This is a genomic window from Corynebacterium provencense (genome assembly GCA_900049755.1).
In the GTDB taxonomy this organism is placed as follows: domain Bacteria; phylum Actinomycetota; class Actinomycetes; order Mycobacteriales; family Mycobacteriaceae; genus Corynebacterium; species Corynebacterium neomassiliense.
In genome coordinates this window covers 134,345-365,030 of sequence record LT160592.1, presented here as the reverse complement: position 1 = coordinate 365,030, position 230,686 = coordinate 134,345, and the positions used below count along the sequence as shown (strand labels likewise).

The 230,686-nt window shown below is 67.1% G+C and carries 201 protein-coding genes, 6 tRNA genes and 3 pseudogenes (2 of these 210 cut by a window edge); 143 read left to right on the top strand and 67 right to left on the bottom strand.

The annotated features are described in order from the left end of the window. Together BN3906_RS01645 and BN3906_RS01640 are read right to left on the bottom strand one after the other, a co-directional pair. Positions 1-417, bottom strand: the start of a protein-coding gene (locus BN3906_RS01645) for an acyl-CoA dehydrogenase family protein (protein ID WP_066583311.1). The gene continues 759 nt to the left of window position 1, outside the view; the window shows 417 of its 1,176 coding nt (coding positions 1-417); it begins with the start codon at positions 415-417; its stop codon lies off the left edge, out of view. A gap of 638 nt (positions 418-1,055) precedes the next feature. After that, positions 1,056-1,496, bottom strand: coding sequence for a DUF5997 family protein (locus BN3906_RS01640; RefSeq protein ID WP_222705258.1), 441 nt, complete (start codon positions 1,494-1,496; stop codon positions 1,056-1,058). Between the two features lie 119 nt (positions 1,497-1,615). Here BN3906_RS01640 and BN3906_RS01635 point away from each other — a divergent pair, with 119 nt between their 5' ends. From BN3906_RS01635 to BN3906_RS01625, 3 genes are all read left to right on the top strand, one after another. Continuing rightward, entirely contained in the window at positions 1,616-2,230 is a 615-nt protein-coding gene (locus tag BN3906_RS01635) for a type 2 periplasmic-binding domain-containing protein (RefSeq protein WP_066583310.1), read from the top strand. A 79-nt stretch (positions 2,231-2,309) separates the two neighbouring features. Next, complete coding sequence (gene phoH2 / locus BN3906_RS01630) at positions 2,310-3,713, top strand: RNA 5'-3' helicase PhoH2 (RefSeq protein WP_066583308.1); 1,404 nt, start codon at positions 2,310-2,312, stop codon at positions 3,711-3,713. Between the two features lie 47 nt (positions 3,714-3,760). Continuing rightward, the gene (locus BN3906_RS01625) at positions 3,761-4,354 is read left to right on the top strand and encodes a GNAT family N-acetyltransferase (protein ID WP_066583303.1); all 594 of its coding nucleotides are present in this window, start codon (positions 3,761-3,763) and stop codon (positions 4,352-4,354) included. Between the two features lie 256 nt (positions 4,355-4,610). Here BN3906_RS01625 and BN3906_RS01620 read toward each other — a convergent pair whose 3' ends face one another. The 6 genes from BN3906_RS01620 to glpX form a co-directional block, all read right to left on the bottom strand. Beyond that, positions 4,611-6,182: an MDR family MFS transporter gene (locus tag BN3906_RS01620; protein ID WP_066583300.1), complete on the bottom strand. Its 1,572-nt coding sequence runs from the start codon at positions 6,180-6,182 to the stop codon at positions 4,611-4,613. A 58-nt stretch (positions 6,183-6,240) separates the two neighbouring features. Further along, positions 6,241-6,918: a TetR/AcrR family transcriptional regulator gene (locus tag BN3906_RS01615; protein WP_066583294.1), complete on the bottom strand. Its 678-nt coding sequence runs from the start codon at positions 6,916-6,918 to the stop codon at positions 6,241-6,243. 115 nt (positions 6,919-7,033) lie between these two features. Beyond that, on the bottom strand, positions 7,034-7,993 hold the full coding sequence (locus BN3906_RS01610) for a ribonuclease HI family protein (RefSeq protein WP_066583286.1): 960 nt from the start codon (positions 7,991-7,993) through the stop codon (positions 7,034-7,036). A 57-nt stretch (positions 7,994-8,050) separates the two neighbouring features. Further along, positions 8,051-8,719, bottom strand: a complete 669-nt coding sequence (locus BN3906_RS01605; protein WP_066583283.1) for an NAD(P)H-binding protein — start codon at positions 8,717-8,719, stop codon at positions 8,051-8,053. A 116-nt stretch (positions 8,720-8,835) separates the two neighbouring features. Next, on the bottom strand, positions 8,836-10,233 hold the full coding sequence (locus BN3906_RS01600; protein ID WP_066583281.1) for a class II fumarate hydratase: 1,398 nt from the start codon (positions 10,231-10,233) through the stop codon (positions 8,836-8,838). A 165-nt stretch (positions 10,234-10,398) separates the two neighbouring features. Beyond that, positions 10,399-11,418 carry a class II fructose-bisphosphatase gene (glpX, locus tag BN3906_RS01595; protein WP_066583276.1) on the bottom strand — a complete coding sequence of 340 codons (1,020 nt, stop codon included), beginning with the start codon at positions 11,416-11,418 and terminating at the stop codon, positions 10,399-10,401. A 157-nt stretch (positions 11,419-11,575) separates the two neighbouring features. Between glpX and BN3906_RS01590 the strand changes: the two genes are divergently transcribed. Beyond that, positions 11,576-12,235: a DUF4245 domain-containing protein gene (locus BN3906_RS01590; protein ID WP_237559625.1), complete on the top strand. Its 660-nt coding sequence runs from the start codon at positions 11,576-11,578 to the stop codon at positions 12,233-12,235. A gap of 105 nt (positions 12,236-12,340) precedes the next feature. Here the strand turns inward: BN3906_RS01590 and BN3906_RS01585 are convergent, their stop codons facing one another. From BN3906_RS01585 to BN3906_RS01570, 4 genes are all read right to left on the bottom strand, one after another. Continuing rightward, positions 12,341-12,577, bottom strand: a complete 237-nt coding sequence (locus BN3906_RS01585) for an exodeoxyribonuclease VII small subunit (RefSeq protein WP_066583273.1) — start codon at positions 12,575-12,577, stop codon at positions 12,341-12,343. Then, positions 12,570-13,985: an exodeoxyribonuclease VII large subunit gene (gene xseA / locus BN3906_RS01580; RefSeq protein WP_078057028.1), complete on the bottom strand. Its 1,416-nt coding sequence runs from the start codon at positions 13,983-13,985 to the stop codon at positions 12,570-12,572. Before xseA ends, BN3906_RS01585 begins: the two co-directional genes overlap by 8 nt. A 43-nt stretch (positions 13,986-14,028) precedes the next feature. After that, on the bottom strand, positions 14,029-14,811 hold the full coding sequence (locus tag BN3906_RS01575; protein WP_227871210.1) for a DUF6542 domain-containing protein: 783 nt from the start codon (positions 14,809-14,811) through the stop codon (positions 14,029-14,031). Positions 14,812-14,905: 94 nt separating this feature from the next. Continuing rightward, on the bottom strand, positions 14,906-16,447 hold the full coding sequence (locus BN3906_RS01570) for an AI-2E family transporter (protein WP_066583270.1): 1,542 nt from the start codon (positions 16,445-16,447) through the stop codon (positions 14,906-14,908). Positions 16,448-16,530: 83 nt separating this feature from the next. Between BN3906_RS01570 and ychF the strand changes: the two genes are divergently transcribed. From ychF to BN3906_RS01555, 3 genes are all read left to right on the top strand, one after another. Beyond that, positions 16,531-17,616, top strand: coding sequence for a redox-regulated ATPase YchF (gene ychF, locus BN3906_RS01565; RefSeq protein WP_066585773.1), 1,086 nt, complete (start codon positions 16,531-16,533; stop codon positions 17,614-17,616). Positions 17,617-18,074: 458 nt separating this feature from the next. Further along, on the top strand, positions 18,075-18,620 hold the full coding sequence (locus tag BN3906_RS01560) for a dihydrofolate reductase family protein (protein WP_066583268.1): 546 nt from the start codon (positions 18,075-18,077) through the stop codon (positions 18,618-18,620). Positions 18,621-18,781: 161 nt separating this feature from the next. After that, positions 18,782-19,351: a hypothetical protein gene (locus BN3906_RS01555; protein WP_066583264.1), complete on the top strand. Its 570-nt coding sequence runs from the start codon at positions 18,782-18,784 to the stop codon at positions 19,349-19,351. 53 nt (positions 19,352-19,404) lie between these two features. On the opposite strand, the gene BN3906_RS01550 is transcribed toward BN3906_RS01555, so the two are convergent. After that, positions 19,405-19,686, bottom strand: a complete 282-nt coding sequence (locus BN3906_RS01550) for a helix-turn-helix domain-containing protein (RefSeq protein ID WP_066583260.1) — start codon at positions 19,684-19,686, stop codon at positions 19,405-19,407. A gap of 46 nt (positions 19,687-19,732) precedes the next feature. Here BN3906_RS01550 and map point away from each other — a divergent pair, with 46 nt between their 5' ends. Beyond that, positions 19,733-20,524 carry a type I methionyl aminopeptidase gene (gene map, locus BN3906_RS01545; protein WP_066583257.1) on the top strand — a complete coding sequence of 264 codons (792 nt, stop codon included), beginning with the start codon at positions 19,733-19,735 and terminating at the stop codon, positions 20,522-20,524. 240 nt (positions 20,525-20,764) lie between these two features. Here map and BN3906_RS01540 read toward each other — a convergent pair whose 3' ends face one another. Beyond that, positions 20,765-21,550, bottom strand: coding sequence for a DsbA family oxidoreductase (locus BN3906_RS01540; RefSeq protein WP_066583254.1), 786 nt, complete (start codon positions 21,548-21,550; stop codon positions 20,765-20,767). Positions 21,551-21,654: 104 nt separating this feature from the next. Here BN3906_RS01540 and BN3906_RS01535 point away from each other — a divergent pair, with 104 nt between their 5' ends. Continuing rightward, positions 21,655-22,410 (top strand): endonuclease/exonuclease/phosphatase family protein, encoded by a 756-nt coding sequence (locus tag BN3906_RS01535; RefSeq protein ID WP_066583250.1) that lies wholly within the window; start codon positions 21,655-21,657, stop codon positions 22,408-22,410. A gap of 11 nt (positions 22,411-22,421) precedes the next feature. Here the strand turns inward: BN3906_RS01535 and BN3906_RS01530 are convergent, their stop codons facing one another. The 4 genes from BN3906_RS01530 to BN3906_RS01515 form a co-directional block, all read right to left on the bottom strand. Then, entirely contained in the window at positions 22,422-23,381 is a 960-nt protein-coding gene (locus tag BN3906_RS01530) for a DUF808 domain-containing protein (protein ID WP_066583245.1), read from the bottom strand. A 103-nt stretch (positions 23,382-23,484) separates the two neighbouring features. After that, entirely contained in the window at positions 23,485-24,372 is an 888-nt protein-coding gene (locus BN3906_RS01525) for a patatin-like phospholipase family protein (protein ID WP_066585772.1), read from the bottom strand. Between the two features lie 28 nt (positions 24,373-24,400). Further along, entirely contained in the window at positions 24,401-25,108 is a 708-nt protein-coding gene (locus BN3906_RS01520; protein WP_066583241.1) for an NAD(P)H-binding protein, read from the bottom strand. 79 nt (positions 25,109-25,187) lie between these two features. Beyond that, complete coding sequence (locus tag BN3906_RS01515) at positions 25,188-25,835, bottom strand: DUF4232 domain-containing protein (RefSeq protein ID WP_066583240.1); 648 nt, start codon at positions 25,833-25,835, stop codon at positions 25,188-25,190. A 177-nt stretch (positions 25,836-26,012) separates the two neighbouring features. On the opposite strand from BN3906_RS01515, the gene BN3906_RS01510 reads away from it, so the two are divergent. After that, positions 26,013-27,182, top strand: a complete 1,170-nt coding sequence (locus BN3906_RS01510) for an acyl-CoA dehydrogenase family protein (RefSeq protein WP_066583239.1) — start codon at positions 26,013-26,015, stop codon at positions 27,180-27,182. A 3-nt stretch (positions 27,183-27,185) separates the two neighbouring features. Here the strand turns inward: BN3906_RS01510 and BN3906_RS01505 are convergent, their stop codons facing one another. Continuing rightward, complete coding sequence (locus BN3906_RS01505; protein WP_066583231.1) at positions 27,186-27,815, bottom strand: DUF402 domain-containing protein; 630 nt, start codon at positions 27,813-27,815, stop codon at positions 27,186-27,188. Between the two features lie 51 nt (positions 27,816-27,866). Beyond that, on the bottom strand, positions 27,867-28,562 hold the full coding sequence (locus BN3906_RS01500) for an Rv1157c family protein (protein ID WP_066583229.1): 696 nt from the start codon (positions 28,560-28,562) through the stop codon (positions 27,867-27,869). A 201-nt stretch (positions 28,563-28,763) separates the two neighbouring features. Between BN3906_RS01500 and typA the strand changes: the two genes are divergently transcribed. The 6 genes from typA (at position 28,764) to dapC (ending at position 35,783) form a co-directional block, all read left to right on the top strand. Next, the gene (gene typA, locus BN3906_RS01495) at positions 28,764-30,674 is read left to right on the top strand and encodes a translational GTPase TypA (RefSeq protein WP_066583227.1); all 1,911 of its coding nucleotides are present in this window, start codon (positions 28,764-28,766) and stop codon (positions 30,672-30,674) included. 52 nt (positions 30,675-30,726) lie between these two features. Continuing rightward, complete coding sequence (locus BN3906_RS01490) at positions 30,727-32,796, top strand: ABC transporter family substrate-binding protein (RefSeq protein ID WP_066583224.1); 2,070 nt, start codon at positions 30,727-30,729, stop codon at positions 32,794-32,796. Further along, positions 32,793-33,767: an N-acetyl-1-D-myo-inositol-2-amino-2-deoxy-alpha-D-glucopyranoside deacetylase gene (gene mshB / locus BN3906_RS01485; RefSeq protein ID WP_066583222.1), complete on the top strand. Its 975-nt coding sequence runs from the start codon at positions 32,793-32,795 to the stop codon at positions 33,765-33,767. The genes BN3906_RS01490 and mshB overlap by 4 nt, the downstream gene beginning before the upstream one ends. Before the next feature lie 3 nt (positions 33,768-33,770). Further along, a complete protein-coding gene (locus tag BN3906_RS01480; RefSeq protein ID WP_066583220.1) occupies positions 33,771-34,202 on the top strand; it encodes a hypothetical protein in 432 nt (143 codons plus the stop codon). A gap of 76 nt (positions 34,203-34,278) precedes the next feature. Continuing rightward, positions 34,279-34,602 (top strand): ferredoxin, encoded by a 324-nt coding sequence (gene fdxA / locus BN3906_RS01475; RefSeq protein ID WP_066583219.1) that lies wholly within the window; start codon positions 34,279-34,281, stop codon positions 34,600-34,602. Between the two features lie 26 nt (positions 34,603-34,628). Continuing rightward, positions 34,629-35,783: a succinyldiaminopimelate transaminase gene (dapC, locus tag BN3906_RS01470; RefSeq protein WP_066583218.1), complete on the top strand. Its 1,155-nt coding sequence runs from the start codon at positions 34,629-34,631 to the stop codon at positions 35,781-35,783. A gap of 31 nt (positions 35,784-35,814) precedes the next feature. On the opposite strand, the gene dapD is transcribed toward dapC, so the two are convergent. Together dapD and BN3906_RS01460 are read right to left on the bottom strand one after the other, a co-directional pair. Then, positions 35,815-36,726: a 2,3,4,5-tetrahydropyridine-2,6-dicarboxylate N-succinyltransferase gene (gene dapD / locus BN3906_RS01465; RefSeq protein ID WP_066583216.1), complete on the bottom strand. Its 912-nt coding sequence runs from the start codon at positions 36,724-36,726 to the stop codon at positions 35,815-35,817. Positions 36,727-36,765: 39 nt separating this feature from the next. Beyond that, positions 36,766-38,193, bottom strand: a complete 1,428-nt coding sequence (locus BN3906_RS01460) for an amino acid permease (RefSeq protein ID WP_066583213.1) — start codon at positions 38,191-38,193, stop codon at positions 36,766-36,768. A 67-nt stretch (positions 38,194-38,260) separates the two neighbouring features. Here BN3906_RS01460 and dapE point away from each other — a divergent pair, with 67 nt between their 5' ends. The 5 genes from dapE to BN3906_RS01435 all read left to right on the top strand — a co-directional run bounded on the left by dapE (position 38,261) and on the right by BN3906_RS01435 (position 42,936). Continuing rightward, complete coding sequence (gene dapE, locus BN3906_RS01455) at positions 38,261-39,421, top strand: succinyl-diaminopimelate desuccinylase (RefSeq protein ID WP_066583211.1); 1,161 nt, start codon at positions 38,261-38,263, stop codon at positions 39,419-39,421. 2 nt (positions 39,422-39,423) lie between these two features. After that, positions 39,424-40,218, top strand: a complete 795-nt coding sequence (locus BN3906_RS01450) for an LOG family protein (protein ID WP_066583207.1) — start codon at positions 39,424-39,426, stop codon at positions 40,216-40,218. A gap of 10 nt (positions 40,219-40,228) precedes the next feature. Next, positions 40,229-40,471, top strand: a complete 243-nt coding sequence (locus tag BN3906_RS01445; RefSeq protein ID WP_066583204.1) for a hypothetical protein — start codon at positions 40,229-40,231, stop codon at positions 40,469-40,471. Continuing rightward, positions 40,471-41,919, top strand: a complete 1,449-nt coding sequence (locus BN3906_RS01440) for a M17 family metallopeptidase (protein WP_066583203.1) — start codon at positions 40,471-40,473, stop codon at positions 41,917-41,919. The genes BN3906_RS01445 and BN3906_RS01440 overlap by 1 nt, the downstream gene beginning before the upstream one ends. 120 nt (positions 41,920-42,039) lie before the next feature. Beyond that, positions 42,040-42,936, top strand: coding sequence for a methyltransferase domain-containing protein (locus BN3906_RS01435; RefSeq protein ID WP_066583200.1), 897 nt, complete (start codon positions 42,040-42,042; stop codon positions 42,934-42,936). Positions 42,937-42,948: 12 nt separating this feature from the next. Here the strand turns inward: BN3906_RS01435 and BN3906_RS01430 are convergent, their stop codons facing one another. Genes BN3906_RS01430 through BN3906_RS01420 form a run of 3 tightly spaced genes read right to left on the bottom strand, consistent with a single transcriptional unit; the run spans position 42,949 to position 45,881 of the window. After that, positions 42,949-44,463: a glycoside hydrolase family 32 protein gene (locus BN3906_RS01430; protein ID WP_066583198.1), complete on the bottom strand. Its 1,515-nt coding sequence runs from the start codon at positions 44,461-44,463 to the stop codon at positions 42,949-42,951. 20 nt (positions 44,464-44,483) lie between these two features. Continuing rightward, positions 44,484-45,194, bottom strand: a complete 711-nt coding sequence (locus BN3906_RS01425) for a DedA family protein (RefSeq protein WP_078057025.1) — start codon at positions 45,192-45,194, stop codon at positions 44,484-44,486. Between the two features lie 21 nt (positions 45,195-45,215). Then, the gene (locus BN3906_RS01420) at positions 45,216-45,881 is read right to left on the bottom strand and encodes an O-methyltransferase (protein ID WP_078057194.1); all 666 of its coding nucleotides are present in this window, start codon (positions 45,879-45,881) and stop codon (positions 45,216-45,218) included. Positions 45,882-46,017: 136 nt separating this feature from the next. On the opposite strand from BN3906_RS01420, the gene sigE reads away from it, so the two are divergent. From sigE to tatB, 3 genes are read left to right on the top strand one after another with little or no spacing between them, the layout of a single operon-like run. Next, positions 46,018-46,632, top strand: a complete 615-nt coding sequence (gene sigE, locus BN3906_RS01415) for an RNA polymerase sigma factor SigE (protein ID WP_066583192.1) — start codon at positions 46,018-46,020, stop codon at positions 46,630-46,632. Next, positions 46,616-46,999, top strand: a complete 384-nt coding sequence (locus BN3906_RS01410; RefSeq protein ID WP_066583190.1) for an anti-sigma factor family protein — start codon at positions 46,616-46,618, stop codon at positions 46,997-46,999. The genes sigE and BN3906_RS01410 overlap by 17 nt, the downstream gene beginning before the upstream one ends. A 47-nt stretch (positions 47,000-47,046) precedes the next feature. Next, complete coding sequence (gene tatB / locus BN3906_RS01405; RefSeq protein ID WP_066583187.1) at positions 47,047-47,634, top strand: Sec-independent protein translocase protein TatB; 588 nt, start codon at positions 47,047-47,049, stop codon at positions 47,632-47,634. A gap of 38 nt (positions 47,635-47,672) precedes the next feature. On the opposite strand, the gene BN3906_RS01400 is transcribed toward tatB, so the two are convergent. The 4 genes from BN3906_RS01400 to BN3906_RS01385 form a co-directional block, all read right to left on the bottom strand. Continuing rightward, positions 47,673-48,803, bottom strand: coding sequence for an Mrp/NBP35 family ATP-binding protein (locus tag BN3906_RS01400; RefSeq protein WP_066583177.1), 1,131 nt, complete (start codon positions 48,801-48,803; stop codon positions 47,673-47,675). Between the two features lie 72 nt (positions 48,804-48,875). Beyond that, complete coding sequence (locus tag BN3906_RS01395; RefSeq protein ID WP_066583176.1) at positions 48,876-49,436, bottom strand: DUF1003 domain-containing protein; 561 nt, start codon at positions 49,434-49,436, stop codon at positions 48,876-48,878. A gap of 96 nt (positions 49,437-49,532) precedes the next feature. After that, positions 49,533-50,804: a magnesium transporter MgtE N-terminal domain-containing protein gene (locus tag BN3906_RS01390; RefSeq protein ID WP_066583175.1), complete on the bottom strand. Its 1,272-nt coding sequence runs from the start codon at positions 50,802-50,804 to the stop codon at positions 49,533-49,535. A gap of 43 nt (positions 50,805-50,847) precedes the next feature. Continuing rightward, on the bottom strand, positions 50,848-51,975 hold the full coding sequence (locus tag BN3906_RS01385; RefSeq protein ID WP_078057024.1) for a magnesium and cobalt transport protein CorA: 1,128 nt from the start codon (positions 51,973-51,975) through the stop codon (positions 50,848-50,850). A gap of 142 nt (positions 51,976-52,117) precedes the next feature. Between BN3906_RS01385 and BN3906_RS01380 the strand changes: the two genes are divergently transcribed. Continuing rightward, on the top strand, positions 52,118-52,312 hold the full coding sequence (locus tag BN3906_RS01380; protein ID WP_066583172.1) for a hypothetical protein: 195 nt from the start codon (positions 52,118-52,120) through the stop codon (positions 52,310-52,312). Between the two features lie 177 nt (positions 52,313-52,489). Here the strand turns inward: BN3906_RS01380 and BN3906_RS01375 are convergent, their stop codons facing one another. Next, complete coding sequence (locus tag BN3906_RS01375) at positions 52,490-56,293, bottom strand: multifunctional oxoglutarate decarboxylase/oxoglutarate dehydrogenase thiamine pyrophosphate-binding subunit/dihydrolipoyllysine-residue succinyltransferase subunit (protein WP_066583170.1); 3,804 nt, start codon at positions 56,291-56,293, stop codon at positions 52,490-52,492. Positions 56,294-56,549: 256 nt separating this feature from the next. On the opposite strand from BN3906_RS01375, the gene BN3906_RS01370 reads away from it, so the two are divergent. After that, a complete protein-coding gene (locus BN3906_RS01370) occupies positions 56,550-57,356 on the top strand; it encodes a hypothetical protein (RefSeq protein ID WP_066583169.1) in 807 nt (268 codons plus the stop codon). 99 nt (positions 57,357-57,455) lie between these two features. Here BN3906_RS01370 and BN3906_RS01365 read toward each other — a convergent pair whose 3' ends face one another. Together BN3906_RS01365 and BN3906_RS01360 are read right to left on the bottom strand one after the other, a co-directional pair. Next, the gene (locus BN3906_RS01365) at positions 57,456-58,910 is read right to left on the bottom strand and encodes a glyceraldehyde-3-phosphate dehydrogenase (protein WP_066583167.1); all 1,455 of its coding nucleotides are present in this window, start codon (positions 58,908-58,910) and stop codon (positions 57,456-57,458) included. A gap of 122 nt (positions 58,911-59,032) precedes the next feature. Then, positions 59,033-60,481: an amino acid permease gene (locus tag BN3906_RS01360; protein WP_066583165.1), complete on the bottom strand. Its 1,449-nt coding sequence runs from the start codon at positions 60,479-60,481 to the stop codon at positions 59,033-59,035. Between the two features lie 164 nt (positions 60,482-60,645). Here BN3906_RS01360 and BN3906_RS01355 point away from each other — a divergent pair, with 164 nt between their 5' ends. Then, positions 60,646-63,051, top strand: a complete 2,406-nt coding sequence (locus tag BN3906_RS01355) for a DEAD/DEAH box helicase (protein ID WP_066585768.1) — start codon at positions 60,646-60,648, stop codon at positions 63,049-63,051. A 90-nt stretch (positions 63,052-63,141) separates the two neighbouring features. Here BN3906_RS01355 and BN3906_RS01350 read toward each other — a convergent pair whose 3' ends face one another. Beyond that, positions 63,142-63,792 carry an HNH endonuclease family protein gene (locus tag BN3906_RS01350; RefSeq protein WP_066583162.1) on the bottom strand — a complete coding sequence of 217 codons (651 nt, stop codon included), beginning with the start codon at positions 63,790-63,792 and terminating at the stop codon, positions 63,142-63,144. A gap of 157 nt (positions 63,793-63,949) precedes the next feature. Between BN3906_RS01350 and BN3906_RS01345 the strand changes: the two genes are divergently transcribed. Genes BN3906_RS01345 through BN3906_RS01330 form a run of 5 tightly spaced genes read left to right on the top strand, consistent with a single transcriptional unit; the run spans position 63,950 to position 72,445 of the window. Continuing rightward, on the top strand, positions 63,950-67,369 hold the full coding sequence (locus BN3906_RS01345; protein ID WP_066583159.1) for a DEAD/DEAH box helicase: 3,420 nt from the start codon (positions 63,950-63,952) through the stop codon (positions 67,367-67,369). A 53-nt stretch (positions 67,370-67,422) separates the two neighbouring features. Further along, entirely contained in the window at positions 67,423-68,379 is a 957-nt protein-coding gene (locus BN3906_RS01340) for an SWIM zinc finger family protein (protein ID WP_078057023.1), read from the top strand. Position 68,380: 1 nt separating this feature from the next. Next, positions 68,381-69,385 carry a metallophosphoesterase family protein gene (locus BN3906_RS01335; protein WP_261796871.1) on the top strand — a complete coding sequence of 335 codons (1,005 nt, stop codon included), beginning with the start codon at positions 68,381-68,383 and terminating at the stop codon, positions 69,383-69,385. Then, on the top strand, positions 69,382-69,717 hold the full coding sequence (locus BN3906_RS14930; RefSeq protein ID WP_261796801.1) for a hypothetical protein: 336 nt from the start codon (positions 69,382-69,384) through the stop codon (positions 69,715-69,717). Before BN3906_RS01335 ends, BN3906_RS14930 begins: the two co-directional genes overlap by 4 nt. 1 nt (position 69,718) lies before the next feature. After that, a complete protein-coding gene (locus tag BN3906_RS01330; RefSeq protein ID WP_066583153.1) occupies positions 69,719-72,445 on the top strand; it encodes an AAA family ATPase in 2,727 nt (908 codons plus the stop codon). Positions 72,446-72,603: 158 nt separating this feature from the next. On the opposite strand, the gene BN3906_RS01325 is transcribed toward BN3906_RS01330, so the two are convergent. Further along, positions 72,604-72,676: transfer RNA gene (locus BN3906_RS01325), tRNA-Arg, on the bottom strand. 157 nt (positions 72,677-72,833) lie between these two features. Between BN3906_RS01325 and argS the strand changes: the two genes are divergently transcribed. From argS to thrB, 4 genes are all read left to right on the top strand, one after another. Further along, positions 72,834-74,510, top strand: a complete 1,677-nt coding sequence (argS, locus tag BN3906_RS01320; RefSeq protein WP_066583151.1) for an arginine--tRNA ligase — start codon at positions 72,834-72,836, stop codon at positions 74,508-74,510. Continuing rightward, the gene (gene lysA, locus BN3906_RS01315) at positions 74,507-75,928 is read left to right on the top strand and encodes a diaminopimelate decarboxylase (RefSeq protein ID WP_390620311.1); all 1,422 of its coding nucleotides are present in this window, start codon (positions 74,507-74,509) and stop codon (positions 75,926-75,928) included. The genes argS and lysA overlap by 4 nt, the downstream gene beginning before the upstream one ends. Positions 75,929-76,049: 121 nt before the next feature. After that, positions 76,050-77,372 (top strand): homoserine dehydrogenase, encoded by a 1,323-nt coding sequence (locus tag BN3906_RS01310; protein WP_066583147.1) that lies wholly within the window; start codon positions 76,050-76,052, stop codon positions 77,370-77,372. Beyond that, entirely contained in the window at positions 77,372-78,325 is a 954-nt protein-coding gene (gene thrB / locus BN3906_RS01305; RefSeq protein WP_066583145.1) for a homoserine kinase, read from the top strand. The genes BN3906_RS01310 and thrB overlap by 1 nt, the downstream gene beginning before the upstream one ends. Positions 78,326-78,361: 36 nt before the next feature. Here the strand turns inward: thrB and BN3906_RS01300 are convergent, their stop codons facing one another. Next, positions 78,362-80,107, bottom strand: coding sequence for a long-chain fatty-acid--CoA ligase (locus BN3906_RS01300; RefSeq protein ID WP_066585763.1), 1,746 nt, complete (start codon positions 80,105-80,107; stop codon positions 78,362-78,364). A gap of 413 nt (positions 80,108-80,520) precedes the next feature. Here BN3906_RS01300 and rho point away from each other — a divergent pair, with 413 nt between their 5' ends. The 27 genes from rho (at position 80,521) to BN3906_RS01165 (ending at position 108,541) form a co-directional block, all read left to right on the top strand. Beyond that, positions 80,521-82,536, top strand: a complete 2,016-nt coding sequence (rho, locus tag BN3906_RS01295) for a transcription termination factor Rho (protein ID WP_066583144.1) — start codon at positions 80,521-80,523, stop codon at positions 82,534-82,536. Then, the gene (prfA, locus tag BN3906_RS01290; protein ID WP_066583143.1) at positions 82,529-83,623 is read left to right on the top strand and encodes a peptide chain release factor 1; all 1,095 of its coding nucleotides are present in this window, start codon (positions 82,529-82,531) and stop codon (positions 83,621-83,623) included. The genes rho and prfA overlap by 8 nt, the downstream gene beginning before the upstream one ends. A gap of 8 nt (positions 83,624-83,631) precedes the next feature. Further along, the gene (locus BN3906_RS01285) at positions 83,632-84,747 is read left to right on the top strand and encodes a N5-glutamine methyltransferase family protein (protein WP_187119875.1); all 1,116 of its coding nucleotides are present in this window, start codon (positions 83,632-83,634) and stop codon (positions 84,745-84,747) included. 50 nt (positions 84,748-84,797) lie between these two features. Then, entirely contained in the window at positions 84,798-85,478 is a 681-nt protein-coding gene (locus BN3906_RS01280; RefSeq protein ID WP_066583140.1) for an L-threonylcarbamoyladenylate synthase, read from the top strand. A 245-nt stretch (positions 85,479-85,723) separates the two neighbouring features. After that, positions 85,724-87,043: an MraY family glycosyltransferase gene (locus BN3906_RS01275; RefSeq protein ID WP_261796800.1), complete on the top strand. Its 1,320-nt coding sequence runs from the start codon at positions 85,724-85,726 to the stop codon at positions 87,041-87,043. A gap of 134 nt (positions 87,044-87,177) precedes the next feature. Then, positions 87,178-87,600: a Cg1360 family ATP-synthase-associated protein gene (locus BN3906_RS01270; protein ID WP_066585758.1), complete on the top strand. Its 423-nt coding sequence runs from the start codon at positions 87,178-87,180 to the stop codon at positions 87,598-87,600. 445 nt (positions 87,601-88,045) lie between these two features. Further along, positions 88,046-88,870, top strand: a complete 825-nt coding sequence (gene atpB / locus BN3906_RS01265; protein WP_066585754.1) for a F0F1 ATP synthase subunit A — start codon at positions 88,046-88,048, stop codon at positions 88,868-88,870. A 102-nt stretch (positions 88,871-88,972) separates the two neighbouring features. Continuing rightward, positions 88,973-89,215, top strand: a complete 243-nt coding sequence (locus tag BN3906_RS01260; RefSeq protein WP_066583137.1) for an ATP synthase F0 subunit C — start codon at positions 88,973-88,975, stop codon at positions 89,213-89,215. Positions 89,216-89,305: 90 nt separating this feature from the next. After that, the gene (locus BN3906_RS01255) at positions 89,306-89,875 is read left to right on the top strand and encodes a F0F1 ATP synthase subunit B (protein ID WP_066583134.1); all 570 of its coding nucleotides are present in this window, start codon (positions 89,306-89,308) and stop codon (positions 89,873-89,875) included. Positions 89,876-89,880: 5 nt separating this feature from the next. Then, a complete protein-coding gene (locus tag BN3906_RS01250; RefSeq protein ID WP_066583132.1) occupies positions 89,881-90,699 on the top strand; it encodes a F0F1 ATP synthase subunit delta in 819 nt (272 codons plus the stop codon). 63 nt (positions 90,700-90,762) lie between these two features. Beyond that, positions 90,763-92,397, top strand: a complete 1,635-nt coding sequence (gene atpA, locus BN3906_RS01245; protein WP_066583127.1) for a F0F1 ATP synthase subunit alpha — start codon at positions 90,763-90,765, stop codon at positions 92,395-92,397. Between the two features lie 52 nt (positions 92,398-92,449). Further along, positions 92,450-93,427 carry a F0F1 ATP synthase subunit gamma gene (locus tag BN3906_RS01240; RefSeq protein WP_066583124.1) on the top strand — a complete coding sequence of 326 codons (978 nt, stop codon included), beginning with the start codon at positions 92,450-92,452 and terminating at the stop codon, positions 93,425-93,427. 3 nt (positions 93,428-93,430) lie between these two features. Beyond that, complete coding sequence (gene atpD, locus BN3906_RS01235) at positions 93,431-94,879, top strand: F0F1 ATP synthase subunit beta (RefSeq protein ID WP_066583122.1); 1,449 nt, start codon at positions 93,431-93,433, stop codon at positions 94,877-94,879. Positions 94,880-94,891: 12 nt separating this feature from the next. After that, positions 94,892-95,269 (top strand): F0F1 ATP synthase subunit epsilon, encoded by a 378-nt coding sequence (locus BN3906_RS01230; RefSeq protein ID WP_066583118.1) that lies wholly within the window; start codon positions 94,892-94,894, stop codon positions 95,267-95,269. Between the two features lie 302 nt (positions 95,270-95,571). Next, complete coding sequence (locus BN3906_RS01225) at positions 95,572-96,033, top strand: DUF2550 domain-containing protein (RefSeq protein WP_078057022.1); 462 nt, start codon at positions 95,572-95,574, stop codon at positions 96,031-96,033. 109 nt (positions 96,034-96,142) lie between these two features. After that, positions 96,143-96,835 carry an endonuclease NucS gene (gene nucS / locus BN3906_RS01220; protein WP_066583116.1) on the top strand — a complete coding sequence of 231 codons (693 nt, stop codon included), beginning with the start codon at positions 96,143-96,145 and terminating at the stop codon, positions 96,833-96,835. Between the two features lie 15 nt (positions 96,836-96,850). Then, positions 96,851-97,141 carry an Rv1322 family protein gene (locus tag BN3906_RS01215; RefSeq protein WP_066583113.1) on the top strand — a complete coding sequence of 97 codons (291 nt, stop codon included), beginning with the start codon at positions 96,851-96,853 and terminating at the stop codon, positions 97,139-97,141. Positions 97,142-97,226: 85 nt separating this feature from the next. Continuing rightward, positions 97,227-98,150, top strand: coding sequence for a tetratricopeptide repeat protein (locus BN3906_RS01210; protein WP_187119874.1), 924 nt, complete (start codon positions 97,227-97,229; stop codon positions 98,148-98,150). A 29-nt stretch (positions 98,151-98,179) separates the two neighbouring features. Then, positions 98,180-99,061, top strand: a complete 882-nt coding sequence (locus BN3906_RS01205; protein ID WP_066583111.1) for an ABC transporter ATP-binding protein — start codon at positions 98,180-98,182, stop codon at positions 99,059-99,061. Positions 99,062-99,075: 14 nt separating this feature from the next. Beyond that, positions 99,076-100,020, top strand: coding sequence for an NUDIX hydrolase (locus tag BN3906_RS01200; protein WP_390620310.1), 945 nt, complete (start codon positions 99,076-99,078; stop codon positions 100,018-100,020). After that, positions 100,017-101,270, top strand: coding sequence for a class I SAM-dependent methyltransferase (locus tag BN3906_RS01195; protein WP_066583110.1), 1,254 nt, complete (start codon positions 100,017-100,019; stop codon positions 101,268-101,270). The genes BN3906_RS01200 and BN3906_RS01195 overlap by 4 nt, the downstream gene beginning before the upstream one ends. 217 nt (positions 101,271-101,487) lie before the next feature. Next, on the top strand, positions 101,488-102,276 hold the full coding sequence (locus BN3906_RS01190) for an electron transfer flavoprotein subunit beta/FixA family protein (RefSeq protein ID WP_066583108.1): 789 nt from the start codon (positions 101,488-101,490) through the stop codon (positions 102,274-102,276). A gap of 45 nt (positions 102,277-102,321) precedes the next feature. Then, entirely contained in the window at positions 102,322-103,311 is a 990-nt protein-coding gene (locus tag BN3906_RS01185; protein ID WP_066583106.1) for an electron transfer flavoprotein subunit alpha/FixB family protein, read from the top strand. A gap of 203 nt (positions 103,312-103,514) precedes the next feature. Next, complete coding sequence (locus BN3906_RS01180) at positions 103,515-105,119, top strand: cation:proton antiporter (protein WP_066583103.1); 1,605 nt, start codon at positions 103,515-103,517, stop codon at positions 105,117-105,119. Next, complete coding sequence (locus BN3906_RS01175) at positions 105,116-106,297, top strand: cysteine desulfurase family protein (protein WP_066583101.1); 1,182 nt, start codon at positions 105,116-105,118, stop codon at positions 106,295-106,297. The genes BN3906_RS01180 and BN3906_RS01175 overlap by 4 nt, the downstream gene beginning before the upstream one ends. 133 nt (positions 106,298-106,430) lie before the next feature. Further along, the gene (gene mnmA / locus BN3906_RS01170; protein WP_066585742.1) at positions 106,431-107,573 is read left to right on the top strand and encodes a tRNA 2-thiouridine(34) synthase MnmA; all 1,143 of its coding nucleotides are present in this window, start codon (positions 106,431-106,433) and stop codon (positions 107,571-107,573) included. Beyond that, on the top strand, positions 107,570-108,541 hold the full coding sequence (locus BN3906_RS01165) for a hypothetical protein (protein ID WP_066583094.1): 972 nt from the start codon (positions 107,570-107,572) through the stop codon (positions 108,539-108,541). Before mnmA ends, BN3906_RS01165 begins: the two co-directional genes overlap by 4 nt. A 79-nt stretch (positions 108,542-108,620) precedes the next feature. Here BN3906_RS01165 and BN3906_RS01160 read toward each other — a convergent pair whose 3' ends face one another. Further along, complete coding sequence (locus BN3906_RS01160; RefSeq protein ID WP_066583093.1) at positions 108,621-108,947, bottom strand: antibiotic biosynthesis monooxygenase family protein; 327 nt, start codon at positions 108,945-108,947, stop codon at positions 108,621-108,623. Between the two features lie 37 nt (positions 108,948-108,984). Next, positions 108,985-111,120 carry an NAD-dependent DNA ligase LigA gene (ligA, locus tag BN3906_RS01155; RefSeq protein ID WP_078057020.1) on the bottom strand — a complete coding sequence of 712 codons (2,136 nt, stop codon included), beginning with the start codon at positions 111,118-111,120 and terminating at the stop codon, positions 108,985-108,987. A gap of 281 nt (positions 111,121-111,401) precedes the next feature. Between ligA and BN3906_RS14925 the strand changes: the two genes are divergently transcribed. The 3 genes from BN3906_RS14925 to ilvA all read left to right on the top strand — a co-directional run bounded on the left by BN3906_RS14925 (position 111,402) and on the right by ilvA (position 113,883). Next, on the top strand, positions 111,402-111,530 hold the full coding sequence (locus BN3906_RS14925) for a hypothetical protein (RefSeq protein WP_261796798.1): 129 nt from the start codon (positions 111,402-111,404) through the stop codon (positions 111,528-111,530). Between the two features lie 60 nt (positions 111,531-111,590). After that, positions 111,591-112,277, top strand: coding sequence for a 3'-5' exonuclease (locus BN3906_RS01150; RefSeq protein ID WP_066583089.1), 687 nt, complete (start codon positions 111,591-111,593; stop codon positions 112,275-112,277). A gap of 67 nt (positions 112,278-112,344) precedes the next feature. After that, entirely contained in the window at positions 112,345-113,883 is a 1,539-nt protein-coding gene (ilvA, locus tag BN3906_RS01145; protein WP_066583084.1) for a threonine ammonia-lyase, biosynthetic, read from the top strand. Positions 113,884-113,925: 42 nt separating this feature from the next. Here ilvA and BN3906_RS01140 read toward each other — a convergent pair whose 3' ends face one another. Beyond that, a complete protein-coding gene (locus tag BN3906_RS01140) occupies positions 113,926-114,603 on the bottom strand; it encodes an ACT domain-containing protein (RefSeq protein WP_066583083.1) in 678 nt (225 codons plus the stop codon). Positions 114,604-114,766: 163 nt separating this feature from the next. Here BN3906_RS01140 and gatC point away from each other — a divergent pair, with 163 nt between their 5' ends. The 8 genes from gatC to pntB all read left to right on the top strand — a co-directional run bounded on the left by gatC (position 114,767) and on the right by pntB (position 124,871). Further along, positions 114,767-115,072 (top strand): Asp-tRNA(Asn)/Glu-tRNA(Gln) amidotransferase subunit GatC, encoded by a 306-nt coding sequence (gene gatC / locus BN3906_RS01135; protein ID WP_066585735.1) that lies wholly within the window; start codon positions 114,767-114,769, stop codon positions 115,070-115,072. A 52-nt stretch (positions 115,073-115,124) separates the two neighbouring features. Next, positions 115,125-116,621 carry an Asp-tRNA(Asn)/Glu-tRNA(Gln) amidotransferase subunit GatA gene (gene gatA / locus BN3906_RS01130; RefSeq protein ID WP_066585732.1) on the top strand — a complete coding sequence of 499 codons (1,497 nt, stop codon included), beginning with the start codon at positions 115,125-115,127 and terminating at the stop codon, positions 116,619-116,621. A gap of 64 nt (positions 116,622-116,685) precedes the next feature. Further along, on the top strand, positions 116,686-117,357 hold the full coding sequence (locus tag BN3906_RS01125) for an NUDIX domain-containing protein (RefSeq protein WP_066585730.1): 672 nt from the start codon (positions 116,686-116,688) through the stop codon (positions 117,355-117,357). A 99-nt stretch (positions 117,358-117,456) separates the two neighbouring features. After that, positions 117,457-118,947, top strand: coding sequence for an MFS transporter (locus BN3906_RS01120; protein ID WP_066583082.1), 1,491 nt, complete (start codon positions 117,457-117,459; stop codon positions 118,945-118,947). Between the two features lie 10 nt (positions 118,948-118,957). After that, on the top strand, positions 118,958-119,986 hold the full coding sequence (locus BN3906_RS01115; protein ID WP_066583080.1) for an ATP-dependent 6-phosphofructokinase: 1,029 nt from the start codon (positions 118,958-118,960) through the stop codon (positions 119,984-119,986). Positions 119,987-120,061: 75 nt separating this feature from the next. Further along, positions 120,062-121,579, top strand: a complete 1,518-nt coding sequence (gene gatB, locus BN3906_RS01110) for an Asp-tRNA(Asn)/Glu-tRNA(Gln) amidotransferase subunit GatB (protein ID WP_066585728.1) — start codon at positions 120,062-120,064, stop codon at positions 121,577-121,579. A gap of 245 nt (positions 121,580-121,824) precedes the next feature. Next, entirely contained in the window at positions 121,825-123,363 is a 1,539-nt protein-coding gene (locus BN3906_RS01105; RefSeq protein ID WP_066583078.1) for a Re/Si-specific NAD(P)(+) transhydrogenase subunit alpha, read from the top strand. Then, on the top strand, positions 123,363-124,871 hold the full coding sequence (gene pntB, locus BN3906_RS01100) for a Re/Si-specific NAD(P)(+) transhydrogenase subunit beta (RefSeq protein WP_066583077.1): 1,509 nt from the start codon (positions 123,363-123,365) through the stop codon (positions 124,869-124,871). Before BN3906_RS01105 ends, pntB begins: the two co-directional genes overlap by 1 nt. A 46-nt stretch (positions 124,872-124,917) precedes the next feature. Here the strand turns inward: pntB and BN3906_RS01095 are convergent, their stop codons facing one another. Further along, the gene (locus BN3906_RS01095) at positions 124,918-126,000 is read right to left on the bottom strand and encodes a glutathione S-transferase family protein (protein WP_066583075.1); all 1,083 of its coding nucleotides are present in this window, start codon (positions 125,998-126,000) and stop codon (positions 124,918-124,920) included. Between the two features lie 177 nt (positions 126,001-126,177). Between BN3906_RS01095 and BN3906_RS01090 the strand changes: the two genes are divergently transcribed. Further along, entirely contained in the window at positions 126,178-127,494 is a 1,317-nt protein-coding gene (locus BN3906_RS01090; protein ID WP_147592687.1) for a DoxX family membrane protein, read from the top strand. Positions 127,495-127,549: 55 nt separating this feature from the next. On the opposite strand, the gene BN3906_RS01085 is transcribed toward BN3906_RS01090, so the two are convergent. After that, entirely contained in the window at positions 127,550-127,843 is a 294-nt protein-coding gene (locus BN3906_RS01085) for a LysE/ArgO family amino acid transporter (RefSeq protein ID WP_078057018.1), read from the bottom strand. Between the two features lie 373 nt (positions 127,844-128,216). Then, positions 128,217-128,495: pseudogene (locus tag BN3906_RS01080) on the bottom strand (LysE family transporter); the annotation flags it as partial. A 16-nt stretch (positions 128,496-128,511) separates the two neighbouring features. On the opposite strand from BN3906_RS01080, the gene BN3906_RS01075 reads away from it, so the two are divergent. Continuing rightward, a complete protein-coding gene (locus BN3906_RS01075) occupies positions 128,512-129,372 on the top strand; it encodes an ArgP/LysG family DNA-binding transcriptional regulator (protein ID WP_066585725.1) in 861 nt (286 codons plus the stop codon). On the opposite strand, the pseudogene BN3906_RS01070 reads toward BN3906_RS01075, so the two are convergent. Both BN3906_RS01070 and BN3906_RS01065 read right to left on the bottom strand, forming a co-directional pair. Next, positions 129,329-130,306: pseudogene (locus BN3906_RS01070) on the bottom strand (ATP-binding cassette domain-containing protein); the annotation flags it as partial. The gene BN3906_RS01075 and the pseudogene BN3906_RS01070 sit on opposite strands and share 44 nt — an antisense overlap. 680 nt (positions 130,307-130,986) lie before the next feature. Then, positions 130,987-132,330, bottom strand: a pseudogene (locus BN3906_RS01065) (excinuclease ABC subunit UvrA); the annotation flags it as partial. 81 nt (positions 132,331-132,411) lie between these two features. On the opposite strand from BN3906_RS01065, the gene BN3906_RS01060 reads away from it, so the two are divergent. Beyond that, positions 132,412-133,158: an SDR family oxidoreductase gene (locus BN3906_RS01060; RefSeq protein ID WP_066583072.1), complete on the top strand. Its 747-nt coding sequence runs from the start codon at positions 132,412-132,414 to the stop codon at positions 133,156-133,158. A 58-nt stretch (positions 133,159-133,216) separates the two neighbouring features. Here BN3906_RS01060 and ilvD read toward each other — a convergent pair whose 3' ends face one another. The 3 genes from ilvD to BN3906_RS01045 all read right to left on the bottom strand — a co-directional run bounded on the left by ilvD (position 133,217) and on the right by BN3906_RS01045 (position 137,591). Beyond that, complete coding sequence (ilvD, locus tag BN3906_RS01055) at positions 133,217-135,070, bottom strand: dihydroxy-acid dehydratase (protein WP_066583071.1); 1,854 nt, start codon at positions 135,068-135,070, stop codon at positions 133,217-133,219. A gap of 41 nt (positions 135,071-135,111) precedes the next feature. Next, the gene (locus tag BN3906_RS01050; protein ID WP_066585723.1) at positions 135,112-135,711 is read right to left on the bottom strand and encodes a PH domain-containing protein; all 600 of its coding nucleotides are present in this window, start codon (positions 135,709-135,711) and stop codon (positions 135,112-135,114) included. A 68-nt stretch (positions 135,712-135,779) separates the two neighbouring features. Beyond that, entirely contained in the window at positions 135,780-137,591 is a 1,812-nt protein-coding gene (locus BN3906_RS01045) for a mechanosensitive ion channel family protein (protein WP_066583070.1), read from the bottom strand. 449 nt (positions 137,592-138,040) lie between these two features. Here BN3906_RS01045 and BN3906_RS01040 point away from each other — a divergent pair, with 449 nt between their 5' ends. The 5 genes from BN3906_RS01040 (at position 138,041) to BN3906_RS14920 (ending at position 143,369) form a co-directional block, all read left to right on the top strand. Next, positions 138,041-139,897: an acetolactate synthase large subunit gene (locus BN3906_RS01040; protein ID WP_066583069.1), complete on the top strand. Its 1,857-nt coding sequence runs from the start codon at positions 138,041-138,043 to the stop codon at positions 139,895-139,897. Next, positions 139,897-140,403, top strand: a complete 507-nt coding sequence (gene ilvN / locus BN3906_RS01035; protein ID WP_066583067.1) for an acetolactate synthase small subunit — start codon at positions 139,897-139,899, stop codon at positions 140,401-140,403. Before BN3906_RS01040 ends, ilvN begins: the two co-directional genes overlap by 1 nt. Before the next feature lie 177 nt (positions 140,404-140,580). After that, positions 140,581-141,594 carry a ketol-acid reductoisomerase gene (gene ilvC, locus BN3906_RS01030; protein ID WP_066583065.1) on the top strand — a complete coding sequence of 338 codons (1,014 nt, stop codon included), beginning with the start codon at positions 140,581-140,583 and terminating at the stop codon, positions 141,592-141,594. 1,311 nt (positions 141,595-142,905) lie between these two features. Further along, positions 142,906-143,109 carry a hypothetical protein gene (locus BN3906_RS01020; RefSeq protein WP_066583060.1) on the top strand — a complete coding sequence of 68 codons (204 nt, stop codon included), beginning with the start codon at positions 142,906-142,908 and terminating at the stop codon, positions 143,107-143,109. A gap of 152 nt (positions 143,110-143,261) precedes the next feature. Next, positions 143,262-143,369 (top strand): recombinase family protein, encoded by a 108-nt coding sequence (locus tag BN3906_RS14920; protein ID WP_315969028.1) that lies wholly within the window; start codon positions 143,262-143,264, stop codon positions 143,367-143,369. Between the two features lie 191 nt (positions 143,370-143,560). On the opposite strand, the gene BN3906_RS14740 is transcribed toward BN3906_RS14920, so the two are convergent. The 6 genes from BN3906_RS14740 to BN3906_RS14910 form a co-directional block, all read right to left on the bottom strand. Then, a complete protein-coding gene (locus BN3906_RS14740) occupies positions 143,561-144,025 on the bottom strand; it encodes a hypothetical protein (protein WP_187119873.1) in 465 nt (154 codons plus the stop codon). Between the two features lie 120 nt (positions 144,026-144,145). After that, a complete protein-coding gene (locus tag BN3906_RS14315; protein WP_147592685.1) occupies positions 144,146-144,595 on the bottom strand; it encodes a hypothetical protein in 450 nt (149 codons plus the stop codon). A gap of 356 nt (positions 144,596-144,951) precedes the next feature. Further along, positions 144,952-146,265: an ISL3 family transposase gene (locus BN3906_RS01015; RefSeq protein WP_025253818.1), complete on the bottom strand. Its 1,314-nt coding sequence runs from the start codon at positions 146,263-146,265 to the stop codon at positions 144,952-144,954. A gap of 214 nt (positions 146,266-146,479) precedes the next feature. Continuing rightward, positions 146,480-146,890, bottom strand: coding sequence for an LGFP repeat-containing protein (locus BN3906_RS13940; RefSeq protein WP_261796869.1), 411 nt, complete (start codon positions 146,888-146,890; stop codon positions 146,480-146,482). A gap of 570 nt (positions 146,891-147,460) precedes the next feature. Then, on the bottom strand, positions 147,461-147,595 hold the full coding sequence (locus tag BN3906_RS14915) for a hypothetical protein (RefSeq protein ID WP_261796797.1): 135 nt from the start codon (positions 147,593-147,595) through the stop codon (positions 147,461-147,463). Positions 147,596-147,598: 3 nt separating this feature from the next. Beyond that, entirely contained in the window at positions 147,599-147,733 is a 135-nt protein-coding gene (locus BN3906_RS14910) for a hypothetical protein (protein ID WP_261796796.1), read from the bottom strand. Between the two features lie 784 nt (positions 147,734-148,517). Between BN3906_RS14910 and BN3906_RS01005 the strand changes: the two genes are divergently transcribed. The 4 genes from BN3906_RS01005 (at position 148,518) to BN3906_RS00990 (ending at position 153,240) form a co-directional block, all read left to right on the top strand. Further along, the gene (locus tag BN3906_RS01005; RefSeq protein ID WP_227871216.1) at positions 148,518-149,387 is read left to right on the top strand and encodes a cation diffusion facilitator family transporter; all 870 of its coding nucleotides are present in this window, start codon (positions 148,518-148,520) and stop codon (positions 149,385-149,387) included. A 212-nt stretch (positions 149,388-149,599) separates the two neighbouring features. Further along, on the top strand, positions 149,600-151,195 hold the full coding sequence (gene serA, locus BN3906_RS01000) for a phosphoglycerate dehydrogenase (RefSeq protein WP_066583056.1): 1,596 nt from the start codon (positions 149,600-149,602) through the stop codon (positions 151,193-151,195). A gap of 208 nt (positions 151,196-151,403) precedes the next feature. After that, positions 151,404-151,988, top strand: coding sequence for a MarR family winged helix-turn-helix transcriptional regulator (locus tag BN3906_RS00995; RefSeq protein ID WP_066583054.1), 585 nt, complete (start codon positions 151,404-151,406; stop codon positions 151,986-151,988). A 94-nt stretch (positions 151,989-152,082) separates the two neighbouring features. Then, positions 152,083-153,240 (top strand): MFS transporter, encoded by a 1,158-nt coding sequence (locus tag BN3906_RS00990; protein ID WP_078057191.1) that lies wholly within the window; start codon positions 152,083-152,085, stop codon positions 153,238-153,240. 42 nt (positions 153,241-153,282) lie between these two features. Here the strand turns inward: BN3906_RS00990 and efeB are convergent, their stop codons facing one another. From efeB to efeU, 3 genes are read right to left on the bottom strand one after another with little or no spacing between them, the layout of a single operon-like run. Next, positions 153,283-154,596: an iron uptake transporter deferrochelatase/peroxidase subunit gene (efeB, locus tag BN3906_RS00985; protein WP_066583052.1), complete on the bottom strand. Its 1,314-nt coding sequence runs from the start codon at positions 154,594-154,596 to the stop codon at positions 153,283-153,285. Between the two features lies 1 nt (position 154,597). Further along, positions 154,598-155,755 (bottom strand): iron uptake system protein EfeO, encoded by a 1,158-nt coding sequence (gene efeO, locus BN3906_RS00980; RefSeq protein ID WP_066583050.1) that lies wholly within the window; start codon positions 155,753-155,755, stop codon positions 154,598-154,600. Continuing rightward, positions 155,752-156,555 (bottom strand): iron uptake transporter permease EfeU, encoded by an 804-nt coding sequence (efeU, locus tag BN3906_RS00975; protein ID WP_066583047.1) that lies wholly within the window; start codon positions 156,553-156,555, stop codon positions 155,752-155,754. The genes efeO and efeU overlap by 4 nt, the downstream gene beginning before the upstream one ends. A gap of 285 nt (positions 156,556-156,840) precedes the next feature. Here efeU and BN3906_RS00970 point away from each other — a divergent pair, with 285 nt between their 5' ends. Together BN3906_RS00970 and BN3906_RS00965 are read left to right on the top strand one after the other, a co-directional pair. Beyond that, a complete protein-coding gene (locus BN3906_RS00970; protein WP_066583044.1) occupies positions 156,841-157,902 on the top strand; it encodes a 3-isopropylmalate dehydrogenase in 1,062 nt (353 codons plus the stop codon). Positions 157,903-158,225: 323 nt separating this feature from the next. Further along, on the top strand, positions 158,226-159,458 hold the full coding sequence (locus tag BN3906_RS00965) for an HNH endonuclease signature motif containing protein (protein WP_066583042.1): 1,233 nt from the start codon (positions 158,226-158,228) through the stop codon (positions 159,456-159,458). Between the two features lie 70 nt (positions 159,459-159,528). On the opposite strand, the gene BN3906_RS00960 is transcribed toward BN3906_RS00965, so the two are convergent. After that, the gene (locus BN3906_RS00960) at positions 159,529-161,607 is read right to left on the bottom strand and encodes an NADPH-dependent 2,4-dienoyl-CoA reductase (protein ID WP_066583041.1); all 2,079 of its coding nucleotides are present in this window, start codon (positions 161,605-161,607) and stop codon (positions 159,529-159,531) included. Next, a complete protein-coding gene (locus tag BN3906_RS00955) occupies positions 161,604-162,209 on the bottom strand; it encodes a PadR family transcriptional regulator (RefSeq protein WP_066583040.1) in 606 nt (201 codons plus the stop codon). Before BN3906_RS00955 ends, BN3906_RS00960 begins: the two co-directional genes overlap by 4 nt. Positions 162,210-162,318: 109 nt before the next feature. Between BN3906_RS00955 and BN3906_RS00950 the strand changes: the two genes are divergently transcribed. The 3 genes from BN3906_RS00950 to BN3906_RS00940 all read left to right on the top strand — a co-directional run bounded on the left by BN3906_RS00950 (position 162,319) and on the right by BN3906_RS00940 (position 165,897). Next, the gene (locus BN3906_RS00950) at positions 162,319-164,304 is read left to right on the top strand and encodes a putative nucleotidyltransferase substrate binding domain-containing protein (RefSeq protein ID WP_066583039.1); all 1,986 of its coding nucleotides are present in this window, start codon (positions 162,319-162,321) and stop codon (positions 164,302-164,304) included. After that, complete coding sequence (locus BN3906_RS00945; protein ID WP_078057016.1) at positions 164,304-164,984, top strand: exonuclease domain-containing protein; 681 nt, start codon at positions 164,304-164,306, stop codon at positions 164,982-164,984. The genes BN3906_RS00950 and BN3906_RS00945 overlap by 1 nt, the downstream gene beginning before the upstream one ends. Positions 164,985-165,090: 106 nt before the next feature. Continuing rightward, a complete protein-coding gene (locus tag BN3906_RS00940) occupies positions 165,091-165,897 on the top strand; it encodes a fumarylacetoacetate hydrolase family protein (RefSeq protein ID WP_066583038.1) in 807 nt (268 codons plus the stop codon). Here BN3906_RS00940 and BN3906_RS00935 read toward each other — a convergent pair. Continuing rightward, positions 165,894-167,036 carry an isochorismate synthase gene (locus BN3906_RS00935; RefSeq protein WP_066583037.1) on the bottom strand — a complete coding sequence of 381 codons (1,143 nt, stop codon included), beginning with the start codon at positions 167,034-167,036 and terminating at the stop codon, positions 165,894-165,896. The genes BN3906_RS00940 and BN3906_RS00935 overlap by 4 nt on opposite strands. A gap of 68 nt (positions 167,037-167,104) precedes the next feature. Continuing rightward, entirely contained in the window at positions 167,105-167,752 is a 648-nt protein-coding gene (locus BN3906_RS00930) for an SDR family oxidoreductase (protein ID WP_261796794.1), read from the bottom strand. Positions 167,753-167,977: 225 nt separating this feature from the next. On the opposite strand from BN3906_RS00930, the gene BN3906_RS00925 reads away from it, so the two are divergent. From BN3906_RS00925 to BN3906_RS00885, 9 genes are all read left to right on the top strand, one after another. Further along, positions 167,978-168,736 carry a TIM barrel protein gene (locus tag BN3906_RS00925; RefSeq protein ID WP_066585713.1) on the top strand — a complete coding sequence of 253 codons (759 nt, stop codon included), beginning with the start codon at positions 167,978-167,980 and terminating at the stop codon, positions 168,734-168,736. Positions 168,737-168,747: 11 nt separating this feature from the next. Further along, positions 168,748-170,241: a glutamate--tRNA ligase gene (gene gltX / locus BN3906_RS00920; protein ID WP_066583036.1), complete on the top strand. Its 1,494-nt coding sequence runs from the start codon at positions 168,748-168,750 to the stop codon at positions 170,239-170,241. Positions 170,242-170,377: 136 nt separating this feature from the next. Further along, positions 170,378-170,449 (top strand) — tRNA-Gln (locus tag BN3906_RS00915). Positions 170,450-170,475: 26 nt separating this feature from the next. Then, positions 170,476-170,551, top strand: a tRNA-Glu gene (locus BN3906_RS00910). A 29-nt stretch (positions 170,552-170,580) separates the two neighbouring features. Further along, a tRNA-Gln gene (locus BN3906_RS00905) sits at positions 170,581-170,652 on the top strand. Positions 170,653-170,678: 26 nt separating this feature from the next. Beyond that, positions 170,679-170,754, top strand: a tRNA-Glu gene (locus BN3906_RS00900). 139 nt (positions 170,755-170,893) lie between these two features. After that, a complete protein-coding gene (locus BN3906_RS00895) occupies positions 170,894-171,712 on the top strand; it encodes a histidine phosphatase family protein (protein ID WP_066583035.1) in 819 nt (272 codons plus the stop codon). 118 nt (positions 171,713-171,830) lie between these two features. Next, positions 171,831-172,409: a TetR/AcrR family transcriptional regulator gene (locus BN3906_RS00890; RefSeq protein ID WP_147592683.1), complete on the top strand. Its 579-nt coding sequence runs from the start codon at positions 171,831-171,833 to the stop codon at positions 172,407-172,409. A 22-nt stretch (positions 172,410-172,431) separates the two neighbouring features. Beyond that, positions 172,432-173,478, top strand: a complete 1,047-nt coding sequence (locus BN3906_RS00885) for an ABC transporter substrate-binding protein (protein WP_066583034.1) — start codon at positions 172,432-172,434, stop codon at positions 173,476-173,478. Here the strand turns inward: BN3906_RS00885 and BN3906_RS00880 are convergent. From BN3906_RS00880 to BN3906_RS00870, 3 genes are all read right to left on the bottom strand, one after another. After that, complete coding sequence (locus BN3906_RS00880; protein WP_066583033.1) at positions 173,435-174,499, bottom strand: ATP-binding cassette domain-containing protein; 1,065 nt, start codon at positions 174,497-174,499, stop codon at positions 173,435-173,437. The genes BN3906_RS00885 and BN3906_RS00880 overlap by 44 nt on opposite strands. A gap of 219 nt (positions 174,500-174,718) precedes the next feature. Further along, entirely contained in the window at positions 174,719-175,342 is a 624-nt protein-coding gene (locus BN3906_RS00875; protein ID WP_066583031.1) for a hypothetical protein, read from the bottom strand. Then, positions 175,339-176,937 (bottom strand): ATP-binding cassette domain-containing protein, encoded by a 1,599-nt coding sequence (locus tag BN3906_RS00870; protein WP_187119872.1) that lies wholly within the window; start codon positions 176,935-176,937, stop codon positions 175,339-175,341. Before BN3906_RS00870 ends, BN3906_RS00875 begins: the two co-directional genes overlap by 4 nt. Positions 176,938-177,068: 131 nt before the next feature. On the opposite strand from BN3906_RS00870, the gene BN3906_RS00865 reads away from it, so the two are divergent. Both BN3906_RS00865 and BN3906_RS00855 read left to right on the top strand, forming a co-directional pair. Continuing rightward, positions 177,069-177,144, top strand: a tRNA-Glu gene (locus BN3906_RS00865). 444 nt (positions 177,145-177,588) lie between these two features. Further along, the gene (locus tag BN3906_RS00855) at positions 177,589-178,962 is read left to right on the top strand and encodes an aspartate aminotransferase family protein (protein ID WP_078057012.1); all 1,374 of its coding nucleotides are present in this window, start codon (positions 177,589-177,591) and stop codon (positions 178,960-178,962) included. Positions 178,963-179,027: 65 nt separating this feature from the next. On the opposite strand, the gene BN3906_RS00850 is transcribed toward BN3906_RS00855, so the two are convergent. Continuing rightward, positions 179,028-179,753: an IclR family transcriptional regulator gene (locus BN3906_RS00850; RefSeq protein WP_066583029.1), complete on the bottom strand. Its 726-nt coding sequence runs from the start codon at positions 179,751-179,753 to the stop codon at positions 179,028-179,030. 192 nt (positions 179,754-179,945) lie between these two features. Here BN3906_RS00850 and leuC point away from each other — a divergent pair, with 192 nt between their 5' ends. Then, on the top strand, positions 179,946-181,469 hold the full coding sequence (gene leuC, locus BN3906_RS00845) for a 3-isopropylmalate dehydratase large subunit (protein ID WP_261796793.1): 1,524 nt from the start codon (positions 179,946-179,948) through the stop codon (positions 181,467-181,469). 46 nt (positions 181,470-181,515) lie between these two features. Next, the gene (leuD, locus tag BN3906_RS00840; protein WP_066583028.1) at positions 181,516-182,142 is read left to right on the top strand and encodes a 3-isopropylmalate dehydratase small subunit; all 627 of its coding nucleotides are present in this window, start codon (positions 181,516-181,518) and stop codon (positions 182,140-182,142) included. Here the strand turns inward: leuD and BN3906_RS00835 are convergent. Beyond that, entirely contained in the window at positions 182,112-183,164 is a 1,053-nt protein-coding gene (locus BN3906_RS00835) for an NUDIX hydrolase (protein ID WP_066583026.1), read from the bottom strand. The genes leuD and BN3906_RS00835 overlap by 31 nt on opposite strands. 158 nt (positions 183,165-183,322) lie before the next feature. Here BN3906_RS00835 and BN3906_RS00830 point away from each other — a divergent pair, with 158 nt between their 5' ends. Together BN3906_RS00830 and BN3906_RS00825 are read left to right on the top strand one after the other, a co-directional pair. After that, on the top strand, positions 183,323-184,321 hold the full coding sequence (locus BN3906_RS00830) for an NAD(P)H-dependent glycerol-3-phosphate dehydrogenase (RefSeq protein WP_066585699.1): 999 nt from the start codon (positions 183,323-183,325) through the stop codon (positions 184,319-184,321). 21 nt (positions 184,322-184,342) lie between these two features. Next, positions 184,343-185,440 carry a D-alanine--D-alanine ligase family protein gene (locus BN3906_RS00825; protein WP_078057010.1) on the top strand — a complete coding sequence of 366 codons (1,098 nt, stop codon included), beginning with the start codon at positions 184,343-184,345 and terminating at the stop codon, positions 185,438-185,440. 29 nt (positions 185,441-185,469) lie between these two features. Here BN3906_RS00825 and BN3906_RS00820 read toward each other — a convergent pair whose 3' ends face one another. After that, positions 185,470-186,516 (bottom strand): DUF3515 domain-containing protein, encoded by a 1,047-nt coding sequence (locus BN3906_RS00820; RefSeq protein WP_261796792.1) that lies wholly within the window; start codon positions 186,514-186,516, stop codon positions 185,470-185,472. A gap of 92 nt (positions 186,517-186,608) precedes the next feature. Here BN3906_RS00820 and BN3906_RS00815 point away from each other — a divergent pair, with 92 nt between their 5' ends. The 28 genes from BN3906_RS00815 to BN3906_RS00680 all read left to right on the top strand — a co-directional run bounded on the left by BN3906_RS00815 (position 186,609) and on the right by BN3906_RS00680 (position 219,927). Then, entirely contained in the window at positions 186,609-187,601 is a 993-nt protein-coding gene (locus BN3906_RS00815; RefSeq protein ID WP_066585693.1) for a thiamine-phosphate kinase, read from the top strand. Further along, on the top strand, positions 187,586-188,323 hold the full coding sequence (locus tag BN3906_RS00810) for a uracil-DNA glycosylase (RefSeq protein WP_078057008.1): 738 nt from the start codon (positions 187,586-187,588) through the stop codon (positions 188,321-188,323). The genes BN3906_RS00815 and BN3906_RS00810 overlap by 16 nt, the downstream gene beginning before the upstream one ends. Continuing rightward, positions 188,320-189,942, top strand: a complete 1,623-nt coding sequence (locus BN3906_RS00805; RefSeq protein ID WP_066583024.1) for a DAK2 domain-containing protein — start codon at positions 188,320-188,322, stop codon at positions 189,940-189,942. Before BN3906_RS00810 ends, BN3906_RS00805 begins: the two co-directional genes overlap by 4 nt. After that, positions 189,943-192,201 (top strand): ATP-dependent DNA helicase RecG, encoded by a 2,259-nt coding sequence (locus tag BN3906_RS00800; protein WP_066583022.1) that lies wholly within the window; start codon positions 189,943-189,945, stop codon positions 192,199-192,201. It begins immediately after the preceding gene. Positions 192,202-192,325: 124 nt separating this feature from the next. Continuing rightward, entirely contained in the window at positions 192,326-192,574 is a 249-nt protein-coding gene (locus BN3906_RS00795; protein ID WP_066583021.1) for an acyl-CoA carboxylase biotin carboxyl carrier protein subunit, read from the top strand. Next, positions 192,571-193,143, top strand: a complete 573-nt coding sequence (locus BN3906_RS00790) for an RsmD family RNA methyltransferase (protein WP_066583020.1) — start codon at positions 192,571-192,573, stop codon at positions 193,141-193,143. The genes BN3906_RS00795 and BN3906_RS00790 overlap by 4 nt, the downstream gene beginning before the upstream one ends. A gap of 35 nt (positions 193,144-193,178) precedes the next feature. Continuing rightward, positions 193,179-193,670 carry a pantetheine-phosphate adenylyltransferase gene (gene coaD, locus BN3906_RS00785; RefSeq protein ID WP_066583019.1) on the top strand — a complete coding sequence of 164 codons (492 nt, stop codon included), beginning with the start codon at positions 193,179-193,181 and terminating at the stop codon, positions 193,668-193,670. Between the two features lie 88 nt (positions 193,671-193,758). Further along, positions 193,759-194,547, top strand: a complete 789-nt coding sequence (locus BN3906_RS00780) for a DivIVA domain-containing protein (RefSeq protein ID WP_261796791.1) — start codon at positions 193,759-193,761, stop codon at positions 194,545-194,547. A gap of 65 nt (positions 194,548-194,612) precedes the next feature. Further along, positions 194,613-195,236, top strand: coding sequence for a YceD family protein (locus BN3906_RS00775; protein ID WP_066583018.1), 624 nt, complete (start codon positions 194,613-194,615; stop codon positions 195,234-195,236). Further along, positions 195,236-195,979 (top strand): ribonuclease III, encoded by a 744-nt coding sequence (gene rnc / locus BN3906_RS00770; RefSeq protein ID WP_066583017.1) that lies wholly within the window; start codon positions 195,236-195,238, stop codon positions 195,977-195,979. The genes BN3906_RS00775 and rnc overlap by 1 nt, the downstream gene beginning before the upstream one ends. A gap of 62 nt (positions 195,980-196,041) precedes the next feature. After that, entirely contained in the window at positions 196,042-196,653 is a 612-nt protein-coding gene (locus BN3906_RS00765) for a DNA-formamidopyrimidine glycosylase family protein (protein ID WP_078057007.1), read from the top strand. A 45-nt stretch (positions 196,654-196,698) separates the two neighbouring features. Next, positions 196,699-197,280, top strand: a complete 582-nt coding sequence (locus BN3906_RS00760; protein ID WP_078057006.1) for a zinc finger domain-containing protein — start codon at positions 196,699-196,701, stop codon at positions 197,278-197,280. A 74-nt stretch (positions 197,281-197,354) separates the two neighbouring features. Further along, positions 197,355-197,621 (top strand): acylphosphatase, encoded by a 267-nt coding sequence (locus BN3906_RS14905; protein ID WP_066585687.1) that lies wholly within the window; start codon positions 197,355-197,357, stop codon positions 197,619-197,621. A 57-nt stretch (positions 197,622-197,678) separates the two neighbouring features. Continuing rightward, the gene (gene smc / locus BN3906_RS00750) at positions 197,679-201,269 is read left to right on the top strand and encodes a chromosome segregation protein SMC (RefSeq protein ID WP_066583013.1); all 3,591 of its coding nucleotides are present in this window, start codon (positions 197,679-197,681) and stop codon (positions 201,267-201,269) included. An 11-nt stretch (positions 201,270-201,280) separates the two neighbouring features. Next, on the top strand, positions 201,281-204,958 hold the full coding sequence (locus BN3906_RS00745; RefSeq protein WP_066583012.1) for a hypothetical protein: 3,678 nt from the start codon (positions 201,281-201,283) through the stop codon (positions 204,956-204,958). A gap of 59 nt (positions 204,959-205,017) precedes the next feature. Next, entirely contained in the window at positions 205,018-206,550 is a 1,533-nt protein-coding gene (gene ftsY, locus BN3906_RS00740; RefSeq protein ID WP_066583011.1) for a signal recognition particle-docking protein FtsY, read from the top strand. Positions 206,551-206,775: 225 nt separating this feature from the next. Beyond that, positions 206,776-208,143 (top strand): ammonium transporter, encoded by a 1,368-nt coding sequence (locus BN3906_RS00735; protein ID WP_066583010.1) that lies wholly within the window; start codon positions 206,776-206,778, stop codon positions 208,141-208,143. Between the two features lie 98 nt (positions 208,144-208,241). Then, on the top strand, positions 208,242-209,846 hold the full coding sequence (gene ffh, locus BN3906_RS00730) for a signal recognition particle protein (protein ID WP_066583006.1): 1,605 nt from the start codon (positions 208,242-208,244) through the stop codon (positions 209,844-209,846). Between the two features lie 195 nt (positions 209,847-210,041). After that, positions 210,042-210,518, top strand: coding sequence for a 30S ribosomal protein S16 (gene rpsP / locus BN3906_RS00725; RefSeq protein ID WP_066583005.1), 477 nt, complete (start codon positions 210,042-210,044; stop codon positions 210,516-210,518). A gap of 376 nt (positions 210,519-210,894) precedes the next feature. Further along, entirely contained in the window at positions 210,895-212,238 is a 1,344-nt protein-coding gene (gene gdhA / locus BN3906_RS00720; RefSeq protein ID WP_066583004.1) for an NADP-specific glutamate dehydrogenase, read from the top strand. A gap of 10 nt (positions 212,239-212,248) precedes the next feature. Next, positions 212,249-212,848 carry a ribosome maturation factor RimM gene (gene rimM / locus BN3906_RS00715; RefSeq protein WP_066583001.1) on the top strand — a complete coding sequence of 200 codons (600 nt, stop codon included), beginning with the start codon at positions 212,249-212,251 and terminating at the stop codon, positions 212,846-212,848. A gap of 20 nt (positions 212,849-212,868) precedes the next feature. Continuing rightward, positions 212,869-213,864, top strand: coding sequence for a tRNA (guanosine(37)-N1)-methyltransferase TrmD (trmD, locus tag BN3906_RS00710; RefSeq protein WP_066583000.1), 996 nt, complete (start codon positions 212,869-212,871; stop codon positions 213,862-213,864). A gap of 239 nt (positions 213,865-214,103) precedes the next feature. Further along, entirely contained in the window at positions 214,104-214,814 is a 711-nt protein-coding gene (locus BN3906_RS00705) for a hypothetical protein (protein WP_147592679.1), read from the top strand. Beyond that, positions 214,801-217,266, top strand: coding sequence for a Tex family protein (locus BN3906_RS00700; protein WP_066582992.1), 2,466 nt, complete (start codon positions 214,801-214,803; stop codon positions 217,264-217,266). Before BN3906_RS00705 ends, BN3906_RS00700 begins: the two co-directional genes overlap by 14 nt. 236 nt (positions 217,267-217,502) lie before the next feature. Then, positions 217,503-217,844 carry a 50S ribosomal protein L19 gene (rplS, locus tag BN3906_RS00695; RefSeq protein WP_066582990.1) on the top strand — a complete coding sequence of 114 codons (342 nt, stop codon included), beginning with the start codon at positions 217,503-217,505 and terminating at the stop codon, positions 217,842-217,844. Positions 217,845-218,162: 318 nt separating this feature from the next. Then, positions 218,163-218,927 (top strand): signal peptidase I, encoded by a 765-nt coding sequence (gene lepB, locus BN3906_RS00690; RefSeq protein WP_066582988.1) that lies wholly within the window; start codon positions 218,163-218,165, stop codon positions 218,925-218,927. Positions 218,928-218,969: 42 nt separating this feature from the next. After that, positions 218,970-219,611 carry a ribonuclease HII gene (locus BN3906_RS00685; RefSeq protein ID WP_130841177.1) on the top strand — a complete coding sequence of 214 codons (642 nt, stop codon included), beginning with the start codon at positions 218,970-218,972 and terminating at the stop codon, positions 219,609-219,611. Between the two features lie 10 nt (positions 219,612-219,621). Continuing rightward, positions 219,622-219,927 (top strand): DUF2469 domain-containing protein, encoded by a 306-nt coding sequence (locus BN3906_RS00680; RefSeq protein ID WP_066582981.1) that lies wholly within the window; start codon positions 219,622-219,624, stop codon positions 219,925-219,927. On the opposite strand, the gene BN3906_RS00675 is transcribed toward BN3906_RS00680, so the two are convergent. After that, positions 219,911-221,209, bottom strand: a complete 1,299-nt coding sequence (locus BN3906_RS00675; protein ID WP_066582978.1) for an MFS transporter — start codon at positions 221,207-221,209, stop codon at positions 219,911-219,913. The two genes, BN3906_RS00680 and BN3906_RS00675, sit on opposite strands and share 17 nt — an antisense overlap. 277 nt (positions 221,210-221,486) lie before the next feature. Between BN3906_RS00675 and BN3906_RS00670 the strand changes: the two genes are divergently transcribed. From BN3906_RS00670 to BN3906_RS00655, 4 genes are all read left to right on the top strand, one after another. Beyond that, positions 221,487-221,879, top strand: coding sequence for a YraN family protein (locus BN3906_RS00670; protein ID WP_066585682.1), 393 nt, complete (start codon positions 221,487-221,489; stop codon positions 221,877-221,879). Positions 221,880-221,881: 2 nt separating this feature from the next. Beyond that, positions 221,882-223,471 carry a YifB family Mg chelatase-like AAA ATPase gene (locus BN3906_RS00665; RefSeq protein ID WP_455550256.1) on the top strand — a complete coding sequence of 530 codons (1,590 nt, stop codon included), beginning with the start codon at positions 221,882-221,884 and terminating at the stop codon, positions 223,469-223,471. Then, entirely contained in the window at positions 223,468-224,772 is a 1,305-nt protein-coding gene (dprA, locus tag BN3906_RS00660) for a DNA-processing protein DprA (protein WP_261796790.1), read from the top strand. Before BN3906_RS00665 ends, dprA begins: the two co-directional genes overlap by 4 nt. 111 nt (positions 224,773-224,883) lie before the next feature. Beyond that, entirely contained in the window at positions 224,884-225,951 is a 1,068-nt protein-coding gene (locus BN3906_RS00655; protein ID WP_066582976.1) for a tyrosine recombinase XerC, read from the top strand. Between the two features lie 55 nt (positions 225,952-226,006). Here BN3906_RS00655 and BN3906_RS00650 read toward each other — a convergent pair whose 3' ends face one another. Continuing rightward, on the bottom strand, positions 226,007-226,618 hold the full coding sequence (locus BN3906_RS00650) for a murein hydrolase activator EnvC family protein (protein WP_066585680.1): 612 nt from the start codon (positions 226,616-226,618) through the stop codon (positions 226,007-226,009). Between the two features lie 488 nt (positions 226,619-227,106). Here BN3906_RS00650 and rpsB point away from each other — a divergent pair, with 488 nt between their 5' ends. From rpsB to BN3906_RS00625, 5 genes are all read left to right on the top strand, one after another. Continuing rightward, a complete protein-coding gene (gene rpsB / locus BN3906_RS00645) occupies positions 227,107-227,946 on the top strand; it encodes a 30S ribosomal protein S2 (RefSeq protein WP_066582975.1) in 840 nt (279 codons plus the stop codon). A gap of 76 nt (positions 227,947-228,022) precedes the next feature. After that, positions 228,023-228,841, top strand: coding sequence for a translation elongation factor Ts (tsf, locus tag BN3906_RS00640; protein WP_066582974.1), 819 nt, complete (start codon positions 228,023-228,025; stop codon positions 228,839-228,841). A 298-nt stretch (positions 228,842-229,139) separates the two neighbouring features. Then, on the top strand, positions 229,140-229,835 hold the full coding sequence (gene pyrH / locus BN3906_RS00635; protein WP_066585674.1) for a UMP kinase: 696 nt from the start codon (positions 229,140-229,142) through the stop codon (positions 229,833-229,835). A 182-nt stretch (positions 229,836-230,017) separates the two neighbouring features. After that, positions 230,018-230,575, top strand: a complete 558-nt coding sequence (frr, locus tag BN3906_RS00630; RefSeq protein ID WP_066582972.1) for a ribosome recycling factor — start codon at positions 230,018-230,020, stop codon at positions 230,573-230,575. Continuing rightward, on the top strand, positions 230,575-230,686 hold the 5' portion of the coding sequence (locus BN3906_RS00625) for a phosphatidate cytidylyltransferase (protein WP_066582970.1). The gene runs 773 nt beyond the window's last position; only the first 112 of its 885 coding nucleotides appear in the window; it begins with the start codon at positions 230,575-230,577; its stop codon lies beyond the right edge, outside the window. Before frr ends, BN3906_RS00625 begins: the two co-directional genes overlap by 1 nt.

The following is a 230,686-nucleotide window of genomic DNA, read 5'->3' as shown; positions in this document are numbered from 1 at the left end:
GCCGGCGCCGGGCTCGGTCATGGCGATGGCACCGATCTTCTCGCCCGAGCACAGCGGGGCGAGGAAGCGGCTCTTCTGCTCGTCGGTGGCGAAGCGCTCGAGGTAGGGGATCACCAGGTCGTTGATGACCTGTACGGAGACGATCACGGATCCGCAGTCTGCCTGGGCGAGTTCCTCGGAGAGGATGGCGTTGAAGCGGTAGTCCGATCCCATTCCGCCTCCGCCGAACTCCTCGGGGGAGGTGATGCCGAGCAGGCCCAGCTGCCCGGCCGCCCGGTACATGGAACGGTCGCAGAATCCCTGCTCGTGCCACCTGTCTACGTTGGGCCGGATCTCTTGCTCGACGAACTCGCGGCAGGTGTCGCGGAACATGTCGTGTTCTTCGTCGAAAATGGTGCGGGCCAGGAAGTTCTTCATGACAGCCTTTCCTCGTGGGAGTGGACCGGTGAGACGGTGGGGTAAACCTCACTGAGGGAAACCATGTGACCTACGTCTCTTCGATGATTACAAAATCATACTATCTGCACCCGGAGGTCGTAGTGCAATATTTCGCGGGCGGATCGGGGGTGGAGTGCGGGGGTAAGATGAAGGGGGACGCCGTGAGCGAAAAAACTCGCAGGTCACGCGGCTTTGAGGTTATTTACGCAACACAGGTGTTGTTGAATTGTTGACACGTCGCGTTAGGGGTCGCTAACCTCATGGGCGTGTCGAAGGCTAGTCACCTACGGCGCACTGCAGTTGTGGATCAGTTGCAACAGCAGGTGGAATCCAGGGTTTTCAGCCTCGGAACCGACTGTCCGGCTTCCTCTTCTCACCGGGCACAGGTAACGGGACTGCGGCACCTCCAACGCGCTCCCTGGGCTGCAGTTCACCTGTCTGGCGCAGCGAAACGGAAGTTACGGCCACGCGGACTCGTCACCCGCGACACGGTCCTTCCGAACAGGAACCCCGACTCCCCGGCTCGTCACCCGGGGAGGAGGGGTTCCGTCATGTGTGGAGGGCACGGCATGGACCGTCCCCGCCGGCGGTCTCCGCCGGGTCCTCAGGCCGTGCTCTCAGGCGTCCTCTCCGCCGTTCCCCGTGCTGTTCCCATCGGCGCCGCTGTCCCCGTCGCCTCGAACATCGGCGTCCCCTCGGACTCCGTCGCCCCCTCGGACTCCGTCGGCGGCGCGGCGTGCCGCCAGTGCAGCCCTGGCACTGCGCAACCATTCAGGCTGGTCGTCGAGCAGGGCGCGGATCTCCTCCGCCGTGTACGGCCGGTCGGCGTCACCGGCCTTGAGTGCGGTGATCGTCACCCCGAGTTTGCGTGCCACCTCCGCGCGGGGGAACGGACCCTCGCGCCGGAGCTGACGGAGCCACTCCGGAGGATCGGCCTGGAGCGCCACGAACTCGTCATGGGTCAGCGGGGTCTCCCGGAAGTGCTCGGGAGCGGCGGGAAGGTAGATGTTGAGCTTCTTCGCCGCGGTCTGCGGCTTCATGCGGTTCGCATCGGTCATGGTCGTCCAGTGTATAGGGGCGGCGGGCCGTTCCCGGACAGGGACGGACAGGGACGGACAGGGGACGGCCGGCCCGGTTCGTCGGCCCGGTTGGTTTCTCCGGCCTGTAGGATGACCGGATGCACTATCTCAGGGTCGTTTTCGCACCCGGTGTCGTCCCCGGTAAATGGTTCGGACGCTTCGACTCCCGGGTGCCGGGGTGGAGAGCTGCAGGAGCGCAGACTGATGATCCGCTGCGCCATGTGCTCGCCGGTACCGCCGACATCGGAATCGTCCGGATACCGGGAGTGCACTGGGACGGGGGAGTCGGTGCCGGGGACCTGGCAGGACTGAAGGAGATCGGGAACGCCGAAATGGACGCCCACGGTCTGCACCGTGTCCTCCTGTACGAGGAAACTGCGGGCGTCGCGGTACCTGCGGACCACCCCGTCACCGCCCTCGGGGACGGTGAACCGGTGGACCCGGACGATCTCACCGGTGACGTACTTCTCTACCGGGGGGTGGTCCCCTCTGTCGTCCGGGAGAACCTCGACGTCGTGGCGGCCAACGTCGGTCATGTGGTCGCACCCCGCCCGCTGCTGCGCTCCCTGAACCGCAGGGGAGTGGCCCACCGGACACTGTCCGGGGGGCCCGGCACCCAGGTCGCACTGGTGTGGAGACGTGACCGTGACGACGAGGTGGTGCAGCAGTTCGTGGGGACGTGCCGGGGCCGGCGGGCCTCGAGCTCGAGGTGAGGGTGGTACAGCATTGATTTCACACGGTGTTCATCTCACATCCGTGTGAGTAACATTCCGGTTCCGTAGCGTCGGGGACATGACCGACACCACCACCGCAACCACAACCGCAGGCCGCACCGACGGTGCGGCCTGCGTCCGTCTGCGCACCTACGTCATCGACACCTCCGTCCTGCTGTCCGACCCGTGGGCCCTCCTGAAGTTCGCCGAGCACCGCGTCGTCCTTCCCGTTGTCGTCGTCAGCGAACTCGAGGCGAAGCGCCACCACCCCGAACTCGGCTGGTTCGCCCGGCAGGCCCTCAACCTCCTCGAAGATCTCCGCCGGACTGAAGGACGCCTCGACCGGGACATCACCGTCACCCCGGAGGGCGGCACCCTGCGTGTCGAACTGAACCACTCCGACGAATCCGTGCTGCCGGCGGGACTCCGCCTGAGCCCGGGCGCGGCGTCCGACGGTGCAGACAACGACCGGCGCATCCTGACCTGCGCCCTCAACCTCAGCAGGGACGGGGACCCCGTCACCCTCGTCACCAAGGACGTCCCGCTGCGGGTCAAGGCGGGTTCGGTCGGGCTCGACGCCGACGAGTACCGGGCCCAGGACGTCGTCTTCAGCGGCTATGACGGCATGGCCGGCGCCGAGGTGCGACCCGATGTCATCGACGAACTGTTCGCCTCCGGGGCAGTCGACGGTGCGGGAATCATCGACGCCAGGACGGGGGAGCGCGGTGAGCAGCTGCCGGACCTGCCGGTGCACTGCGGTGTCAGGCTGACTGCCGGAACCCAGTCCGCCCTCGCCCGCGTCGCCCCGGGAGGGGTGCTCCGCGCAGTGCCCACCGACCTGGAGGCCTTCGGTCTTCGTGGCCGCAGCGCACGCCAGCGGGTCGCGCTCGACCTCCTGCTCGACGAAGAAGTGGGGATCGTCTCACTCGGGGGGTCGGCGGGTACCGGCAAGTCCGCGTTGGCGCTGTGTGCCGGACTCGAAAGCGTGATGGAACGCGGTCTGCACCGCAGGATCGTGGTCTTCCGCCCGGTCTATGCGGTGGGTGGCCAGGACCTGGGCTTCCTGCCCGGGGACGCCGACGACAAGATGACCCCCTGGGCACAGGCAGTCTTCGACACGCTCGAAGGACTGGTCAGCGAGAACGTCATCGACGAGGTGATGGACCGGGAACTGCTGGAGGTCCTCCCGCTGACACACATCCGGGGACGCAGCCTGCACGACAGTTTCGTCATCGTCGACGAGGCACAGTCCCTGGAACGCAATGTCCTTCTCACCGTCCTGTCCCGTATGGGACGAAATTCCCGGGTCGTGCTCACCCATGATGTCGCACAGCGCGACAATCTCCGGGTGGGACGACACGACGGAATCCGGGCCGTGATCGAGAAGCTCAAGGGCCACCCCCTTTTCGCGCACGTGACCCTCACCCGCTCCGAACGGTCCGCCATCGCTGAACTTGTCACAGATCTGCTGGAACGCGGCTGAGGTGCGATCGTGTGCACGGCGGCGCCGGTACACCTAAAATCAGCTCCATGACTTTCACCATCCGCCCCATGCGGGAGGACGACTACCCCCAGGTTGCTGCCATCCAGCAGGCCGGGATGGACACCGGCCACGCGACCTATGAGGGAGAGACCGTGAGTTGGGAGGATTTCACAGCTCACCGCCGACCCAACCTCATGTTCGTCGCAGATGAAGACGGTGAGATCCTCGGCTGGGTCACCGGCTCCTGGTACTCACACCGGACCGTGTTCAGCGGTGTTGTCGAGGATTCGATCTACGTGTCACCCCGGGCCACCGGCAGGGGAGTCGCAGGTGCCCTGCTGGACCATCTCATCGACAAGTCGACGGAGGCCGGCTGCTGGTCCATCCACTCCGTGGTCTTCCCGGAGAACGAGGGGTCGATGAAGCTTCACCGGTCACGCGGTTTCCAGGAGATCGGGACCGCCCACACGATGGCCCGCATGAACTACGGGCCGATGAAGGGACGCTGGCGGGACATCGTCAGCTTCGAGAAGGTGCTGGAAGGCGGTCCGGCACACCCGGAGTACCGTGAACGGGTCATCGGGGCCGGGGACACGGAGGACGCCGGGGACGCCGGGGACGCCGGGACCACAGCCAGCTGACCGCGGGGGCGTACGCTCCCGGACCCCGAACGGCCCCACGGCACGGTCGAGCGGCCCTTTCAATGTGGCTCCGGCCAGACAGAATCCGACAGTGACAGGAGAACCGGGCGGGCAGGCAACCACTGTTGCCTGCCCGCCCGGTTCATGTGTCTCCACCCTTCCCGCCGGAACCGGGCCGGGATCCGTCCCGGTTCCCGGCGTCCCCGTCGCTGTCCCTGGTGCGGTGGTCGGTGGCAGGTGTCGGGTCAGTCCGGCACTACTCGATGGTCTCCTTGAGCTTCTCCTCACGGGTGAAGACGAGGATCACTCCCGCGATCACCGCGAAGGGGATCAGGACGGTGAAGATCGGGACCAGGGCGTCGTTGTAACTGGTGATCACCGCCTCATGCAGGGCACCGGGGAAATGCTTGACGAGTTCCGGGGTCAGACTGTGGGAACCGCCGGAGAACATCGCGGTGAACTCGCCGGCCCTGTCTCCGAGAGAGGCGAGGGCACTGGGGACCCGCTCTCCGAGATCGTCCTGCAGCCGTGAGGTGAACACCGAACCCACCACCGCTGAACCGATGGACATCCCGATCTGACGGAAGAAGTTGTTGGAGGCCGTGGCGGTGCCCACCATGGACACCGGGAAGGAGTTCTGCACCATCAGCACCAGGATCTGCATGGCGAATCCGAGACCCAGTCCGAAGACGAACAGGGTCAGTCCGAGGTGGACGAGCCCGTCATGGGTCTCCAGGTTGCCGAGGAGGAACAGCCCGGCGGCGGTGATGAACAGACCGACCACGGGGTACCACTTGTACCGGCCGGTGTTGCTGACGATGAAGCCCACGATGATGGATGTCGGCAGCAGACCGGCGATCATCGGGATCATCATCAGACCGGCCCTGGTCGGCGACATCCCGTGGACCATCTGGATGTACGTCGGCATGTAGGCCAGCGTTCCGAGCATCACCACGCCGATGATGAGACCTGCCATGGTGCACAGCACGAAGTTCCGGCTGCGGAACAGCTCCAGGGGGATGAGGGGTGCGACGGCCCTGTTCTCCGCGACAACGAAGAGCACCGCGCAGATGACGGTCGCGACAATGAGTCCGATGATCGTCGGCGAGCCCCACGGGTGGTCTTTGCCGCCCCAGGTGATGAAGAGGATGAGGCAGGTGGAGAATCCCGCCATGAACAGGGTGCCCCAGATGTCGAGCTTCGCTCCGCCACCACGACGGGGCACGTGGAGCGCGAAGACGGAGATCGCGATGGCGACGAGTGCGACCGGGATGTTGAACCACAGTGCCCAACGCCACCCGGGGCCGTCAGTGAAGAGTCCGCCGAGAAGGGGGCCGAGAACGGAGGACAGTCCGAACACCGCACCCATCGCGCCCATGTACTTGCCCCGCTGACGGGCGGGGACGACGTCGGCGATGATGGCCTGGGAAAGGACCATCATGCCGCCGCCACCGACTCCCTGGATCGCACGGGCGACAATGATCACCCAGATGTTCGGGGCCAGGGCCCCGACGAAGGAGCCGACCATGTATGTCGACAGGGCGAACAGGAAAAGTGGCTTGCGCCCGATCTGGTCGCCCAGTTTCCCGTAGATCGGGAGACCGATGGTCTGGGCCAGCAGGAACGCCGTGATCACCCAGCTCATCTGGTCGGTGCCGCCGAGCTCGCCGACGACAGTCGGCAGGGCGGTGGAGAAAATGGTCTGGCCCAGCGAGACCAGCAGCATGCCCAGCATGAGTGCGCTGAACACCAGCGGAATGTTGTTCCGGGGCGTGGCGGCGGCAGGTGGCGTCTGGTGGGCCACCCGGCCGGTTGCGGTTTCTGTCATATGAGGATGCCTGTCTTCTCTTCTCGTGTAACTTCCGGGCATTCCGGTGCCCGGCCTGTCAGTCCCAGCCGTCAGCGTAGGCCGCGGCCAGCTGGATGAGGTCCCGTCCCGCGCGGTGCAGACTCTCCGTGCGGGAACTCTCCTCGTTCCGGTGGATCAGTGGAGCGGTGATGAGGCACTGGCGGATGAATGCGGTGAGGAGAGTCGCCTCCTCGTGTGCATCCAGGTGCGGGGCACGGCGTCGTTCCGGGAACTCGGTGAGATTGGCCGTAATCGCCTCGAGGACCGCTCCGGCGAGTTCGTCGAATCTGCGCATTCCCGCCAACATGAGATGGGGGGTCCGGGAGATGATGATCCTTCTCCTGGCTTTGATGCGCAGGCTCGTCTCCCGGTCAGGGGAGAGAGTCAGGGACGTGTCCGGGTCACTGTCGATACGTTCGCCGAGAAACCTCAGGATGTCCCGGACGACATTCCCTGAATCGGCGGTGGCGAAGGACTTCAGGTCTTCCGGACGCAGTGCGGGTAGTCCGGTGCCGGAGGCGACCTGGTCCTTGGAGTCGAAGTAGTTGAAGAAGGTGCGGCGGCTTACACCGGCTCTGTCGCAGATCTCCTCCAGTGTGACCTGGTCAAAACCACGCTCGAGGATGAGCTCTGTGCCGCAGTCCTCGATGCGCAGCCGTGTCTCCCGGCGCTTACGCTCGCGCAGCCCCGGGCAGTCGTTGTCTCTGTCAGTCACGAGACGTAGTTCTACACCCGGTGCATTCTTGCACGCAATGCAAAAGTCGGGGACTGCTCCCCGCATCCGGGTGGGGAGCCTTGTGGTGACTGTCGGTAACTGGTAGGGGAGTCGCCTATTCGAGAACGGGAGTTGCCTGGTGATGTCGCAGTGTCCACCGTTCACCGTCGCTGACCCAGACGGAGGAGCACCGGGCGCGCCCGCGTGGACCATCGGTCTCGTATGTGGTGAGAATCACATTCTGACTGAGTGGGGTGGCGACGATATCTGCCTCACACAGGTCATCGACCGCATCGAACCCCGCCAGAGGTGCCAGTGACCCGAGGAAAGCCTCCCGGTCCAGGACCTTTCCGGAGGAGTCGGTCCAGCCGAGATCAGGAGAGAGAAGCTGTTCCGCCAGATCCGGGTCGGACCTGACGACATCGGACAGCAGTGCGAGCTCTTGGACCGCGACGGTCGTCGGATCCGGGGCGTCCTCCCGCTCCTTCTCCTGAGGCCCCCGGCTGTCCGACCGCGGGACAGGGGACCCGGCCGACTCCGTCGGCCCCGCTGACCGTACCGGGCGCGCCTTCCCCGCTGACTGTGCACCCGGCGTCGGGTAGCCTCCCAGGCCGGGTCCCTCGTCGGGAACCACGCCGTCCCGGAACGCCGTGGCTGCGGCGTTCGCCCGGCGGTCAGCAGCCTCATTCAACGGATGACCCGCGTGACCCTTGACCCACTCGAACCGGACCCGCCTGCCCTTGAGCGCGGCGTCGATCGCCTGCATGAGCTCCACATTGAGCACAGGACGCCCGTCACGTTTCTTCCAGCCCCGTCGTTTCCACCCCGGCATCCACTTCGTCACCGAGTTGATGACGTACTGCGAATCACACAGGACCAGCAGCTCCTCGTCCGCGGTACGGGGGTCGGACGCCGTGGACTCCAGCAGGTCGAGGACCGCCATCAGCTCCCCCATGTTGTTGGTCCCGCGCGGCCAGCCCCCCGCATGCCAGGTGCGGTCGTCTATGTACCAGGCCCACCCCGCCGGACCAGGGTTACCGAGGGCGGATCCGTCAGCAGCTGCGGTGATCGTCATGCGTCTCACCGTACAGGCGGAGCAACCTGCCGTGACCGCTGCACCCGGGTCCACCCGTCACTGCCGCGGTGACCGGTCAGACCCGGGTGTGGATGCGCTGATCCTGAGATTGTCGTAGCGGTCGGTGAGCGCGGCCTCGAGCATCACCCAGGCGGCGTCCTCGTAGGAGACGAAACGACCGGCGTCCCTGTTCACCCGGACAGTCTGCGCGACCCCGGGACTCCTGTGACCGGCCGACCCCATCTTTCCGGGGCAGAAGAACACGCAGGTCACCCCGGACTCCTCAAGCAGGTCGATACACTGCTGGTGGGTGCGGTACACCTGTTCGGCGACCGGCCACGTCGGGAGGAGCTCCCGGTAGTTGGGGGTCTCGCCGTCCTCGGCCAGGACATTGGTGGATCCGGCGGGCCAGCAGATCTTCCGGACCGGATGGCGGACCACCGCTGCGGCCAGTTCGCGCGCGACCGAGGGGTCGGCGCCCCTGCCGGACAGGACGACATCGATGCCGACCAGTGCGGAGTCGAGGACGACCGGGTCGGTGGCGTCACCGACGGTGACCTCGGCCAGCTTCGCCACCGTGCCGGAACCCACCTGCTCCTCCAGCCGCGACCGGTCCCGTACAAGCACCGAGACATCTTGTCCGCGCTCGAGCGCCTCATTGACCATGCACCTGCCCAGGCCGCCTACACCGATGACGAGGAGCCTGGAACCGGATGAAGTGGACAAAGGAATCACCTTCCGTGAGGATCTGAGGGCACGCGGGGCTGTGGTGGATCCCACAGTAACGAAACCCGGCACCGCAGGGGAGCGGTGCCGGGTGAGGTGACAGGTACGGGCCGGGACTAGTCGCGGTCGGTGTTCGCCATGGCGAGCACGTCAAGACGCCTGTCGAGCTCCTCCTCGGACAGCTTGTCCGGGACGAAACCGAGGTCGATGACCGTCTGACGGATCGTCTTACCTTCCTTCAGCGCGGTCTTCGCGACCTTCGCGGCCGCTTCGTAACCGATCGCGGAGTTCAGCGGGGTCACGATCGACGGTGATGACTCGGCCAGGGTGCGCATGCGCTCCACGGCCGGCTCGATACCGTCGACGAGACGCTCGGCGAAGACGCGCGCCGTGTTCGACAGCAGTCGGCTGGACTCCAGCACATTGCGGGCCATCATCGGGATGTAGACGTTCAGCTCGAACTGCCCGCTCGCCCCGCCGAAGGCGACAGCGGCGTCATTGCCGATGACCTGCGCGGCAACCTGGGTCGCGGTCTCGCACAGGACCGGGTTGACCTTGCCGGGCATGATCGAGGAACCCGGCTGAAGGTCGGGGAGGTGGATCTCGGCGAGGCCCGTCAACGGACCCGAGCCCATCAGACGGATGTCATTGGCGATCTTGTTCAGGGAGACTGCGACGGTCCGCATGGCACCGGAGAACTCCACCAGTGCGTCCCGGGCAGCCTGTGCCTCGAAGTGGTTCTCCGCTTCGCGCAGCTGCTCGACACCGGTGAGCTTCTTGAGCTCCTCGGTGACCTTCGCGCCGAAATCAGCGGAGGTGTTCAGACCGGTACCGGTGGCGGTGCCGCCGATGGCCAGCTCTCCCAGGCGGGGCAGGGTCGCCTCGATACGCTGGATACCCAGCTCGATCTGTCGGGCGTAGCCGCCGAACTCCTGGCCGAGGGTGACGGGAACGGCGTCCATGAGGTGGGTGCGGCCGGACTTGACGATCGTCTCCCACTCCGAGGCCTTCGTCGAGAGGGACTCCCTGAGCCGGGTCAGCGCCGGAATGAGGTCGGTGACGGCCGCCTCGGTCGCAGCGACATGGGTGGCGGTGGGGAAGGTGTCATTGGAGGACTGGCCCATGTTGACGTCGTCGTTGGGGTGGATCTCGACGCCGTTGCGCTTGGCCAGCGAGGCGATGACCTCGTTGGTGTTCATGTTCGAGGAGGTTCCGGAACCGGTCTGGAAGACGTCGATGGGGAACTCGTCGTCGTAGAGGCCGGCGGCGATGTCCTTCGCCGCGGCGATGATGGCGTCAGCCTTGGTGGCGTCCAGGGCACCGGACTCCTTGTTGACCTGCGCACAGGCGGCCTTCAGCAGGCCCATCGCGCGGATCTGGGCGGACTCCAGGGGACGCCCGGAGATCGGGAAGTTCTCGACGGCACGCTGCGTCTGTGCACGCCACAGGGCGTTGACGGGGACCTTGACCTCACCCATCGTGTCGTGCTCGATACGGTATTCCTGCTCGCTCATGTGTCCTGTCATGTCCTTTACTCGATGATGTGACGGGGACCATTGTGTCCCACGACGACCGCGGGTGCAGCAGCCACCCCCGCAACAGGGGTGAGGTCACCCTTCCCGGACAGGTTCCGGGTGACGTCACCGGCCGCCGGACCGGTCAGGTGACCGGAGATGCGGCTAGATGTAGTCCTGGACGGAGTAGTCCTGCAGCTTCTGCAGCTGGTGGACTGCCTCGATACGACGGATCGTGCCGGAGCGCGAACGCATGACCAGCGACGTGGTCGTGGCACCGGTCTTCCGGTAGGTCACACCGTGCAGCAGGTCACCGTTGGTCACGCCGGTGGCGACGAAGTAGCAGTTGTCCGAACGCACCAGATCAGCGGTGGTCAGCACAGTGTCGAGTTCGAGTCCGGCATCGAGGGCCTTGCGGCGTTCGGCGTCGTCCTTGGGGGCGAGGATGCCCTGGATCTCGCCACCCATGCACTTCATGGCACAGGCGGTGATGATGCCCTCCGGGGTGCCGCCGGTACCCATCATCAGGTCGACCGAACTGGTCTCCATGGCCGCGTGCACGGCACCGGCGACATCACCGTCACCGATGAGCCGGACCTTCGCGCCCGCGGCCCGGATCTCGGCGATCAGCTCATCGTGACGGGGACGGTCCAGGACCACGACGGTCACATCCGTCGGATCGACGCCCTTGGCTTTCGCCACAGCCCTGACGTTGAACTCGACCGGGGCGGTGATGTCGATGACGCCGGCCGCCTCCGGGCCGGTGGCGATCTTCTTCATGTAGAAGACGGCCGAGGGATCGTACATGGCGCCACGCTCGGCGGCGGCGAGGACCGAGATCGCGTTGGGGCGGCCCTGGGACATCAAGGTGGTGCCGTCGACCGGGTCGACTGCGATGTCGACGGCGGCACCTTCGCCGGTCCCGACGTGCTCGCCGTTGAAGAGCATGGGCGCCTCGTCCTTCTCGCCCTCGCCGATGACGACCACGCCGTCCATCTGCACCGTGTTGATCATCGACCGCATCGCGTCCACCGCGGCGCCGTCACCCTCGTTCTTCATGCCCCGGCCCACCCACTTGCCGGAGGCGAGCGCGGCCGCCTCGGTGACCCGGACGAGCTCCATTGCGAGGTTGCGGTCAGGTGCCTTGAGAGGAATTTCTACGGGGACAGTGGGCTGAGCCGTCATGGCTACCAACTTTCTTGATGTGTGCGTTGATGAGCGAGAACCAGTGGAACTGGCGTACTGGACAACACCTCCATTGTTCCACGTCCGGAATGATCCGGGAGGAGGGGGTCAGGTCCGGGGGAGGGGATCCGGGCACCACCGTGACATAATCGACGCCGTGAAGATCGAGAAACCCCGCCTGTTCACCAGCACCCGCGACCTTGTCATCTCGCTGGGCGTCCTGCTGGTGGTGATGTTCTTCTCCGTGGGTTTCACCGGTCTGTGCAGTTTCAACCCGGGACCTGCGGAACGATCCGGAGCGGTACAGAAGGTCGACATCGCCACGATCCTCGGGACCGACGCCAGGGGACTGGACATACCTGTCCGACTTCCGGAGCTGCCGGAGAACTGGGAACCGAACTCCGGCCGCCGCACCATGGTCGACAACCAACCCTCCTCCGAGGCCGGATGGGTGATCGACGGCGAAGCCTACCTGTCACTCACCCAGACCGTGACCGGTCTGGAGGACGCCGTCAACGACGAAGACGGGGAGCACCGTGAGATCACGGACACCTTCGTCGTTCCCGCAGCGTCCTCGTCGACGGGACGCGACGTCACCTGGCAGATCTGGACCGGTGACGACGTGAAGAAAATCTGGGCCGCCGACCTCGGAGACGTCCGGCTACTGGTCTCGGGGACGGCCACGACAGACGAGTACCGGACCATGGCGGAAGCGGCGACGAAGGCGCAGCCGTTGGAGCCCGCTGCAGCGTCAGCCACGCCGGGCGTTCCCGGGAGTGCGTCGCCGTCCACGGCGTCGGCGGATCCGGAGTCCTGAGGGTCGTTCCGGGCCGTGCGGACCGGCAGGAGCGGCCGGACGCCGGGAACGGTACCGGCGCGTGGTCGGGGAGTACCCTCCCACGGCTCTGCGGGCGGTGCCGGACTACTGTTCCTGTCCTCGCTTCGCCAGGGCGTCCTCCACCCGCTTCGATGCGCCGTCGAGGTAGCGCTCACAGTAGGCGGCCAGAGATTCTCCACGTTCCCAGTAGTGCAGTGACTCGTCCAGGCTCATCTGACCGAGTTCCAGGATCTTGACGACCTCGACGAGCTCGTCGCGGGCTTCCTCGTAGCTGAGTTCCTCGAGCGGGCGGAATGTCTGCCGGGCGGTCTGGTCACTCATCGTATTCTCCGTTTCCGTGTGCGGGCTCTGCCGGGGTGGCGTCGCCGGTCTGGTCTGATGGTGTCGTCGGTGACGCCGAGGTGGACGGGGCCTCAGGATCCGTCGCGGGGCTGTCTGCAGGGTGGTCCGCAGGATCCGCCTCCCGCCCGTGGGCGGGTGCCTTCTCCACGCCCATCGCCGCCGCCGTGACCGAACCGTCGAGGACGCGGATGCGTAGCTGTGAACCCGGCTCCACCTCACTGACACTCGTGACCACCTGCGGGGGAGTGTGGTCCCGGGGGATCACCTGCACCACCGCGTAGCCCCGTCGCAGAGTCTGTGAGGGGCCCAGTGCATTGACCCGGGCCCTCAGCGACTCCACCTGGTGACGGGCGGTGCGGACGAGGACTTCCAGTGCCCTGTCATTGCGTGACCGGGCCTCCTCGACCGTCTGCCTGGCCCGGGTGATCGGCAGCATCGGGTCGGCGAGCACGGGACGGGACCTCACCGACGCAAGCCCTCTCTTTTCGTTGGCGACCCAGGACCGCAGCGCACCGGCGGCACGGTCGCGCAGTTCGGCGACCAGCGCCAGCTCAGCCGCAACATCCGGGACCACCCGCTTGGCGGCGTCGGTGGGGGTGGCCGCCCGCAGGTCGGCGACGTTGTCGAGCACCGGGTTGTCCGGCTCATGCCCGATGGCGGAGACTACGGGAGTGGTCATCGAGCTGACCGCCCGGGCGAGAGCCTCCTCCGAGAACGGCAGCAGATCCTCGACCGATCCCCCGCCGCGGGCGATGATGATGACGTCCACCCGTGGATCCGCCTCGAGCCTCTTCAGCGCCGCGAGAATCTCCGGAACCGCCTGGGCCCCCTGGACCGCTGTGTTCACCACCTCGAACTGGACGGCAGGCCACCGGTCACGGGCGACGGAGAGCACGTCCCGTTCGGCGGCCGACTCCCGGCCGGTCACGAGGCCGATCCTGTTCGGCAGGAACGGCAGGGGACGCTTCAGTCTGGGATCGAAGAGACCTTCGGCGGCCAGGGCACGTTTGAGTTCCTCGATCCGGGCGAGCATCTCGCCGACCCCGACCGGGCGGATCCGCGAGACCCACAGGGAGAAGGACCCGCGCCCGGTGTAGTAGGCCGGCTTCCCGTAGACGACAACCCGGTCGCCGTTCTTCACCGGCACCGGAAGACTGCGGAGCATCGCGGTGGAACAGGTCAACGGAACGGACTGTTCGACTGAGACGTCCCGCAGGGTGATGTAGGACAGTTTCCACGACGGCTTCATGTTCAGCTGGGTGATCTGTCCCTCCACCCACAGATGGCCCAGCCTCTCGATCCAGCCCTTGACCTTCTCGTTGACCGTGTGGACAGGCCACGGAGAGTCCGGGCTGGTGGGTCCGGACTGTCCGGAGGAATCTGACATAACCGCGATTGTAGAGGCAGTGCAGGAACGGAGTCAGGCCGGATCAGTCCAGATCCAGCGGACGGTCCGGATCGACGGGTGCGGAGGAACGGGACCTCCTGCGCTCACTGGCGGCCCTGAGCTCCTCGGCAGTCCGGATCCTGGCCCCGTCGGTGGCACCGGGGAAGTCGGGCGAACCGTGGACGCCGGGGGTACCCGGCACCTCCTCGGACGCCAGATGCCGGGGACTCGAGACCGACTTAGATGCCGGCTGAACCCCTGGCATCCGCATCCCGTCACCGGTCCCGCCGGGCTCCTCGCGGGACCCGGGGGCGGAGCGCTCGATGTCCCTGACCCGTGAGACCACCCTGCGGTTGTCCATGTCAGCCTGGGCGGCGCGGCGCCGGCGATCCCTTGCGAGCCGGCGGGCCCTCTCCCGCGCTGCGGCGTCCAGACGCTGGCGGACCACCGCGACGACGAGACTGACGAAGAAGGTGGCGACCAGCCACAGGTAGTTTTCGACAGCGGGGTAGAGGGCCGTGATGACCGCGGTTTTGCGACCTGAACCCGAGAATGCCGCGCGGTTGGTGAAGAAGCCGACAAGGCCCGTGCCGGCGAACCAGTAGAACGGGACCGCCACGACGGTGAGGAACAGTCCCCTCAGTTCGACGAGGGCGGTGCACACGACGCAGGAGAAGAAGAACAGGGCGACGAAAACCGTACCTGCTTCGCCGAGAACCACGCCGGTGAACACGACAGCCACCATGACGAGCAGAGGTGCCCAGGGCGGTATGAAACCCCACCGGTTCATGGGAATGTCTTCCGGGACGTTGGCGTCAGTGGTCACGGGCAGTCATGGTACAGGACCGTGTGGACGCCGCGCGCAGGCCACGTGCGTGCCGTCGGCCCGCGGCACCCGGTGACGTGGCGTCCCCCGACCGTCAGCGTGGGGCGTCCTCCGTGTCATTTTCCGCCCCCGTGTCTGTCTCGGAGCCCTGCCCGGGCCTCCCGGCGGAGACCTTCTTCCGGCTGTCACGCCATTCCCGCCAGCGTCTGGCGGCGTCCACGTTTCGCTCGGCCCCCTTCTCCCCGGACTCGGTGGCGAAATGTATCTCCTCGGCGGTCTTCTCTCCCGTCGACAGGTCCGTGAGATCCCCGATGTACCGCAGGATCTCCGCGATCATCGCAGCCACGGGCACTGCGAGGAACGCGCCGATGATGCCCCACAGGCCACCACCGACAGTCACCGAGAGGAGAACCACGACCGGGTGCAGGTTCATGGCACGGGACTGCAGCAGCGGAGACAGGACATTGCCCTCCAGCTGCTGGACGGCGATGACGATGAGCAGCACGATCAACGCTGTGGTGAAGTCCTTGCCGACCAGGGCGACAAGCACCGACAGGGCACCGGCGCTGAAGGCACCGACGATCGGGATAAACCCGCCGAAGAATGTGATGATCGCGAGCGGGCCGGCCAGGGGGACTCCGAGGATCAGCAGTCCCAGGCCGATGAAGAAGGCGTCGATGAAGCTGACCAGGGCCTGGGTGCGGATGAAGCCTCCGAGCGTGTTCCAGCACCGGGTCAGAGCCTCGGTGATGTGCCATCCCACACGACGGCCGGTCACCCGGCGGACCATGGGCAGGAACTTCTCCCCGTCCTTGAGGAAGAAGAACGTCAGCACCAGCACCACCACAAGGGTGACGACCGCTGAGGTCACAGCGGACACACCCGCGACCGCTGTCTGGGTGATCTGGTCGGTGCGGTTCTGCAGCCAGCTGGTGGCCTGGTCGATCGCATTGTCGATCTGGTCGTTCTGGAGGTTGAGTGGGGGGCCCGCCACCCAGTTCTGGATCTTCTCCACCCCCTCCGTGCCCTTGTCGACGAGCTCACCGGTCTGGTCGACGACGCTCGGGGCGATCGCGGCGATGACCCCGGCGATGACGCTGAAGAACACCAGCAGCGACGTCAGTACGGCGAGGGCGTTGGGGAAACGCCAGCGGCGAAGGGTGTTCACCACCGGCCACAGCACGGTGCACACGATGATCGACAGGATGATGGGCAGGATGCCGGCCCACAGTTTGGCAGAACCGATCCACAGCACGGTCGCGGCGGCGGCGATGACGAGGAAACGCAGACACCAGCCGGAGAACCAGCGCATCGACGTGCCGATGACCTCGGCCCGGTCGCGGATCTCCTCCTCGTTGTCGGGGATACCGTTGCCGTCGGCGTCCTCGGTGGTCACCTCGGGGATGTCGGGAAGAATCCGGGTGTCCGGCACACCGTCGGTGTCCGCCGGCTGTTCCAGGAGGCTCTCCTGCTCGCCGGGCAGCGGCGCCGCGGACTCCGTGGGCAGGGGTGCCGAACCCATGAGGAAGTCCGCGAAGTCACGGCCCTGGGGGGTGTCACGCGGGGAGCGACGGTCGGGTGTCCGGTCGCCGTCAGAATTCGGGTTGTCACTCTGTTCGCTGCTCACCCGGACCATTGTGCCCGATACCGGCAGGGCCTGTCAGCCGGTCGGCACACCGGAGGACGGATGTGTCCGCCCCACCGGATAGGATGGACGCCGTGTCTCTTACTCTCGGTATCGTCGGTCTGCCCAATGTCGGCAAATCCACCCTGTTCAATGCCCTGACCCGCAATGACGTGCTCGCGGCGAACTACCCCTTCGCCACCATCGAGCCCAACGAGGGGATGGTGGAGCTTCCCGATCCACGGCTGAAGCGGTTGGCGGAGATCTACGGTTCCGAGCGGATTCTGCCGGCGACCGTCACCTTCGTCGACATCGCCGGGATCGTCAGAGGAGCTTCCGAGGGGGAGGGGATGGGCAACGCCTTCCTCGCCAACATCCGCGAAGCGGACGCCGTCTGCGAGGTGGTGCGGGCATTCTCCGACGACAACGTCATCCACGTTGACGGGAGGGTCGACCCGGAGGCGGACATCGCCGTCATCGAGACCGAACTGATCCTTGCCGACCTGCAGACCATCGAGAAGGCCCTGCCACGGCTGCAGAAGGAAGGCAGGAAAGACAAGGACAAGGCCGAGGAAGCCACCGTGGCTGAAGCGGCGCAGAAGATCCTGGAGGACGGACGCACCCTGTCGTCTGCGGCGAAGAAGGGTGAGATCGACCTGGCTCCGGTCCACGATCTGCACCTCATGTCCGCCAAGCCCTTCCTCTACGTCTTCAACTCCGATGAGGGGGTGCTCACCGACGAGGCGAAGAAACAGGAACTTCGTGACCTGGTGGCACCGGCGGAGGCTGTGTTCCTGGACGCCGCGACCGAGGCGGAGCTTCTGGAGCTCGAGGAAGACGAGGCAGCTGAGCTGCTTGCCTCGGTCGGTCAGGATGAACCGGGCCTGGAGACCCTCGCGAAGGCGGGGTTCGAGACCCTGGGGCTGCAGACCTACCTGACGGCCGGTCCGAAAGAGACCAGGGCCTGGACTATTCCCCAGGGTGCGACCGCCCCGCAGGCGGCCGGTGTGATCCACTCCGATTTCGAGCGTGGATTCATCAAGGCTGAGATCGTCAGCTTCGAGGACCTCGACCGGTACGGCTCCGTTGCCGAAGCACGCAACCACGGCAAGGTGCGCCAGGAGGGCAAGGACTATGTGATGCAGGACGGGGATGTGGTGGAGTTCCGGTTCAACGTCTAGCGTTTATGAGGGTTTCCGTTGTGTGCTGATCGCGTGATCAGATCGTTGGTCGGCAAAGACACTTATCGGATCCGGCATAGTCAGTACGTCACCTGCGTCGACCGTTGACTGAGAACGGTCACAACCGACGCGGAATGCGAGACCGTACACAGTGACCGCAAACATTGCGGTCTGTGTGACCACGACACCTCCGCTCGGACAAGTGTCCGCCGGCAATCCCGGTCACGCACACCCCACGTGCCACGCCCGACATTCCTGCAACGTTGAGGGGTGACCAGCTGGCCCTGCCCGGCCCCGGCTCCGTTCCGTGCCCACAGCTCAGGTTCGCCGGGCGGGTGGTATCTGTGCATGGTGTACTGGAGTCTGCGGGCGCGGAACAACGCGGACACGTATGTACCGTCCGGGGTACCGATAGGATTCCGGGGCACCGACGAGACGACGAGACACTGGAGGCCGACTTGACCGTCGTCACCCGCTACCGTTTCTACACCGCCACCACCCTGGACGGCTTTCTGGCTGATGAGAATGATTCCCTGGAGTGGCTGTTCACGAAAGACATCGACGAGACCGGTCCCGGGAATGCCGGTGCATTCATGGAAGAGGTCGGCGCTCAGGTGATGGGTGCGACCACCTACCTGTGGGTACTCGACCATGAGCCGCACTGGTTGCCGCAGATTCCGACATTCGTCTTCACGCATCGTTCGCTGAAGCCTGTGAACGGGCTGGTGGAGTTCCTTTCCGGCGATCCCTCGGAGTTCCGGGAACTGATCGGGAAAGCGGCCGGGGACCGGGACGTGTGGATCACGGGTGGCGGTGATCTGGCGGCGTACTTCGCCTCCGCCGGGATGCTTGACGAGGTCCAGGTTTCGATCGCGCCGGTACTGCTCGGTGCAGGAAAACCGTTGTTCGGTGGCGCCGTTGACCTGTCGTTGCGGACGTGTGACCGTAACCGGGACTTTCTGGTGGCCACTTTTGACGTGATCGGCCCCCTGGCGCCGGACTGACTCTCCTCCCGGTGAAGACGGTGTCGCAGGTGCCGGGAGTGTCGGTGGTACAGGCCGGCCGGGGTCCGGGCCCCGGTGGTGCGGCCTGCCGTAGGATATGGACCGTGGTTTCTTCCCGGGCCAGCCACCGGCCGGAATCGTGGTGGCGGGAAAGGTGTGGGGTGCTCCTGGAGGACGGGGACTGGCACGGCCTCTACAGGGCGGCGATGAGCTGGCGCGGTGACGGAGGCGCCGTCCTTCCGGAGGCCTGGCTCATGGATGCGTGTTCTGCTCTTCTGCACCGCCGGCCGAAGACGGCGGTGCACTGCTGCGACATGGCCCTGCACCTGTGGATCCGACGTCCGGGGGACAGGGGCATCATTCACTTTGTTCGCGGACTGGTCGTCGCCGACCATGTCTGTGACCCGCGGCGAGCCGTGGAGGATCTGGAGCGGGCGGCCGACGGGCCGGCGTGGTTGCGCGCGGACGCGCAGAGGGAGCTTTCCCGGGTTGCGGGGGAAGCAGCACGGTCCAGGGTCAGGACGCCCCGGGTGCAGCCTCCGCCAGCCTACGATGCGGCCTATACCGACCTGGTCACCGGTCGCGGGTCGGGTGGGAGATCCGCCGGGAGGTCGGGTGGGGGATCGGGGGGTAGTTCCGGTCCGGGGCCTGATGTCCCGGACACTCTCCCGGCGGACGGGACGCGTCCGGAACTCTGGGACCCGGTGACGGAGCTGCTGCACCGGCCGTGAGAACGTGCGGGGTGGGTGAACCGGGCCAGTCGTGAGACTACGGTCGTTCCGGTTCAGCTGGCTCTGGCGGGCCCGGTCACGGTGTCGGCGGGAGCCGTGTTCACCGCGTGCCAGAGTGTGTCGAGGGATATGCCGAGTTCATCGGATACGGCTGCGATGGTGGGGAAGGCGGGGGTGGCGATCCGTCCGGTCTCGATCTTGCGCAGGGTCTCCGGGGAGACCTGCGCTCTGAGGGCGACGTCGAGGATGGATCGGTCGCCCCGGGCCTCACGTAAGAGTGCGCCGAGCCGTCGTCCACGTTCGATCTCTTCGGGGGTCAGCGGGAGTCGGACCATGCCCCGACTCTAGCACCGGTATAATATGGACGGTATAGTTATCGGAATGATTGAGATTCTCAGTACTTCCCAGATCGAGCGTGCCCGTGTGGCTGGCACGCTCGTCGGCGACATCCTGCACACCGTCCGGGACCGGACCCGGCCGGGCACCGACCTGCTGGAGATCGACCGGTGGACCCGCGAGATGATCCTCGCCGACGGCGCGGAATCCTGCTACGTCGACTACGCGCCCTCATTCGGACGCGGTCCTTTCGGCCACTGGATCTGCACGTCCGTGAATGACGCGGTGCTCCACGGCATGCCCCACCCGTACCGGCTCGCCGAGGGAGACCTCCTCTCCCTGGACCTTGCCCTCACCCTCGACGGCGTCAGCGCGGACGCCGCGGTCAGCTTCATCGTCGGCGGTTCCGGAACCGCGGAGGACCGGCGACTGATCGACACCACCGGTCGTGCTCTCGCGGCAGCGGTGGCGGCGGCCCGACCCGGCGCCCGGATCGGGGACCTGTCCCATGAAATCGGCAGCGTGCTGACCGCTGCGGGATACCCGGTCAACCTCGAGTTCGGAGGGCACGGTATCGGCACGACGATGCACCAGGACCCGCACGTGGCCAATGCAGGTCGCCCCGGTCGGGGATACCGGCTCCGGCCCGGACTCATGCTCGCCCTGGAACCCTGGGCGATGGTCGACACCGACCGGCTCATCACCGACCCGGACGGCTGGACCCTCCGGAGTGCGACAGGATGTCGTACCGCGCACTGTGAGCACACCGTCCTGATCACCGCAGACGGTGCGGAGATCCTCACCTCGCCCTCGGAGAATGTGTCGACACCGGTGTGACCCCGGTGAAGACTGTCGTGACAACCCCGGCCGGCCGTCGGAGGAGAGTACAGGCCACTGAGCGCGGACTACTGAATGAGACAGAAAAGGGACCGTCACGCACTCTCTGCGCCGCACCTTCCGCCCCTGGGCTCCCGTGGATCCTGACGACGGACCGTCCTGCTCCCCACCGGTCGGTGAGGAACAGGACGGTGAGGTTCCGGTACCGGAGGGGTGTCCGCCGGTACCCGAGCAGCCCCGTCAGCAGCCGGACGGGCCGCAGGCTTCCGCGTTACCGGCGCCGTTGACGCTGACGAACGAAGGCTTCTGCGGGTGGGACTCCTCCCAGGCCTGCTCCAGGGCCCTGGTGAAGACCTCGGTAGGCTGGGCGCCGGGCACCGCGTACTTCATGTCGAGGACGAAAGTGGGCACGGAGTTCAGCCCGAGGGACGCCGCCCGGGACACATCTGCCTGTACCGCAGGAATCCGGGACCCGGACTCCAGCTCCTGACGTACCTCATCCTCATCGAGCCCGGACTCCACCGCCAGTGCGACCAGGGTACCGGTGTCGCCGATGTTCTTCCCCTGCTCGAAATGCGCTGCGAAGAGCGCCTCCTCCAGTCGTTCGACGGTGGAGGCCTCCCTGCTCCGGGCGTCCTTCTCCGTGCCCTCTTCTGGGCCCTCTTCTGGGCCCTTCACTGAGTTCTTCTCGTCGGTCTCTCTGGCGAGCTGGATCAGCTGGTGGGCGCGCATGGAGTTGGCGACGACCAGCGTGTCGAAGTCATAGTGCAGTCCTTCACCGGCCGCCTGCGTGCTGACATGCCCGAACATCTCACGGACCCGGTCGACGGGCATACCTTTCACCGCTGAAAGATACTCCGCCTCCGAGCGCGGGTCATGCGCGGGCAGGGTCGGGTCAAGCTGATAGGAATGCCACGTCACAGTGATGTCGTCACGGTGCGGGAATGATGCCAGGGCGCGGTCGAAGCGCCGCTTACCGATGTAGCACCAGGGGCAGGCCACGTCGGACCAGATGTCGATATTCACGACAGTTGTAACGCGCGGACATGCCCCGTCATTCCCCTGCCGGTACCGCATCCGTGTCAGGTTCGTCGGGCCCCCTGCGTCCCCGTGGACTACGGTGGATGTCGATGAAGCTGATCAGCTACAACCTCTACCACAACAACGCCGTGGGCGAACTCGCACCACTGGCGGAGCTTCACGACCCCGACGCACTCTGCCTCCAGGAGGCGGACACAGACACCCTGCCGTCACGGATCGGGGACCTGGAACTCGTCCAGGCCACCACCGGAAGCCGTCTGGGACTCGCCGTCTATCTGAGGACGAGCAGATTCGACCCGCGCTCCCTGCTCACCGTGCCCCTCGAGAAGTCCCTCCATGACCTTGTCATGAAACCGGGGGAGGAGCGCATGGCGACCGTGAGAGCCCATGATTCCGTCCTCGGAGGTGAAGTCCTGATCTCGTCCTTCCACGCGGCGCCGTTGACCGCGAGCAATGCGCTGCGACGACAGCAGATCAGAACCGCCTTCGGTGCCCTCAGGGACCTGGGCCCGGGCCTGCCGTCGGTGGTTGTGGGGGACTTCAACTACCCGGTGTTCCAGGCGGGACTCGCACGCTACGTCGGAACCTACGGCTATGCGGTGTCCCGCAGTGACACGGACACCTACCGGCGTTACGGGGTGCTCCGCGGAAGTTACGACCTGGCGCTGTCGCAGGGATATACGGGATCCACCGTCACTTCACTGCCCCAGGACGGTTCGGACCACCTGCCGATTCTCGTGGAGACCGCGATGCAGCCTGAACCGGGGGAACTGGAGAAGGTACCCGGACGGCTGTTCCTCCCGGAAACCCACCGATACCGTCGCCGACGCTCACGCCTGGTCTGAGAGCAGGGCGGTCACCCGGCGTGACCGGAGCGGTGACGGACCACCCTGCCCACGGACGTCACCACCACCATCACCACCGAACCGACGAGGAAACCGGTCACGGCGGAGCACCCGGTCTCGATCAGCCACTGCACGGCAGCGCCTGCCGGCTCCGCGGCGTCCTCAATGTGGTGCACCACGGAGAACGGGCCGTGCCAACCGAGGTCGTCCGTACCTTTGAGCAGGATGTGGCCGCCGACCCACAGCATCGCGGCCGTGCCCACCACCGACAGCGCGGCCAGGACCTTCGGCATCGCCGAGACCATCGTCCTGCCGAGCCACCGCACCGCGCCCGGGCGGTCGGGTCCGCCGGACGCCAGACGCAGCCCGACATCATCCATCTTGACGAGCATCCCCACCACCCCGTAGACGCCGACAGTGATCATGAGTGCGACGACGACAAGAATGACCGCACGTTCCAGGAAAGGCTTGTCGGTCACCTCGTTGAGAGAGATGACCATGATCTCCGCGGAAAGAATCAGATCTGTGAGAACAGCGGCCTTCACCAGGGACTTCTCGTCATCCGGGCCCTTGTCCGCCACAGGGGTGTCACCGATGGAACGGCCGCCCCTGCGCGCGGCGACCGCGTGCCAGATCTTCTCCGCACCTTCGAAGCACAGGTAGGTGCCGCCGACCATCAGCACCGGTGTCAGAGCCCAGGGGGCCAGCCAGCTCAGCAGGAGCGCGACCGGCAGGACGATGACGATCTTGTTGACCAGGGACCCTTTCGTGATCTTCCAGACGATGGGAAGCTCCCTGGCCGGGGTGACCCCCTCGACGAATCCGGGGGCGACAGCGGCATCATCGACGACAACTGCCGCGGCCTTGGAGGATGTGGACGCCGCGGAACCGGCGACATCACGCGTGGCCACGGCCGCCTTTCTGGCTATCAGTGCAACGTCGTCGAGTAGTGCGAAAAGGCCACCTGCCATGGAAAGGTCCTCTGCGGTCGGGGAGGGGCAGGCACCGTGACATGTACGCCGGCCCGGGACCGTCCCAGTGTATCCGGAGAACGCCCGTGGTCGGGCACGGTGGTCAGGCGGTGAGGAAGTCCATGATCCGGTCCCAGTCCCGTTGTGTCTGCACCAGACCGTCGTAGTAGGTCGCCTTGAGACGGTCGAGGTTGCGCTCGGTGTTGGAGATCCGCATCTCCTCCGGGAAGAAGAGCAGGGCCCTGCCCTGTCTCTCCAGGTCGAAAAGGTGCCGTCTGGTGGCGTTGTAGCGTGCCGGGCGTGCGATGACCGCATCGGCGACGGCGGGGTGACGACGCAGGATCCGGCGCACCGCACCGGGATGCTTCACCGGCGGGCGCACATAGTCACGGGGCCTCGTGCACAGCACGAGGTAGCGTTCGAAACCGTCGGCCTCGGCGGCGTCGACGGGGATTCCCCCGGAACCGCTGAGGGCACCGTCGACATAGGGCGTTCCGTCGACTTCCGGCGTGTTCATGATGACCGGCAGTGTCGAGGACGCCCGGACCCGCTTGAGCAACGAGTCCAGGTCGGTGATGTCCTGTCGCCCCCACCTCGTCGGTTCACCGGTCAGGGCATTGGTCGCCTCGATGCTGAACGGTGTGGGGTCAGAGAGGAAGGCCTCGAAGTTGTAGGGAAGGTCGTTGCCCGGCAGACCGGCGGTCTCGTAGATGTACTCGGCGTCGAAGTAGCCGTCCCCGCGGATGAAGGAGCCCACTCCGCCGGAGGCGGGGGACGCCGTGAACTCGACGAAACTCTCCCGTGCACGTTCGGGGTCGTGGCCCAGGAAGTTCACGGTGTGGGAGGATCCGGCGGACACCCCGCCGACCCAGCCGAAGTGCACGTCGTTGACCATCAGCTCATGCACTGTGGCAGCTGTGAAACTGTTGCGGGCCCCGCCGCCCTCGAAGACGAGGGCGACATCGCCGGCAGTGAAGGTGGAGTCTGTCATCGCACCCATGCTAGCCCTGCGGGTCGGGTCACTCGAAGCCGGAACCGTGGGAGTCCAGCGCACTGGAGAGGTTGAGGTTGAGGTCGTGGAGGACGTCCTCAGGGTCAGAGTCACCGGCGTTGAAACGCACAGTGTGTCCCGCACTCCGGGGGCAGTCGACCGCGGCGGCGATGAGCGCGGCCACGGCGGCACGGGGGACGGTGGTCCCGTCGGTGCGGCCCCGGTCCTCCGGGATGACCGAGATCCCCGTCTCCTCACCGTCGGTGAGCGTCGAGGGCCCGAGAATCGTCCAGTCCAGCGACGACCTTCTCAGATGGGAGTCCGCCCGGGCCTTGGCGTCGGCGTACACGTGGAAAGGATCATCCTCGGGGATGCCGTGGTCCAGGTAGGACCCGCACCACGACACCATGATGAAACGGTCGGTGTCGGACTCCTCCGCGGCGTTGATGGTCCGGACGGCGGCATTCTCGTCGACGTTGCGGGTCCTCTCCGGATCCCCGCCGCCGGCACCGGCGGACCAGACGACAGTGTCGAAAGGCTCCAGGAGGTCGACGATACTGTCTGTACTCATCGTCTCGATGTCCGCGACGACGGCGGAGGCACCGGCGTCCTCGACATCGGCGACCTGGTCCGGGTCCCGGACGACCGCGGTGACGGAGTTGCCGTCGGCGACGAGCAGGGGGATGGTCAGCAGGGCGACGCGGCCGTGGCCGCCGATGATCACGATCTCACTCATACAGTCCAGCCTATCGGGCATCGGAGGGGGAGGTGGACGGGCAGGCTTTTCCGGGGTTCCGGGGCAGGGTCCGGCAGCGTCACCTGATCGGCGAGATGCTGAGTGTGGCCGGGGCGTCCTCCCCGGTGCAGCCGGTCAGGCCTTCCGCGGCGACGGTCACTGAGGCGGTCTGCTCCGGCGGATAGACCTTCAGCGACTCTGCGGGAGTTTCGGTGCAACGGTCGCCGTAGACCCCGGGAGCGGTGATCTTCAGGTCGGCGGAGGCGGAGTCACCGGGGGCGAGGGTCACCACAGGCAGGTCGCCGGCGGCGGGTTCGCGCTCGGCCGCCTGCCCCACCTGCGCGTCACCGGAGACGAGGCTCACCCCCGGATACCCGGAGAGGGTGCACGGGCTGTCCGAGACATTCGTGAACTCCAGGGGACGGTAGACACTTCCCGCTGCACCGTCACCGGGCCCCGCCTCCACGGTGAGGTCGTCGGTGCCGCACCGTTGACCGGCGTCACCGCCCTGCGCGCCGTCACCGGTGTCATTCGCGGCGGCGGTGGTGCCTGGGCCGGTGATGGTGCCCGTCGGGGTGGTGTCAGCACCGGTGACGCCGGTCGCGCCGGAGGTCGCCGTCGAGCCGTCACCCGTCGACGAACCGCAGGCACCGAGAGTGACGAGTGCCAGAGCGGCGGTGATCGTGGCTGCGGTACGTCGGGTCCTGCCTGGAGTTCGTGTTCCCATGCCACGTGAGCCTACCGTCTCCGCCCCGTGCCGACGTCCGGTTCCCCGGATCGGGCCCGACACGTCAGGGGGAGTACTAGCATGAGTTCCGGTAGGCGGAACCCGAGAGCGGCGCAGTCAGAGGCCCGCCGGCGGCCCGCCGTATCCCGTCAAGAGTCCCGCCGAACAGGAGCATCCATGGCCTTCAACCCCGACTTCGATCTCTTCCAGCTGCCCGAGGAGTACCGGGAGCTTCGCTCCGCGATCCGGCAGATCGCCGAGGAACAGATTGCACCGCACGCCGCAGACGTCGACGAGAACGAGAGGTTCCCCGAGGAAGCCCTGGAGGCGCTGAACAGCTCCGGATTCAATGCGGTGCACATTCCCGAGGAGTTCGGAGGCCAGGGTGCGGACTCTCTCGCCGCAGTCATCGTCATCGAGGAGGTGGCGCGTGTCTGTGGGTCATCTTCCCTGATTCCCGCGGTGAACAAGCTGGGGACCATGGGACTGATCCTGCAGGGTTCCCAGGAACTCAAGGCGAAGGTTCTTCCCGACATCGCGGCCGGCGCCATGGCGTCCTACGCGCTCACCGAACGTGAGGCAGGGTCCGACGCCGGAGCCATGAAGACCAGGGCAGTCCGGGACGGGGATGACTGGGTCATCAACGGGTCCAAGTGCTTCATCACCAACGGTTCCCGTTCCACCTGGTACACCGTGATGGCGGTGACCGACCCGGACGCCGGTTCCCACGGGATCTCGGCGTTCATGGTGCACAGGGACGACCCGGGCTTCCGGGTCGGTGCCCTCGAGCACAAGCTGGGGATCAAGGGGTCGCCCACCGCCGAACTGTACTTCGAGGACTGCCGGATCCCCGGTGACCGGATGATCGGCGAGGAAGGCACCGGATTCAAGACGGCCCTCCAGACGCTCGACCACACCCGCCCGACCATCGGCGCGCAGGCGCTCGGCATCGCCCAGGGGGCGTTCGAGGTGGCGGTCGGGTATGTCAAGGAGCGAAGGCAGTTCGGCAGGCCCGTCGCCTCGTTCCAGAACACGCAGTTCACCCTCGCGGACATGAAGATGAAGATCGATGCTGCACGGCTGATGATCTACACCGCGGCGTCGAACGCCGAGAGGGGGGTCGCGGAGAACGGGGAGAAGCTCGGACTGATGGCCGCGGGATCGAAGGCATTCGCCTCCGACATCGCCATGGAGGTCACCCTCGACGCCATCCAGCTGCTCGGCGGCTACGGATACACCCGTGACTTCCCGGTGGAGCGGATGATGAGGGACGCAAAGATCACCCAGATCTACGAGGGAACCAACCAGATCTGCCGCATGGTCATGGGACGCCAGATCCTCGCATAGAGGTCAGAGGGGGTTTCTGTCCGGAGTGCCGTCGTGCCGTTGCTCCGGAGGGGCGGGAACCACGTCCGCCGGATCCGCCCAGTGGAGGTTGTATCCCTGTCTGCTGAGGAACTCTTCGGCCGAGCCTGTGGTGACGATGCCGGTGACCACCTTCTGCGCTGCTGTGAGCGCGCGGCAGGTCTGCTCGGGGGACAGGTGTCCGGCGACCAGGGCGTCCCCCAGCTCCTCCAGGTCGAGGATCTCCCATCTGCCGCCGGCGTAGGTCACCACGTCGATGTACAGGTCGGTGGTGCGCCACACCCGGCCGCCGGGGAGAGGGGTCTCGGTCAGTGCGATGTCGATGTAGAGTTCCTGGCCCGGGTAGGGGCCGTGCCCGGACCCGTTGCGGAAGTGGAATCTGCTGACCCGAAGATCCAGCGCGGGCAGCAGCCAGCTCTCGAGGTAGCCGAAGCGGGGGTGGTCGGCGGGTCGGGCCATGTACAGGCCCCGCGGCGGGCCGGCGGAGGTGCCGTATGAGGCTTCGGGCGGCAGGGTCGCCCACCGGTCGACGGCGCGGTCGAACCCTTTCGGGTCGGTGTTGATCCCTTTGTCCGTGTCGAAGGTCTCGACCTTCGGAGGGTGGGCCGTCGTCATGGTGACGGTTCTACCACGGCCGGGACGGATCCGGAGGTCCGCCGCGAAAGGTCAGGCGACGCTGGTCAGACCGACCGTCGGGGCGAAACGGCAGTCCGCGTGGCCGTTCTCCTCGGCGGTGGTGATGCCGCCGCTGAGGACGGCGATGACGGTGCCGGGGCCGGTGTCCGCCAGGCCGTTGACGGTGCCGGGGCCACCGGTGTTCATGGTGCCGGGCAGCAGGGGGGTCTGGCCCATGCGGCCGCTGTTGACGTTGAGCCAGTGCACCTGCATGGACGTGGTGTCGCTGGCCACGGCCGGACCGGTGCCCAGGGCGGTGAAGACGAAGGCCGCCTGACCGGCCGGTACTCCGGGGAGCGGGATCGGGGCGGGGCCGGGGACGGCGATGGCGGTGCCGACGGCGTTCTCCGTGCCGCCGATGCATTCGGTGGCCACGGTGGGCCAGCCGAACTGGGTGAAGGCCGGCCCGTTCTCGGGGACCTCCACGCCGGGTTCCCCGTCGCCGCGGAAGAAACTGACGAGGCGTCGGAGGGTGTCCCCGACCTCTGCCGGCATTCCGGGTTGGGCGGCGAAGTTCTCGACCAGGTCGAGCACTTCGGGGGAGGGGCGTCCGAGGTTGTCGACCAGGGCCTGTGCCCCGGCGGTGGGGGCGGCGATCGTTGCCGTGGGGACCGCGAGGGCGGTCACGGCGGCGAGGAGGGCGGCGGCGGAGCGACGGTGCGGGCGGGAACGGCGGAGGGAGCTCACGGGGGGCCTTTCGTAAACCTCAGGAGTCACATTGTCAACAACGGTAACACAGGCCACGTCCGCTGTGCTCCACTTTGTCTGATGAGAAGAATACCGGCGCAAGAGGGTACTCTGTACCCCCGTCCGCATATCGGCGTCCACTCCGTGCCGCCGACATGCCCGTACGCTTTTCTCCCCGCTCTATAAGGAAGACCTGGATCTGTGTCACTGACTGAATTCCGCAATGTCGCCATCGTCGCCCACGTCGACCACGGCAAGACCACTCTCGTTGACGCGATGTTGCGCCAGTCGGGCGTCTTCGACCCCCACGCCGAGGTCGAGGACCGCGTCATGGACTCCGGTGACCTCGAAAAAGAGAAAGGCATCACCATCCTCGCCAAGAACACCGCCATCAGGCGGGCAGGCGCAGGTAAAGACGGTGCAGACCTGATCATCAACGTCATCGACACCCCCGGCCACGCCGATTTCGGTGGCGAAGTCGAGCGTGCCCTGTCCATGGTCGACGGCGTCGTCCTTCTCATCGACGCCTCCGAAGGCCCGCTGCCGCAGACCCGCTTCGTCCTCGGCAAGGCACTCGAAGCGAAGATGCCCGTGATCATCTGCGTGAACAAGACCGACCGACCGGACGCCCGTATCGACGAGGTCGTCTCCGAAGCCCAGGACCTCCTGCTGGAACTGGCCTCCGCGCTCGACGACCCCGAGGCCGCCGACGCCGCCGAGACCCTCCTCGACCTCCCGGTGATCTACACCTCCGGACGCGCGGGCAAGGCGTCCACCACCAACCCGGGCAACGGCAACGTCCCGGACGCCGAGGATCTCCAGGCCCTCTTCGACGTGATCTACGAGGTTCTCCCGGAACCCTCCGCCGAGCACGACGCCCCGCTCCAGGCGCACGTCACCAACCTGGACTCCTCCAACTTCCTCGGCCGTATCGGCCTGGTCCGGGTCTTCGCCGGTTCCCTCCACAAGGGACAGCAGGTCGCCTGGATCCACTACGACGAGAACGGCGAGGAGCACATCAAGAACGTCCGGATCTCCGAACTGCTCCGCACGGTGGGCGTCGACCGGGTTCCCACCGACGAGGTCATCGCCGGTGACATCGCCGCGATCTCCGGCATCGAGGACGTCATGATCGGTGACACCCTCGCCGACCCGGAGCACCCGGTCGCACTTCCCCGGATCACCGTGGACGAGCCCGCGATCTCCATGACCATCGGTGTGAACACCTCGCCGATGGCCGGCCGATCCGGCAACCAGCTCACCGCCCGGGTCGTCAAGAACCGTCTCGACCAGGAACTCATCGGCAACGTCTCCATCAAGGTGCTCCCGACCGAGAGGCCGGACGCCTGGGAGGTCCAGGGACGTGGCGAGATGGCGCTGTCCATCCTCGTCGAGACGATGCGTCGCGAGGGATTCGAACTGACCGTCGGCAAGCCGCAGGTGGTCACCCGGACCGTCGACGGCAAGCTCCAGGAGCCGTGGGAGCACATGGTCATCGACGTCCCCGAGGAGCATCTCGGGGCAGTCACCCAGCTCATGGCCGCCCGCAAGGGCCGCATGGAGGGCATGGACAACAGCGGCAACGGCTGGATCCGCATGAACTTCCTCGTGCCCGCCCGCGGTCTCATCGGTTTCCGCACCATCTTCATGACCGAGACCCGCGGAACAGGCATCGCCAACAGCTACTCCGCCGGGTACGACAACTGGGCGGGAGAGATCAAGGACCGCCCGAACGGTTCCCTGGTCGCGGACCGCTCCGGCCAGATCACCGCCTACGCGCTGACCCAGCTGGCGGACCGCGGCAGCTTCTTCGTCGAACCCGGTACCGAGACCTACGAAGGTATGGTCGTCGGCCAGAACAACCGTGACGAGGACATGGACATCAACATCACCAAGGAGAAGAAGCTCACGAACATGCGTTCCGCCACCGCGGACGCCACCGTGACCCTGGCCAAGGCCAGGAACCTCTCCCTGGACGAGGCGATGGAGTTCTGTGGTCAGGACGAGTGCGTCGAGGTCACCCCTGATGCCATCAGGGTGCGTAAGGTCATTCTCGGCGCCACCGAGCGCGGTCGTGCCGCAGCCCGGGCGAAGCAGCGCGACAGGAACTGAGAACGACAGGTCAGCCCCGACCGCGGGGTGTGACCGGGAGGAGCCGCCGGTAGTGGAAGAGCAGTACTGTTCCCGCCGACGGCCTGTGGTCGTGGGGGCTGCCGTCCTGGCGGCGTCCCTCACGCTCACGGGCTGCCAGGCCAGACCCGGGGACGCCCCGACAGTTCAGGAGCCCCGGCAGACCACCACCACCGCACCGGCGGACGCCGACGACGACCGGGCCGAGGAGCTCAGGACCGTCACCGTCGGAGTCGACGACGTTCCCACCGACCTCAACCCCCACCTCGTGGGTTCCCGGTCTACAGCGACCAGCGTCGTCGCGGCACTGACCCTGCCGAGTGCCTTCACCGCGTTGCCGGGGGAGGAGCACAGATCGGAACTCAACACCGACCTGTTGACCTCCGTCACCGTCACCGAGGGTGAACCGGCGGCACCTACCGCGGTCCGGTACGAGATCTCCGCCGCCGCACAGTGGTCCGACGGAACCCCGGTCACCGGCTCGGACTTCGAGTACCTCCGCCAGCAGATGACCACGGCCCCGGGAGTGGCGGCACCGGCGGACTATGCTGCCGTCGAGAGGATAGACGTCACTGCCGGAGGGCGTACCGTCGACGTCACCTTCACACGGCCCGACCCGGACTGGAGGGAACTGTTCTCCGACCTGCTCCCGTCACACATCTACCGTTCCGAGGACCGTGACTTCTCCACGATGATGGAGGGCGTGCCCGCGGCGTCCGGCGGAGTGTTCCGGGTTCGCGCCGTCGACACGACCCGCGGTGTCATCGAACTGGAACGCAATGAACGATTCTGGGGGCAGTCCCCGGCCCGTACCGACAAGCTCGTGCTCTCCGAGGTACCCGACACCAGGACCGGGGCGCAGATGCTGCGCAACGGTCAGCTGCAGATGCTGGTGACGGGCAGGCAGGGCGTCACCGGGGAGTCGTTGTCGACGGTCCCGGGCGTCCAGGTCCGGACCATGACACGGCCCGCCGAGCTCACCCTGACCTTCAACACCACCTCGCCACGGACCTCCTCGGCCGCCAACCGTGCGGTGATCGCCGACGCCGTGGATGCGGACTCCGTCGCCAGGATCGTCAGCGGTGACCCCGGGGCCACGGCGCCGGACCCGCTGCCCGCCGGTGAGGGTTCAGGCGGTACCTCGGGCGGCACGACAGTCGACACCGCAGACGGAACAGCGGGGGAGAGCCGTAGGACACGTCCCTCATCTGCCATGGCCCCCGTCCCCACCCCGGACAGTGGTCTTTCCCCTCTGCGCATCGGGGCGGACAGTACCGACGACACCGCGGTCGAGGCCGCCCGGCGGGTCGTAGACCAGCTCACTGCGGCGGGTATCGACGCTACGGTCGTCACCAGGCCTTCGTCTGAGCTCTACGGCGCCTTCCTTCCGTCAGGGGAGGTCGATGCGGTGGTCGCCTGGCAGGAGCCGCCGACCTCCCTGACCTCCCTGCGCAGCCGGTACGGCTGTGACACCGCGGACCGGGCGGTGTCACAGCCGACCTCGTCCCTGCCTCCGGTGACGGCGACCCCGGCCACGTCGACCCCGGCACCGACGGGCACGGGAGAGCCGACAGATGCGGCAGATCTGACGTCCCGGCCCGGGCAGCAAGAGTCCGTCGAGCCTGCTGACCCCTCGGCGGGCCCCGGTACGGCGGCAACGACCACAGCACCACAGGGGGAGGACGCGGCCCCGGATGAACCCTCCGGGCGCTCGGAGAACATCTCGGGACTGTGCTCGGCGGCCGTGGACGCGGCCGTCGACGCCGAATTCGCCGCTGTCGCCGAGGACGCCGTCCTCTACACCGGTGACGATGTCACGGACGGGACGGTCCAGGCGACTCTCGGCAGGGTCCGGGAACTGGTCGGCAGACAGCACATCGACGTGCCGCTGATGGAGGACAGTCAGGTCATCGCCGTGGGCCGTGACCTGGTGGGACCTTCCCCCCGCCTGGCCGACTGGGCACTGGACAGGGAGACCGGCCCGTTCGTCGGTGCCGGAGTCTGGAGACGTACCGGTGCCCCCGGCTCCACAGGAGCGTCCACCGGGAGTTCCTCTCAGGCTCCCGGGAAGAATGAGCAGACCCATGAACAGGAGACCCCGTGACGGGACCGACCACCGACGACCTTTCCGGACTGCGCATCCTCGCGGTTCACGCCCACCCCGACGACGAGTCACTGTGGACCGGACTGTCCCTGGCACACTGGGCTCGCCGTGGTGCGGAGGTGACTGTGGTGACCTGCACCCTCGGCGAGGAGGGTGAGGTCATCGGAGACCGGTACCAGGCTCTGGTCGCCGACCGTTCCGGACTGCTCGGCGGCTACCGGATCGCGGAACTGCAGCGCGCACTGACGGTCCTCGGGGTCAACCTGGACCCGGTGACGGACGGGTCCCGGCCCTTGTTCCTCGGAGGTGTGGCCAGGTGGCGTGACTCCGGCATGGCGGGCAGTCCCTCTGCCCGGGATCCGCGGGCCTTCGTCCGCTCCGGGCAGGAGGCGGTGACCGCCCTTACCGGGATCATCGGCGACAAGAGGCCCCATGTGGTGGTGACCTACGGACCTGACGGTGGCTACGGTCATCCCGACCATGTGCGGGCGCATGAGATCACCCATGCCGCCGTCGCACAGTCGGCGTCGGGTGGCGGGTGGGTTCCCGCCAGGGTGTGGTGGTGCGTCACCGAATCGGAGCGGGTGGATGCCGGACTGGAGGCCCTGCGCGCGGTCGGGGAGCCCCCGGCCGGCTGGAGGTGGCCGGAGGTCGGGGAGCTCGCCGGCGTGACGACGGAGCGGGTGGACGCCCGGGTGTACGGCAGTGACGTGGACGTGGACGCCAAACGTCGGGCCATGGCCGCCCACGCGACCCAGCTGTGGGTCGCCGACGGGGGTACCTCAGACGTCATCGACGAGGCGCGGACGTCCCCGGACGGGGCCCCGGTCCTGTTCTGCCTGTCCAACCGGATCGTGCAGCCGCTGCTCACGACGGAGAGTTTCACCCTCGGTGAGAGCAGGGACAGCGGGAGCGGCCTTTCACCGGCGGCACTGGACAGACTAGACTGTCTGTTTGCTGAAGGGAGGTAGTCGATGCGCAGTACCGCTGAACCCCACTGGGGCGATCCGGAGCGCAGTCAGGTGCGCCGGGACACGACCCGACGTGAACGGGTCGCCGGGATCATCTGGCTGTGCGTTGGTGCGGCGGCTGCCGTTCTCCTCGCAACGCTGTACCTCGGCTCACGCATCACGGTGGGCGGCGTCCAGGTGCCTTTCCCCTGGCCACTGGTGGCCACACCCTGGTTCCTCGTGGTGCTGACGAAAACCGCACTGCTGTGGACCGACAACCGGTCAGTTGCGGCGGCTCCCCTGTGGACCTGGCTGGCGGGGTACCTCGTCCTCGTCTTCTGGCCCGCGTTACCGGGCACCGGCGGTGACACTCTCCTCGGCGCCTCACTGACCACTCTGCTTCTGCTGCCGCTCGGACTGGCCGGCGGTGGTTGGGCATTACTCCGGCTGAAGTGACAAGATTAGCTGTGCTGTCAGCAGTACTGACGACCTGTCTGACACGAACGTGACGAAACTCAGAAAGTGACTATCCATGACCTACGTAATCGCGCAGCCCTGCGTCGATGTGATGGACCGGGCGTGTGTGGAGGAATGCCCGGTCGACTGCATCTACGAGGGTAAGCGATCACTGTACATCCACCCTGACGAGTGTGTGGACTGCGGTGCCTGCGAGCCGGTGTGCCCGACCGAGGCGATCTTCTACGAGGATGACCTCCCCGACGAGTGGGAGGACTACATCGACTACAACACCGCCTTCTTCGACGACCTGGGAGACCCGGGCGGAGCCTCGAAGCTCGGCCCCCAGGACTTCGACCCCGAAGGTGTCAGCTCGCTGCCACCGCAGAACCAGGACTAGCAGGACCGGAAGGAATCCCCCCGACAATGGTTGAACCTGTGCCCGAACACGTCCGCCCCGCACGCCGCACCCTCTCGGCGCAACTCCCGGACTTTCCCTGGGACTCCCTCCGGGAGGCGAAAGCGACCGCGACGGCGTACCCGGGCGGCATCGTCAACCTTTCGGTGGGTACCCCGGTCGACGAGGTCGCCCCGTCGATCCAGCTGGCCCTGTCACTCAACGCCGCGGAACCCGGGTACCCGCAGACGACGGGAACCCCGGAGCTGAGGGACGCCGTCGTCGAGGCACTCGCCCGCCGCTTCGGTGTGACCGGTGTGCAGCCGGAGCAGGTCCTCCCCGTCATCGGCACCAAAGAGGCCATCGCCTGGATGCCGCTGGTCCTGGGCGTCACCCCGGGGCAGACGGTCGTCATCCCGGAGCTCGCCTACCCCACCTACGAGGTCGGGGCGAAGCTCGCCGGCGCCCGCGTACTGCGCAGTGACTCACTGCTGCGGATCGGACCCGAGTCCCCCGCGATGATCTTCATCAATTCGCCGGCCAACCCGCACGGCAGGGTGCTGGGCGTGGGACACCTGCGCAAGGTCGTCGAATTCGCCAGGGAACGTGGCGTCATCGTCGTCTCGGACGAGTGCTACCTCGGCCTCGGCTGGAACACCGACCCGGAGGACGCCCCGGTCTCCGTCCTTGACCCGCGCGTCTGTGACGGGGATTTCACCGGACTGGTCGCCGTGCACTCACTGTCGAAGACATCGAACATGGCGTCCTACCGTTCCGGTTTCCTGGTCGGGGACACCGACCTCATCGCAGAGGCGCTCGCCGTGCGAAGGAACGCCGGGCTGATGATGCCCGGCCCGATCCAGGCAGCGACCGTCGCCGCGCTCAAGGACGACGGGCAGGAGCTCCTCCAGAAGGAACGCTACCGCCGGCGCAGGGAGATCCTGGCTGCGGCGGTGCGGGACGCCGGCATGAGGATCGACAACTCAGAAGGGGGACTGTACCTCTGGGCCACCGAGGGCAGACCCTGCCGCGAGACCGTGGACCGGCTGGCGGCACTGGGAATCCTCGTCGCCCCCGGTGACTTCTACGGTCCAACCGGCGAACAACATGTCAGGATCGGCCTCACCGCCGACGACAGCAGCATTGCCGAGGCCGCCGCACGGCTCCGCACCCTGGCAGGGTGAGAGGGGCAGGGCCAGAGGGCCCCGTCCGGCCTCAGTTCTTGTGCAGGGCCTCGTTGAGCTCCACGGAACCGGTCTTCCGTGCGACGGCCTCCACCGCACCGGTCACCGAATTGCGGCGGAAAAGCAGGTTTGACGCCCCCGAGAGCGAGGACGCCTTGACGATCTCGCCGTTGAAGGTCACCTTGGTGCCGAACGTGATGTACAGTCCCGCCTCGACGACACAGTCGTCGCCGAGCGAGATACCGACACCCGAGTTCGCCCCCAGCAGGCACCGCTTCCCGATCGAGATGACCTGCTTACCGCCCCCGGACAGCGTCCCCATGATCGACGCGCCGCCTCCGACATCGGAACCGTCGTCGACGACGACCCCGCCCGAGATCCGCCCCTCCACCATGGAGGAGCCCAGGGTTCCGGCGTTGAAGTTCACGAAACCTTCGTGCATGACAGTCGTACCCTCGGCGAGGTGGGCTCCGAGCCGGACACGGTCGGCGTCACCGATGCGCACTCCGGTGGGGACGACGTAGTCGACCATGCGCGGGAACTTGTCGACGGAGTACACGGTGACCCGTCCGCGCGCGGACAGCTTCGCCCGGGTGGCCTCGAAACCCTCGACAGCGCAGGGGCCGAAGTTCGTCCACACGACATTGTTCAGGGTGCCGAAGATACCGTCGAGACTGCAGCCGTGGGGGCGCAGAACCCGGCCCGAGATCAGGTGGAGACGCAGGTAGGCGTCCTCGACGTCGGACGGCGGGGCGTCCAGGTCGGCGATGACCGTGTGGACCACGGTACGGCGGACTCCCCGGTCAGGGTCCCCGCCCTCCAGGTGCGACAGGTCGAGGGGGGCGGCGGGGGCGTCCCCGAGCCCGAACTCGGGGTACCAGACGTCGAGGACGGTCTGGTCGTCGGTGATGGTGGCGATACCGGTTCCGTGAGCTGTGGTCATGGCACCACAGTGTAGTCAGTGCGGCCGGACCGCCGGTGCTCAGACCCGGTCGGGCAGGGAGTCGTCCGCGGACCGGCCGTGGCGTGCGGAGACGTACACCCCCAGGAGACAGAGCAGGCCGAAGGCCACGGCCACGGCGATGACCTGCTGGCGCGCGGTCTCGTCGAAGAGCATCAGGACCGTCAGGCCGAGGAGCCCGACCAGCGTGACGACCGGCAGAACCGGCCAGAACCACATGCGCAGCTTCAGGGACCCCTCCTTCTCCAGCACCGGTCGCAGACGCAGCTCCGACAGGACGATCATCACCCAGATGACCAGCAGTGCACCGCCGACCGCATTGAACAGGATGTTGATGAGGTCCGCCGGACCCCAGACCTGCAGACCCACCGAGATGAAGGCGAAGACGAGGGAACAGGCGACAGCGGCGACAGGCACCTTCTGCCCCGACACCCGGCGGAAGACCGCCGGAGCATTGCCCTGCTGTGCGAAGGAGTACATCAGGCGTGAGGTGGCGTAGATCTGGGCGTTGAACGCCGAGAGCAGGGCCAGGACGATGACCACCTCCATGATGCCGACGATCCCGGGCACGTCGGCCATCGCCAGAACCCGGGTGAACGGGGAGTCCGCGGCACCTTCGGCCTCGTCAAGGGTCGACCGGTCGAGTAGTGCGGTGATCACCAGCACAGAACCCAGGTAGAAGACCATGATGCGCCAGACGACCGCGCGGACAGCGGCGGTGATCGCCTGGGCGGGCCGGTCGGATTCGGCGGCGGCTATGGTGACGATCTCAATTCCTCCGAATGCGAAGGCGACGGCCAGCAGCCCCGCGGAAATCCCCGGCAGGCCCTCGGGGGCGAATGGGGTGAAGTTGTCGGCTCCGACAGCGGCATGGCCGGGCAGCCACCCGAATATGAGGAGCACTCCGACGATGAGGAAGAAGATGATCACCGCGACCTTGACGAAGGAGAACCAGTACTCGAACTCACCGAACCCACGGACGGCGAAGAGGTTGACCACGGTGAAGAGCACCACACAGACGAGGCCGGGCACCCAGCCCTCGACCCCGAACCAGTTTCCCATGATCGCCCCGGCGCCCGTGATCTCCGCACCCATCACCATGATGAGCATGAACCAGTACAGCCACCCCAGCGAGAACCCTGCCCAGCCGCCGAACGCCTGGCGGGCGTAGGTGGCGAACGTCCCGGACGCGGGCCGGGCCGCAGCAAGCTCACCGAGCATTCGCATGACGAACACGACGATGATGCCGGCGATGACGTAGGAGATGAGGACGGCGGGTCCGGCGGCCTTGATCCCGACCCCTGTGCCGAGGAACAGACCGGCACCGATCGCGGAGCCGAGTCCCATCATCGTCAGGTGCCGGGTTCTCAGACCGTGGCCCAGTTCGGACCCGGAACGGGCCTGCGGGCCGTCTTCCGGGGTGGCGGAAACGTCAGGTGAAGTGCTCATGAAATCAGATTGTCCCACACGTGCCTTCCCTCACCCGGGACATACCGCACCTAGAATGGGCGCCACAATGACTGCAGAACTCGATCTCAGCGTCGGCCCCGTGGAGCTCACCTCCGCGCTCGTCGACATCCCCAGCGTCTCCCACGAGGAGAAACAGCTCGCCGATGCGCTGGAATCGGCGCTCACCGGCCTCTCGCTGCCCGGTGTCACCGTCGACAGGCACGGTGACACCCTGGTCGCCAGGACCCACCGGGGCCTGCCGACCCGCGTGGTGCTGGCAGGTCACACGGACACCGTCCCCCCGGCGGACAACCTGCCCTCCCGTCGGGGACCGGACGCCGACGGTGCGGACAGTATCCACGGTCTGGGCTCTGTCGACATGAAGTCCGGGGACGCCGTCTACCTCCACGCCTTCGTCACCCTGGCGAACTCCGCCGATCTCGCCCACGACATGACACTGGTCCTCTACGACTGTGAGGAGGTGGCCTCGCGCTACAACGGTCTCCGCCGGCTCTCCGAGGCACACCCGGAATGGTTGGAAGGGGATGTCGCCCTTCTCGGAGAACCCTCCGGGGGGATGGTCGAGGCGGGGTGCCAGGGCACACTGCGGATCAGGGTCACCGCCCACGGCGTCAGAGCACACTCCGCCCGCTCCTGGCTCGGCGAGAACGCGGCGCACCGGCTGTCACCGGTGATCTCCAGGGTGGCCGCGTACACGCCCCGGGAGGTCGACATCGACGGCTGCGTCTACCGCGAAGGGCTCAACATCGTCAGGCTCGAGTCCGGTGTGGCGACGAACACCGTCCCCGACGAGGCATGGATGTTCGTGAACTTCCGTTTCGCCCCTGACCGGTCCGGAGAAGAGGCCCTCGGGCACACCCTCGAGGTCCTGGGCGTGGGTACCCCGGACGCCCCGGCACCGGGCTTCAGCCTGGAGGTCGACGACCTGTCCCCGGGGGCGCTCCCGGGGCTCCACCGTCCCTGTCCCTCTTTCACCTCTGTATGCGTATATCCGGCGGCTGCCGCCCTCGTCGCGGCGACCGGCGGCCGGGTCCGGGCGAAGTACGGCTGGACAGACGTGGCACGTTTCGCCGCCCTGGGCATCCCTGCGGTGAACTTCGGCCCCGGGGACCCCGGCCTGTGCCACACCCCGGCAGAGCACTGCCCGGTAGAGATGATCCGGGACGTCAGCGACCAGCTTCTCCGCTATCTCACAGGAAAGGCCTGACAGTGGCTCCTATACGACCCAATGACACTCCGTTCACCTACCAGGGACCTGTCCTCCGGAGAGGGGAGGGACGCCGTATCGCCCCGTCCTCCACCACCGACCAGCGTCTCCTCGACGAACAGCCGAACGCCGACTGGCTGCACACCGACCCGTGGCGGGTGATGCGGATCCAGTCGGAGTTCGTCGAGGGATTCGGGGCCCTCGCCGAGATTCCGCGGGCCGTGACTGTCTGGGGCTCCGCCCGGATCACCGAGGACCACCCCTGGTACCGCCTCGGGTGTGAGACCGGACGGCTGCTCCACGAGGCCGGATATGCGGTGATCACCGGGGGAGGACCGGGACTGATGGAGGCCGCGAACCGGGGATGCGCGGAGGCGGGCGGCCTCTCCATCGGCCTCGGCATCGAGCTTCCCCATGAGCAGGGGCTGAACGACTGGGTGAACCTGGGGCTGAACTTCCGGTACTTCTTCGTCCGGAAGACGATGTTCGTCAAGTACGCACAGGCCTTCATCTGCCTGCCGGGTGGATTCGGCACCCTCGACGAACTCTTCGAGGCACTGGTGCTCGTGCAGACCGGGAAGGTCCGTCAGTTCCCGGTGATTCTGGTCGGTACCGGGTACTGGGGCGGTCTGCTGGACTGGATCCGTTCCCGGCTGGTCGCCGACGGCCTGGTGAGCCCGGGAGATCCTGACCTGATCACCGTCACCGACGACCCCGCCGAGGCAGTGGAAAGGGTCGTCGCCGCCCGGAGCGGGGACAGCGGGACCCGGACCTCGGAAAAGGGACAGGTAGGGTAGAATCCGGCCCGTGTACCTGCTCATCACCGTCATCGTCGCCCTGTTCGTGGGCCTGGTTCTCGTGGCACTCGTCCAGGTGACCTTCGGAAGGCCCGAGCCGGTGGCCGGCCACCGGGAAGGCACCCCCCGATTCAGTGTGGTGCGCCGGGGGTACGACATCTCCGAGGTTGAGGCCTGGATTGCTGCGGGAGAGACGGACAGGGCGGTCGGGGAAGACAGGGCGGTCGGGGAAGACAGAGAGGACCGGGCCTGATGGACGGCGTCCTGAGAATGCTGCCGTCCCTGCCCCGGGGGATCCCGGAGATCACCTGCGGAGCCACCGCCTCGGGTTCGGAGATTGTCGACTGCCGGGTACAGGTGCTGCAGACGGGGTCACCTGCCCTGTCGGTCGTACGGGCGGACGGGGACGGGGTCAGGACCGTCGGCGTCCCCTCGGCGCCCTCCCCGCTGTCGGACTTCCTCGCGCCGGGTGAGGACTCCCGCCTCAGCGATGACGGCTGGAGGACAGCCGGGCAGCTGCTGATCCGCGAGATCACGGCGATGGTGGAGGTCCACCCGGTGAAGGCGAAGCGGCATCTGGTGCAGGTCCGGGTCCCGGCGTCCACCACCCGACGTCACCTCAGAAACCTGGCACAGGGCCTCGTCACTGCCGGCCGGGTCCCTACCGTGCGCCACAGGTCTCCGGCTCCGACGGTCCGGGACATCCACATCGACCTGACCGGCGTCCCGGACCAGGTGGCGGACGCCGCGCCCCGGGAACTTGCGCTCGGGGCCGCGCTCGGTGGCGCCACCGCCCTGGCGCGTGACCTCGACAGTCTGCCGGACGGTGCGGTGTCGGTCGAGTGGTGGAGGCAGACCGCCAAGGACATCACCGCGGGTATTCCCGGTCTGAGAACCAGGGTCCGGGGCATCAACTGGCTGGAACGCAAGGGCTTCCGGGGACTTCTCTCGATCTGCGGGGACCCCGTCCGGTACGCCGGGCTGGTGGAGTTCACCTGGGACCCCGCCGCCGCAGAAGGGGAACTGACCGACATGCGCCCGGACGCCGTGCTGGTCGGGGGTGCGGTGGTGCCGGCGGCACTGCGTGCGCTGGCCGACCTGCGTTCGCCCCGCAAGATCGTGGGACTGGTCCCGGTCACCGGACTGCCGGTGGCGCCGCAGCCCGTCCCGTCCGGTCGGCCGGCGGAGATCGTGGAGCACTGCGGAGGCCTGACCACCAGTGTCAACGCCTCCGGTGACGAGGACGCCCGGACACGGCTGGCCCGTCGGATCGCTGCGGCGGATGCACTGGCCCACGGTTCCCACCGTTACCGTCCGGCACAGATCATCGCCGTGGGGGCGTGGACCGCGGCAGCGGAGACCGCCCTGGGCACAGGGACAGGGGCGCTGTTCACCAGGGACGCGGACCGGGCGCGTCGGATGACGTTGCGTGGCGCGAAAGTGGGGGAGCGGTGGTGGCCCATGCCGATGCCCTCCTACCTGGAGGACGCCGTCGACGCTGAGTCGACCGACCTCACCGCCGAGCCTGCCGGTCCGGCTGCCCCGGCCGCCGCCCTGTACTTCGACAGGTTCACCGGAGACTCGGAGTTCACGTCCCTGGACATCGGCGGACCCTCCTCAGCACCGGACGGGAGAGGTTCCGGTGGCCGTGTCGCCACCGGTTTCGCCGCCCGAAGCCTTGTAGAGTGGTTCCGTAGATAGGGTGGGGTCAGCCGGGGACGTCCGGCCGCACCACCGTCCCTTTTCCCGGGGACAGCCTGAGGACGGTCCTGCCGTCCCGGGTGCAGTCCCGCTGTCACCTACCGAGGAGTACCGACCACCGTGCTGTCCGATGTCATCGACCTGCTCGCCGACCCTGTCGACGGAACTCCGCTGAGGGCGGGGGACGGGTCGTGGAGGACCCTGGTGTCCGAATCCGGTCACAGCTATGATGTTGCCCGCCAGGGCTATGTCACGCTGGCAGGGGGCGCCGGCCTGCGTTACACCGGTGACGACGCCGACATGATCACCGCCCGGGAATCCTTCCTCTCGGGCGGCCACTTCGCCCCGTTCGTCGAGGCGGTCTCCGACACCGTCAACGACGTCCTCGACGACGCACACGTGACCGAGGACGACCGACCGGCGATCGTGGAGATCGGGGCGGGGACCGGGTATTACCTGGCGCACACACTGGATTCGGTGCCGGGTTCACGGGGGATCGGTGTGGACGTCTCCGTGCCGGCGGCGAAGAGGCTCGCCTCCTGTCACCGCAGGGTCGGTGCAGTTGTCGCCGACGCCTGGTCCCGGCTGCCGTTGCGCGACGGGTGCATCGACGTGCTCACGGTCATCTTCGCCCCGCGCAATGCGGCGGAGTTCTCCAGGGTCCTGACCCCTGAAGGACAGGTCGTTGTTCTCACCCCGGAGGCGGGACATCTCGCCGAGTTGCGCGCCCCGCTGGGAATCATCGACGTCGAGGCGGGAAAGGTGGACAGGATGATCAGTCAGGCGTCCGGCTACCTCGTCCCGGTGGGTGACCCCGAGAGCATCGAATTCGTGATGCGCCTCGACCAGGCGTCCATCGCAGCACAGATCGGGATGAGCCCCTCGGCCAGGCACATCCACCCCAAGGTGCTGGCGGAGCGGATCGCGGACCTTCCACCGGTCATGGAGGTCACGGCGCGGGCGACAGTCACCCGGCTGGGACGTGACCCCCGGACTCTCGGATTCAACGGGTCCTGACGTTTCACCAGGTCAGGGCACGATCGGCCCGGTACCGGCGGCGAGGTCCCGGTCAGCGAGCGCAGCCTCGGCGATGAGCCTCTCCTGCTCCTCGGCACTGTCCAGCTTCGCCAGCCGCCGCTGAAGTCGACGGCCCAGCGACTCCATCGCCGACAGCACACGGGCCCCGGCGGTGGTGTCCACCCGGAACCCCGAGAAAGCGGAGCTGCCGGACACTGCGCTGGTGAAGGACACCAGGCCTCCGTCAGCGAAAACCTCGCACACCGGACCGTCGATGAGGACGGTCAGGGTGTCGGAGTCGCCGTCGGTGAGCACCGCGGTCCGGACATCCTCCGAACCGTCGTCCATGGTGCGGGAGAACTCCACTCTGTCACCGGAGTGCCGCACCGTTGCCATGACCCTGTCCGCCTCGTCGAGAAGACTCACCGTCACAGCACCACGGGTCGCGTCGAGCTGGGCCGTGAACACGGCGGCCCTGTCGGTGTAGGAACGTACCGCGGACGGTACCCCCACAATGTCCTGGTAGATGTGGCCGCCGGTGAGTGTCAGGAACCGTGGCAGTGACAGGCAGTTGGCCCACGTCCCCTTCCCCGTGCCGGGGAATGTCCCGACCAGCCCCAGAATCAACGGACGCGGACCCTGGACCACCCTGGGGCGGGTGAAGTCATGTCCGTGGTCGAAGACCTGGAACCCGGTCTCCACGGTGAATCTGCTGCCGTCGAGCCGGCCGACGATGTAACCGGCGACCTCTCCCCGGTGCTCCTCTCCCCGGTCCTCTCCGTCCGGGTATGTGATGAACAGTACGTCGCGTCGCCGTCCGTCGGTGTCGTCCTCCATCGTGACGATCCGGGGGGCGAAGGGGCGACCGTCGGGCAGCCCGGCGTCCCCGTCGATCTCCAGGGCACCCTCGACGGTCCAGTTCTGCCGGTCAGGCGAAGTGAGGACCACGATCGACGCCGAACGGTCGTCGGTGAGGTCGAGCGCTACCATGAGCCAGACGTCGTCACGACGGATGACGCTCGGCGTCACCAGCGCAGTGACCCTGTGCCGTGAATCGTCGACGGAGACCGGCCCGAGGCGCTCGACCTCTCGGCGGACCACGCTGGGATCGTCGGAGATCTCGTCGGAGATGTCGTCCAGGTCGCGGATCCGGGCGCGCTGGACGGTGAAACTGCGGGACCCGCGTCGGTCGTGGGCGAGGGCGGAACCGAGCTGTGCGTCCCGGTCGGCGTCCCCCACGGGTGCTGTCGTGACGAAGAAGAGCTCCACCGTCCCGTCACCTACCGGCACAGAGGACCCTGCCAGACAGTCGATTTCCCCGTCGGTCGGGGCCAGGACGTCATCGCAGACGTCCCAGCCGTAGGGCAGATCGGCGGCCACCTGGTGGGCCCACCGGGCACCCGAGGAGGGGGTGGGGCGGAACTGGTGGAAGACGTGCAGGGAGGTACCCTGCCGGACCGCTCCCGCCGGTGCCTCGAGGACGCCGGTTTCCGCGGTCACGTGGAGTTCAGGTCGAAAGCGGTTCACTCTCTCCTGTATACCAGTGCTCAGGCAGCCGGCGGGGGCACCGGACCGTCGGCGACCGCCGGCACGGAGCGGGAGGTGCTGTGGATCTCGTGGTTTCCGCGGTTTCCGTGGCGTCCCCGGCGTCCCCGCCACCACTCCAGGGCCAGGGGGATGACGGAGAGAGCCACCAGACCAACGATGATGAGGTCCACGTGCTGCCTGATGACGTCGATTCCGCCGAGGAAGTGACCCGCGACCGGGATCAGACAGGCCCAGGCGACACCGCCGATGATGTTGTAGGGGATGAACCGGCGGCGTTCCATGCCGCTGATGCCTGCGAGCACGGGGACGATCGTGCGGATGACGGGGACGAACCGGGCGAGGATCACCGCGTGGGGTCCACGTGACCTGAAGAACTCGTGTGCCTTGTCGATGCGCTCCTCCCCGATGATCCGCGCCGCCCGGGAACGCAGGATCGACGGGCCGGTCCACCGTCCGATCTGGTATCCCAGCTGGTCACCGAGGACGGCGAAGATCACCGCGACGAGCAGCAACTTCCAGACGGGGAAGACCGGGTCGTCACCGCCGGTGAACAGTCCCGCGACGAAGAGCAGCGAGTCACCGGGCAGGAAGAACCCGATGAGCAGTCCGGTCTCGGCGAAGAGAACCAGGGCTATGCCGACCAGACCGAAGGCGGAGACGATGTGTTCGACGTCGGTGACGCTGTGGTAGAGGTCGATGATGGATTGCACCGGTCGAACGATACACCGGGCTCAGCGGCGGGTCACCACCGTCATGCCCGCGCCGAGGGGGAGACGGGCGGTCTCGACGGTTCCCGTGTCCCGTAGTCCTGCCAGGTGGGCCTCGACGGCCCGGGCCGCCTCTGCCTGTCGGTCGGTGCGCGCCGGATCCCCCGGTGCACCGTCGAGGAGGGCGTCCAGCAGCACGAGGACGCCACCCTGCCGCAGTGCCGGCAGTGACGAATCCACCGCGGTGGTCAACAGTTCCGGGTCGACGTCGGCGATGATGAGGTCATAGGAGTCTGTCGCCAGCCGGACGATGCCGTCGAGCGGGGATGAGGGGACGAAGCGGAATGAGGTGGGACGCCGTCCTGCGGAGGTGAACGCCTGCTTCGCCAGCTTCTGGTGCTCCACTTCAGGGTCGATGCAGGTGACATGCCCGGTACCTTCCGGGAATCCGGCGAAGAGGTGCAGGCCGATGACACCGCATGCCGGGGACATCACCACGGCGCCGGGCTGAGCACCGGCGACGGGACGCGCGGCGAGGAAGGTGAGGAACTCCCCGGTCGCGGCATCCGGGTACAGCAGGCCGAACTCTGAGGCGGCCGTACGCGCCTCGGTGAGAGCGTCGTCGGAACGGGCCGTACCGTTGATGTAGGAACGGACGGCGTCGAGGGCTGAACCGGTGTTGACATTCACGGTGACCAGCTTAGGGGATGGGCCGGCCGGCGGGGGTGACATGGCCTCCGCGGGTACGGTAGATTCTTCGTACGAAGTGAATTTCACAGGTGGCGTCCAGCTGACAGTGACCCTACGACAATCCCGGGAATGCAGGATGGTGGCCATGAGTTCCGTTCAGTCCTCCGACCGTACCGCTGATGAACCTCCTGTCGGGGGTACCGGCGGGTTCGACAGGGGAGAGTCGGAGATGCCCAGCTGGGCTGAGCTCGTCGCCGAGCACGCCGACGACGTCTACCGTCTCGCCTACGGGCTCAGCGGAAACAGGCAGGACGCCGAGGATCTCACCCAGGACACGTTCATGCGGGTGTTCCGGTCGTTGAAGAGCTATCGCCCGGGAACCTTCGAAGGGTGGCTGCACCGCATCACCACCAACCTCTTCCTCGACATGGTCAGGCACCGGTCGACGGTGCGCATGGAATCGCTCCCGGAGGACTATGAGAGAGTCGCCGGTGACCAGCCGGGCCCCGAACGTGCATACGAGTTCAACAATCTCGATCCTGCACTTCGACGCGCGCTCGACGATCTCAGCCCCGAGTTCCGTGTCGCTGTCGTCCTCTGTGACGGTCTGGACCTGAGCTACGAGGAGATCGCGGACACTCTCGGCCTGAAGATGGGTACCGTCCGCTCCCGGATCCACCGGGCGAGGGCACAGCTCAGGGCGGCTCTCGACCGTTCTGCAGGGGAGTTGAGCTATGTGGCACGGGCGTGACGTCGGTCATCTAAGTACCGAGGCCGTCGCTGCGCTGGTGGACGGGGAACTCAGCCGGGTGGCGGAGGACCGTGCCAAGGCACATCTGGTCCACTGCGGTGAATGCCGTTCCGAGGTCCGCGCCCAACGTCAGGCCGTTGACCGGATGCGTCGTGCGGGCGCCCTCCAGGAGGTGCACGCCCCGGGATCACTGCTGGCCAGGTTGACGGGCATTCCGGCGTCCTGCGGGGACTCCCCGGACGAGCCGCCGGGAGAGTCGACTGTGGGGGTGGACGGGTGCCGGCGTCCGGAGACTTTCGGCGACCGGCTCTCCACCACGGTCCGGCGGGCTCTGCGTGTGTCGCACACCGGACGGGGACGGCGGTAGAATCACCGGGGTCACGTAACTGCAGCCCGGAAGTCAGGTGGAACCCGTTGTTCTCCAGTGTCGGTTGGGGCGAGGTCCTCGTCCTGATCATCGTCGGGATCATCGTCGTCGGACCGGAGCGACTGCCCCGGATCATCAACGACGTCAAAGCCATCGTCCTCGCCGCCCGGAACGCGGTGTCCACGGCGAGAGAACAGATCGACTCCGAGTTCAAGGAGGACTTCGAGGACCTCCGCAAACCCCTGTCCCAGCTCAACGACGTCCGGCGGATGGGTGCCCGCGGTCTGGTGAGCAAGGCTCTGCTGGACGACGATCCGGAGTTCCTGCGGGAGATGCAGGACACGGCACGCGGCGTCACCGGGGCATTCTCCGCCACCCGCGGTCGGACGGGCCGCCCGCAGGCGGAGGAGAGCGCCGACAGGGGAACAGAATCCGCAGGAGAGCACACCGGAACTACGACCGGGACAGCGGCAGCCGCAGCTACCTCCGGTGCGTCGGCAGGAACAGAAGTAAGCAGGACGCCCGGTGACCCGGCCCGGACAGATGCCGCGCCGGACACCTCCGCCGCGACAGCCCCGTCAGGTGAACGGGCGGTCGGCGACTGGAGCCGTGTCGACGACGCAGATATCCTCTGACCGACCATCGGAAGCGGCAGAACAGGCGGGAGAAGCTCTCAGCGGCGCGTGACGCCCAGATTGAGGGGTCGGCCCGCCAACGACTGCTTCCGGGTCACCAGCCGGTCGGCGATACCCGCGAGTGCGGTCGCAGCCGGAGACCTGGGCTGTGACACCACGATCGGGTTTCCCACGTCGCCCCCGACGCGCAGGTCCGGATCCAACGGGATCCGGCCCATCAGCGGGACCGGGGAACCGGTGATCTCCGAGAGATGGTCCGCGACGATCTGACCACCTCCGGAACCGAAGACATCCATCTTCGTCCCGTCGGGCAGTTCCAGCCAGCTCATGTTCTCGATCACCCCGCCGATACGCTGCCGGGTCTGCTGGGCGATCGAACCGGCGCGCTCCGCGACCTCCGCCGCCGCCGCCTGGGGAGTCGTGACGATGAGAAGCTCGGCGTCCGGGACCAGCTGGGCGACAGAGATGGCCACGTCGCCGGTACCCGGAGGCAGATCAAGAAGCAGGACATCCAGGTCCCCCCAGAACACGTCGGAGAGGAACTGCTGGATCGCCCGGTGGAGCATCGGTCCCCGCCAGATCACCGGGGAATTGCCGTCGAGGAAATGACCGATCGAAATCAGCTTCACCCCGAAAGACTGCGGCGGGATGATCATGTCGTCGACCTGGCTGGGGTGGGCGGAAGAGCCCATGAGCCGGGGTACGGAATGGCCGTAGATGTCCGCGTCGACGATACCGACATTGAGGCCCCGTGAGGCCAGTGAGGTGGCCAGGTTCACTGTCACCGATGACTTGCCCACGCCACCCTTGCCGGATGCAACGGCAAAAACCCGGGTGGTCGAATCAGGCTGTGCGAAAGGTATGACCGGTTCAGAGGTCGCGCCACGGACCTTCAGGCGGAGCTCGCGACGCTGCTCGTCCGACATGACGTCGGTGGTCACCGTGACCTTACGGACCCCTTCGACCCCCTCTGCCGCGGCACGGGTCCTGTCGGTCAGGGTGCTCTTCATGGGGCACCCTGCGATGGTCAGATAGATCTCGACCGCGACCGCATCTCCGTCAACCTCCACGGATTTCACCATGCCGAGATCGGTGATGGGGCGGTTGAGCTCGGGGTCCTCGACCGCTTCGAGTGCGGTACGGACGGCGGATTCAGTGACAGTAGACATCAGGACAGAATATTACGCCAGCGGAGTGTCGCCGTGGTAGGAGCCGCCGGCAGGTAGCCGGAGGCGCAGGACTCAGCGGTCAGCCGGATCGCCCTGGGCGGAAGGCTCACCGGGATCCTTCGGGGAGTCGGAGTCATGCCGCTGGTCCTCCAGCTTGTCCTCGATCCTGCGCAGGAGGTCAGTGAGGTCGTCGAGCTCGTGCCGCAGATAGTCCCTGGTGACGTTCTCACCGACGGCGATACGCAGGCCGGCGAGTTCCCGGGCGAGGAACTCGGTGTCCGCCTTGGTCTCCGCGGCCCGTCGACGGTCCTCGTTGAGGGATACGCGGTCGCGGTCGTCCTGCCGGTTCTGGGCCAGCAGGATCAGCGGGGCGGAGTAGGCGGCCTGTGTGGAGAAGGCGAGGTTGAGGAGAATGAACGGGTAGGGGTCCCAGTTCCACCACATGCCCCCGATGTTCAGGGCCACCCACACGATGACGAAGACGGTCTGCCAGAGAAGGTACTTCCCGGTGCCGAGGAAGCGTGCGATCCTCTCCGCCCCGACGCCGATGGCGTCCCCGTCGAAGGAGAAGAACCTCCGGTGACGCGAAGTGGTCGGGGTGTCCAGGTCGGTGCGTGCGTAGTTGTCCGGCACGGTGCCTCCTTCGTGCGGTAGTCGTGCGTGTGGTCAGACAGACGTGGTGGGGGCACCGCGGCAGGTGTTCCTGCGGGTCCCCGGGGAGGAATGAAGTCAGGCCGGTGAGCGGTGGTCCCGCCAGTCCTCGTCCCGCCAGTCTTCGGGAAGAAGGTCGTCGAGAAGGTCGTCGACGGCGACAGCGCCGAGGAGGTGCTGGTTGTCGTCGAGAACCGGTCCACAGACAAGATTGTAGGTCGCGAAGTAACGGGCGGCAGTCTCCACCGAATCATCGGCGCGCAGGGCGGGCAGATCCAGGTCGAGGATACCGCCGATGAGCGCGGACGGCGGTTCCCTCAGGAGTTTCTGCAGGTGGACGCATCCGAGATATCGTCCTGTGGGAGTTGCCTGGGGCGGCCTGACCACGAAGACGAGGTTGCTCAGGGACTGCGGAACCTCCGGGTTGCGGGCGTGGGCCAACGCCTCGGCCACGGTCGCCTGGGGGGTGAGGATCAACGGTTCGGAGGTCATCAGGGCACCGACCGTGTCCGGGGAGAAGCTCATCAGCCGGCGCACCGGTTCCGACTCCTCAGGGTCCATCAGCTCGAGCAGGACGTCGGCCTTGTCGTCCGGCAGTTCACCGAGCAGGTCGGCGGCGTCGTCCGGGTCCATCTCCTCGAGAATGTCCGCCGCACGTTCGATGGCGAAGGTGTCGAGGATCTCGGTCTGTTCGTCGTCCGGAAGCTCCGCCAGCACATCCGCTAGGCGTTCATCCGACAGTTCCCCGGCGACCCGGGCGCGACGGTCCAGGGGAAGCTCGTGGAGGACCTGCGCGACATCGGCGTTGCGCATCTCCTTGAACTCCGCGATCAGTTCGGCGTCCGCATCCTGGGGGCCGGCACCGGAGGCGGAGAGACCGTGCACATGGGTGAGTGGGACGACCGCGGGTGCGGACCTCCTGCCGAGGCGACCCCGGACTATCACCGCGAAACGGCTGACATCCCATTCGCGGGTGCGGGTGAGTTCCAGTTCGACGTCCGCGATCTCGACGGCCCGTCCAGCCAGGTGCTCATGCTCGGGATCGTCGATGTGCACCTTCGCACCGATGAGGTCGTCCATCACCGTGAGCTCCCCGGACCGGGACTTGAAAGGCCTGAGACTCACTGAGCTGGTGTTCATCGTGACTTCTGTGGGGTCGATCGAGGCTATCCGGAGCATCGGCAGGAATATCCTCCGCTTACCCGCGACCTCGACGACCAGCCCCAGCGCCCGGGCCCGGTTGGACCTGATACTCACCACGACGTCCCGGACCCTGCCCACGGACTCGCCGTCGGCTCCGAGCAGCATCATCCCGGCCAGACGGCCGGCGAAAACTCGCGAGGCACTCATGCCCCAGACAATACGCGATACGGTGCCTGCACCCCGTCACCGGTCACAGCCAACGGTTGTGACGGAAGAGGGCGATCAGACCGGTGCAGATGGAGATCATGACGCAGATCACGAGGGGGTAACCGAAAGGCCAGGTAAGTTCAGGCATGATCTCGAAATTCATCCCGTAGATCCCGGCGATGAGGGTCGGCACCACCGCCACTGCGGCCCACGCGGAGATGCGGCGCATGTCAGTGTTCTGCTGCAGGGAGATCATCGCCGCAGCCGCGTCGACGAGGGAGCCCAGCCTCTCGGCATGGTTGCCTATGCGGTCCGCAGCGAGAATCTGGTGGTCCAGCACGTCCCGCAGGTAAGCGCGGCTCTCCTCGACGATGACGTGCTGGTCGTCCATGAGGAGCCGCAGGGCGACGGTCAGGGGGTCGATGGCGTGGCGCACCTCCAGGACCTCCCTCATCTGCAGGTACACCTCCTGGATGTCGAACCCGTTGCCGGGTGCGAAGACTGTCGTCTCCATGGCACTGACATCGTCCTCCAGCTCGTCGCTGACGGCGAGATAGTGGTCGACCACGTCATCCGCCAGGGAGTAGAGCACGGTCTGCGGAAGGAACAGGCGCCGGAGATTCTTCTCTATCCGCACAGTAGGGTCAGGGGTCTCGCCGTGGCAGACGGTGATGACGAAGTCGGAGCCCAGGATCGTCTGGATTTCACCGGTGGTCACATCCGGGGTCGGATCAGGGTCGGTTCCCCCGGAGATGTAGTTCACCGGCCGGAGCACGAAGAGGATCTGGTTACCGTAGTGTTCGAACTTCGGTCGTTGATGTGCGGACACGGCGTCCTCGACGATCAGCTCGTGGATACCGAAGACCTCGGCGAGCCGGTGCATGAACACCGCATCCGGCTCTGAGACATCTATCCAGCAGAAGTCCCCGTCGCCGAGAGCGTCATGGAGCTCGGCCAGAAGGCCGGTGGCGTCACCGTCAGGGTCGATCTCCGTGCGCTCTCCGGGCACCACCGCGCCGTGGGCGACATCCGGTCCGGGACGACGGTACACGGTGCACCGGGCAGTCACCGGAGGGGAAGGACGCCCGGATCCGGGATGTTCGGTGGAGGGAAGCTGCCGGAGAGGGGACAACGGGGTGTAGGGACGTCGGCCGGACTCGGGACTGGGCATGGTCAACAGTCAACCAGAACCACCGGTACGCGGGGTGGAGACCCGCCCTGGAACGCGGCCGTCTGCCCTGGGCGGGCTATCCTTGGCGGGACGGTACACGTGCGCATGCACACAGCGTGGAAAGGGACGGTGATCCAGAGGTATGACCCGACTGATAGCCGGCGGCCTGTGGGGACTTGCCGTCATCCTTCTCGTGGCGGGGAACGGCCTGTGGATCCCCCATGCGGTCGCGGGAGCTGCTGCTACGGCGGGGGCACTGCTCAGCGACCGCAACAGGTGGTGGGGCCTGATTCCCTGGATCGCGCTGGTGGTTCTCATCCTTGTCGTCTGGTTCTGACCGGACGTTCTGACCGGACGTTCTGACAGGGCGCCCCGACCGGGCGACCCCGGGGACGGTGCGGGTGGAGCGATCTTCCGGTGATCAGGGCGGGGGAAATACAGGGCCCCGGACCACCTGCCGTGACAGGTGGTCCGGGGCCCGGAGCCGGTGGCGGCGGTCGTCCGCCCGCACCGGTCAGTCTTCGAACGCCTCCTTGAGCAGTGCCTCCTGCTCAAGGTGGTGGACCTTCGTCACACCTGTGGCGGTGGAGGACTGGGCACGGCGGGAGACCCGCTTCATCGTGAATCCGGGCAGCCTTTCCGGCAGGTTGAGGGCCAGGAAAGGCCACGGGCCCTGGTTGGCGGGCTCGTCCTGCACCCACCGCACCTCGGCACCCGGGTAGCCCTCCACGACGGTCTCCCTGATGCGGTTGTGCGGGATCGGGTGGAGCATCTCGACCCTGACCACTGCGACATCGTCGCGGCCGAGTTCGGCCCGCTTCTTCTCGAGGTCGTAGTAGATCTTACCGCTGCACATGAGGACCGTCCTGACACCCGAGCGGTCCACGGACCGGTCGGCGAAGCGGGGGTCGTCAATCACGGAGCGGAACTTGGTGACCTCGGTGAAATCCTCCAGCGGGGAGACCGCAGCCTTGTTGCGCAGCATGGACTTCGGGGTGAACACGACCAGGGGACGCCGCATGGTGCCCAGCGCATGCCGGCGCAGCAGGTGGAAGTAGTTTGCCGGCGTCGACGGCTGGGCGACGGTCATCGACCCCTCCGCAGCCATCTGGAGGTACCGCTCGATACGTGCTGAAGAGTGGTCGGGGCCCTGTCCCTCGTAGCCGTGGGGCAGGAGCAGGATCACGCTGGACAGCTGACCCCACTTCGCTTCACCGGAGGAGATGTACTCGTCGATGATGGTCTGCCCGCCGTCGGCGAAATCGCCGAACTGCGCCTCCCAGGCGACGACGGCGTCCAGGTTGCCGACAGAGTAGCCGTACTCGAAGCCCATGCCCGCGTACTCGGTCAGCGGTGAGTTGAACGCCCGGAACGAACCGCCGTTGCCGGCCTTGCGGGCCACCATCTCCAGGGGACTGAAGGGCCGGTTGGTCTCGGAGTCGAAGAGGATCGCGTGACGCTGGGTGAAGGTGCCGCGCTGGGTGTCCTCACCGGCGAGGCGGACGAGCCTGCCCTCGCGCGCGAGAGAGCCGAAGGCGAGCAGTTCGGCGAAGGCCCAGTCGATATTTCCCTCGCGGGACATCTGGTGACGTCGCTTGACGACCGGACGGACCCGCTGGTGGACGTGGAACCCCTCCGGGGCGTCGACAGTGAAACTGTCACCGATCTCGGCGATGACGTCCGGGGTGACCGAGGTGTCCAGCCCCGTCGACAGTGCCTGGCCTCCGGCGATGCCGGTCTGGGCGGCGGGGACGGTGTCTTTGGCACCCTCCTTGACCTGGTTGAACACAGACTCCAGCTGGCCGTGGAAGTCGTCTGCGGCCCGTTTGGCGTCCTCGGCGGTGATGTCGCCCCTGCCGACGAGAGTGTCGTGGTACAGGGACCTGACAGTGGGGCGGTTCTCGATGATGCTGTACAGCTCCGGCTGGGTCATCGACGGATCGTCGGCCTCATTGTGGCCGCGGCGACGGTAGCAGACCAGGTCGATGAAGACGTCCTTGCCGAAACGACGCCGGTACTCTACGGCGAGGCGGGCGACCCAGACGACGGCCTCGGGATCATCGCCGTTGACGTGGAAGACCGGGCAGTCGAATCCCTTGGCGATGTCTGTGGCGTAGTGGGTGGACCGGCCACGGTCCGGGGTGGTGGTGAAACCGATCTGGTTGTTGACCACGACATGCACGGTGCCGCCGACAGAGTAGCCGCGCAGCTGTGCCATGTTGATGGTCTCCTGCACGATACCGAGCCCGGTGAAGGCGGCGTCACCGTGCATGAGGATCGGCATCACCGGGTGCTCGGAAGCTCGCGGGGAGAGATCCTGGTGGGCCCTGGCGAGCCCCTCCATGACAGGGTTGACGGCTTCGAGGTGCGACGGGTTCGCCGTGAGGGTGACCTTGATGTCGTTCTCGCCGAACATCTGCGTGTACACGCCCTCGGTACCGAGGTGGTACTTCACGTCACCGGAACCACCGGCGGCGGCGGGCTCGATGTTCCCCTCGAACTCGCTGAAGATCGTGGAGTAGGGCTTGCCGACGATGTTCGCCAGCACATTCAGGCGTCCCCGGTGGGGCATGCCGATGACGATCTCCTCGAGACCTTCTTCAGCTGCCTGGTCGGCTGCGGCGTCCAGCAGCGGGATCAGTGACTCGGCGCCCTCGAGGGAGAACCGCTTCTGTCCGATGTACTTTGTCTGCAGGAAGTTCTCGAAAGCCTCCGCGGAGTTCAGCTTCTGCAGCAGATACTTCTGCTCGGGGGTGGACAGCTTCTGCTGACCCGCCTCGATGTGCTCCTGGAGCCACAGACGCTCGTCCTTGTCGAGGATGTGCGTGTACTCCGAGCCGACCTTCCGGGTATAGGCGTTGCGGAGGGTACTGAGAACCTCACGCAGGGTCATGGTCTCCCGGCCGGCGAAGCCGCCGACGTGGAACTGGCGGTCGTAGTCCCACAGGGTCAGACCGTGACTCTCGATCTCCAGGTCCGAGTGGTCGGGCACAGGAAGTCCGGGCTGGGTCCAGTGCAGCGGGTTGATGTCGGCCAGCAGGTGACCCCGCGACCGGTAGGCCTCGATCAGCTGCATCACGCGGGTCGACTTGTCGACTCCCGTATTGGGGACGTCCTGGCTCCACCGCACGGGGGAGTAGGGGATACGCAGGGAGGCGAAGATATCGTCCCAGAACTCGTCGTTGATGAGCAGTCGGCTCATGTCCCTCAGGAATTCGCCGGACTCGGCACCCTGGATGATGCGGTGATCGTAGGTGGAGGTGATCGTCACGAGCTTGCCGACGCCCAGATCCGCGAGACGGTCCTCGGAGGCTCCCGCGAATTCGGCGGGGTAGTCCATGGCTCCGACACCGATGATCGCGCCCTGACCGTGGGTGAGCCGGGGCACCGAATGCCTGGTTCCGATCCCGCCGGGGTTGGTGAGCTGGATGGTGACGCCGGAGAAGTCGTCCATGGTCAGCTTGCCCTTGCGGGCTCTGAGGACGATGTCCTCGTAGGCGTCGACGAACTGCTCGAACGTGAGGGCCTCACAGCCGCGGATGGCGGCGACGACGAGATTCCTGTTGCCGTTCTTCGCCACCAGGTCGATCGCCAGCCCGAGGTTGATGTGCTCCGGGGTGACCACCGAGGGCTTGCCGTCAATGACCTGGTAGTTGTTGTTCATCGTCGGATGGGCCTTGACCGCGTTGACCATGGCCCACCCCAGGATGTGGGTGAAGCTGATCTTTCCACGGCCCTGGGAGCGCAGGTGGCTGTTGATCAGGGAACGGTTCTCGAACATCAGCTTCGCGGGCATGTCCCTCACGGTGGTGGCCGTGGGGATGTCGAGAGAGGCGTCCATGTTCTTGGCGATGGCCCGCTGGGCGCCCTTCAGGGCGGCCTCGCCCGGGGTGGGCTGTTCGACGGTGAGGTCGGGGGCAGGGGGAGCGACACGTTCCGGGATCGGGTTGGCGGAGGGCGCGACATTGGTCGCCACGGCTGCGGCTGCATGGACCCGGTGGGGTGCCGGCGCGGGAGCCTCGGGTGCACGGTCGGCGGGGTGCGGCCTGCTGACCGGTGCGGCGTGTTCGGTCCGGGTAGTCTTCCCGGACGGTGCGGAGGAGGTGGTTACTGTGTCGGTGGTGGCGGGCGCCGAGGGGGTGTCAGAGTCCCCGGTCCGGCCCTCGGGGAGGCTTCCGGAGGGTTTCCCGGAGAACCTCCCGGAATACTCGGAGAGGAAGTCCCGCCATTCCTTGTCCACGGACTGCGGGTCCTCCCTGAACTGCTGGTACATCTGGTCGACCAGCCATTCGTTGGAACCGAAATTGGTGCTGTTCACAGCAGGTCCTCGCCTCATTTCATGATGTCGTCAATCTCGACCCACCACACTACTACATGTGTCCTGTACCACGATGTCGGAGGGGCGTCCCTGAAAATCACAGGAAAACCTGGTGTCACCGCGGGGTCATCTGAGGTAACCCCGGCACTCCCGGCCGCCCCCGGCTCTCGGCTAGCATGGTGGTCGGTTCCGATGGCGTGCCCGGGCGACGTGCCCGGGGCGACCCGGTCGGAGTGGACCGTAGGAGGTTCCCCTCGTGGGTTTCTATGTGGACATCGCTGAAGCACTTGACGCGGAGGGGATAGAGTCCCGGGTCAACGACGGCACGTTGTTCGTGCCGGTGTCGGAGGACCTCGAGATCCAGTTCGTCGACATCACCGGCGGGACCGGTGTTCCCGGGGCCAACGTCTTCCTCGCGATGGCGGATGTCGCCGAGGATGACGAAGAGTTCGAGGCTGCTCTCGTGGGGGTGGTGTTCTCTGTCGAGGACGCCGTCTCCACCGTCGCCCGCTACGTGGCCACCGACCTCGTCGTAGGTACGGTGCGCGACCTGATCGAAGGGACGGACCCGCGCATCGCGGACCTGGAGTTCGTCCAGGACCCGGTCGACGCGCTGACCGTGAGTGCCGAGGTCGGTGAGAACTCCGAGATCGTGGTGACCTTTGACGGGGAGTCCGAGACCCCGGCTGCCAGGGTCCAGTTCGTGACGCTCGGCGAGGACTTCGAGGACCTCATGGGTCAGGCCGTCGCAGAGTTCTGGGGGGAGGACGCCGACGACGAGGACCCGGAGCCGGAGGACGACCCGACCGGGGCCTCGGACTCGGACCGGCGGCGCATTCTCGAGGGGATCGCACACGACATCGCCGACATGACCGAAGAGGTTCTGGAGTTGGGGAGCTACACCGACTTCGACCGGCTCTTCGATGTCCTCCAGGTCGCCGGTGAGCAGGCGGAGGCGTGGGAGGAGCTGCTGGTTCCCCTGGAGAACTTCTGGGAGGACGAGGATGACGCCGATGATGACGGGGAGGACGACTACGACGGGGACGCCGCCTCCGTCGACTGACCCGGCACCGGGGCGTCGGCGTCCTTCCGGGGCGGCCAGGGTCCCGGCGTCAGCCCCCTGACCCCTTCACCCGGCCAAGGTCGCCCCCGGCGGTCACTTTCAGTGCAGGTCGGCGGGCTCGACTCGGGCGGGGTAGACCTTGGGCCGTGCACCGGCAATGTCCTCGACGATGCGGATGACCTGGTTGGAGTATCCGAACTCGTTGTCGTACCAGACGTAGAGGACGAGGTTCTTCCCGTCGGAGATGGTGGCGAGCCCGTCGACGATTCCGGCGTGAGTGGAACCGACGAAGTCGGAGGAGACCACGTCAGGGGACTTGATGTAGTCGATCTGCTGCCTGAGGCTGGAGTGCAGCGCGACCTTGTGGAGAAACTCGTTGACCTCGTCCCGGGTCGTCTCCTCGACGAGGTTCAGGTTGAGCACCGCCATTGAGACGTCCGGGGTGGGCACCCGGATCGCGTTGCCGGTCAGCTTTCCTGCCAGTTCGGGGAGTGCCTTGGCCACCGCACGGGCCGCACCGGTCTCGGTGAGGACCATGTTGAGTCCGGCGGCACGGCCACGGCGGGGCCCCTTGTGGAAATTGTCGGTGAGGTTCTGGTCGTTCGTGAACGAGTGGACCGTCTCGACGTGGCCGTGCACGATGCCGTAGCGGTCGTTGATGACCTTCAGAACCGGGGTGATGCCGTTGGTGGTACAGGACGCGGCCGAGAGAATCCGGTCGGAATCCTCGATGTCGCCGTGGTTGATGCCGTAGACGATGTTCTTCACGTCACCCTTGCCCGGGGCGGTGAGCAGGACTTTGGACACCCCCTTCGACCGGAGGTGCCGGGACAGTCCCTCACGGTCACGCCAGACTCCGGTGTTGTCGACGACGACAGCGTTGTCGATCCCGTAGGCGGTGTAGTCGATCTCGGCGGGGTCAGAGGCGTAGATCACCTGGATGGCTGTCCCGTTCGCCCAGATGACCTCGTTCTCCTCGTCCACGGTGATCGTCCCGTCGAAGGCCCCGTGGATCGAGTCCCGGCGCAGGAGGCTGGCACGCTTGTCGATGTCGTCGTCGCTCTTCTTGCGCAGCACCACTGCACGCAGGCGGACACCCCCGTAGGTCGCCTCCCGGGCGATGAGGATGCGGGCGAGGAGACGGCCGATCCGGCCGAAACCGTAGAGCACGACATCCACCGGCTCGGTCCTGGTGTGACGTCCGATGACCTCGGAGAGTTCACGTTCCAGGTAGGCGCGGAGGTCACCTCCCTCCGCCTCGTAACCGGTGGCCAGGCGACCCAGGTCGATCGAGGCGGTGCCCAGGTTCATCTCCACGAGCTCCTGCAGTATCGGCAGGGTGGCGCTGAGGGGGAGTTCCCGGTCGGTGACCAGGCGGGCGTAGCGGTGGCTCTTGATGATGTCGATGTCCGTGACATTGACGAGCAGCCGTCCGAATACGGACGTGACGACGTTGTGCTCGTTGTGCAGACGGGTGATCAGCGGCAGGATCTGCTGCGCCAGTGCGATTCGCGAACTCCAGTCGCTCTGGTTTGCGGGGGCCTGTGCGGTCATGTGGGTCCTGTTCCTCCGTGGGTGTTCTGAGACGGGCAGATGCCGGACGCGGCTGGGGACCCGGCTGAGTCCCGGGTGGGGTGCCGGTTGCCCCTACGGTAGTTCAGACCCCACACCGTCTCCTAGTCGGCTGTCCGTTTGATGCCCCGGGCCTCCTCTGACTCCACCCCTGCCGGCCCGCGCCGCCGCCGCGTCAGCGGATAGAGGGCACTCATCAGCACCGTGAAAACCACCCCGGCGACGAGCGCTGACCGGAACTCCTCCAGCCAGAACATCGTCCCGAACGTCAGCAGGATCACGGCGACGGCGAAGTACTGGCCGAAGGGCCACAACGGGACGCGGAACCGGAGGGACGCGGCGTCCACCGGTTCCTGCCCGAACCACCCCTGCCTTCCGGCCAGGTGGGCCAGCAGGATCATGAGCCAGACGAACACGGTGGCGAATGTGGCGAGGGCGGCGATCGAGGAGAAGAGGTCGGCGGCGGTGTCGCTCCACAGCTGGAGTGCGACACCGGTGACGAGGACCACCAGCATCGCAGCCACCGTCGTGACCGGCACACCGCCGGAGCTGAGCCGGGCGAATGCGGCCGGAGCGAGATGTTCGCGGGCCATGCCGAACACGACACGGCCGGCACCGTAGAGGTCGGAGTTCACGGCGGAGAGGGCGGCGGTGATGACGACGACGTTGAGGGCGGTGGCGGCCCAGCCCACTCCGAGACTGCTGAAGATCTGGACGAAGGGGGACTCCTCACCGGTGATCCGGCGCCACGGGATCACGGACACGATGACCAGGATCGCCAGGACGTAGAACAACAGGATCCTCATCGGGACAGTGTTCACGGCTCTGGGGATGGTGGTCTCGTGGTCTCTGGCCTCACCTGCGGCGACGCCGATGGTCTCGGTCCCGCCGAAAGCGAACAGGACGAGGATGAGTGAGCCGAGGATGCCGGTGACACCGTTGGGGAACAGTCCGCCGTCATTCCACAGGTTGTCGATCCCCGCCTGTCCGCCGGTGTCGACGTTGAAGACCAGGATAGCCGCACCACCTGCGATCATCGCGACGACGGCGACCACCTTGACCAGGGTGAACCAGAACTCCAGTTCGCCGTACCAGCGTGTGCTGGCGAGGTTGGCCGCCGCGACGATGACGAGAGCGACGGCGACCCAGACCCAGCCCGGGGTGTCCGGGTACCAGAAGCGCATGTACAGGGCCACCGCAGTCAGGTCGGCGAGGCAGACGATGATCATCTCGAAGGCGTACATCCAGCCGGTGATGTACCCGGCCCAGGGGCCGAGATACCTGCGGCAGTATTCGGCGAAGGATCCGGCGACGGGGTTGGCGACCGCCATCTCACCCAGGGCGCGGAGCATGAAGTAGACGACCGCGCCGCCGAGGAGGTAGACGAAGACGACGCCGGGGCCGGCGGTGCCGATCGCGTCCGACGAGCCGTAGAACAGTCCGGTGCCGATGGCGGAACCCAGGGCGATGAAGTGGATGTGCCGGTGGCGCAGTGTTCTCTGCAGCTGACGGGTGTACGCGGTCTCCTGGACGGTCTCAGTCACGCCGGTCATCCTATCTTCCGGCGCTCCCGCCGCCTGCAGTGGCCGGCAGGTCGCGGGAGGGGGAGGGGAGGGGTGGGGCGGAGAGGGGCCGGCACATGCCGCCATGGCGGAGCAGGAGCGGTGTAGGGTTGTTCGAATCGCTTTTGTCCTCCCCGGCACGTATGGTGAAGGCAATGACTGACACTGAGAACGTCTCCGGCGACGAAAACCAGCCGGACACCTCCCAGTCGACGGTTCCTCAGAACAATCTGCTCGAGACCCCGGTGGAGACCACCCCGGGCGTCGGTGACATTGTGGGCGCAGATGATTCCGAGAACACCGCGGACAGGGATGTCACCGAAGAGAATCCTGCAGAAGACAACCATGACGACGGGCACCGGCCCGTGGACGACGATGCATCTACCGGCACCACCGGTGACGCCGGGAGTGCCGGCGGCACCGACGAGGACGCCGGGAGTGCCGGCGGCACCGACGAGGACGCCGGGAGTGCCGGCGGCACCGACGAGGACGCCGGGAGTGCCGGCGGCACCGACGAGGACGCCGGAACGGCCGGGGCCGCGTCGGACGCGAAAAGTGCGACGGACGCAGAACCTGCGGACGAGGACGACACAGAGGACGAGGGGTCGGGCTTCGCCGGACTGGGTCTGCCCGACCGTGTTCTCGAGGCTGTGAGGAAGGTCGGGTATGTCACCCCGTCCCCGATCCAGGCCGCCACGATCCCCGCGCTGATGAAAGGCCGGGACGTTGTCGGTCTGGCGCAGACCGGCACCGGCAAGACCGCAGCTTTCGCACTGCCCGCACTGTCCCGTCTCGACCTCGACGAGCGCTACCCCCAGGTACTCGTCCTGGCGCCGACCCGGGAGCTGGCACTGCAGTCCGCCGACGCATTCGAGACTTTTGCGGAGCATCTCGGCAACATGAGCATCCTGCCGATCTACGGCGGGGCACCCTACGGCGCCCAGCTGTCCGGTCTGCGTCGCGGGGCCCAGATCATCGTGGGTACTCCGGGCAGGATCATCGACCACCTCGAGAAGGGGAGCCTCGACCTGTCCCGGCTGCGGTTCCTTGTCCTGGACGAGGCCGACGAGATGCTGAACATGGGTTTCCAGGAGGATGTCGAGCGCATTCTCTCCGACACGCCTGATTCACGTCAGGTCGCGTTGTTCTCCGCGACGATGCCCTCCGCCATCCGCAGGCTGTCCCGGCAGTACCTGCATGACGCCGAGGAATACACGGTCAAGTCCGAGCAGCGGACCAACGACAACATCTCGCAGGACTTCCTGATGGTGTCGCACCGTAACAAGCTTGATGCGCTGACCCGGATCCTGGAGGTCACGGAGTTCGACGCGATGATCCTCTTCGTGAGGACCAAGAGTGACACCGAGGAGCTCGCCGAGAAACTGCGCGGGAGAGGTTTCGACGCCGCCGCGATCAACGGTGACATCGCCCAGAATCAGCGTGAGCGTACCGTCGACCAGCTCAAGGACGGTCGTCTCGACATTCTTGTGGCCACCGACGTGGCTGCCCGCGGTCTCGACGTCGACCGGATCACCCATGTGTTCAACTACGACATTCCCCGCGACACGGAATCCTATGTGCACCGTATCGGCCGTACCGGCCGGGCCGGTCGCACCGGCCGGGCGATCCTCTTCGTGACCCCGCGGGAACGTCGTCTGCTGAAGAACATCGAGCGTGCGACGAAATCGCACCTCAGAGAGATCGATCTGCCGAGCGTCGACCAGGTCAACGAGGCCCGTAAGGCGAAGTTCTTCTCGTCGCTCACCGACGCGCTCAAGGACAGGCAGATGGACACCTTCCGCGAGCTGGTGACCTCCTATTCGCAGGACAATGACGTTCCCATGACGGACGTCGCCGCTGCTCTGGCAGCCAAGCTGCAGGGTAAGGAACCGTTCTACACCCAGGAGATCCGCGAGCCCCAGCGTCGTGAGCGCCGTGGTCGTGAGGACGGGGACCACGGCAGGGAGAACTCGGGTGTCTTCCGCCCGTTCTCGGAGCGGTTCAGCCGTGAGGCGCCGAAGGTCACCGACCGCAGCGGTAAGGACCTCGCCGTCTACCGGGTCAGCGTCGGTCACCGTCAGCGCGTCCGCCCGGGTGCCATCGTCGGCGCCCTGGCGAACGAAGGCGGGCTGAACTCGCGGGACTTCGGCAGGATCAGCATCTTCTCCGAGCATTCCCTTGTCGAGCTGCCCGCCGACCTTCCCCGGGAGGTGTTCGAGCAGCTTGACCAGACCCGGATCTCCGGAAAGCTCATCAACATCGAGCCGGACCCGGGGGCTCCCGCCGGTAGGCCGGGCAGCAGTCGCCGTGACCGCGACGACCGTGGCGGTGACAGGGGCGGCGACCGGCGTGGTGGTCGTGGCCGTGACCGCGACGACCGGGGTGGGCGCGGTGAGCGTCAGTCAGACCGTGGACGTTTCGACCGTGACCGGGGTAACCGCGACCACGGTAGCCGCGAGCACGGCGGGCGCAGCAGCTGGCGTGGGAACCGCAACGACCGTTACGACCGGGGTGACCGTGAGGACCGTGGCGGCTTCCGGGGACGCCGGGAGCGCAGCTGACCCTGAGCTGAGTGACCGGGATTTCCGGTAACTGCGATGAATGACCGCACCTGTGGCCTGTGCCACGGGTGCGGTTGTGTCGTTGAGGTGTCACCGTAGGCAGGAGTCCCGGGCGGCGTCGGCGTCCCCGGTACTGACCGTCAGACTGTAGGCCACGGCGACGGTGAGGTATCTGGCAGAGTATGCGCAGGCAGCCGGCCACTCTGCCGACGGCAGCCATTCTGAGGGCGTCCCGTCACTCTTGGACTGGTTGGCCTGCGTGGACACCGCGATGAGGTTCAGCTCGATGTCATTGGCGAAAGCGGTCCGCCGGGCACGGGTCCAGGTGTGTGCACCGTGGTCCCAGGCCGCAGCCAGGGGCACGACGTGGTCGATCTCCGTGTCCACGGGGGTGAAACGTTCTCCGGTGTACACGTCCGTGGCCTCACCGCGTGCGGTCGGACAGTCCGGCACCGGTGAGTCTGTGGCCGGATCGGCGGGATTGCCGAAGGTACGGAAGAGAACGAGGTCGCGGGTCGTGCACAGTCGGCCGGCGGAGGACACACGCGTGGACCATCCCCCGAACTCGTCCCGGCTGTAGCCGAGGACGTGGGTGCGTCGGGGGACAGTCAGGACCCTGCTGAGCAGGGTTTCCACGGTCCGGCGGTCCGTGGCGTCCTGCCCGGGGCCGGCTCCGCAGGCGGCGAGGGCTGTCACGAGAACAACGGTGAGAACTGTCGCGGGGACGGTGTCTGCTGTCATGGACCTGTCAGACTCCGCCCGGAGTCCCGGGGTTCCGGGAGGGGTGGCTGGCAGGGGTGGTGGTTGCGTGCGCCGGGGTGTCCACAGGGGTGCGGGGACGCCGCGGGTTGTGGACTGCCGGGGCGGTGCTGTCCGGTGCCCGTGGTACACAAGGGGAGTGACTGAACACCGGGTGCATCTGTTGTGGCTGACCGACCGGGGACTGCAGCTCTGGGTGGAGCAGGTCCCCGGTCACGCCGTGGTCGTCGACCCGTCGGCGCTGGGGGAGGGGGATCTCCCGGAACCCTTGCTGGACCTGGTGGGGAGCAGGGTGCTGCGGCGCAGAGAAGGGCTGAAGGTCGTCACCCCGAAAGGAAAGCTGAAGACCCTGCCGTTGTACACGCAGTCGTGGATATCGGAGCAGTCACTCGGTGTGCTGGCGCGGTTGTCACACTACGTCGACGATGCCGGTGTCGTCGGGCCCCGGGGGAAAGGCCCGGCCGGCACTACGGGCTCTGCGGATTCCGGTGTCACTCCGGGACTGAGCCCCGAGGTCGTGTGGGCGGTGCACCTTTACCGTTTTCTCTGCGAGATCGTGGCAGCAGGCAGGGTGATGGTGCGTCTGCAGTTCTCCGACAGTCAGTGGTTTCCTGTGTGGTGCATCTCCACCAGCGGGCGGCACAACCGGATCCTCCGGGAGTTCCGTGACACGGCCCCTGCTGTGCTGACGGTGAACGGTGGTGACGACGTGGTGACACGTATGGCCGACGAACTGGTGCACTGGATGTGTGTCTCCCTTCTGCAGGACCGGCTGCCGCGGGCCGGCGTCGAGCCCGGGAACCACTTCGTCTCCGCCCTGGTGTCGGGGCAGGCGGACTCCCGCCTCACCCCGGTCGTCGCCGACGGCCTGGCGGAGTGGCGCCGCTCGGCCAGGGAAGCCACCACCCGCACCGTCCTGGTTCTCCAGGAACCGCTGACCGGGGAGACCGACGGCGGCACCACGGGAGCGGACACCGCTGAACCGTCAGTCGGGGAGACGGTCCCCGCGGAACGCGCAACGGCAGACCGCAGGGCCGGGCTGCCGGACCCGGACTCACGCTGCTGGCGTCTGGAGGTCAGACTCTCTGTCGACGACGCGCCCGCCGAGCGGCTGCCGGCCACCTCCGTGGACGAACCCACCAGGCGGGCACTGCGGAGGGCCCTGGATGCGGCGTACCGTGCCTGGCCCGGTCTGAGGGACGCCGGGACAGCCGTCGAAGGGTGGATGCGGACCGGGGTCTGGTTTCCCGACCCCGATGTTCTCACCGGTGACCGTGACGAGGACCGGGCGCTGGCTTTCGCTCTCACGACCGCGGATGTCGAGGAACTGCTGACCGAGGGTGTGCCGGCACTTGCCGCGTCCGGCACGGAGGTTCTGGTGCCCAGGGGATGGTCCACCGTCAGACCCGCAGTCAGAGTGCGTGTGACACCGGTCGGTACGGGCCCGTCGGAGGGCAGGATGGGAATGGACCAGGTTCTCTCCTTCGACTGGAGTATTTCGGTCGACGGAGAGGAACTCAGTCAGGCGCAGAAGAATGAGCTGCTCACGACTGCAGGGTCGACTGTGCGGATACGGGGACGGTTCGTGCGACTGGACAGGGCCGCGTTGTCCCGGGCCAGGAACTACTTCCGTTCGATGACCGACGCCGAAGACTCCACGGGTACCCGGACCACCACCGCGGAGAAGAGTGGGCCGGGAGCAGACAGGTCGGAGCAGGAGCAGTGGGAGAACTCCCGTAGGACCCTCACAGTCCGAGAACTTGTCGCAGCTCAGATGAGGGCCGGGGACCAGCCGTGGGATGACGACCCCGACTTCACCCTTGAGGCGCAGGACTGGATCGGCAGAATCTTCGGCGGCAGCACCCACGGGGAGGGGAAAGAGGGGAAGGAGTCCACCGGGTTGGCCGGGACAGCGTTTTCTCCCCCGGAGCGGGTGACCGTACCATCCACGGTGACGGTCCCCCTGCGGGACCACCAGCAGAGGGGACTGAACTGGCTGGTGTGGATGTACCGGCACCGGCTCGGAGCCGTTCTCGCCGACGACATGGGCCTGGGCAAGACACTGCAGGTTCTCAGCCTTCTGGCCTGGGAGTCTGTGAACGGTGGGAAGACGGGCCCCACCCTCGTCGTCGCCCCGACCTCGGTCCTGGACACCTGGCGGGGAGAGGTGGAACGCCATGTCCCGTCCCTGAAGGTGCTTGTCGACCACGGTTCCGCCAAGGTGGCGGAGAAGGATTTCCCGGAGGCGGCGGGATCTGCGGACATCGTTCTGACCAGCTACGGCACAGTTGCCCGGAATGCCGGTCGGTACGCCGGGGTCCACTGGGGAAGGGTCGTCGCCGATGAGGCACAGAACATCAAGAATCCCGGCACCGCCCAGTCACGGGCGGTGCGTTCCCTGGAGGCCGACCACCGGCTCGCGCTCAGCGGAACCCCGGTGGAGAACCGGCTGTCGGAGTTGCACACCCTGATGGATTTCTGCAACCCCGGTCTGCTCGGCTCGGCGAAGGCCTTCCACAATGCGATCGGGTCCCAGATCGAAAGGGACAGGAATCCCCGCGACGTCGAAAGGCTCCACCGTCTTGTCGACCCATTCATCCTTCGCCGAGAGAAGACTGACGAGAGCCTCGGCCTGGGCCTCCCCGGCAAACACGAGTACACCGACCTGGTACCCCTCACCGCAGAGCAGGCAGCTCTCTACCAGGCCTATACACAGGACATCCGGGAGAGACTGCAGTCCAGTTCCACGGAGAGGCGCAGCGGACTGGTGCTGGCAGCGCTCACCCACTTCAAGGAGATCTGCAACCACCCTGCACACTTCAGCGGGGACGGATCCGGTGTGAAGAGGGACGGTGTGCACCGCTCCGGCAAGGTGGAGAGGCTCTGGCAGATCGTCGGTGACGCCCTGGCCGGCCACCGTCGTGTGCTGGTGTTCACTCAGTTCCCGTCGTTCGGCCGCATGCTCGCCCCTGAGATGGAGAAAGATTTCGGCATCGAGGTTCCCGTGCTCCACGGAGGTCTCAGCAGGAAGGCCAGGACCACACTGGTCGACCGTTTCCAGGAGTCTGACGGCCCGGAGGTCATGATCCTGTCCACCCGTGCGGGAGGAACCGGTATCACCCTCACCAGAGCGAGCGTGGTGGTGCACATCGACCGGTGGTGGAACCCCGCCGTCGAGGACCAGGCGACCGACCGGGCGTACCGTATCGGCCAGGGTCAGGAGGTCAGCGTCCACAAACTCATCGCCACAGGTACCCTCGACGAGAGGATCAACGACATCCTCGGAGCGAAAAGGGACCTCGCCGGAGATGTCGTCAGCGCGGGCGAGAGCTGGCTGACCAGGATGGACAATGATGCTCTCCAGGACCTCTGGCGTCTGGAGAACTCCACCTCGGACCGCAGATTCGGCACAGGCGGCCCGGACGGTGAGGAGGAGCTGCAGAAAGCGGCGGAACTGGCGGAACTGCAGAAGGCGGAGTTCCGGGAGGATCTCGCCCGCAGGTACCCGGTGAAAAACGTCAGCGACAATGAAGGTGACAGTGATGACGGACAGCAGTGACACCCCCCGGTCCGGACGCCGCCTGGGTACCCCGCGGCCGGAATGGGGGGATAATGTCATCCAGGCTGACTTCGGGGCCCGGGGGAGGCGCCGTGGCGTGCCCCGGGGCACCGGGACCCGGGACTCCCGGGTCACGGCGTCCTCCGGGGTCCGGGGTACTGCACCGGCACGTTCCGGAGGCGCGGAGCTGGGCCGGGCGGACGCTGACGGATGCGGTGGCCCGGGGCGCGGACACGGCGAGGAGGTCCCGGGGCCGCGGATACTACCGCGAGGGCAGGGTCCTGAGCTTCGACCTGACCCCGGGCGAAGTGAATGCCCTGGTCTCAGGTTCGCAGCTGGAACCGTTCGAGGTGTCCCTACGGTGGCGCACGCTGAGCGGCAACCAGGTCAGGTACATCAGTGCGGAGTGCCGGGAACACCCGGACGACCTGTCCCGACTGCTGGCCGGCAGAGAACCGCGCCGGGATGTCGCGACACTGCTGTTCAGGGAGGACGATCTCCTGGACTCCCGCTGCACCTGCCCGGATCGTGGCGGGATCTGCAAGCACCGTGTCGCGGTGTCACTGGCCGTGGCGGATCAGTTCGGCTCCGATCCCCTCAGCTTCCTGTCCTGGAGAGGGATCGACGTCGACCGCCTCCTCGGTGACGTGGCCGACCGACGGGAGGACGGTCACCGGGACCGCAGGGCAACCGGACGGGACGACCCGCAGAACGACAGAGGCGGCGACGAGGAGGACGCCGGAACGCGATACACCGCAGAGGAGTTCTGGGGAAGGCCGGGGAATGTGCCACAGTGGTCACCGTTGGACACCGAGTTCGGGCTCGGGCTCGGGGACCTCGGTGCCAGGGACGCCGTGATCCGGAAAGTCAGCTGGAACACCGTCGACCAGCTCCACGTCCTCGACGAACTCGAGACCTGCTATGAACTCCTCACCGGTGACGGGGACCGGGTGTTCGGATCAGAACCCTGGCTGTCCGGCGCACCTGACAGAATCGCTGACCGTGACTGACATGCACACAGGACCAGAAACCCGGACCGGGACCACCATCCCCCCGGTCCCCGCCCACACGGTACGGATCCTCCACACCTCGGACTGGCAGCTGGGAATGAAACGCTGGTTCCTCGGTGACGAGGCCGGCCCCCGGTACCAGGAGGCACGGCTCGCCGTCATCGAGAGGATCCTCGACCTGGCGGTGGAGAACTCCTGCACCGCCGTAGTCGTCGCCGGGGACGTCTTCGACGACAACCTCGTCGACGACCGCACCTGGCGACGCGCCGTCGATGTTCTGCGCCGCTCCCCGGTACCGGTGTTCCTGCTGCCGGGCAACCACGACCCCTACGATCCGGCGAGCATCTACCGGGACCCGGTGTTCGACAGTCTGCGTCCCACGGTGCAGGTCCTCACGGACAGCGCATCCCACGTCGTCGCCACGGTCCCGGACGACGCCCCGGTACTGGAGGTCATCGGGGCACCCCTGCTGTCGAGGTACATGGAATCGGATACGGTCGCGGCCGCCCTGCGGGAGATCCGGGACCGTGACGCCCCGTCGGACGCCACCGTCCCCGGCGACCGCGCAGATGTGTATAAGAGTCACGCCTCGTCGGCCACGGGGCGACCCGGTCGCGCACCTCGGGGGAGGACCCGGCCGTCATCGACGTCGATGGGGCGGCCGAGGCCTGCAGGCGTCGTACCGTGGACTACGTCGCCCTCGGTGACACGCACTCTGCGGTGCAGCTCAGCCCGGACAACACCGTCTGGTATTCGGGAAGCCCCGAACCCACCGACTTCCGGGAGGAAGACGGAGGAGGGGAGAGTCGCTCAGGGTTCGTACTGGTCGTCGATGTCACGGTCGATCCGGACGACCCCGGTGCCCCGGCCGAGGTCGCGGTATGCGAGGTGCCGGTGGGAACCTGGCACTTTCTGGCACTGTCTGCCGGGGTCGACTCCCGTGAGGAGGTGGGTGAGTGGATCTCGCGGTTGGAGAGTCTGCCGGACAAGAGGACGACGGTGGTGAAGTACGCGCTGACCGGGACGGTGGATCTCGAGACCGGTGCACTGCTGGACCGGGAGACCGCACGGGTCGCCCCCACATTCGCCGCCCTCTACCCACGTGAGCGGCTGATGGACCTCCACACCGTCCCCGGTGAGGGAGAGCTGTCAGACATCGACCTGCCCGGGGCGGTGGGTGCGGCCGCGCGGACCTTGGCGGAGATGACCACCTCCGGAGACTCCACCGCCCGCGACGCCCTGCGACTGCTCTACCGGTTGTCTGCCGACCGGACGTCAGAGGTGCGGGGGGAGCAGGGGGAACAGACAGTGCAGACACCCCGGGAACAGGAGGCGTGACATGCTGACAGTGCACTCACTGACTCTCGACCATGTGGCGGGGGTGGACCACGCCCACGTCGAGCTGCCGGACACCGGTGTCGTGGTCATCCACGGCCCCAACGAGTCGGGGAAGTCGACACTGCTCACGGCGTTCCGGCTGCTGCTCGACGATGTCGGGGTCAGCTCCCGTGCCGCACGGGTCCGGGCGTTGAAGAGCGTGACCGTCGACGAACCGACCACCGTGTCCGCGGACCTCACCGTCGCAGGACACCGGTTGACCGTCCTGAAGAGTTTCAACAGGGGAGGAGGGCGCTGTGAACTCACCGTCCGGTCCCCCCGGCCCGAGAGCCTCACCGGCCGCCGTGCGGAGGAGAGGTTCGCAGAGCTGCTCGCACAGGGAGTCGACACCGGCCTCACCGACGCCCTGGTGATCGAACAGGGGAAAGGCCTGGACATTCTTGCGGCGGCGGGAATCCGCAGCCTGGAACAGGCACTGGGGGCCGAAGTCACCTCTGACGACGGCATCCCGGCAGGTGACGGTGGCAGGGCAGGTGAGCTCATCGACCGGATCCGCGCGGAGTACGCACGGTACCGGACACCGGGAGGACGCCCTGCCAGGGAACTGTCCGCTGCCGTGGCAGCTTTCGAAGATGCCGGGGCCGCCTACACCGCAGCAGAGGAACGTTGCAACCGGGCCCGGAATCTCACCGTGGAGCTGGAACGGCTCAACACGGAGAAAGCCGCCGTGCTCACCGAGGAACCCACTGCGGTCGAGGAGGCCACCGCCGCAGCGCAGGCGCTGGCCGAGGGGAAGGCGGCGATGTCCGAACTGGACCGGTACTCCGCCGCGGTGACCGTTGCCCGGGGAGCACGTGACCTGGCGGCACAACGCCTCGCCGCGAGGGAGGCCAGGGTCAGGGACGTCAGGGAGGCGGAGGAGACGGTGAACGCCCTGGCCGGGCGGGTGGACGAGCTTGCAGGCTACGCCGAGGAGGAGAAGACCGCCGCCGATTCTCTCGGAGCTGCGCTGACGGCCGCGCGGGTGCGCTCCAGGGTCGCCGCAGCATGGGCGGCGTGGCTGAAGGCGGTCGGAGTCAGAGAGGAGATCCGCACCCGGATCGGAGAGCTCGCCGACCGTACGACCCGGGCGGAGGAGGTGGCCCGTAGGATCCGGGAGATCGGTGAGACGGTGAAGGACAATCCGGTCACTGACACGGTGCTGGAGAACCTGCGGACCGCGGACGCCGAGTTGCGTCAGGCCGTCACCGTCCGTGACGCGGTGGCCACCACCGTTGTCGTCAACGGCCCGAAGGAGGGGACCGTGACCGTCGACGGGACTTCGAGGTCTCTCCCGGACGGCGCCGTCACACTGCACGCCACAGGACGCCGAGACATCGGGGTCGGTGACTACACCGTGAGCGTGATTCCCGCGCGGGATGTCCACGAGGTCGGTGAGGATGTCGACCGGGCGGAGGAGGAACTCTCCCGGCTGCTCGCAGAGGCTGGAGTGTCCGACGTCGCGGAGGCCGAGGACATGGCCGGTCGGCGGCGGCGTGCCACCGAAGAGCACCGTGAGGCGTCGCTGCGACTCGCCCAGGTCACCGGAGGCATGTCCGTCACGGACCTGCGGGAGGCGCTTGCCCAGGAGAAGCTCAGGGAGTCGGAGTCGACAGGCGGGATCGACAGTCTGCTCGCCAGGGTCCGTGACGAGGACCCCGACGGGACGGTGACTCTGCCCGGGGTACCCGACGGTGACCCGGAGACTGCCGCACCGCAGGTGACCGCGACCGTCGCCGGGCTGGAGACCGTGGCGGAATCGTCGGCGAAGGAGGTCGAGGACCTCCGGGAGGAACTCGACCGGGTCACCCGCTCCGGGGCGGGGGTACGTCTGGAGGCGGCGAGGGCGGAACTGGGGCGCGCACGTGAGAACCTCCGGCGCCTCTCCGAGACCCTGGAGGTGGAGCGGGAGCAGATCGGGGACACGGTCCTGTACAAGGAGGCGGAGGACGCCGGACGTGACCTCACCTCCGCGGAGGAGGCACTGGCTCTGGCGAAGAAGCGGGTGGGGGACGTGGACACGGACACTCTCGCGGCACTCGCGGACGGAGCAGCTGCACGTGTACGCAGGCTGCGTGAAAGAGCCGGGGAGATCGGTCACGCGGTGTCGCGGGTCACAGGCGCGCTGGGCCAGCATGCCGGGGCGGCCGAGGCGGTGGAGACGACACGCGCCGAACTGGAGCGTGCGCGACGCCGCCTCCGTCAGGTCGAACGTCGTGCAGAGGCAGCGGCCCTGCTGTACCAGGAGGTCAGGAAGGAACTGGTGGCGGCCAGACAGCGTTACCAGGCTCCCCTGAGGGAGGCTGTGGAACGGCTGGCCAGGACCCTGTACGGTGCACCGGCGGGCATCGACTTCGGCGATGACCTCGGTGTCACGGCCCGCACCCTGGACGGGACCACTCTCGACACCGGGCGGCTGTCCGGTGGCGCCCGGGAACAGCTTGCTGTCCTCACCCGACTGGCGGTGGCCGATCTGGTCGGTGGAGGTGACGGGGTGCCGGTGATCATCGACGACGCCCTCGGATTCTCCGACAGGGGAAGAGCAGGCAGGATGAACGTGGTGCTCGACAAGCTCGGCAAAAACCATCAGATCGTTGTCCTGACCTGTGACGTCAACAGGTTCGACAGTGTGCCCGGGGCCAGTTTCGTGCCGATGGAGCAGGTCCTGCAGGGGAAGGGGATCCACTGACCGCCCGCCTGACCGTGGACCGTTTCTGAGGTGGACGGTCCCTGCGACACGCTCGGTGGTCACGGTGGTTACGGTGGTCACCGATGGTCACTGTGGTCACTGTGGATGCAGCGGACACGGAAAAACCCCGGCGCAGATGCGCCGGGGTTTTCAGCATGTGCCCCCGAGACGATTCGAACGTCCGACCGCTGGTACCGGAAACCAGTGCTCTATCCCCTGAGCTACGGAGGCAATGACGATGACTATAGCACCGCCGGGTACGCGTCCCGCAAACCGCCTGTACGACACGTCTGTCATTATCCCGGCTCCGGTCCGTCCTCCTGTTCACTGCCCGGTTCACACCGGTCGCGTACGGTCCGGTCGAGCTGCGTTGGTATTCTCGTCCACTGTGACTCCAGCAGACCTTTCCGTCCTCATCGCCGCCGCCGCGCGCACGGTGCTCACCGACCACGGGCGTGACGCGACCGTCGTCCCGGACCGGGCTGTCGTCGAACGTCCCCGTAACCCGGAGCACGGCGACTACTCGACCAACATCGCCCTGCAGACCGCGAAGAAGGCCGGTGCAGCTCCCCGGGAGCTCGCGACCTGGCTCGCGGAAGCGTTGGAGAGGACCGACGGTGTGGCCGCGGCAGAGGTGGCGGGGCCCGGTTTCATCAACATCAGGCTCGCCGCCGATGCGCAGGGCAGACTGGTCACCGACATCCTCGCCGCGGGCACGGGGTACGGCAGGGGGGAGGAGTACTCCGGGCAGCGGATCAACCTGGAGTTCGTGTCCGCCAATCCGACAGGGCCGATCCACCTGGGCGGGACCCGGTGGGCTGCTGTCGGGGACTCCCTTGGCAGGGTGCTGACGGCACGCGGTGCCCAGGTCACCCGTGAGTACTACTTCAACGACCACGGAACGCAGATCGACCGGTTCGCGCGGTCCCTCGTCGCCGCTGCCGAGGGCCGCCCGGCCCCGGAGGACGGGTACGGCGGAGACTACATCGCCGACATCGCCGCACAGGTCGCCGAAGCTCACCCGGACTGGTCGTCGCACTCTGCAGAGGAGATCCAGGAACTGTTCCGTGCGCAGGGCGTCGAGCTGATGTTCGCGCACATCAAGCGCACCCTGTCGGAGTTCGGCACCGAGTTCGACGTCTACTTCCACGAGAACTCCCTGTTCGAGTCCGGGGCGGTCGACCGGGCGATCGCCACCCTGAAGGACAACGGCAACCTCTACGAGGCTGACGGTGCCTGGTGGCTGAGGAGCACGGACTTCGGGGACGACAAGGACCGGGTGGTCATCAAGTCCGACGGGAACGCCGCCTACATCGCCGGCGACATCGCCTACATCGCCGACAAGATCGCCCGCGGCCACGACCTTTGCATCTACATGCTCGGGGCCGACCACCACGGGTACATCGCCCGTCTGAAGGCAGCTGCCGCTGCACTGGGCTACGACCCTGACCGGATCGAGGTCCTCATCGGCCAGATGGTCAACCTGGTGCGTGACGGCCACGCGGTGCGTATGTCCAAGCGCGCCGGGACCGTCATCACCCTCGACGACCTCGTCGAGGCGATCGGGGTGGACGCGGCGAGGTACGCACTTATCCGCTCCTCCGTCGACTCCTCCCTCGACATCGACATGGACCTGTGGACCAGCCGGAGCAACGACAATCCGGTCTTCTACGTCCAGTACGCGCACGCCCGCCTGTGCTCCCTGGCACGCAGGGCGTCGGAGAACGGGGTGGAGCTTCCGGAGAACCTGTCGGACCTGGACCTCGGCACTCTGACACACGAGCGCGAAGGGGACCTCATCCGTACCCTCGGCGAGTTCCCCTCGGTGCTGGCCACCGCTGCGGAACTGCGGGAACCCCACCGTGTCGCCCGGTACGCCGAGCACCTCGCGGGTACGTTCCACCGTTTCTACGATTCCTGCCAGGTCCTGCCCCGGAGCGGGGAGCCTTCGGGGGAGGACGCCGCCCCCGTCTTCCGTGCTCGTCTCGCCCTGGCCGCCGCCACCCGGGTCGTGCTGTCCAATGCCCTGGGACTGCTGGGCGTCTCGGCCCCTGAGAGGATGTGACCGTGGACCCTGAAGTGCACCTTCCCCCGGTCCCTCTGCGACGCCGCACCGAGACCCTCGAGGACTTCAACACCCTGCCGTCCCACGTCTTCCCGGCGTCCGCGCGGGTCAACGCGTACGGTGAACTGGAACTGGGCGGGATACCCGTGTCCGGTCTGGTCTCCAGGTACGGCACACCGGTCTTCGTCATGGACGAGGGGGACTTCCGCTCCCGGTGCCGGCGTATGGCCGCGGCCTTCGGCGGGGGTGGTCACGTCCACTACGCGTCCAAGGCGTTCCTGTCTGTGACGGTGGCCCGGTGGGTGGCGGAGGAGGGCCTCGCCCTCGACGTCGCCAGTCAGGGTGAGCTGGAGGTCGCCCTGGCTGCAGACTTCCCGCCGGACCGGATCACAGTCCACGGCAACAACAAGTCGGTTCCTTTCCTGGAACTTGCGGTGCGGGCCGGGGTGGAACTGATCGTCATCGACTCGGCCGAGGAGATCGTGCGCCTGTCCCGCGTGGCCGGGGAGCTGGGCGTCACCCAGGATGTGCTGGTGCGCGTCAAGCCGGGCGTGCATGTCGACACCCACGAGTTCATCGCCACCAGTCATGAGGACCAGAAGTTCGGCTTCTCTCTCGCCTCCGGATCTGCCGGCCGTGCCGCACTGACGGTCGTCGACACTCCGGGTATGAGGCTGCGTGGCCTGCACTGCCATGTGGGGTCGCAGGTCTTCGACGCGGACGGTTTCGGACTGGCCGCCGACCGGCTTCTCGGACTGTGGGCCCGCCTGCTCGACGAGATGGGGGAGGGCACCGTCGAGGCGGCTGCCCTCGACATCCTCGACCTGGGCGGCGGTTACGGTATCGCCTACACTCCCGACCAGGAGGAGCTAGACGTGGAGACCGTTGCCGCAGATCTGCTGCGCCGCGTGCGTCAGGCGGCGGCGGAGCGGGGGTTGGACGCCCCGGTGCTCAACGTGGAGCCGGGCCGTGCCATCGCCGGTCCGTCCATGGTGACCCTGTACACGGTGGGCACCGTCAAGGACGTGCACACCTCGGACGACACGGTGCGCCGGTACATTTCGGTGGACGGCGGTATGAGCGACAACATCCGTCCTGCGTTGTACCAGGCGGAGTACGACTGTCGGCTGGCGAACCGCCGGGCGTCGGGTGTGCCCGTGCCCACCCGGGTCGTCGGCAGTCACTGCGAGTCCGGGGACATCCTGGTCAATGACGCGCTGATGCCCGACGACATCGCGGACGGGGACATCCTGGCGGTGCCGGCGACCGGCGCATACTGCTACATGATGTCCTCGCACTACAACATGATGCCGAGACCGCCGGTGGTGGTCGTCGGCGGGGGGAGCTCCCGGGTGATGATCCGCAGGGAGACCGTGGCGGACATCCTGTCGCTGGAGAACACCGGGGACCACGCCTGACGGGCCGCCGTCACCGGCGCCGGTCACCGGTCGCTGTGACCGGTCCCGGAGACCTCCGCCGACGAGGTGTCGCCTATCATCGTCAGGAAACCACCCGCAACCACAGATCACGGGAAGAGATATGGCTGAACAGAACACGGATTCCACCGGGGTCCCCACCGTCGGTGTCGCCCTGCTCGGAATGGGCACGGTAGGCAGGGAGGTGCTCCGCATCCTCGGCCAGGCGGAGTCGGACTTCACCGCACGTATCGGAGGACGGCTCGAGGTCCGGGGGATCGCCGTCTCCGACCTGTCCAAGCCCCGCGAGGGCGTGGACGCGTCCCTGCTCACCGATGACGCACTCAGCCTGGTCCGGCGCGATGACATCGATCTGGTGATCGAGGTCATCGGGGGTATCGACTACCCGCGCACTGTGGTCCTCAACGCGCTCAGGGCGGGGAAGTCCGTGGTGACGGCGAACAAGGCGCTGGTCGCCGCGCACGCCATCGAGCTCTCGGACGCCGCGGACTCCTCCGGGGCGGACCTGTTCTTCGAGGCTGCGGTCGCCGCCGCCATCCCGGTGGTCGGTCCGCTGCGCCGCTCGTTGGCGGGTGACAAGGTCAACACCGTGATGGGGATCGTCAACGGCACCACCAACTTCATCCTCGACGCGATGGACAAGAGGGGGGCGTCCTACGACGAGATGCTCGCCGAAGCCACGGCGCTGGGGTACGCCGAGGCGGACCCGTCGGCGGACGTCGACGGATTTGACGCGGCGAGCAAGGCGGCCATCCTCGCCTCCCTGGCCTTCCATTCCCCGGTGTCTTTCGACGACGTCCACTGTGAGGGCATCCGGAACATCACCGCCGAGGACATCCGGGCGGCGAAGGCGGCCGGGTGCACCATCAAGCTGCTCGCCATCTGCGAGAGGCTCGTCGACGGTCAGGGCGGGGAGTCGGTCTCTGCCAGGGTCTACCCGGCTCTGGTGCCGCTGACCCACCCGTTGGCGACGGTCTCCGACTCCTTCAACGCCATCTTCGTCGTGGCCGAGTACGCGGGCCGGCTGATGTTCTACGGCAACGGTGCAGGCGGGGCTCCGACGGCCTCGGCGGTGCTCGGCGATGTCGTGGCCGCGGCCCGCAATGTGGTGCACGGTGGCCGGGCACCGGGGATGTCCACGTACGCGAACCTGCCGGTCGCCGACTTCGGTGAGGTGCGTACTCGTTACCACGTCGACATGAAGGTGCAGGACCGTCCCGGGGTGCTCGCGGAGGTGGCCTCGACCTTCTCCGCCCACGGCGTGTCGATCAAGACGGTCCGTCAGGAGGAGGACTCCGACGGGGCGCGACTCGTCGTCATCACCCACCATGCCGCTGAGAAGGATCTCGAGGACACGGTCGAGGCGTTGAAGAAACTCGATGCGGTGAAGAACGTCCGCAGTGTGCTCAGGATGGAAGGGAACTGATGTCCGGGGTCCCCGTGGGTCGTACCGTGAGGGTGAGGGTTCCGGCGTCCACCGCCAACCTGGGGCCGGGGTTCGACACCCTCGGTCTGGCCGTGGACTTCACCGACGTCGTCGAGATCGAGGCCACGGACTCCGGGCTCGAGGTCCTCGTCGAGGGCGAGGGCAGGGGGGAGGTTCCCCTGGACGAACGTCATCTTGTGGTCCGTGCCGTCCGAGCCGGTCTGAGGGAGGCGGACGCCGAGGTCCGCGGCCTGAAGGTCACCTGCCACAATGTGATCCCCCATTCGCGGGGGCTCGGTTCCTCGGCTGCGGCTGCGGTCGCGGGGGTGGTGGCGGCGTCGGCGCTGGCCGGCGACCCGACGCCGGACAGGCCGACAGGGGCCCTCGACGACGCCACGGTCATCCAGCTCGCGGCGTCCTTTGAAGGGCATCCGGACAATGCGGCGGCGAGCGTGCTCGGTGGCGGGGTCGTCTCGTGGACCAACATTCCCGTCGACGGTCGCAGTGCCCCGGAGTACCGTGCCGTCGGCGTGCCGGTGCACGCATCGGTGCGGGCGACCGCGCTGATCCCCGATTTCCACGCCTCGACTGAGGCGGTGCGTCGCGTGCTGCCCAGTGATGTCTCCCATGTCGACGCCAGGTTCAACGTGTCGCGTGCGGCCCTGCTGCCGGTGGCGTTGTCAAGGCACCCTGAGCTGCTGTGGGAGGCGACCAGGGACCGGCTGCACCAGCCCTACCGTGCGGAGGTGCTGCCGGTGTCCTCTGAATGGGTCAACAGGCTCCGCAACCTGGGCTACCCGGCGTTCCTGTCCGGGGCCGGTCCCACGGTGATGGTGCTGTCGACCCGCCCGGTCGAGCCCGCCCTGCTCGATGAGGCACGTGCCCGTGGACTGAGGGTCCTGGAGACTGTCGCGGGTGGCCGGGTGACGGCAGAAGTGGTCCGTCCGGCCTGAAGATGGCAGGCCTGAAGAGGGCCGTCCTGAAGAGGGTCAGCGTGGCAGCCGGATGACGTGGTACTCCCCGAGGTGGAGTCGTACCCGCATGTCCTTCTTGTCGAACTTTCCCACCGAGGTGTGGTCGAGGGAGTCGACGAAGGTCCAGTATTCGGGCACCATCCACCGCGGTGCCCGGGTGGCGACCTCGGCGGCGATCTCACCGGCGGTGGTGCGGTCACGGGGTATCCCCGGGACCACCACGACGACTGCCAACGGCCGCTCACCCCAGTCAGGGTCGGGCATCCCTATGACCGCCGCCTCCGCCACGACAGGGGAGGCCATCACGAGGTTCTCGAGCATGGCCGAGTAGATCCACTCACCACCGGAACGGATGATGTCCGTCTGACGGTCGTGGACGGTGAGGAAGCCGTCGCGGGTGATCGTGCCGACGTCGCCGGTCCTCAGCCACCCGTCGGAGGTGAAACGGTCGGTGGCGTCCTCCACGGGTTCACCACGGAATCGGGTGGTCGCCCCGTCGCCGTCCTCTGACGGCGAATGGAAGTACGCACCGGTCACCGAGTTCCCGCGGACCTGGATTTCGCCGCTGGAGCGGTCGTTGGCTGTCAACGGCACGCCGTCCTCGTCGACGACCCGGAACTGCATGCCGACGGGGAAGCGTCCCTGGCTCTCGCGGTAGGTCTGCCGTGCCGCACCCCCGACTCCGGCCGGCGGACGGGCGACGGTGCCGATCGGCCCGGTCTCGGTCATCCCCCAGACGTGGGTGATGTCGACGCCGAAGCGCTCCTCCCAGGCGTTGATCAGTGCAGGGGGGACAGTGGACCCGCCGGAGATGATCTCGCGCAGGCTCATCTTCGCCGGCGGATTGTGTTCGAAGTGGGCCAGCAGCTGGTTCCACACGGTGGGCGCACCGTGGGCGCGCAGCGGCAGGGCGTCCTCGATGACATAGGCGAGATGCCCGGGGGAGGAGTCACCTCCCGGCAGCACGAGCCGGGTCCCCGCCATCATCGCGGCAACCGGGACACCCCAGCTGAGCACGTGGAAAACCGGGACGACGCAGAGGAACCTCTCACCGTTGCGGACCGCGAGTGAATCGACCGAACGGATCGCCATCGCATGGGTCCACACCGACCGGTGGGAATAGACGACCCCTTTGGGCGCACCGCTGGTGCCCGTCGAATAGCACAGGGCCACCGGGGCGGTCTCGGGAAGTTCAGGCCAGGGGTAGCGGGTCGGTCGACCGTCGAGGCAGGCTTCGTAGCCCAGCACCTCTGTCCCGTCCGGGACGGCGGACGCCACGGCCCGGACGTCGTCGTCGTCCCCGGTGACGAGCAGGGTGCCGACCCCGGGGCACTGGGGGAGGAGGGGAAGCAGGACATCGGCGTACTCGGGGTCGAGGACGATGACCCGGTCGTCGGCGTGGTTGACCACGTGCACGATCTGGTCACCCATGAGGTAGGGGTTGAGCGGCTGGAACACCGCCCCCATCGATCCCGCCCCGAACAGGACCTCCAGGTGCTCGGCGGTGTTGGGCATCATGGTCGCGACCCGGTGCCCGGTCTTCACCCCGAGGCCTGCAAGGGCATGGGCCAGTGCGGCGGCACGGGAACCCAGCGCCGCGAAAGTGTACTGCTCGGAACTCATGCCGCGGTAGGTGGTCACGGTCGAGGCGGCGTGGACGCGGCGTCCGTACTCCAGGACGGTGGCCAGGGAGTAGGGGATGACCTGCATGGTCGAGGCGACGGGGGCAGGTTCCGGACGCACCGGCTGATTCTGTGACATGTCCTCCATAGGCTTCGAGGATAGGCCTGCCCGCACACTCCGAGGACAGGCATGCCCGCGGACGCGGGGAGGGGGCGGGATTGGTGGTGGACACGGGTGAGGGTGGTAGTGTGATCGCTGAGAATCGTTCACTGCCGTCGCCGTCGTCCACGGTCTGCCGCGCAGTGTCCGGTCATCCGGACTCCCGGGCCGGCCGGGTGAGCGTCACTGCACACCCGTACCTGCAGACCCCGGCGTCCGATCCTCACATTCCGACGACTCAACGAGAGCACGTCGCCCCCCGGTCCACCACCGGGACACGGTTCTGCGTAATCCGCAGTCCCGGTCCGGTAGGACGCTCCCGGTCACCCGCTGCACACGGTGTACGGCCACCGAAGTTATTCCATCCCGGGGGGTGGACCGAAAGGACACCTGTGACTTTGACTGACATCGTCTCCAGGGCACAGAACGACGGCCTCGCCAGCCTCAAGCTGACGGAGCTGAAGCAGATCGCAGCCTCCCGGGGCCTCCGTGGCACTTCGGGACTGCGCAAGGGGGAACTCATCGACGCGATCACCACCGCCGGTCTCGGGGACGGGAGGGGGAACGCCTCCTCAGAGAAGAGGAGGCAGAAGACGTCGGAGGATCCGCAGTCCACCCGGGCCGACCGCCCGGCGGGAATCTCGACGGACGGTCAGGTGGACAGGCATACGGACAGTCAGGCGGACGGTCCGGCGCACGGGCAGGCGGAAGGTCCGGAGGGCAGCCCTACGGGCAGTCACGAGGGCAGGGACGTCACTGCGGGACAGGACGCGGACAGCGGCAGAGACCGTCAGGAGTCCCTGGACGGGGACCGGGCTGAGAAGAACAGCGGACGTCGTGAGCGGGAGAACCGGGAGAACCGTGACGACCGGGAGAACCGTGACGACCGGGACCGTCGCGGGGGCAGGGACGAGCAGGACCGCGACGACCGCGACAGTCGTGACGACCGCGACAGTTCAGGTGACGGGGAGGGTGGAGGACGCCGCAGTCGCCGTAACCGGCGTAACAGGCGCAACCGCGGTCGCGACGACCACCAGAGTCAGCAGGGGGACAATGCCCAGAACGGGGGTGGGCGGTCCGACCGGGACCGAAACGGAGACCGCTCACGCGGGGGGAACGACAACTCCGGCAGCCGCTCCGACCGCAGCAGCCGTCGGGAACGCAACCGTAACCGGGAAGACCGCAACAACGGGCAGAACAGCGGCCAGTCAGGTAGCCAGTCCGGGAACCAGGGCGAGCCGCCGACCCCCGTCGCCGGGATCCTCGACTTCGTCGACCCGAACACCGCGTTCATTCGTACGACCGGCTACCATGCGGGTCCCACCGACATCTACGTGCCGATCCAGATGGTCCGGAAGTTCGGGATGCGGCACGGTGACGCGGTGACCGGAACCATCCGCCCGGGGAAGCAGCAGACGGCCAACAACAGTCAGGGCCGCAACCGCAACCGTGGCAGGTACAACCAGCTTCAGAGCGTCGAGACCGTGAACGGTCTGACGCCGGAGGCGGCCGCTCAGCGGCCCCACTTCCACCGGCTGACACCGCTCTACCCCAACCAGCGGCTCCGGTTGGAGACCACGCCGAAGATCCTCACCACCCGTGTGATCGACCTGATCATGCCCATCGGCAAGGGGCAGCGCGCGCTGATCGTCTCTCCTCCCAAGGCAGGTAAGACGACGATCCTGCAGGACATCGCCAACGCAATCGCGACGAACAACCCCGAGTGCCATCTCATGGTCGTACTTGTCGACGAGCGGCCCGAGGAGGTCACCGACATGCAGCGTTCGGTGAAGGGCGAGGTCATCGCCTCGACCTTCGACCGTCCGCCGAACGAGCACACGGCTGTCGCGGAACTCGCGGTCGAGCGTGCGAAGCGGCTTGTCGAGCAGGGGCAGGACGTGGTGATCCTGCTGGACTCCATCACCCGGCTGGGGCGTGCGTACAACAACTCCTCCCCGGCGTCCGGGCGCATCCTGTCCGGTGGTGTGGACTCCAACGCCCTCTACCCGCCCAAGCGTTTCCTCGGTGCGGCCCGCAACATCGAGAACGGCGGTTCCCTGACCATTATCGCCACCGCCATGGTCGAGACCGGGTCGGCCGGTGACACGGTCATCTTCGAGGAGTTCAAGGGCACCGGCAACGCCGAACTGAAACTCGACCGGAAGATCGCGGAACGCAGGCTGTTCCCCGCCGTCGACGTCAACCCGTCCGGCACGCGCAAGGATGAGCTGCTGCTGGGGCCTGAGGAGGCGCGCCTGATGCACAAGCTGCGCCGGATCCTCTCCGCCCTCGATCCTCAGGCTGCGATCGACCTGATGATCAAGCAGCTGCGTAAGACGAAGACCAACGGCGAGTTCATGATGCAGATCGCATCCTCCGCCCCCCTGGCAGGTGAGGACGATGAGTGACCGGACCGGTACCGCCGCGTCGCCGTCGAAGGTCGACGACATTCTCGCGGAGTACCAGGGCCTGGAGATGCAGCTGTCCGATCCGGAGCTGCACAATGACGCTGCGGCGGCCCGCCGGGTCGCCAAGAGGTTCAGTGAGCTCCAGCCGGTCATCCAGACCTACCGGAAGCTGACCCAGGCGCGTGAGGACCACGACGCTGCTGCGGAGATGGCGGGGGAGGACGCCGATTTCGCGGCGGAGGCGGACCGTCTCGCCGTGGAGATCCCGGTCCTCGAGGAGAAGCTCACGGACCTGCTCGCCCCCCGGGACCCCCATGACAGCGATGACGTCGTCATGGAGATCAAGTCCGGGGCGGGTGGCGAGGAGGCGGCCCTGTTCGCCGGCGAACTGGTGCGCATGTACCAGCGTTACGCGGAGAAGCACGGCTTCACCTGCGAGGTCCTGGATGTCAACGAGACTGATCTGGGCGGGGTGAAGGACCTGACCATGTCGATCCGGTCGAAGCACCCGTCCCGGGACGGGGCGTGGAGCGTCTTCAAGTTCGAGGGTGGTGTGCACCGGGTGCAGCGTATCCCGGTCACCGAGTCGCAGGGCAGGATCCAGACCTCGGCCGCCGGTGTCCTGGTGTACCCGGAGCCGGACGAGGTCGAGGACGTCGAGATCGACGACAAGGATCTGCGGGTCGACGTCTACCGGTCCTCCGGAAAGGGCGGTCAGGGTGTCAACACCACCGATTCGGCGGTGCGTATCACCCACCTGCCCACCGGAATTGTGGTGACCTGTCAGAAGGAACGTTCCCAGATCCAGAACAAGGCACGGGCCATGCAGGTGCTGGCGGCCCGCCTCCAGCAGATGAAGGAGGAGGAGGCGGACGCTGCCGCGGCGGAGGGACGCCACGCGCAGATCCGCACTATGGACCGGTCGGAACGTATCCGTACCTACAACTTCCCTGAGTCCAGGGTCTCCGACCACCGGATCGGCTACAAGGCCAACAACCTTGACGCTGTCCTCGACGGTGACCTGGACGCGCTCCTCGCTGCCCTCCACGACGCCGACCGGGCGGCCCGTCTCGGCGCGGAGGACTGACAGGCCAGATGGACACCGGTGAACGCGGCGGTACCGACGGCGGTACAGGCAACACTGCGGGGGCGGCGACGACAGTTTCGGCGGCCCTGCGCGACGCCGTGGCGGTGCTGACCCGTGCAGGGGTGCCCTCGGCCGCCCACGATGCCCGGGAGCTCATGGCCACGGCTCTGGACGCCGTGACATCTTCTCACACCCCCGACCCCCCCGACGGTCCTGACGATCTGCCCCGCAGAGTCACCGCGACTGATCTGATCCTGCATGCGGACGATCCGGTCCCGGCGTCCTTCCCCTCCATGGTCGCGCGGCGTGCAGCCCGTGAACCGCTCCAGTTCATCACCGGCTCGGCACCGGTGGTCGGAGTGGACCTCCGGGTCGGGCCGGGGGTGTTCATCCCGCGGCCCGAGACCGACCTCCTGATCGACTGGGGCGCACGGACCCTGCTGCGCCGTGACACCTGGCGGAGGACGGACGCCCTGCGCCGGTCCCTGGTTCCCGCCAGATACACGGTGGTGGACTTCTGCTCGGGACCGGGGACAGTCAGCCTGGGGTTGGCTCATCTGCTCTCCCGGGCGGGTCTGCCGGACCGTGCCGCGGTGAGGATCGTGGGGATCGAACGGAACCCGACCGCACTGGAGTACGCCCGGCTGAACCTCACCCGGTGGCGTCGGCGCGGCGACATCGACGTCCGCGTCGACGTGGAGTTCGTCCGTGGGGACGCCACGGACCCGCAGCTGGTGACGGCCCTGGGACTGGTGGCCGGTGCTGACCTGGTCCTGGCGAATCCTCCGTATGTCCCGGAGGGTGACCACGGGCAGAATGTCGCGGCGGCGGACCCGGAGGTTGCCGCGGATCCTCCGGACGCCGTCTACTCGGGTGCCGACGGGCTCGGGGTGATGCGTTCCCTGGCGGGGGTCATCTCCCTGACCTGTGCACCGCATTCCCGCGTGGCGGTCGAGCACGACGACTCCACCGGTGCGGAGGTACGGCGCCTGCTGGAGGACGCCGGGATCCGGGACACGGTCCAGCACCGTGATTTCGCAGGCCGGGACCGCTTCGTCTCCGGAGCGGTGGACCGCGATCCGGGGTTCCGGCTCACGGAGCAGGCCGCACAACGGCTACAGTGAGTCACCTGTACATATCTTCGTGACCAGAGCATGTCCAAAGGAGTTCATCGGTGTCGCAGACCTACGACTGCACACGACCGGGTGGTGACGAGGCCGGCCTCGCCGCAGCGCTGAGCGCGGTGAAAGGTGGCCGGTTGGTCGTCATACCGACTGACACGGTGTACGGCATCGGCGCCGACGCCTTCGACAATGACGCCGTCGCCTCGCTGCTCAAGGCCAAGCACCGTGGCCCCGACTACCCGACCCCCGTGGTCGTCGGGTCCTGGGACACGGTGACCGGCCTGGTCCGGGACGCCGACTCCCGCCTCCGGACCCTGGTCGAGGCCTTCTGGCCGGGCGGGCTCACGGTGGTGACCCACCAGGCTCCGAGCCTGCCGTGGAATCTCGGGGACACCAGGGGCACCGTGGCCCTGCGGATGCCGTTGCACCCCCTGGCTGTCGCCCTCCTGCGTCAGACCGGTCCGATGGCTCTGTCGAGTGCCAACGTCCACGGCCGGCCGCCGGCGCTGACCGCGGCCCAGGCCCGGGAGCAGTTGGGCGATTCCGTCTCCGTCTACCTCGACGGTGGTCGGGCGACCGTCGGTACGGCGTCGACGATCATCGATCTTTCCGGACGCCACCCCAGGATTCTGCGCCGGGGTGCCGTCGACCCGGCGAGGATCGCGGAGGTTCTCGAGGTTTCCGAGGAGTCACTGACCGGGGAACCTGCCGAGCCCGGGGCCCGGGGGTAGATCACCGTGACCGAGGTGGCCGGCGTCGGCGTCGGTGCAGGTGGTGGCGGGGGCATCGGCGGGGGGCCGTGGGCCCCCGCGGTGTCCTTTCAACCACTTCATGGTGTTAAACGGAAGCCCCCCCCCCCCCCCCCGGCCCTCCCGGCCTGCCCCCCCGCATCACCCCCACCTGTCTGGTCCCTCCTCCCGGCCGCTCCGGCCCCGCCGTCGGCGTCGGTGCAGGTGGTGGCGGGGGCATCGGCGGGGTGCAGTGGCTCACGGCTGCCGGCAACGCCGGGGTCGGCATCCCCTTCCGGGAGCTTGTCCTGGTACTGCTGATCGCCTGTGTCACCACATATCTGACCACCGGGGTGGCGCGGATGCTCATGGTCCGTTTCGGGCAGATGAGTGCGCCCCGGGCCCGTGACGTGCACACCGTGCCCACCCCACGGCTCGGTGGGGTGGCGATGTTCACCGGACTGGTCGTCGCCGTGGCCGCGGCCGGGCAACTGCCTGCGCTGAACAGGGGTTTTCCGCCGGTGACCCCCGACATGGTGGCAGTGCTCTCCGCGGCGGTGGTCATCGTGGTCGTCGGTGTCATCGACGATCTCTACGACATTTCCTGGGTGGTCAAACTGGGGGGCCAGATCGTCGGTTCCGTGGTGATGAGTCTGTCAGGACTGTCCTGGTACCTGATCTGGGTGCCCCTCGGCGACGGCGGTACCACCCTCATTCTCGACCAGGTCCAGTCCACGATGTTGACCGCGCTGCTGACTGTGGCGATCATCAACGCCATGAACTTCGTCGACGGTCTCGACGGTCTGGCCGCCGGTCTGGGGATGATCGGCGGAGGCACCCTGCTGGTCTACTCGCTGACCATCCTTCACGACCAGGGAGGGACCGTCAGCGCATATCCGCCGGCCATCATCTCCGCTGTCCTGGTGGGGGTGTGCGCCGGCTTCCTGCCCCACAATTTTGCTCCGGCGAGGATCTTCATGGGGGACTCCGGTTCTATGCTGATCGGTCTGCTGCTCGCTGCGGCGTGTGTCTCGGCGTCCGGGAGGATCAACATGGCCCTCTACGGCACTGCCGACGTCGTCGCGTTGCTGTCACCGCTGTTCGTCGTGGCTGCGGCACTGTCCATTCCGCTGCTGGACCTGGTTCTTGCCGTCGTTCGTCGACTGGCGGCGGGCAAGAGTCCCTTCGCCCCGGACAAGAAACACCTGCACCACCGTCTGCTGCGTCTGGGACACAGTCAACGGCAGGTCGTCCTCGTCCTGTATTCGTGGGTGGGTGTCGTGGCCCTCGGCGCGGTGGGGGCCACAGTTTTCCCGCCGGTGGTCGCGGCGGTGCTGTTCGTCGTGGCTTTCGTGGTGGTGGGCGTGGTCACCTGGGTGCCGTTGGTCCGTAACCGGCCACCGCACGGGGGACGGCACCGTAGCGGACAGGGGGGACACTGGGCAGGAGACGCCGGCCCCGGGGGCGGTGCGGCAGGTGGCGCCGTGGAGGCCCCGTCCGCAGGGGGGACGGACAGTCCCGGACCGATTGCGGGCCTGACCGCACCCCGGGATAGTCTGGGCGGGTGAACGAGAGCAGCAACGACAGGCCGGAACACGGTACGCAAGCCGACCCGGACTTCAACCCCGACGCCCAACCCGACGCCAACCCCGACGCCCAGCCGGGAGCGTCCTCTGCCCCGGATCCCGCAGATCTTCCGGACCTGAATGTCTCCGTGGACGGTGACATCACCGACCACCGGCGTCCGCTGCTCCGTGCCGCGAAGCTGGGCGGGGCCGGCATCGCTGTGCTGACAGTGGTGTCTCTGATGGTCTGGGGCGGGACCCGAGGGGCGGAAGGGCTGTGGGGCGTCCTCATCGGTGCCGCGATCGGTGGAGGGTTCGTGCTGGCCACCGTCGGGGTGGTCCTGCTGACAGCGGACAGTACCCCGACGAACACCCTCGTGGTCGTGTTCGGGACCTGGCTGATCAAGATTCTTGTCGTGCTGGTGGTGCTCGCGGTGCTGCGGAGGTTCGACTTCTACGATTCCACGGCGCTGGGCGTGACCACGATTCTCGCCCTCGTCGTCGGCCTGGCGACGGAGACTCTGGGGGTCCTGCGCACCAGGACGACCTACGTCGGGTGAGAAGCGACCCGGGGCAGGGGAGAAGCAGGCCGGTAGAAGCAGGCCGGTGTAAACAGGCCGGGCGAAACAGACACGGACGGGGAGACCTGTGTCCGGACCTGCCTGTGGCATGCAGGGTCGCGGGGGAGGGGGCCGGGCCTTCCGCTGCCACGGGGTGGGTGAGTGGTGTCTCTCCCGCCCCCGAAATCACAGGTCGGTGGCCAGGGGGGTGCCTGTTAGCGTGTGGCAGACGGGGCTGCTATTGTTCATTGCGGGTAATCAGGCGACTGGCCTGGCGCGGCTACGCGGTCAGGGACAGTCCTGGATCTACGCCCCCGGCATCGTGCGGATGTGCGACGGAGTCCACGGTGACCGGGTACCACCTGACGACCTCCATCGCACCGCCTGACGCACAGGTCACGCGGCTCAACCTCGGGAGAGAACGCTGAGCGTTACAACCTTGGCCCTGGAGGGTGAATTCCACACACCCTCACTGGGGCACGAATTCTTCCCGGGTGGAGACAAGGCACCTACCGCAGACGTTCCCGGACGGGAAGGTCTCTGGTTCTACGATTTCGCTGGCGGCTTGTTCGCGCTCGACCGGTTGATGATCATCCGTCTGCTGATGATCGCAGTCCTGGCCGTGTTCTTCATCATCGCGATGCGCAAGCCGAAGCTGATCCCCAGCGGTATCCAGAATGTCGGGGAGTACCTCCTCGATTTCGTCCGGATCTACATCGCCGAGGACATTCTGGGCAAGAAGGAGGGGCGCCGGTTCCTTCCGGTCATCGCCACCATCTTCTTCGTGGTCCTGGTCGGTAACATCCCGTCCGTGGTCCCGTTCCTCAATGTCTCGCCCAACGCCAGGATCGGTATGCCGATCGTTCTGGCTGCTGTGGCGTACATCGCGATGCTCTACGCGGGTATCAAACGCTACGGATTCGGCAAGTTCATGAAGTCCTCGCTGGTCATCCCGAACCTGCCGCCGATTCTCCACGTCCTCGTGGTGCCGATCGAATTCTTCTCCACCTTCGTCCTCCGCCCGGTCACGCTGACCATCCGTCTGATGGCCAACATGCTGGCGGGCCACATCATCCTCGTCCTGCTGTTCTCCGCCACGAACTTCTTCTTCTGGCAGATGAACGGCTGGACCGTCCTCTCTGCGGGCACGCTGGCCTTCGGCCTGGCGTTCATGCTCTTCGAGATGCTGATCATCTTCCTGCAGGCGTACATCTTCAGCCTGCTGGCCGCGGTCTACATCGAGCTCTCGCTGCACGCGGACGAACACTGACGTGGTGCCTTCACGGGCCCCGCGCACAACCCAACCTGACCCCGGTACCGGGCGACAACTCAACAGCACCGGTACGGAATCACGAAAAGGAACGGAAACACAATGAACGAGCTGCTCATCCTGGCTCAGGACGCCACCACCAACTTCGAGGGCCTGGGTACCGTCGGTTACGGTCTCGCAGCCATCGGCCCCGGTATCGGTATCGGCATCGTCGCCGGCAAGACCGCCGAGGCCATGGCACGTCAGCCCGAGATGGCCGGCCAGCTGCGCACCACCATGTTCCTGGGTATCGCCTTCACCGAGGCCCTCGCCCTCATCGGCCTGGTCGCCGGCTTCCTGTTCTAGTGTGTGGCGCCTGCCGGTACCGGCGGGGAGCCGCAGGCACTGACAGGCACGTAAGACACATCACCACGCACAAGAGCGAAAGCTGAGACTATGACGAACTACTTCATTCTCGCCGCGGAGGGGGCCGACGATCCACAGCAGTGGACCGACAGCCCCAATCCGCTGCTGCCTGCGGGCTACGACCTCGTCTGGTCCCTGATCTGCTTCATCATCATCTTCGTGCTGTTCTGGAAGTTCGTCCTTCCGACCTTCAGGCGCGTCCTCACCGAGCGTGAGGAGCAGATCGAAGGTGGCATCCAGCGGGCCGAGGCGGCCCAGGAGGAAGCCAAGGCGGCGCTGGAGAAGTACAACTCCCAGCTCGCCGAGGCCCGCACCGAGGCAGCCCAGATCCGGGACGACGCACGTGCCCAGGGCCAGAAGATCATCGCCGAGGCCAGCGCCAAGGCGGAGGCAGAGGTCAAGCGCAAGAACGCTGACGGCGAGAAGGCTCTTCTCGCCCAGCGCGACGCAGTCGTCGCCGACCTGCGCAAGGACCTGGGAGCGGCGTCCATCAACCTCGCCGAGAAGCTGATCGGCGAAGACCTGTCGGACGACGTCAGGAAGTCCGGAACCATCGACTCCTTCCTCGCTGATCTCGACAGCGTCGGTTCGGGGAAGTGACGCCCGTGCACGCAGCGAGCCGAGCAACCCTGGACCAGCTGTCCGCGAGCCTGGACAGCGTTCTGACCGGGTCGGACGAGGCAGCCGCCGTCGGCGCGCAGACCGGTGCCGACCTTTTCGAGATCGTGGAACTCCTCGACGACAACCGCGACCTGCGCAAGACCCTCGTAGACCAGGGCTACCCGTCCGACCGTCGGGTCGGGCTGGTCGAGACCCTGCTGTCGGGCCAGGTCTCCGCGACCGCCCTGGCGACAGTGTCCGCCGCGGTGCGCTCCACCTGGTCGGACACCCGTGACCTGCGCAACGGTCTGATCGAGCTGGGACGTCGCGCCCTGCTGCGTGCAGCCGCCGCCCAGGGACAGAAGGACCGGGTCGGAAGTGAGCTCTACCAGCTGGCCCGCCTCCTGGAGAAGGAGCCGGAGCTGGAGATGCTTCTCGCAGACCGGCTGGCCTCCTCCGAAGACCGACGTGGTCTGTTCGCGAAGGTCCTGTACGGCAAGGTCAGCTCCATCACCGAGGCGCTCGCGCTTCAGGTGGTGGGCAGACCGTCGGACCGTCCGGTCGAGGGCCTTGACGCGGTGTGCGATTTCGCCGCCGCGCTGGACGGGAAGACTGTCGCCCGCGTGCGCGCCGTCGCACCCCTGTCCGAAGCCCAGTCGCAGGCCCTCGGGCAGAAACTGGAGAAGATCTACGGTTCCGCGATGTCCGTCCATTCCGAGGTTGACGCCAGCCTCCTCGGTGGTGCGGTCATCCGGGTCCGCGACGAGATCATCGACGGCAGCACAGCTGGAAAGCTGGAGAAGCTGCGCCGTAACCTCGCGTAGAGCCTGGATCGACAGAATATTCAACGTAAGAAGCTGGAAGACAAAACCGAGAGCAGGAAGAACATGGCGGAGCTGACGATCTCCTCCGATGAGATCCGTAGTGCGATTGCGAACTACACCTCGAGCACTTCCGCGGAGGCCTCCCGTGAGGAGGTCGGCGTGGTCACCATGGCTGCGGACGGCATTGCCCAGGTTTCGGGCATGCCTTCCGTGATGACCAATGAGCTGCTTGAGTTCCCGGGCGGCGTCATCGGCGTCGCACAGAACCTCGACACCGACTCCGTCGGCGTCGTGGTCCTGGGTAGCTTCGAGACCCTCAAGGAGGGCGACGAAGTCAAGCGGACCGGCGAGGTCCTGTCCATCCCGGTCGGGGAGAAGTTCCTCGGCCGTGTCATCAACCCCCTCGGCCGTCCCATCGACGGCCTGGGCTCGATCGAGGCCGAGGAGGACCGTGTCCTGGAACTCCAGGCGCCCTCCGTGCTGATGCGTCAGCCGGTCCACGAGCCCATGCAGACCGGTATCAAGGCCATCGACGCGATGACCCCCATCGGCCGTGGTCAGCGACAGCTGATCATCGGCGACCGTAAGACGGGCAAGACCTCCGTCTGCATCGACACCATCCTCAACCAGCGCGAGAACTGGGAGTCCGGCGACAAGACCCGTCAGGTGCGCTGCATCTACGTGGCCATCGGCCAGAAGGGGTCCACGATCGCCTCCGTGCGTAAGACCCTGGAGGACCAGGGCGCGCTGGAGTACACCACGATCGTGGCGGCCCCGGCCTCGGATTCGGCCGGTTTCAAGTGGCTCGCACCGTTCGCCGGTGCCGCGCTGGGTCAGCACTGGATGTACCAGGGCTACCACGTCCTGATCATCTTCGATGACCTGACCAAGCAGGCCGAGGCCTACCGCGCGATCTCCCTGCTGCTGCGCCGTCCGCCGGGACGCGAGGCTTACCCGGGCGATGTGTTCTACCTGCACTCCCGTCTTCTGGAGCGTGCGGCGAAACTGTCCGACGAACTCGGGGCCGGTTCCATGACCGCGCTTCCGATCATCGAGACCAAGGCCAACGACGTCGGAGCCTTCATTCCCACCAACGTCATCTCGATCACCGACGGCCAGGTCTTCCTCGAGTCTGACCTGTTCAACCAGGGTGTGCGCCCGGCCATCAACGTCGGTGTGTCCGTGTCCCGTGTGGGTGGCGACGCCCAGACCAAGGGCATGAAGAAGGTCGCCGGTAACCTGCGTCTCGACCTGGCCGCGTACCGCGACCTCGAGGCATTCGCCACTTTCGCCTCTGACCTGGACGACTACTCCAAGGCACAGCTGGAGCGCGGTGAGCGTCTCGTCGAGCTGCTGAAGCAGAACGAGACTGAGCCGCAGGCGGTCGAGGACCAGATGGTCTCGATCTACCTCGCCGGCGAGGGCGAGTTCGACAATGTTCCCGTGCAGGACGTCCGTCGCTACGAGGCGGAGCTGTGGGAGTTCCTGCATGCCTCGCATGCGGACATCTACGCTCAGATCGCCGGCGGCAAGCCCTTCTCCGACGAGTCGAAGGAGGCCCTCAAGGCCGCCAACGCCGCGTTCGCGAAGGAGTTCCAGACCACCGACGGAACCCCGGTCGTCAACGAGCCCGAGCCTGAGGCCCTTCCTGACGCCGAACTGGACAAGCACCAGATCACCGTCTCCGCCAAGAAGTAGGCGGATCCGATGACTGACCAGTCCAAGTACACCGAAGAAGGGAGGCAGGAAGATGGCTACACTTCGTGAGCTGCGTGACCGCATCAAGTCGGTCAACTCGACGAAGAAGATCACCAAGGCCCAGGAACTGATCGCGACCTCCAAGATCACGAAAGCCCAGGCCAGGGTGACCGCATCCCAGCCCTACGCGGACGAGATCACCAGAGTCATCCAGCGTCTGGCCTCAGCCTCTTCTCTGGACCACCCGATGCTCGACACCGAGGCGAAGGCACGGCGTGCGGCGATCCTGGTGATCACCAGTGACCGCGGCATGTGCGGCGGTTACAACCACAACGTGCTGAAGACCACGGTCGAGCTGAGGAAGAGGCTCCAGAACGAGGGCAAGGAAGTCGCACTCTACGTCGCAGGTTCCAAAGGCGTGGACTACTTCAGCTTCCGTGACGAACCGCTGGCCGGGGCGTGGACCGGATTCTCCCAGGATCCGGACTACAAGCTCAGCCACGACCTGAGGCGTCACCTCATCGACGGCTTCAACGTCGGCCCGGACGGCACCACTGCTCCGCGCGAGGGCGTCAACGCTCCCGCGGGTCAGGGCGTCCCCGGCTTCGACGAGCTGCACGTGGTCTACACGCGCTTCCAGTCGATGCTGACCCAGACGCCCCAGGCGTTCCGGATGCTCCCGATCGAGACCAGGGTCGAGGGTGAGGTCGCCCAGGGATCCGACCTGCTGTCGAACGGGCCTGACTCGGTCTCCGCCGACTTCGATTTCGAGCCTGACCCGGACACGTTGCTCGCCGCACTGCTTCCGCAGTATGTGTCGCGCAGCATCTTCGCGCTCATGCTCGAGTCTGCCGCCAGTGAGTCCGCCGCTCGACGGACCGCGATGTCCGCCGCGACCGACAACGCAACTGCACTGGTCAACGACCTTTCCCGGGTCGCCAACCAGCTGCGCCAGGCGAAGATCACCCAGGAAATCACAGAGATTGTCGGCGGCGTTGACGCGCTGTCGGACAGTGGAGAAAGTGACTAACTAATGACTACAGCTACTCAGGTGCAGCGTGAGGACGCCGCATCGACTGCTGCCGGACGCGTTGTCCGTGTCATCGGCCCGGTCGTCGACGTGGAATTCCCGCGCGGCGAGCTGCCGGCACTGTACAACGCCCTGCAGGTCGATGTGACGCTCGAAGCTGTCGCCAAGACCATCACCCTCGAGACGGCCCAGCACCTCGGCGACAACATCGTGCGGACCATCGCCATGGCCCCGACCGACGGCCTGGTCCGCGGTCAGGACGTGCGGGACACCGGTCGCCCCATCTCGGTGCCCGTCGGTGACGTCGTGAAGGGCCACGTCTTCAACGCCCTCGGCGACTGCCTCGACGAGCCCGGGCTCGGACGCGACGGCGAGCAGTGGGGAATCCACCGCGAGGCCCCCGCATTCGACCAGCTCGAGGGCAAGACCGAGCTCATGGAGACCGGCATCAAGGTCATCGACCTGCTCACCCCGTACGTCAAGGGCGGCAAGATCGGCCTGTTCGGCGGCGCCGGTGTGGGCAAGACCGTGCTCATCCAGGAGATGATCACCCGTATCGCCCGTGAGTTCTCGGGCACCTCGGTCTTCGCCGGCGTCGGGGAGCGTACCCGTGAGGGTACCGACCTGCGTCTCGAGATGGAGGAGATGGGAGTTCTCCAGGACACCGCCCTCGTCTTCGGCCAGATGGACGAGCCCCCGGGAGTCCGTATGCGCGTGGCCCTGTCCGGTCTGACCATGGCGGAGTACTTCCGCGATGTCCAGAACCAGGACGTGCTGCTGTTCATCGACAACATCTTCCGTTTCACCCAGGCCGGTTCCGAGGTCTCCACCCTGCTGGGCCGTATGCCCTCCGCGGTGGGTTACCAGCCGACACTGGCCGACGAGATGGGTGTTCTCCAGGAGCGGATCACCTCCACCAAGGGCCACTCGATCACCTCTCTGCAGGCCGTCTACGTGCCTGCCGACGACTACACCGACCCGGCCCCGGCGACGACCTTCGCCCACCTGGACGCCACCACCGAGCTCGACCGGTCCATCGCCTCGAAGGGTATCTACCCTGCGGTGAACCCCCTGACCTCGACCTCGCGCATCCTTGAGCCGGGTATCGTCGGCCAGCGTCACTACGACGTCGCCCAGCGGGTCATCGGTATCCTGCAGAAGAACAAGGAGCTGCAGGACATCATCGCCATCCTGGGTATGGACGAGCTGTCCGAGGAGGACAAGATCGTCGTGCAGCGTGCACGCCGTATCGAGCGTTTCCTCGGCCAGAACTTCTTCGTCGCCCAGAAGTTCACCGACATCCCCGGGTCCTTCGTGCCGCTCACTGACACGATCGACGCTTTCGAGCGCATCTGCGACGGCGAGTTCGACGCCTACCCGGAGAAGTGCTTCGACGGCCTGGGTGGACTTGATGACGTCGAGGCCGCCTACCAGAAGCTCACCGGAAAGTAAGGGGTCACGCACATGGCTGAGATTGCCACTGAACTCGTGTCTGTCGAGCGGATGCTGTGGTCGGGAAACGCCACCTCCGTCACCGCACAGACCACCGAGGGCGAGATCGGCGTGCTCCCCGGCCACGAACCGCTGCTCGGCCAGCTGGTCGACAACGGTGTGGTCGTCATCCGGACGGCTGAGGGTGAGAAGCTGGTCGCTGCGGTACAGGGAGGTTTCCTGTCCGTGTCCTCGACCAAGGTGACCGTCCTCGCCGATTCCGCTGTCTGGGCGGGGGAGGTCGACGCCTCCGACGCCGAGTCCCGGGCGAAGGACGCTTCGGCGTCCGCGCTCGAGCGCGACACCGCGGTCTCCGAGCTGCGCGCCGTGAGGCGGCTGCAGGAGAAGTAGGTCCTGACGCCGTAGTAGCGCCCGACATGACCGGGGGCGGTCCCTGCACCAGTGCAGGGCTGCCCCCGGTCTCATTGCGTCGCAGGGCCGCCCCCGACGTGATCTCCGGCGGTCCGGGGCATGGGAGGGCCGGAGGTGGATCTGTGGGGTGTACCGGTGTCCGGGCACACCGGCACACCCCCGGTGACTCCTTTTGCTGCTGTCGTACCCGGGCCGGTAGGCTCAGTGAAAAGCCCTGCGGAGAGCCGACGGACTGACGACCGCCGGCAGGGTGTGACGACAGTGACGAAGGGACGTGGCTGGTGCTCGGAACCATCCTCATCATCGTGCTCGTATGCTTGGCCGCGTTCGCGGTCGTCATGGCGTGCGGAAGGTTCCTCACACTGCGCAGTCGTGGAATCCCCGTGGTGGTCAGGAGCCTGCCGAATCCGGACGGCAGGCACTGGCGCCACGGGGTTCTCGTCTACGGGGCCATGCACGCCCGGGTGTTCAAACTGCGGTCACTGCGCCCTGAGTCCGACATCAGCATTTCCCGGCAACGCACATCTATCGAGTGTCGGCGTCCCATCACGGACAAAGAGTCGAATTTCCTGGAGCCGGAGCTGCACGTTCTGGCGCTCGACGACGGGGGGGTCCGGTGGGAGGTGGCGATCGACGACGCCGGGGACACCGCACTCGTCGCCTGGCTGGAATCCGCCCCGTCCACCCGCAGCGTCCGGCCGCTGACCAGGATCGATCCCCGGCGCGGTATCGAAGAGTACTGAGAGAGGCCCTGGGAGCGGGTACGGAGGAACACGGGGCAGGGTCCGGGGCCTGCCACGGGGCCGGGGAGGTCTGCGCCCGGGCCGCGGCGCACCTGCTAGCCTGTCACCCATGCGTCTGGTGATCTGTCGTTGCGCCGTGGACTACGAGGGCCGGTTGGATGCGCACCTGCCCGAGGCTGACCGTCTCGTGATGGTCAAGGCCGACGGCTCGGTGAGCATCCACGCCGACGACCGCGCCTACAAGCCGCTGAACTGGATGACGCCGCCGTGCACCCTGCATGAGGAACAGCCTGTGGCGGAGGAGAAGGACGCCGGGGTCCGGGCGGTGTGGACGGTGTCCAACCCCAAGGGGGAGAAGCTCACCGTCCGGCTGTTCCGGATCTACTCGGACACCTCCCATGACCTGGGTGAGGACCCGGGTCTGGTGAAGGACGGGGTGGAGGCACACCTCCAGGAGCTGCTCGCCGAGCAGATCGAGATTCTCGGTGAGGGGTACACACTGGTCCGCAGGGAGTATCCGACCGCGATCGGTCCGGTGGACATCCTCTCCCGGGACGCGGCGGGGACGACTGTCGCGGTGGAGATCAAGCGTCGTGGGGGTATCGACGGTGTCGAGCAGCTGACCCGCTACGTCGAGCTGCTCAACCGCGACGAGCTGCTCGCCCCGGTGCGTGGCGTCTTCGCGGCCCAGGAGATCAGACCTCAGGCCAGGGTTCTCGCCGAGGACCGTGGTTTCCGGTGTGTGACCCTCGACTACGGGCAGATGCGTGGAGCTGACTCCACCGAACTGCGGTTGTTCTGACAGGGGAGGTGGCCTGTGCCCCGTCACAACCGTCGTCTCAGCCCGCAGCCGCGGGGCCGGGCGGAGCTGCCCCGTGACGGGGCGACCTACTGGGGTACCAGGAGGGAACCGGGACCGTCCTGGGCGCCGGGGGAGATCTGGTTCGTCCGTCACATGGGTGCGGCGTCAGCGGTGAAGTTCTACGTCTGCCCGGGCTGCAACCAGAACATTCCGCCGGGGACGGCCCATGTGGTCGCCTGGCCGGACACCCACCGTGGTCCCGGTGACCGCAGGCACTGGCACACCGGCTGCTGGTCCCGGCGCTGACACGGGCAGCCGTCGGGGGGCAACCGTCCCGCCCCGGTGGCCGGCACGCCGGAGCGGCGGCCGTGCAGTGGCTACAGTGGACGCCATGAGCACACCGCAGCATCCCGCATCCCCGGCGCAGTCCGCGCCCGCCCGTTTCGCAGCCAGGGCTGTCGACCTCGGCGCCGTGAAAGAGGCGGCGGAGGCCCGGGCCAGGGCCAGGAAGGAGGCGGAGTCCGGTAGTCCCGTCGCGTTGTCTGCACCGGTCACCGTTGAAAGCTTCGAACAGGATGTCGTTGTCCGTTCCACCCAGGTCGCTGTGGTGGTCCAGCTCGGCAGTCCGCGTGCGCCGGGGTCGGACGACATGGCCGGGGAGTTCGCCGCCGAAGCACAGAAACAGCAGGACACGTCGGGGCCCGTGGAATGGGTCTTCCGTTACGTCGACGTCGACACCACCCCGGAGATCGCCCAGGCGTTCGGTGTCCAGGCGGTGCCGACCGTCCTGGCCCTGGCGGCAGGGCGGCCGTTGACCAGTTTCGAGGGGGTGCAGCCTGTCGCGCAGCTGACCCAGTTCATCGACGCCGTCGTGGGCGCGACCGCGGGGAAGCTGGAGGGACTCCCGGCCGCGGGCGGGGACGCCGACGGTGACGCCGCTGACACCGACCCCCGCTTCGACGCCGCCGCCGACGCCCTGGACCGTGGCGACCATCTCGCCGCGGTGGGCCTCTACGACGAGATCATCGCTGATCCGGGTACCGGCCCGGACGAGGTCTCCGAGGCGAAGGCGGCCCGGGCGACTGCCGTCCTGCTGGGCAGGTCCGCTGACGGGGAGGCGGACGAGATCGACCGTATGCTTCTGGAAGGCCGTCGTCGGGAAGCTTTCGACGTTCTCATCTCCCGCCTCCGAGAGACCTCGGGTGAGGGCAGGGACGCCGTCCGTGACCGGCTGCTCGAGCTGTTCTCCCTCTACGACCAGTCCGATCCGGAGGTCATGGACGCCCGCACCCGGATGGCGAGCTCCCTGTTCTGACGGGGGTGACCGCCCACAGCGGACGTCGGATGGGGCACCATGGTGGAGTGAACGATTCGACGATCATCTCCACACCCGCCACCGCAGAGGCCCGCGACGAGGATCTCGTACTCGACTTCCGTGGGGTCAGCGTCCTGCGTGGCGGCAGGGCCCTGCTGGACAGTGTCTCGTGGCAGGTCGAGGAGGACGAACGGTGGATCGTGCTGGGGCCGAACGGGGCCGGCAAGACGACCCTCATGTCCGTGGCGTCCGCGATGCTGTTCCCTACCTCGGGGACGGTGAGGATCGCGGGGGAGACGCTGGGACGCACCGATGTCCGGGAACTCCGCACGGCGGTGGGTCTGTCCTCTGCTGCTCTGGCCCATCGTGTACCCGACCAGGAAAAGGTCGTCGACCTGGTGATCTCCGCAGGCTACAACGTCCTCGGCCGCTGGAAGGAGGAGTACGGTGACGCTGACCGCGAGCGGGCCGTCGAGATTCTCGAGTCCGTCAGTGCCCTGCACCTGGTCGACGAGGTCTGGGGGACTCTGAGTGAGGGCGAGCGCAAGCGCGTCCTCATCGCCCGGGCCCTGATGACGGATCCGGAACTGCTGCTGCTCGATGAGCCGGGTGCGGGTCTCGACCTGGGGGGCAGGGAGGATCTGGTCGCGATGCTGTCGGAGATGGCAGGGGACCCGGATGCGCCGGCGATGGTCCTGGTCACCCACCATGTCGAGGAGATCCCGCCGGGATTCACCCACGGTCTGATCCTCGACGAGGGCAAGGTCGTGGCGCAGGGGCTGATCACGGATGTGATGACCGCGGAGAACCTGACCCGCGCCTACCATCAGCCGATGGCGCTGCGTCTCGAGGACGGCCGCTACTTCGCCCGGAGGGCGCCGAAGACCTCACGCTCGCGCAGAAGGATCTGACTAGGCTGGGGTGTATGTCCGACAGTCACACACACAGCACCGCGCCCGGCGGGGAGACTCCGGAGAACCACGGGGCCACGGCCGGGTCGGCGCCGGTCGAACCCCGTCGTGCCTCGACCGTGATGCTGCTGCGGGACACTCTCAGCGGGCCTGAGGTGTACGTCCAGGAGCGGGCCAGCACCATGAGATTCTGTGCCGAGATGACGGTCTTCCCCGGCGGGGGCGTGGATTCCCGTGACATGCCCGGCGACGTCGACGGTGACGGGGTCAGGTCTCCGGAGATCGGCTGGCAGGGGCCGTCCACCCGGTGGTGGGCGGAACGTCTGCGGACGACGCCCCAAATGGCCCAGGCACTGGTCTGCGCCGCGGTGAGGGAGACTTTCGAGGAGACCGGTACCCTGCTCGCCGGCAGGGAGGACGGCACCGTGGTGGCCGATACCTCGGAGTACCTGCCTTTCCGCGCCGACCTGGAGAACCACCGTCTCGCCTTCACCGAGTTCATGGACCGGCACGGTCTGGTGCTCCGGGGGGACCTGCTTCGCCCCTGGGCCAACTGGGTGACCCCGCCCGAACAACCCATCAGGTATGACACGGCATTCTTCGTCGCCTCCATGCCGGAGGGGCAGGCCGCCCACGGTGACACCCGCGAGGCCACCTCGACAGGATGGTTCAGGCCGGGGACGCTGCTCGACGGCTGGCGCAACCGGAAGATCAATCTCATGCCTCCGACCTGGTCACAGCTGAAGATGCTGGACACGTTCCGCAGTGTCGCCGAGATCATGGACTTCGCCGCACAGCTGACCGTGGACCCGGTGGTGAGGGAGCCGGTGGATCTGCCGTACATGGCGGAGTACTACCTCATGGAGACCAGGATGTACGGGTATCCGGAGCGGGTCTTCGCACCGGGGATGAAGTTCGCTGTCGACCCGGAGGATCTTCCTCCGAACCCGTTCCGGTGAGCTTCACCCGCGGGCAGGTGGCCTGGCTGTCCTCGCATCCGGAGGAGGTGGCCGTCGCCTCGGGACTGGAGCTCTCGGCGTCCTCCCGGCTGGCCGACCTGACGCTCCTGCGTCGGTTGACGGCGGACAGCGGTGATCCTGCAGGACTGTCACGGGCGGTGGTGGAACTGGTCACGGCGCGGCGCGCGGCGCGGCGCGGGGTGAAGATCCCGGACGGGCCGGACGGCTCACCGCGTGAGGACTGGATGGTCTGCACCGATTCGGCGCAGCAGGCGACGCCTGTCGCGGTGGCCCGGGTGCGTGCGCGACATCTGGCACGCACCGCCAGGGGTGCCGTGGTGGCGGACGTGACCTGTTCGGTGGGCACGGAACTGGCGTCACTGTCCACGGTGGACGGCATCGGCACGGTGGTCGGCGCTGACCTGGATCCTGCGCGTCTGGCGATGGCGCAGCTGAATGTCCCGGGGGTTCCGCTGGTGCGTGCCGATGCGGTGGACCCGGCCTTGGACTGTGACGTCGTGGTGGCGGACCCGGCGCGCCGTACCGGGCGGGGGCGTGTCCTGTCTCCGGAGAATCTTGTCCCTCCTCTGCCTGACCTGGTGCGGGCCTGGCGTTCACGGGGATGTGAACTGGCGGTGAAATGTGCTCCGGGCATCGATTACTCGGAGTGGGAGGGACAGGTCGATGTGGTGGGCATCGCAGGTGGAGGGCACGGCGTCCACGGAGTTCCGGGGGTGAAGGAGGTCTGTCTGTACACACCCGGTCTGGCGACCTGTGCGCGTCGTGCCGTGGTCGTCGGTGCGTCGGAGACCGGTGAGCTGACCTCGGAGGATCCGGAGTCCGTCGAGGTGGGGCCGGTGGGAAGGTACATTCTCGATCCGGACGGTGCGGTGGTGCGCGCGGGACTGGTGCGCCGGTACGCGGCCAGGCTGGGCTGGTGGAGGATCGACCCGCATATCGCGTATCTCAGCGGTGACCGTCTCGACGGGTCGGTGAGGCGGTCGATGATGCCGGGTCAGCGGGTCTTCGAGGTACTGGAGACGGTGCCGGTGAAGAAGCTGGGGCCGGTGCTGAAGGCCCGCGGGTGCGGTTCCCTGGAGATCCTCGTGCGGGGGGTGGAGGTTGATCCTGACCGGTTGCGCAGGAAGCTGCGGTCTGCCGGGGCGTTGCGTGGGGACGCCGCGTTCACGGTGGTTCTCGCGCGGGTAGGCCGCTCTCCGGTGGCTGCCCTGTGCCGTGTAACCACATGAAACAGAGAGTCCATCACAGGAAACAAATCACCCCCGGGGGTGGCACTGAACACATATTTTCCCGGTGACGGCGAACAAGTGTGCAGGTCACAGGAAGCGTCGGGCGGACAACTCACGCCAGATAGAGATATTTTTGGATCAATGTGGGGTGTGTCACGGTTGAACCTGGGTAGACTGACCGACGATTACATCGCACCCACAGCAGGAAGGCCAACGAATGTCGAACATCGTGGTTCTGGTCAAGCAGGTGCCGGACACCTACTCCGAGCGCAAGCTGACCGATGACGACTTCACCCTCGACCGGGAGAACGCGGACGCGATCCTGGACGAGATCAACGAGAACGCTGTCGAAGCGGCTCTCAAGCTCAAGGAGGCCGACGGCTCCCGCAACATCGTCGTCCTGAGCATGGGCCCGGAAGGAGCCACCTCGGCCCTGCGTAAGGCACTCTCCCTGGGCGCCGACGAGGGCATCCTCGTCACTGACGACGCTCTCGCCGGCTCCGACGCCCTGGGCACCGCCTGGACGCTGTCGAACGCTCTCAACCTGGTCGACGACATCGAGCTCGTCATCGCCGGCAACGCCTCCACCGACGGCGGTGCAGGCGCCGTACCGGGACTGCTGTCCGAGTACCGGCAGATCCCCGCGGTGACCAACCTGCGCTCCCTCACCGTCGAGGGCGGCAAGGTCACCGGCGAAAGAGTCACCGAGGACGGCATCTTCACCGTCGAGGCACCGACCCCGGCCATCATCTCCGTCACCGAAAAGGCGAACACTCCGCGCGTGCCGAACTTCAAGGGCATCATGGCGGCCAAGAAGAAGACCATCCGTGAGGTCTCCATCGCCGACATCGGGGTCGCCGCAGAGAACGTCGGACTCGGCGCCGCCGCCACCCGCGTCACCTCCTCGACACCCAAGCCCGCCAAGACCGCCGGCGAGATCATCACCGACGAAGGGGACGGCGGAATCAAGCTCGTCGAGTTCCTCGTCAGCCGGAAGCTCGTCTAACCCTCACCCTCTGACACAGACTGATCCCGAAAGGATTCTGAAACCATGACCAATGTCCTGGTACTCGTCGAGTACTCCGAGGGTGAGCTGAAGAACAGCACCCGGGAGCTCATCACGGCCGCCCGCGTCTTCGGTGACGTCGGCGCCGTCGTCGTCGGTGCCCCGGGCACCTCCGAGAAGCTGCAGCCGGCGCTGGCCGCGGCCGGTGCGGAGACCGTGTACGCCGCAGAAGCGGACTTCGCCGCGGAATACGTCGTCACCCCGCAGGTGGACGCCCTGGCCGGGCTCGCCGCAGCGCTGCAGGTTCCCGTCGTCGTCGCCGCCGCCGCAGCGCTGCAGGTTCCCGTCGTCGTCGCCGCCGGTGCCAACGGAAACGAGGTCGCCGGCCGCGTCGGAGCCCGGGTCGCCTCCGGCGTCCTCTACGACGTCATCGACATCAGGGCGGACCGTACCGCCACCGGCTCGATCTTCGGCGGCGACTACATCGTCGAATCCACCGCAGGCGGGACCTCACCCGTGTTCACCCTCCGCCCCGGCGCGGTGGACCCTGCCGACCAGGCGGCCGCGGGCACCGTCCAGGCTGTCGAACTTCCGGCCCCCGGTCCGACCGCGGTGAAGATCACCTCCTTCGCCCCCGCAGAGAAGGCCGACCGTCCGGAACTCACCGAGGCGAAGATCGTCGTCTCCGGTGGCCGCGGTGTCGCCGGTGCCGAAGGCTTCCACGACGTCGTCGAGCCACTGGCCGACGTTCTCGGAGCTGCGGTGGGTGCGTCCCGCGCCGCCGTCGACGCTGACTACTACCCCGGAAAGTTCCAGGTCGGGCAGACCGGCAAGACGGTCTCACCGAACCTGTACATCGCGCTCGGTATCTCCGGTGCCATCCAGCACAAGGCAGGTATGCAGACCTCCAAGACCATCGTCGCAGTCAACAAGGACGAGGAGGCCGGGATCTTCGAGATCGCGGACTTCGGCGTCGTGGGTGACCTGTTCAAGGTCGCCCCGCAGGCCACCGAAGAGCTCGCCAAGCGGAAGTGAACCGGTCCGGGTGCCTGTGCGGTGACAACCGCACAGGTGGCGCGGACTAGACTGGACGGTGAATTCCGTCCGAGACCTCCGGACCGACAGGGTCCGTACCCGGAAGGGTACGGGCCCTGTCGCCGTTTCTCCCTGCCCTGACCCGCCTGCCCTGACCCGCCTGCCCTGACCCGCCCACCGACTGCTGAACAAGGATCCGGCCTGTGACAACACTCATCGTCGTACTCGCCCTCATGCTCGCCACCGTGATCACCATGGGTGTCGGTGACCGTGCGGGCCTGCCATGGCCGGTGCTCCTTCTCCTGGTCACGACGGCGGCGATGTTCATCCCGGGTATGCCCACGGTGGACGTCGACCCCCACCTGATCCTCCCGCTAGCCCTGCCGCCACTGCTGTGGGCACTGGCCAGACGGACCTCCTGGGGCATGTTCAGGGACCAGTGGCGTTCGATCCTCAGCCTGTCCGTGACGCTGGTGATCGTCACCGTGGCCGCGGTGACCGGTGTGGCGATGTGGATGATCCCGGGCATGACCATCGTCGGTGCCCTGGCCCTGGCCTCCGCCGTCGCCCCGCCGGACCCGGTGGCGGTCGAAGCCGTGGCCGAGCCTGCGGGAATCCCCCGCCGGATCATCGGGACGCTGCAGTCCGAGGGACTGTTCAACGACGCCGTGTCCCTGGTCATATTCAGCGCCGCGGTGACGGCGGCGGAGTTCCACGACAACATCCACTGGTTCGAGGCCGGCGGCACCATCGTCTACAGTGCGGTCGTCGCCGTGGCCCTGGGCTGGCTGGTGGGCAGGGTCGCCGCCCGGTTCGTCGGATGGCTGGACTCACCTGTGGCCGGCAACGCCTTCACCTGGGTCCTGCCGTTCATCGTGTACCTGGTCTGCGAGGAGATCCATGTCTCCGGTGTCATCGCTGTCGTGGTCGCCGCAGTGGAGTTCAGCTCCCGCCTGGATGCGACGGCCGCCGACGCCCGCCTGGCGGGGTCCTCCTTCTGGGAGGTCACCGAACTTCTCGTCACCGGCCTGGCTTTCGGCCTGATGGGGATGAATGTGAGGGAGTCGATCTTCGACGAGGAGGTCCAGCACCTGCGCCCGGTGATCTGGGGACTGGTGATCTCCCTGGTCCTCGTCGCTGTCCGGGCGGTATGGATGAGTTCGCTGTACCTGCGGAACCGGAAGCGGAAGGGCACCTACCGTGCGCCGGTGAGATGGACCGACGTCCTGCTGATGACATGGGCGGGTATGCGTGGGCTCGTCACGTTCGCACTCGTCCTGTCGTTGAGTCCCGTGGATTTCCCGATGCGCGACGAGTTCACGATCGTCGCCTTCGTCGTCCTTCTGTGCACGATGGTCATTCCCGGGCTCACCCTGCCGTGGCTCACCTCGCACCTGCGGCGGCACTACGGGCTCCGGGATCTGGAGGACATCGCCACGGAGGAGGCGCTCGACGAGGCGCACCGTGCGGCGCTCGCCGTGGTCAAGCGCGAACTGGTCGCCGGGGGCATCTCACCGGAGGCCGCTGCCCGGATCACTGAGCGGCTCCAGGTGATCCGGTCCACCTCCGCCCTCGACGACGGGGACGACGGCGTCGAGGACGCCGACGAACATGCCAGGATCCGCAGGGAAAGACGGCAGGCGGCCGCCCGCCGGGCTCTCGAGATCAGACGCGAGTCTCTCAATGCCGCACAGCGGAGTCTCGCAGCCAGCCGTTACAGGAAAGGGGTCGACCCGACTGTGGTCGCCGAGAAGATGCATGAACTTGACCGACGCCTGCTGGCGCTGCCCCACCAGGAGAACCGATGAACCGCCGCGTGTACCTTGACCATGCGGCGTCAGCCCCGTTGCGCCCGGAGGCCTCCGAGGCACTGGCCGCGACGTCCGCCCTGCTCAATCCGGCCGGACAGTACACCTCCGGAAGGGAGGCCGGCAGAGTCGTCGAGGACGCCAGGGAGCAGGTCGCCTCACTCCTCGGTGCGGACCGCGCCGAGGTGCTTTTCACCGGGTCAGGAACCGAGGCGGACAATATCGCGGTGCAGGGACTGGCCTTCGGCGCCCTGCGGACCAGAGGAGCCAGGAGAATCCGTTCCTCACCGGTGGAGCATCCGGCGGTGGGGGAGTCGGTGGCGTGGTTGACCGGCGGTCTCCCGGTGCCCGGCGGGGCCCTGTTCGAGCACGTAGTCATACCGGTGGACGCCACGGGCCGGCCTCTGCCGGTGACCGACCCGGACCCGTCCCGGGATGCACTGGTGACGGCGATGTGGGTCAACAACGAGACCGGCAACGTCACCGACCTTCCCGCGGTCGTCGGCCCTGCCGTCGCCGCAGGGGTTCCGGTGCACGTGGACGCCGTGCAGGCCGTCGGACACGTGCCGGTCGACTTCCACGGCACGGGCGTCTCCACCCTTGCGGCGAGTGCCCACAAGTTCGGCGGTCCGAAGTCGGTGGGACTGCTTCTCGCCCGCCGGGACGCCGTGATCGACACGCCCGTGCGCGGGGGAGGTCAGGAACGCAAGCTCCGGTCCGGGACCGTCAACCCCCAGGGTGCTGCGGCGGCGGCCGCGGCACTGGCCGCCGCAGTCGCGGAGATGGAGGCGGAGCAGAACAGACTGGCCGGCTACCAGCGACGACTGCTGGAGGTGGTGCACCGGATCCCCGGCGCGGTGGTCCACACCGACCCCTCCGCGGACGGTCCGGGTGCACTGGCCTCCCATGTGCACGTCAGTTTCCCCGGTGCCGAAGGCGACAGTCTGATCATGCTGCTGGACTCCGCCGGCATTGACGCGTCCACAGGGTCAGCCTGTTCGGCAGGGGTCAACCGGGCGTCCCATGTCCTCACCGCGATGGGCGTGGAGGTCAGGACGGCCCGGGGTGCGCTGCGGTTGACCACCGGTCCGGCGACGACCGACGCCGACGTCGAGAGAGTCTGCGCACTCCTGCCGGCTGTGGTGGAGCGGGCACGGGCGGCGGGGATGGCCTACTGAGCTGCAGGCGAGATGGCGTCCTGACGCCGTGCGTGTAGGCTGAAGGGCTGTGCACGGCCGGCCCCGGGCAGGGTGGGACCGGTGATCGGGAAGAATGGCACGGGAAATCCCGTGGGAGAGGATGACGGCGTCCATGCGGGTTGTTGCGGCGATGAGCGGGGGAGTCGATTCGTCGGTGGCGGCGGCGCGCGCCCTGGCCGAGGGTCATGAGGTCATCGGCGTCCATCTGGCGTTGTCGCAGTCCCCCGAGGCGGTGCGGGCAGGTTCCAGGGGATGTTGTTCCCTGGAGGACTCCGCCGATGCGCGCCGCGTCTGCGACGCCCTCGGCATCCCCTTCTACGTGTGGGACTTCTCCGACCGGTTCAAGGCCGACGTCATCGACAACTTCGTGGAGTCCTACGAGATCGGCGAAACCCCGAACCCCTGTCTGCGGTGCAACGAGAAGATCAAGTTCGAGGCACTGCTCGACCGCTCCATCGCCCTCGGATTCGATGCGGTGGTCACGGGACACTACGCCAGGCTCAGCAACGGTGTGATGCGCCGCGGGGTCGACGACAACAAGGACCAGTCCTACGTTCTCGGCGTCCTCGACGACGAGCAGCTGGCGCACTGCATGTTTCCGGTGGGGGACACCTGGAAGCCCCGGATCCGGGAAGAGGCGGCGGCGCTCGGCCTCGGAGTGGCGAAGAAGCCGGACAGTCATGACATCTGCTTCATCCCCGACGGCAACACCCAGGCCTTCCTGGGACGCCGGATCGGAATGCGCCCGGGCATGGTGAAGTCGGTCGGAGGGGAGACCCTCGCCGAGCACGACGGCGTGTACGGGTTCACGATCGGCCAGCGTAAGGGGCTCGGTCTTCCCGGACCCGCCACGGACGGTCAGCCACGGTACGTCACCGACATTGACGCCGCCACCGGAACCGTCACCGTGGGGCGTCGTGAGGATCTCCGCGTCGGGCACATCACCGCGGACCGGCTCAAGAGGCTCGACCCCCGCAGGCACGGGACGACATTCAGGTGTGACGTCCAGGTCCGTGCCCACGGGGGAGTGGTTCCCGCGACGGCGACGCTCCACGGAGGTGCAGCGGACGGTCCGGACTCCCGGGTGGAGCTGGAGCTGCACGAACCGCTGCGCGGAGTGGCCCGGGGCCAGGCGGCGGTGGTGTACCTGCCCGATCCGGAAGGTGACATCCTCATCGGGTCGGGGACGATCCGGGCGACTGCACCGTGGGCCGGTGAGGTCGAGGTGGCGCACACCGGGGCCGGGGCGGCATGAGCCTTTTCGGCTGGTGGGAGGATGTGCGCACCACCCACAACGGTCTGAGGGAGGCCGTGGCCGCGGCGTCACGGCGCACCAGGGATGTCGACGAGGATGTGGGGACCCTGCCTCCACTGAGCCTGCCACGCTCAACGGTGGAGGGAGGTCTGGTGATGGAGACGGCCGCGATGGGAGTCACCGTCGGCGGCCCGTACCTGCGCTCGCACGCCAGGGGATGGGAGATCGCCCCCGGCCGCACCCTGGACATGCGGTCATTCCTGGGACGACGCCACGAGCTCGCCGACGTGGCCGCCGAGATGCTCGCAGGGGTGGACAGGATCATGGTGCATGTCACCGGTCCCTGGACGTTCGGGGCCACCGTGGAGTACCACGGACATCCGCTGTGTTTCGACAGACCCGCGTTCCGTGACGTCTCGCTGGCGCTCGGCGAGGGGGTCCGCGAGTTCTGCGACGCCGTGGGCGCGACAGTCGTCCACGTCCACGAACGGCGGTTCCCCGAGGTCACGGGAACCCTGGTGGGGGCCACAGAATTCGAGACCATGACGGTGGACCGGGGCGTCGCGGCGAACGTGGAACACCGGTTCATCGGACAGGTCGTGGGCTCCGCAGAGTCCGCCGGCCGCCAGGTGGTGCTGGACGCCGGGTGCACCTACCCGGAGCTCGCGGCCACCGGCGCGGTGACGGTCGTCGTCGACGACCTGGACGACGACGTGGCCCGGCTCATTGACGCGGGAACTCCCGTGGCATGGCGGATCTGCGCGCCGGGATCCGGTCAGACCGGAAGAAGTGACGCGGACATCGCCCGCGAGGTGATCGGGACCTGGCGCAGGTGGACCTTCGACACGGCACAACCCCGTCCGCAGGTGGACCTGGTGGCTGTGGGCACGGACGTGATGACCCCGGGTGCAGCCGCAGAGCTGGCCCGCACGGTACGGGGCGCTGCGGCTCTGCTCCACCGGAACTGAACGGCACTGAACGGCACTGAACGGCACTGAACGGCACCGAACGGAACCGACATTCGGGACCTGTGGTCCGGAGTGGTATCTACCGCTCGGCGGCGAGCGTGTCGAGGTCCACGACCTCGAACTCCAGGAGTTCGGCACCGGTGGCGACCGGCTTCTTCCCCTCACCCGAGTGCGGCCCGCTGTGCGCGGCCTTCGCAGGTCCCTGCGACCAGGCCTGGAAGGACTCCTCGTCGGCCCATGTGGTCACGACGAAGTAGCGGTCCTCGCCCGCGGTGGGCCGGAGCAGCCGGAAGCCCTCGAATCCGGGAGAGTTCTCGACGGTGTGGGCACGGTGGGCGAACCGCTTCTCGAGTTCAGGGCCCGCTCCGGCGGGGACGGTGATGGCGTTGATCTTCACGACGGACATGGCCGCGATACTACCGCCGGACCCTGGTGCCGTGCGGTCACCGTACCGCCTCAGGCCCCCCTTCCAGCAGTTTCTCGAAGCCGGCCTCGTCCAGTACCGGCACTCCGAGCTCCTCCGCCTTCGTCAGCTTGGACCCGGCCTTCTCTCCGGCGACGAGGAAGTCGGTCTTCTTCGACACTGATCCGGCAGCCTTCCCTCCCCGGGACTCGACCGCCTCCTTCGCCGAGGTGCGGTCGTACCCGGTCAGCGATCCGGTGACGACGACGGTGACACCGGCGAGGGTCTGCTCGGGCAGGTCGGACTTGTCGACATGCTGTTCCATGCGGACCCCGGCCTCGGCCCAGGCGTCCACGATCTCCCGGTGCCAGTCGACGCTGAACCAGTCCTTCACTGACTGGGCGATCACCGGACCGACCCCGTCGATCTCCGCCATCTCCCCGACGGAGGCCTGAGCGATGGCGGGGACGGAACCGAGGGTCGCAGCCAGGGCTTTCGCGGCGGTCGGGCCGACGTGCCGGATCGACAGCGCCGTGATCACCCTCCACAGGTCGACCTGCCTGACCTGTTCGAGATTCTCCAGCAGCAGTTCGCCTGCGCGGTTGAGCTTCCCCGACTTTGTCGTGTACGCGCCGGTGCCCATCAGGTCTTCCGGAGTGAGGGAGAACAGGCGTCCTTCGTCGGGGAGGACGCCGGAGGCGACGAGATCGTGCGCGGCCCGCTCTCCGAGGGCGTCGATGTCGAAGGCACCGCGTCCGGCCAGGTAGTTCACCCTGTTCTGCAGCTGACCCGGGCAGTGCCGGGTGTCAGGGCAGCGCCAGTCGGCGTCCCCGTCCCGGGTGGGGGCGAGGGGGGTGCCGCATTCGGGGCACAGTGAGGAGAAGACGAACTCGCGCTCGGAGCCGTCCCGTGCCTCCTCGACAGGACCCAGGACCTCGGGGATCACCTCCCCGGCCTTCCTGATCATCGCCCGGTCGCCGAGCCTGACACCCTTACGGTGGGCTTCGGTGGGGTTGTGGAGGGTCGCCATCGAGACCGTGGAACCGGCCACGTAGGTCGGTGTCATCACCGCGAACGGGGTGGCACGTCCGGTACGTCCTATCCCGACACGGATGGACTCCACGGTCGTCATGGCCTCCTCGGGCGGATATTTGTAGGCGATGGCCCACCGGGGTGCACGGCTGGTGGCACCCAGCCGTTCCTGTTCCCGGAGGGAGTCGACCTTGACCACGAGCCCGTCCATCTCATGGGCGGCGTCATGCCGGTGGTCGCCCCAGTACCGGACCCGGTCGACCACCTCGTCGGGGGAGTGGACCTGCCGGGTGTAGGGGCTGACCGGAAGACCCCAGGCGGCGATCGCCCGGTACGCCTCGTGCTGGGTCTCCGGGTCGAATCCCTCCCTGGCACCGATACCGTGGCAGATCAGGCGCAGGGGTCTTCTGGCGGTCTCTTCGGGGTTCTTCTGTCTCATCGCCCCGGCGGCGGCGTTGCGGGGGTTGGCGAACATCTTCTTTCCCTCTGCCTGCCGGTCGGCGTTCATCGTCGCGAAGTCTTCGACGGTGATGAAGACCTCCCCCCGGATCTCGACCACTGCGGGCACCGGGAAATCCTCGGTGCCGGTGAGCTGGTCCGGGATGTCACCGATGGTACGGGCGTTATGGGTGATGTCCTCGCCTGTGACGCCGTCACCCCTGGTGAGGGCGGTGTCCAGGCGGCCGTCAATGTACAGCAGGTCGATGGATGCGCCGTCGATCTTCAGCTCTGTGAGGTAGGTGTCGGCCGGGGTGCGTTCCAGCCATTCGCGGAGCTCGGCGATGTCGAACACGTTGTCGAGGCTGAGCATCCGCTCACGGTGCGCGACATTGCGGAACGGTGAGTTGACCGGTGGCTGGGCCACCTCCTGGGTCGGGCTGGGGCCGGTGACGGCCTCGGGGTGGCGTGCCTCGAGATCCTGGAGCTCGCGCATGAGGTTGTCGAACTCGGCGTCGGTGATCACCGGCTCCCGGTAGTAGTAGAGGTCACGGTGGTGCCGGATCTCCGCGGCCAGGGTGGACCACCGTTCGGCGGGGTCCGAGGATTCGCGTGGGGATGTCCCGGGGATTGGCTGTCGGTGCTCGCTCACCCGGATCAGTCTAGCGGTGAGGCGGACGGTCCGGGCGGACCCGCCGCGGCACATTGTTTCTGAACGGATATGAGTCTGAGATCACACGGGCCGGGGCCGGGGTGGACACCGTCACAGTGGGCGGGGGTGGTGTTCTCTGCGGTGGAAACAACATCCAGGGACAGAGAAGATGTCGGTGACGTCGACAGATATCGGACTGGTGCAACTGTCGCCGGGGGGGGGAGGGGTCCCTGCTCCGCTCGACCAGTTACTGTCGGGAAACTTACTGTCAGTCTGTCGCGCAGCATATCCCACGGGAGCGGCGCCCACGTCCCGCAACCACACAGGAGAGAACAATGTTCAACCTGATCAGCCGTGAAGAGATCCTCGCCCAGTCCGCCGGTTCGACCCATCACCTCTTCGGTGACGATGAAGGCCTCGTCGTCACCACCGCCTCCACCGGAGCAGCGGACGCCGACCACTGACCGCGCCCCCGGGCGACCGTCGCGGAATCGGCGTCCGTGGTCCCGCTAGAGTTGTCCACCATGACGACCGCCACCCGTTTCGATCCCTCCCATATGCTGAGTTTCGACCTGGAGACCACCGGTCCTGACCCGCTCACCGCACGGATCGTGACAAGTGCACTGATCACCATCAACGGGTCACACCGCGATGACCTGGAGATCCTCGCCGACCCGGGTGTCGAGATCCCCGAGGGTGCCACGGCAGTCCACGGGATCACCACCGCATATGCCCGGGAGCACGGTCGGCCGCATGACGAGGTCCTCGCGGAGACCATTGCGCGTATCCGACGTGGGTGGGAGGAGGGCGCGACCCTCATCGTCTACAACGCCACCTACGATCTCACGGTGCTGCGCACACTCGACCCCACGTTCACGGTCGACGGGCCGGTCTTCGACCCCCTGGTCGTCGACAAGGCCATGGACCGTTACCGGCGGGGCGGGCGCCGCCTCAACCAGGTGTGCGAACACTACGGGGTCACCCTCGACAATGCCCACGAAGCCACCGCGGACGCCGTCGCCGCCGCCCGCGTGGCCTGGAAGATCGCCCGCGCCTACCCCGAACTCGCGGACATGACCTGCGATGAACTCATGCTGAAGCAGGCCACCTGGAACTACGAGGACAAGACCCGTCTGAGGGAGCATTTCGAGTCCCGTGGCCAGTCTGACCGTGCAGCCACGGTGAACACCTCGTGGCCCCTGCAGATGTGACCGCACCGCAGATGTGACCGCACCTGGTCCGGGGAGGGTCCACCACCGCTGAGTAGCATGGTTGACCATGGCAAAGAACTCCGCTGAATACCTCCGCGACATCGTCGCCGCCCCCGTCTACCGGGTCGCGAAACACACTCCGGTCGAGACGATGGGCGGCCTGTCGGAGCGGATCGGCAACCGTGTCCTCGTCAAACGGGAGGACCTCCAGCCCGTCCACAGCTTCAAACTGCGGGGAGCTTTCAACCGCATGTCCCAGCTGGTCGGGTGCCCCGGCGTCATCACGGCCTCGGCAGGAAACCATGCGCAGGGAGTCGCCCTGTCCGGGCGGGAACTCGGGATGCGTTCGGTCATCGTCATGCCGGTGACGACCCCCTCGATCAAGGTCGATGCGGTGCGCGGTTTCGGGGGAGAGGTCATCCTCCACGGGGAGAATTTCGACGCTGCCCAGTCCCGGGCCGTGGAACTGTCCAGGTCGGAGGGGCTCGAGTATGTGCCGCCGTTCGACGATGAGGCGGTCATCGCCGGGCAGGGAACCATCGGGCTGGAGATCTTCCAGTCCGGTCCGGTGGACCGGGTCTTCGTCCCGGTGGGTGGGGGAGGATTGGCGGCCGGGGTCGCCGTCCTCCTCAAGGAGCTGGACCCGGAGATCTCCGTGATCGGGGTTGAACCGGAGGAGTCCGCGTGCCTGACGGCGGCACTCGCCGCCGGTGGCCCGGTCACCCTGGACCATGTCAGCCTTTTCGCGGAAGGTGTGGCCGTGAAGACCGTCGGCGCCGAGACTTTCCGGTTGTGCCGTGACCACCTCGACGACGTGATCACGGTGAGTTCCGACGAAATCAGTGCGGCGATCAAGGACCTCTTCGACGACAACCGGGCGGTGGCGGAACCTGCCGGGGCCACCTCTCTGGCGGGACTGAAGAAATATGTCGCCGCCCACGACGTCCGCGGGGAGACCCTGGTCAACATCCTCTCGGGGGCGAACCTCAATTTCCACACCCTGCGTTACATCTCCGAGCGTGCTGAGCTCGGTGAGGGGGGAGAGGGCATCTTCGCCGTGTCCATCCCCGAGGAACAGGGCGCGTTCCTTCGGTTCTGCCAGGTTCTCGACGGCAGGATGGTCACGGAGTTCAACTACCGGGTCGACGAGCGCAGCGGCGGGCAGTCGGAGGACCACCGTGCCCGGATCTTCGTCGGCGTCCAGCTCAAGGGCGGTGGTGAGGAGAGGAAATCCATCGCTGACGCTCTCCGGGCGGCCGGATACGGGGTCGTGGACCTGTCCGACGACGAGACCGCCAAGGAGCACGTCCGTTACATGGTCGGCGGCGTCCCCCCGTCACCGGTGGACGAACGGGTGTTCTCTTTCGAGTTCCCGGAGCACCCCGGCGCGCTGACCCGGTTCCTCGAGGTGCTGGGCACCCGCTGGAACATCACTGCGTTCCACTACCGTAGCCAGGGGATGGACTACGGCCGGGTGCTGGCGGCCTTCGAGGACGCCGGGGGCACGGAGTTCGGGGAGCATCTCGCTGAGCTGGCCTTCCCCTTCACCGAGATCACCGACGATCCGTCCTACCGGCTCTTCCTCGCTCCCGGCTCGAGACAGTGATGCAGGTTCCCGTTCCGGGAGGCGTGAGCGGTGGGCGGGTACCTACGCCAGCAGTGCGCCGAGGATGAAGCCCAGCTCTCCGAGGTGGTCGATCTCCGAGAGCAGGAAGTCGGGGCCCCCGGGCCGTCCGATCACCATGATCAGGTCCGTCCCGTCGAGGGGGGTGGCGGCGAGTGCCGAGTCCATGACCGTCCAGGATTCCGGGACCCAGGTGTCCCGGTCGGTCAGCGCGCGGGCCTGGGTCACCGGCGTCGCCTCCAGGGTGCGTCCGTCGTCCCCGGGGGCGGAGGAGGACGCCGCGACCCGGCGCACCGCGACCTGACCCGTGGCGTCGGTGACCGATTCGAGGACGACGACCCACTGCACCGACATGGTCTTCGGAAGTTTGTCGAGCAGGGACGCCAGACTCTCCGACCGGTGGGCCCGCCGTCGTGCGACCCCGGCGAGCAGACTGATCTGCCCCCTGCGGTCGACGGTGCCGGAGAAGGGACGGATCGAGTCGACGTAGACGCCGTCGACCTCCTGCGCGGCGCTGATGAGCGCATCGGCGAGGCGTCCGGGGGGAAGGTCGACGACGATGTCGTCGACGACCGTGCCGTCGGGGTCGTGTTCGACGACATCGACGGTCCGGATGTCACCGTCGACGCTCCCGAGGGTCGCGGCGATCCTGCCCAGGGTTCCGGGGACGTCGGGCAGCCGTACGCGCATCAGGTAGGACAAGGCAGACCTCGGGGTGGAGAGTAGGGGACGGGTTCAACAGGCCGATTGTAGCGAACCTCTGCCCGCCCCGGTCGGTGAATCCCCGGTGCCCCGTGTCCTGCCGCGGGTGCTGTCCGACTACAGTGACTCGGGTACAGGAACACTCACCAGAAAGGGATCCCCCGTGTCAGAGATCTCCCGTGACGAGGTCGCGCACCTCGCCAGGCTCTCCCGTCTCGCACTGACGGAGGAGGAGCTCACCCATTTCGCAGAGCAGATCGACGGGATCGTCGCCACTGTCGCGGCCGTCGAGGAGGTGGACACCGACGGGGTCGCACCGTTGAGCCACCCCACCCAGAACGTCGACGGTGACGTCTCCGTGATGCGTGAGGACGTTCCGGAGACCCTGCTCACCGCGGCCCAGGCGCTCGACCAGGCTCCGAAGCAGGCACGGGGCAGGTTCCAGGTTCCCCGGATCCTCGGTGAGTAGTGCCGGGCGGGGACCAGACGTGACCACCGAGGACCGACAGGAGACAGAAGACATGACCGATACAGCACTCGTCGGCTCCCACGACGATTCCGACCTCACCACCTGGACCGCCGCCGAGCTGGCGGAGAAGATCCGGGACAGGGAGGTCAGTTCGGTGGAGGTGACCCGTGCCCACCTCGACCGGATCCGGGCCGTCGACGCTGACGTGCACGCCTTCCTCCACGTGGGGGAGGACGCCGCGGTCGCCGCGGCGGAACAGGTGGACAGGGACATCGCCTCGGGGACCGTGGCGTCCCCCCTGGCAGGTGTGCCGCTGGCGCTCAAGGACGTCTTCGTCACCACGGACGCCCCGACCACCTGCGCCTCGAAGATTCTCGAGGGTTACATGAGCCCCTATGACGCCACGGTGACGAAGAAGCTCCGTGCGGCGGGGATCCCGATCCTCGGCAAGACCAACATGGACGAGTTCGCGATGGGGTCGTCCACCGAGAACTCCGCGTACGGTCCCACCCACAATCCGTGGGACCTGACACGCACCGCGGGAGGCTCCGGCGGCGGTTCCGCTGCCGCTCTGGCCTCAGGCATGGCACCGTTGGGCATCGGCACCGACACCGGCGGTTCCATCCGTCAGCCGGCGGCTCTGACGGCCACGGTCGGTGTGAAGCCGACCTACGGCACGGTCTCCAGGTACGGTCTGGTCGCCTGCGCCTCCTCCCTGGACCAGGGAGGGCCGACGGGGCGCACCGTACTGGACACCGCACTGCTGCACGAGGTCATCGCCGGACACGACCGCTTCGATGCGACGAGTTCACAGCGGCCGGTCGCACCGGTCGTCGAGGCGGCCCGACAGGGTGCCTCGGGTGACCTCACCGGCGTGACCGTGGGCGTGGTGAAGCAGCTGGAGGAGGTCCGCGGGCTGCAGGCCGGCGTGGAGGAGAGCTACCGTGCTTCGCTGGCGCAGCTGGAGCGCCAGGGTGCCACGGTCGTCGAGGTGGACTGCCCGAGCTTCGACTACGCACTGAACGCCTACTACCTCATCCTGCCCTGTGAGGTCAGCTCCAACCTCGCCCGTTTCGACGGCATGCGCTACGGGCAGCGTCGCGGGGACGACGGTCACCACTCCGCTGACGAGGTCATGGCGATCACCCGCGCGGAGGGGTTCGGCCCGGAGGTGAAGCGCCGTATCATCCTGGGAACCTACGCACTGTCGGTGGGCTACTACGACGCCTACTACATCAAGGCCCAGCGGGTACGTAACCTCATCGCGCAGGACTTCGCGAAGGCTTTCTCCCGGGTTGACGTGCTCGTCTCCCCGGTCACCCCGACCACGGCGTTCGCGCTCGGTGAGAAGGCCGACGATCCGCTGGCCATGTACCTGTTCGACCTGTGCACCCTGCCGCTGAACCTGGCGGGTGTGTGCGGGATGTCCGTGCCGGGACCGCTGGCCTCCGACACCGGACTGCCGGTGGGTCTGCAGATCATGGGCCCGGCACACGGGGATGACCGGCTGTACCGGGTCGGTGCCGCCTACGAGGCCGGCCGGGCCTGAAGGTCTGCCGGACCCGTGTGCGTGCCGGCTTCCTGTGCCGGCTTCCGCGGGTACCCTGGCAGTCATGGCTGAACAGGTGATCCACGGTGACGGTTGGGCCGTGGGCGTGGACGGGATCCGCAGGTGGGGAACTCTCGGTGCTGCCGGGCTCTTCCTCACGACCGTCGAAGACGGGGTGACCCTGCTGCTCGTCCAGCACCGGGCCATGTGGACGAACTTCGGCGGGACCTGGGGGATTCCCGGTGGTGCGGTGGACGTGGGTGAGACGGTCACTGAGGCAGCGCTGCGGGAGACCATGGAGGAGACGGGGGTGGACCCTGCGGATGTGCAGGTCACCGGGTCGGTCGTGACTGCCCGGGTCGCGCTCGACCATGTGCTGCGGCGTGTTCCCCTGACCGGCGACGAGCTCGCACTGGCTGCCCCGGTCACCACTGCCGTGAGCGGCGGTGCGGGGCTCTACGACGCTCTGAGGGATCATCCCGTGACTCACCCGGACACCGGGAACCGGCTGGTTGCCACCATTGACGGGGAACTGTGCTGGGAGGTCCCGGACAGTTCTGTGACCGAGTGGACCTACACCACGGTCACCGGGACCGCCCGCCGGGCGTTGACCCTGACCCCCACGGCGGAGAGCACGGACCTGGCATGGTGCCCGATCGACGAGGTCTCCGAACTACGGCTGCTTCCGCCTTTCAGGGAGGCGCTGCCCGGTCTGCGTGCCCGCATCGGGAAGTGACGCCTCCGGACCCCGCGGTGACGGACCCCGGTACCGGACCGGAATCATCCTGACAGGGATCTGCCGCAGGGGGCGGGGAGTGTGGCAGACTGTCCCTCTGTGACTGACGCCGAACATGTGACCGACACCCGGTATCCGCAACTTCCCCTGCCGGAACCTGCGGCGTGGAAGGCGCTTCTGGCGTTGTGCACGGGTTTCTTCATGATCCTGCTCGACCAGACGATCGTGGCGGTGGCGACACCGGACTTCCAGGAGCATCTGGGGGCCGACTACAACCAGGTCATCTGGGTCACCTCGGTCTACCTGCTGACCTTCGCGGTCCCCCTGCTGGTCACCGGCCGTCTCGGTGACAGGTTCGGCCCGAAGAACGTGTACTGCGTGGGGATGGTGGTCTTCACGCTGTCGTCGTTGTGGTGCGGTCTGTCGGAGAACGTCGGGCAGCTCATCGCCGCCCGTGCCGTGCAGGGACTCGGTGCGGCCCTGCTGACACCCCAGACGATGGCGGTGATCAACCGGGTCTTCGCCCGGGAGCGCCGGGGCGCGGCGATGGGTGCGTGGGGTGCGACGGCGAGCCTGTCCACCCTGACAGGCCCGGTACTGGGCGGGGTGATCACCGAGTACGTCGGGTGGGAGTGGATCTTCTTCGTGAACGTGCCCATCGGGGTCCTCTCCGTGATCGCGGTGATGGTCTGGGTACCGGCGATACGTACCAGCTCCCGGCGGATCGACCCGCTTTCGGTCCTGTTGTCGATGGTGTCGGTGTTCCTTCTCGTCTTCGCCCTGCAGCAGGGCGAGAAAGAGCACTGGACCTGGTGGATCTGGATCATGGTCGCTGTGGCCGTGCTGCTGTTCGCGGCCTTCGTACGCCAGCAGGTGGTCGCTGAATCGGCCGGCCGGGATCCGCTGATGCCGTTGAGCCTGTTCGAAGTGAGGAACTTCACCCTGGGAAATATAGGTATCACGGCGATGGGGTTTGCCGTGGCGTCCATCCCCCTGCCGATCACCATGTACTACCAGCAGGTCCACGGTCTCAGTCCGCTGGGCGCGGGCCTGATGATGATCCCGCAGGCCGCGACGTCCCTGGTGCTCTCCCCCCTGGTCGGCCGGCTCAGCGACAGGTACAGTGCCCGCAGGTTCGGCGCCTTCGGCTTCACCGTGCTCGCGGCGTCCATCGTGGGCATGACGGTGGTCATGTCCACCGGGGTCAGCCATTACTGGACCGTCGTCGCTCTCGTGGGCCTGGGTGTGGGCAACTCCTTCGTCTGGGCACCTAACTCCGCGTCGACGATGCGCGACCTGTCCCCGCACCAGATGGGTGTGGGGTCCGGGGTGTACAACCAGACCCGGCAGCTGGGGTCGGTGCTGGGTACCGCGGGAGTGGGCGCGGTCATGCAGTGGCGGCTCACGGTCACCGATCCCGGGTCCGCGTTCGGCCAGGCGATACTCCTCGCCGCCGGTGTCATCCTCGTGGGAACCGTCACCTCACTGATGTCCCGGGACACCTACGGCGTGTCCGGGGACCGGCGGGTTCCGGCCGGCCGGGACGACCGGCGGGCGGACGGGCGGGCGGACACGGGGACCGCCCGCTAGTCTGGGTGCCATGCGCATCGCGACTCTGACCAGTGGCGGGGACTGCCCCGGCCTCAACGCCGTCATCCGGGCCGTGGTCCGAACCGCGGCGGGCCACGGCGCGACCGTCGTGGGGTACGAGGACGGCTGGCAGGGCCTGGTGGAGGACCGCAGAGTCCAGCTCTACGACGACGAGGACATCGACCGTATCCTCACCCGCGGCGGAACCGTCCTCGGTACCGGTCGGATGCCGGTCGACGAATTCACCGGCGCTGTGGACCGGGTGAAAGCGAACCTGTCGGACGCCGGGATCGACGCCCTGGTCGTCATCGGAGGGGAAGGCACGCTCAAGGGCGGCAGGTTCCTGCACATGCACGGTGTGCCTGTCGTCGGGGTACCCAAGACCATCGACAACGACGTCAACGCCACCGACTACACCTTCGGTTTCGATTCTGCGGTGGCGGTCGCCACGGATGCGATCGACCGGCTGCACACCACGGCGGAGTCCCACGACAGGGTGATGATCGTGGAGGTGATGGGCCGCCACGTCGGCTGGATCGCCCTGCACGCCGGAATGGCAGGGGGAGCCCACGACATTCTCATCCCCGAGCACCCCTTCGACATCGAGGACGTGTGCACCAGGATGGCCCGCAGGTTCCAGATGGGGGAGAAGTACGGCATCATCGTCGTCGCCGAGGGCGCGGTGCCCGCCGAGGGGACCCTGGAGATGGCCGAACGTGAGGTGGACCAGTACGGTCACGAGAAGTTCGGCAACATCGGTGCGCTCATCGCGCACGAGATCCAGAACCGGTTGGACGCCGATGTCCGGTCGACGGTCCTGGGGCACGTGCAGAGGGGCGGGACGCCGACCGCATTCGACCGGGTGCTCGCCACCCGCTACGGGGTGCACGCCACCAAGGCGGCGCTGAGGGGCGAGTTCGGCACTGTCGTGGCGTTGCGGGGTGAGGCGGTCAGCCTGGTCTCCTTCGATGACGCGGTGGGTTCGCTCAAGGTGGTTCCGGACCACCGGTGGGAGAGCGCGCTGTCCCTGCTCGGGTGACTGCGGAAGGGGTTCCGGGGCGTCCGGCCGGCCTGTCGGTGGCCGCCTCGGCGCAGCCAACTAGGATGGGTGACCATGACTGCCGTGGTGAACGATTACTCCGATGACGTTATGGACTTCGACGAGGTCCTCGAGCACTTCGACCCGGTGATGGGCATGGAGGTCCACGTCGAGCTCCTGACCCGGTCCAAGATGTTCTCGACCTCCTCCGCTGAATTCGGTGACGAGCCGAACAGCAACGTGGACCCGGTGTGCCTCGGACTTCCGGGAGCCCTGCCGGTGGTGAACCGGCAGGGTGTGGAATGGGCCATCAAGATCGGACTGGCCCTGAACTGCGAGATCGCCCCGTACTCCCGGTTCGCCCGGAAGAACTACTTCTACCCGGACCAGCCGAAGAACTACCAGATCTCCCAGTACGACGAGCCCATCGCCCATGACGGCTGGCTCGACATCGTCCTCGACGACGGCACCCCGTGGCGCATCGAGATCGAACGTGCTCACATGGAGGAGGACACCGCCAAGCTGACCCACCTCGGCGGGGCGGACGGCCGTATCCACGGGGCCACGGCGTCACTGGTGGACGCCAACCGTGCGGGCATTCCCCTCATCGAGATCGTGACGAAGCCGATCGAGGGCGCGGGAGCGCGTGCGCCCGAGGTCGCCAGGGCATATGTCACCGCACTGCGTGAACTGGTCAAGGCTCTGGGCGTCTCCGACGTGCGCATGGACCAGGGTTCCATGCGGGTGGACTCCAACCTGTCCCTGCGCCCGGTCGGTACCGAGGAGTTCGGAACCCGTACCGAGACAAAGAACATCAACTCCCTGAAGTCCGTCGAGCAGGCGGTGCGTTTCGAGATGCAGCGGCAGGCTGCCTGCCTGGTCAACGGCGTCGAGATCATCCAGGAGACCCGTCACTACCAGGAGACCGACGGCACCACGGCGAAGGGGCGTCCGAAGGAGACCATGGCGGACTACCGCTACTTCAACGACCCCGACCTTCCTCCCGTGCTTGCTCCGGCGGAGTGGGTCGAGGAGATCCGCGCGACCCTGCCGGAGATGCCCTGGGTCCGGCGTGCCCGCATCCAGGAGGAGTGGTCTCTGCGGGACGAGGAGATGCGGGACCTGGTCAACGCCGGCGCCCTGGACCTCATCATCGCCACCGTCGAGGCCGGGGCCTCACCGGCGGAGGCCCGCAGCTGGTGGGTCGCCTACCTGGCGCAGAAGGCCAATGAGGCGGGTACCGATCTCGAGGGGCTGGCGATCACCCCCGGACAGGTCGCCCGGGTCGTGGCCCTCATCGGTGAAGGAAAGCTGACCAACAAGCTTGCCCGGCAGGCGGTCGACGGTGTCCTGGCGGGGGAGGGGGACGTCGACGAGGTCGTCGCCGACCGGGGCCTGGAGGTCGTCAGGGACGACGGTGCGATCGAGAAGGCAGTCGATGACGCCCTCGCCGCCAACCCCGACATCGTCGAAAAGTACCGGGCGGGCAACCACAAGGTCACCGGTGCCATTGTCGGTGCGGTGATGAAGGCCACCCGTGGCAAGGCGGACCCTGCCCAGGTGAACAAGCTCATCGCGGCCCGGCTGGGCTAGGGGCGGCGCCCGGGGGGTCTCAGACGTTGCGGGGGGTTCCCGGGGGTGGTGTCGTCAACGTCACGGCGAACTTCACCCGGAAATCGGTGACTCCCGTCAGACAGGTGGGCATACTGGGGTTGACGTCTACAGACGTGACCCTAAAAGACCGGTCCGTCATGAGCGCCCGACGCGGCCGGCCTCCCAACAGTGTGCCGGTTTCGTCGGGTCCGTGACGGCCGAAACCGCTCCAGAGGAGCTCTCCGTTGCTTATCGGCATTCCACGGGAACAGCAGACACTGGTCGCAGCAACCCCCGACACGGTCGGCAAGCTCAGGAAACTGGGCTATGACGTCGCCGTGCAGTCGGGGGCAGGTGGCCGGGCGAACTACCCCGACAGTCAGTACGAGACCGCCGGCGCACAGATCGTCGGCGACGATGTCTGGTCCACCGCCGACATCCTCATCACCGTGGACACCCCGTCCGCGGACCAGCTCGAATCCATGAAGCCGCAGTCGACGCTCATTTCGCGTCTGGCCCCGGGGCGTCACAGTGAACTGGTCGACAAACTCGCCTCCCTCAACATCACGGCGATGGCGATGGACACCGTCCCGCGTATCAGCCGGGCCCAGGCGATGGACGTCCTCAGCTCTCAGGCGAACGTGGGCGGCTACCGTGCCGTCATCGAAGCGGCCAACGCCTTCGGCCGGTTGTTCACCGGCCAGGTCACCGCCGCGGGCAAGGTTCCCCCGGCAACGGTGTACGTCATCGGTACCGGAGTCGCCGGGCTGGCGGCGATCGGCACCGCCAACTCACTGGGTGCGGTGGTCAAGGCCACCGACCTGAGGCCTGAGACCGCCGAACAGGTCGAGTCCATGGGCGCCGAGTTCGTCGCGATCCCGACCGCGGCAGAGAAGTCGGATGACGGTTACGCCAGGGAGATGACCCAGGACCAGGCGGCCGCGGCGGCGAAACTCTACGCCGAGCAGGCGGCCCTGGCGGACATCGTCATCACCACCGCGAACATTCCCGGCAGAAAGTCCCCGGTCCTGCTCACAGCGGCCGACGTGGCAGCGATGAAGCCAGGCTCGGTGATCGTCGACATGGCCGCTGCCAACGGCGGCAACTGTGAGCTGACGGTCCCCGGTGAGGTCACGACCACGGACAACGGTGTGACCGTCATCGGGTACACGGACCTCGCAGGACGCCTGCCCGCCCAGTCCTCCCAGCTTTACGGCCAGAACATCGTCAACCTGTTCAAGCTGATCACCCCGGACAAGGACGGGACGCCGGTCCTCGACTTCGACGACGAGATCATCCGCGGTATCACGGTCACCCACGCCACGGCGTCAGGGACCGACATCCTGTGGCCCCCGCCACCGGTGAAGGTCTCCGCCGCACCCGCCACCCCGGCACCACCGGCACAGGACGCCACGGCGTCCTCTCCCGGTGAGGAGAAGTCCGGGTCGGGACTGTGGTGGAAGGCCGCGGCCGCTGTACTGGGCGTCGCTCTCGTCCTGGTCAGCCCCCTGTCGGTGACGACGAACTACATGATCCTCATGCTCGCCGTGGTCGTCGGCTTCTACGTCATCACCGCGGTCACCCACTCGCTGCACACACCGCTGATGAGTGAGACCAATGCGATCTCGGGGATCATTCTCGTGGGTGCGGTTCTGCAGGTCGGTTCCTCGAACATCGCGATCGCGGTGCTCGCGTTCGTCGCCATCGTGGTCGCCTCGGTCAATATCTTCGGTGGCTTCGCGGTCACCCGCCGTATGCTCGCCATGTTCCAGGGAGGTAACTGATGCAGAGTCTGACATTCGCCGCCGCCACCGTGGCGACGGGCTCCGGGGTGTCCCAGGATCTCCAGGACTGGACCGACCGGATCACCACACTCGCCTACCTCGTCGCGGCGCTGCTGTTCATCCTCGCGCTGGCGGGACTGTCACGGCAGCAGTCGGCGGCCCGCGGAAACTACTTCGGGATCGCAGGTATGGCCATCGCCCTGGTGGCGACGGTCTTCAAGGCTGCGGTGCAGTCCCACGCCGACCCTGACCACTACAATGACGCCTGGGTCACGGTGCTCCTTGTCGCGGTGGCCATGCTCATCGGCGCCGTCATCGGTGTCGCCCGGGCCCGCCGCGTCGAGATGACCGGCATGCCGGAGCTCATCGCGATGCTGCACTGCTTCGTCGGCCTGGCCGCCGTGCTCATCGGCGTCAATTCGTTCATCCACGCCGGAAGCTCGGCAGAGGCCGGATACGAGAAGTTCCACCTCGGCGAGGTCTATCTCGGCATCTTCATCGGTGCGGTGACCTTCACCGGATCGATCATCGCCTACCTCAAACTGTCCGGGAAGATGAAGGGGGCGCCCCTCGCGCTGCCCGGAAGAAACCTGCTGAACCTGGCGATCATCGTCATCACCCTGGTGGGCATGGTCTTCTTCATCCTGACCGGCACCGAAGAGGCTGACAACAAGCCGGTCGCCTGGACGATTCTCGGTGTGATGCTGGTCCTCGCTCTGGCGCTGGGCCTCCACCTTGTCGCCGCCATCGGCGGCGGTGACATGCCGGTCGTGGTCTCGATGCTGAACTCGTACTCCGGTTGGGCGGCTGCCGCCGCCGGTTTCATGCTGGCCAATCCGCTGCTGATCATCACCGGTGCCCTGGTCGGGTCGTCGGGTGCGTACCTGTCGTTCATCATGTGCAAGGCGATGAACCGGTCGTTCATCTCGGTGATCCTCGGCGGGTTCGGTTCAGAGACCACCGCTGGCGGTGACGACCACGACTACGGTGCCCACACGGAGATCACCCCGGAGGAGACCGCGGACCTGCTGCGTCACGCGCACAAGGTCATGATCACCCCCGGTTACGGTATGGCTGTGGCCCAGGCCCAGTACCCGGTCGCCGAACTGGTCCGGAAGCTCCGTGCGGACGGCGTGGACGTCAGCTTCGGTATCCACCCGGTGGCCGGGCGTCTGCCCGGGCACATGAACGTGCTGCTCGCCGAGGCCAAGGTTCCCTATGACATCGTCCATGAGATGGACGAGATCAACGACGACTTCGGTGACGTCGACGTCGTGCTCGTCATCGGTGCGAATGACACGGTCAACCCCATCGCCGAGGAGCCCGGGTCACCTATCGCCGGTATGCCGGTTCTCAAGGTGTGGAACGCCCACCATGTCATTGTGTTCAAGAGGTCGATGGGTGCCGGTTACGCTGGTGTCCAGAATCCCCTGTTCTTCATGGACAACACCGACATGCTTCTGGGGGACGCCAAGCAGTCCGTGGAGAAGATCACGGCAGCCCTGTAGCAGGGGCGGCTGCTGGGCCGGTGATTACCGGTCAGTACCGCTCTGCTCAGGCGAACGCCCCGGCTTCGTCACCGTCCCGGACATCCTCGGGGCGTGGCGCCGCCGGGGCTGTCGCGTCTCCGGCGGCGTTCCGGAACGGCGTTCCGCCGAGCCGCTCCCGGTCGTGCGGGGTGTAGAACGTCGCGGGGTCGGGGCCCACGGCGACGATCCCGGTGGGGTTGATGTCCGTGTGGACCCGGTAGTAGTGCTGTTTGATCTGGTCGAAGTTCACGGTGTCCCCGAACCCGGGGGTCTGGAACAGGTCCCGCAGGTACCCCCAGAGGTTCGGCATGTCGGCGATCCGGTTCCGGTTGCACTTGAAGTGGCCGTGGTAGACGTGGTCGAAGCGCACGAGGGTGGCGAACAGGTAGATGTCGGCCAGGGTCAGCTGCCCGCCGACAAGGTACCGGCGGGTGGAGAGGTGCTCCTCAAGCTCGTCGAGCCGGGCGAACAGTGCCGCGAACGCGGTTTCGTAGGAGCCCTGGTCACCGGCGAAACCGCACCGGTACACGCCGTTGTTGACGGTGCGGAAGTTGATGTCCGCCATCGAGTCGATCTCTGAGCGCAGTTCGACGGGGTAGAGGTCGGGGGCACCGGGCCGGTGCAGTGGTGACCACTGGGTGGCGAAGTCTTTCACGATGGTGCGGAAGTCATTGGTCACCACCGCCTTCGAACTGATCTCGACGAGGGCGGGAACGGTGATCCCTTTGGGGTAGTCGGCGAAACGGTGAAGGTAGCAGTCACGTAGTCGTCCGACGCCGAGCACCGGGTCCACCGAGTCCTCGTCGAGGTCGAAGGTCCACGACTTCCAGTCGTGGGTCGGTCCGCACAGGCCCAGGGACAGTGGTGCCGGACTCCCGGCCGTGGAAGCCTCCGGCGCTGTGTCTGGTCCGGCCTCCGGCCCTGTGTCGAGGCCGACGAGCCGGCGCGTGATGATCGCACGGTGGGCCCAGGGGCAGGCTCTGGAGCCGATGAGCCGGTAGCGGCCCGCTTCCACGGGCCACTGCCGGTCACCGTCGGGGTGCTGCACCACCCTGTCGTCGATGTAGTTCATGTCCCGGTTGTATCCTCCGGCTTCGACGTATCCCACGGCGTCCTCCTTGTGTCGGTCCAGTCAGTGTCCCGCGCAGCCCTCGCAACCCGGGCGGGTGGTGGAGGCGATGTTGTCGTCGCGACATGCGCGGCGGGCTTCCTGCGCGGGTAGGCGTGCCGCCTAGCCTAGGCTGGAGGCAGTGAACAGTGCACCCGGAACCGGAAGGTGGATGCCATGGACAGGCAGCGCGACGGAGTCTTCGGCAAGTCAGGGGACGTCGACGGCGTCGAGGATGTCGACGGGTTCGACGACATCGACGTCCCGGACGCGCCCGGGGACGCGGTCACCCGTGCGGCGGTACCTGACGCCGAAGACAGGACCCCACGGTCCGTCTCCGGCGGTGAGGACGCCCCGGCATCCGACGGTGGTGACGGGGACAGCACGCGTGTCCCCGACGATGTCGCCGGGGACGGGGAGGACACCGACAGGGATGACGCCGGAACGGTCGCCGAACCTGTGGTCGCTCCCCGGCCACGACGCGACATCTACGACGTCGTGGGCCGGGCCAGACCGCAGAAGATCGAGCCCGTGAAACCTGCGGCCGCTCCTGTACCGGCTTCCGCCGGGCAGGACGCCACCGGCAGTCCGGATGAGGGAGCAGAACCCTACGGGCCTTCGGGTGTTCACTCGGGGCGTCCTTCGGACACGGAGAGCACCGAAACCACGGTGTTCCCCGGTACCACGGACGACACCGGCTCTGCCGACAGTGCCACCAGGGTTTTCGCCCCTGCCGGGCCTGTCGACGGTGCCTACGACGACAGTTCCTATGACGCTGATCCCTACCGCGGAAGTGCGGATGCAGGGGCCGGTGCGGTGGACGGGTACGAGGGAGACGGGGGAGATTACGCCACCCGCGAGTACGGGGCACAGGGCTACGCCCCTGCCGGTGCCGCCGGTGTCCCCGGCGGGGACACGGAGTACGGAGTGGACAGTACGGCCAGGGACGACGGGCAGTCGGACGATGTTGTCGCCCCGGTACGCCGCGGGACCCTGGACCTCGGACTGCTGCTCCTGCGCGCCGTCGTCGGTGTCCTCCTGGGGCTCAGGGGGGTGCAGACCCTCTTCACCGTCGGGGGCGACCCCGGTATCGACACGCTTGAGCAGGTTCTCGGCGGCTACGACGCCGCGGCCGTACTCGCACTTGCCCTTCCTGTCGCCGAACTGGTGGGAGGTGCGCTCCTGCTGCTGGGACTGCTGACCCCCTTCGGTGGCGCGGTGGCTGTGGTGTCCGCCGGTTTCATGGCGCTGCACTTCCTGGCGTCTTCGGCGGCGGGTCACTGGCCCTACCAGCTGGACGTCAACGCCCAGGCCTGGGGGTTCCTCGCGCTGGGGGGACTGGTGCTCATCTTGACCGGACCGGGACGCTACGCCGTCGACGGTTCTCGTGGCTGGGCGACGCGCCCTCGTCTGTCCGCCTGGTTGTTCGCCGTCATCGGGGTGGCGGGCGCCGCGGCACTGTGGATCCTGGTCGGCGGCGGAAACCCGCTCTGAGACCACTGTGCCCGCCGCGGCCGTGGCGACCATGGACGTCTGACCGGTCGACCGGTCAGACGGTCTGTGCGAGCCGTGCGGCCATCGCGACCATCACCACCGCGATGCCGAGGTTGAGCCACCGCCAGACCACCGCCCTGGACAGTGGACGGGCGAGGTAGCGGGCACCGTAGCCGACCACGATGAAGAACAGGGTCGACCCGGCCACCGCTCCGACGGTGAAGGCCCACTTCCCGGCGTCCGTGTACTGGTTGGCCATGGACCCGAACACCACCATGCCGTCGACGTACGCCGCAGGGTTGAGGAAGGTCACCGCGAGGGCCGTCGGCAGCGCCGCGAGGGCAGGCATGCGAGCTCCGGTGCGGCGGGTCTGTTCTCTGCTCCGGTTGCGGGCGGGCAGTGTCGCGACCGTCTCTTTCCCTTCTCTTTTTCTCCTTTTGTTGAAACCCCCGGACGCCGCGGGGCCCCGGAACTCGGGCTGCCGCTCCCCCGCGCCCGCGTCGGTGTCCTCCTCGGGGCCCGGGGGGGGGGGGCGTGGTGCCGCCCGGCCCCGACCCCGGTGCGGGAGCAGACGCAGGAGCGCTCGCGGGATCGGTCGCCGTCAGGGGCACCGGAGGGTCTCCGGCGACGGTGGCGGTGGCGTCGATCGGACGGGGGTGCCGGACTCCGTGCAGGCAGGTCGCCGCGAACCACAGGAGATAGGCGACGCCTGCCCACCGCAGAATGTCGAGCAGTACCGGCATCCGTTCGACGACCACCCCGATGCCTGCGGTTCCCGCGGGCAGGAGGATGAGATCGCCGAGGACGCACACCGTGACGACCAGTCCCACGCCCCACCGGCGGGCTCCCTGCCGCAGCAGGACCAGGTTCTGCGGTCCTACGCCGACGACGACCGTGAGCTGGAAGAGCAGGCCTGCGAGTGCGATGCGGATGAATTCGGTGGTCACGTCGGGAAGCCTAGGAAGCCCCCTGTCTGAAGACAAACAAGTGGATCTGAACATGATTAAGATCAACTTCATGATTGCACGTCACATGGATACTCTGCTGATGGTCGTCGACGAGGGGACCTTCGAGGGAGCCGCAGCGCGACTGGGGATCAGCCCCTCGGCGGTCAGCCAGCGGATCAGGGCACTGGAATCGGACGTGGGCCGGGTGGTCGTGAGGCGTACCACGCCGGTCGGTGTGACGGACACCGGGGAGGTCCTCGTCCAGGCGGCCCGGAAAATGCGTCTGCTCGAGGCGGAGACCGGCGACCGGCTGCGTCACCGGGTCAGCGAACGTCCGGTCACGGTGGGGGTGAACGCCGACTCCCTGGGAACCTGGTTCCGGCCCGTGCTCGCGGAGGTGGCCCGGCACGGTGGAATCGGACTGCAGCTCCTGGTCGAGGATGAGCAGCATTCCCTGGAGATGCTCCGGCGCGGCGACGTGATGGGTGTGGTCACCGCCGAGAAGACCCCGGTCCCCGGTTGTGTGGCGGAGACCCTCGGTACCCTACGCTACTGGCCGGTGGGGTCCCCCGGACTGGCACGCCAGCTCTCCGAGACCGGATGGGCGCACCTGCCGACCCTGGTGATCAGCGACCACGACCGGATGACGGACACTGTCCTGCAACTCCACGGGGTCCGGCCCGACCCCGGCCGCCGGGTGTCCCGTATCCCCAGCTTCGAAGGCCTCAACGACGCCGTCACCGCAGGTCTCGGCTGGACGGTCGTCCCTGTTCCGGCGGCCGCACCGTTCGTCGCCGAAGGGACGATGGTGCGTCTCAGCGACGATGTGACGGAAGTACCGCTGTACTGGCAGCGGTGGCGCCTGGAGTCGGAGACCCTCGCCGTGCTCACCGACGCGGTCCATGCAGCGGCGGCGGTGGGACTGGACTGACCCTCAGACTCGGGAGGACGCCGCGAGAGCACGCCCGGTCGCCGTCGCCGCCGACGACCCGGCCACCCTCGGCGCCGGCCCCGGGGCCCAGGTCCACCACCCGGTCGGCCTGCGCCGCGACCCTCATGTCGTGCTCGACGACGACGACCGTGTCACCGGCGTCGACGAGTCTGCACAGTTCGGTGACCAGGAGGTCGACATCAGCAGGGTGCAGGCCTGTGGTGGGCTCATCGAGCAGGTGGACGGTCGGTGTCCTGCGACGGGTGTTGGGGGTGCGTTGCAGTTCGGTGGCCAGTTTGATCCGCTGTGCCTCACCGCCGGACAGTTCCGGTGCACCCTGACCGAGGCGGAGGTAGTCCAGGCCCACGGCGTGCAGGGTCTCCAGTGCCGCGGCGATCCGGGGCTGGTCGGCGAACACCTCCCGGGCCTGGGCGACGGTGAGGCCCAGAATGTCGGCGACCGTGTGACCGTGCCAGGTGACCTCCAGGGTCTCCGGCCGGTAGCGCGCTCCACGACAGTCGGGGCAGACAGTGTAGCTGCCGGGCAGGAAGACCAGCTCAACCTCGATGGTTCCCTCACCGTGGCAGGTCGGGCACTGCCCCTCGGCGACGTTGTAGGAGAACCGGGAGACGGTCCACCCTCGCTGCTGTGCGTCGGGGGTGCGGGCGAACAGTCGACGGACGTGGTCGAACAGTCCGGTGTAGGTGGCGAGGGTGGACCGGGGCGTCCTCCCGATGGGTTTCTGCGTGATGAGGTCGGTGCGCAGCCCGGCCGCTGCCGCCACCTCGGGGAGCACCCCGGTGACGAGAGTGGACTTGCCGGAGCCGGACACTCCGGTGACGACGGTGAACTGGCCCAGTCCGAGCGTGATGTCGACGTCGAGGTTTCGCCGGGTTCCCCGCACCCGCAGCGAACCGGTTGCGGGCCGTGGATCCGCGCACCCGGCCGTGGACGGAACGGCCCGCCACCTGGGTGGCGGAGGGTGCGTCCCCCAACCGCCTGGTGGAACTGGGGGAAGGGGACACCCACGCCGGCAGTACCCCTGTCTCTTATCCACACCTAGATGTGTAGAAGAGACGGGCCCTCGGCGCGGGGGGGGCGGCATCTCCCCCTGCCGAGCTCGGCGCGGGGCGTCCTGCCACGGTCGAGCCACTGGACCCCGGGGCCGGAACACAGGCGGGTTTCCGTGTCCGCTGGTCAGCACCGGCAGGTGGCACAGCACCGGGGGACAACGCAGCCGGTACCGCCACCCTGGACTACCGTGTGGTGGTCCGTCCCTCCGGTACCGAGCCCAAGGCCAAGTTCTACCTGCAGGTCGCCGGGCCGGTGCCTGACGGTGGCGCCGACCGGCGGGTGGACGCCGAGGTCGTCGACGAGGCCCTCGCCGGGCTCACCGCGACAGTCCGCAGGCTGACCGCCCGCTGAGGACGCCTCAGATCCCCTGTCCCCCTGTCCCCGACTAGGAGTCCGATGCCGAGAGTCCCCGCCGCCCAGGGACGCCCCGCAGTGACCTGGGCCCCGTTGGCCCTCACACTTGCCGCCACGGTCGCCCTCGGCGTCCTCGACCCTCCCATGAGAGACCTCTAGGCGTCCCTCGCACGCGAATCGGCCAACCGGTCCGACGTCGATGACATGGTCGGCCGCCGCCACCAGAGACATGTCGTGCTCCACCAGGATGACACTGTTCCCGGCCCGGATGAAACGCCGCACGAGGTCGAGGACCGCCTCCCGTTCGGTGGGGTGCAGGCCGGCCGACGGTTCGTCGAGGACGTAGACCACACCGAAGAGGCCGGAGTGCAACTGGGACGCCAGCCGCAGACGCTGAAGCTCCCCCGCGGACAGTGTGGTGGCGGCCCGGTCCAGGCTGAGGTGGCCCAGTCCCAGGTCGACCGCGGCGGTGAGGGTGGGGGTCAGCTGGTTGAGCAGCAGCCGCTCCGCCTCTGCCGACGCAGGCCCGGCGGTACCGGTCGTACCGGTACCGGCTGTCCCGGTACCGGTGACCCTGTCACACAGATCCTCCAGAGACAGGGCGTTGAGCCGGTCGACGGTGAGTCCCCGCCAGGTGACTTTCAGGGCGTCGGGGATGAGACGGCGCCCACCGCACGCAGGGCAGACCGCGTGCTCCATGAACGACAGCACACGCCTGCGGGTGCTCTCCGACCCGGTGGACGCGAGTGTCTCACGCAGGTACGCGGACACCGAGCGCCAGGTACCCCGGTAGGTGCGCTGAATCTGGTGGGCGCCACGGACAGGGTGCACGGTGACCACGGGGGTCTCGTCGGTGAACAGGATCCACTCCCGTTGGGCGGCGGGCAGCTCCCGCCAGGGCACGTCGGTACGGTAGCCCAGGGTGACGAGGATGTCGTGGAAGTTCTTCCCCTGCCAGGCCCCGGGCCATGCGGCTACGGCACCGTCGTCGATGGAGAGGTCAGGGTCCGGCACCATGGTCCGTTCCGTCGGGGTGTGGACGGTCCCGGTTCCCTGGCAGGTGGGACACATGCCGGCGGCGGTGTTCGGCGAGAAACTGTCGGAGTCCAGGCGTCCCACCCTTCTGCGGAGTTCCGCGGGGTAGTCACCGCAGCGGGAGAAAAGCAGCCGTACCGAGTTCGAGATCGTGGAGATCGTGCCGACCGTCGACCGGGCGGAGGCGCCGGTACGGTTCTGCTCCAGGGCGACCGTGGGCGGCAGGCCGTGGATGGCGGTGACCTGCGGGTCCACGGCGCCGGCGATGAGACGTCGGGCGAACGGGGCGACCGACTCGAGGTAGCGGCGCTGTGCTTCACCGTGGATGGTGCCGAAGGCCAGTGAGGACTTCCCGGAACCGGACACCCCGGTCACCGCGACAAGGGCGTCGCGCGGCAGACTGACGTCGACATGGCGAAGATTGCGCAGGTGGGCGTCCTCGACGGTGATCCGGCCTGTGCTGCTGTGCTCTGTCAGGGGCGCCCGGTCTGTCATGGGGGCCCAGTGTAGGCGTCCACGGGAGGGACGCCCACCTGAACCGGATGTCCGTCCTCCGGTCCGGCTAGGCTGGGAGTCATGGATCTGGGGATAGCAGGACGTTGGGCTCTGGTGTGCGCCTCCAGCAGGGGCCTCGGTTTCGGTTGTGCTGACGCCCTGGCCGGCGAGGGCGTCAACCTTGTGGTGAACGGGCGGGACGCCGCGTCACTGGCGCAGGCGGCGTCCCGTCTGCGGGGCAGGGGAGTTCAGGTGGAGGAGGTCGCCGGTGACGTGACCGACCCCGGGGTGCGGGAGAGGATGCTTGCGGCGGCTCCCCGTGTCGACATCCTCGTCAACAATGCCGGTGGCCCGCCTCCCGGCGACTTCCGCGACTGGGGCGAGGACGACTGGACCGGGGCCCTGAAAGCCAACATGCTCACCGCGGTGGACCTGGTCAGGGCCACGGTGGACGACATGGCGTCCCGTGGCTACGGCAGGGTGGTGAACATCACCTCGGCGTCGGTGAAGTCACCGCTTCCCGGTCTCGGGCTGTCCAACGGTGCCAGGTCGGGGCTCACCGGCTTCATCGCCGGTGTGGCGCGCCAGCCGCAGCTCGCCTCGCGCGGCGTCACCCTGAACAACCTGCTCCCGGGCAGGTTCGACACCGACCGGATCAGGAGACTCTCGGACGGGGTGTTGCCGGAACCGACGGGTATTCCTGCAGGCCGTTTCGGACGCCCCGGGGAGTTCGGGGCGGCCTGCGCCTTCCTCTGCTCGGAACAGGCGGGCTACATCACCGGCCAGAATCTTCTGCTCGACGGCGGGGCGTACCCGGGCACCTTCTGAATCTTCTGGGTCTTCTGGGTCTGATGCTGAGGGGCCTGACCGGCCTGACCGGGCCGGCTCAGTCCTCTTCGACGATGCGGACGGCTCCCTTGTCCGCACTGGAGGCCATGGAGGCGTAGGCGCGCAGTGCCTTGGTGACCTTCCGCTTGCGCGAGACCGGTTTCCAGGGACGCGGTGACGCCTCCATCTCCGCCCTCCGGGAGGCGATCTCCTCCTCGGAGAGTTCCAGGTTCAGCTGACGGTTGTGGACGTCAATGGTGACGGTGTCCCCGTTTCGTACCAGGCCGATGAGTCCACCTGCGGCGGCCTCGGGGGAGATGTGCCCGACCGAGATTCCGGACGATCCGCCGGAGAACCGGCCGTCGGTGATCAGTGCACACTTCTTGCCCAGACCGGACCCCTTGAGGAAAGCTGTGGGGTGGAGCATCTCCTGCATGCCGGGACCACCGGCGGGACCCTCGTAGCGCACGACGATGACATTGCCCGGGCGGACCTTCCGCTTCAGGATGACGTCCACCGCCTCCTCCTGTGACTCGACCACGAGTGCCGGGCCCGAGAAGTGCCAGAGGGATTCGTCGATGCCGGCGGACTTGATCACCGCGCCGTCGGGGGCGAGGTTGCCCCGCAGGATCACCAGTCCACCGTCGGCGGTGATGGCGTGCTCCACGGAGTGGATGCAGCCGTGTTCGTCATCGGTGTCCAGTTCATCCCAGACGTTGTCGGTGGAGAACGGTTCGGTGGTGCGCACCCCGCCGGGGGCGGCGTGGTAGAGGGCCACTGCCTCGGGAGCCGGGTGGGCCGCGGAGATGTCCCAGCGCTCCAGCCATTCCGCGAGTGTCGCCGAGTGCACGGTGTGGACGTTCTCGTTGAGCTTGCCGCCTCGCCACAGTTCGCCGAGGATCCGCGGAATTCCTCCGGCCCGGTGCACGTCCTCCATGTGGTAGTTGGAGTTCGGGGCGACCTTGGACAGGCAGGGGACCCTCTTGGACAGGTTGTCGATGTCCTGGAGGTTGAAGTCCACCCCGCCCTCCTGTGCCGCGGCGAGGATGTGCAGCACGGTGTTGGTGGACCCGCCCATCGCCATGTCGAGGGCCATGGAGTTCTCGAACGCCTCCCTGGTGGCGATACTCCGGGGCAGGACCGAGGCGTCCCCTTCCCCGTAGTAGCGGTGGCACAGGTCGACGATGAGTCGGCCCGCCTCGGAGAACAGGGCGCGCCGGGCGTGGTGGGTGGCCAGTGTCGACCCGTTGCCGGGGAGCGACAGTCCGAGTGCCTCGGTGAGGCAGTTCATGGAGTTCGCCGTGAACATTCCGGAGCAGGACCCGCAGGTGGGGCAGGCGGCCTGCTCCACGGTGAGGAGGCCCTGCTGGGTGACCTGGTCGTTGGCGGACGCCGAGATCGAGGAGATGAGGTCGGTGGGGGCGTGTGCGACACCGTCGACGACGACGGCCTTGCCCGCCTCCATGGGACCACCAGAGACGAAGACGACGGGGATGTTGAGCCGCAGGGCGGCGTTGAGCATCCCGGGGGTGATCTTGTCGCAGTTGGAGATGCACACCAGGGCGTCCGCCTGGTGGGCGTTGACCATGTATTCGACGGAGTCGGAGATGATCTCCCGGCTCGGAAGGGAGTACAGCATCCCGGAGTGGCCCATGGCGATACCGTCGTCCACCGCGATGGTGTTGAACTCGCGGGCGACACCACCGGCCTCTTTCACTGCCTCGGCGACGATGTCGCCGACGTTCTTGAGGTGGACGTGACCGGGGACGAACTGGGTGTAGGAGTTCGCGATCGCGATGATCGGCTTGTCGAAGTCACCGTCGGTCATACCCGTGGCACGCCACAGGGAGCGTGCGCCGGAGGCGTTGCGTCCCTGGGTGGTCACCGAGGAACGGAACGGGATCTTGTTCATGTGGGCAGTCCTTAAAGCGCAGAAAATGCAGTTGTGTCGTCTCAGTCCCGGGTATCGGTGCCGGATCTCCGCCGCGCCTCGTCACGACGCTGGAGTTCCTCCCGGGCCATGCGGCTGGTCCGGCGGGAGGCTTCGTATTCGTCGTACTCGTCCTTGTCCATGAGAACGGCGATTCCGGAATCACGGTTGACCACCTTGACCGATTCGTCGATGGCGGTGAGACTCGGGGTCACCGGGTCCGGGATCCTGCCCTCCGTCGCTTCGCTGAGGTCAACCAGCGAATTGAAGCTGACGCCAGGCAGCGGGAACGATGTCCCGTCCTTCCTGACTGCGAGGGCTCTACCTCCACGGCTGAATCGTAGTGCGTCGAAGTCCCCCCACGCCAACGAGGCCGACCGACGGAACAGGTAGTGTGCCACGATTCCCCCGGTGGTGAACACCGTACGGGAGCGCAGGATGCCGATGACGAAGACCAGCGGGAGCAGTGGCGCCCAGAAAAGTACCCGGGGAGCGTAGGCGACGGCGATGAGGCTCATGGCGAACATGACTCCGGCGGCCACGAGGTTCCCCTGGTCGACCCGGACCTGGTAGGGAAGGCGGGAAGCGTGCGGGGAAGTGTCGGTGTTGTCCCGGGAGCTCATGGTCACCCATTTAATCAGCACCACCCCTGTCAACCCGCATCGGCCGCCGTCCTGCGGTCGGTGGGCGGCTACCCGGCCGTCGCACCGGTCGTCGTCGAGGTGGTGCCGTCGCCGCGGGCGTCCGGTGTGGTGCCTCCGGAGTCCGGCTCCTGGTTCTGCCCGGTGCCTCCGGTACCGCCTGCACCTCCGCCGGTGCTGTTCCCACCGTCACCGCCGGTGCCGTTGTCACCTCCGGTTCCGGTGTCTCCGCCGAATCTGTCGAAGATCGAGGTCGGGGTGGACGGGGAGGACGCCCCGCTGCCCTGTCCGCCGGTCCGGCCGCCGGTTCCTGTCCCGGTACCGTCCTGGTTTCCTGTGGTGTCGCCGCTTCCGCCGGAGTCACCGGTGTCCTCCTGCGGGGTGGTCGGGGACGACGGGGCGGTGGTGACCCCGTCACTGTCCGGGGTTCCGGTGTCCTGAGTGGTGGGCGCCACCCCGGTGTCAGGGTCGGCCGTCCGGGTTGACGGGGCCAGGCGGTCAGGGGCCAGCCATGCAGGGTTGCCGCCCTGGGGTGTCGCCGAGAACAGTCCGATCAGTGCCAGCAGGCCTATGGTCAGGATGAGGGCGCCGGAGGAGGGGCGGATGCGGCCGCCGACGGAGAGGATCCGGGAGATCCGCGAGCTGGTGTCCAGGTTGCGCCATATTCCGTTGCGTGCGACGTCGGCGGCGAGTCCGTCGACGTCGGAGGCTGCCGGCGTCGTCTCGACCGTGGTGTCGGTCCCGGCATCCGTCGTCTCCCCGGCGTCCTTCGCACCGGTGTGTGCCCTGTGGGAGGCCTGTGTCCCAGCAGTGTCTGCGCCTGTCGGTGCGGGGGCGGTGGTCCGACGGGGTTCGCCGGATTCGACGGCGTGGGCGGTACCCGTCGTGCCCGTGAGGTCTGACCCTGCGCGGTCTGCCCCTGTGCTGTCTGATCCTGTGCTGTCTGACCCTGCGGTGTGCACCGGCGCGGAGACCACGGGGAATGCCTGTGTGGGGGCCCCGGCGTAGGCTGCCGCGCGTTCCCCGGGTGCCTGGAACCGGTCCCAGAACTCGTTGACGAGCGCGGCCCGGATGGTCCGCTGCACCTCCCACTGGGTGGCGGGGTTGACGTCCACTGTGACCTGGATTCCGACTGTCCAGGGAAGACCTGCCGCGGTGGGTGGGGTGATGTTCATGGCCGGCAGCACACTGATCTCGCCGAGGACGTCGTCCTTGATGCCGCTGTTGTCGATGGCGTGCCGGGTGACCTCTGAAACTGTCCTGGACAGGGAGGACATTGTGTCGTCCCCGGTCATGGGGATCTCCAGGTCGACCACTGCACGGGACCATTCCTGCGAGTAGTTGATGGTGACGCTGGCGGAGCTGTTGGGAACGGTGACGAGTTCGCCGTTACCTGTCCTGATCTGCGTGGATCTCAGGGTCAGCCGGACTACCGTCCCTTTGACCTGGTCACTGGTGCTGTCGAAGGAGACGAAGTCGCCCACCCCGTACTGGTGCTCGGAAATGATGAAGAAGCCGGCGAGGAAGTCGCCGATGACTCTCTGGGCGCCGAAGCCGATGGCGGCGGAGATCACGGTGGCGGGCACGGCGGCCCCGACCGTCGACACACCGAGGTTCGTCAGTGCGGTGTACACGAGGAAGAAGTAGGCGACGATCTCGAGCAGGTAGACCAGGGCCCCGACGAGGGCCAGGTGACTCTTCGTCTGTTCTTCACCGCGGGTCATCCGGGCGGTGATGATCCTGACGATGAGGCGGCCGGCCCGAGGTATCAGGATGCCGACGATGACCAGTGCGGCGAGGGTGAGGCCGTGCTGGACGATCCACGTCCACAGGTTGATGAGGAGGTACTTCACATCAGGCATGGGACCGACCGTAGTCGCCGGTCCTTGAAGTTCGCTGTCCGTCACCGGGGGTGTCCTGCCGGCCGGGGGTGGGGACTGTCCGCGGAGCCGGGAAGAGGGCGCCGCGACCTCGACCACAGGCCCGGACACACCCCTGCAGGAAGACCACAGAATGAGACCTGAGGTATCAGCGGGTGGGAACGATATGGCCAACGCGTTGACCGGAGGGGGCCGTATGGACTATTCTCACCGCCATGACGATGTTCCGAATTCTCGTACCCGCCGGGCGCTAGAGCCCCTGCGGTTACTTCGCGGAACACTCTGGCGCCCCCGCCCGGCGTACGACTCGCCGGGACCGGGGGCGTCAGTCGGTTCAGACCGGTTCTCCGGTCCCGCCGGCACCGAGTGGACGCGGAGGACCGGACCATCCGACTTCCACGACAATTGACCCGAAAAGGAGTGCACGGACTGTGACCGACACCTCACGCTCACACCCCAGTCCCGCCACCGTCGCCGCCACCGGACGTGGTCGACGGCCTGAGCGCATCAACGGCGCCCAGGCTGTCGTCCGGTCCCTCGAGGAGCTAGGAACCGATGTGGTGTTCGGGCTCCCGGGCGGCGCTGTCCTGCCGCTGTACGACGCGATCTACGGGTCGGAGAAGCTCAACCACATTCTTGTCCGGCATGAGCAGGGTGCAGGTCATGCAGCGACCGGCTACGCCCAGGCCAACGGCCGGGTCGGGGTGTGCATCGCCACCTCGGGTCCGGGTGCCACCAACCTCGTCACCCCCCTGGCTGACGCGAACATGGATTCCGTCCCCGTGGTCGCGATCACCGGCCAGGTGGGAACCCAGCTGCTGGGTACCGACGGGTTCCAGGAGGCTGACATCCGCGGGATCACCATGCCCATCACCAAGCACAGTTTCATGGTGACCAGGGCCGAGGACATCCCCGCCGCCATCGCCGAGGCTTTCCACGTCGCCAGCACCGGACGCCCCGGTGCCGTGCTCGTCGACATCCCCAAGAATGTCCAGAACGCCGAACTGGACTTCGTCTGGCCCCCGACCTACCGACTGCCCGGCTACCACCCGGTGACCACCCCGCACTCCCGTCAGATCGACGAGGCGGCGCGAATGCTGTCTGAGGCCAGGCGGCCGGTCGTCTACGCCGGTGGCGGCGTCCTCAAGGCGGAGGCGTCGGACGCACTGCTGGCTTTCGCCGAAGCCACGGGGATCCCGGTGACCACGACGCTCATGGCTCTGGGCACTTTCCCGGAGTCCCACCCGCAGTTCCTCGGAATGCCCGGGATGCACGGCACCGTTCCCGCGGTCGCAGCCCTGCAGAAGGCGGATCTCATCCTCGCAGTCGGGGCACGGTTCGATGACCGTGTCACCGGTGACGTCGAGTCCTTCGCACCCGGTGCCGCGGTGATCCACGCTGACATCGACCCGGCGGAGATCGGCAAGATCCGTGAGGCGCAGGTTCCGATCGTCGGTGACGCCCGTGAGGTTCTCCTGGCGCTCACGGAGGCCATGGCGTCCCTGCCCGCCCCTGACGTGGCGGACTGGCGGACCTATCTTGACGGTCTCCGTGCCGACTTCCCCCGCGGGTATGAGTGGCCGGCGGACGGCAAGCTCGCGCCGCAGTTCGTGCTGGAGACTCTCTCGGAGATCGTGGGCCCGGACGCCATCTACGTCGCCGGGGTGGGGCAGCACCAGATGTGGGCCGCGCAGTTCATCGACTACGAGAAGCCCCGGACATGGCTCAACTCGGGTGGGCTCGGCACCATGGGCTACGCGGTGCCCGCCGCCATGGGTGCGAAGGCCGCCTGCCCGGACACCGAGGTGTGGGCGGTCGACGGTGACGGCTGTTTCCAGATGACCAACCAGGAACTCGTCACCTGCGCCGTCGAAGGCCTGCCCATCAAAGTTGCGCTGATCAACAACGGGAACCTGGGCATGGTCCGCCAGTGGCAGACCCTGTTCTTCGACAAGCACTACTCCAACACCAATCTCAAGCCGGGGGAGACCTACCTCCCCGACTTCGTCGGTCTGGCGGAGTCCATGGGATGTGCGGCGTTCCGGGTCACCGAAAAGGACCAGGTTGCCGAGGTCATCCGCAGGGCCCGTGAGATCAACGACCGGCCGGTCGTCATCGACTTCATAGTCGGTGAGGACGCCCAGGTCTGGCCGATGATCGCCGCCGGTTCCTCCAATGACGAACTCCAGTACGCCCGCGACCTGCGTCCCCTGTTCGACGACGACAATTCCGCGGCGGAGTCACCGGAGGAGATCCGGTCCACCATCCAGGAAGGGGAGCAGAACTAATGTCGCAGATCCACACCCTCAGCGTGCTGTGTGAGGACGTCGACGGTATCGCGTCCCGGATCACCGGGATGTTCACCCGACGTGCCTTCAGCATCATCTCCATCTCCTCGGGGCGCACCGAGGTCGACGGTGTCAACCGCTTCACCATCCAGGTGGAGGGGGAGGACCATGTCATCGAACAGATCACCAAGCAGCTCAACAAGCTGATCCCGGTGATCAAGGTCAGCAGGCACGCCCCGGACAGTATCGTGTGCCGGGGGCTGATGCTGGTGAAGGTCAGTGCCGACAACTCCAACCGCACCCAGGTGGTCGAAGCGGCGAAGCTCTTCCGTGCCCATGTCGTCGATGTGGGACCTGAGTCCCTCGTCATCGAGGCCACCGGCACCCCCACCAAGTTGAAGGCGCTGCTGGACGTCCTCGAGCCCTTCGGGATCCGCGAGCTGGTCGAGTCCAGCCTCACCGCGGTGAGCAGGGGGCCGAAGGCGATGTACCCGGCCAAACTCTGACAGGCTCGTCGGGTGCATGCACCCGACCTACCCGGTCAGTCACCCCATCGAGTGAGACGGTGCGTCTCACACTCTGGTACGTAATCTGCTAGAATTCACCCCAGAGTCCGATTTCTCAAGCCCGGTTACCCAGTCCGGGTTTCTCAGTCCGATTTTCCACGAAAGGCAAGATCCTCCATGGCAATTGAGGTTTTCTACGACGACGACGCCGACCTGTCGATCATCCAGGGACGCAAAGTCGCCGTCATCGGCTACGGCTCCCAGGGGCACGCCCACTCCCAGAACCTGAGGGACTCGGGTGTGGAGGTCGTCATCGGGCTCCGCGAAGGCTCACGGTCGCGTGCCAAGGCCGAAGAGGCCGGTTTCACGGTGCTCTCGAACGCAGAAGCGGCGAAGTGGGCTGATGTGGTCATGATCCTCGCCCCTGACACCTCGCAGGCCAAGATCTACTCCGAGGACATCGCCCCGAACCTGGTGGACGGTAACGCCATCTTCTTCGGCCACGGTCTCAACATCCACTTCGACCTCATCAAGCCTGCTCCCGGCATCACTGTCGCCATGGCTGCCCCCAAGGGCCCGGGACACCTGGTCCGCCGCCAGTACGTCGACGGCAAGGGTGTCCCCTGCCTCATCGCAGTCGACCAGGATCCGAAGGGTGAGGGCCGCGAGCTGGCACTGTCCTACGCCGCCGCCATCGGCGGGGCCCGGGCAGGGGTCATCGCCACCACCTTCAAGGAAGAGACCGAAACCGATCTCTTCGGTGAGCAGGCGGTCCTGTGCGGCGGCCTCGAGTACCTCATCATGAACGGCTTCGAGGTCCTCACGGAGGCCGGTTACGCGCCGGAGATGGCGTACTTCGAGGTCCTCCACGAGATGAAGCTGATCGTCGACCTCATCTACGAAGGCGGCATCGGCAACATGAACTACTCGGTGTCTGACACCGCTGAGTTCGGCGGGTACCTTTCCGGCCCCAGGATCATCGACGCCGGTGCCAAGGACCGTATGCGCGAGGTCCTGACCGACATCCAGGACGGCACCTTCGTCAAGCGTCTCATTGCCAACGTTGAAGGCGGCAACAAGGAGCTCGAGGGCCTGCGCGCCGGAATCGCGGAACACCCGATCGAGAAGACCGGTGCCAAGCTCCGCGACATGATGAGCTGGGTGAAGAACCCGCTCGACGAGACCGCGTAGTCTGACCAGTTAGAAGCCGGAATCAGGCACCACCCGCAGGTGCCGTGATCCCGCAGAAATCCCGTACCCGATCGTGCTCCCGATCGCATCCCGTGTTCCCGCCCCCGACCGGTCGAGGACACGGGTGTCCACGTTCAGCGTCATCGCTGCCGACGAGTGCCCCGTGACCGCCGACACCACATGGTTCGGACGGCCTGTAGTGGATCAGACTCGACGCTGAGAAGTGCCGCAGTGCGTGGACGCGGCCCCGGTCCGCATCGGCTGCACCGCACCTGCAGCTACGGCAATGCGCTCAACAGCAACCGTCGCCCGAGATGACCGGAGCGACCGGCCCTCGCCCCCACTGAAGATCAAGTCAGTGGGGGCTTTGTCCTGCGTCAAACGCCGTAGGATCAGGTTCAGCTGCTCCGCCACGGGAATGTCACGCCATCCCGGCTTCGTCTGCAACGGTTCTCGCTGACGCGTACGCACATCCAGCTGACGGACCAGATGAACCACCCGGGGCCTCAGTATCCGGGTCATCGACGACGAGAACGCAGAGCTCGTTGACGAGCATCCCTGTGAGCATTGCCGTGGCCATCGTGTCCGAGGTCACCGGCGCCAGGCACATCCGACAAGTCCGCTCCGGCGGTCCAGTCCGCTTCTGCTCGTCTTGGGTGGCATTGCCGGCCCGCATGAGGTCGATAACCCGGTCGGGCTCATCCTTGGTGGGAATCCACACCGTGTCCACCACTTTCTCGTGCCCTTGGATCAACGAGCCCGTTGATCGACTGGAAGACGACAGGTGACCGGATGACGATGGTCTCATCGACGGCCCAGCGGTACGCGGAGCTTGGCCGGCGGAGCTGACTGCGCTCGGGGCCAGGGGACGATCCGGTGTCATTCCTGATCAACCAGTCCCGGAAGGTGGTCAGGTCCGCGAACCACTGCTACTGCACCCGGCTGTCACGCTCCGGCCGTTGTGCATTTACCGACAGCTGCCCGGCACAGCTGCTGCTGTTCCCGCTCCTACGCTGACGGCTGGACCAGCCGTGACGGTGGTGGCGTTGCCCGCCGCGCCCGACCGCTTACGTAAAGACATGGTGTTCTCCTTGAAGGTCAGATTCTGGCGGCGAGGCACCTCCGCCCTTGGCACAGTGTGGGGCGAGCGAAGAGGTGACTGCATTGTCGTCAGGTACCCCTCATGCAGGGGCGGCTAACTGGATGCCCCGGGAAAATATCCAGTTAGCCCGATAAAGCCATCCGGTGCGAGTACATCGGGGGACACCCTGTTCCTGCACTCACCGTGGTAGTAACTGCGTTGTTGAACGTATGGACACCGTCCGGTTCATCGATGGTATTCACGGCAGCGAGACGAAGTTCTCGTACACGCTGGGGCAGTTCTTTTTGCGCGGCTGCACTACGGTGATCCAGATCGGCGACTTCCTGATGTACCACGCCGGGCTGGGTGGACCGGCGGAGCTCGCATGTAGCGAGTTCCGGATACTTCGGAGTGAAAGAGGGTTTGACGGATGAAGTATTCGGGCATGCTTGAGTGTTGACGCCGGATCAGGACGCGAGTCTGCACCGCGATGCGTTGAGCCGGCACGGGTGCGGCGAGAACTTCACCGAAGTGGGGTCCGGGTCGTGGGCGCACTGTCCGGAGTTGGACCGGTTGTGGGGGAGGGGTGCGCAGTGGGGACACGGTGGTGGTGCGGCGGCTGTACCGTTTGGGTCGGTCGGTCCCGCATCTGATCGACCAGTTGGAGGATCTACAGGCCCACGGGGTCAGGTAGGGGGTCGGCCGAAAAGCTCACCGCACAGCAGACCGCCACCGCCCGCTCACTGTACGAGTCGAAGGAGATGACGGTGACAGAGATCGGCCGCGTGCTCGGAAGCAGCCGCTCGACGATCTGACGGGTACTTGACAGTAATAACCTGGCGAACTGAATCGAAGGTTGTCCCGCACCTTCCAAGCCATATCAAATCAGGCGACGGGTGGAATCCTGTCACGACCATAGAGCCAACCGTCAGGAAAACCCATCACGACAGTATTTCCACCTTGGTCAACGTCGTTCTGAATCCTCTTTGCGGTCGCAATATCCCAAGCGGCTCCTACACAAGTAGGTTCAAACGACTCCCAATCTTCTTCTATGGGCCAGAGCAGGCCCATCAAGACCAGCCAAATCACCTTCCGTGACTCTCCGTCGCTGTTTGCAGTACGCAAAGAAGTGTAGATTGGCTCGCTCTGCAGATGGTGATATTTTATCCAACGATCGGGACTCTTAGTAGACTTTCCTGATATGCCACTATCGGTTGTAACGCACAAAACGTACCCGGAGAAACGATTTTCCGGATCATTGTAGTAAGTGGAATAAAAGACGTGGGCTACATCCGATGTCCTTTTCATTCTTGGTCTTTTGACATTATTTGATTTATTCTTAGTGGGCACTAAAGTTAAATTCTTTTCTGCGGTTGCTTCACGGTGGCGTAGTCGATCTTCCTATTGTAATCGCAAAACTCGTGTCGATAAATATCTATTCCTTACCGGGAACAAATTAGAGCCCTGTCGTTAACCATCCGTTTCTTCGACAATGTGATATCGCGCAGGAACATCTTGGACCTCATCTAGTGTGTCCGGTCGCGCGATTTCTAAAATCGGATGAGCCCAAAATATCTTTCCTTCTTTAGTGGACTTAAGCAGTTCTGGGAAATCCTCTCCCGCTAGGCAGTCTACAATAAATAGTGACGCCAGCTCAGATTCATCCACCTTATTCTTCGACGATAGTAATCCTCTTGCTACTGCCTCGAAGCCGAGCAATGCCCGAGATTCACCGAGCTCCGCCGAGAGTACCACCCTCAAAATACCGTCCGTGAGAATCCAAACAGCCCGAACTTCCATCTTGGTTTCGCCCAGCTCGTCTTCGAACGCACGCCTCTTCTTGTCAATTTCACTAGTAATTATCTTAGGGTCAAACGAAGAGACGGCGGGGAATGATCCTAAGTATTGGTTTTCTTGCATGTATACCATCCTTTAAAAAGTGGGAAGATCTGCGCTGAACCAATCAGGGGCTTGGACGCTAGTAATGACTGGTTGTCCGGTATTCATTATGGGATACATGGTGAGTATCCCCTTCTCCTCACCGGGGTTACCAAACTCTTTAGGTTCGTAGACCATGCGAATCTTAAACCACTCCCCGGTGTTTTTGCACACCCCTGGTTCATTGCAGTCTTGTCTGTAGAACTTATTCTCATATATTCTCCGTCCGCCTTATTCCCACACAGGGGAGGTATTTTCGATAAAAACCTTTATGGAGTACAAGCAAAAAAGTTATGCTTGTGGTAAATCTGTCATAGTCGAATGGGGCTCTTCTCGATTTAGAGTGCGTTGATCCGGTCCTGCAGCTGGCCGGAGTGGATCAGCGACCGCAAGATGTAGTGGTCGAGGTTCCTGAACCCTAGGGCGATGCCGCGTAGATGCTCCAGCCTGCCGTTGATGGCCTCGACCGGACCGTTGGATGCGCCGATATCGAAGTACGCCAGGATGTCGTGCCGTCGGCGCCACAGGGTCCGGCCGAGTTGCGCCAGCTCCTCCAGCCCCGTCGGTAGGCCCTTGCGCAGGGTGCCGATCACCCTGCCCATCAACTTCTTGCCCCGCGCTCTGTCCGGCTGACCATAGGCACTGACCAGGTCCTGGTAGAACTCCCAGGTCACCTGCAACGCGACGTAGTCATCGTCGGTGTCCCACAGCCGATCCAGGCGCTGGCGCTGCCGGTCGGTGAGGAAATCGGTCCTGGTCAGCAGCGCCCGGCGGTGCTTGTACAGCGGATCGTCTTTCTGCCCCCGACGTCCGGTGGTTTCTCGCTGCAGGCGTTGCCGACACCCGCTGAGCTTCTCTGCAGCCAGGTGGACGACGTGGAACGGGTCCATGACTTTGCGCGCCGCAGGGAGAGAGTGGTCGACGGCGGTGGCGTAGCCGGTGAACCCGTCCATCGTCACGACCTGCACCCCGGCCCGGAAGTCCGGGTCCCGCTCACCCAGCCAGGTTTTCAGGACGTCTGCGGACCGCCCCGGGCGCATGTCGATCAGACGTGCCGGGCCTGCCCCGTCGGTCAGCGGGGTCAGGTCCACCAGCACGGTGACCATCGAAGACGGCTCGCCGGGTCGGCGGGTGTGTTTCCAGACGTGCTCATCGACGCCGAGGACCCGGACCCCAGCCAGGTGGGAGGGGTCAGCGTAGACCATGCTCCGGGCCGCGGTGACGGCGACGGTATTGACCAACTCCCAGCCGATTCCGAGAGCCTTCGCCGTGGCGGCCACGCTCATACGGTCGATGGCGAGGCGTTGGAGGATCCAGCGGGTCACCCGGTGGGTGAGTTTCGCCCCGTCGTCAGCGCAGGCCAGTGAGGTCTGGAAGATCTTCCTGCTGCAGGTGGGGTTGGTGCATGTGAAGCGGGGTACCCGGACGTTCAGGCGGGTGGGGAACCCCACGACCGGTAGGTCGACGAGTCGACGTCGGATGTGGTCCCGCTTCACCCCAGGCATCGCGCAGTCCGGGCAGGTGTCGGCTACGTCCACCGGCTCGGCGTTGATGATGGTGAGGGTGCCGGCGTCGGCGGCATCGGTGATCGTCAGACCGAGTTCTGCGGTGCGGCAGATGGTGTCGGCGACGAGGTTGCCAGTAGGGTGCACGGTAGGGTCCTGGTTCGGTCAGATGGAAGCTTCGCAACTCTCATCTTGTACCGGCCAGGGCCTCTGTATGTTGTACCACCCCGCGTCCCGCCCTTCAGCTATCTACGCACTCCGAACCGCGAAGAGCCTCGAATGGTCTCGAAGAGTAGCTGTCGGGCTTGTCATTTCCATCGTAATGTCCTCCACGTGGTGTCACCTTGTTTCTGCCCGCGTCTTAAGTAGTAGACTTTGCCTGGTCAGTATAGTCGTTTCCTCCGGCGTTCGGGGAAATAGATCTAAATGAAGACTTTTCTGTGGTCTTAAATCCAGGGTCGATGTTGCCGTCGGGAGCCCACAAATCGGCAAGTCCGTTAGCTATCAATCCGTATGCATGTCCTACTGCTACCTTCTGGCGATACCAACCATCTTCTTGCTGTATTGGGTCACCTGCCGGGTATCCCCATGGTCCCCTTTCGTATCCTGTGTATCTCCATTGAAAAAGAATGTCTCCTGAGGTAGGGTGTGCGCCGGTGGTGGGGTGCCAGTAGATGAACCCGTTGACGAACTCGTTACGCCGCCCGACCCCGTCGGGGACTCCGAGCTCATCGGACTTGGGCCAGGTGAGGAAGCTGGTGGGCCCGCCGATGGCGTCGTACTTCTCGCGGATTGCTCCGCAGACCTTGGAGGGGCTGGGCCAGTAGGTGGTGCAGTTGACCGGCGCTGCTGCTAGCGCTCGCGCCAGTGGGTTGGCCGTACGGTCTTGTTGGGCCTGCTGTTCGGCGGCCGAGTCTTCGGGCTCGGTGGTGGTGTTGGGCTGGGCTGCCCGGGGTGGGGGTCAGTGTTGATCCCAGCCCTAAGGCCGGAGCAATCGCGAGCAGCGGTCTGAGTGCTTTGTGTCGCATTGATTCCTCTTGGTGGTGAGTGCATCTGGTGGTGAGTGCATGGGGAGAATCGTCAGGTGTGCCAAACATTACGTCAGAGGACCTTCTTGAAGGGCTGCGCTTGCGCTGGACACTATTGTTGAGTGAAGCATGGCTTTGCTGAGCTGACAAGAGTGGGGTGATGCGCCCAGTTCGGCAACGCCGTCCCGCATGAGATGTGCGGTCCGGTCACGGTGGCGTAGATTGCCGATCACTTGGATCGGGCCCCTCTCCTGCCCACGACGATCGTCTAAAGCAAGTGGGTTTCGGCGGATGCCAGGGTCACCCGCGACGGTTCAGAGTTCGATGTCGCAGTTGTCGACGGTCTGTGCGTCATTGTCGCCAGCCGAGTAGCCGATCACGGATGCGGGGGCCGCCCATGTGCTGTTGTGTGCTTCGCCTGTGGCGGAGAAGAGCCCGTCATCGTTCATGAGTCACGCGTCCGAGTGTGATTCCGTCTTCCCGTCCGGGCGCATGGGAGCGGCGCCGATCCACCTGTTCTTGCCATCGACGAAGACCTGGCTGTTGGTGGGGGCGAGGCTGGTGTCGGTGAGGATGCCGCTGATCACTGTGACGTCCAGTGGTTGGCATCGGGGTCGGTGGTAGTTGAGGATTTCGCCGTGTCTGGGGTGGTCATGGTCGCTCCTTCTTGAGTGTCAGTACCGCCACGCTCGACCGGGGTGGACGGTGCAGGGTCGTCACTGTCGCTGAGCGGCGATGCGCGGGGTCGGGACCGCGTGTCTGAAGCTAGGGCGCTCCGGCCGCTGGTGCTTCTGCCGGGTAGTCCCTTGCGACTTCTTCCACAGCAGGTTCGACATTCCGAGCATGGATACCGCAGTGAGGGCACGCGCTGAGTTGTTGCTGTGGCAGACCAGGCCGACACCTTTGTGGGCGTTCTTCCCTCCGGTCTGCACGATCTGGATTTGAACGTTCTCGCTGCTGCGCCGGGGGCAGATCACTGGTGTCCTTTCGTAAGTGTCCAGGCACGTCGTGATCCAGGCGGTCGTCCGCTCGGGGGTTCGTCTCTGTCCTTTCCGTGGACGGTGTCATCGTGCCCACGGCCCGGACGGGGAGTGTCTGACGGGGGTGCCCGCTGTGCGATTTCGGGTGTCCGGGGACTCTGCCCGGGCACATCGGAACAGCGCTGCCGGCGACGCTGATGAAAACGATTACCTTTGCCTAAAATGCCCGTTGACCTGTGGAGATATGTCGCCTACTCTGGGCGATGAGCTGTTAATGAAAATGAGAGGTGCCCACATGGGTCACGGTAGTCAGGATCACTCGCGCGGTAGTGGCCACGTCGACAGTCACAGTCACGACCACAGTCACGACCACGGTCACGACCATTCCCGCGTGCGGGGAAAAAGACTGTGGGTCGTCATCACCATGACCACCGTCATCTTCCTCGCGGAAGTGGTCGGCGGGATCGTGTCCGGGTCACTGGCGCTGCTCGCAGATGCGGGGCACATGCTCTCGGATGCCGGGGGGCTCATCGTGGCGGCTTTCGCGATGATCATCGGATCCCGTCCGGCTACCCGACGCTCCACCTGGGGCTTCCGCAGGGCGGAAGTCCTGGCGGCCGCCGTCAACGCGGGTGCGGTGTGTGTGATTGCGGTGTGGATCGCGGTCTCGGCCTTCCGGCGGATGGGGGAGGGGGTCGAGGTGGAGACCGGGATGATGCTCGTCGTTGCGGTGGTCGGCCTGGTGGCGAACGTGATCTCCGCACTGATCCTCAACGGCGGTCAGGGTGAGTCGTTGAACATGCGCGGGGCCTACCTCCATGTCCTCGCGGACCTGCTCGGCTCTGTGGCTGTCATCGTCGCGGCGCTGGTCATCGCCGTCACAGGTTGGACGTGGGTGGATCCCGCGGCGTCCTTGTTGATCGCCCTGCTGATCCTGCCCCGTTCCTGGGCACTGTTGAGAACGGCCGGCCGGGTCCTGATGGAGCAGGTCCCGGTGTCCGTGGACGCCACGGGTCTCTACGATGAGGTGCTCGACCTGCCGGGCGTCCGCCACCTCCATGACCTCCACATCTGGAGTGTCGACGGGGAGACGGCGGTCGCCTCGGTCCACGTGGTCACCGATGAGCCCGCTGACGAGGAGGACCGGTGCGGAATCCTTGACCGGGTCCAGGAGGCTTTCCGTGACCACGGCATCTCCCACACGACCGTCCAGGTGGAGGAGAGGGGCCACGAGGGGCATGAGGACGCCGTGTGCGGATGACCCGGGGGTAGGTGCCATCACCCCTGAAGTCCCACAGAATGGGCGTCCTGCCCGGCCGGTGTCCCACACAGGGAACCGGTCGTACTAAGCTGACCGTAGTCGTGCGCCACCGTCACCGGGTTCGCCACCGGGGGTCGCAGAAGGCGCGGGCCCTGCCCTCTGACGCGGTCGTGCCGGGGGAGTCAGGAACAACATATTTTTCAGGAGACCCTGTGAGCCAGAATTCCCGTCCCGTCGTTCTCATCGCCGACAAGCTCGCCCAGTCCACCGTGGACGCACTGGGTGACTCCGTGGAAGTGCGGTGGGTCGACGGTCCGAACCGTCCGGAACTGCTGGAGGCCGTCAAAGACGCTGACGCCCTGCTCGTACGCTCAGCCACCACCGTGGACGCCGAGGTTCTCTCCGCGGCACCGAAACTGCAGATCATCGGCCGCGCCGGCGTCGGTCTGGACAATGTCGACATCGAGGCCGCCACCGCCCGCGGCGTCATGGTCGCCAACGCCCCGACCTCGAACATCCACTCCGCCTGCGAACACGCCATCGCCCTGCTCCTGTCCACGGCGCGCCAGATTCCCGCCGCGGACAAGACCCTGCGTGACGGCGAATGGAAGCGGTCCTCCTTCAAGGGGGTCGAGGTCTTCGGAAAGACCGTCGGAATCGTCGGCTTCGGGCACATCGGCCAGCTGTTCGCACAACGTCTGGCGGCCTTCGAGACCGAGATCATCGCCTACGACCCGTACGCAAACCCCGCCCGCGCCGCACAGCTCGGGGTGGAGCTGGTTGATCTGGCGGAACTGATGGCCAGGGCAGATTTCGTCACCATCCACCTGCCGAAGACCAAGGAAACGGCGGGAATGTTCAACGCCGAGCTCCTCGCAGGCGCCAAAAAGGGTCAGATCATCATCAACGCCGCCCGCGGTGGCCTGGTCGACGAGCAGGCTCTCGCGGACGCGATCAAGGAAGGTCGGATCCGGGGTGCCGGATTCGACGTCTACTCGAAGGAGCCCTGCACCGACTCGCCGCTGTTCGAGCTTCCCCAGGTCGTCGTGACCCCGCACCTCGGCGCGTCCACCGTGGAGGCCCAGGACCGGGCGGGAACTGATGTCGCGGCGTCCGTGCTCAAAGCTCTCGCCGGTGATTTCGTCCCGGACGCCGTCAACGTCACCGGTGGCAGAGTCTCCGAGGAAGTCGCACTGTGGCTCAACCTCGCCACCAAGCTGGGCAAGGTTGCCTCGGCCCTGCTGGCGGCGCCGGTGTCGGCCGTGTCCGTGGAGGCCCGCGGTGAGCTGTCGACCGAATCGGTCGACGCACTCGGCCTGGCAGCTCTCCGCGGTGTCTTCGCCGGTGTCGTGGACGAGCAGGTCACCTTCGTCAACACGCCGCAGATCGCCGAAGAGCGGGGAGTGGAGCTGACTGTCACCACCGCCGACGAATCCGTCACCCACCGCTCCGTACTGGAGGTGAAGGCCGTCGCCGGTGACGGGACCGCGGTATCCGTCATCGGTGCGCTCACCGGCCTCGACCACGTGGAGAAGATCGTCCGGATCAACGACCGTGGCCTTGACCTGCGGGCCGAAGGCCTCAACCTGTTCCTGACCTACACCGACCAGCCCGGTGCCCTCGGCAAGGTCGGCACCTTCCTGGGTCGCGAAGGCATCAACATCAACGCGGCGGCCCTGTCCCAGGACCTCACCGAGGGTTCCGCGACCCTGGTGCTGCGCGTGGAGAAGGAGATCCCGGCCCCGCTCATCGACCAGATCGGGGAAGCGCTGTCCGCGTCCCGCGCCGTCCAGCTGGACCTCGGGTAGGCACCCGCCCGAGTCAGGGAGTCCGGGGCAGTCCACCAGCTGGACAGGGAACTGCCCCCCCCGGACTCCGGACACTGTCGTACCGACCCGGAAGCCACCGCCGTGGAGGCGGTGGCTTCCGGGTTTTCTGCGTGTGACCCTGGGGCAGTGCCGCGGCGGGAAAGACCGGACTTGTACATAACGAGCTTATATAATACCGTTATGCGACATGGCTCTTTCCGAATCCGGTACCTCCTCTGACGTCTCTGACGTCCCCCGCAGTTCCGACTGTTCCGACCTCCGGGACATCGCCCAGGAGATCCGCGACTCCCTGCGGGTGGCCATCCAGATGGTCCGTGTCCTCGAGTACCCCGGGGAGCTCTCCACCGCCCAGGTCAGTGTGCTCAACACGCTGGCCGAAGGTCCGGCCAGGATCGGCGACCTCGCCAGGCTCAGCGGAGTCACCCAGCCGGGGATGAGCCAGCTCGTCTCCCGACTGGGTGCTGCGGGGCTGGTCAGGCGCCGCACCTCGGCAGGTGACGCCCGCGTGACTCTCGTCGACATGACGGAAGCGGGACGTGAGGCGCTCGCCGAAGCGAACAGACAGCGTAACGGCGTCCTGTCCTTCTATCTGGACCGTCTGGACGCCACTGACCGGGAGAAGGTCCGCGCAGGTCTGGGACCTTTGTCACGGCTCGCCGCCGAGATCGTCAGACAGGAGAGGCAGGGTGCCGGTTCCGACGCCCGCCGGGAACGCTGGGACGCCGGAATGGCAGAAGCAACCACAGCAGCAGACACAGAAGCAGGGAGATGACCGGGTGAAAACGACCTCGACAGATGACAGCAGTGCCGGTGGCGTCACCCCCGTGGCACCTGACGCCGCGACACTGGAGTCCGAGAAGGAGTCGATGCTCCGCCAACCTGTTGCGGTGTGGGCGACTGCCCTGGCCTGCGTCTTCGCCTTCATGGGTATCGGACTGGTCGACCCCATCCTGCCGGCGATTGCCGAGAATCTGGATGCCGGCCCGTCCCAGGTCTCACTGCTGTTCACCAGCTACTTCGCGGTCACGGCCGTGATGATGCTGGTCACCGGGGCGGTGTCGAGCCGGGTGGGAGGAAAGCGAACGCTTCTGACCGGGTTGACGCTCATCGTGATCTTCGCCGCCCTCGCCGGAACCTCCGGAAGTGTCGGAGAACTCGTCGCCTTCCGTGCCGGGTGGGGTCTGGGCAACGCCCTGTTCGTGGCGACCGCCCTGGCGGTCATCGTCGCCGTCGCCTCCGGGGGTCGTGCCGTCGCGATCATCCTCTACGAGGCGGCACTCGGGCTGGGCATGGCCTGCGGCCCGCTGGTGGGTGCCGTCCTGGGGGACCTGAACTGGCGCGGCCCCTTCTTCGGCACTGCCGTCCTCATGCTCATCGCACTGCTGGTGCTGGTGGTCAAACTTCCCTCCACACCGGTGACCGGGGAGAGGACCAGTTTCGCTGCTCCGCTGCGGGCACTGCGGCACGGCGGTCTTTTCGGGGTGTCATTCTCCGCTCTGTTCTACAACTTCGGATTTTTCACTGTGCTGGCCTACACCCCGTTCCTCCTGGACTCGGGGGAGTACGGGATCGGCCTCGTGTTCTTCGGCTGGGGTTCCGCTCTTGCGGTCTTCTCGGTCTTCATCGCCCCGGTGTTCCAGAACCGTGTCGGAGCCGCGAACACCACGATGCTCACCCTCTGTGGTCTGGTCGCCGTGTACGTCCTGCTCGGTGTCTTCCACGGCACACCGTGGGTGGTCACCGTGCTGGTTGTCGTCTCCGGTGCCCTGCTGGGTGTCAACAACACCATGTACACGGAGATGGCGATGAGCGTGTCCGACAACCCCCAGCCTGTCGCTTCGGCCGCGTACAACTTCGTGCGGTGGATGGGAGGCGTCATCGCCCCGTTCGCGTCGACGGAACTGGCGGAGAAGTTCGATCCCTCCGTCCCGTATTTCACGGCCGCGGCCGCCGCGGTGGTCGCGGTCACGGTGATGCTGTTCACACGCAGTGCGGTGGAGGTGCACGGCCCGCACGCCTTCTGACCTGGCCTGTCGCCGACCCGGAGGCGACATCGGGCCGGCCGCCTAACCGCCGAACAGTGCGGTGCCCCAGTTCGCGGAGGATCCTTCAGCCAGCCCGGGCGGACAGGCGAACACCGCCTTGGACTCGTATCTGACGTACTCGTTCATCTTGTCCTCGTGCGCCAGCTTCATCTGGACCGGTGTGAAGTTCACCGACGGTGCGGCGACGTAGGCGATGAAGAACAGCCCGCCTGACAGGTGCCCCATCGAGTCGGAGCCTTCGATGAAGTTGTAGGCGCGTCGCAGCATCCGCTGCCCGTTGTTCTGGTCAGGGTGCGCCAGATAGACATGGGAGTCCCGGGGAATCGCAGGCCCGCCGGTACCAAGGTAGAGGTCGAAGGGCAGGTCGTCGAACTCGTCGTGGGCGCCGATGGGGGCTCCCGAGCCCTTGTACCTGGCGAAGGTGTGCTGCTGGTCGTCGAGGATCTGACGGTCCCAGACTTCCAGAAGCATCCGTATCCTGCGTACGCACATGTAGGTGCCGCCGGTCATCCACCCGCCCGGTCCGGCACTGTCGGGCCGGTCCGCGGAGACCCACACCATGTTGTTGATGTCATCGGTCTCGTCGGCGGTGATATTGCGGGTGCCGTCCTTGAACCCGAAGAGGTTGCGCGGGGTGTCACCCTCCTTCGTGGTCCTTGACGCGGCCCCGTACCCCAGCTGCGACCACCTGACTTCGACCACCCCGGAGCCGGCGCGGGTGAGGTTGCGTACCGCGTGGACGGCCACCTGGGGATCGTCGGAGCATGCCTGGATGACGATGTCCCCGTCGCACAGGTCCGGCACCAGCTGGTCTCCGGGGAATTTCGGCAGCGGTTCGAGTTCCGCAGGTCGGCGGTCCTGCAGGCCGAAACGTCCGTCGAACAGGGAGGGGCCGTAGCCGACGGTGACTGTCAGGCGTCCTGCGGACAGGTCGACCGCTTCGCCGGTGTCCTCCGGGACGAGGTTGAGGGTGCCGTCGGGATCGGTGTTGGCGTCCGCGTCCGTCCCCGTCAGGGCACCTCCGTCGGTGGTCTGTTCGCCCCGGGTCATCCGTTCGGCCATGGTTGTCCAGGTCGCGAGCATGTCCCGAAGCTCGTCACGGTCGTCGGTGAGGACGTTGAAGGCGACGATGTGCAGGTGCTCCTGCTGGGCGGTGGTGACGCCTGCCTGGTGGTCGCCCCGGAACGGGACGGTCTGTCCGGCGTTCCGGTCGTCTTCTCCTGAAGAGCAGGACGCCAGGGACGCCGCTCCGGCGGTGCCTGCTGCGGCGGCGCCGAGCCCTGTGAGGCCCAGGCCGGTGAGGAATCCGCGTCGGGAGACTGACCCGCGGGGCATTTTACTTCGCCTCCGCTCCGGTGATGACGCCGGTGACCTTGGCGACCTGTTCGTTGAGCTGGTCAAGGGCGGTGGAGAGTTTCCTGCGGTCATCTTCCCTGACCTTGTCGTAGGAGATGAAGCCGTCGCCCTGACGGAAACCGTCGAGCAGTTTCTGGACGTTGTCGAACTTGGCGTTGATGTCGGCGAGCAGGTTGGGGTCCTTCTCGTCGATGGTCTCCTCGAGGGCGGCGACGGCGGCCTTGGAGCCGTCGAGGTTGGCCTGGAAGTCCCACAGGTCGGTGTGGGAGAACGTGTCCTCTTCACCGGTGATCTTCGAGGTGGAGATCTCGTCGAGGAGGCCGTGGGCACCGTTGGCGATGGCGTCGGGTGCGACGGTGAAGTCGGTGGCGTCGACCCCGTCCGCCAGTTCGGCGACATCCTTGACCAGCTGGTCGGCGTCAGCCTTCGTCTCGTCGTTGATCCGGCCGTCCACCCACAGGGCCTTCTCGATCTTGTGGAACCCGGTCCATTTCTGGCCGTCCTCGAGGTCTGCCTCGCGCAGGTCGATCCGCGGGTCGAGGTCATCGGGGAAGGCTTCGGCGATCGGCTCGATGCGCTCGTAGTACGTCCTCGTCGGGGCGAACAGTGATTTGGCGGTGTCGACGTCGCCGGCGCGGACGGCGTCGGCGAAGGTGTCGACGGACTCCCGCAGGGCGGTTGTCTGCGAGCGTACGTAGCGCAGGTAGCCGTCGACGGCTGCGCTGAGTTTGTCGTCCCCCTCGGCGAGGTCGACGGCGTCTCCGGTGACGGTGAGATCATGGCTGATACCGTCGCCGACCATGCCGGGCTTGCAGGTCACCTTGTATGTTCCGGCCTCGGGGATGGACACCAGCAGCTTGCGTGTCGCCCCGGGGCCGATGTTCTCGACCTCGCCGACGACGCGGTCACCGGAGGTGTAGACGTAGAACTCGGTGATCTTCCTGCCGTTGTTGGTGACCTCGAAACTGTTGTTTCCGGTGGTCGCGTCGTAGGAGTCGACGTCGCAGGAGTCGTCGGTGGCGGTGACGGTGAACGCCGGGGCGTCATCGTCCTTCTCCGTGCAGGAGGCCACGGCCAGGGGGAGGGCCAGCACGACCGGGGTGACCACGGCTGCGCGGGTGACACGGGAGAACATCATTTCTTGTCCTTTACGGGGCGGAAGTAGGTGGGAACGGTGATGAGGAGGAACAGTGCCCATGCGGTGAACGCGAGCACGGTCGGCGCTGCGACGATGTTGAACATTCCCTCGAGAAGGGTGGCGTACCAGGTACCGGGCACGAGGACGCCGGAGATGTCGAAGGCGTAGTCGGTCAGTCCGGGAAGCACATTGGCCTCCTGGAGGTCGGTGATCCCGTAGCGGAGGATGCCTGCGGCCACGAGGATGAGGAGGGCCCCGGTGACCCGGAAGAAGATCCTCAGGTTGACGTTGACTGCTCCGATGTACACGGCCACACCGATGGCGACGGATGCCGCGACCCCGGTGACGAGCCCTGCGAAGGGGACGCCGAGGGCACGGCTGAAGGAGTCGAAGACCAGGAGGGCTGTTTCGATGCCTTCCCTGGCGACGGCGATGAAGGCCACCGTCGCGACTGCGAGGGGGCCTGTGGACACGGCGTGCCCCATCTTTCCCTCGAGTTCGGCGGTCATGTTCCTGTCGGCGCCCTTCATCCAGAGCAGCATCCACACGACCAGCGCCACGGTGACCAGTGAGGCGATACCTCCGATGAGTTCCTGACCGGTGGTGGTGAGTGTTCTGGTGCCGAAGTGGATGACGAGGAAGACTCCCACGGTGACCAGGAGTGCGGCGAGGACACCTCCCCAGAGCCAGGGGTAGGAACGACGTTGGTCCGTCTTCCGGAGGTATGCGGCGAGGATGATGACCACCATGGTGGCCTCGAGTCCCTCGCGGAGCCCGATGAGGGCGTTGGTGTAGAACACGGACGCTGCTTTCTGACACGGTGTGCTGACTGTTGACCGGTCGGGCGCGGCCGGTGCCCGGCCACTTACCAGAGGTGAGCCTCACCGAAGTGTCCGGGGAGAATGGATGTTAGTCCCCGACGGTGCCGGACCACACAAGATCGACGTATGTGTATACCCCTTCATGCACCCCCGGGGTAGGTCTGCGGGGGTGGATGATGTCCGCAGGGCGAGAGCCGGGCGCATGGTAGTCTGACTGGAGATTTCCAACTATGTGAGACGCGATAACGCGAAAGGGTCCACAGAATGAAACTTGCGGTTATTGCCGGAGACGGTATCGGAACCGAGGTCACCGCCGAAGCACTGAAAGTCCTGCGCTCGGTGACATCGGCGACCGGCGGCGGGGCCGTCGACACCACCGACTACGACCTCGGGGCACGGCGCTACCTGCGCAACGGGGAGCTCCTCACCGACGCTGACCTCGAGTCCCTGCGCGACCATGACGCGATCCTCCTCGGCGCCGTCGGCGATCCCAGGTCGGTCCCCGCCGGCGTTCTCGAACGGGGTCTGCTGCTGCCGCTGCGGTTCCGGCTGGGCCACGCCGTGAACCTGCGCCCGGCGAAACTCTTCCCCGGGGCGTCCTCACCTCTGGCGGAACCCGGGGACATCGACTTCGTGGTGGTCCGTGAAGGGACGGAGGGGCTCTACTGCGGTAACGGCGGTACCCTGCGCGAGGGGACCGACCACGAAGTCGCCAGTGAGGTCAGTCAGAACACGTGGTACGGGGTCGAACGGGTCGTCCGGGACGCCTTCTCCCGGGCACGGGCACGGTCCCGCAGACTGACCCTCGTCCACAAGACCAATGTGCTGGTCAACGCCGGCGGCCTGTGGTCACGGGCCGTGGAGACCGTCGGAGGTGAATACCCGGACGTGGAGGTCGACTACTGCCACATCGACGCGGCGACCATCTACATGGTCACGGATCCGGGCCGTTTCGACGTGATCGTCACCGACAACCTGTTCGGCGACATCCTCACCGACCTGGCCGGGGCCGTCACCGGCGGAATCGGTCTGGCGGCGTCCGGCAACATCGACCCGTCCCGGAAGAATCCCTCGATGTTCGAGCCGGTCCACGGCTCCGCGCCGGACATCGCCGGCAAGGGCATCGCCGACCCGTGTGCGGCGATCCTGTCCACGGCACTGCTGCTGCGGCATCTCGCGGGCAACGAGGGGGAGGACGCCACCCTGCGTAACCTTCAGGCCGAGAAGATCGAGGCTGCAGTGCTCGCTGAAGTTGCGGGACGGGACGGATCCCAGATCCGTACTGCCGAGGTCGGTGACCGGATCGCCGCTGCGGTGGGAGTGTAGGCGTCGGTGGTCGCCGGATCATTAGAAAAAAACGGTGGGGCCCCGTGCTCTTATAGTCAGCTTGATGTGGAAAAGAGGCAGCCGTCGGGGACCCCCAAGGCGGGCGGCGCGCGGGGCTGCCAGTGACGCCCGCCGCGCCGTGAACCGGTTGGCGGTGCGGGACTGTGGGGCCCGGCCGGCTGGTCCGGCCGGCTGGCCCGGTCGGCTGGCGGAGTCAAACATATGTTTGACTCCGTGGATTGGTTCGGGTAGTATTGCTAACGTACATACCAGGAAGTTGGGGAGTCGGCAGGGGGCCGGCAGAGATTGGACGGGGGGCGAAGATGGATGCTCTGTATCCGGAATCCGTTGTGGGGGTGGAGAATCCGGCCCGGCAGCTCGTGACTGACCTGAACAGGCGGGAGCTTTCACTCGTGTCCTGGTTGGTGACGGTGGTGCCGGAGCTGCGGGCCTCGAGTGTGCTGGCGGCACGTGGACGGTCCCGGTCGGAGGCCTACCGTTACGTCCACGGGGCGGGAATCGCCGAACGTATGCCGGCACTGTTTGAACTTCTGTTCGATGATGGAAGAATCACTGTGGATCACCTGGACACGGTGTGGCTGAGAATCAACAGGCACCTGGTGGGGCTCAAGACCCGTGTGGCCGAATCGGTCCGCCCGTTGATTGACGCGGCAGTCTCTGAGGCTCTTTCGGACTGGATCAGAGAGGGCGGACCCGCCACTCTGGAGGCATTCTCCCAGGTGACGGATGAGACTCTGGCGGCAGTCGCAGGGAACATCGTGTCCGCCACGGAACAGCGTGAACAGGACACACAACGGCTGTACCGGCGGGAGAACCGGTTGATCCTCGACTGCGGATCTGCCGTGACGGCAGACGCCGTCTGGTCCACGGTGGGGGACCGTGCCCTGGACCTGCTGAGGGAAGCCCGTCGGGCGGAACACGACGGCACGGAGGAGGCCCTGTGCTCCGATGAGAATGCCGCGTTCTCCGGACTCCCCTCGATGGCCCAGTGCAGGGCGAGGGTCCTGCTCGACCTTCTGGGTGACACTCCGGCCACCATGAAGATCACGGTGAACCTCTACCGCCCGACACTCGACGGCAGACACGGTGTCGGAGGTGCGTTCATTCCCGGAGTCGGATATGTCTCCGACCTCACAGCCAGCGCACTTGAAGGTGTGGCGACCCTGGTTCGCGAACTCCCGTCCCGGAAGGAGATCAATCACCGGCAGGCGCGTGGGTACACCTTCACCACGCTCCAGAAAGCGACAGTGCAGGGCAGGGACGGACACTGCAGGTTCCCCCACTGCGCCGTGCCGGCCGGCAGATGCGAACACGACCACATCATCAGCTCCCCGCACACCACCCCGGAATCTGACGGTCCGACCTCCGTCTCAAACTGCATGCTGTTGTGCCGCACCCACCACGCCCTGAAAACCGCAGGACTGTGGTCAGCGTCAACTCCGGACGACGGAGTGACGGTGGACTGGACAGGACCCGACGGCTACACCGACTCCACCGAAGCCGACGGGCCCCTGGCGCCCCTGCGTTCCAGTTAGCCGGTCCTCGCACCCCGGTGGTCATCCGACCCACCGGGACGCCGGCACGCCCGGAAACAGGGCGACAGCATCACGCGATACGGGCCGCGGCCTCCGTGCCCTGACGGATCGCACGTTTGGCGTCCAACTCTGCGGCAAGGTCCGCGCCACCGACGATGTCGAAGGTGACTCCCGCGGCAGCCAGCGGCTCCGCCAGATCATTGACGGACTCCTGTCCGGTGCACAGGACGATGTTGTCGACGGCGAGGACACGACGACCCGTGAGCACCTTCGACACCACCCTTCCTTTCCTGTCCTTCTTCTCCTCGTAAAAGGCCAGGTGCAGTCCGTCGTCGTCGATCCTCTCGTAGGTCGCCCCGCTGATCTGCTCGACCTTCTTCGCCTTCACCGCGGCGCGGTGGACCCAGCCGGTGGTCTTCCCCAGCGTCCTTCCCTGACGGGTCGGCTTACGCTGCACCATGTACACCTCGCGCAGGGGAGCCTCCGGCCGCGGGGTCGTCAGGAAGCCCGGGGTGTCCAGATCCTCGGTGACCCCCCACTCCTGCTCCCACTCCTTGAGGTGCAGGGAAGGGGAATCCGGGCCCGAGGGAGTGGTGAGAAACTCCGAGACATCGAAGCCGATCCCCCCGGCACCGAGCACCGCCACCCGGTGACCTATCTCCCTCTCACCACGCACAGCCTGCGCGTACGTCATCACCATCGGATGATCCGCCCCCTCGATCCGTGGGACACGCGGGGTCACCCCGGTAGCCAGGATCACATGGTCGAAGTTCTCCTCCGTCAACTCCTGGGCCGAAACCCTCGTGCCCAGCCTCACATCCACCCCGAGTACCGCCAACCGGGTACGGAAATACCGGATGGACTCGTGGAACTCCTCCTTCCCCGGAATACGGGCAGCAATAGCGAACTGCCCGCCCACATGGTCCCGTGCCTCGAAAAGCGTGACCCGGTGCCCTTTCTCCGCCGCGGACACCGCCGCAGACAGACCCGCAGGCCCGGCACCGACCACCGCGATCCTCTTCGCGGAACGGGTCGGGGAGAGCACAAGAGTCGTCTCCCGCCCCGCCCGCGGATTGACCAGACAGGAAACTCTCTTACCGACGAAGATGTGGTCGAGGCAGGCCTGGTTGCAGCCGATACACGTGTTGATCTCCCCAGGACGTCCCTGTGCCGCTTTCTCCATGAAACGAGGGTCGGCGAGGAACGGGCGTGCCATGGAGACCGCGTCCACCCGGTGGTCGGTGAGGACCTGCTCGGCAACCTCAGGCGTGTTGATCCGGTTCGACGCGATGAGCGGGATCGAAACCTCGTCACGCAGTCTCTCCGTGAATTTCACGAAAGCGGCGCGCGGAACCGAAGTGACAATCGTCGGGACCTTCGCCTCATGCCAGCCGATGTCGGTGTTCACGGCGTCCACCCCGTGTCTCTCGGCACGCCGGGCGAGCAGTGCAATCTCCTCGAACGTCTGGCCACCGTCCACGAAATCGGCGACGGACTGGCGCAGGATCACCGGAAACTCACGGGGAACCTGCCGGCGGATCTCATCGATGACCTCGATGAGGAAGCGCTGCCGGTTGACGGTGGACCCGCCCCAGCGGTCGGTCCGGTCGTTGGTGTGGGGGCAGAGGAACTGGTTGACCAGGTAACCCTCGCCCCCCATGATCTCCACGGCGTCATACCCCGCCAGGCGGGCCAGGCGGGCGGCGCGACCGAAGGAACGGATCGTACGGCGGATCATCCCCTCCGTCATCCGGATGTGCCTGAACGGGTGGATCGGCGAAGGCTCGGACCCGGGAGCGGCCTTGAAAGGTGTCACCCCGTAGCGCCCGGCGTGGAGGATCTGCATGGCTATCAGCCCGCCCGCCCCGTGGACGGCGTCGGTGACCCGGCGGTGGTGACGGACCGCCAACGGCGTGGCCATCCGCGCTCCCATCGCCATGAGGTCCCCGGAGCGGATCGGTGCGATTCCCCCGGTGATGATCAGACCGACCCCGCCCCGGGCACGTTCGGCATAGAACTCGCCGAGCTCGTCAGCGTGTCGGATCCGGTCCTCCAGTCCGGTGTGCATGGAACCCATGACAGACCGGTTCGGAAGAGTGATGCCGCCGATGTCCAGCGGGCGGAACAGATTCGGGTAAAGGGAGCTCATGTCGGACTCTTCTCAGGGGTCGTTGCAGGGGCTGGTTCAGGAGAAAGTGCAGTCAGCACCTCGTTGCACCAGTCGACGAACGCCTCCTCCAGGCGGATGCCGCCGCGGAGAACGAGGTACTGGTGCAGGCGCCGGCCGGTCGGGATCTGCGCCGGGGCCAGGGTCTGCCCCGTGGGGACCACTGCATCGGGAAACTGGGTCCGTGCGTAGTGGTGGTACAGGGCGAGGCGTCCGGAATGGACTTCGAGGTGGTGTCTCACGTCGTCGAGGACACGTGCCATGTCTCCGTGCCCGGCACCGCGGAGTTTCACGCCGAGTTCGTCACGCAGCGTGGTGACCGTGGTCGGCTGGTCGATCCAGGACGCCAGGGCGTCCTCGCCGGCGGGGGAGAGTGTGTAGATCTTCTTGTCCGGACGTCCCTCCTGGACGACGTCGCGGCAGGTGATCAGGCCGTCGGCGTGCAGGCGGGACAGGGTGCGGTAGATCTGCTGTCGGGTCGCCGGCCAGAAGTGGCCGAGTGACGTGGCGAACTGCCGTCCCAGCTCGTAACCGGTGCCGGGTCGTTCAGCCAGTGAGATCATGATCGCGTGGTCCAACGCCATACCTGGACTGTAACCCACATCACAGGGCCATGTGCAACAAGTTGCATATCCCCGACCCGGGGGTGAAAACCGGACAGAGGGGGAGACATGCGCCGGTAGTGTGGGCTCCATGAGTGTGGAACTCGACGAAGTCCGCCGTTTCCTCGCCGGTCAGGAACCGTTCACCCACCTGCCGGACGCCGAACTGCGCTCCCTCCCGTCTTCCATGACGATGACCTACGTCCGCCGCGGGCAGACCGTCATCACCTCGGGAGAGGACAATGACCACCTCTACATCGTCAGGTCCGGGGCGGTGGACGTCATGGACGACAGCGGGGTGCTGCTCGACCGACGCGGCACAGGTGACTCCTTCGGGTATTCGACGATGCTGCCCGGCCGCGGCGAACATGGCGGCAACAGTGCCGGTAGTGCCGGTAGTGCCGGCAGCGGCCCGGGCACCGCCGTCGACGACCACGGGCCGTCCCGCTACACGATGGTCGCGGTCGAGGACAGTCTCCTGCTGGTCCTGCCCGGCGAAGCGCTCGTCGATCTTGTCGGCAGGCATCCGGACATCGCCCGCTACTACTCAGGCCTTTCGGTGCGTATCCGCGCGGATTCGGAACGGTTGAGAAGCAGCTCCGGTGCCGACATGCTCCGGCGTACCGTCGCGGACCTCGGCACCGGCAGCGGGGCCGGCACCGGTGCAGGAGCGAGGGACGGAGGCAGGGCACTGGTCACCGTGGACTCCGGTGTCACGGTGGCGGTCGCTGCGCAGACCATGGCACGCCACGGCGTCTCCTGCCTGCCGGTGGTGGTGGGTGACCGGCTGGTCGGCATCCTCACCGACCGGGACCTGAGAAACCGCGTCCTGGCCGAAGGTCGTGACGCGGCAACCCCGGTGAGTGAGGTCATGACCCCCGGGCCTGTCACGGTGGAACCGCACACGACGGTCTTCGAGGCGATGCTGCGGATGAGTGACCTGGACATCCACCATCTTCCCGTCACCGACCCGGAGGCCGGGGGAGCACCCGTCGGCATGCTCGCGGCCTCGGACGTCATGCGCACCCTGAGATCGGACCCGATCTACCTCGCCGCCGACCTGTCCAAGGCCACCACCGCCGCGCAGATGCGGCGGATCGTGAAGGACGCCGCACAGATGGCCGCGGGCTTCATCGAACGGGGAGCCTCGCCCGACGAGGTCAGCGGCCTGCTCACCGTCGGACTGGATTCCCTGGCCCGCCGGCTGCTGGTGCTGGCGGAGGAGGAACTCGGTCCACCGCCGGTCGCCTACGGCTTCGCCGTCGTCGGGTCACAGGGACGCCGTGCCGCCGGCTTCGCCTCGGACCAGGACAACTGCCTGGTGCTCTCCGACGACTACGACCCGGACGCCCACGGTGACTACTTCAGGTCGCTGTCGGACCGGGTGTGCGACGGACTGGCGGAAGCAGGCCAGGTCAGGTGCCCGGGGGACATGATGGCGTCGAACCCGGCGTGGCGGATGACGGCGGGCGACTGGGCCCGGACCTTCCATACCTGGACGACGGCCCCGGAGCCCGACGCGGTGCTCCACGCGCAGACCTTCTACGACATGCGCGTGGTCCACGGTTCCCGGGAACTGGTCGAGTCCGTGCACAGGTCGGCGGTCGCGTCGGCGAAAGGCTCCGGGAGACTCCACGCCCAGCTCGCAGCGCTCGCCGTGAGGAGGGAACCACCGCTCGGCGTGTTCCGTGGGCTGGTGGTCCGCCGTGGCGGCGACTACGCCAACACCCTCGACCTGAAGAAAGGGGGCATCGCCGCTGTCGTGCAGATCGCCAGGCTGTATGCGCTGGTCGCCGGGGTGACGGCGGTGGGGACCGGGCAGCGTCTGTCCGCCGCGGCCGCGGCGGGGGTCTTGTCGCAGCAGGGCGCGCGTGACCTCACCGATGCCTTCGGGGTGCTCACGGGTCTGGCGCTGCGGCACCAGGCCAGGCAGCTGCGGCTCGGAGAGCCCGCCGACTACGCCGTCAGTCCCGACTCCCTGGGACGCATCGAGCGGGAGAACCTGCGGGACGCCTTCGGCATCATCAAGTCCATCCAGTCGTCCCTGGCGACGGCGTACCCGGTCAGGAGCACCTGATGGCACTGGCGGACAGACTGCGGGTGCTGGGCAGGGGACTGGCGCGACCCCTGTCCGCCGGCCGCGGCGTCCGGGTCCCGGAGCACCCGCCCGCCCCGGACACTCCACTGGACAGGCTGCCCCTGCTCGCCGTGGACGTCGAGACGACCGGACTGCGACCGGGCAGGGACCGGCTGCTGTCGATCGGGTGGGTGCCGGTCGACGGGAGGGTGATCGACCTGTCGGGTGCACGGGAGGTGGTGCTGCATGACACGTCCGGTGCGGGGGAGTCGGTGACACTGCACGGCCTGACCGACGACGTCCTGGCCGCCGGGGTCCCGGCGGCGGAGGCGCTGGGGGAGTTTCTCGCCGCCCTGCAGGGGCGGGCCCTGCTGGCGCACTTCGCCGTGGTGGAGACCGGGTTTCTCGGGGAGGCGTGCAGGCGGGAGCTGGGAGTGCGCCTGGATGTGCCCGTGGTGGACACTCTCGAGCTGGAGCGGAGGCACATGGAACGTATGGGCACGTATCCGCGGGGGGAGGACCTCCGTCTGGCCCGGGTCCGGCAGCGATACGGTCTGCCGGCCTACCGCAGCCACAGTGCCTCCGCTGACGCGCTGGCGGCCGCCGAGCTCTTCCTCGCACTCACCGCGGGAGGTGAGGGGGCCCGGAAGTTCACCACCCTGCGCTCGACACAGGTGTGATATTTCACACATGGTGTCCCATCATGTGGGCATTTGCGCCCGTTGCGTCCCGAACCGCGCCGGGCGGTGACACCTGCTCAGGGGCACCTATGTAGTGTGTCATTACATGCGTATCTCCCGTATTGCCCACCCTGAAGGCATGGCCTTCGCAGTCCTGGAAGGGGGCCAGCCGGACGGTTCAGGAGCGACCTGCCGCGAGATCGCCGGCCACCCCTTCGGCGAGCCGGAGTTCACCGGCCGCACCTGGCCCGTCGAGGACGTCCGTCTGCTGGCCCCCATCCTCCCCTCGAAGGTCGTCGCCGTGGGGCGTAACTACGCCGACCACGTCAAAGAGGTCTTCAAGAAGTCCGCCGAGCACCTTCCCCCGACGATCTTCATCAAGCCGCCGACAGCGGTCATCGGCCCGGGCGCGCCGATCCGCATCCCGGAGTGGGCCACCCGCGTGGAATTCGAGGGAGAACTCGCCATCGTCATCGGCCGGCCCTGCAAGGACGTCGCCCGTGACGACTGGAAGTCCGTCGTCCTCGGCTTCACCATCGTCAACGACGTCTCCTCCCGCGACCTGCAGTTCGCCGACGGCCAGTGGGCCCGTGCCAAAGGCCTGGACACCTTCTGCCCGCTGGGTCCGTGGATCGAGACCGACCTGGACTTCGCCGAACTCGACAACCTGCCGATCAAGGCGCACCTCACCCACGACGGCACCACCGAAACCCGCCAGGACTCCAACTCCGACCAGATGATCAAGTCCATCCCGGAGATCATCGAATGGGTGTCCGCCGCCTTCACCCTCCTGCCCGGAGACGTCATCTGCACCGGTTCCCCGGCAGGAACCGCCGAGATGGTCCCCGGTGACTCGATCGACATCGAGATCCCCGGACTGGGGCACCTGGTCAACCCCGTCGAGCGGTACTAGACCGACCGCATCGACGCCGGGACGTTGAGCGCCCGCAACGCGGTCTGGAGCTTCGCGGTCGTCTCCGCGGTCTCCTCGGCTGCCGAGGAGGACGCCACGATCCCGCCCCCCGCCCAGGCCCTCGCCCCGGCACCGGCGACCTCGGCGCACCGGATCGAGACCATGTACTCACCGTCGCCGTCGGCCCGGCACCATCCGACAAACCCCCCGTAGAAGTCCCGCGGTTCCTCTACCTCGTCGATGATCCCCAGCGCCGCCTCTGTGGGGCAGCCCCCCACCGCCGGGGTCGGATGCAGCATCAGCGCCAGGTCCAGGGCCGAGGGGCCGTCCGACGGCACCCGCCCACGGATCCGCGTACCCAGGTGCCACATCTCGTTGGTCCGTATCAGCCCGGGGGTGTCCGGGATGTCGAGCTCGGTGCACACCGTCGACAGCACCCGGCGGTAGTGGTCGGTGACCCACCGGTGCTCGGCAAGGTTCTTGGTGGACTCCTGCAGCTGGCGTCCCGCCCCGGCGTCGGCGTTTCTGTCCCGCAACCTGGGCGCCGATCCTGCCAGGGGCAGGGCCTCGACGACCGTGCCCCGCCGGCGGACCAGGAGTTCTGGAGACGAACCGACCAGCATCGACCCCCGGTCGTCGTGGCGTCCGGTGGCCCCGAGGTCGACGGCGAAACCGTCACGCTCCGCGGACAGGTCGATCATGCGCGCGGCGATGAGCAGGGGGTCGACCTCGTCGGCGAACTGCACGTCCACGGCGCGGGCCAGTACGACCTTCTCCAGGGTGGACGCGTGGATGGTGCCTATCGCCGCAGCGACGGTGGACTGGTGCTCCTCCAGGGTGGTCAGGGGTGAGACCGAGACAACCTCGGCGCGCCGGGCCGCCGTCTGACCGCGGTAGTGGGCGGGAGGCTCCAACGGGCAGTCCGAGGTGGAGTACCGCTCCGGGACAGTCAGGGCGGCACGGTTGCCGGTGTCGAAGGGGACAGCCCCCACGAGGATCTCCGCGTCGCCGTCACGCAGCATCGTCGCGGCCTCGAACGGGTCCGGCCATGTCGACCGGGACCCGCTGGAGCGCAGACTCCCGGAATGACGCGACAGCAGGAAATCCGGTGCTGTCACAGGACGGTCGAGGTTGGTCACGCTGTCAACCGTACCCAGTGGTTACAGGGTGACAGAAATCACCCGTCGACCTCTGTGGGAGGGAACGCTCATCCACGCCCGAGGAAGGGCATGCCCGCCGCTGTGACAGTGACGTTGTCGACACTGACGCCGGCGGGCAGGTCAGCGACCGTGACGAGGAGACGGGCGGCCTCTGCGGCGTCGAAGACAGGTTCGGCACCGGTGAAAGACGACAGCAACCCCGTCCGGGCGTTCCCGATGTCCAGTTCGGTGGCGGTGACCCCGCAGTCACGGCCGTCCAGGGCGGTGGATACCGTCAGGGACGCCACCGCCGCCTTCGACGCGGCGTACGCGGCGGCATGTGCCCTGGGGACTCGGGCGGCGACCGAACCGTTGTTGATGATCCTGCCGCCGCCGTGCGACGCCATCCACGCGAACGCGGCCCGGGTGCACAGGAAAGTCCCGGTAGCGTTGGTGCGCATTGTGGTGGTGAACCCGGAGGGGTCCACCTCGTCGATCCGTCCGGTCGGACCGGGGACACCCGCATTGTTGACCAGCAGGTCCAGCCGTCCGTAGCGGTCCGTGACCTCGGAGAACGCCCGGGTCACCGACTCCTCGTCGCCCACGTCGCACACGACTGCGCTGTGAAGGCGGCCGTGACTGTCACCGTGCGTCGCCGCCGCACAGGCGGCTACGGTCGCCTCGAGAGTGGACGGTGACCGGCCGAGGGCGGCCACCGTCCACCAGCATTTTTCAAGCAGAAGACGGCATACGAGATGATCTGGTGACTGGAGTTCAGACGTGTGCTCTTCCGATCTACGCGGGGGACGCCGCTGTCCGGTCGCGGGACCAGGGTGGTGTCGGTGCTCATGCGACCGGATTCTACGGCAGTGCCCGTCCGCACCCCGTCCCTGTCCTGTCCGCACCCGTCCCTGTCCGCCCCCGGCGCCTATAATCCGCGCATGACCCAGCCGCCCGCGCCTGAGACCTCCCCCGCCCGTCTCTGCACCGCCGTCAACTGTTCGGTGGGGCGTCCGGCCGGCGACCCGGACCTGGACAGGGCAGGTGCCCTCGGCCTGGACCGCATCGAACTGTGGTGGCCGTGGACGACCCCGGAACCCCCGGACGACCGGGTCGATGACCTGCTCGCCGAACTGTCCCGACGTCGGCTCACCCTGGTCGCACTCAACTTCTGGGGCGGGGACACCTCCGTCGGCGACCGGGGCGTCCTCCACCGGCATGCCCTGACGCAACGGCACCTGGACATCCACGCAAGGGTGGCGGAGGCCACCGGCGCGGACCGGTTCAACCTCCTGGTCGGCCGGGGTGGCCGGCGTACCACCGCAGCTCAGCTCGACAGGGTCGCCGCCGTGGCGGACTCTGTCGCCTCCCGCATTCCGGGGACCGTGCTCATCGAACCGAGCCGCAGTCCGGGGCCGGGACCCGCGGACTATCCGGTGCAGACCCCGGAGGACGCCGACCGTGTCATCCGCGCGGTCTCCGGCACCGGTCTGCTCATGGACTTCTGGCATGTCCCCGAGCTGGCGGACGCCTGGCTGCGGGACCTCGCGGAGTCCGGCACTGTGCCCGTCCACGTGCAGCTGGCCGATGATCCGGGCCGTGGATCACCGGGCAGTGGCGTCCTTCCGCTGGGCCGTTGGGTGTCGGCGCTGAGGGCGGCGGGCTACACAGGCGACATCGCCGGAGAGTGGGTGTGGTGAAATAGGGGACCATGAGTGACATTCGCGTCCGTTTCTGCCCGTCACCGACCGGGACCCCGCATGTCGGCATGGTGCGCACCGCACTGTTCAACTGGGCCTACGCCCGTCACACCGGCGGCAGGCTGGTCTTCCGTATCGAAGACACCGACGCCGCCCGTGACTCCGAGGAGTCCTACCAGGCGATCGTCGACTCCCTGAACTGGCTCGGCCTCGACTGGGACGAGGGAGTGGACCCGGTAGGCGGCCCCGACGCCCCGTACCGTCAGTCCCAGCGCATGGACATCTACGCCGAGGTCCTGCAGAAGCTGAAGGACGCCGGTGAGGTCTACCCCGCCTACTCCACCGCGGAAGAGGTCGAGGAGAGGCACCGCGCCGCCGGGCGCGACCCGAAGCTCGGCTACGACAACTACGACCGTGACCTCACCGACGCACAGATCGCCGCATTCGAGGCCGAGGGACGCAGGCCTGTGTGGCGTCTGCGGATGCCCCGGAAGACCTGGACCTGGAACGACCTGGTCCGTGGGGAGGTCAGTGTCGAACCGGAGAATGTCCCGGACTTCGTCGTCGCACGGTCCAACGGGGCTCCGCTGTACACCCTGGTCAACCCGGTGGATGATGCGCTCATGCGGATCACCCACGTGCTGCGCGGAGAGGATCTGCTGCCCTCCACCCCCCGCCAGCTGGCTCTCTACGAGGCGCTGGAGAGGATCGGTGTGGCCGGGTTCACCCCCGAGTTCGGTCATCTGCCCTTCGTCATGGGTGAGGGCAACAGGAAACTGTCCAAGCGTGATCCGCAGTCCAACCTGTTCAACCACCGGGACGCCGGGATCATCCCCGAGGGCATGATCAACTACCTGTCCCTGCTGGGCTGGTCACTGTCGGCGGACAGGGACATCTTCTCCCGCGAGGAACTGGTGGCGAACTTCGATGTCGCGGACGTCAAGCCGAACCCCGCCCGGTTCGACCAGAAGAAGCTCGAGGCCATCAACGCCGACCACATCCGCCTGCTGGAGCCCGCCGACTTCGCGGCACGGCTGCGCTCCTACCTGGAGGAGTACAAGGACTTCCCGTCCGACTACCCGGCCGGGAAGTTCGCGTTCGCCGCCGAACTCGTGCAGACCCGCATCAAGGTGCTCGGTGACGCCGACGCTCTGCTGCGCTTCCTCGTCACCCCGGACGAGGAGCTGGAACTGGACCCGAAGGCGGCGAAGAAGAACCTCAGGGAGGACGCCGTGGAGGTGCTTGACGCGACCGTCGAGGAGCTTGAGGCACTGGATGACGACCAGTTCGTCACCGCGACAGTCGAGGAGAAGATCAGCGGCCGTCTCATCGACTCGATGGGGCTGAAGCCGCGCAAGGCCTACGGTGCCCTGCGGGTGGCGGTCACCGGGGCACAGGTCTCGCCCCCGCTGTTCGAGTCGATGGAACTGCTGGGCAGGGACTCCACCCTGGCGCGTCTGCGGGCGGCCCGGAAGGTCACCCCGTACACCGTGGCAGAGCAGTAGACGTGGCAGAGCACGTGGCCGAGCAGTAGACACTGCCGACCTGCAGGTTTGCACCCGATCCTGCCGCGCGCCTATAGTTGTCCCCGTTGCGCGGCAGGGGAACCGGTTCCGGACTCACACCTGCCGTGGTGATGATTGGCCTATGGTGTAATTGGCAACACAGCGGTTTCTGGTACCGTCGTTCTAGGTTCGAGTCCTGGTAGGCCAGCGGAAATGCTCTCCGGAGTGTTTCATGCTCCGTTCGTCTAGCGGCCCAGGACGCTGGCCTCTCACGCCGGTAACACGGGTTCAAATCCCGTACGGAGTACCACGCATCTGCTGTCGGGGATGCGGAAGTTTTGGCCTATGGTGTAATTGGCAACACAGCGGTTTCTGGTACCGTCGTTCTAGGTTCGAGTCCTGGTAGGCCAGCGGAAATGCTCTCCGGAGTGTTTCATGCTCCGTTCGTCTAGCGGCCCAGGACGCTGGCCTCTCACGCCGGTAACACGGGTTCAAATCCCGTACGGAGTACCAGATCAGGATCCCGTCGGGCGCCCTCGCACCCGGCGGGATCCTGTCGTCCGGGGGTCGGGGGTCAGCAGGAGGAGGCGTCCTGCGGGGAGTCCGGCGACGTACCCGGTGACGGGTCGGGCGGCGGGACTAATGTTGTGGCATGACCATGCCCAGGAACCTTGTCCTCGTCCGTCACGGACAGAGTGAGGCCAATGTCATCCAGAAACGGGACAAGGCAGGCGACCAACGCCTGTTCACGGAAGAGACCATGCTCGTCGCCGACCGTTCCTGGCGGTTGACCGAGGACGGGGTGGCGCAGGCGCGCACCGCCGGCAGGTGGATCCGGGAGAACATCGACTCCTTCGACCGGTGCATCACCTCTCCGTTCGTCCGGACGAGGGAAACTGCGGCGTCCCTGGGGATCAGGGGCGCCAGGTGGGAAGAGAACCGTGTCGTCCGGGAGCGTTCATGGGGTGAGATCTCACCGCTTCCACGTGCCGTCTTCGAGGAGCAGTACTCCCACAATGCCCTCCTGAAGAGGAAGGACCCGCTGTACTGGGCGCCTCCGGCGGGGGAGTCGATCGCCGATGTCGCGGAGAACCGGGTGCGCAATCTGCTGAGTACCCTGCACCGGGAGAGCAGTGAGCAGAATGTGCTGGTCGTCTCCCACGGGGATTTCATGTGGTCGACCAGGCTGGTGCTGGAGCGGTGGAGTGACGAGCAGTTCCTGCGGTACGACAAGGACCCGTCGATGACGATCCACAACTGTTCGGTGGTGCACTACACGCGGATCAACCCTCATACGGGGGTCGAGGAGTCGAAGATCCGCTGGGTCAGGTTCGCCCATCCCCGGTGTGACCCGGAGACCGGTCAGTGGCGCATGCAGGTCCAGGACTGGAAGTCTTTCGACCGGCGCTACCTCACCAACGAGGAGCTGCTGGCTCAGGCCGAGGAGCAGGCGAGGATCCTCTCCCGCTGAGGCGGGTTCCCGGTGCGCCGTCGGCGCACGACGATACGGTGGAAACCGTGTCCGAGCTCTGTACAGCCCATCATGTGTACGCGTATACTTCCGTGTGCACCTCATCAGGAGAACCCCCTTGCCCAGACTGACCAGACCACTGATCCTCCGCCACGCCCTGCCGATGGTCGACGCCGACGGAGACGTGTCGATGCGGAAACTGGCGTCCAGCCTCTCCGTCACACCGATGGCCCTGTACCGGCACTACCCCGGAAAGGACGCCCTGCTCGCCGACATCGTCGAGGAGAAGTCCCGGGAGCTCGACCTGCCCGAACCACTGGAGGACCCCGTGGCGGACACCGTGCAGACGGCCCTCTACCTCCACGACTTCCTGGTGGAACGCCCCTGGATGATCCGGCTCATCGCCACCGCCCGCCTTGCCAGCCCCCGGGGCTTCGCCTTCGCCCGGCGGTTCCTCGATGCAGCCGGCCGGGCAGGACGCGGTGAAGCCGAGGCCTTCGTGTTCTACCGCACGGTGTTCGCCACGGTCCTCGGACTGGCGACCATCACAGCCAGGAAGAACGCGGAGGCGGACGCGGACCCCGCAGAAGCCACGGATGCCGTGCCGGCACAGCTCGCGACACGGTGGGGGGAACTGGACCGGGCGACGGGACCTGTCGAGGTGCTCACCACGGTCGCGGAAATCCTCCGCGGCTGATCCCCGAAAGGACCTTTCCTCCGTGAAAACCAGATTCATCCCGCTGTTGCTCGCCGTCACGACGACAGCCGCCCTCGTGGCCTGTTCAGACGACACCTCCGGCACCACCGCAGGCACGTCCGGCTCCTCCGGTGCCGACAGTGCCTCGTTCCCCGTGACCTTCACCAGCCCCTTCGGCACCACCACCGTCGAGTCCCGGCCGCAGCGCGTCGTCGCCCTGGGATGGTCCGACCAGGCGGTCGCCACCGAACTCGGAGCTGACGTGGTCATGGCGCCCCAGACCTACTCGAGCATCGGCGGCGGCGGATCCGGCGCCAACGGAGGCGACGGTCAGGACGGCACAGCCCAAGACCGCATGCTGCCCTACCTGCACCCGGACACGGAACCGGTCTGGTTCAACCCCATGAGCATCGATGTGGAGGCCGTTGCCGGTCAGAAACCGGACATCATCCTGGCCACCAGTGCCTTCACCATCGACCAGGCCACATACGACAAACTCTCCGCGGTCGCCCCCGTCGTCACCTATGACAGGCAGCTCTATGCGGCGTCCCCGGAAGACAGCGCGCTCCGGATCGGTGAGGCGCTCGGCGAACCGGAGAAGGCCGGCCAACTCGTCGACCGGGCGCACCGGGCGGTCGAGGAACTGACCGCGGCACTGCCGGGACTGAAGGACAGAAGCTACGTCTACGGGCAGTACCGGGGCACCAGCATCGCCGCAGTGACCGACAGTGACAACGCCACCGCCAGGTTCATGTCCACCCTGGGCCTCGTCGCGGCCCCCGAGGTCGCCGGCATCGACGCGAAAGGCAGGACCCCCGGGACCGTGGACCTGTCGATGGAGAACATCGACCTGGTCGACTCGGCGGACCTCCTGTTCATGACCTTCCAGAGTGACGACGACCGCAGATCCTTCGAGGACTCCGCGACGGTGAAGCGCCTGACCGTCATGGAAGACCGCTACACTGCCCTGGACAAGGAGACGGCCACCGCCCTCCAGGACCCCAACGTGGTCTCTGTTCCGTGGCTCATCGAGCAGCTGCGCCCCGCCCTGGAGAAGGTGGGCCACTGACCCGGCCCAGGGTGATCCGGGCGTCCTCGTGCCAGTCCTCCTCCGGACGGTGACTGACCACGATGACGCCGAGCCTCCTGCCGGACGCCCCAGCGAGACTGCGGCGCAGTTCCAGCAGACCGTCGATGACGCGGGACGCCGTGTCCCCGTCGAGCGCGGCGGTCGGCTCGTCGAGGACAAGGTAGTCGGCGTCGGTGGTCAGGATGCGGTGTACCGCCCGGGCCAGCGCGACCCGCTGCTGCTGACCGCCGGACAGTGCGGAACCTCGCGAACCGGTGTCCGTCAGGACACCGTCGGGACGGCCGGACACCAGGTCGTCCAGCGCCGCCACCGACAGGGCCGTGGCGAGGGCGTCACCGGGATCAGAACCGGGTCCAGAACCGGGGCAGGCCTTCGCGCCCATGGTGACGTTGTCCGCCAGCGACCCGGAGAACAGGGTCGGTTCCTGCGGGACGAAAGCGAACCGTCGCATCAACTCCGGCAGGGCGATCGCGGGCAGCGGGGTCCCGTCGAGTGTGACCGACCCGGTCTCCGGATCCTCGAAGCGCATGAGCAGTCCGAGCAGGGTGCTCTTGCCTGCACCCGAGGGGCCGGTCACTCGGACCACCGACCCGGGTTCCACGACAGCGGTGACCGGATCCGAACCCCGTGACGTCACCCCGGTCAGGACCAGCCCGTGACGGACCCCGGCGGTGTCCCGGTCGGGTTCCGGGGCCGGTACCGGAGCTGGAACCGTGCCCGGTGACTCCAGCCGTGGCGCCCCGACGACCTCTTCCAGTGTCCGACGGGCAGCCGACAGTTCCCCGAGAGTGAGGCCGGACAACGCCAGCTGAGACAGTGGGGCGCCAGCCCTGAGCGCGAGGACAACAGCGGCGAGCAGCACCGGCGCCGTCGGAGTGGTGACGACCGACCAGACGAGGACGCCGACAACCGGCAGCCGGTTGGCGACCGCGGCGGTCACACCGGCGGGCACCGTTGCACGGGTCGTCGTGGCCAGGGCGTCCTCCCGCTTCTTATACACAATCAGTTGGGTATAAGAGACAGGGACTGGACCCGGCGACGGGGCCTGTCGAGGGGCCCACCACGGGCGCGGAAAACTTCCTCGGCTTATCCCCGAAAGGGCCCTTCCCCCGGGAAAAACCGCTCGGGTGCCCGGCCCCGCCGCCATGACACGCGCCCGTGGGACGGGACGGCGCCGCGCGAGCTCCACCCGGGGACGCGGCACGCCCCGCCGGCGTCATCATGGAGGCGGCGATGATGAGCCTCGGCGTTGTCCCTGTCGCTTAGACACATCTAGAGGTGTATGAGAGACGGGGGTGGCCTCGTCCGCGGCGGACCCGGCATCGGCCCTGCCGGCGTCCGCCCGCAGGAGCCTGTACTGGGACCACAGGTGCAGGCCCAGTGACAGCAGAAGAGACAGTGCCACAAGCCCTGCCGCGCCGGGGGAGACCAGCACCAGGAGTCCGCCGACGAGTACCGGCGGAACCACCACCGCCGGCACCATGACCTGCAGGTGGTGGGCGGGCAGGGCCATGAGCGCGGGCACGGAGCGGCCGGCGGCGGTGGTGACAAGGGCGCGGGAGGAGGTCGTGAACCACCCCAGGCGCGCACGGACCAGTCCTTCGCCGAGCGCCGCGTAGAGACGGCCCGCGTAGCGTGCCGCCCCGAGAAAGCCCGCATGAGCTCCGAGGACCGTCACCAGCAGGGACACGCCGGCGGCGAGGAGGACAGGGGCCGGGGGACCGCCACGGACCACGGCCCGGGCGAGGACCAGGTACGCGACAGCCTCCACGGCGGCCACGAGGGCACAGATGACGGCGGTGGCGGTGACGGTGGCGTCCGGCAGTCGGCGTGCAGTGTTCACTTCAGTTCCAGTCTGTGGTCGGTCGGTTCGGTCAGGGAGTGGTCGTGGGTGACCATGACGACCGTGCGGGGCAGGGCGCGCAGGGAGGCGACCAGACGGCGTGCGCGCTCCGGATCCAGTGCGCTGGTGGGTTCGTCGAGGAGGATCACCGGGGCGTCCGACAGGAACACCCGGGCGACGGCGACACGCTGGCGCTCCCCGCCGGAGAGGGTGGTGGCCTGCCGGTCAAGGTCAAGCTCCGGCGCTCCGGCCAGCTCCAGTGCGCGGTTGAGTTCCGCGCCGTCAGGTGACGGATGCGCCCGTGTGAGCAGGAGGTTGTCGCGGACAGTGCCGTCGACGACCTGGGCGTCCTGCCCCGTGCACAGGACGGTGCGGGGTCTGGTGTCTGCGTCGAACCGGGTGACGGGCACCCCGTCCAGGGTGACCGAGCCTGACTCGGGCACCTCCAGGCCGGCGAGAGTGTGCAGCAGTGTCGACTTCCCCGCACCGCTGGGCCCGGTGACCACGGTGAACGACCCCGGCGGGAAATCGGCGGAAAGACCGTCGAGGACCTTTCTCCCCCCTGCACGGACGGTCACGTTCCCGACCCGGAGGTCCACCCCGTGACCGTCGGCGGCGTCCGGGGTGGACAGGACGGGCGGGCCGGGCGGGGTGGACAGGGTGCCGCGGGGAAGTGCGGGTTCGCCCAGCAGCGCCGACAAGCGCCGGAATGCTCCGGCACCTGCCCGGATGTGGTCCACCCCGTGACCCAGTTTCAGGGCGGGAGCAGTGACAGCGAGACTGAGCAGCATGACGCGCGCCAGGTCCTCTGCCGGTCGGTCATGGGCGACCGCATAGGCGAGGGCGAGCGTGGTGGCGGCCCTGAGCAGGCCCTCGGCGACGGCTGCGGCGGGCGCCGACCGGTTCACCCAGGCGACCATCGCGGTGGAGAATTCGGAGACCTGTTCCCGGTAACGGCGGGCGGCCCCCGCGCCGGCCCCGTAGAGCCTCTGGACCAGAGCACCGCGGGCGTAGTCCTCAGCGGCCGTGACGACACCGGTGACCGCGGTGACCCTGCGGTCGTTGAGCGCGGCAGAGATCCGGGGCAGGAGGACCAGATGGAACACGGCCGCGACAGCGGCAGGAACGAGGGCCACGAGGGGAGCCGGACCGGAGGACGCCACCAGCACGGTGACGCCGGCCACCGGGACGACGAGGAATGTCGCGACGTCGGCCGGGGCGTGGGCGACGAGGTGGTGGAGGGCGTGGACATCGTCGGTGACGCGGCGTCGCAGCACCTCGGCGGGGTACCTGTTCCTGACGGACCAGGGCAGCAGAAGAATGTGCCGTGCCAGGTGCCGGCGCAGGGAGGCCTCGAACTGTGCCTCCGCACGGTGGGAGAGCAGGTCCGCGAGCGGGCCGAGCAGGGCCGTGAGTGTCCAGAGAACCAGGGTGGCGCTGAGGGGGCCGGTGACGCTGTCGCCGGAGGCGGTTGCTCCCACGACCCTGCAGAGGGCGAGCAGGGCTGCCAGCCCGGCAAGGTCGGAGGTGACTGCGAGGGCGGTGGCGGTGAGGAGCCGGGGTAGGGCAGGACGGAGGTCTCCGGTGATGGTCACAGCCGGGAAGTATACGCGTATACTTCCCGGTCGGGTAGGGATGACGTGGTGATTATGCGATCGGACGGGGCCTCCTATATAGTTCTCCCCGTTGCACACCACGGCGTCATGCCCGAAGTGGTGCAAGTCCTGCCCCGTTCGTCTAGCGGCCCAGGACGCTGGCCTCTCACGCCGGTAACACGGGTTCAAATCCCGTACGGGGTACCAGAAAAAGAAGTCCTGCACCGATTCCCGGTGCGGGGCTTCTGTCGTCCGCGCCCGGGTGAGCCGCACAGTACGGGGGCGAAAAGGCGTGCATCGTGACACGGTCCGGCGTCCGCACGGGGATCACCGCGCCACCCTGACGGAAGACCCGTCCTGCAACCGCGAACCCGGAGGCGACGGACGCCGGGCCCGCACCGTCACCACCGTGGGAGAAGACGGCCGCAGATTCGCCCACCTCGTCGTCGGTGATCCGGGGGACGGTGACCGACCTCAGGGGTGAGATGCAGGGGTGTCTCTGGACCGGCCCCGGGTACCGCCGGTACCGTCGTCAGAGGGTCCGGCGGCACTGCGCGCCGACCACACAGCGGCTGTCAGACGCCAGGCCGGTCGGCGCCGCACATTCTCACGGATCCCGGTGCCAGGCCGACCGGATGTCTGGAGACAGTCATGGCCTCTGCCATCAGTAGTGACCGCATCGCAGAACTCACCGCGATCGAGTCAGAGAAACTCAACGCCCGCACCCTCGGCTCGAAAGCGATGTTCGAGCGTGCGGGAAAGCACCTCAGCGGCGGCGTCGCCTCCTCCTACCAGCTGCGTGACCCGTGGCCGATCTACATCGACCGCGGAAACGGGCCGAAGGTGTGGGACGTCGACGGCAACGAAATGTGGGACTTCCACAACGGATTCGGATCAATGATCCAGGGCCACGCCCATCCGGCCATCGGTCAGGCGATCGCCGACCGGTACCCCCGGGGAACCCACTTCGGGTGCGCCACAGAAGACGACATCGTCGTCGCCGACGAACTCGCCGCCCGGTGGGGACTGCCCAAGTGGCGCTTCACCAACTCCGGGTCCGAAGCCACCATGGACGCGATCCGTATCGCCCGGGCCTACACCGGACGCGACACGGTCGTGAAGATATTCGGCTCCTACCACGGACACCACGACACGGTGATGGTCTCCATCGGAGTGGAGTACGACCAGATCGGCGACCACGAGAATCTCGCCTCCCTGCCCTACGGTGCCGGCATCCCGGACGCCACCGTCCGGATGACCGTCCCCGTCCCCTTCAACGACGCCCCGGCGATGGAACGGCGCATCGAGAGACTCATCCGGGAAGGCGACAAACCCGCCTGCGTCATCATGGAGGCGGCGATGATGAACCTCGGCGTTGTCCTGCCCGAACCCGGGTACCTCGAAGCTGTCAGGGACATCACCCGCAGGCACGGCATCGTGCTGATCTTCGACGAGGTCAAGACAGGGCTGTGTATCGCGGCCGGCGGCGCCACCGAGAAGTTCGGCGTCACCCCCGATCTTGTGACGCTGGCCAAGGCCCTCGGCGGTGGACTGCCGTCCGGAGCGATCGGCGGCAGTGAGGAAGTCATGTCCGTCGTCGGAAACGGCAGTGTCTACCAGGTCGGGACCTACTCGGGGAACCCGCTGACCATGGCCGCCGCACGGGCGTCCCTGGAGCAGGTCCTCACGCCCGCCGCCTACGCACACCTGGCGCACCTCAACGACCGGATCGTCACCGGATGCCAGGAGGTCATCGACCGCCACGGGCTGCCGGGATACGCGCTCGGCATCGGTTCAAAAGGCTGTGTGACCTTCTCTGAGCAGAAGGTCGTGGACTACGAGACCTACAAGGCCAGCCAGCGTGGAGACCTCGCGGACCTGGCCTGGCTCTACAACCTCAACCGGGGCATCTTCATGACCCCCGGCAGGGAGGAGGAGTGGACCCTGTCGGTCACCCACACCGACGAGGCGGTGGACGCCTACGTCGCGGCCTTCGATGAGCTGGCCGCCGACCTCACCCGGTGACATTCGCCCTGCGGCGCCCCTGCGGCGCCCTGCGGTGACACCCCCCCGGTGACGCCCACAGCCTGCTAACGCAGGTGCTCCTCCAGGTCCTCGGCCGCCTCATGCAGGGCCTCGCGGTGCCTGGCGGCGGGGGAGGGCCCCATCCGGTCGATCGGCCCGGAGATCGACAGAGCGGCGATGACGCCCGTGGCGTCCCGGACCGGAACTGAGGCGCTGGCCAGCACGGGTTCGCGTTCGCCCAAGGATTCGGCGATGCGGGAGATCCTGATCTGTTCGAGATCGGCGGCCGTGTACGAGGCGCTCTGCAGGATCTCGTCCTGGAAACTCTTCGGGGAGTAGGCCACGAGAACCTTCGCCGCCGATCCTGCGGCGAGAGTCATCCTGGCACCGACAGGGACGGTGTCCCTCAGGCCCAGCGGCGGTTCGGCAGTGGCGACGCAGATGCGCTCGGTGCCGGAGAGCTTGTAGAGCTGGCAGGACTCGCCCGTCCTGCGGACCAGGGCCGGAAGAACGTACTCGGCGGCCTCGTCGAGCCGCGCCGACGACTTCGGCGCGAGCTCTGCCAGCGCCGGCCCGGCGGTCCACTGGCCGTCGTCGAGACGGGTGACCATACGGTGCTTCTCCAGGGCCACGGCGATACGGTGGGCGGTGGCGCGGGGCAGGCCGGTGGTCTCGCAGAGTTCGGACAGGCTGTGTGGTCGGCGTGCGACAATACCCAGGATGAGCAGAGCGCGGTCGAGCACCTGGATGCCGCTGGTGACGGGTACCGGGGTGTCGGAGGTATTTCCCATAATCTGGTATCCTACATTCCATCCAGTGGAACTGCCAGGACCGGCCCCCGGAGTGACTGCCCGGGAGTCGTGGCCAATGCGCGCCCGCACCGGAACCGGCGGCACCGGCGACGGAACCGGCGAGACTGGCAGGAGACACCGTAATACCGTGGAAGTAGCGTCGACAGTGAGGCGTACATGAGGAGAGAGACCGTGACCGCTGTGACTCAGCAGGACCGGAACAGGACCGACCGGACCACAGGACCCCGCACCCTGGCCCAGAAGGTCTGGGACGACCACGTCGTGGTCAAGGGGGAGAACGGTGAACCGGACCTCCTCTACATCGACCTCCACCTGATCCACGAAGTCACCAGCCCCCAGGCGTTCGACGGACTCCGGAAGTCAGGACGCCCCGTCCGGCGGCCCGACCTGACCCTGGGCACCGAGGACCACAACGTGCCCACGCTCGGCGTGCACACCGGCAACCTCCTGGAGATCCGGGACAAGGTCTCCCGCCTGCAGGTCGAGACACTGCGGGACAACTGCCGGGAATTCGGTGTAGAACTACACCCCATGGGGGACGCCGACCAGGGCATCGTCCACACCGTCGGCCCCCAGCTCGGGGCCAGTCAACCGGGCATGACCATCGTCTGCGGCGACTCCCACACCTCCACCCACGGAGCATTCGGCTCCATCGGCATGGGCATCGGAACCAGCGAGGTCGAACACGTCCTGGCGACCCAGACCCTGCGCCTCCGGCCGTTCCGGACGATGGCTGTCGAGGTCTCCGGTGAGCTGCGGCCCGGCGTCACCGCCAAGGACCTCATCCTCGCCGTCATCGCGAAGATCGGAACCGGCGGCGCCCAGGGACACATCATCGAATACCGCGGCGAAGCGATCAGGAAGCTGTCCATGGAAGGCCGGCTCACCGTCTGCAACATGAGCATCGAGGCCGGTGCCAGGGCCGGGATGATCGCCCCGGACGAGACGACCTTCAACTACCTGAAGGGACGGAGGTTCGCCCCCACCGGAAAGGACTGGGATGACGCCGTGGAGTACTGGCGTTCACTGGCCACCGACGAGGGTGCGGTGTACGACACCGTCGTCGAGATCGACGGCTCCTCCCTCGCCCCCTTCGTCACCTGGGGGACGAACCCCTCCCAGGGCGTCCCACTGTCCGGGCACGTCCCCTACCTCGAGGACATCACCGACGAGACGCAGCGCACCGCCGCGGAATCCGCCCTGGAGTACATGGGTCTGGAGGAAGGCACGCCGATGCGTGACATCACCGTCGACACAGTCTTCCTCGGCTCCTGCACGAACAGCAGGATCGAGGACCTGAGGGCCGCCGCGGAAGTTATCCGTGGCCGCAGGGTGGACAGGGGCGTCCGCATGCTCGTCGTCCCCTCCTCCGCCAGGGTCAAGCTCCAGGCGGAGGAGGAGGGACTGGACAGGGTCTTCCTCGACGCGGGCGCCGAGTGGAGGACGGCCGGCTGTTCGATGTGTCTGGGTATGAACCCTGACCAGCTGGCCCCCGGGGAACGGTCGGCGTCCACGTCCAACCGTAACTTCGAGGGACGCCAGGGTAAAGGCGGACGCACCCACCTGGTCTCCCCTCCGGTCGCCGCCGCCACGGCGGTACTCGGTCACCTGGCCGGTCCGGCCGACCTTGACCCGCCGGCGGGACAGGCAGAGCAGCAGACAGAGCGGCCGTCCGGGCGGCCGTCCGGGCGGTAGCACAGACCCGCAACAGCGAGAGACAGGGAAGAGACAGGGAAACGACATGGAACCATTCACCGTCCACACCGGCACCGCACTGCCGCTGAAGCGGTCCAACGTCGACACCGACCAGATCGTCCCGGCCGAGTACCTCAAACTGGTGACGAAGACCGGGTTCGAGTCCGGCCTGTTCAAATCCTGGCGACGCGACCCGGAGTTCATCCTCAACCAGGAGCCCTACATCCACTCCTCCGTGCTCGTCGCAGGCCCGGACTTCGGAACAGGATCCTCACGCGAGCACGCGGTCTGGGCACTGCTCGACTACGGGTTCCGGGTGGTGTTCTCCCCACGCTTCGGAGACATCTTCCGCGGCAACACGGCCAAGAACGGGCTGCTGGCCGGAGTCATGCCCGAGGAACAGATAGAACTGATCTGGAAACTCCTCGAACAGAACCCCGGCGCAGAAATGACCGTCGACCTTGAGAGCCGGACGGCGACCCTCGGTGAGTACGTGTTCCCCTTCGACGTCGACGACGACACCCGCTGGAGACTCCTCAACGGACTCGACGACATCGCCATCACACTGCAGGACGCCGACGCCATCGCCGACTACGAGTCACGCCGGCCGGCCTTCAAACCGGTCATCCGCCCGGTCGACGCTCACCTCACCGGCAGCGGAGACGCCAGGTAATCCGCCCCGACCAGCTTCTCCGCCGCGGAGAAGTGCAGCACCCACACGCTGCTCTTCTTGGCCTTGAGATCCTCGATCTCCGCACCGGCCTCACGGGACAGTCCCTCCACCACCGCGGGAATGACCTCGCCCTGGGCACACACCGCACTGACCCGGGCAGTGGAGGCCCGGACCAGAGCGTCCATCACGGTCCGCGGCCCCTCGGTGAGCGCGGCGTCCCCGAGAGCCGGATCGACCTCGACCTCCAGGCCCAGGGCCCTGGCCGCCGGGAACAGGGTGTCCACACACCGGTCCGGTGAGGCGGCCGCGCACTGCTGCACCCCGTAACCCTGCACCACCGGCACCAGGGCCTCTGCCTGACGCCGGCCCTTCCGGGTCAGCGGACGACGGGCGTCCTCACCCTGCCAGCCCCGCCGGTCGGCGGCCTTGCCGTGACGGATGTAGAGCACCCGGCGGACGGTCCCGAGCGAGAGCCGCTCCAGGGCGGCCGCAATGACCTCACGGTCGGCGTCGTAGCTGCACAGTTCCGCCGCCTCGGAGGGGGAGACCCACCGCAGCTCACCGATCTCCCCGGTGTCCAGGGGAGTGGTCGCGGAGCGGTCCTTCGCCTCGGCGGTCCAGTACCAGACCACCTTCGTCGACGTCCCCACCGGATAGTGGACGTACCCCAGCAACCACCCGAGGGTGGCGGGACAGCCAGTCTCCTCGAGAAGCTCACGGGCCGCGGTCTCCACGATGCCCTCACCCTTGTCGACCTTGCCCTTGGGCAGGGACCAGTCGTCGTAGCGGGGACGGTGGACCACCGCGATCTCGATCTCACCCTCGGCGGCGGTCTCCGGGGCGGTGTGGTCAGGTTCCGCGGTCCTGCGCCACAGCACGGCACCTGCGGCGAAAGTGGGGTTGTCGAACTCGTCTGACGGACGGCTACCGATACGGGACACGGGCAGAGTGTCCGGTCCGCTGCCCAGGGTGCGTGAAGATACGGAGGTGGAGAGGTCACCGATGCCGGAATGGCTGATCACAGGAGTTTCCTTCTTCGGGATGGCAGTCTGGTTCAATGAAGCATCGTACCGGCCGCCGCCGGGACGGACAGCGGGAGACCGGTCAACAGGCCAGGAACGGTCCGGAAGTACAGTGGCCGGAGTCAGGTGACCGGATCAGGGACAGGAGAGTGGGCCGGATGGCGAAGGTCGCGGTGATGGGGGCAGGATCGTGGGGGACCACGGTGGCGAAAGTGTGCGCTGACGCGGGCGGGGACGTGACCCTGTGGGCCCGCAGGGCGGAGATCGCCACGGAGATCAACGACCGTCACACCAACAGCACCTACCTGCGCGAGATCATCCTGCCCGAGGGGCTCACCGCCACGACCGACCCCGCCGCGGCCCTCGACGGTGCCGGCATCGTCTTCCTCGGGGTGCCGTCCCAGACCATGCGGACCAATCTCGCGGCTTGGCGGGAGAGGATCGGGGAGGACGCCACGGTCGTCAGCCTCACCAAAGGCATCGAACACCACAGCAGACGCCGGATGAGCCAGGTGATCGCCGAGGTCGCCGACATCCCCGAATCGCGTGTCGCGGTCCTGTCGGGACCCAACCTCGCCTACGAGATCGCAGGCAGTCAACCCGCCGCCACCGTCGTCGCCTGCACCGACGCGGAGCGGGCCGTCGCAGTCCAGGAAGCCACGGCCGCACCCTACTTCAGGCCGTACACCAACGACGACGTCATCGGCTGCGAGATCGCCGGTGCCTGCAAGAACATCATCGCCCTCGCCTGCGGTATGGGGGTCGGGATGGGCCTCGGCCACAACTCCAACGCAACGCTGATCACCAGGGGACTGGCGGAGATCACCAGGCTCGCCGTGGCCCTCGGCGGATCCGAGAGGACCATGTCCGGGCTCGCCGGACTCGGAGACCTCGTGGCCACCTGCAATTCACCACTGTCCCGCAACCGCAGTTTCGGGGAACGGCTCGGCCGCGGAGAGAGCCTCGACCAGGCCAGGGAGGCGACCCACGGACAGGTCGCCGAAGGGGTCGTCTCATCGATCGCCGTCTCCGAGATCGCCCGGGAAAACTCGGTGGACATGCCCATCACCGACGCCGTCGTCGACGTCTGCCACCACGGCGGCAGCGTGACCGGCGCGGTACGTTCACTACTGGGCCGCACCAGGAAAGCGGAATGACACCCCGGTAGACTGACCGGGGTGACCATCACTGAACCGACACCTCCCGCGCCCCGAACCGTCGTTGCCGTCCTCTACGGAGGCCGGAACTCCGAACACAGCATCTCCTGCCTGTCCGCGGCAGCGGTGATGAGCCGACTCGACCCCGACCGTTACGAGGTGGTCCCCGTCGGCATCACCCAGGACGGGCACTGGGTCAGAGGGACGACGGACAGCGACGCCCTGTCCGCCCACGGTCGGGACCTCCCCACCGTGAAAATGTCCCGGGGGGTCACCCTCGTCCCGGGCACCACGTCCGAGGGGCGGGGCCAGTTCCGTTTCGGTGACGGATCCCTCTACGCAGAGGTCGACGTCGTCTTCCCCGTCCTCCACGGACGCAACGGTGAGGACGGCACCGTCCAGGGACTGCTCGAATTGGCGGGCGTGCCCTACGTGGGCAACGGCGTCCTCGCCTCGGCGGCGTGCATGGACAAGCAGTACACCAAACTCATCGCCCGGGCCGCCGGAGTGCCCGTCGGCGATGAGGTGGTTCTCACCGAACCGCGTGACCTCACCGACGCGGAGAAGGAGAAGCTCGGCCTTCCGGTCTTCGTCAAACCCGCCCGCGGAGGATCCTCCGTGGGGATCTCGAAGGTCAGTGACTGGGCGGACCTGGCGGCGGCGGAGGACCTGGCGTTCTCCCACGACTCCAAGATCCTCGTCGAGGCCATGCTCCACGGGGTGGAGGTGGAGTGCGGCGTCCTCCAGTACCCGGACGGCACCGTCCACGCCTCCCTGCCGTCACTGCTGAAGGGGACCGAGGACGGACCCGAAGGGTTCTACGGCTTCGACACGAAGTACCTCGACGACATCATCACCTATGAGATCCCCGCTCCCCTGCCCGACGGGCAGGTGGATGCGGTACGGCGCTGGGCGGTGGAGACGTTCCGGGCACTGGACTGCGAAGGACTGGCGCGGGTCGACTTCTTCGTCACCGCCGACGGGCCGGTGCTCAACGAACCGAACACCATGCCCGGATTCACCCCCATCAGCATGTACCCGAAGATGTTCGAGGCCACCGGGGTCAGCTACACGGAACTGCTCGACATTCTCATCGCCAGGGCCTTCGCCCGGAAATGACCGGGACCACCTCCCGGGTCCGGACCGGATCAGCTTCCGGTCTTCTCCATTGAACCGGCGATGACGCCGCTGAGCACCGGGAGGACGACATCCCCGGCGTCCAGGGGCAGGGACACCGCCACGGTGCCGGCATACCCCAGCGCGTACCAGACACCCGCCGTGGAGCCGTTGCCCAGCTCCGTGTCCTCGAACCAGGGCACCTCGTCAACCTGCGTGAGCTGGGCCCCGGCCCGGTAGGACCCGGGCAGTGCGACCCCGCAGCGCACGACCACAGGCTCCCGGCCCGGCGCGGTCCACACCGCCAGGGAACCGGAGCCTGCCAGGGAGTCCAGTGCAGTTCCCGCGGTCGTGCCTTCGCCGTCGACCGTGGTCGAGGTGATCCTGCCGTACTCGCCGAGAGTCTCGGGAAGTTCTCCGGCGAAAGCGGCGCAGGCGGCGTCCCCGGCTCCTCCGGCGTCCCCGGCCGACAGTCCGGTCAGGGGGACATCGCCGGCGACCGGTGCGGGGCCGTCCGTGTGGGAGGATACCGCGGAGCCGATACCGTCCATGTCGATCACCTTGTCCAGCGGGGTGTCCGGCCCGGTGCTCCCGGTGACCGCGACGACCGGGCTGCCCCCCAGGGAGTACCAGGTGGACAGGTCCGAACCCCGGGTCGCGTCGTCGATCCGCAGCCAGTCGGTGCCGCCGTGGGAGACCAGTTCACTGATCTCGGTGAACTGGGTGGGCACGGAGACTCCGCAGCGGACCGTGAGCTCGTCGCCGCCGGAACTGCGGTACGCTGCCGCTCCGGCGGGGGCGGGGTCGGTGAGATCCACGGAACGGTAGTCACCGGTACGGTCGGGCAGGGCCGCGACAACCGCCGCACAGGTCTCCGACTCCGCCTCCGGGGCGTCGACAGGTCCCATGGACACCGGGGTGTAGACATTGCGATCCACGAGGATCTTCGCGCCACCGAGAACTGCGGCGGCGAAGACGACGGCGAGGACCAGTGCGAGCACGGTGGTGGTGCGGCGCTGTCCGGAGGTGCTGCTACCCTGATCGGTGACTTCCGGGGAACCGGAACGCTGCTCTGCCATGGCCCCGATCATACGGGCGCCGTGGCCGCCCGCCCCTCCCCGGGGCAGGGTGTGCCGGGGCAGGACCGGACGGACGACGATTGAAGGTGCTGATGGCCACGAACTACGGTGGACACACGTCAGGGGACCCGACCGTCTCCGAGGTCGGGGAGGCTGCGACGATCGCCGCGATCCGGGCCGCCGCCCCCAGTGAGGTCAACGGTGACGACGCCGCGGTCCTCGACCCCGTGCCCCCGAACTCCCGTCATGTCGCCACCACGGACGTCCTCGTCGACGGGGAACACTTCCGGCTGGACTGGTCGACCCCCTTCGAGGTCGGTGCCAAGGCGGTGACCCAGAACTTCGCCGACATCCAGGCGATGGGAGGTCGCCCCACAGCGGTACTGATGTCCCTCTCCGCGCCGGGGGACCTTCCCGTCAGTGTGGTGACCGGTATCGCCCGCGGGATGTCGGCCACCGCTGCACCATGGGGGGTCGAACTGGTCGGAGGGGACGTGGTGACCTCCCGCCAGCTCATTGTCGCCGTCACAGCGATCGGCGTCCTCACCGGTCCGGACCCCGCGCTGACCGTCGATGCCGCACGCCCCGGCCACACCGTCGTCGCCTCCGGGGTGATAGGGCACTCCGCTGCCGGTCTGGCACTGCTGGAGTACTTCGGATCACGGGAGGCGGTACCGGACGACCCGGTGCTCCGGGATCTCGTCTCCGGCCACTGCGCGCCCCGGCTCATCGTCGGCAGGGGCACCGTGGCACGGGCGGCGGGAATGTCCGCGATGACCGACAACTCCGACGGGCTGGTCCATGACCTGACCACCCTGGCACACAGGTCAGGGGTCCACGTCGACCTCGACGGAGCCTCCCTGACCCCGGACGCGCAGCTGTACTACGCGGCCGAGGTGACCGGTGGTGACCCCTGGGAATGGGTGCTCACCGGAGGGGAGGACCACACCCTGCTGGGGACCACCGACAGGGAACCGCCGGCAGGCTACCGGGTCATCGGGGAGATCCGTGAGGCCGGCGAGGGCGAGCCGGTGACAGTCGACGGTCAACGTCCGGTGTACACGGCCGGGTGGGATTCACTGTGAACCCTGAGGCGACCTCCGTGGACCCGGTGAATGCGCTGGCCGGGCGGATTCTCGCGACCGTCCACCCGTCGTGGCGCAATATCCTCGACGATGCCGGGGCAGACCTGCCGACGGCCGCGGAGAACACAGCCGGGCGCATCATCGCCGGCGAACCGGTCCTGCCCGCCCCGGAGAACATCTTCCGGGCCCTGTCCCGGCCGGCGGAGGAGACTCGCGTGCTGATCCTCGGCCAGGACCCGTACCCGACCCCCGGGCATGCCGTGGGACTGTCCTTCTCCTCGGCGGCGACCACTGTGCCACTGCCGAAGTCCCTGCAGAACATCTACACCGAGTATGAGTCGGACCTGGGACTGCCCCGGCCTGCGTCCGCCGACCTCAGCCCCTGGACACGCCACGGGGTGATGCTGTTGAACAGGGTCCTGACCGTGCGTGCCGGATCCCCGGCGAGCCACCGCGGCACCGGCTGGGAGGAGATCACCGGGGCAGTGGTGGAACACCTGTCCACCCGGCCTCTCGCCGCGGTTCTCTGGGGGCGTCAGGCAGGGGAGGTGGCCGGCACGGTGGGCCGGGACCGGTGCGTGCTCTCCGCCCACCCTTCACCCCTGTCCGCCTACCGCGGTTTCTTCGGCTCCCGTCCGTTCACCCGGGCCAACGGTATCCTCGTCGCCCAGGGGGCGGAACCGGTGGACTGGTCGCTGGCGGACCAGGAGGTGGTCCGGTGACCACCGCACTCACGGGGCCCTACCTCAGGTCCTGGGCAGTCAGGGCGCTCGCGGGACTGCGGCGTCACCGTGACGAGATCAACCGGCTCAACGTGTTCCCCATCCCGGACTCCGACACCGGCACGAACATGACCGCCACCATGGAATGTGCCGTCGCCCGGCTGGAGGACGCCACCGGTTCCGCCGGTTCCGCCGGTTCCACCGGTGACGCCGACGCCGCGGAGACAGCCGCCGCTCTGGCCGCCGGCGCCGTTACCGGGGCCAGGGGAAATTCCGGCATGGTGCTCAGCCAGATTCTCCGGGCCGTCGCGGACACCGCCGCCATGTCGGCCACCGGTGACCTGTCGGCCAGGGCGGTCCCGGTGATGCTCTCCAGGGCAGGGAAGCTGGTCACCGACGCGCTGTCGCACCCTGTGGAAGGGACGATCCTGACTGTGCTGCGGCAGGCCGGTGACGGTGCGCAGGCGGTCGTCGACGCTGACCCGGAGGCTTCTCTGGGCACAGTCGTCACCGCCGCGCGTGACGCGGCCGTCACCGCCCTGGAACAGACCACCGGACAGCTTGACGTCCTTGGTGAGGCAGGAGTCGTCGACGCCGGCGGACGTGGCCTCGTCGTGATCCTCCAGGCACTGGTCGACGCCCTGGAAACAGGTACAGAAACAGGTACAGAAACAGGCACGGAAACAGGCACAGAAACGGGCGCAGCAGGCGGTACCGGGAGTTTCCGGGGGTCCGTCGGGACCGGGCCCGCCGACCCGTCCCACGGTGCAGGCAGCGAACCCCACCTCGAACTGGTCTTCACGTTCCGGGGTGACGCGGCGGCCCTGCGTACCGCCCTCGGAGAACTCGGAGACAGCGTGGTGGTCGTCGGTGACGGCGCTGACGCGCACCGTGCCCACGTCCACACCCGTCACCCGGGTCAGCTCATCGAGCGGATCTTCGCCCTGGGCAGTGTCACCGGACTGCGCGTCGAGGCGCTGCCCGAACAGCCTGCGGCCCGTGGCGTCCGACCCGTCTCCCCGGTCATCGCCCTCCTTCCTGCCGGTGCCGCCACCGGCGGGCTGGCCGATCTCTTCCGTGGCGCCGGCGCGGAGGTGTGCGACACCTCGGAGTCGCTCGCCGAGGCGCTCGGTGCACTGCCCGGACCAGGGATCGTGCTGACCAACGGTCAGGACACCGCTGAGGTGTTCGCCGGACTTGACCGGGTCGGCAGGGAGTTCGGCCGGGAGGTCACTGTGGTGGACACCGGCAGTTTCGTCGGAGGGCTCGCCGCACTGGCGGTGCACAGTCCGGGAGCGGACCCTGACGACGACGCCGAGGACATGGCGGACGCCGTGCACGGGCAGCGGTGGACTGACGTGACCGTGCCGCCGGCGGGGCAGCAGACCGGTCAGGACCCCGTGGTGGACGTGGTGGACGTCGTGGAGGCGGTCGCTGCGGCGGTCAATGCCCTGCTCGCCGACGGCGGGGAACTGGTCACGGTTCTCTGCCGTGCCGAATGCGGTCCCGGGATCGGCGACGCGGTCGCCGGGGCGGTCCGCGAAGCACACCCGGACGCCGAGGTCCACGTCGTCACCGTGCCGGGTCTGCCTGTCGACGCCCAGGTGGGGGTGGAGTAGATGCTGGGCTGGGACGATCCCCGGCCACTGAGCCTGGTCATTCCACCCGAAAGGGCCAGGGCCCTGGCGGGCCGGCCCGGGCTGGCCACCATGGGACAGGCCCTGATGAACTTCCCCGTCTCCTACGTCCACAGCAGCGGTACCGGCGCCTTCACGGATGACGGACCGGACGCCCCGGGGGAGGGTGACAGGTTCACCTGCCTCGCCGAAGTGACGGGGGCACACGTCCAGGACAACCGGGGACGCCGGGGACCCCGGGAAATCCTCTCGTTCACCTTCCGGGTGGGGGACACGGTCTTCTCCTCGGCCCTGTTCGGCAATGTGCGCATGCACGTGCCCTTCGTCGCCGCCGGGGCGAAGCTCATGCTCTCCGGAACACTCGGCGTCTGGCGGGACCAGTGGCAGCTGAAGAACCCCTCCTACATCACCCTCCAGCCTGCGCCCCCGCAGGGCGGTGCCCGGCGTACCCCGGAGGAGCATGAGGCCGCGTTCGGGGCCTACGGTCCCCTCGCCACCGTCGTCGAGGTCGCCGGGGGGATGAGAGCGGCCCAGAAACTGCTGTCCCGGCCCTGGCTGCCGATGTACCGACGTCGGCCGGGGACCACCACCGCCGAGGTCACCGCAGTGATGGACCGGGTGCTCGCCGCGACGGGGGAACCGTCCGAGATGCTGCCCGACCATCCCGGGGCACCGGAGTGGCCCCGTCTCCGGGGGCGGCCCCTCATCAGTTTCAGCAGGGCCCTCCACGAGGTCCACCAGCCTCCGGAGGAGGGGCCGGAGGAGGCCCGCACCCGTCTGAAGTTCAACGAAGCTCTGGGACTCCAGATCGTCATGGCGCTGAGGAGGTCCGAGTCCACGGCGAGGTCCGCGCCGTCCGTGGTGCCGATCACCGCAGACTCGCGTTATGCGGCACTGACGGCGAACCTCCCCTATGACCTCACCGACACCCAGAAGGCGGCGCTGGAGACCATCGGCAGGGCCATGGGGCCGGACAGCGGTGCCGACGCAGACGCCGCTGACGCCGCCGGAGGTGACGGGGTGACAACCCCGATGAGCATGCTGCTGCAGGGCGACGTCGGATCCGGAAAGACGGTGGTGGCACTGCTGGCGATGCTGAGGGTCGTGGACTCAGGTCTGCAGTGTGCCTTCCTCGCCCCCACGGAGGTCCTCGCCTCACAGCACGCGGACACCCTCACCGGGCTGCTCGACGGACTCGGGGTGACGGTGACTCTGCTGACCGGGTCGATGTCCGCGGCCGAACGTCGGAGTGCCCTGCTCGACACCGTCTCCGGTACCGCGGACATTGTCGTCGGAACCCACGCCATCATCCAGGACTCGGTCGAGTTCTTCGACCTGGGACTGGTGGTGGTCGACGAGCAGCACCGCTTCGGCGTCCGCCAGCGTGACCGGCTCAGGGAGAGGGCACCGGTGGACAGGACACCGCACCTGCTGGTGATGACCGCCACCCCCATTCCCCGTACTGTGGCCATGACCATGTTCGGTGACCTGTCGGTCTGCACCCTCACCGGCGCTCCGGCCGGTCGCGGGACCGTGCACAGTTTCGTGGTCCCCACCTCGAGACCACGGTGGGTGCAGCGGGTCTTCGAGGTCATCCGTGAGCAGGTCGCCGCCGGTCACCGTGCCTATGTGGTCGTTCCCCGGATCGACGGTGAGGGAGGTGTCGACGATGTGGCGTCCCGTCTGGAGTCCGGTCCGCTGTCCGGACTGAGGATCGGCCGCCTGCACGGCAGAACCGGGGACAAGAACCAGGTGATGGAGGCGTTCGCCCACGGTGAGCTCGACGTGCTGGTCGCCACGACCGTCATCGAGGTCGGACTCGACGTCCCCGAAGCCACGGTGACGGCGGTGATGGACGCCGAGAACTTCGGCGTCTCACAGCTGCACCAGTTGCGTGGCCGGGTCGGTCGCGGGGCAGCGGACTCCTGGTGTTTCCTGTGTACCGGGGTGCAGGAGGGGGAACCGTCATACGGTCGGCTGGAGGCAGTCGCCCGGACAGGTGACGGATTCGAGCTGGCTGAACTTGACCTGAGGACCAGGACCGAGGGGGATGTGCTCGGGGAGACCCAGTCCGGGTCCCGGGCCCGCAGGGTGACCCTGTTGTCCCTGGCAGACGACGCGGACATCGTCGACGAGGCCCGTCGGTACGCCGCAGCTCTCGTGGAATATGACACGGACCTGTCCCGGGCCCTCGTCGCAGACATCGCCGACGACGACCAGGAGTACATCGAACGCAGCTGACAGCGCGGCGGGAGGGCGTCCCCGCTGCTCCGGACACAGCTCCGCCGGTCACGACCCGGTCACGACCCGGTCATGTGACCCGGTCGTGGACCGGGCATGTCACAGCCCTACTACACTGCCAGGCATGGATATCTTCGCTCCGTTCGCCGGGCATGTCAGGTTCGAGGTGGTGGACGGGCAGTCCGTCGCCGCCGGAGAGCATCTCGCCGTCGTCGAGGCCGTGAAGATCGAGGCCCCCGTCGCCGCACCCGGGCCCGGGGTGGTGCGCCGGGACGCCGCGGAGAACTTCAGCGCCGTGGCCGGAGGAGACCTGCTCCTGCACCTCGACGAGCTTCCCGACACCCGTGACCGGACCGGCGGGGCAGAGCTGTGACCCGCATCATCTCGGGATCAGCCAGGGGCAGGAAACTGAAGGTCCCGCCCGAGGGCACCCGTCCGACCTCCGACAGGGCCAGGGAAGGACTGTTCTCGTCCCTGCAGGTCCGTTTCGGCTTCGACGGTGAGATCGTCCTGGACCTGTTCGCAGGTACAGGTGCACTGGGACTGGAGGCGGCGTCCCGGGGCGCGGCGGAGGTCACCCTCGTCGACGACAACCACAGGGCGTGCGAGACTGCCCGCGCCAATGCCGAGGTGGTGGGCCATCCTGCCGTCAGGGTGGTCGAGTCCAGGGCCTCCGCATTCCTGGCCGGAGCGGCCCGCGACCACTACACGATGGTGCTTGCCGACCCCCCCTACGATCTCAGTGACACCGCCGTCGACGAGATGGTCCGTGCCCTGGTCCCGGTGCTCCGGAAGGACGCCGTGGTCGTGGTGGAACGTCACGTCGACTCTGCGGAGGTGGACTGGCCGGAAGGTTTCGAGACCACCGGTCAGAAGCTGAAGAAACGCACCTTCGGCATCGCCAGGATGGACATGGCCATCTGGCGGGGGCCCGCGGCGTGAGGCGACGGCAGGAGATGAGGACCTAGACTGTGGGCATGCGAGTCTGCTGCCCCGGATCCTTCGACCCTGTCACCAACGGCCACCTGGACATTTTCACCAGGGCCGCGAGGATGTTCGACGAAGTCACCGTCCTCGTGACCTACAACCCGAACAAGTCCGGACTGTTCACCGCCGAGGAGCGGATGGCCCTGATCCGTGACGCCCTGGACGCCACCGGCCGGCCGGAGACGTCCAGGATCACCGTGGACACCTGGGACAGTCTCCTGGTCGACTACCTGGACGGACACGGGATCCCCGCGATGGTCAAGGGTCTGCGCAGTTCCCTCGACTACGAGTACGAACTGCCTATGGCGCAGATGAACCAGCGTCTCACCGGGGTGGAGACCTTCTTCCTCCTGACGAATCCGGAGTACGGGTACGTCTCCTCGACGATCTGCAAGGAGGTTGCCAGGTACGGAGGTGATGTCCGGGGACTGCTGCCGGACAGTGTCGCTGCAGCGGTGAGGGAGAAGTACGCCGGCCGGTGAGCGCGCCCGGGCGATGAGCCCCGATGAGCCGGACAACAGAGCGTGTCACAGCGTGGTCGCGGGGCAGTTTTCTGGCATGCTGGCAGTCATGTACAAGACTTTCGAGGGCATTGACCAGCTCCAGAATATGGTGGAGCGCGCCTACGGCGTCCCCATGACCGCGAACTGCATGGTCCCCCGGGGCGAAGCCGCGGAGCTTCTTGACATGATCCGTAACTCCATCCCCGGCGACCTGGACGATGCCCAGGACGTGCTGGACCGGGAGGACGCCATCCTGTCGGAGGCGGAGGACAAGGCGTCCGCACTGGTCGCCGAGGCTGAAGCGGAGCGTGACCGGATCCTCGACGAGGCCCGTCAGCGTGCCGAGGACATGATCGCCGACGCCGAGGAGCGGGCCCAGAGCACCGTCGCCCGTGCTGAGGCGGAGGCGGTGCGTCTGGAGGAGGACGCGCGCCGGGAGTACCAGGAGACCACCTCCAGGGCGGATGCGGAGAAGGCACGGTTGATCGAGGAGGGGAACAACCTCTACGACCGGGCGGTCAACGAGGGGATCGCCGAACAGCGCCGGCTGGTCAGTGAGTCTGAGGTCGTGAGGGAGGCGGACGCCGAGGCGCGGCGCATCATCGAGTCCGCCCACGCCGACTCTGACCGACTGCGGCGGGAATGCGACCAGTACGTCGACAGCACTCTCGCGCAGTTCGAGGAGTCCCTCAACGGTTCACTGCGGACAGTGTCCAGGGACCGTTCCGCCCTGCGCAAGGGGGCCGGAGTCTCAGGGAACCGGTACCCCCGTGAACCCCGTGACGGCAGGGCCGACGGATGGGGTGACGGTCGCGGTGACGCCGAGCCCCGGGGGGAACGCGGATCCCGCCTCTGAGACGGCGGCACGCCGGGGCCCACGGTGATTAGCCCGCGCTACGGGTCAAGGGTAAGAATGACGGGGTGACTACAGATCCGTTCCAGCTCGAAGTCCGTGAGGCACTCCGTGCCACCGGCCTGCCCCAGCACCTGACCGCCACCGGGCCGTCACCGGTCCGGCTCGGCGGTGAGATGCTCGGCGTGGAGGAGGGGACCCCCGTGGAGGTCGTCGCCGACGTCTCCAACCTCGGTGAGTCGCTCCTGGTGGACGCGACCGTGTACGCCAGGGCCACCGGCCAGTGCTCCCGCTGCCTCGCCGACCTTGACGAACCCTTCTCGGTGCATGTCAGTGACGTCTTCGGGACCACCCCGGACTTCATCACCCGCGACGGTGTGTCAGGTGCGGAGGCAGGTGACGACGACGATGACTTCGAACCCCTCATGGTCGACGACGACATGGTCGACATCACCCAGCTCGTCCTCGACGAAGCGGGGCTGACCCTCCCCTTCAGCCCGGTGTGCGGCGACTACGGGCGTGAATGCGCCGGCGACACCCCCGCCCCGGACGGTGTTTCCGGTGGCGACGATGCCGCGCCCGATCCCCGGTGGGCGGGACTGGCCGAACTGGCGGGCGACCTCACCGATGACGGGGAAGGTGCGGGTGCCGAGGGCGCCGGCGAAACCAGGGACAGAAGGAATGACGCCTGATGTCGAGACGACGTCGCCTCACCGGTGAGGCTGCACTCAATGCCGCGTACGGACGGATCGACCACACCCCGTTGCTCCGGGCGTGGGGCGTCGAGCTGTCCGACGACATGCTCCGGCTGGCACTGACACACCGTTCCTTCGCCAACGAGAACGGAAACCTGCCCAACAATGAACGCCTCGAGTTCCTCGGTGACGCCGTCCTCGGGCTGTCCGTCGCAGAGCAGCTCTACCGCCAGTTCCCGGACCGTTCGGAATCGGACATCTCCAAGATGCGCGCGGGTGTCGTGAACATGTACGCCCTGGCCGACGTCGCCAGGGAACTGGGGATGGGGGACCACCTCATCCTCGGACGTGGTGAGATGCTCACCGGCGGATCGGACAAGAACTCCATCATCGCCGACTCCGTCGAGGCGATGCTCGGAGCCATCTACCTGGAACACGGCTTCGATGTCGCCAGGTCCACCGTCCTGAGAATCTTCGAACGCAGGATCACCACAGCACCGTCGACCGGACTGACGATGGACTGGAAGACTGTGCTGCTGGAAAAGCTGTCCGATCTGCAGCTCCACGCGGAACCCGTGTACGAGGCCACAGCGCAGGGACCCGACCACGACCAGACGTTCAACGCCACGGTGACAGTCGACGGGGAAGTCCGTGGAACCGGCTCCGGTCACACGAAGAAAGAGGCTGAGCACCATGCCGCCCGTGCCGCCTACCGGTACTTCAGTGGCCTCGACCACTGAACCGGAGACCGGCAGCTCCGGGCGCCGGCGGCGTCCCCGTCACCGCCGGGGTGAGCTGACCGGTGCCTGAACTGCCCGAAGTTGAGGTGGTGCGCCGCGGACTGGCCGAACATCTCACCGGCGCGGTGTTCACCGGAACCACCGTGCTGCACCCGCGCGCCGTCCGGGGCCAGCCCGGCGGGGCGGCCGCACTGGAGCAGGGACTGGAGAATGCCCTGGTGGTCGCCCTGCACCGCCGGGGAAAGTACCTGTGGGCGGAACTGGGGCGCCCCGGCCACACCCGCTGCCTTCTCGTGCACCTGGGCATGTCGGGCCAGATGCTCCTGGGCGCCCCCGGTCAGGTGACCTCACCCCACCTGCGTATCCGCTCCCGCCTGGTGACGGCCGACGGGTCCGTCCTGGAACTGAGTTTCGTCGACCAGCGCACCTTCGGACGCTGGGAGCTGACCGGGTACGGCGTCACCGATCCGGTCCCGCACATCGCCGACGACCCGCTGACCCCCGGCTTCGACACACCGGCGGTTGCCCCGCGGGGCCGGACCCGCCCGTCCGAGATCAAGCGGGGGCTGCTGGACCAGAACGGGGGCTCCGGGGTCGGGGACATCTACGCCGCCCAGGCCCTCGGGGCGGCGCCGGTCCCCCCCCTTCTCTTCTTCACCTCTAGATGGGGGTGAGAGGAAGGCCTGGGCGCTCCCCGCTTTTCTTTTATCCACATGTAGGTGTTAAAAAGAGACGGGGACCTGTTTTCCGCCGCCCCGCCCCCCTCCGGCCGCGGGGGGCTGCCCGGGTGCGGCGCCCCCGACCCGGCCCCGCACCCCGCCGCCGCCCCGCTGCCCCCCGGCTCCGCCCCACGGGGGGTGGCCGGGCGGCCCGGGCCCCGCCGTTCCGAGATCAAGCGGGTGCTGCTGGACCAGACCGTGGTCTCCGGGATCGGGAACATCTACGCCGACGAGGCCCTGTGGTCGGCGCAGATCCACCCGCACCGGCGGGCGTCCGGAATGCGGCAACGTGACGTCGTCCACCTGCTCGACTGCGCGGCGGGGACAATGCTGAAGGCACTGGAAGCCGGAGGCACCTCCTTCGACGATCTCTACGTCAACGTCAACGGCGCGTCCGGGTACTTCTCCCGTTCCCTCCACGTCTACGGGCGTACGGGACTGCCCTGTCACCGGTGCGGGACCCCGATCGAAAGGACGGTGACGGGGGGAAGGTCGTCCCACTTCTGCCCGGAATGTCAGCGGCGGGGGAGGCGGCGGCCGGCAGCGGGGCCGCAGTCCCGGGCGCTAGGCTCGGAACTGTGACTCGCCCGGACCACGACGCCCCGTACAACGGTGCCCCGCACCCTGCCGGTCAGGCTCCTGCCGGTCAGGCTGCTGTGCGCCTCACCGCCTGGGTCCACGGACACGTCCAGGGCGTGGGGTTCCGCTGGGCGACCCGGAGTACGGCCCTGTCTCTCGGCCTGGTCGGCTTCGCCTCGAACTACCCGGACGGTCGCGTCCTCGTCGTCGCGGAAGGACCTGCCGACAGTACCCGCGCCCTGGCCGCCTGGTTGCGCGGCGGGTCAACCCCGGGCCGGGTGGACACCGTGGTGGACGCCGTGGGCCGGCCCCGCGGCGGGTACCATGACTTCGAAATCCGTTGATCCACACCACCGGCCCTCCTGTCCGGTCCCTGCGCCCCGGAAGGTCCCCGTCACCCGATGCATTTGAAGTCCCTCACCCTCAAGGGTTTCAAGTCTTTCGCCTCCGCCACGACCCTGAAGTTCGAACCGGGTATCTGCGCGGTCGTCGGTCCGAACGGTTCCGGCAAATCCAACGTGGTCGACGCACTCGCCTGGGTGATGGGGGAGCAGGGGGCGAAAACCCTGCGCGGCGGGAAGATGGAGGACGTCATCTTCGCCGGTGCGGGCGACCGTAAACCCCTCGGCAGGGCGGAGGTCACACTCACCATCGACAACTCCGACGGAGCCCTGCCCATCGACTACTCGGAGGTGTCCGTCACCCGGCGGATGTTCCGCGACGGGGCGTCCGAGTACGAGATCAACGGTGCCCGGGCGCGGCTCATGGACATCCAGGAACTGCTCTCGGACTCCGGTATCGGCCGGGAGATGCACGTCATCGTCGGTCAGGGGCGTCTGGCCCAGATCCTCGAGTCCCGCCCCGAGGAACGCCGCGCCTACATCGAGGAGGCCGCCGGGGTTCTCAAGCACCGGCGCCGCAGGGAGAAGGCACAGCGCAAGCTCGTGTCCATGCAGGGCAACCTCGACCGCCTCCACGACCTCACCGACGAACTGTCCACCCAGCTCAAGCCGTTGGCACGACAGGCGGAGGCGGCCCGCAGGGCGGAGAAGGTCCAGTCCACGATCCGGGAGAACCGGCTGCTCCTCACCGCCGACACCGTCCGCCGTCTCACCGGGGAACTGCAGGAGGCGGACGCCGAACTTGCAGAACTCACCGCTGACGCCGGTGCCGTCCGCGCCGAACTCGAGGAGTACACCGGGGAACTCTCCACCACCGAGGAAGGTCTGCGCACCGCCCTGGAGGAGGCTGAGGCGGCGAAGAACCTGTGGTTCAGGCTGTCCACCGTCGCCGAGAAGAACTCCGCCACCCTGCGCATCGCCGCCGACCGGGCCTCCGACAACGGCACGGTCGACACCTGGACCGGCGCCGACCCGGAGGAACTGCTCGCCCGCGCGACGGAAGCGGACGAGGAGCAGGCCCTGCTCGACGAGGAGGTGGAGATCGCCACCGAGAAGCTCGAACAGGTCCGTGAGGAGGTCGAGGACCGTGCCGATGCCGCCCGCGAAGCGGAGCAGGAACATCTCGCCCGGGTGAGGGCCGTCGCCGACCGCAGGGAAGGGATCGTCAGACTCCTGGCACAGCAGGACTCCCTCACCCAGCGGCGCACCGCCCTTGACGAGGAGATCACCCGGCTGGAACAGACCGTCGCCGAACAACGCGACGCCATGGACAACAGCACCGGGGCCGAACTCGACGACGCCGTGGCAGCCCTCGACGAGACAGAGGCCGCCGGGGACGGGCTCGCCGGTGCAGCCGCCCGTGCCGCCGAAGAGTCCGCGGACGCCGACGCCCGGGTGGAGTCCCTGCGCCGCCGCGAACGCGACCTCGACAGGGAACTGGCCACCCTGGAAGCCCGCATCGACGGGTGGCGCGACCGGCTGCGCCCCACCGACGGTGCCGCCGTGGCGGTCGAGACCGTGCGGGAACTCGGGCGCGGTGAACCCGGCCGACTGTCCGGACAGGTCACGGTGGAGAACGGGTGGGAGACCGCGGTCGCGGCCGTCCTCCCTGAAGGACTCGTCGCCGGCAGGGACATCTTCGACACCGCCACGCTCGGCACCGTCACTCGGGCCCTCGTCACCGCAGCCCGGGGACGAACCATGCTCGTCACCGCCACCTCCGGGGACGGTCCCGACACCCGCCCGTGGCGTCTGGACTCCCCGGCGGTCCCTGCAGCACCGGACACCGGCGTCACATGGCTCCTCGACCACCTCGACATCGACCCGGCGGTCACCGCACCGGTCACCGCACTGCTCGTCGACGTCGTCGCAGTGGACACCGCCGACCCGGTCGCCACCGGCAGAGACCTGGTGGAACGCGACCCCCGGCTCCGTGTCGTCACCCGCGACGGAGTTCTGCTGGGCACCGGCTGGACCGCCGCCGGCTCCGGAGGCACGGCACCGGTGGAGCTGGCCGCCGCGATCTCGGGCGCGGCCGAGGAGGCGGACCGGGTGCGCGGTGAACTCTCCGACCTGCAGGCCTCACTGAAGGGAGCCAGGCAGGCCGCGGAGGAACTGCGCACCGCCGCCGCCTCCGCCAAAGCCGCCGTACGTGACCACGAGGTCCGGCTGGCCGCGGCGAAACGCAGGGTCGAGGCGTCCTCCCGCGCCGCAGAACAGGCGGCCCGACTCCTTGCCAGGGCAACGGCCGCCCGCGACGAGGCGGAGCAACGCCGGGAGAAACTCGACGCCGAAGCCGACGAGGTCGCCGACCGACTGGCCCGGGTCGGGGAACAGGACACCGGAGAAGAACCCTCCACCGCCGAACGTGATGCCACGGCCAGGGCCCTGACCCAGGCCCGAGCCATGGAAATGGAGGCCCGTCTGTCCCTGCGCACCGCCGAGGAACGGGCCGGAAACCACCGGGGCAGGGCGGAGGCGCTGCGCCGCCAGGCACGTCAGGAGCAGGCCGCCCGGCAACGGTTCGAACAGGCCGCCTCACGGCGACGGGCCGCCCGTCACCGTGCCGACGTGGTCCACGCCCTGGCACAGCGGGTCGACCTGCGGATCAGGGACGCCCTGGGCAGAGCCGAGGACGCGCGCACCCGCACCGCCGACGCCCACCGCCGTTGGCAGGAGACACTCGCCCGCTGCCGCGACCGGGTCGACACCCTCACCCTGCGCCTCAACCACCTCAACGAACGGGCACACCAGGCGGAGATCACCCGCAGCCAGGCACAGCTGCGCATCGAACAGGCACTGGAACGCGCCATGGAACAGCTGGGCATGTCCGCACCCCAGCTCCTCGCCGAAGCCCCGGGCGAGGACTTCGATAGGGACACCGCCGCCAGGGAGCTCGCCGCCGCGGAGAAGTCACTGCGCTCCCTCGGCAAGGTCAACCCGCTCGCCCTCGAAGAGTTCGCGGCCCTGGAGGAACGCCACCGCTTCCTCGCCACCCAGCTCGACGACGTGGAGAAGGCCCGGGCAGACCTGGAGGGGGTCATCAGGGACGTGGACTCCACGATCCTCCAGCTGTTCACCGACGCCTGGGCCGACGTGGAGGCGGAGTTCCCCAGAGTCTTCGACACACTCTTCCCCGGAGGGTCCGGGAGACTGGTTCTCACAGACCCCGACGACATGCTGACCACAGGAATCGAGGTGGAAGCCAGGCCGCCGGGCAAGAAGGTCAGGAGACTGTCACTGCTGTCCGGTGGTGAGAAGTCTCTGACCGCGCTGGCACTGCTGGTGGCGATCTTCCGTGCCCGCCCCAGCCCCTTCTACGTCATGGACGAGGTGGAGGCGGCCCTCGACGACGTGAACCTGAGACGGCTCATCGCCCTGTTCCTCGAACTGCGGCAGGATTCACAGCTCATCGTGATCACCCACCAGAAGCCCACCATGGACACCGCCAACGTCCTCTACGGGGTGACCATGCGCGGAGACGGGGTGACCAGGGTCATATCCCAGCGCATGCACCCGGTCGAGACCCCCGTGAACAGGGCAGACGGGCAGAACGCCCCCGCAGATGTCGCCGCATCCGACGCGCCCTAGAATGAGTCGTCGTGAGTGCACCGAGCCCTATCGCAGACCTGTCGGACCCCCTTCTCGCCTGGGCCTCCGGTACCGAACTGGACCTGACCCGCCGGCTGGGGGAACTTCCCGGGACTCCGCCGATCTTCGTCCGGCTCGACACGACCGGTGACGAGCTCGAACGGATCACCACCTTCTACGGAACCTTCCTCGCCCGCCAGCTCGCCGCCGGCGGAGACGAAGGCCAGCTGCTGGCCACCTGCCCCGCACTGACCGCCTCGACCCTGCTGTTCCGCGCGGCCAGGCTCAACGACGTCAGTGAACTGGCCTCCGAATTCTGGTCCGGCCTGGGGCTGGAACCCACCCCCGAGCGGACCGCCCTCGTCGCCCCGGACACCTACGCCGGGATCCTCACCCGCGCCGGGCTCGACCCCGTCGACATCGCCGCGACGGGATCGGACGGGGAGAAGGGACGCCTTTTCGCCCACGTCGGCATCGCCACCGACTGGGTTCCGGAACTCATCGAGCTGATCGACTCACGCCGGCTCGACGGGACAGCGGACACTGACGCGGACGCCGAGGCAGACGCCGTGGTCGCAGTCCTCGCCGAGGAGTCGCTGCAGGCGGGCCCCCTGTGCGCGGTGCTTCCGGAGCTGGCGGCCGGACTGATCGCCCCTGTCGTACGGGTCGTCAGGTACGCGGCAGCCCACCCCGGCCACTGGCGTCACGGTCTGACCTCAGGGGCGGTGGCGGAGGTCCCGCCGCTGATCCTCGAGGACGTCGTCGAGGAGCTCTCCGAACGTCCCGCCGGCACGACCGCCCGCCGTCACCGGGTCGGTGTCGGGTCCCGGGAAACCCAGCCCCGCCTCTCCCTCGACCTGGCCCGGCAGAGGGTCGTCCTGCGGCTGCCCGAGGTGCTCCTCGACGCCGACGAATCCCCCGAGGTGCGGTGGCACATCGACGTCGAGGGACGCCCGACGGGCTTCCGGACCCGGCGTTCGGACTCTCCGGGACGCCCGGTCACCGGCGTCCTCGACATCCCCATGCGCCGGCCCGTGCGCGAGATCGGGGTCCGGGACCTCACCCACGACGACGCATGGGTCGTCAAGGGGGTCGACAGTGACGACCCCGTCCTGGTGTTCACCCGGCGTGGCAAGGACCTCACCGACCGGGTCTCCCTGCACCACGACCGCGTCCTCGTGGTCTGCCCCGAGGACTCCACCGCGGTCGACGTGGTACGCGACCGTGTTCTCCCGGTGCTGGGGCAGTGGAAGATGAAGACCTGGCAGGGGTGGGTGATCCGGGACCTCGACCTCTCGGGCGCGGTGTCCCTCCACATCGACCGACCCGGGGTGCAACGGCCCCCGATGGGCAGGGTGCGGTGTGTCGACCCACGTCAAAGGGTCGTCTTCGCCGAACCTGACGAGCCCTGCCCGTCGCTGCGTTCCCTCGGCGGACTGCCCGTGCACTCCGTCAGCCTGCAGGCGGTGTTCCCCCCGACGGTCTCCGGCGCGCCGGAGATCTGGTTCCTGTCCGTGAGCTCGTGGGCGGGCCCGGAGGAGACAGGGGAGGAGGTCACCGAGGAGGAGCCCCTGGAGGTGCCCGCCGACGGCGGCCTGTTCGACGTCTTCGACCCCGAGGCCTACGACACCCCCTGGGTCGGCGAGTACCTTGTCCGGCTGCGGGGACCGCGCAACGAATCCTTCCGCCACGAGTACGCGATCGTCGAAGATCTCCACGTCGACGCACCTGAGGCTCCGCGACTGGCCCGTGCCGCCGGACTGTCACCGGTGACGGTGACCTTCCGCGGCGGGGACAAACCCCTGGTCATCGCCAGGAGTGTGGAACTGGGCCCGATGGAGAAGCAGGTCCGGGTCATCGCCGAGACCGACGCCGGGGACGCCCTGCCCCTCATCGTCGAACCGCCGCGACTGCGCTACCAGCTCCCCCTCACGGGGGAGGACCCGATGTGGCGCACGGAGGCTGTGAGTATCTCCGCGGACTCGGTCGACGTCTCCACACGGTTCCGGATCCGCCCCGGGCTGCCCGTCGAATCCCCCCGGCTGGTGGTCCGCGACCGGCACGGTGCCCCGGTGCGTACCCTGCGCCTCGGCACCGTCGACGACGTGACCTGGTCGGTGTCGCTGAAGCCGTTGGAGGGTTCCCTGTCGCTGCTGCGCGAGGGCGCCTGCGAGCTGGAGTTCGTCGCCGACGGCAGGTCCCATTCGGTGCGTCTGGCGGCCCTGAGGCCGCCTGTGGAACGGTCCGTCGCAGTCGTTGACGACGTCCTCACCGTCAGCCCGGCCCCGGAGACAGCCCCGGACCGTCCAGCGGGTGCCTGGCTGTGGCAGCTCACGGCGCCGTGGAGGTCCGCTACGGCGGTGACCCTCGACAACGGCCGGGTCACCCTCCCCTCCGAGCTGGTCAACTCCGGACCGCTGAGGGTCCAGCTGTTCAACGGGGACCGGTTCTCCTCGCTTCACGCCCCGGCGACCCCCGGTCCCTCCGCCCTGACCGCGGACGCCCCCGGCCACGCCCACCCGGATGACGGGGGGCCCTGGACCAGGCTCTCGGCATTCCTCGCAGGGGAGTCCGACGAAGCCCCCGACGACATCGACGTGCTCACCACGTTGTGGGATGTGCTGGCGGGCTGGTTGTCCGACGGAACCCCGGACTCCGCCGGGCATGCGATGCGCACCGCCCTGGCGCACCACCCGCGCGAGGCTCTGCGTGCGATGTCACGGTCACTGGTGCCCTCCACCGACCGTCCCGCCCAGTTCATTCTCTCCGGACTGGTGCACGCACCGCTGCGCACCGACGAATCTGACCCGACTCCGGGTGTGGCGTGGATCGCAGCGCTGGAGATCCTCGGCGAACTGGCCGCCACCGACGACGAGGACACGACCGCACGCCGTGAGATCGGGAAACGGTTGACGACGGTCGGGGGAGCGGAACTGGCACGCACCGTTGAATCCGGCAGGGACGCCACCCTGGAGACGGCGTGCATCGACGCGACGACGGTGCAGATCGCGCAACTGGATCCGGCGCAGCAGGATGCGGTGCTCAGTGCGTTCTTCGCGGGATCGGGTCTGGTCCCGGGGGCACTGTCGGAGGAGAACTCCCGACTCATCGCGGTGTTCGAGACCTTCCGCCGCCGCGACGAGCTCAACGAGGTTCTCGCAGACCCGGAGCTGCTGCGGGCCGCCCTGGCGCTGCTGCGCAGAATCCGTCAGACCAACCGGCAGCTGTTCACCTCCGCCCGGGTGCGGTTCGACAAACTCGACAACGTCGACACCGACAACCCCGCCAACCGGTGGGCCCTCGCCCCGGTGATCAGCATGGTGCTGGCGATCGCGGCCAGGCTGCGCGCCCACGGCCGGTTCGGTTCGCCCGGCCAGCTCACCTCCTCCTACCACGGGTGGGCACAGCTCGCCCGGATCGTCCCGGATCTGGTCACCGGTGACCTCGTTTCCGCCGACGCGATGGTCCTCGGGGTCTTCGGCCCGGACGAATCCGCCGACCCGGTCCTGCCGACGGAGCCTGCTGTACCGGGGAAGGAACCGGCGGCGGACAGGGCAGGGGGCTCCTCGGACGCCGGGGAAGCCGGGACAGCCGGGGAGGATGCCGTGACCGGGGAAGGCGGTGCGGACCGACGGGCTCCGCGGACCCCACGGCAGGGCAGGACACCGAGGACGCCGCGACCACGGTGAAGCCCCCGTGACCGGGGTGCCGCAGCGCCGTTCCCGCCTCCTCTGGTTCACTGGAGGCCATGAACTCGGTCATCTGGATCATTGTCGCCGTAGTCGCGGTCATAGTCGTACTTGCTCTGCTGGTCCTGCTCGGCCTCCGCCGTGGGAAGGCCAGGCAGATCTCCTTCGAGAAAGAGGCGGAGCTCGAGCAGAAGAAGCCCACTTCGGGTGATTACCAGGCCAAGGGTGGCTTCAACTTCAGCTCGGGGACCGCCGCCGGCCTGGTGGAGGAGGTCCGTGCACCGGAAGTGGTGAACGATCCCGTGGTGCCGCCCGTCGGCCGGCCCGTGGACGTTCCGGAAGCCGGGAAGACCGGTGGCACTGTGGCAGAGGTGCCGGATGCGCCGGTTGAGTCGGATGCGCCGGATGCGCCGGTTGAGTCGGATGTGCAGGCTGAGTCGGTTGAGCCGGTTGAGTCGGAACAGGATACCGCAGAGGTTTCCCCTCAGCCCGGACAGTCTGCTGAGAGTGTGGAGACCGAACAGCCTGCGTCTCGTGAAGAGCCTGAAGAGCCTGAAGTTTCTGCAGAACCTGAGGCACCCGCAGCTCCCGGACAGTCCGAGGCGCCCGCAGAGCCTGAAGAGTCTGCGGCACCCGTGGCGGCCCACGAAGGCGACCAGATCGAGCACATCGCCCCGGTCGAAGGCAGGCTGGGTCGGCTCAGGGGCAGCCTGTCCCGGTCCCAGAATGTCATCGGTCGAGGCGTCCTCGGTATACTCTCGGCAGGCGACCTCGACGAGGACGCCTGGGAGGAGATCGAGGACACGCTCATCATGGCCGACCTCGGTACCAGGACCACAGTCAGCGTCGTCGAGAAACTGCGCGACCGCATCGCCGCAGGTGGCGTGCAGAGTGAGGAACAGGCCCGCGCGATGCTGCGGGAATGCCTCATCGAGGCGTGCCACCCCGAGTTCGACCGTTCCATTCACGCCGTGCCGTATGACGGCAAGCCCGCGGTGATCATGGTCGTCGGCGTCAACGGGACAGGCAAGACCACCACCACCGGCAAACTCTCGCGGGTGCTCGTCGGCATGGGACACTCGGTGCTGCTCGGTGCAGCCGACACCTTCCGTGCCGCTGCCGCTGACCAGCTCGAGACCTGGGGGCGGCGCGTCGGTGCACAGACCGTCCGGGGACGCGAAGGTGCGGACCCGGCCTCCGTCGCCTTCGACGCGGTCGCCAGGGGAGTCGAGGAGGGTGTCGATGTCGTGGTCGTCGACACTGCCGGGCGACTCCACACCTCCGTCGGGCTGATGGACCAGCTGGGGAAGGTCAAGAGGGTCATCGAGAAAAAGGCGAAGGTCGACGAGGTCATCCTCGTGCTCGACGCCACCGTGGGACAGAACGGACTGACACAGGCGAGGACATTCCGGGACGTCGTGGACATCTCGGGAGTCGCGCTGACCAAACTCGACGGTTCGGCGAAAGGCGGAATCGTCTTCCAGGTGCAGGAGGAACTGGGCGTCCCCGTCAAACTGGTGGGGCTGGGGGAGGGAGCCGACGACCTCGCCCCGTTCGAGGTCGAGAGCTTCGTCGACGCCCTGCTGGGCTGACGACGGGGTCACGCCGGTGCCTCCGGCAGACCGGTGTGCGGCGCCGGAATGTGTCGGCAGTGTGTCCCCCCGCGCGGGAGGGTGAAATGTGTCCGTAACAGTCAGGGGTGCTCATTTCACCGGGGCGAAATATACAGGGTCGGACCCAGGAAACACGGCTGCACTTGACTGGGGCACAGTGACCGGTCGATGACACCGGTGACATGACCCACGAGGAGATGGAAAATGACCCCTGAGGAAATGGTGACCGCTTCAGGCGACTCTGCCTGGATGCTGATGAGTGCCGCCCTGGTGCTCCTCATGACACCGGCCCTGGCGCTGTTCTACGGCGGAATGTCCCGGCAGAAGTCCGCCATCAACATGATGATGATGTCTTTCGGCACCCTCGGACTCGTAGGCGTGATCTACGTCCTCTGGGGCTGGTCGATGTCCTACGGCAACGAGTCCTTTGCCGGATGGTTCTCCAACCCCTTCGAGTTCTTCGGCCTGAGGGACTCTGTCACCGACGCCGACGGCAACTACATCGCCGGTTCATCCGGATACGCCAATGTCATCGACATCGGATTCCAGCTCACCTTCGCGGTGATCACCGTGGCCATCATCTCCGGTTCGCTGGCCAACCGCGTCAAGTTCTCCACCTGGATGGTCTTCGCCGGCATCTGGGTCACCCTCGCCTACTTCCCCCTGGCCCACATGGTCTGGGGCGGCGGCCTGCTCTCCGGTTCCGAGGACGGTCTCGCCGCGAAGATGTTCGGTACCACCGACGGTGAAGCGACCATCGCCCCGATCGACTTCGCCGGCGGTACCGTCGTCCACATCAACGCCGGCATGGCTGCCCTGATCCTGGCCCTCATCATCGGACGGTCCCGTTCGTTCATGAAGGAAGAGGCCCGGCCGCACAACCTTCCCCTCGTCATGCTGGGGGCAGCACTCCTGTGGTTCGGATGGTTCGGATTCAACGGCGGTTCCGCATTCGGAGCCAACGGTGACGCCGGCCTTGCCTGGCTCAACACCACTGTGGCGACCTGTGCCGCGATGCTGGGCTGGCTGACTGTCGAGCAGCTCCGTGACAAGCACGTCACCTCCCTCGGCGCCGCGTCCGGCGTGGTCGCCGGTCTGGTCGCCATCACCCCGGCCGCCGGTAACCTCACCCCTGTCACGGCCATCATCCTCGGCGCGATCGGCGGTGCCCTCTCGGCCGTCGGTGTGGGGCTGAAGTACCGGTTCAAGTTCGACGACTCCCTCGACGTCGTCGGCGTGCACCTGGTCGCCGGCCTCTGGGGAACCATCGGTGTGGGCCTGCTGGCCACCGACGACGGACTCCTCACCGGTGGTGGCGGAGACGGCTTCAAGCTCTTCGTCGTCCAGATCGTCATCGCGGTCGTCGCCCTGGTCTACACCGCGATCGTCACTGCAGTCATCGCGGTCATCCTCAAGAAGGTCATGGGGTGGCGTATCTCCGGCGACGAGGAGGTCACCGGCATCGACTCCGTCCTCCACGCCGAGTCCGCCTACTCGGGGGACAGCCACATGGGCAACCTGACCGCCCTGGAGGTCGAGCAGGACGCCGCGGGTGCGTCCACCAAGGGCTGACCCTGCTCCCGGCCTCTCCCGGGTGTTCCTCTCCTCCGGTCACCGGGTAGTGTGGTGGGGTCACGTGTCGTCCGTAACCTGCAGGGAGAAGTTCCACAGTGTTTGAGTCCTTGTCCGACCGTCTCACCGGCGCCCTCAAGGGGTTGCGGGACAAAGGGCGGCTCACCGAAGCCGACATCAACGCCACAGCCAGGGAGATCCGGTTGGCGCTGCTGGAGGCGGACGTCTCCCTCCCGGTCGTCCGCGGATTCATCAGACGCGTCAAGGACAGGGCCAACGGTGTCGTCGTCTCCGAGGCACTCAACCCCGCCCAGCAGGTCATCAAGATTGTCGACGAGGAACTCAAGGAGATCCTCGGAGGTGAGACCCGCCGGCTGAACCTGGCGAAGACCCCGCCCACCGTCATCATGCTCGCCGGCCTGCAGGGTGCAGGTAAGACCACCCTGGCCGGCAAGCTGGCCCGGCACCTCGTCAAACAGGGCCACACGCCGATGCTCGTGGCCTGTGACCTCCAGCGGCCCGGTGCCGTCCAGCAGCTTCAGATCGTCGGGGAACGGGCCGGGGTCGAGACCTTCGCACCCGACCCGGGAACCTCCCTCGACTCCCTCGACCATGAGATGGGCACCAGCCACGGTGACCCGGTGGCGGTGGCCAGGGCCGGTATCGAGGAAGCCCGTCGGACGAAGCACGACGTGGTCATCATCGACACAGCAGGCCGTCTGGGCATCGATGAAGAACTGATGACCCAGGCGCGCAACATCCGCGACGCGGTCAACCCCGACGAAGTCCTCTTCGTCATCGACGCCATGATCGGCCAGGACGCCGTCACCACCGCAGAGGCTTTCCGCGACGGTGTGGACTTCACCGGTGTCGTCCTCACCAAACTCGACGGTGACGCCCGCGGTGGCGCGGCACTGTCGATCCGGGAGGTCACCGGCAAGCCGATCCTCTTCGCCTCGACAGGGGAGAAGCTCGACGACTTCGACGTTTTCCACCCTGACCGCATGGCCAACCGGATCCTCGGAATGGGTGACGTGCTCACCCTCATCGAGCAGGCCGAACAGGTCATGGACCAGCAGAAGGCCCAGACCGCGGCCGAGCGTATGGCATCCGGGGAGCTCACCCTGGAGGACTTCCTCGAACAGATGATGATGATCCGGCGGATGGGCCCGCTGGGCAATGTGCTCAAGATGCTGCCCGGCGGCAAGCAGATGAGCCAGATGGCGGACAACGTCGACGAGAAGCAGCTCGACCGGATCCAGGCCATCATCCGGGGCATGACCCCGGCGGAGAGGCAGAACCCGGACATCCTCAACGCGTCACGGCGTAAGCGTATCGCCAACGGGTCGGGTGTCTCCGTCTCGGAGGTCAACCAGCTGGTCAACCGTTTCTTCGAGGCGAAGAAGATGATGGGCCGGATGGCAGGACAGTTCGGGATGGGCGGAATGAACCGTTCGGCGACGAAGAAGAAGCCGAAGGGCCGCAAGGGCAAGAACGGTAAGCGGAAGCCGGCGAAGAAGGGCGGCGGCCAGAACCGGCTCCCCCAGGGGATGCCCGGTGCCGCCGGTTTGCCGCAGGGGTTGCCGGGGGCCGGCATGCCCCAGGCGATGCCGTCGATGGCCGACCTGCAGAAGATGCAGCAGCAGATGCCGCCCGGCTTCGAGAACATCGACCTTGGAAAGCTCAACTTCGGTGGCAAGTGAGCCGGAGTGTCCGACGGTTTGTCCGGACGGCGACCTGTCGGGTATCGTTTGACGGTCTGCGTAACACCGTCACCGACCACGGTCGGCCGGTGGTCACGCGCAGGATAAATCCAAGGGTTGAACCGGCCCGGTGCCTCTGAGAGGGCACCGGGTGTCTGAACTGCCCGGTGACCGTCAACAGAAAGAGGACCAGTCATGGCCGTCAAGATCAAGCTCCAGCGTCTCGGTAAGATCCGGACCCCCCACTACCGTGTCGTCGTCGCCGACGCCCGTACCCGCCGTGACGGCAAGGTGATCGAGAACATCGGCATCTACGAGCCGAAGGCCGACCCCTCGGTGATCCGTATCGACTCTGAGCGTGCGCAGCACTGGCTTTCCGTCGGTGCCCAGCCGACCGAGCCCGTCCTCGCACTGCTGAAGGTCACCGGTGACTGGCAGAAGTACAAGGGCATCGACGGTGCCGAGGGTACCCTGCGCGTCGCAGAGCCGAAGCCGTCGAAGCTCGATCTCTTCAACGCCGCCCTGGCTGAGGCCGCCGACGGCCCCACTGCGGAGGCCATCACCACCAAGAAGCGTGAGGCCAAGGCAGCTGCCGAGGCCAAGGCCGCCGAAGAGGCCGAGGCTGCGGACGCTGCAGAGGCTGACGCTCCCGCCGAGGAGTCTGCGGAGTAGTTTCTCCGCCGCCCCCGACCTCTTCTCTCGGTTCTTCCGGCGTAGTTCCCCGGGCCGACATGAGGTTCGGTACGTGACCCCACCACCGCAGCAGTGCTGCGACGGTGGGGTTTCTTCATGCCCGGGCTGATCCGTGGGAAGACCGGGAGGACACGGCACCGGTGACCACCGTCGGACGCGCGAATGTTAAGGGATCCGGCGTCCCTCCCCCGGTCCGGTGCCGCTGCCCACCCCCGTCATCTCACACTGTGGAACCAGTATTACGGACAGGTAAATCAATGCTCCGGATATTGCAGACGTGTTACGCACGTAGTGCCCTCACTGTAAACTGAACAGGTTCCAATGTTACGTACCTGTTACGCACCTTAGGAGAGCGATGGACGTCGATTCCACAGTCAAGGGCTACTACGAGAAGATTCTGCAGCGCAATGCGGGGGAGCCGGAGTTCCACCAGGCGGTCGCGGAAGTTCTGGACAGCCTCCGCTACGTCCTCCGCCAGGATCCCCACTACACCGACCTCGGCCTCATCGAACGTCTCGCGGAGCCGGAGCGGCAGATCATCTTCCGGGTCCCGTGGATCGGCGACGACGGACAGGTCCACGTCAACCGCGGATTCCGTGTCCAGTTCAATTCAGTTCTCGGACCGTACAAAGGTGGTCTGCGGTTCCACCCCTCCGTGAACCTCGGTATCATCAAGTTCCTCGGATTCGAGCAGATCTTCAAGAATTCACTGACCGGTCTGCCCATCGGAGGCGGAAAGGGTGGCTCCGACTTCGATCCCAAAGGCCGCAGTGAACTGGAGGTCATGCGGTTCTGCCAGTCGTTCATGACTGAACTCCACCGGCATATCGGGGACAAGACCGATGTTCCGGCGGGGGACATCGGGGTCGGCGGCCGTGAGATCGGCTACCTGTTCGGCCAGTACCGCCGGATGACCGGGCGCCATGAGTCGGGCACCCTGACCGGTAAAGGTCTTCAGTGGGGCGGATCGCTGGTGCGCACCGAGGCCACCGGCTACGGGTGCGTCTACTTCACCCAGGAGATGATGGCGGCACGCGGGGAGCGCCTCCACGGGGCACGCGTGATCGTGTCCGGGTCCGGAAACGTCGCGATCTACGCCATCGAGAAAGCCCAGGAGCTCGGGGCCACTGTCGTGGGCTTCTCCGACTCCTCCGGCTACGTGTCCACGCCCGACGGAGTCGACGTCGAACTGCTCAAGGACGTCAAGGAGGTACGCCGTCTGCGGGTCTCCGACTACGCGAAGGAGGCCACGGGGGCGACCTTCCACAAGGGAGGGAACATCTGGGAGCTCGAGGCGGATGTCGCACTGCCCTGCGCCACGCAGAACGAACTGGACGACGAGTCCGCGAAACTGCTGGCGGACAACGGTGTGAAGTACGTGACCGAAGGCGCGAACATGCCCTGTACCCATGATGCAGTCCGGGTGTTCCACAAGCGCCACATCGATTTCGCCCCCGGCAAAGCAGCCAACGCCGGAGGTGTGGCAACTTCGGCGCTGGAGATGCAGCAGAACGCGTCCCGGGACTCCTGGACCTTCGAGTACACCGACAAGCGTCTCCAGAACATCATGCGCAAGATCTTCAAGAACGCGGCGTCCACCGCCGCCGAATACGGGGTGGAGGGCGACTACGTTGTCGGCGCCAACATCGCCGGGTTCAAGAAGGTCGCCGACGCGATGATCGCCCAGGGCGTCATCTAGTCTGTAGGACATGACAGAACTGCAGATCGGACGGGTCATCAAGCCTCACGGGGTGCGTGGGGAACTGGTGGTCGACCCCACCACCGACGACCCGTCCCACCGATTCGCCGTGGGCACGGTCCTGACCGGACGCCAGGGGGGCGCCGGCAGGGCGGGGCGGGAGGTCACCCTCACCGTCCGCTCCGTCCGACCCCACCAGAACCGCCTGCTCGTGACGGTGGAGGAGATCACCGACCGGACAGCCGCGGAGTCACTGCGTGGACTGCGTTTCTTCGCGCCCCCCGTCTTCGACGGCGACGACGACGCGTACTACGACCACGAACTTGAGGGTCTGCGCGTCCTGAACTGCGGACCGGTGGACGCCGCGACCGCCAACGCCCGGGCCTATGAGGGGGCCGAGCCGGAACCGGTGGACATCGGCGAGGTCACCGGGGTCACCCACGGTCCGGCAGGGACGCTGCTGGAAGTCGCCGTCGATCAGGACGCCGCGCTTCCCACCGCCGGCTCCACGGTCCTGGTCCCGTTCCGTCGCGAGATCGTGCCGATCGTGGACACGGACAACGGGGCCCTGGTTGTCACTCCGCCGGAGGGACTGCTCGAGCTGGAGTGAGCCCCGCTAGGATCTGAGTAATGCGCATCGACGTCGTCACCATTTTCCCCGGTTACCTTGATCCGCTACGGCATGCGCTCCTGGGCAGGGCGATTGAGCGGGGGATACTCCGTGTGGGTGTCCACGATCTCAGGGAGTGGGCCCACGACGTGCACAGGTCCGTCGACGACACCCCGTTCGGTGGTGGTCCCGGGATGGTGATGAGACCTGAAGTGTGGGGCCCCGCGCTCGACGATGTCGCGGCACTGACCGGACCGGCTGCGGATGATCCTCTGCTGGAGACGGCGTCACCGCATGTCCGTTCCGGGCTGAGGGCGGGCAGACAGGAAGCGACCGTCGAACGGTCAGACGGTACGACCGTCGAACGGTCAGACGGTGCGACCGTCGAACGGTCAGACGGTGCTGCCGCGGGGGACGCCGGCGATCTGCCGTTGCTCATCGTCCCGACGCCCGCCGGAAAACCCTTTACCCAGGAGACCGCCCGGCGGTGGGCGGAGGAGGACCGGCTGGTCTTCGCGTGCGGACGCTATGAGGGTATCGACCAGCGGGTCTTCACCGACGCTGCCCGGCGCTACCGGGTCGAGGAGGTGTCTCTGGGAGACTACGTGCTCATCGGCGGTGAAGTGGCGGTCCTGGTCATGACGGAGGCGGTGGTGCGCCTCATTCCGGGAGTGCTGGGTAACCGTGTCAGCCACGAGGAGGATTCATTCCAGGACGGGCTGCTCGAGGGGCCCTGCTACACGAAACCGCGGATCTGGCGTGGGCTGGAGGTTCCGGAGATCCTCACTTCCGGTGACCACGGACGGGTGGACAGGTGGCGCAGGGACCAGTCACTGCACCGGACACTGTCCGTCCGACCCGAGCTTGTCGACGCCTGCGACAGGGCAGGTGAGTTGGGTGGAGAGGACCGTCGTGTCCTGGCGTCCCTGGAAGGGGCGGAGCCATGGCGTGATCCGGCGACGGTGGTCGGGGATGACGGGGCGCAGCCGTCGACACAGGGTGGCGTGGGGCACTGATCGGCGGGTTGGGGGACGCCACGGCCCCGGGCAGACCCGTGGTCCACAACCGCGGAGTTGTCCACAGCTGTCCGGTGTTCTGTGCCCGGTGCCGGGGTCCGGCCGTCGTTGCAGGCGATAGAGTCCGTGCCAGGGCGTCCGGAATGTCCGGAGCAGACACGTGGGGGTCTGAGCAAGCAGGAGGGGGTGTATGACCGGTGTTGTACGGGGAGGTGCGGAGCAGCTCGGTGGTGGGGGAGATGACTGTCTATCCGCTCCACCGGGCCGAGCTGCGCCTGGCGGACATTGATCTGAGAGGTCGGCCGTACGCCGAACGGTGTGCGGTGGATGAGGCGGTGCGGACGCGGGGAGCCGCCTATCTGGCCCGTTTCCGTCACACCACTGAACTGTCCTGGCGGATGCCGGTCCTGTTCGCCGAGGCACTGCAGGACGGAAGAATGACGATCGACCATTTCGACACTGTATGGCGTCGTCTTGACCGGCACCCCGGGGTGAGGGCCAGGATCGATGCCGGCCACCACGGCATCTGCCATGGCGGAACAGAAGGAGGCACAGTTGACGGTGCAGAAAGCGGTGCATCAAGCGGTGCAGGGCTCCCTGAACCGGAGAACGGCCGGAGCCTGCACATCGACCAGGTTGTCGAGAAAGAGGTGCTCGACTGGATGCGCGGAGTTCCCCGGACCAGTTCTGCGGATCACACGCCCGATCGGCAGGGCCCGGGGCTGGTGCTGACGGTGCACCGTCTCGGCACTGTGGTCGACAGAGCGGCGGATGAGGCGGTCGGTGACCTGTCTGAGAGACCGCCTCCAACGTCCCGCGGCGCCCGGGCCGCCGACCCACCTCCCGGGCCCCCGGTCCGGTGTCGCCGGCGGGTGTCGCCGGCGGGTGGTGCCGGCGGCTGCAGACCCGCCACCGGGTCCGGCTACGATATTGCGAATGACCGTACGTGAGAACAACGGACAGTTGACCGCAGCGACCGCAGGGACACCTGTGACAGAGGTGATAGCCCGCGAACTCGGAGTGGCGGAGACTCAGGTCGCCTCCACCGTCGCACTGCTCGACGAGGGCAACACCGTGCCCTTCATCGCCCGTTACCGTAAGGAGGTCACCGGCGGGCTCGACGACGCCCAGCTCCGCACCCTCGAAACCAGGTTGACCTACCTGCGCGAACTCGGTGCCCGCAAGGCGGTCGTCCTCGCCGCGGTGGAGGAGCAGGGCAAACTCACCGAAGAACTGCGCGGGCGGATTCTCGCCTGCGAGACCAAGGCCCGTCTCGAAGACCTGTACCTTCCGTTCAAGTCCACCCGTCGTACCCGTGCCACCGTCGCTCGTGAAGCAGGGCTGGAACCACTCGTGGAGAGTCTGCTGTCGGACTGCACCACGGACCCTGCCGAGCTCGCGGCGTCCTATGTCACCGAAGGATTCGCCGACCCCAAGGCGGTCCTCACCGGTGCCAGGGCGATAGTGCTCGAGGAGATCTCCACGGACGCCGACCTCGTCGGTGAGGTCAGGGAGAGGTTCTACACCACCGGCTCCATGTCCGCCGGCGTCGTCGAAGGCAGGGAGAACTCGAAGGAAGCCCAGAAGTACCGTGACTACTTCGAGTTCTCCGAACCTTTCACCGACCTTCCCTCCCACAGGGTTCTGGCACTGCTCCGCGGAGAGAACGAGGGAATCCTCCAGCTGACCCTTGACCCGGGGGAGGACGCCGTCTACCAGTCGATGATCGCCTCGGCCAGGGGCCTGGAACCCCGGGGTGACGCCGCGGACAGGTTCCGGGCGGAATGCGTCCGCTTCGGATGGCGCACCAGGCTCCAGGTCTCCACAGGAGTGGATGTACGGATGCGACTGAAGGAGAGGGCCGACGCCGCGGCCGTGGATGTCTTCGCCCGGAACCTGAGGGACCTGCTGCTCGCCGCTCCGGCGGGACAGCGGGCCACGCTGGGCCTTGACCCCGGATATGCCCACGGCGTCAAATGCGCTGTCGTGGACCCCACCGGAAAAGTCCTGGACACAGTGGTCATCTACCCGCACGAACCCAGGAACCGGTGGGAGGAGTCGGTGGGCGCCCTTGCCAGATTGTGCGCCGCACACCGGGTGGACCTCATGGCGGTCGGCAACGGCACCGCCTCACGCGAGACCGAGAAACTGGCCAGGGAGACCGCGGAGAAGGTCCTCGCCGCCACCGGCCACCGGCCGACCCCCGTCGTCGTCTCCGAGGCCGGTGCATCCGTGTACTCCGCATCCGAACTCGCCGCGGAGGAGTTCCCTGACATGGATGTCGCCCTGCGGGGAGCAGTCTCGATCGCACGCCGCCTGCAGGACCCGTTGGCGGAACTGGTGAAGATCGACCCCCGGTCGATAGGTGTGGGACAGTACCAGCACGACGTCAACCAGGCGATGCTCGCCGAAAGTCTCGACTCTGTCGTCGAGGACGCCGTGAACTCGGTGGGGGTCGACGTCAACACCGCTTCGGCACCACTGCTGCGCCGGGTGGCCGGTGTCAGCCCCACCCTGGCGGAGAACATCGTGAGGCACCGTGAGGCGCACGGAGCGTTCATCTCACGCAGACAGTTGCTGGATGTCGCGAGGCTCGGCCCGAAGGCCTTCCAGCAGTGCGCCGGATTCCTGCGTATCCACGGGGCAGAGGACCCGCTCGATGCATCTGCCGTTCACCCCGAGGCATATCCGCTGGTCCGCAGGATCACCTCCACCACCGGAGTGGAGGTCACCGACCTGATCGGCAATTCGAGGGTGCTGTCCTCACTGCGGCCGGAAGACTTCGCCGACGGGACTTTCGGTGTACCGACGGTCACCGATGTTCTCGCCGAACTGGACAAGCCGGGACGGGACCCGCGACCCGAGTTCCGGACCGCCACCCTGGCTGAGGGCATCGAGAAGGTCTCCGACCTGGTCCCGGGCATGATCCTGGAGGGAACGGTGACCAACGTCGCCGCATTCGGAGCGTTCGTCGACGTCGGGGTGCACCAGGACGGGCTGGTGCACGTGTCGGCGATGTCGGACAGGTTCGTCAGGGACCCGCACGAGGTGGTGCACTCGGGTCAGGTGGTCAAGGTGAAGGTCATGGACGTTGACGTGGAACGTCAGCGTATCGGTCTGTCTCTACGCCTCAACGACGAACCCGGTCCGGCCGGAGCTTCTGCGGGCGGCTCCGCAGATGGAAGAGGACGGGGCCACGGCGGAAAGTCAGCAGCAGGTCCCCGACAGCGCGGGGAGCGCGGTGCGGGTCACGGTTCCGGTGGTCGCGGCGGCAACGGAGACAGCGGCAGGAAAGGTCGCGGCGGCCGTGGCGGCAGAGACAGCCGTGGCGGCGACAGGACCGGCGGGCCCGCTGCGGGGTCGATGGCCGAGGCCCTGCGCCGGGCAGGTTTCGGACGGTGACGTGGTGAGGTGTCGGCGTCCTCCCGGATTTGGCCGGGAGGTCACGGCACTGGCATACTTGACCGGTTGCGTGCCACGTCACCTTCACCGGTGAAATTCTCCGTCCGCGGAGACCCGGCCCGGCAACAAGGACAATTCAATGGTGTGGGCATGAACGCGCTGACCGTCGACGGGGTTCCCGGACAGGCGGTACGTAGGTCCTCTGTCCGATCGAAATGAACTTTTAGGAGTGCCACATGCACTATCTCGACAAGGTCGACGCCGCACAGCTGCGGTCCGACATCCCGGACTTCCGCCCCGGCGACACCCTTGACGTCCACGTCAAGGTCATCGAGGGTTCCAAGAGCCGTATCCAGGTGTTCCGCGGCGTGGTCATCCGCCGTCAGAACTCCGGAATCCGTGAGACCTTCACCGTCCGCAAGGTCTCCTTCGGTATCGGCGTGGAGCGTACCTTCCCGGTGCACTCCCCGAACATCGACCACATCGACGTCCTCAGCCGCGGCAAGGTCCGTCGCGCCAAGCTGTACTACCTCCGCGACCTGCGGGGCAAGAAGGCGAAGATCAAGGAACGCCGCTAGCCCCGCACCGCCCCAGGCGTGCGGTAGCCGCAGACCCCGCCGTCGTACCGTTCCCCCACGGAACTGTCGACGGCGGGGTTTCGCCGTATCCGGGTCAGCCCCGCCACCGGTGGTGGAGTTCGGTGGTGGAGTTGGGTGGGAGAGTTGGGTGGGGAAATCCGGGGAGCACCGGGGGAGGCTCAGCCGGGGCACGGGATACCGGGGCGGAGAACACGTGGCCCGGGAACTGTGGAGATCGGGAACTGCCGGCACCGGCTGGTAAAGTGACGGCGTGTGACCTACCCCAGCGACGCCGCCCCCGGAGAGCCGACCCGACCCATGTCCGAGAGGGAGAAAGTGGCCGCCCGGCGACGTGCCGAGGAGGAGAAGCGGGGGAAGAGGAAGACCTACCCCTGGTGGGTGGAGTTTCCCGTCATCCTCGTCATCGCCCTGGCACTGCTGGCACTGTTCAACAGCTTCGTCGGCAGGCTCTACCAGATCCCCTCCGAGTCCATGGAGCCCACTCTCCACGGCTGTGAGGGGTGCACCGGCGACAGGATCTTCGTCAACAAGCTGGCCTACGATTTCGGCAGGACGCCGGAACCCGGGGACGTCGTGGTCTTCGTGGGCCCCGACTCCTGGAATGACAGGTACGTCTCCCAACGCTCGGACAACAGCCTCACCCGGGGGATCCAGACCGGACTGTCCTACATCGGGATCCTCGCACCTGACGAGAACACCCTGGTCAAGCGAGTCATTGCGACAGGCGGGCAGACTGTCCGCTGTATCGAAGGTGATCCCGGCGTCATGGTCGACGGTCGGCAGGTCGACAGTTCCTACATCCAGGATCCTGCGACGTATCCGGTGGACCCGATGACAGGGTCCGACGCCTGTGGCGGAGCGTACTTCGGCCCGGTCACTGTTCCGGAGGGAAACCTGTGGATGATGGGCGACAACCGGACGAACTCCGGTGACTCCCGCTACCACGTCGGTGATGAACTGCAGGGGACCGTCCCGGTCGCCAACGTCGTGGGCAAGGTCGAGGCCCGGGTGTGGCCGCTGGGCAGGATCGGCGGGGTCGACGACCCGGACATCCAGAGGTGACCTGAGGTGACCGCGACGGTACGTGCCGTTCCCGTCCGCTCCATGCCGGACGGGCGGACACTGGAGTGGGCGGTGCACAGGGCAGGTCTCGACCCCGTCGCAGGAGTGGACGAGGCGGGCCGCGGTGCCTGCTGCGGACCGGTGACGATCGCGGCCTGCATCCTGCCTCCCGGCCCACTGCCGTCCCTGCGGGGACTCACCGACTCCAAGAAACTGAGTCCGGTGAAGAGGGAACAGCTGTTCGGGGCGATAGTCGAGGTCGCCGTGGACTACGCGGTAGTTCACATTCCGGCGTCCTACGTGGACACCTGGGGTATCCAGCACGCCAATCTCGGCGGGATGCGGCGTGCGGTGGCCCGGCTCACGCACCGCCCCGGCTACATTCTCACCGACGCGATGAAAGTCGACGGATTCACCCGCCCCCACCTTCCGGTGGTCAAGGGTGACCTGGTGTGCCGGTGCATCTCCGCGGCCAGTGTCCTGGCGAAAGTGTCGCGGGACAGACTGATGGTCGACCTGGACGGGGCCTACCCAGGCTACGGGCTGGCGGAGCACAAGGGGTACGGGACGAAGGCTCACATGGAGTCGGTGAGTCGTCTCGGTGGGACGCCGGAACACCGTTACACTTACTCGAACGTGGCGACCGCACATGCGCGGTGGCTTCAGATGCAGCAGAAAGGGTGATCCGTACACCGTGAGTGCCGAGGATCTTGAAGACTACGAAGCCAATGTCGAGCTTTCCATGTACCGGGAGTACCGCGACGTGGTCAGCCAGTTCAGCTACGTCGTCGAGACGGAGCGGCGCTTCTACCTCGCCAACGCCGTGGAACTGATACCGCGTAACTCTGGCGGGGAGGTCTACTACGAGGTGAGGATGTCCGACGCCTGGGTGTGGGACATGTACCGTCCCGCCCGGTTCGTCCGCTACGTCCGGGTCATCACCTACAAGGACGTCAACATCGAGGAACTCGACAAGCCGGAGCTCAGGCTTCCCGAATAGACGGTCCACCCGTTTTCGCCGAGTTCCTGAGCCGCGGACTGATGACAGTGCACACCGCCACCGCCGCGGTGACCGCCGCACCCGCGGCCACCGGTACCGAGGTCCCGACGCCGTAGAGCACGGTACCGAGAGTCGGGGCGACGACCATCGTCAGCCCCATCGTGGCTGTCACCAGACCCGCGACGCCTCCCTGTTCCGCCTGTGTCACCTGGAGGCTCGCGCCGGCGGTGAATCCGGGAGTTGCCGTTCCCATTCCCACAGCGACCACAGCGACCCCCACGTAGAGCAGCGCGGTGGTCAGCGGGACGGAGGACGTTTCCGGGATGAGGACCACGAAACCTGCTGCCGCGGTGGTCGCCCCGACGCGCAGCAGCTTCCCGGGGGACCACCCTGACCGTGGCACGACGAGTACCTGTGCGGTGACAACCCCGGCACCGGCGGTGAGCAGTGCAAGTCCGGTGAGCAGGCCTGCGCGGTCCTCGCTGACACCGATGCGGTCCTGGACCAGGAATCCGACGATGATCTGAATGAAGCCGAGCGCGAGATACATCCCGAAGCCGCAGACCAGGAACGGGAGGACGCGACGATCCGTGGGACGCACCGGGCGGGGACGCCTGACAAGCTCCGCAGGAGGCTGACTGTGCAATCTGGTCCGTACGAGCAGTACCGACAGAACCAGCAGGACAGGTACCGTCACGAGGGGAACCACCAGCCCGAACACGGCGAGCAGGCCCCCGAGGGCAGAGCCCGCTATCTGACCGACACCCTGTACCGCGCCGAGACGGGCCATGCCGGTGACCCTCGCATCACTGTCGACACTGCCGTCGGCGGAGGTGGTGGCGTCGGCGACCGCCGCCTGCGCGGTCGGCGGTACCGCGGCGACGGAGGCGCCGAAAAGTACCCCGCGCAGGAGAAGGAAGAGCACGAAGAGACCGGTTCCCCCGACAATTCCGGCAGTGCCGAGAACCGCTACCCCGGCGAACAGGGCAGTCGTGACCGCTGCAGCCGCCAGCGCGGCGGTGAGGACACTACGGCGTCCGGCGGACTGGGAACGACGTCCCCACGCCGGGCTCGTCAGTGCGACCATCAGAGCCGCCGCGCTGACGGTGACCCCGACCTGCCAGTCGGCCAGTCCGACTGTGCGGGCGAGCGGGGCGATCACGGGACTCAGCGACATCTGTGCCACAACCGTGATGAAGGTGACTGTCAGGAGTACCCGGATCTGTCTGTCCAGGGACACGGGCTGCCTGTCCCGGACAGGTGACGGTGCGGTATCCGGCACTGGACGGCTCCTTCGTGGGATCAGTGGACCCGGGTCATCCTACCTGCCGGGCCGGATTTCGGACAGCCTGCCCTCACCGGCTGTCGACGGTACCGGTACCGGTAGCGCGACCGGCATCGTCGGGGGGAATCTATACAGGTGGACGGGTCTGACATCGTTGCGGACGGCCAGGGCACGCCTGTGCTGTTGTCCACAGGCGTCGACCTGTCCACAAGGTGCAGGCGGGACCGTCGACAGCAGGACATGCCGCGCCGGACCGGGTGCCACAGTGCAGGACATGGACCATCACACAGCCAAGCACAGCCGTAACCTCCGGAAGGTCGGCGCCTCGGGCGAGGACACAGCCGCAGCCTGGTTCACCGGCCGAGGGTATGAACTGCTCTGCAGAAACTACTTCACCTCACGGGGGGAGATCGACATCATCCTCCGGACCCCGGAGTCAGACCCGGACCACCCGGCCCTGGTGTTCGTCGAGGTGAAGTGGAGACTTGACGACCGCTACGGCCGGGGAGCGGAAGCGGTCACCCCGGTCAAACTGGCCGCCATGCGGCACGCCGCCGTGCGGTGGCTCGCGGAAAACCCCCGGGAGCGCACCGAGAACCTCCGGTTCGACGTCCTCGACATCACCGAGAAGGAGATCACCCACTACGAGGGGGTGGGAGAATGGTGACCGTGGGGGACCACTCACGGGTACGGGTCGGCCAGTCCCACGGCATGGGAATCGACGGTCTCACAGGAATACCGGTGACCATCGACTGTGACATCAGCAGAGGCCTGCCGGGAATGAGCATCGTGGGGCTGGGTGACGCGGCAGTGGTCCAGGCACGGGACAGGGTCAGGTCCGCAGTCATCAACAGCGGGATGCGGTGGCCGAGGTCACGGATAGTGGTGAGTCTCTCCCCGGCCTCTGTCCCGAAGTCCGGCTCCGGATTCGATCTGCCGATGGTCCTGGGCATCCTGGTGGCACAGGGTGATGTCCCCGCGGAGAGTGTCAGACAGGCGGTCGCCGTCGGCGAACTGGGGCTCGACGGGACCGTCAGGGCAGTGGCGGGAGTCCTTCCCATGCTTCTCGCGGCACGGCAGGCGGGCTTCCTCAGAGCTGTCGTTCCGGCATCGAACCTCCGGGAGGCCCGCAGGGTACCCGGAATCGAGGTGACCGGTCTCAGTCACCTCACCCAGCTGCAACCCTGGGCGACCGGCGCTCTGACAGATGAACGGCAGGACCCCGATCCCACAGTCGACGACGGCGGACACCGCATTCCGGACCTGTCCGACGTCGCAGGTCAGTCCGCCGCCCGCCGGGCACTGGAAGTTGCCGCGGCAGGTGGCCACCATCTCTGGCTGTCCGGGCCACCGGGGACGGGGAAATCCATGCTCGCCCGACGCCTGCCCGGCATACTGCCCCCACTGAGCGAACCTGAACAACTGGAGGCCGCCGCGGTGCACTCCGTCGCCGCAGAGAAAGGCGGGATGGACGGGATCTGGGCACGCGTCCGTCCTTTCATCGCCCCGCACCCGTCCCTCACAGTGCCCGCCCTGATCGGCGGCGGGTCCGGCCGGGTACGTCCGGGAGCTGTGAGCCTGGCACACCACGGAGTCCTCTTCCTTGACGAGGCTCCGGAAATCGACAGAGGAGTGCTGGAAGGCCTCAGGGTGCCGATGGAACGTGGCACAGTCAACATTGAACGGGTACGCAGGACAGTGACCCTTCCCGCCCGTTTCCAGCTGGTCCTCGCTTCCAACCCCTGTCCCTGCGGTGCGGAGGAAGCAGCGGACTGCAGGTGCAGGGCAGGAGCACGGGACCGTTACCTCCAGAGAATCTCCGGGCCGCTACGTGACCGGATCGACATCCTGGCACGGACAGGTGGAGGCCGTTCGGTGAACGTCTCCGGCACCGTGGACAGCTCGGCTTCGGTTCGTGACCGGGTCTGTGCGGCAAGGGAAAGAACTGTCGCACGTCTGGAGAGTTTCCGTGGTGCCGGGTGTTCCGGGAGTTCCGGAACCTGCACGGACCCCGGTGTTCGCACCAACGCAGGAGTTCCGGGTCCACTGCTTCGACGGGAGTTCCCGGCGACGGACGCCGCAATGCTCCTGCTCCAGGACCGACTGCGTCACGGCGACCTGTCCCAGCGCGGTGTCGACCGGGCGCTAAGGGTGGCATGGACGTTGGCGGACCTGGCGGAAGCGGGACGTCCCGGGGTGGGCGAGGTGATGGACGCCGTGGAGATGTTCACCGGAGCTGTCGGGGAGGTGGGGGTGTGACAGGAGAGAAGGGGCAGGGACTGTCGCGCAGGGAGGCGTGGGCGGTGCTGCGTAGGCTGGTCGAGGCGTCACGGACCGACATTGTCCGGCTGCTGTGGCCGGACGGGGATTCATCGGCCCCGGCCGAGGTTGAGCGGGTCGTCTCCGCCCTCGGGAAGGGCAACGGAAGTCTACCCCCGGCGCTGAGAGGGCTGACACCTGCCAGGTCGGCACTGGTGCTTCGTCGTGCCCGTGAGGATCTGGAATGGGCTTCCGTCCACCACTGGCGGTTGATCACCCCGGACGACGACGAGTGGCCCACCATGAGACTGGATGAGGCATTCAACTGTATCGGTGATCTGGACACCGCTGAACCGGCTGATGACGGAGACACGGCCCCGGGCCCGCGTGGCGCAGAGGCCGGGGCACGGCAGGGAGTCACCGCCTCGGATGCCCCGGAGACAGGGGTCCGCAGGTCAGCGGCACGACCTTTCGCACTGTGGGGCCTCGGTCCCGCACAACTGTCAGGAACGGTGGAAAGGAGCGTGGCTGTCGTCGGGACCCGTTCGTCGACCACCTACGGGGAACGCACCACCCACCGGTTCGCCGGGGAACTCGCCGCCGCCGGCTACACCGTAGTCTCCGGTGGAGCCCTGGGAACAGACACAGCAGCGCACCGGGGTGCACTCGAGGCGGGCGGGAGCACCGTCATGGTCGCGGCCTGCGGGCCAGGGGTGGTGTACCCCCGGAGCAATGCGGACCTGTTCCGGCAGATTGCCGGGACCGGACTACTGGTCACCGAGTACCCGCCCGGGACAACTCCGGCACGGTATCGGTTCCTCACCAGAAACCGACTGGTCGCGGCGCTCACACGGGGTACGTTCCTGGCGGCTGCCGGATACCGCTCCGGCGCGGTCAACACCGCCAACTGGGCAGATGCCATGCTTCGGCCGGTGATGGTGCTCCCCGGGCCCGTCGATTCCGCAGCTTTCGTGGGATGCCACCGGCGGATCAGAGACGGTGCCGGCACACTTGTGACCCGCTCCTCGGAGATACGGGAGATCATTGAACCGCTTGGCAGTGTGGACTGTGACGGTCAACTTGACCTGGAGTTCACCGCGTCCCCGGTACAACAGCTCAGCCGTGACCAGCTGTCCGTGTTCGACTGCTGCGGCATAGTTTCCGACGACACCGGACGCATCGAACAGATCGCCGGACAGACAGGCCTGCCACCGGTGGCGGTGGTGCGGACGTTAAGGGAGCTGGAGAATATCGGCCTGATCGTGCGCAGTGGAGACCGGTGGCTGAAGAACGATCGATGAACGCCGCCGGGTGGAGGGAGGAGAATCAGGCAGATACCCCGTCGGCTCCCCGGCAGTCGGCCCACCGCTGCCGCACCGGGTGCTGACCGGACACTGAACTAGGGTGGTGACATGTCCTCCGAGACACATGCCGAGACACATGCCGGCGCATCCGCTGGCACCCGTTCCGAGACACTCCGGGCGGTCGACACCTACCTGGAGTACCTCGAACTGGTGAAAGGCCGATCCGCGAACACTGTCCGCGCCTACGGTTCAGACCTGCGTGCCGCGTTCGAAAGTGTCCCGACCCTGGAGGGATTCACCCTCGAACACTGCCGGAACGTCCTGGACTGGGCGGTGGAGAACGGAGACTCGAAGACCACACTCGCCCGGATCGCCTCCAGTCTCCGCGGATTCGGAGCATGGCTGGTGCACACCGGTAAGGTTCCCGCGAACCCGGCCGGTTCGCTGCAGACCCCGAAAACGTCGAGAACACTGCCACGTGTACTGCGGACGGACCAGGTCGCACTGGTGCTCGATGAGGCGCGCGCACGCGCCCTGGGCGCACCCGCGGACCACCGGGACAGCGGAGAAGACGGAGCCGGTGACGGTCACACAGAAGACAACCGTGCAGAACCGGCGGGGGAACCCGGCACACCTGACCCGGTGGCGGTCCGTGACTGGGCGATGCTCGAACTGCTCTACGCCACCGGAATCAGGGTCTCGGAACTCGCCGGTGCAGACACCTCCGACCTTGGAGGCAACGGAGATCCGGGGGCGCGCAGCCTCCGCGTCAGAGGAAAAGGCGGGAAGACACGGGTCGTCCCCTACGGCCCCACCGTCGAAGACGCCCTGAGACACTGGCTGTCCGTCCGCCCGGAACTGCTGCCCGAACACGGTGCAGGAACCGGTCGTCCCGCCCTGTTTCTCGGGGTCCGGGGAGGGCGCATCGATGTCCGTCAGGTCCGTACCGTCGTCCACCGTGCCACCGCAGGTGCCGGTGTCCCTGAAATCGCACCGCACGGGCTGAGATACTCCGCGGCGACCGCGGTACTCGACGGGGGAGCGGACCTGAGGGTCGTCCAGCAGCTGCTCGGACACTCCTCGATGAACACCACGCAGATCTACACCCACGTCGGTGCCGAAAGACTGCAGCAGGTGTACCGCCGGGCCCACCCCCGCTCCGGGTCGCGGGACTAGAAAGAGGGCGTCACAGCACGCACCCGGCTACGGTCAACGTCCCCGACCGCCGGGGTCAGCGCCACAGGCGGACATGGACCGGGGCGAGCAGCGTCATCGGATCGATGTACCGTTCCGGACCCGGCGCACCGTCACCGGCCGTGCCGGAGTCCGGGAAGTCAGCCGTCTGCAGGACAGCTCCCCAGTGCAGTCCGGCGTCCTTCCGGGCGGAGCCAGGCAAGGTGCCGGCGTCCGCGAGTCGGCCTAAGACCTGGCCGCGGATCACCATCTCACCTGCCGACACGGCGGCGATGACCGGCCCATAGGTGGTGCGCAGTCCGTTGCCGTGGTCCACGGACACCGTCGGGGTACCGGCGACCACGCCGGCGAAGCGGACAGTCCCGGACTCGCTTGCACGCACCTCGTCACCGGCCCGGGCGTCCAGGTCGACGCCACGGTGCCCCGGTCTCCAGTTCTGCTCCGGAATGTCCGCGGGTACCAGGACAGTACCGGAGACCGGCCTGGTGTGGGTGGGGGAGACCGCGGGAGTGTCTGCGGAGCGGGTGACCACGACCGGTGGACGTTCCTGTGCCGCTGCCAGGGAGGCGGCGGAGAATCCGCTGGTCGGACCGGTCAGGAGCACCGGCAGGACGAGCAGACGGAGGCAGAAGGCGGAGGTACGCGACATGTCTCCAGCATGGACTGCCCGGGCGGGCTCGACCGGAGGATCCGTGTCACGGTGGACCGGGCTGCCGCGGGTGTCCACAGGCAGGGTCAGCGGACTTGGGAATGATGCACTCAAGGAGTAGCATCAGTCCCTGCAGTATGCCCGTCCGGTGGTCGGCAGGTCTGCTGTGTCATCTGTCACCTCCCACGCAGAAGGTCGGACGACACGGTCCTGATTTCACGGTCACAGTCACAGGTGTGCTGACATCGCGCAGGTTCAGCGTGATCCTCAAAGGGCCCGTCCGTCAACGGTTCCCCGCACTCGTGCGGGGTCTACTGGGCGGGGACAATCCAGGATGCCTGCCAGGTCAGCCGATGCACGACCCCGTCACAGGGACGGGAAGTGCCCGGCCGAGAAAAAACCGTCAACCCAGACTTTGTGAAAGCGAGGAAGGGGAGAGGCACCGGTCACCGGGATGGTGGTCCGGCAGCGGACTCCCCTGAAACACCATGGCTGTTGTCACCATGCGCGAGCTGCTGGACGCCGGCGTCCACTTCGGTCACCAGACCCGTCGTTGGAACCCGAAGATGCGTCGATTCATCTTCACCGACCGTAACGGCATCTACATCATCGACCTCCAGCAGACGCTGACCTTCATCGACGAGGCCTACGAGTTCGTCAAGGAGACCGTCGCCCACGGCGGGAACATTCTCTACGTCGGCACCAAGAAGCAGGCCCAGGAGGGCATCGCCTCCGAGGCGCAGCGCGTCGGGATGCCCTACGTCAACCACCGCTGGCTCGGCGGTATGCTCACCAACTTCCAGACTGTCGCCAAGCGTCTGCACCGCCTCAAGGAACTGCAGGCCATGGATGCGGCGGAGGACGGCTACGCAGGCCGGACCAAGAAGGAAGTCCTCATGCTGACCCGCGAGCGCAACAAGCTCGAGCGCGTCCTGGGCGGCATCGCGGACATGACCAAGGTCCCCTCCGCACTCTGGATCGTCGACACCAACAAAGAGCACATTGCCGTTGCCGAGGCCAAGAAGCTCAACATCCCGGTCGTCGCCATCCTCGACACCAACTGCGACCCTGATGTCGTCGACTTCCCGATTCCGGGCAATGATGACGCCATCCGTGCGACCAACCTCCTGACCTCGATCATCTCCTCCGCCGTGGAGGAGGGCCGCAAGCTGCGCGCCGAGCGTCAGGAAGCTGCCGCCAAGGAGACCGCCGGGGACGCCGAGGTTGCCGAGATCGTCGTCGAGGCCGAGCAGGCCGAGCCTGAGAAGGCCGCGCAGATCGCCGAGGCCGAGGTCAAGGCGGAAGAGTCGGCCCCGTCCGCCGAGTAGTACCCCTTTCCTGCAGTACCTTAGGGTCGGGTCGACCCCGACCCCACAACTTCAAGTACAAGGAGGATCGCCGCACATGGCGAACTACACCGCCGCTGACGTCAAGAAGCTGCGTGAGACCACCGGCTCCGGCATGATGGCCTGCAAGAAGGCGCTGGACGAGGCCGAGGGCGATTTCGAGAAGGCCGTCGAGATTCTGCGTATCAAGGGTGCCAAGGATGTCGGTAAGCGCGCCGAGCGCACCGCCGCCGAAGGCCTCATCGCGGTTTCCGGTGCGACCATGATCGAGATCAACTCCGAGACCGACTTCGTCGCCAAGACCGAGGAGTTCATCGCCTTCGCCGACCGTGTCGCCGAGGCTGCCGCGGCCGCCGGTGCGAACTCCGCCGAGGAGCTCGCTGCTGTCCAGGTCGACGGCAAGACCGCCCAGGAGGCTCTTGACGAGCTCTCCGCCAAGATCGGTGAGAAGCTGCAGCTGCGCCGCGCCGTCACCCTCGACGGTGACAAGATCGCCGTGTACCTGCACCACCGTTCGGCGGATCTGCCCCCGGCCGTGGGCGTCCTCGTCGCCTACACCGGTGACGACGAAGCTGCCGCCAAGGGCGCTGCCATGCAGGTTGCCGCACTGAAGGCCCAGTACCTCACCGACGCCGAGGTCCCTGAGGAGATCAAGGACAAGGAGCGGGAGATCGCCGCCGCGACCGCCCGTGAGGAAGGCAAGCCGGAGAAGATCATCCCGAATATCGTCCAAGGTCGCCTCAAGGGCTTCTTCAAGGATGTCTGCCTGCTGGACCAGCCGTCCGTGACGGAGTCCAAGAAGACTGTCAAGCAGGTCCTCGACGAGGCCGGCGTGACCCTCACCGGGTTCGTCCGCTACGAGGTCGGCCAGAACTAGGGGATCGGCCGGGGCAGCAGTCCCGGAGACCACCTGAGGCTGACAGAGCCCGTCGTCCCACCGCAGTGTGGGACGGCGGGCTCTGCCGTTTGCTCGCGCCGACACGGTGGAGACGGTACGGGGTGTGGAGTTCACGGATTCACCCGCGGCGCACCGTGAGCTGGTGCACGACGAGGTACTGCGGGCAGGCTAGGATTGACCACCGGACCAATTGACCACATCCCCACTAGTTCCCCAAGGAGATCCCACGGTGACTGGCAGCGAGAATTCCGACAGACGGCCCGGCTTCAAGCGGGTGATGCTGAAACTCGGCGGCGAAATGTTCGGCGGTGGGAAAGTCGGTGTGGACCCTGATGTCGTCGAGAATGTCGCACGTCAGATCGCCGAGGTCGCCCGCGGGGGTACGGAGATCGCGGTGGTCATCGGCGGGGGGAATTTCTTCCGTGGAGCGGAACTGCAGCAGCGGGGAATGGACCGGGCCCGTTCGGACTACATGGGGATGCTGGGGACGGTGATGAACTGCCTGGCACTGCAGGACTTCCTGGAGAAGCAGGGCATCGACACCCGGGTGCAGACCTCGATCAACATGGCGCAGGTCGCCGAGCCCTATCTGCCGTTGCGTGCCGTCCGCCATCTCGAGAAGGGGAGGGTGGTGATCTTCGGTGCCGGTATGGGTCTTCCGTACTTCTCCACCGACACGACCGCCGCCCAGCGTGCCCTGGAGATCGGCTGTGAGGTCCTGCTCATGGCCAAGGCTGTCGACGGCGTCTACAGTGACGACCCGCGTACCCATCCCGACGCCGAACTGTTCACGCGGATAAGCCACAGTGAGGTCATCGAGCGTGGGCTGAAGGTCGCGGACGCCACCTCGTTCAGCCTCTGCATGGACAACCGGATGCCGATGCTGGTCTTCAACCTGTTGACGGAGGGCAACATCGCCCGCGCTGTCGCAGGTGAGGACATCGGCACCCTGGTCGTCACCCCCGCTGCCTGAGCGGTCCGGCCCGGGGCGTCCGGGGGACCTGGTAAGTTCACGGTTGAAATATCTGCCGTGGCCGTCCCCCGGGCGCCGCACACATGCACACACGCCCGGACGAGAACCCGGCACCTGACCCGGAACCCGGCCTGACGGCCGTGGGCGAACACTGAACCCGAATCCTGTACATGAGGACAATCATGATTGACGACATCCTGCTCGACGCTGAAGACCACATGTCCCGCTCTGTGGACCACATCCGTGAGGACCTGACCACCATCCGCACCGGTCGTGCGAATCCGGCGATGTTCAATGGTGTCTTCGCCGAGTACTACGGCGTCCGGACCCCTGTCACCCAGATGGCGACGATCAGTGTGCCTGAGCCACGGATGCTCATCATCCGGCCGTATGAGATGTCGGTGATGAACGACATCGAGAATGCGATCCGCAACTCGGACCTGGGCGTCAACCCCACCAACGACGGCCAGGTCCTGCGTGTGACCATTCCGCAGCTCACCGAGGAGCGTCGCCGGGACCTGGTGAAGGTGGCACGCTCCAAGGGGGAGGACGCCAAGATCTCGATCCGCAACATCCGCCGTAAGGGGATGGACGCACTGCAGAAGATCCAGAAGGACGGGGATGCCGGCGAGGACGAGGTGAAGGCCGCGGAGAAGGAGCTCGACAAGATCACCCACTCCTACGTCGGGCAGGTTGACGATGTCGTCTCGGCCAAGGAGAAGGAGCTGATGGAGGTCTAGTGGACTCCCGCCCCGATTCCGGCCGGTTCCATCTTCCGCAGCCGAAGAATTCTGCCGGCCGTTCTCTGCCGGTCGCCATCAGCGTCGCCGTGGGTCTCGGGATCCTCGTGG

Bases quoted from the DNA above. Each gene is read 5' to 3' on its own strand.
- BN3906_RS01020 (WP_066583060.1), top strand. From the start codon at position 142,906: ATGGACACCGTCCGGTTCATCGATGGTATTCACGGCAGCGAGACGAAG.
- BN3906_RS01335 (WP_261796871.1), top strand. From the start codon at position 68,381: ATGCACACAGGACCAGAAACCCGGACCGGGACCACCATCCCCCCGGTC.
- BN3906_RS00960 (WP_066583041.1), bottom strand. From the start codon at position 161,607: ATGAGCTCCCTTTACCCGAATCTGTTCCGCCCGCTGGACATCGGCGGC.
- BN3906_RS01060 (WP_066583072.1), top strand. From the start codon at position 132,412: ATGGATCTGGGGATAGCAGGACGTTGGGCTCTGGTGTGCGCCTCCAGC.
- BN3906_RS01460 (WP_066583213.1), bottom strand. From the start codon at position 38,193: ATGAGCACTTCACCTGACGTTTCCGCCACCCCGGAAGACGGCCCGCAG.
- leuD (WP_066583028.1), top strand. From the start codon at position 181,516: ATGGAACCATTCACCGTCCACACCGGCACCGCACTGCCGCTGAAGCGG.
- BN3906_RS00955 (WP_066583040.1), bottom strand. From the start codon at position 162,209: ATGGCGTTGGACCACGCGATCATGATCTCACTGGCTGAACGACCCGGC.
- BN3906_RS01115 (WP_066583080.1), top strand. From the start codon at position 118,958: ATGCGCATCGCGACTCTGACCAGTGGCGGGGACTGCCCCGGCCTCAAC.
- BN3906_RS01380 (WP_066583172.1), top strand. From the start codon at position 52,118: ATGACCCGACTGATAGCCGGCGGCCTGTGGGGACTTGCCGTCATCCTT.
- BN3906_RS00945 (WP_078057016.1), top strand. From the start codon at position 164,304: ATGGCACTGGCGGACAGACTGCGGGTGCTGGGCAGGGGACTGGCGCGA.
- efeB (WP_066583052.1), bottom strand. From the start codon at position 154,596: ATGCCCCGCGGGTCAGTCTCCCGACGCGGATTCCTCACCGGCCTGGGC.
- BN3906_RS01255 (WP_066583134.1), top strand. From the start codon at position 89,306: ATGACGAACTACTTCATTCTCGCCGCGGAGGGGGCCGACGATCCACAG.
- BN3906_RS01050 (WP_066585723.1), bottom strand. From the start codon at position 135,711: ATGAGCTCCCGGGACAACACCGACACTTCCCCGCACGCTTCCCGCCTT.
- BN3906_RS01350 (WP_066583162.1), bottom strand. From the start codon at position 63,792: ATGACAGCAGACACCGTCCCCGCGACAGTTCTCACCGTTGTTCTCGTG.
- BN3906_RS00800 (WP_066583022.1), top strand. From the start codon at position 189,943: ATGCTGGGCTGGGACGATCCCCGGCCACTGAGCCTGGTCATTCCACCC.
- gatB (WP_066585728.1), top strand. From the start codon at position 120,062: ATGACTGCCGTGGTGAACGATTACTCCGATGACGTTATGGACTTCGAC.
- coaD (WP_066583019.1), top strand. From the start codon at position 193,179: ATGCGAGTCTGCTGCCCCGGATCCTTCGACCCTGTCACCAACGGCCAC.
- BN3906_RS01515 (WP_066583240.1), bottom strand. From the start codon at position 25,835: ATGGGAACACGAACTCCAGGCAGGACCCGACGTACCGCAGCCACGATC.
- BN3906_RS01505 (WP_066583231.1), bottom strand. From the start codon at position 27,815: ATGACGACGGCCCACCCTCCGAAGGTCGAGACCTTCGACACGGACAAA.
- BN3906_RS00950 (WP_066583039.1), top strand. From the start codon at position 162,319: ATGAGTGTGGAACTCGACGAAGTCCGCCGTTTCCTCGCCGGTCAGGAA.
- BN3906_RS01635 (WP_066583310.1), top strand. From the start codon at position 1,616: ATGCACTATCTCAGGGTCGTTTTCGCACCCGGTGTCGTCCCCGGTAAA.
- BN3906_RS01075 (WP_066585725.1), top strand. From the start codon at position 128,512: ATGATTGCACGTCACATGGATACTCTGCTGATGGTCGTCGACGAGGGG.
- BN3906_RS00650 (WP_066585680.1), bottom strand. From the start codon at position 226,618: ATGTCGCGTACCTCCGCCTTCTGCCTCCGTCTGCTCGTCCTGCCGGTG.
- gatA (WP_066585732.1), top strand. From the start codon at position 115,125: ATGACCGATACAGCACTCGTCGGCTCCCACGACGATTCCGACCTCACC.
- glpX (WP_066583276.1), bottom strand. From the start codon at position 11,418: ATGACGGCTCAGCCCACTGTCCCCGTAGAAATTCCTCTCAAGGCACCT.
- BN3906_RS01620 (WP_066583300.1), bottom strand. From the start codon at position 6,182: ATGACAGAAACCGCAACCGGCCGGGTGGCCCACCAGACGCCACCTGCC.
- BN3906_RS00855 (WP_078057012.1), top strand. From the start codon at position 177,589: ATGGCCTCTGCCATCAGTAGTGACCGCATCGCAGAACTCACCGCGATC.
- BN3906_RS01285 (WP_187119875.1), top strand. From the start codon at position 83,632: ATGGACACCGGTGAACGCGGCGGTACCGACGGCGGTACAGGCAACACT.
- frr (WP_066582972.1), top strand. From the start codon at position 230,018: ATGATTGACGACATCCTGCTCGACGCTGAAGACCACATGTCCCGCTCT.
- BN3906_RS01360 (WP_066583165.1), bottom strand. From the start codon at position 60,481: ATGACCGGCGTGACTGAGACCGTCCAGGAGACCGCGTACACCCGTCAG.
- rplS (WP_066582990.1), top strand. From the start codon at position 217,503: ATGCACTATCTCGACAAGGTCGACGCCGCACAGCTGCGGTCCGACATC.
- BN3906_RS01150 (WP_066583089.1), top strand. From the start codon at position 111,591: ATGACGACCGCCACCCGTTTCGATCCCTCCCATATGCTGAGTTTCGAC.
- BN3906_RS01640 (WP_222705258.1), bottom strand. From the start codon at position 1,496: ATGACCGATGCGAACCGCATGAAGCCGCAGACCGCGGCGAAGAAGCTC.
- BN3906_RS01185 (WP_066583106.1), top strand. From the start codon at position 102,322: ATGACCAATGTCCTGGTACTCGTCGAGTACTCCGAGGGTGAGCTGAAG.
- BN3906_RS01260 (WP_066583137.1), top strand. From the start codon at position 88,973: ATGAACGAGCTGCTCATCCTGGCTCAGGACGCCACCACCAACTTCGAG.
- BN3906_RS01045 (WP_066583070.1), bottom strand. From the start codon at position 137,591: ATGCCTGATGTGAAGTACCTCCTCATCAACCTGTGGACGTGGATCGTC.
- BN3906_RS01205 (WP_066583111.1), top strand. From the start codon at position 98,180: ATGGGGCACCATGGTGGAGTGAACGATTCGACGATCATCTCCACACCC.
- phoH2 (WP_066583308.1), top strand. From the start codon at position 2,310: ATGACCGACACCACCACCGCAACCACAACCGCAGGCCGCACCGACGGT.
- BN3906_RS01585 (WP_066583273.1), bottom strand. From the start codon at position 12,577: ATGAGTGACCAGACCGCCCGGCAGACATTCCGCCCGCTCGAGGAACTC.
- BN3906_RS00780 (WP_261796791.1), top strand. From the start codon at position 193,759: ATGTACAAGACTTTCGAGGGCATTGACCAGCTCCAGAATATGGTGGAG.
- BN3906_RS00940 (WP_066583038.1), top strand. From the start codon at position 165,091: ATGCGTATCTCCCGTATTGCCCACCCTGAAGGCATGGCCTTCGCAGTC.
- BN3906_RS01125 (WP_066585730.1), top strand. From the start codon at position 116,686: ATGGCTGAACAGGTGATCCACGGTGACGGTTGGGCCGTGGGCGTGGAC.
- BN3906_RS01300 (WP_066585763.1), bottom strand. From the start codon at position 80,107: ATGTCACAGAATCAGCCGGTGCGTCCGGAACCTGCCCCCGTCGCCTCG.
- rimM (WP_066583001.1), top strand. From the start codon at position 212,249: ATGACAGAACTGCAGATCGGACGGGTCATCAAGCCTCACGGGGTGCGT.
- gltX (WP_066583036.1), top strand. From the start codon at position 168,748: ATGAGTGACATTCGCGTCCGTTTCTGCCCGTCACCGACCGGGACCCCG.
- BN3906_RS00795 (WP_066583021.1), top strand. From the start codon at position 192,326: ATGGATATCTTCGCTCCGTTCGCCGGGCATGTCAGGTTCGAGGTGGTG.
- ilvA (WP_066583084.1), top strand. From the start codon at position 112,345: ATGGCAAAGAACTCCGCTGAATACCTCCGCGACATCGTCGCCGCCCCC.
- BN3906_RS00895 (WP_066583035.1), top strand. From the start codon at position 170,894: ATGACCATGCCCAGGAACCTTGTCCTCGTCCGTCACGGACAGAGTGAG.
- atpD (WP_066583122.1), top strand. From the start codon at position 93,431: ATGACTACAGCTACTCAGGTGCAGCGTGAGGACGCCGCATCGACTGCT.
- BN3906_RS01230 (WP_066583118.1), top strand. From the start codon at position 94,892: ATGGCTGAGATTGCCACTGAACTCGTGTCTGTCGAGCGGATGCTGTGG.
- BN3906_RS00830 (WP_066585699.1), top strand. From the start codon at position 183,323: ATGGCGAAGGTCGCGGTGATGGGGGCAGGATCGTGGGGGACCACGGTG.
- BN3906_RS01190 (WP_066583108.1), top strand. From the start codon at position 101,488: ATGTCGAACATCGTGGTTCTGGTCAAGCAGGTGCCGGACACCTACTCC.
- xseA (WP_078057028.1), bottom strand. From the start codon at position 13,985: ATGTCAGATTCCTCCGGACAGTCCGGACCCACCAGCCCGGACTCTCCG.
- BN3906_RS00850 (WP_066583029.1), bottom strand. From the start codon at position 179,753: ATGGGAAATACCTCCGACACCCCGGTACCCGTCACCAGCGGCATCCAG.
- sigE (WP_066583192.1), top strand. From the start codon at position 46,018: ATGGTGGCCATGAGTTCCGTTCAGTCCTCCGACCGTACCGCTGATGAA.
- nucS (WP_066583116.1), top strand. From the start codon at position 96,143: ATGCGTCTGGTGATCTGTCGTTGCGCCGTGGACTACGAGGGCCGGTTG.
- BN3906_RS00685 (WP_130841177.1), top strand. From the start codon at position 218,970: ATGCCGGACGGGCGGACACTGGAGTGGGCGGTGCACAGGGCAGGTCTC.
- BN3906_RS01550 (WP_066583260.1), bottom strand. From the start codon at position 19,686: ATGGTCCGACTCCCGCTGACCCCCGAAGAGATCGAACGTGGACGACGG.
- BN3906_RS01520 (WP_066583241.1), bottom strand. From the start codon at position 25,108: ATGAGTGAGATCGTGATCATCGGCGGCCACGGCCGCGTCGCCCTGCTG.
- BN3906_RS01525 (WP_066585772.1), bottom strand. From the start codon at position 24,372: ATGACAGACTCCACCTTCACTGCCGGCGATGTCGCCCTCGTCTTCGAG.
- BN3906_RS00700 (WP_066582992.1), top strand. From the start codon at position 214,801: ATGACCGTACGTGAGAACAACGGACAGTTGACCGCAGCGACCGCAGGG.
- BN3906_RS14915 (WP_261796797.1), bottom strand. From the start codon at position 147,595: ATGAACGATGACGGGCTCTTCTCCGCCACAGGCGAAGCACACAACAGC.
- map (WP_066583257.1), top strand. From the start codon at position 19,733: ATGATTGAGATTCTCAGTACTTCCCAGATCGAGCGTGCCCGTGTGGCT.
- prfA (WP_066583143.1), top strand. From the start codon at position 82,529: ATGAGTGACCGGACCGGTACCGCCGCGTCGCCGTCGAAGGTCGACGAC.
- BN3906_RS01390 (WP_066583175.1), bottom strand. From the start codon at position 50,804: ATGAGTGCCTCGCGAGTTTTCGCCGGCCGTCTGGCCGGGATGATGCTG.
- BN3906_RS01085 (WP_078057018.1), bottom strand. From the start codon at position 127,843: ATGCCTGCCCTCGCGGCGCTGCCGACGGCCCTCGCGGTGACCTTCCTC.
- BN3906_RS01200 (WP_390620310.1), top strand. From the start codon at position 99,076: ATGTCCGACAGTCACACACACAGCACCGCGCCCGGCGGGGAGACTCCG.
- BN3906_RS01310 (WP_066583147.1), top strand. From the start codon at position 76,050: ATGGCTGAACAGAACACGGATTCCACCGGGGTCCCCACCGTCGGTGTC.
- BN3906_RS01480 (WP_066583220.1), top strand. From the start codon at position 33,771: ATGCGCAGTACCGCTGAACCCCACTGGGGCGATCCGGAGCGCAGTCAG.
- efeO (WP_066583050.1), bottom strand. From the start codon at position 155,755: ATGATGTTCTCCCGTGTCACCCGCGCAGCCGTGGTCACCCCGGTCGTG.
- BN3906_RS00705 (WP_147592679.1), top strand. From the start codon at position 214,104: ATGACTGTCTATCCGCTCCACCGGGCCGAGCTGCGCCTGGCGGACATT.
- BN3906_RS01510 (WP_066583239.1), top strand. From the start codon at position 26,013: ATGGCCTTCAACCCCGACTTCGATCTCTTCCAGCTGCCCGAGGAGTAC.
- BN3906_RS01340 (WP_078057023.1), top strand. From the start codon at position 67,423: ATGTCATCCAGGCTGACTTCGGGGCCCGGGGGAGGCGCCGTGGCGTGC.
- BN3906_RS01355 (WP_066585768.1), top strand. From the start codon at position 60,646: ATGACTGACACTGAGAACGTCTCCGGCGACGAAAACCAGCCGGACACC.
- BN3906_RS00965 (WP_066583042.1), top strand. From the start codon at position 158,226: ATGGATGCTCTGTATCCGGAATCCGTTGTGGGGGTGGAGAATCCGGCC.
- BN3906_RS01365 (WP_066583167.1), bottom strand. From the start codon at position 58,910: ATGACCGCACAGGCCCCCGCAAACCAGAGCGACTGGAGTTCGCGAATC.
- trmD (WP_066583000.1), top strand. From the start codon at position 212,869: ATGCGCATCGACGTCGTCACCATTTTCCCCGGTTACCTTGATCCGCTA.
- atpA (WP_066583127.1), top strand. From the start codon at position 90,763: ATGGCGGAGCTGACGATCTCCTCCGATGAGATCCGTAGTGCGATTGCG.
- BN3906_RS00815 (WP_066585693.1), top strand. From the start codon at position 186,609: ATGGCCACGAACTACGGTGGACACACGTCAGGGGACCCGACCGTCTCC.
- BN3906_RS00670 (WP_066585682.1), top strand. From the start codon at position 221,487: ATGGACCATCACACAGCCAAGCACAGCCGTAACCTCCGGAAGGTCGGC.
- mnmA (WP_066585742.1), top strand. From the start codon at position 106,431: ATGCGGGTTGTTGCGGCGATGAGCGGGGGAGTCGATTCGTCGGTGGCG.
- BN3906_RS01600 (WP_066583281.1), bottom strand. From the start codon at position 10,233: ATGAGCGAGCAGGAATACCGTATCGAGCACGACACGATGGGTGAGGTC.
- thrB (WP_066583145.1), top strand. From the start codon at position 77,372: ATGTCCGGGGTCCCCGTGGGTCGTACCGTGAGGGTGAGGGTTCCGGCG.
- BN3906_RS01400 (WP_066583177.1), bottom strand. From the start codon at position 48,803: ATGTCTACTGTCACTGAATCCGCCGTCCGTACCGCACTCGAAGCGGTC.
- ilvN (WP_066583067.1), top strand. From the start codon at position 139,897: ATGTCGCAGATCCACACCCTCAGCGTGCTGTGTGAGGACGTCGACGGT.
- BN3906_RS00820 (WP_261796792.1), bottom strand. From the start codon at position 186,516: ATGGCAGAGCAGCGTTCCGGTTCCCCGGAAGTCACCGATCAGGGTAGC.
- BN3906_RS00655 (WP_066582976.1), top strand. From the start codon at position 224,884: ATGTCCTCCGAGACACATGCCGAGACACATGCCGGCGCATCCGCTGGC.
- dapE (WP_066583211.1), top strand. From the start codon at position 38,261: ATGACTGCAGAACTCGATCTCAGCGTCGGCCCCGTGGAGCTCACCTCC.
- BN3906_RS01570 (WP_066583270.1), bottom strand. From the start codon at position 16,447: ATGGTCCGGGTGAGCAGCGAACAGAGTGACAACCCGAATTCTGACGGC.
- ligA (WP_078057020.1), bottom strand. From the start codon at position 111,120: ATGTGCCGCGGCGGGTCCGCCCGGACCGTCCGCCTCACCGCTAGACTG.
- BN3906_RS14315 (WP_147592685.1), bottom strand. From the start codon at position 144,595: ATGCAAGAAAACCAATACTTAGGATCATTCCCCGCCGTCTCTTCGTTT.
- BN3906_RS01330 (WP_066583153.1), top strand. From the start codon at position 69,719: ATGCTGACAGTGCACTCACTGACTCTCGACCATGTGGCGGGGGTGGAC.
- rpsB (WP_066582975.1), top strand. From the start codon at position 227,107: ATGGCTGTTGTCACCATGCGCGAGCTGCTGGACGCCGGCGTCCACTTC.
- ftsY (WP_066583011.1), top strand. From the start codon at position 205,018: ATGAACTCGGTCATCTGGATCATTGTCGCCGTAGTCGCGGTCATAGTC.
- pyrH (WP_066585674.1), top strand. From the start codon at position 229,140: ATGCTGAAACTCGGCGGCGAAATGTTCGGCGGTGGGAAAGTCGGTGTG.
- BN3906_RS14925 (WP_261796798.1), top strand. From the start codon at position 111,402: ATGTTCAACCTGATCAGCCGTGAAGAGATCCTCGCCCAGTCCGCCGGT.
- ilvC (WP_066583065.1), top strand. From the start codon at position 140,581: ATGGCAATTGAGGTTTTCTACGACGACGACGCCGACCTGTCGATCATC.
- BN3906_RS01165 (WP_066583094.1), top strand. From the start codon at position 107,570: ATGAGCCTTTTCGGCTGGTGGGAGGATGTGCGCACCACCCACAACGGT.
- BN3906_RS01410 (WP_066583190.1), top strand. From the start codon at position 46,616: ATGTGGCACGGGCGTGACGTCGGTCATCTAAGTACCGAGGCCGTCGCT.
- rnc (WP_066583017.1), top strand. From the start codon at position 195,236: ATGTCGAGACGACGTCGCCTCACCGGTGAGGCTGCACTCAATGCCGCG.
- BN3906_RS00735 (WP_066583010.1), top strand. From the start codon at position 206,776: ATGACCCCTGAGGAAATGGTGACCGCTTCAGGCGACTCTGCCTGGATG.
- BN3906_RS01175 (WP_066583101.1), top strand. From the start codon at position 105,116: ATGAACCGCCGCGTGTACCTTGACCATGCGGCGTCAGCCCCGTTGCGC.
- BN3906_RS01240 (WP_066583124.1), top strand. From the start codon at position 92,450: ATGGCTACACTTCGTGAGCTGCGTGACCGCATCAAGTCGGTCAACTCG.
- BN3906_RS01160 (WP_066583093.1), bottom strand. From the start codon at position 108,947: ATGTCCGTCGTGAAGATCAACGCCATCACCGTCCCCGCCGGAGCGGGC.
- BN3906_RS01440 (WP_066583203.1), top strand. From the start codon at position 40,471: ATGGACGGCGTCCTGAGAATGCTGCCGTCCCTGCCCCGGGGGATCCCG.
- BN3906_RS01210 (WP_187119874.1), top strand. From the start codon at position 97,227: ATGAGCACACCGCAGCATCCCGCATCCCCGGCGCAGTCCGCGCCCGCC.
- fdxA (WP_066583219.1), top strand. From the start codon at position 34,279: ATGACCTACGTAATCGCGCAGCCCTGCGTCGATGTGATGGACCGGGCG.
- lepB (WP_066582988.1), top strand. From the start codon at position 218,163: ATGTCCGAGAGGGAGAAAGTGGCCGCCCGGCGACGTGCCGAGGAGGAG.
- ilvD (WP_066583071.1), bottom strand. From the start codon at position 135,070: ATGAACAAGATCCCGTTCCGTTCCTCGGTGACCACCCAGGGACGCAAC.
- BN3906_RS01530 (WP_066583245.1), bottom strand. From the start codon at position 23,381: ATGGCAGGTGGCCTTTTCGCACTACTCGACGACGTTGCACTGATAGCC.
- BN3906_RS01090 (WP_147592687.1), top strand. From the start codon at position 126,178: ATGGACAGGCAGCGCGACGGAGTCTTCGGCAAGTCAGGGGACGTCGAC.
- tsf (WP_066582974.1), top strand. From the start codon at position 228,023: ATGGCGAACTACACCGCCGCTGACGTCAAGAAGCTGCGTGAGACCACC.
- gdhA (WP_066583004.1), top strand. From the start codon at position 210,895: ATGGACGTCGATTCCACAGTCAAGGGCTACTACGAGAAGATTCTGCAG.
- BN3906_RS00990 (WP_078057191.1), top strand. From the start codon at position 152,083: ATGCTCCGCCAACCTGTTGCGGTGTGGGCGACTGCCCTGGCCTGCGTC.
- BN3906_RS01535 (WP_066583250.1), top strand. From the start codon at position 21,655: ATGAAGCTGATCAGCTACAACCTCTACCACAACAACGCCGTGGGCGAA.
- BN3906_RS00925 (WP_066585713.1), top strand. From the start codon at position 167,978: ATGACCCAGCCGCCCGCGCCTGAGACCTCCCCCGCCCGTCTCTGCACC.
- BN3906_RS01610 (WP_066583286.1), bottom strand. From the start codon at position 7,993: ATGACGATCACCGCAGCTGCTGACGGATCCGCCCTCGGTAACCCTGGT.
- dapD (WP_066583216.1), bottom strand. From the start codon at position 36,726: ATGACCACAGCTCACGGAACCGGTATCGCCACCATCACCGACGACCAG.
- BN3906_RS00970 (WP_066583044.1), top strand. From the start codon at position 156,841: ATGAAACTTGCGGTTATTGCCGGAGACGGTATCGGAACCGAGGTCACC.
- BN3906_RS00995 (WP_066583054.1), top strand. From the start codon at position 151,404: ATGGCTCTTTCCGAATCCGGTACCTCCTCTGACGTCTCTGACGTCCCC.
- smc (WP_066583013.1), top strand. From the start codon at position 197,679: ATGCATTTGAAGTCCCTCACCCTCAAGGGTTTCAAGTCTTTCGCCTCC.
- rpsP (WP_066583005.1), top strand. From the start codon at position 210,042: ATGGCCGTCAAGATCAAGCTCCAGCGTCTCGGTAAGATCCGGACCCCC.
- dapC (WP_066583218.1), top strand. From the start codon at position 34,629: ATGGTTGAACCTGTGCCCGAACACGTCCGCCCCGCACGCCGCACCCTC.
- BN3906_RS01625 (WP_066583303.1), top strand. From the start codon at position 3,761: ATGACTTTCACCATCCGCCCCATGCGGGAGGACGACTACCCCCAGGTT.
- BN3906_RS01385 (WP_078057024.1), bottom strand. From the start codon at position 51,975: ATGCCCAGTCCCGAGTCCGGCCGACGTCCCTACACCCCGTTGTCCCCT.
- pntB (WP_066583077.1), top strand. From the start codon at position 123,363: ATGCAGAGTCTGACATTCGCCGCCGCCACCGTGGCGACGGGCTCCGGG.